This is a genomic window from Burkholderia pulmonis (assembly GCF_984667975.1).
The window spans coordinates 964,081-1,187,574 of the sequence record NZ_OZ480186.1 but is presented as its reverse complement, the minus strand read 5'-3'; the positions used below and the strand labels follow the sequence as shown (position 1 = coordinate 1,187,574).

Annotated in this window: 219 protein-coding genes, 8 tRNA genes, 1 other RNA gene and 1 riboswitch (2 of these 229 cut by a window edge); of the genes, 101 read left to right on the top strand and 127 right to left on the bottom strand. The window is 66.8% G+C overall.

Going from position 1 to position 223,494, the window contains the following annotated elements:
* From nagZ to AC5LXK_RS05510, 22 genes are all read right to left on the bottom strand, one after another.
* On the bottom strand, positions 1 to 831 hold the 5' portion of the coding sequence (nagZ, locus tag AC5LXK_RS05615) for a beta-N-acetylhexosaminidase (RefSeq protein WP_493390679.1). It extends 198 nt beyond the left edge of the window; 831 of the gene's 1,029 nt are visible here — the first part of the coding sequence; it begins with the start codon at positions 829 to 831; its stop codon lies beyond the left edge, outside the window.
* 16 nt (positions 832 to 847) lie between these two features.
* Positions 848 to 1,282 carry a holo-ACP synthase gene (acpS, locus tag AC5LXK_RS05610; protein ID WP_493390678.1) on the bottom strand — a complete coding sequence of 145 codons (435 nt, stop codon included), beginning with the start codon at positions 1,280 to 1,282 and terminating at the stop codon, positions 848 to 850.
* A 33-nt stretch (positions 1,283 to 1,315) separates the two neighbouring features.
* A complete protein-coding gene (pdxJ, locus tag AC5LXK_RS05605) occupies positions 1,316 to 2,092 on the bottom strand; it encodes a pyridoxine 5'-phosphate synthase (RefSeq protein ID WP_031400031.1) in 777 nt (258 codons plus the stop codon).
* On the bottom strand, positions 2,089 to 2,925 hold the full coding sequence (gene recO / locus AC5LXK_RS05600) for a DNA repair protein RecO (RefSeq protein WP_493390677.1): 837 nt from the start codon (positions 2,923 to 2,925) through the stop codon (positions 2,089 to 2,091). The genes pdxJ and recO overlap by 4 nt, the downstream gene beginning before the upstream one ends.
* On the bottom strand, positions 2,912 to 3,811 hold the full coding sequence (gene era / locus AC5LXK_RS05595; RefSeq protein ID WP_493390676.1) for a GTPase Era: 900 nt from the start codon (positions 3,809 to 3,811) through the stop codon (positions 2,912 to 2,914). The genes recO and era overlap by 14 nt, the downstream gene beginning before the upstream one ends.
* Before the next feature lie 60 nt (positions 3,812 to 3,871).
* Complete coding sequence (rnc, locus tag AC5LXK_RS05590; protein ID WP_493390675.1) at positions 3,872 to 5,098, bottom strand: ribonuclease III; 1,227 nt, start codon at positions 5,096 to 5,098, stop codon at positions 3,872 to 3,874.
* Positions 5,099 to 5,251: 153 nt separating this feature from the next.
* Entirely contained in the window at positions 5,252 to 6,145 is an 894-nt protein-coding gene (gene lepB / locus AC5LXK_RS05585; RefSeq protein ID WP_493390674.1) for a signal peptidase I, read from the bottom strand.
* A 16-nt stretch (positions 6,146 to 6,161) separates the two neighbouring features.
* Positions 6,162 to 7,955: a translation elongation factor 4 gene (gene lepA, locus AC5LXK_RS05580; protein ID WP_493390673.1), complete on the bottom strand. Its 1,794-nt coding sequence runs from the start codon at positions 7,953 to 7,955 to the stop codon at positions 6,162 to 6,164.
* A 197-nt stretch (positions 7,956 to 8,152) separates the two neighbouring features.
* Entirely contained in the window at positions 8,153 to 8,389 is a 237-nt protein-coding gene (locus AC5LXK_RS05575) for a glutaredoxin family protein (protein WP_493390672.1), read from the bottom strand.
* A 7-nt stretch (positions 8,390 to 8,396) separates the two neighbouring features.
* Positions 8,397 to 9,896: a DegQ family serine endoprotease gene (locus tag AC5LXK_RS05570; protein WP_493390671.1), complete on the bottom strand. Its 1,500-nt coding sequence runs from the start codon at positions 9,894 to 9,896 to the stop codon at positions 8,397 to 8,399.
* A gap of 16 nt (positions 9,897 to 9,912) precedes the next feature.
* A complete protein-coding gene (locus tag AC5LXK_RS05565) occupies positions 9,913 to 10,965 on the bottom strand; it encodes a MucB/RseB C-terminal domain-containing protein (protein ID WP_493390670.1) in 1,053 nt (350 codons plus the stop codon).
* A gap of 5 nt (positions 10,966 to 10,970) precedes the next feature.
* A complete protein-coding gene (locus tag AC5LXK_RS05560; RefSeq protein ID WP_493390669.1) occupies positions 10,971 to 11,585 on the bottom strand; it encodes a sigma-E factor negative regulatory protein in 615 nt (204 codons plus the stop codon).
* An 88-nt stretch (positions 11,586 to 11,673) separates the two neighbouring features.
* A complete protein-coding gene (gene rpoE, locus AC5LXK_RS05555; protein WP_493390668.1) occupies positions 11,674 to 12,273 on the bottom strand; it encodes an RNA polymerase sigma factor RpoE in 600 nt (199 codons plus the stop codon).
* Between the two features lie 91 nt (positions 12,274 to 12,364).
* Positions 12,365 to 12,829, bottom strand: coding sequence for a hypothetical protein (locus AC5LXK_RS05550; protein ID WP_493390667.1), 465 nt, complete (start codon positions 12,827 to 12,829; stop codon positions 12,365 to 12,367).
* An 11-nt stretch (positions 12,830 to 12,840) separates the two neighbouring features.
* The gene (gene fabF, locus AC5LXK_RS05545; RefSeq protein ID WP_493390666.1) at positions 12,841 to 14,073 is read right to left on the bottom strand and encodes a beta-ketoacyl-ACP synthase II; all 1,233 of its coding nucleotides are present in this window, start codon (positions 14,071 to 14,073) and stop codon (positions 12,841 to 12,843) included.
* 164 nt (positions 14,074 to 14,237) lie between these two features.
* The gene (gene acpP / locus AC5LXK_RS05540) at positions 14,238 to 14,477 is read right to left on the bottom strand and encodes an acyl carrier protein (RefSeq protein ID WP_004197638.1); all 240 of its coding nucleotides are present in this window, start codon (positions 14,475 to 14,477) and stop codon (positions 14,238 to 14,240) included.
* A 144-nt stretch (positions 14,478 to 14,621) separates the two neighbouring features.
* On the bottom strand, positions 14,622 to 15,371 hold the full coding sequence (gene fabG, locus AC5LXK_RS05535) for a 3-oxoacyl-ACP reductase FabG (RefSeq protein ID WP_006476504.1): 750 nt from the start codon (positions 15,369 to 15,371) through the stop codon (positions 14,622 to 14,624).
* A gap of 36 nt (positions 15,372 to 15,407) precedes the next feature.
* Complete coding sequence (gene fabD, locus AC5LXK_RS05530; protein ID WP_493390665.1) at positions 15,408 to 16,340, bottom strand: ACP S-malonyltransferase; 933 nt, start codon at positions 16,338 to 16,340, stop codon at positions 15,408 to 15,410.
* A gap of 84 nt (positions 16,341 to 16,424) precedes the next feature.
* Positions 16,425 to 17,414 (bottom strand): beta-ketoacyl-ACP synthase III, encoded by a 990-nt coding sequence (locus AC5LXK_RS05525; protein WP_493390664.1) that lies wholly within the window; start codon positions 17,412 to 17,414, stop codon positions 16,425 to 16,427.
* Positions 17,415 to 18,512, bottom strand: a complete 1,098-nt coding sequence (plsX, locus tag AC5LXK_RS05520) for a phosphate acyltransferase PlsX (protein WP_493390663.1) — start codon at positions 18,510 to 18,512, stop codon at positions 17,415 to 17,417. It abuts the gene before it with no gap.
* A gap of 129 nt (positions 18,513 to 18,641) precedes the next feature.
* Positions 18,642 to 18,821, bottom strand: a complete 180-nt coding sequence (gene rpmF, locus AC5LXK_RS05515; protein WP_006051932.1) for a 50S ribosomal protein L32 — start codon at positions 18,819 to 18,821, stop codon at positions 18,642 to 18,644.
* 98 nt (positions 18,822 to 18,919) lie between these two features.
* Positions 18,920 to 19,555, bottom strand: coding sequence for a YceD family protein (locus AC5LXK_RS05510; RefSeq protein WP_493390662.1), 636 nt, complete (start codon positions 19,553 to 19,555; stop codon positions 18,920 to 18,922).
* A 227-nt stretch (positions 19,556 to 19,782) separates the two neighbouring features.
* Here AC5LXK_RS05510 and AC5LXK_RS05505 point away from each other — a divergent pair, with 227 nt between their 5' ends.
* Both AC5LXK_RS05505 and AC5LXK_RS05500 read left to right on the top strand, forming a co-directional pair.
* Positions 19,783 to 20,415, top strand: coding sequence for a Maf-like protein (locus AC5LXK_RS05505; protein WP_493390661.1), 633 nt, complete (start codon positions 19,783 to 19,785; stop codon positions 20,413 to 20,415).
* Positions 20,412 to 21,134: an SAM-dependent methyltransferase gene (locus AC5LXK_RS05500; protein WP_493390660.1), complete on the top strand. Its 723-nt coding sequence runs from the start codon at positions 20,412 to 20,414 to the stop codon at positions 21,132 to 21,134. The genes AC5LXK_RS05505 and AC5LXK_RS05500 overlap by 4 nt, the downstream gene beginning before the upstream one ends.
* 40 nt (positions 21,135 to 21,174) lie before the next feature.
* Here the strand turns inward: AC5LXK_RS05500 and AC5LXK_RS05495 are convergent, their stop codons facing one another.
* Genes AC5LXK_RS05495 through AC5LXK_RS05480 form a run of 4 tightly spaced genes read right to left on the bottom strand, consistent with a single transcriptional unit; the run spans position 21,175 to position 24,247 of the window.
* Positions 21,175 to 22,167: a S49 family peptidase gene (locus tag AC5LXK_RS05495; RefSeq protein WP_493390659.1), complete on the bottom strand. Its 993-nt coding sequence runs from the start codon at positions 22,165 to 22,167 to the stop codon at positions 21,175 to 21,177.
* A gap of 12 nt (positions 22,168 to 22,179) precedes the next feature.
* Complete coding sequence (locus AC5LXK_RS05490; RefSeq protein WP_176046834.1) at positions 22,180 to 22,581, bottom strand: Rieske (2Fe-2S) protein; 402 nt, start codon at positions 22,579 to 22,581, stop codon at positions 22,180 to 22,182.
* Positions 22,578 to 23,237 carry an HAD-IA family hydrolase gene (locus AC5LXK_RS05485; RefSeq protein WP_493390658.1) on the bottom strand — a complete coding sequence of 220 codons (660 nt, stop codon included), beginning with the start codon at positions 23,235 to 23,237 and terminating at the stop codon, positions 22,578 to 22,580. Before AC5LXK_RS05485 ends, AC5LXK_RS05490 begins: the two co-directional genes overlap by 4 nt.
* A gap of 5 nt (positions 23,238 to 23,242) precedes the next feature.
* On the bottom strand, positions 23,243 to 24,247 hold the full coding sequence (locus AC5LXK_RS05480; RefSeq protein WP_493390657.1) for an RluA family pseudouridine synthase: 1,005 nt from the start codon (positions 24,245 to 24,247) through the stop codon (positions 23,243 to 23,245).
* A 722-nt stretch (positions 24,248 to 24,969) separates the two neighbouring features.
* Between AC5LXK_RS05480 and AC5LXK_RS05475 the strand changes: the two genes are divergently transcribed.
* From AC5LXK_RS05475 to AC5LXK_RS05450, 6 genes are all read left to right on the top strand, one after another.
* Positions 24,970 to 28,146, top strand: coding sequence for an Rne/Rng family ribonuclease (locus tag AC5LXK_RS05475; protein WP_493390656.1), 3,177 nt, complete (start codon positions 24,970 to 24,972; stop codon positions 28,144 to 28,146).
* Positions 28,147 to 28,275: 129 nt separating this feature from the next.
* Positions 28,276 to 29,388, top strand: coding sequence for a GTP 3',8-cyclase MoaA (moaA, locus tag AC5LXK_RS05470; protein ID WP_493390655.1), 1,113 nt, complete (start codon positions 28,276 to 28,278; stop codon positions 29,386 to 29,388).
* A gap of 28 nt (positions 29,389 to 29,416) precedes the next feature.
* Positions 29,417 to 30,034, top strand: coding sequence for a molybdenum cofactor guanylyltransferase MobA (mobA, locus tag AC5LXK_RS05465; protein ID WP_493390654.1), 618 nt, complete (start codon positions 29,417 to 29,419; stop codon positions 30,032 to 30,034).
* 105 nt (positions 30,035 to 30,139) lie between these two features.
* The gene (gene moeA / locus AC5LXK_RS05460) at positions 30,140 to 31,432 is read left to right on the top strand and encodes a molybdopterin molybdotransferase MoeA (protein WP_493390653.1); all 1,293 of its coding nucleotides are present in this window, start codon (positions 30,140 to 30,142) and stop codon (positions 31,430 to 31,432) included.
* 39 nt (positions 31,433 to 31,471) lie between these two features.
* Positions 31,472 to 31,747: a hypothetical protein gene (locus tag AC5LXK_RS05455; RefSeq protein WP_006476519.1), complete on the top strand. Its 276-nt coding sequence runs from the start codon at positions 31,472 to 31,474 to the stop codon at positions 31,745 to 31,747.
* Entirely contained in the window at positions 31,744 to 32,229 is a 486-nt protein-coding gene (locus tag AC5LXK_RS05450) for a GNAT family N-acetyltransferase (RefSeq protein ID WP_493390652.1), read from the top strand. The genes AC5LXK_RS05455 and AC5LXK_RS05450 overlap by 4 nt, the downstream gene beginning before the upstream one ends.
* A gap of 90 nt (positions 32,230 to 32,319) precedes the next feature.
* Here AC5LXK_RS05450 and AC5LXK_RS05445 read toward each other — a convergent pair whose 3' ends face one another.
* The 5 genes from AC5LXK_RS05445 to pncB form a co-directional block, all read right to left on the bottom strand.
* Entirely contained in the window at positions 32,320 to 33,798 is a 1,479-nt protein-coding gene (locus tag AC5LXK_RS05445) for a DNA recombination protein RmuC (RefSeq protein WP_493390651.1), read from the bottom strand.
* Complete coding sequence (locus tag AC5LXK_RS05440) at positions 33,795 to 34,784, bottom strand: 2-hydroxyacid dehydrogenase (protein WP_493390650.1); 990 nt, start codon at positions 34,782 to 34,784, stop codon at positions 33,795 to 33,797. Before AC5LXK_RS05440 ends, AC5LXK_RS05445 begins: the two co-directional genes overlap by 4 nt.
* A gap of 81 nt (positions 34,785 to 34,865) precedes the next feature.
* On the bottom strand, positions 34,866 to 36,296 hold the full coding sequence (locus AC5LXK_RS05435) for a sodium:proton antiporter (protein ID WP_493390649.1): 1,431 nt from the start codon (positions 36,294 to 36,296) through the stop codon (positions 34,866 to 34,868).
* Positions 36,297 to 36,339: 43 nt separating this feature from the next.
* Positions 36,340 to 37,002, bottom strand: a complete 663-nt coding sequence (locus AC5LXK_RS05430; protein WP_493390648.1) for a LutC/YkgG family protein — start codon at positions 37,000 to 37,002, stop codon at positions 36,340 to 36,342.
* Positions 37,003 to 37,090: 88 nt separating this feature from the next.
* Complete coding sequence (pncB, locus tag AC5LXK_RS05425) at positions 37,091 to 38,290, bottom strand: nicotinate phosphoribosyltransferase (protein ID WP_493390647.1); 1,200 nt, start codon at positions 38,288 to 38,290, stop codon at positions 37,091 to 37,093.
* A gap of 288 nt (positions 38,291 to 38,578) precedes the next feature.
* Here pncB and fdxA point away from each other — a divergent pair, with 288 nt between their 5' ends.
* The 8 genes from fdxA (at position 38,579) to AC5LXK_RS05385 (ending at position 42,979) form a co-directional block, all read left to right on the top strand.
* Complete coding sequence (fdxA, locus tag AC5LXK_RS05420; protein ID WP_034183076.1) at positions 38,579 to 38,902, top strand: ferredoxin FdxA; 324 nt, start codon at positions 38,579 to 38,581, stop codon at positions 38,900 to 38,902.
* 102 nt (positions 38,903 to 39,004) lie between these two features.
* A tRNA-Asn gene (locus tag AC5LXK_RS05415) sits at positions 39,005 to 39,080 on the top strand.
* Between the two features lie 71 nt (positions 39,081 to 39,151).
* A tRNA-Asn gene (locus tag AC5LXK_RS05410) sits at positions 39,152 to 39,227 on the top strand.
* A gap of 128 nt (positions 39,228 to 39,355) precedes the next feature.
* The gene (locus AC5LXK_RS05405) at positions 39,356 to 39,841 is read left to right on the top strand and encodes a CreA family protein (RefSeq protein ID WP_493390646.1); all 486 of its coding nucleotides are present in this window, start codon (positions 39,356 to 39,358) and stop codon (positions 39,839 to 39,841) included.
* Between the two features lie 62 nt (positions 39,842 to 39,903).
* Positions 39,904 to 40,809 carry an AraC family transcriptional regulator gene (locus AC5LXK_RS05400; protein ID WP_493390645.1) on the top strand — a complete coding sequence of 302 codons (906 nt, stop codon included), beginning with the start codon at positions 39,904 to 39,906 and terminating at the stop codon, positions 40,807 to 40,809.
* Positions 40,810 to 40,932: 123 nt separating this feature from the next.
* Positions 40,933 to 41,700, top strand: coding sequence for an AzlC family ABC transporter permease (locus tag AC5LXK_RS05395; protein WP_493390644.1), 768 nt, complete (start codon positions 40,933 to 40,935; stop codon positions 41,698 to 41,700).
* Complete coding sequence (locus AC5LXK_RS05390) at positions 41,697 to 42,035, top strand: AzlD domain-containing protein (RefSeq protein WP_493390643.1); 339 nt, start codon at positions 41,697 to 41,699, stop codon at positions 42,033 to 42,035. Before AC5LXK_RS05395 ends, AC5LXK_RS05390 begins: the two co-directional genes overlap by 4 nt.
* Before the next feature lie 161 nt (positions 42,036 to 42,196).
* A complete protein-coding gene (locus AC5LXK_RS05385; RefSeq protein ID WP_059235420.1) occupies positions 42,197 to 42,979 on the top strand; it encodes a DUF4088 family protein in 783 nt (260 codons plus the stop codon).
* A gap of 95 nt (positions 42,980 to 43,074) precedes the next feature.
* On the opposite strand, the gene AC5LXK_RS05380 is transcribed toward AC5LXK_RS05385, so the two are convergent.
* A complete protein-coding gene (locus tag AC5LXK_RS05380) occupies positions 43,075 to 43,476 on the bottom strand; it encodes a hypothetical protein (RefSeq protein ID WP_493390642.1) in 402 nt (133 codons plus the stop codon).
* 267 nt (positions 43,477 to 43,743) lie between these two features.
* On the opposite strand from AC5LXK_RS05380, the gene AC5LXK_RS05375 reads away from it, so the two are divergent.
* The 3 genes from AC5LXK_RS05375 (at position 43,744) to fumC (ending at position 47,028) form a co-directional block, all read left to right on the top strand.
* Positions 43,744 to 43,962, top strand: coding sequence for an RNA-binding S4 domain-containing protein (locus tag AC5LXK_RS05375; protein ID WP_006486208.1), 219 nt, complete (start codon positions 43,744 to 43,746; stop codon positions 43,960 to 43,962).
* Between the two features lie 137 nt (positions 43,963 to 44,099).
* Positions 44,100 to 45,488 (top strand): multidrug efflux MATE transporter NorM, encoded by a 1,389-nt coding sequence (gene norM, locus AC5LXK_RS05370; RefSeq protein WP_493390641.1) that lies wholly within the window; start codon positions 44,100 to 44,102, stop codon positions 45,486 to 45,488.
* A 145-nt stretch (positions 45,489 to 45,633) separates the two neighbouring features.
* Positions 45,634 to 47,028, top strand: coding sequence for a class II fumarate hydratase (fumC, locus tag AC5LXK_RS05365; protein WP_493390640.1), 1,395 nt, complete (start codon positions 45,634 to 45,636; stop codon positions 47,026 to 47,028).
* A gap of 45 nt (positions 47,029 to 47,073) precedes the next feature.
* On the opposite strand, the gene AC5LXK_RS05360 is transcribed toward fumC, so the two are convergent.
* Together AC5LXK_RS05360 and AC5LXK_RS05355 are read right to left on the bottom strand one after the other, a co-directional pair.
* Positions 47,074 to 47,583 (bottom strand): acyl-CoA thioesterase, encoded by a 510-nt coding sequence (locus AC5LXK_RS05360; protein ID WP_493390639.1) that lies wholly within the window; start codon positions 47,581 to 47,583, stop codon positions 47,074 to 47,076.
* A gap of 130 nt (positions 47,584 to 47,713) precedes the next feature.
* Positions 47,714 to 47,854, bottom strand: coding sequence for a hypothetical protein (locus AC5LXK_RS05355; RefSeq protein WP_493390638.1), 141 nt, complete (start codon positions 47,852 to 47,854; stop codon positions 47,714 to 47,716).
* Between the two features lie 189 nt (positions 47,855 to 48,043).
* On the opposite strand from AC5LXK_RS05355, the gene AC5LXK_RS05350 reads away from it, so the two are divergent.
* Positions 48,044 to 48,751 (top strand): ArsR/SmtB family transcription factor, encoded by a 708-nt coding sequence (locus AC5LXK_RS05350; RefSeq protein WP_493390637.1) that lies wholly within the window; start codon positions 48,044 to 48,046, stop codon positions 48,749 to 48,751.
* Positions 48,752 to 48,913: 162 nt separating this feature from the next.
* A complete protein-coding gene (locus AC5LXK_RS05345; protein ID WP_493390636.1) occupies positions 48,914 to 51,463 on the top strand; it encodes a DUF6600 domain-containing protein in 2,550 nt (849 codons plus the stop codon).
* 100 nt (positions 51,464 to 51,563) lie between these two features.
* Here AC5LXK_RS05345 and AC5LXK_RS05340 read toward each other — a convergent pair whose 3' ends face one another.
* Positions 51,564 to 52,535 (bottom strand): thymidylate synthase, encoded by a 972-nt coding sequence (locus AC5LXK_RS05340; RefSeq protein WP_493390635.1) that lies wholly within the window; start codon positions 52,533 to 52,535, stop codon positions 51,564 to 51,566.
* A 41-nt stretch (positions 52,536 to 52,576) separates the two neighbouring features.
* Positions 52,577 to 53,974: a sigma-54 dependent transcriptional regulator gene (locus AC5LXK_RS05335; RefSeq protein ID WP_493390634.1), complete on the bottom strand. Its 1,398-nt coding sequence runs from the start codon at positions 53,972 to 53,974 to the stop codon at positions 52,577 to 52,579.
* Between the two features lie 503 nt (positions 53,975 to 54,477).
* On the opposite strand from AC5LXK_RS05335, the gene AC5LXK_RS05330 reads away from it, so the two are divergent.
* Positions 54,478 to 54,801: a hypothetical protein gene (locus AC5LXK_RS05330; protein ID WP_493390633.1), complete on the top strand. Its 324-nt coding sequence runs from the start codon at positions 54,478 to 54,480 to the stop codon at positions 54,799 to 54,801.
* A gap of 279 nt (positions 54,802 to 55,080) precedes the next feature.
* Positions 55,081 to 55,581, top strand: coding sequence for a dihydrofolate reductase (locus AC5LXK_RS05325; protein ID WP_493390632.1), 501 nt, complete (start codon positions 55,081 to 55,083; stop codon positions 55,579 to 55,581).
* 83 nt (positions 55,582 to 55,664) lie between these two features.
* On the opposite strand, the gene pmbA is transcribed toward AC5LXK_RS05325, so the two are convergent.
* A complete protein-coding gene (pmbA, locus tag AC5LXK_RS05320; RefSeq protein ID WP_493390631.1) occupies positions 55,665 to 57,035 on the bottom strand; it encodes a metalloprotease PmbA in 1,371 nt (456 codons plus the stop codon).
* Between the two features lie 127 nt (positions 57,036 to 57,162).
* Here pmbA and yjgA point away from each other — a divergent pair, with 127 nt between their 5' ends.
* Positions 57,163 to 57,765, top strand: a complete 603-nt coding sequence (gene yjgA, locus AC5LXK_RS05315) for a ribosome biogenesis factor YjgA (RefSeq protein ID WP_493390630.1) — start codon at positions 57,163 to 57,165, stop codon at positions 57,763 to 57,765.
* Positions 57,749 to 58,357 carry a molybdopterin adenylyltransferase gene (gene mog / locus AC5LXK_RS05310; RefSeq protein WP_080681382.1) on the top strand — a complete coding sequence of 203 codons (609 nt, stop codon included), beginning with the start codon at positions 57,749 to 57,751 and terminating at the stop codon, positions 58,355 to 58,357. The genes yjgA and mog overlap by 17 nt, the downstream gene beginning before the upstream one ends.
* Before the next feature lie 34 nt (positions 58,358 to 58,391).
* Here the strand turns inward: mog and orn are convergent, their stop codons facing one another.
* Complete coding sequence (gene orn / locus AC5LXK_RS05305) at positions 58,392 to 59,012, bottom strand: oligoribonuclease (protein ID WP_493390629.1); 621 nt, start codon at positions 59,010 to 59,012, stop codon at positions 58,392 to 58,394.
* 117 nt (positions 59,013 to 59,129) lie between these two features.
* On the opposite strand from orn, the gene AC5LXK_RS05300 reads away from it, so the two are divergent.
* The 3 genes from AC5LXK_RS05300 to AC5LXK_RS05290 all read left to right on the top strand — a co-directional run bounded on the left by AC5LXK_RS05300 (position 59,130) and on the right by AC5LXK_RS05290 (position 61,710).
* The gene (locus AC5LXK_RS05300) at positions 59,130 to 60,389 is read left to right on the top strand and encodes a M48 family metallopeptidase (protein WP_493390628.1); all 1,260 of its coding nucleotides are present in this window, start codon (positions 59,130 to 59,132) and stop codon (positions 60,387 to 60,389) included.
* A complete protein-coding gene (gene rsgA, locus AC5LXK_RS05295) occupies positions 60,386 to 61,327 on the top strand; it encodes a ribosome small subunit-dependent GTPase A (protein WP_493390627.1) in 942 nt (313 codons plus the stop codon). Before AC5LXK_RS05300 ends, rsgA begins: the two co-directional genes overlap by 4 nt.
* 65 nt (positions 61,328 to 61,392) lie before the next feature.
* Positions 61,393 to 61,710 (top strand): putative signal transducing protein, encoded by a 318-nt coding sequence (locus AC5LXK_RS05290; protein WP_021159739.1) that lies wholly within the window; start codon positions 61,393 to 61,395, stop codon positions 61,708 to 61,710.
* Between the two features lie 63 nt (positions 61,711 to 61,773).
* On the opposite strand, the gene AC5LXK_RS05285 is transcribed toward AC5LXK_RS05290, so the two are convergent.
* The 6 genes from AC5LXK_RS05285 to rpsP form a co-directional block, all read right to left on the bottom strand.
* A complete protein-coding gene (locus AC5LXK_RS05285) occupies positions 61,774 to 62,712 on the bottom strand; it encodes a CobD/CbiB family protein (protein WP_493390626.1) in 939 nt (312 codons plus the stop codon).
* Between the two features lie 120 nt (positions 62,713 to 62,832).
* Positions 62,833 to 63,519: a CoA pyrophosphatase gene (locus AC5LXK_RS05280; protein WP_493390625.1), complete on the bottom strand. Its 687-nt coding sequence runs from the start codon at positions 63,517 to 63,519 to the stop codon at positions 62,833 to 62,835.
* An 87-nt stretch (positions 63,520 to 63,606) separates the two neighbouring features.
* Positions 63,607 to 63,999, bottom strand: coding sequence for a 50S ribosomal protein L19 (rplS, locus tag AC5LXK_RS05275; RefSeq protein WP_166957536.1), 393 nt, complete (start codon positions 63,997 to 63,999; stop codon positions 63,607 to 63,609).
* 133 nt (positions 64,000 to 64,132) lie between these two features.
* Positions 64,133 to 64,927: a tRNA (guanosine(37)-N1)-methyltransferase TrmD gene (trmD, locus tag AC5LXK_RS05270; RefSeq protein ID WP_493390624.1), complete on the bottom strand. Its 795-nt coding sequence runs from the start codon at positions 64,925 to 64,927 to the stop codon at positions 64,133 to 64,135.
* Between the two features lies 1 nt (position 64,928).
* Complete coding sequence (rimM, locus tag AC5LXK_RS05265; RefSeq protein WP_493390623.1) at positions 64,929 to 65,606, bottom strand: ribosome maturation factor RimM; 678 nt, start codon at positions 65,604 to 65,606, stop codon at positions 64,929 to 64,931.
* A 42-nt stretch (positions 65,607 to 65,648) separates the two neighbouring features.
* A complete protein-coding gene (gene rpsP, locus AC5LXK_RS05260) occupies positions 65,649 to 65,903 on the bottom strand; it encodes a 30S ribosomal protein S16 (protein WP_006476550.1) in 255 nt (84 codons plus the stop codon).
* Positions 65,904 to 66,055: 152 nt separating this feature from the next.
* Here rpsP and AC5LXK_RS05255 point away from each other — a divergent pair, with 152 nt between their 5' ends.
* Positions 66,056 to 67,195: a PQQ-dependent sugar dehydrogenase gene (locus AC5LXK_RS05255; protein WP_493390622.1), complete on the top strand. Its 1,140-nt coding sequence runs from the start codon at positions 66,056 to 66,058 to the stop codon at positions 67,193 to 67,195.
* A 109-nt stretch (positions 67,196 to 67,304) separates the two neighbouring features.
* Positions 67,305 to 67,772 (top strand): NINE protein, encoded by a 468-nt coding sequence (locus AC5LXK_RS05250; RefSeq protein ID WP_493390621.1) that lies wholly within the window; start codon positions 67,305 to 67,307, stop codon positions 67,770 to 67,772.
* A 64-nt stretch (positions 67,773 to 67,836) separates the two neighbouring features.
* Here AC5LXK_RS05250 and AC5LXK_RS05245 read toward each other — a convergent pair whose 3' ends face one another.
* Both AC5LXK_RS05245 and AC5LXK_RS05240 read right to left on the bottom strand, forming a co-directional pair.
* The gene (locus AC5LXK_RS05245; RefSeq protein WP_493390620.1) at positions 67,837 to 69,015 is read right to left on the bottom strand and encodes a PA0069 family radical SAM protein; all 1,179 of its coding nucleotides are present in this window, start codon (positions 69,013 to 69,015) and stop codon (positions 67,837 to 67,839) included.
* Positions 69,016 to 69,105: 90 nt separating this feature from the next.
* Positions 69,106 to 69,594, bottom strand: a complete 489-nt coding sequence (locus tag AC5LXK_RS05240) for an Lrp/AsnC ligand binding domain-containing protein (protein WP_012492860.1) — start codon at positions 69,592 to 69,594, stop codon at positions 69,106 to 69,108.
* Positions 69,595 to 69,739: 145 nt separating this feature from the next.
* On the opposite strand from AC5LXK_RS05240, the gene AC5LXK_RS05235 reads away from it, so the two are divergent.
* Positions 69,740 to 71,026, top strand: coding sequence for a D-amino acid dehydrogenase (locus AC5LXK_RS05235; protein WP_493390619.1), 1,287 nt, complete (start codon positions 69,740 to 69,742; stop codon positions 71,024 to 71,026).
* A gap of 390 nt (positions 71,027 to 71,416) precedes the next feature.
* Here the strand turns inward: AC5LXK_RS05235 and AC5LXK_RS05230 are convergent, their stop codons facing one another.
* From AC5LXK_RS05230 to AC5LXK_RS05210, 5 genes are all read right to left on the bottom strand, one after another.
* The gene (locus AC5LXK_RS05230) at positions 71,417 to 72,352 is read right to left on the bottom strand and encodes an electron transfer flavoprotein subunit alpha/FixB family protein (protein ID WP_493390618.1); all 936 of its coding nucleotides are present in this window, start codon (positions 72,350 to 72,352) and stop codon (positions 71,417 to 71,419) included.
* A 16-nt stretch (positions 72,353 to 72,368) separates the two neighbouring features.
* A complete protein-coding gene (locus tag AC5LXK_RS05225) occupies positions 72,369 to 73,118 on the bottom strand; it encodes an electron transfer flavoprotein subunit beta/FixA family protein (RefSeq protein WP_493390617.1) in 750 nt (249 codons plus the stop codon).
* A gap of 227 nt (positions 73,119 to 73,345) precedes the next feature.
* Positions 73,346 to 74,140, bottom strand: coding sequence for a MetQ/NlpA family ABC transporter substrate-binding protein (locus AC5LXK_RS05220; protein WP_122944797.1), 795 nt, complete (start codon positions 74,138 to 74,140; stop codon positions 73,346 to 73,348).
* A 29-nt stretch (positions 74,141 to 74,169) separates the two neighbouring features.
* Positions 74,170 to 74,823 carry a methionine ABC transporter permease gene (locus tag AC5LXK_RS05215; protein ID WP_011351347.1) on the bottom strand — a complete coding sequence of 218 codons (654 nt, stop codon included), beginning with the start codon at positions 74,821 to 74,823 and terminating at the stop codon, positions 74,170 to 74,172.
* Positions 74,813 to 75,847, bottom strand: coding sequence for a methionine ABC transporter ATP-binding protein (locus AC5LXK_RS05210; RefSeq protein WP_493390616.1), 1,035 nt, complete (start codon positions 75,845 to 75,847; stop codon positions 74,813 to 74,815). The genes AC5LXK_RS05215 and AC5LXK_RS05210 overlap by 11 nt, the downstream gene beginning before the upstream one ends.
* 218 nt (positions 75,848 to 76,065) lie before the next feature.
* Between AC5LXK_RS05210 and AC5LXK_RS05205 the strand changes: the two genes are divergently transcribed.
* Positions 76,066 to 76,986 (top strand): alpha/beta hydrolase, encoded by a 921-nt coding sequence (locus AC5LXK_RS05205; RefSeq protein ID WP_493390615.1) that lies wholly within the window; start codon positions 76,066 to 76,068, stop codon positions 76,984 to 76,986.
* 30 nt (positions 76,987 to 77,016) lie between these two features.
* Here AC5LXK_RS05205 and AC5LXK_RS05200 read toward each other — a convergent pair whose 3' ends face one another.
* Positions 77,017 to 77,940 (bottom strand): histone deacetylase family protein, encoded by a 924-nt coding sequence (locus tag AC5LXK_RS05200; protein WP_493390614.1) that lies wholly within the window; start codon positions 77,938 to 77,940, stop codon positions 77,017 to 77,019.
* A 43-nt stretch (positions 77,941 to 77,983) separates the two neighbouring features.
* Here AC5LXK_RS05200 and mltB point away from each other — a divergent pair, with 43 nt between their 5' ends.
* Entirely contained in the window at positions 77,984 to 79,327 is a 1,344-nt protein-coding gene (gene mltB, locus AC5LXK_RS05195) for a lytic murein transglycosylase B (RefSeq protein WP_493390613.1), read from the top strand.
* Between the two features lie 78 nt (positions 79,328 to 79,405).
* Here the strand turns inward: mltB and cysM are convergent, their stop codons facing one another.
* The 16 genes from cysM to gyrA form a co-directional block, all read right to left on the bottom strand.
* On the bottom strand, positions 79,406 to 80,308 hold the full coding sequence (gene cysM / locus AC5LXK_RS05190; RefSeq protein ID WP_493390612.1) for a cysteine synthase CysM: 903 nt from the start codon (positions 80,306 to 80,308) through the stop codon (positions 79,406 to 79,408).
* 213 nt (positions 80,309 to 80,521) lie between these two features.
* Entirely contained in the window at positions 80,522 to 80,866 is a 345-nt protein-coding gene (locus AC5LXK_RS05185; RefSeq protein WP_493390611.1) for a ComEA family DNA-binding protein, read from the bottom strand.
* Positions 80,867 to 80,940: 74 nt separating this feature from the next.
* Positions 80,941 to 81,933, bottom strand: a complete 993-nt coding sequence (gene rfaD, locus AC5LXK_RS05180; RefSeq protein WP_493390610.1) for an ADP-glyceromanno-heptose 6-epimerase — start codon at positions 81,931 to 81,933, stop codon at positions 80,941 to 80,943.
* Positions 81,934 to 81,996: 63 nt separating this feature from the next.
* Positions 81,997 to 82,947 (bottom strand): D-glycero-beta-D-manno-heptose-7-phosphate kinase, encoded by a 951-nt coding sequence (gene rfaE1 / locus AC5LXK_RS05175; protein WP_493390609.1) that lies wholly within the window; start codon positions 82,945 to 82,947, stop codon positions 81,997 to 81,999.
* A gap of 7 nt (positions 82,948 to 82,954) precedes the next feature.
* The gene (locus AC5LXK_RS05170) at positions 82,955 to 84,355 is read right to left on the bottom strand and encodes a UDP-glucose dehydrogenase family protein (protein WP_493390608.1); all 1,401 of its coding nucleotides are present in this window, start codon (positions 84,353 to 84,355) and stop codon (positions 82,955 to 82,957) included.
* A 90-nt stretch (positions 84,356 to 84,445) separates the two neighbouring features.
* Positions 84,446 to 85,618, bottom strand: a complete 1,173-nt coding sequence (gene lapB, locus AC5LXK_RS05165) for a lipopolysaccharide assembly protein LapB (protein WP_493390607.1) — start codon at positions 85,616 to 85,618, stop codon at positions 84,446 to 84,448.
* 53 nt (positions 85,619 to 85,671) lie between these two features.
* Complete coding sequence (locus AC5LXK_RS05160) at positions 85,672 to 85,965, bottom strand: lipopolysaccharide assembly protein LapA domain-containing protein (protein ID WP_012328123.1); 294 nt, start codon at positions 85,963 to 85,965, stop codon at positions 85,672 to 85,674.
* 210 nt (positions 85,966 to 86,175) lie between these two features.
* Positions 86,176 to 86,499: an integration host factor subunit beta gene (locus AC5LXK_RS05155; RefSeq protein ID WP_011544886.1), complete on the bottom strand. Its 324-nt coding sequence runs from the start codon at positions 86,497 to 86,499 to the stop codon at positions 86,176 to 86,178.
* A gap of 22 nt (positions 86,500 to 86,521) precedes the next feature.
* A complete protein-coding gene (gene rpsA, locus AC5LXK_RS05150; protein WP_011351335.1) occupies positions 86,522 to 88,234 on the bottom strand; it encodes a 30S ribosomal protein S1 in 1,713 nt (570 codons plus the stop codon).
* A 142-nt stretch (positions 88,235 to 88,376) separates the two neighbouring features.
* The gene (gene cmk / locus AC5LXK_RS05145; protein WP_493390606.1) at positions 88,377 to 89,063 is read right to left on the bottom strand and encodes a (d)CMP kinase; all 687 of its coding nucleotides are present in this window, start codon (positions 89,061 to 89,063) and stop codon (positions 88,377 to 88,379) included.
* Positions 89,064 to 89,076: 13 nt separating this feature from the next.
* Positions 89,077 to 90,381: a 3-phosphoshikimate 1-carboxyvinyltransferase gene (gene aroA / locus AC5LXK_RS05140; protein WP_493390605.1), complete on the bottom strand. Its 1,305-nt coding sequence runs from the start codon at positions 90,379 to 90,381 to the stop codon at positions 89,077 to 89,079.
* Between the two features lie 13 nt (positions 90,382 to 90,394).
* A complete protein-coding gene (locus AC5LXK_RS05135) occupies positions 90,395 to 91,321 on the bottom strand; it encodes a prephenate dehydrogenase (protein WP_493390604.1) in 927 nt (308 codons plus the stop codon).
* A 186-nt stretch (positions 91,322 to 91,507) separates the two neighbouring features.
* On the bottom strand, positions 91,508 to 92,590 hold the full coding sequence (gene pheA / locus AC5LXK_RS05130; RefSeq protein WP_493390603.1) for a prephenate dehydratase: 1,083 nt from the start codon (positions 92,588 to 92,590) through the stop codon (positions 91,508 to 91,510).
* Between the two features lie 33 nt (positions 92,591 to 92,623).
* A complete protein-coding gene (gene serC / locus AC5LXK_RS05125; protein ID WP_493390602.1) occupies positions 92,624 to 93,706 on the bottom strand; it encodes a 3-phosphoserine/phosphohydroxythreonine transaminase in 1,083 nt (360 codons plus the stop codon).
* Positions 93,707 to 93,861: 155 nt separating this feature from the next.
* Positions 93,862 to 94,461, bottom strand: a complete 600-nt coding sequence (locus AC5LXK_RS05120) for a DUF2059 domain-containing protein (RefSeq protein ID WP_059236858.1) — start codon at positions 94,459 to 94,461, stop codon at positions 93,862 to 93,864.
* A gap of 83 nt (positions 94,462 to 94,544) precedes the next feature.
* A complete protein-coding gene (gene gyrA, locus AC5LXK_RS05115) occupies positions 94,545 to 97,148 on the bottom strand; it encodes a DNA gyrase subunit A (RefSeq protein ID WP_493383714.1) in 2,604 nt (867 codons plus the stop codon).
* Between the two features lie 528 nt (positions 97,149 to 97,676).
* On the opposite strand from gyrA, the gene ompA reads away from it, so the two are divergent.
* The 5 genes from ompA (at position 97,677) to AC5LXK_RS05090 (ending at position 101,733) form a co-directional block, all read left to right on the top strand.
* Positions 97,677 to 98,345: an outer membrane protein OmpA gene (gene ompA, locus AC5LXK_RS05110; protein ID WP_493390601.1), complete on the top strand. Its 669-nt coding sequence runs from the start codon at positions 97,677 to 97,679 to the stop codon at positions 98,343 to 98,345.
* A 154-nt stretch (positions 98,346 to 98,499) separates the two neighbouring features.
* A complete protein-coding gene (ubiG, locus tag AC5LXK_RS05105) occupies positions 98,500 to 99,198 on the top strand; it encodes a bifunctional 2-polyprenyl-6-hydroxyphenol methylase/3-demethylubiquinol 3-O-methyltransferase UbiG (protein WP_493390600.1) in 699 nt (232 codons plus the stop codon).
* Between the two features lie 13 nt (positions 99,199 to 99,211).
* On the top strand, positions 99,212 to 99,925 hold the full coding sequence (gene gph / locus AC5LXK_RS05100; protein ID WP_493390599.1) for a phosphoglycolate phosphatase: 714 nt from the start codon (positions 99,212 to 99,214) through the stop codon (positions 99,923 to 99,925).
* A 17-nt stretch (positions 99,926 to 99,942) separates the two neighbouring features.
* Positions 99,943 to 100,312: a transfer-messenger RNA gene (ssrA, locus tag AC5LXK_RS05095) on the top strand.
* Positions 100,313 to 100,488: 176 nt separating this feature from the next.
* Entirely contained in the window at positions 100,489 to 101,733 is a 1,245-nt protein-coding gene (locus AC5LXK_RS05090; protein WP_493390598.1) for a tyrosine-type recombinase/integrase, read from the top strand.
* 112 nt (positions 101,734 to 101,845) lie between these two features.
* Here AC5LXK_RS05090 and AC5LXK_RS05085 read toward each other — a convergent pair whose 3' ends face one another.
* From AC5LXK_RS05085 to AC5LXK_RS05005, 17 genes are all read right to left on the bottom strand, one after another.
* A complete protein-coding gene (locus AC5LXK_RS05085) occupies positions 101,846 to 102,739 on the bottom strand; it encodes a hypothetical protein (RefSeq protein WP_493390597.1) in 894 nt (297 codons plus the stop codon).
* Between the two features lie 132 nt (positions 102,740 to 102,871).
* Complete coding sequence (locus tag AC5LXK_RS05080; RefSeq protein WP_493390596.1) at positions 102,872 to 103,000, bottom strand: hypothetical protein; 129 nt, start codon at positions 102,998 to 103,000, stop codon at positions 102,872 to 102,874.
* A 15-nt stretch (positions 103,001 to 103,015) separates the two neighbouring features.
* Positions 103,016 to 103,486 carry a helix-turn-helix transcriptional regulator gene (locus tag AC5LXK_RS05075; RefSeq protein WP_493390595.1) on the bottom strand — a complete coding sequence of 157 codons (471 nt, stop codon included), beginning with the start codon at positions 103,484 to 103,486 and terminating at the stop codon, positions 103,016 to 103,018.
* The gene (locus AC5LXK_RS05070; protein ID WP_493390594.1) at positions 103,452 to 103,706 is read right to left on the bottom strand and encodes a hypothetical protein; all 255 of its coding nucleotides are present in this window, start codon (positions 103,704 to 103,706) and stop codon (positions 103,452 to 103,454) included. The genes AC5LXK_RS05075 and AC5LXK_RS05070 overlap by 35 nt, the downstream gene beginning before the upstream one ends.
* A gap of 315 nt (positions 103,707 to 104,021) precedes the next feature.
* Positions 104,022 to 106,283 carry a lytic transglycosylase domain-containing protein gene (locus AC5LXK_RS05065; RefSeq protein WP_493390593.1) on the bottom strand — a complete coding sequence of 754 codons (2,262 nt, stop codon included), beginning with the start codon at positions 106,281 to 106,283 and terminating at the stop codon, positions 104,022 to 104,024.
* 1 nt (position 106,284) lies between these two features.
* The gene (locus tag AC5LXK_RS05060; RefSeq protein WP_493390592.1) at positions 106,285 to 107,250 is read right to left on the bottom strand and encodes a hypothetical protein; all 966 of its coding nucleotides are present in this window, start codon (positions 107,248 to 107,250) and stop codon (positions 106,285 to 106,287) included.
* Complete coding sequence (locus AC5LXK_RS05055; protein WP_493390591.1) at positions 107,250 to 107,801, bottom strand: hypothetical protein; 552 nt, start codon at positions 107,799 to 107,801, stop codon at positions 107,250 to 107,252. The genes AC5LXK_RS05060 and AC5LXK_RS05055 overlap by 1 nt, the downstream gene beginning before the upstream one ends.
* On the bottom strand, positions 107,776 to 108,078 hold the full coding sequence (locus AC5LXK_RS05050; RefSeq protein ID WP_493390590.1) for a hypothetical protein: 303 nt from the start codon (positions 108,076 to 108,078) through the stop codon (positions 107,776 to 107,778). The genes AC5LXK_RS05055 and AC5LXK_RS05050 overlap by 26 nt, the downstream gene beginning before the upstream one ends.
* The gene (locus AC5LXK_RS05045; RefSeq protein WP_493390589.1) at positions 108,078 to 108,749 is read right to left on the bottom strand and encodes a hypothetical protein; all 672 of its coding nucleotides are present in this window, start codon (positions 108,747 to 108,749) and stop codon (positions 108,078 to 108,080) included. The genes AC5LXK_RS05050 and AC5LXK_RS05045 overlap by 1 nt, the downstream gene beginning before the upstream one ends.
* Positions 108,750 to 108,752: 3 nt before the next feature.
* Positions 108,753 to 109,007 (bottom strand): hypothetical protein, encoded by a 255-nt coding sequence (locus tag AC5LXK_RS05040; RefSeq protein ID WP_493390588.1) that lies wholly within the window; start codon positions 109,005 to 109,007, stop codon positions 108,753 to 108,755.
* Between the two features lie 199 nt (positions 109,008 to 109,206).
* The gene (locus AC5LXK_RS05035; protein WP_493390587.1) at positions 109,207 to 109,752 is read right to left on the bottom strand and encodes a terminase small subunit; all 546 of its coding nucleotides are present in this window, start codon (positions 109,750 to 109,752) and stop codon (positions 109,207 to 109,209) included.
* Between the two features lie 229 nt (positions 109,753 to 109,981).
* Positions 109,982 to 112,228 carry a VapE domain-containing protein gene (locus AC5LXK_RS05030; protein WP_493390586.1) on the bottom strand — a complete coding sequence of 749 codons (2,247 nt, stop codon included), beginning with the start codon at positions 112,226 to 112,228 and terminating at the stop codon, positions 109,982 to 109,984.
* Positions 112,229 to 112,264: 36 nt separating this feature from the next.
* Complete coding sequence (locus AC5LXK_RS05025; RefSeq protein ID WP_493390585.1) at positions 112,265 to 112,876, bottom strand: hypothetical protein; 612 nt, start codon at positions 112,874 to 112,876, stop codon at positions 112,265 to 112,267.
* Positions 112,873 to 113,142, bottom strand: coding sequence for a helix-turn-helix transcriptional regulator (locus tag AC5LXK_RS05020; RefSeq protein ID WP_493390584.1), 270 nt, complete (start codon positions 113,140 to 113,142; stop codon positions 112,873 to 112,875). Before AC5LXK_RS05020 ends, AC5LXK_RS05025 begins: the two co-directional genes overlap by 4 nt.
* 472 nt (positions 113,143 to 113,614) lie before the next feature.
* Positions 113,615 to 113,968 carry a DUF4148 domain-containing protein gene (locus AC5LXK_RS05015; RefSeq protein WP_027783857.1) on the bottom strand — a complete coding sequence of 118 codons (354 nt, stop codon included), beginning with the start codon at positions 113,966 to 113,968 and terminating at the stop codon, positions 113,615 to 113,617.
* Between the two features lie 328 nt (positions 113,969 to 114,296).
* A complete protein-coding gene (locus AC5LXK_RS05010) occupies positions 114,297 to 114,566 on the bottom strand; it encodes a hypothetical protein (protein ID WP_493390583.1) in 270 nt (89 codons plus the stop codon).
* Positions 114,567 to 114,667: 101 nt separating this feature from the next.
* The gene (locus AC5LXK_RS05005) at positions 114,668 to 115,774 is read right to left on the bottom strand and encodes a substrate-binding domain-containing protein (protein WP_493390582.1); all 1,107 of its coding nucleotides are present in this window, start codon (positions 115,772 to 115,774) and stop codon (positions 114,668 to 114,670) included.
* Positions 115,775 to 115,905: 131 nt separating this feature from the next.
* Here AC5LXK_RS05005 and AC5LXK_RS05000 point away from each other — a divergent pair, with 131 nt between their 5' ends.
* The 4 genes from AC5LXK_RS05000 to AC5LXK_RS04985 are packed head-to-tail and all read left to right on the top strand — an operon-like array spanning position 115,906 to position 121,208.
* Positions 115,906 to 116,406, top strand: a complete 501-nt coding sequence (locus AC5LXK_RS05000) for an NAD(P)H-dependent oxidoreductase subunit E (protein WP_493390581.1) — start codon at positions 115,906 to 115,908, stop codon at positions 116,404 to 116,406.
* Positions 116,403 to 117,980, top strand: coding sequence for a formate dehydrogenase beta subunit (locus AC5LXK_RS04995; RefSeq protein ID WP_493390580.1), 1,578 nt, complete (start codon positions 116,403 to 116,405; stop codon positions 117,978 to 117,980). The genes AC5LXK_RS05000 and AC5LXK_RS04995 overlap by 4 nt, the downstream gene beginning before the upstream one ends.
* A 17-nt stretch (positions 117,981 to 117,997) precedes the next feature.
* On the top strand, positions 117,998 to 120,949 hold the full coding sequence (gene fdhF, locus AC5LXK_RS04990) for a formate dehydrogenase subunit alpha (RefSeq protein WP_493390579.1): 2,952 nt from the start codon (positions 117,998 to 118,000) through the stop codon (positions 120,947 to 120,949).
* 7 nt (positions 120,950 to 120,956) lie between these two features.
* Positions 120,957 to 121,208 carry a formate dehydrogenase subunit delta gene (locus AC5LXK_RS04985; RefSeq protein ID WP_493390578.1) on the top strand — a complete coding sequence of 84 codons (252 nt, stop codon included), beginning with the start codon at positions 120,957 to 120,959 and terminating at the stop codon, positions 121,206 to 121,208.
* An 8-nt stretch (positions 121,209 to 121,216) separates the two neighbouring features.
* On the opposite strand, the gene AC5LXK_RS04980 is transcribed toward AC5LXK_RS04985, so the two are convergent.
* On the bottom strand, positions 121,217 to 122,863 hold the full coding sequence (locus tag AC5LXK_RS04980) for an FAD-dependent monooxygenase (RefSeq protein WP_493390577.1): 1,647 nt from the start codon (positions 122,861 to 122,863) through the stop codon (positions 121,217 to 121,219).
* 129 nt (positions 122,864 to 122,992) lie between these two features.
* Here AC5LXK_RS04980 and AC5LXK_RS04975 point away from each other — a divergent pair, with 129 nt between their 5' ends.
* Complete coding sequence (locus AC5LXK_RS04975) at positions 122,993 to 124,831, top strand: tetratricopeptide repeat protein (protein WP_493390576.1); 1,839 nt, start codon at positions 122,993 to 122,995, stop codon at positions 124,829 to 124,831.
* 81 nt (positions 124,832 to 124,912) lie between these two features.
* Here AC5LXK_RS04975 and AC5LXK_RS04970 read toward each other — a convergent pair whose 3' ends face one another.
* Entirely contained in the window at positions 124,913 to 126,208 is a 1,296-nt protein-coding gene (locus AC5LXK_RS04970; RefSeq protein WP_493390575.1) for an MFS transporter, read from the bottom strand.
* Positions 126,209 to 126,573: 365 nt separating this feature from the next.
* Between AC5LXK_RS04970 and AC5LXK_RS04965 the strand changes: the two genes are divergently transcribed.
* Positions 126,574 to 127,512 carry a hypothetical protein gene (locus AC5LXK_RS04965; RefSeq protein WP_493390574.1) on the top strand — a complete coding sequence of 313 codons (939 nt, stop codon included), beginning with the start codon at positions 126,574 to 126,576 and terminating at the stop codon, positions 127,510 to 127,512.
* Positions 127,513 to 127,588: 76 nt separating this feature from the next.
* On the opposite strand, the gene AC5LXK_RS04960 is transcribed toward AC5LXK_RS04965, so the two are convergent.
* Both AC5LXK_RS04960 and AC5LXK_RS04955 read right to left on the bottom strand, forming a co-directional pair.
* Positions 127,589 to 128,278: a DUF2968 domain-containing protein gene (locus tag AC5LXK_RS04960; protein ID WP_493390573.1), complete on the bottom strand. Its 690-nt coding sequence runs from the start codon at positions 128,276 to 128,278 to the stop codon at positions 127,589 to 127,591.
* Positions 128,279 to 128,393: 115 nt separating this feature from the next.
* Positions 128,394 to 129,584, bottom strand: coding sequence for a gamma-glutamyl-gamma-aminobutyrate hydrolase family protein (locus AC5LXK_RS04955; protein WP_493390572.1), 1,191 nt, complete (start codon positions 129,582 to 129,584; stop codon positions 128,394 to 128,396).
* A 280-nt stretch (positions 129,585 to 129,864) separates the two neighbouring features.
* On the opposite strand from AC5LXK_RS04955, the gene AC5LXK_RS04950 reads away from it, so the two are divergent.
* The 8 genes from AC5LXK_RS04950 (at position 129,865) to AC5LXK_RS04915 (ending at position 137,871) form a co-directional block, all read left to right on the top strand.
* Complete coding sequence (locus AC5LXK_RS04950; RefSeq protein ID WP_493390571.1) at positions 129,865 to 130,545, top strand: GntR family transcriptional regulator; 681 nt, start codon at positions 129,865 to 129,867, stop codon at positions 130,543 to 130,545.
* Positions 130,546 to 130,552: 7 nt separating this feature from the next.
* Positions 130,553 to 131,929, top strand: coding sequence for an amidase (locus tag AC5LXK_RS04945; RefSeq protein ID WP_493390570.1), 1,377 nt, complete (start codon positions 130,553 to 130,555; stop codon positions 131,927 to 131,929).
* Positions 131,930 to 132,067: 138 nt separating this feature from the next.
* The gene (locus AC5LXK_RS04940) at positions 132,068 to 132,580 is read left to right on the top strand and encodes a disulfide bond formation protein B (protein WP_493390569.1); all 513 of its coding nucleotides are present in this window, start codon (positions 132,068 to 132,070) and stop codon (positions 132,578 to 132,580) included.
* A gap of 626 nt (positions 132,581 to 133,206) precedes the next feature.
* Complete coding sequence (gene xdhC / locus AC5LXK_RS04935; protein ID WP_493390568.1) at positions 133,207 to 134,211, top strand: xanthine dehydrogenase accessory protein XdhC; 1,005 nt, start codon at positions 133,207 to 133,209, stop codon at positions 134,209 to 134,211.
* 18 nt (positions 134,212 to 134,229) lie between these two features.
* Positions 134,230 to 135,255, top strand: coding sequence for an adenosine deaminase (locus AC5LXK_RS04930; RefSeq protein WP_493390567.1), 1,026 nt, complete (start codon positions 134,230 to 134,232; stop codon positions 135,253 to 135,255).
* 27 nt (positions 135,256 to 135,282) lie between these two features.
* On the top strand, positions 135,283 to 135,630 hold the full coding sequence (locus AC5LXK_RS04925; protein ID WP_493390566.1) for a hypothetical protein: 348 nt from the start codon (positions 135,283 to 135,285) through the stop codon (positions 135,628 to 135,630).
* On the top strand, positions 135,627 to 136,946 hold the full coding sequence (gene guaD / locus AC5LXK_RS04920; protein ID WP_493390565.1) for a guanine deaminase: 1,320 nt from the start codon (positions 135,627 to 135,629) through the stop codon (positions 136,944 to 136,946). The genes AC5LXK_RS04925 and guaD overlap by 4 nt, the downstream gene beginning before the upstream one ends.
* A 136-nt stretch (positions 136,947 to 137,082) precedes the next feature.
* A riboswitch (yybP-ykoY riboswitch) is annotated at positions 137,083 to 137,204 on the top strand.
* 94 nt (positions 137,205 to 137,298) lie between these two features.
* Positions 137,299 to 137,871 carry a TMEM165/GDT1 family protein gene (locus AC5LXK_RS04915; protein ID WP_047900090.1) on the top strand — a complete coding sequence of 191 codons (573 nt, stop codon included), beginning with the start codon at positions 137,299 to 137,301 and terminating at the stop codon, positions 137,869 to 137,871.
* Positions 137,872 to 137,923: 52 nt separating this feature from the next.
* Here AC5LXK_RS04915 and AC5LXK_RS04910 read toward each other — a convergent pair whose 3' ends face one another.
* Complete coding sequence (locus AC5LXK_RS04910; RefSeq protein ID WP_493390564.1) at positions 137,924 to 138,622, bottom strand: DUF4136 domain-containing protein; 699 nt, start codon at positions 138,620 to 138,622, stop codon at positions 137,924 to 137,926.
* Positions 138,623 to 138,809: 187 nt separating this feature from the next.
* Here AC5LXK_RS04910 and pepN point away from each other — a divergent pair, with 187 nt between their 5' ends.
* The 7 genes from pepN to AC5LXK_RS04875 all read left to right on the top strand — a co-directional run bounded on the left by pepN (position 138,810) and on the right by AC5LXK_RS04875 (position 146,689).
* On the top strand, positions 138,810 to 141,503 hold the full coding sequence (gene pepN, locus AC5LXK_RS04905; protein WP_493390563.1) for an aminopeptidase N: 2,694 nt from the start codon (positions 138,810 to 138,812) through the stop codon (positions 141,501 to 141,503).
* Between the two features lie 279 nt (positions 141,504 to 141,782).
* Entirely contained in the window at positions 141,783 to 142,796 is a 1,014-nt protein-coding gene (locus AC5LXK_RS04900) for a class 1 fructose-bisphosphatase (protein WP_048249666.1), read from the top strand.
* Between the two features lie 205 nt (positions 142,797 to 143,001).
* Positions 143,002 to 143,077 (top strand) — tRNA-Thr (locus AC5LXK_RS04895).
* 168 nt (positions 143,078 to 143,245) lie between these two features.
* Positions 143,246 to 144,055, top strand: a complete 810-nt coding sequence (locus AC5LXK_RS04890) for a helix-turn-helix transcriptional regulator (protein WP_493390562.1) — start codon at positions 143,246 to 143,248, stop codon at positions 144,053 to 144,055.
* A gap of 166 nt (positions 144,056 to 144,221) precedes the next feature.
* Positions 144,222 to 145,961: an FAD-dependent oxidoreductase gene (locus tag AC5LXK_RS04885; RefSeq protein ID WP_493390561.1), complete on the top strand. Its 1,740-nt coding sequence runs from the start codon at positions 144,222 to 144,224 to the stop codon at positions 145,959 to 145,961.
* Entirely contained in the window at positions 145,958 to 146,170 is a 213-nt protein-coding gene (locus AC5LXK_RS04880; RefSeq protein WP_493390560.1) for a hypothetical protein, read from the top strand. The genes AC5LXK_RS04885 and AC5LXK_RS04880 overlap by 4 nt, the downstream gene beginning before the upstream one ends.
* A gap of 264 nt (positions 146,171 to 146,434) precedes the next feature.
* Complete coding sequence (locus AC5LXK_RS04875; protein ID WP_027788093.1) at positions 146,435 to 146,689, top strand: GlsB/YeaQ/YmgE family stress response membrane protein; 255 nt, start codon at positions 146,435 to 146,437, stop codon at positions 146,687 to 146,689.
* A gap of 79 nt (positions 146,690 to 146,768) precedes the next feature.
* On the opposite strand, the gene AC5LXK_RS04870 is transcribed toward AC5LXK_RS04875, so the two are convergent.
* The 4 genes from AC5LXK_RS04870 to AC5LXK_RS04855 form a co-directional block, all read right to left on the bottom strand.
* Entirely contained in the window at positions 146,769 to 147,248 is a 480-nt protein-coding gene (locus AC5LXK_RS04870) for a TlpA family protein disulfide reductase (RefSeq protein WP_493390559.1), read from the bottom strand.
* Positions 147,245 to 148,513 carry a sialidase family protein gene (locus AC5LXK_RS04865; protein WP_493390558.1) on the bottom strand — a complete coding sequence of 423 codons (1,269 nt, stop codon included), beginning with the start codon at positions 148,511 to 148,513 and terminating at the stop codon, positions 147,245 to 147,247. The genes AC5LXK_RS04870 and AC5LXK_RS04865 overlap by 4 nt, the downstream gene beginning before the upstream one ends.
* Positions 148,501 to 150,852, bottom strand: a complete 2,352-nt coding sequence (locus AC5LXK_RS04860) for a TonB-dependent receptor (RefSeq protein ID WP_493390557.1) — start codon at positions 150,850 to 150,852, stop codon at positions 148,501 to 148,503. Before AC5LXK_RS04860 ends, AC5LXK_RS04865 begins: the two co-directional genes overlap by 13 nt.
* A gap of 125 nt (positions 150,853 to 150,977) precedes the next feature.
* Positions 150,978 to 151,367 (bottom strand): DUF2946 domain-containing protein, encoded by a 390-nt coding sequence (locus tag AC5LXK_RS04855; protein WP_493390556.1) that lies wholly within the window; start codon positions 151,365 to 151,367, stop codon positions 150,978 to 150,980.
* A 240-nt stretch (positions 151,368 to 151,607) separates the two neighbouring features.
* Here AC5LXK_RS04855 and AC5LXK_RS04850 point away from each other — a divergent pair, with 240 nt between their 5' ends.
* Positions 151,608 to 151,712 (top strand): chorismate mutase, encoded by a 105-nt coding sequence (locus tag AC5LXK_RS04850; RefSeq protein ID WP_162484450.1) that lies wholly within the window; start codon positions 151,608 to 151,610, stop codon positions 151,710 to 151,712.
* A gap of 223 nt (positions 151,713 to 151,935) precedes the next feature.
* Entirely contained in the window at positions 151,936 to 152,529 is a 594-nt protein-coding gene (locus tag AC5LXK_RS04845; RefSeq protein WP_493390555.1) for a chorismate mutase, read from the top strand.
* 29 nt (positions 152,530 to 152,558) lie between these two features.
* On the opposite strand, the gene AC5LXK_RS04840 is transcribed toward AC5LXK_RS04845, so the two are convergent.
* From AC5LXK_RS04840 to AC5LXK_RS04830, 3 genes are all read right to left on the bottom strand, one after another.
* Entirely contained in the window at positions 152,559 to 153,686 is a 1,128-nt protein-coding gene (locus AC5LXK_RS04840; protein ID WP_493390554.1) for an exonuclease domain-containing protein, read from the bottom strand.
* Positions 153,687 to 153,827: 141 nt separating this feature from the next.
* Positions 153,828 to 154,031: a cold-shock protein gene (locus tag AC5LXK_RS04835; protein ID WP_011351289.1), complete on the bottom strand. Its 204-nt coding sequence runs from the start codon at positions 154,029 to 154,031 to the stop codon at positions 153,828 to 153,830.
* Positions 154,013 to 154,426: a hypothetical protein gene (locus AC5LXK_RS04830; RefSeq protein ID WP_493390553.1), complete on the bottom strand. Its 414-nt coding sequence runs from the start codon at positions 154,424 to 154,426 to the stop codon at positions 154,013 to 154,015. Before AC5LXK_RS04830 ends, AC5LXK_RS04835 begins: the two co-directional genes overlap by 19 nt.
* On the opposite strand from AC5LXK_RS04830, the gene AC5LXK_RS04825 reads away from it, so the two are divergent.
* Together AC5LXK_RS04825 and AC5LXK_RS04820 are read left to right on the top strand one after the other, a co-directional pair.
* Entirely contained in the window at positions 154,425 to 154,691 is a 267-nt protein-coding gene (locus AC5LXK_RS04825; RefSeq protein ID WP_493390552.1) for a hypothetical protein, read from the top strand. The two genes, AC5LXK_RS04830 and AC5LXK_RS04825, sit on opposite strands and share 2 nt — an antisense overlap.
* Positions 154,692 to 155,193: 502 nt before the next feature.
* Complete coding sequence (locus AC5LXK_RS04820; RefSeq protein ID WP_493391186.1) at positions 155,194 to 156,345, top strand: porin; 1,152 nt, start codon at positions 155,194 to 155,196, stop codon at positions 156,343 to 156,345.
* 87 nt (positions 156,346 to 156,432) lie between these two features.
* On the opposite strand, the gene greB is transcribed toward AC5LXK_RS04820, so the two are convergent.
* Positions 156,433 to 156,996: a transcription elongation factor GreB gene (gene greB, locus AC5LXK_RS04815; protein ID WP_493390551.1), complete on the bottom strand. Its 564-nt coding sequence runs from the start codon at positions 156,994 to 156,996 to the stop codon at positions 156,433 to 156,435.
* Positions 156,997 to 157,125: 129 nt separating this feature from the next.
* Between greB and AC5LXK_RS04810 the strand changes: the two genes are divergently transcribed.
* From AC5LXK_RS04810 to AC5LXK_RS04800, 3 genes are all read left to right on the top strand, one after another.
* Positions 157,126 to 157,202 (top strand) — tRNA-Arg (locus AC5LXK_RS04810).
* A 67-nt stretch (positions 157,203 to 157,269) separates the two neighbouring features.
* A tRNA-Arg gene (locus tag AC5LXK_RS04805) sits at positions 157,270 to 157,346 on the top strand.
* Between the two features lie 61 nt (positions 157,347 to 157,407).
* A tRNA-Arg gene (locus AC5LXK_RS04800) sits at positions 157,408 to 157,484 on the top strand.
* A gap of 165 nt (positions 157,485 to 157,649) precedes the next feature.
* Here the strand turns inward: AC5LXK_RS04800 and AC5LXK_RS04795 are convergent.
* From AC5LXK_RS04795 to AC5LXK_RS04780, 4 genes are all read right to left on the bottom strand, one after another.
* On the bottom strand, positions 157,650 to 160,016 hold the full coding sequence (locus tag AC5LXK_RS04795; protein WP_493390550.1) for a RelA/SpoT family protein: 2,367 nt from the start codon (positions 160,014 to 160,016) through the stop codon (positions 157,650 to 157,652).
* Between the two features lie 63 nt (positions 160,017 to 160,079).
* Positions 160,080 to 160,283 (bottom strand): DNA-directed RNA polymerase subunit omega, encoded by a 204-nt coding sequence (gene rpoZ, locus AC5LXK_RS04790; protein ID WP_006025620.1) that lies wholly within the window; start codon positions 160,281 to 160,283, stop codon positions 160,080 to 160,082.
* Positions 160,284 to 160,341: 58 nt separating this feature from the next.
* Positions 160,342 to 161,025, bottom strand: coding sequence for a guanylate kinase (gene gmk, locus AC5LXK_RS04785; RefSeq protein ID WP_493390549.1), 684 nt, complete (start codon positions 161,023 to 161,025; stop codon positions 160,342 to 160,344).
* A gap of 6 nt (positions 161,026 to 161,031) precedes the next feature.
* A complete protein-coding gene (locus tag AC5LXK_RS04780; RefSeq protein ID WP_493390548.1) occupies positions 161,032 to 161,955 on the bottom strand; it encodes a YicC/YloC family endoribonuclease in 924 nt (307 codons plus the stop codon).
* Between the two features lie 173 nt (positions 161,956 to 162,128).
* On the opposite strand from AC5LXK_RS04780, the gene rph reads away from it, so the two are divergent.
* From rph to AC5LXK_RS04735, 9 genes are all read left to right on the top strand, one after another.
* Positions 162,129 to 162,869, top strand: a complete 741-nt coding sequence (gene rph, locus AC5LXK_RS04775) for a ribonuclease PH (RefSeq protein WP_493390547.1) — start codon at positions 162,129 to 162,131, stop codon at positions 162,867 to 162,869.
* Complete coding sequence (rdgB, locus tag AC5LXK_RS04770) at positions 162,862 to 163,488, top strand: RdgB/HAM1 family non-canonical purine NTP pyrophosphatase (RefSeq protein WP_493390546.1); 627 nt, start codon at positions 162,862 to 162,864, stop codon at positions 163,486 to 163,488. Before rph ends, rdgB begins: the two co-directional genes overlap by 8 nt.
* 34 nt (positions 163,489 to 163,522) lie before the next feature.
* A complete protein-coding gene (gene hemW, locus AC5LXK_RS04765) occupies positions 163,523 to 164,737 on the top strand; it encodes a radical SAM family heme chaperone HemW (RefSeq protein WP_493390545.1) in 1,215 nt (404 codons plus the stop codon).
* A 43-nt stretch (positions 164,738 to 164,780) separates the two neighbouring features.
* Positions 164,781 to 164,868, top strand: a tRNA-Ser gene (locus tag AC5LXK_RS04760).
* Between the two features lie 141 nt (positions 164,869 to 165,009).
* Entirely contained in the window at positions 165,010 to 165,405 is a 396-nt protein-coding gene (locus AC5LXK_RS04755; protein ID WP_493390544.1) for a hypothetical protein, read from the top strand.
* Positions 165,406 to 165,572: 167 nt separating this feature from the next.
* Complete coding sequence (locus AC5LXK_RS04750; RefSeq protein ID WP_493390543.1) at positions 165,573 to 165,866, top strand: hypothetical protein; 294 nt, start codon at positions 165,573 to 165,575, stop codon at positions 165,864 to 165,866.
* Between the two features lie 298 nt (positions 165,867 to 166,164).
* The gene (locus AC5LXK_RS04745; RefSeq protein ID WP_493390542.1) at positions 166,165 to 166,656 is read left to right on the top strand and encodes an energy transducer TonB family protein; all 492 of its coding nucleotides are present in this window, start codon (positions 166,165 to 166,167) and stop codon (positions 166,654 to 166,656) included.
* 302 nt (positions 166,657 to 166,958) lie between these two features.
* Positions 166,959 to 168,269 carry an MFS transporter gene (locus tag AC5LXK_RS04740; protein ID WP_493390541.1) on the top strand — a complete coding sequence of 437 codons (1,311 nt, stop codon included), beginning with the start codon at positions 166,959 to 166,961 and terminating at the stop codon, positions 168,267 to 168,269.
* A gap of 104 nt (positions 168,270 to 168,373) precedes the next feature.
* A complete protein-coding gene (locus tag AC5LXK_RS04735; RefSeq protein WP_493390540.1) occupies positions 168,374 to 168,553 on the top strand; it encodes a hypothetical protein in 180 nt (59 codons plus the stop codon).
* Between the two features lie 19 nt (positions 168,554 to 168,572).
* Here the strand turns inward: AC5LXK_RS04735 and waaC are convergent, their stop codons facing one another.
* The gene (waaC, locus tag AC5LXK_RS04730) at positions 168,573 to 169,571 is read right to left on the bottom strand and encodes a lipopolysaccharide heptosyltransferase I (protein WP_493390539.1); all 999 of its coding nucleotides are present in this window, start codon (positions 169,569 to 169,571) and stop codon (positions 168,573 to 168,575) included.
* A 187-nt stretch (positions 169,572 to 169,758) separates the two neighbouring features.
* Here waaC and AC5LXK_RS04725 point away from each other — a divergent pair, with 187 nt between their 5' ends.
* A complete protein-coding gene (locus AC5LXK_RS04725; RefSeq protein ID WP_493390538.1) occupies positions 169,759 to 171,318 on the top strand; it encodes a chloride channel protein in 1,560 nt (519 codons plus the stop codon).
* 116 nt (positions 171,319 to 171,434) lie between these two features.
* Here AC5LXK_RS04725 and AC5LXK_RS04720 read toward each other — a convergent pair whose 3' ends face one another.
* The 5 genes from AC5LXK_RS04720 to AC5LXK_RS04700 form a co-directional block, all read right to left on the bottom strand.
* Complete coding sequence (locus AC5LXK_RS04720) at positions 171,435 to 171,836, bottom strand: YXWGXW repeat-containing protein (protein ID WP_493390537.1); 402 nt, start codon at positions 171,834 to 171,836, stop codon at positions 171,435 to 171,437.
* A gap of 160 nt (positions 171,837 to 171,996) precedes the next feature.
* On the bottom strand, positions 171,997 to 172,251 hold the full coding sequence (gene minE, locus AC5LXK_RS04715; RefSeq protein ID WP_006476634.1) for a cell division topological specificity factor MinE: 255 nt from the start codon (positions 172,249 to 172,251) through the stop codon (positions 171,997 to 171,999).
* A 12-nt stretch (positions 172,252 to 172,263) separates the two neighbouring features.
* Entirely contained in the window at positions 172,264 to 173,079 is an 816-nt protein-coding gene (gene minD, locus AC5LXK_RS04710) for a septum site-determining protein MinD (protein WP_059235599.1), read from the bottom strand.
* Between the two features lie 59 nt (positions 173,080 to 173,138).
* A complete protein-coding gene (minC, locus tag AC5LXK_RS04705; protein WP_493390536.1) occupies positions 173,139 to 173,924 on the bottom strand; it encodes a septum site-determining protein MinC in 786 nt (261 codons plus the stop codon).
* 169 nt (positions 173,925 to 174,093) lie between these two features.
* A complete protein-coding gene (locus AC5LXK_RS04700) occupies positions 174,094 to 174,717 on the bottom strand; it encodes a GNAT family N-acetyltransferase (RefSeq protein ID WP_493391185.1) in 624 nt (207 codons plus the stop codon).
* A gap of 566 nt (positions 174,718 to 175,283) precedes the next feature.
* On the opposite strand from AC5LXK_RS04700, the gene AC5LXK_RS04695 reads away from it, so the two are divergent.
* On the top strand, positions 175,284 to 176,444 hold the full coding sequence (locus AC5LXK_RS04695) for an alkane 1-monooxygenase (protein WP_493390535.1): 1,161 nt from the start codon (positions 175,284 to 175,286) through the stop codon (positions 176,442 to 176,444).
* Positions 176,445 to 176,490: 46 nt separating this feature from the next.
* Here AC5LXK_RS04695 and AC5LXK_RS04690 read toward each other — a convergent pair whose 3' ends face one another.
* The 3 genes from AC5LXK_RS04690 to serS form a co-directional block, all read right to left on the bottom strand.
* Positions 176,491 to 177,444 carry a phosphatase PAP2 family protein gene (locus tag AC5LXK_RS04690; protein ID WP_493390534.1) on the bottom strand — a complete coding sequence of 318 codons (954 nt, stop codon included), beginning with the start codon at positions 177,442 to 177,444 and terminating at the stop codon, positions 176,491 to 176,493.
* Between the two features lie 199 nt (positions 177,445 to 177,643).
* Positions 177,644 to 177,734: transfer RNA gene (locus AC5LXK_RS04685), tRNA-Ser, on the bottom strand.
* Between the two features lie 118 nt (positions 177,735 to 177,852).
* Positions 177,853 to 179,154, bottom strand: coding sequence for a serine--tRNA ligase (gene serS, locus AC5LXK_RS04680; RefSeq protein WP_493390533.1), 1,302 nt, complete (start codon positions 179,152 to 179,154; stop codon positions 177,853 to 177,855).
* 239 nt (positions 179,155 to 179,393) lie between these two features.
* On the opposite strand from serS, the gene AC5LXK_RS04675 reads away from it, so the two are divergent.
* Positions 179,394 to 179,663, top strand: coding sequence for a DUF2164 domain-containing protein (locus tag AC5LXK_RS04675; RefSeq protein WP_048243121.1), 270 nt, complete (start codon positions 179,394 to 179,396; stop codon positions 179,661 to 179,663).
* A gap of 43 nt (positions 179,664 to 179,706) precedes the next feature.
* On the opposite strand, the gene AC5LXK_RS04670 is transcribed toward AC5LXK_RS04675, so the two are convergent.
* The 3 genes from AC5LXK_RS04670 to AC5LXK_RS04660 form a co-directional block, all read right to left on the bottom strand.
* Entirely contained in the window at positions 179,707 to 181,017 is a 1,311-nt protein-coding gene (locus AC5LXK_RS04670) for a replication-associated recombination protein A (protein WP_493390532.1), read from the bottom strand.
* A gap of 187 nt (positions 181,018 to 181,204) precedes the next feature.
* Entirely contained in the window at positions 181,205 to 181,894 is a 690-nt protein-coding gene (gene lolA, locus AC5LXK_RS04665; RefSeq protein WP_493390531.1) for an outer membrane lipoprotein chaperone LolA, read from the bottom strand.
* A 46-nt stretch (positions 181,895 to 181,940) separates the two neighbouring features.
* Positions 181,941 to 184,250: a DNA translocase FtsK gene (locus AC5LXK_RS04660; protein ID WP_493390530.1), complete on the bottom strand. Its 2,310-nt coding sequence runs from the start codon at positions 184,248 to 184,250 to the stop codon at positions 181,941 to 181,943.
* A 443-nt stretch (positions 184,251 to 184,693) separates the two neighbouring features.
* On the opposite strand from AC5LXK_RS04660, the gene trxB reads away from it, so the two are divergent.
* The 3 genes from trxB to AC5LXK_RS04645 all read left to right on the top strand — a co-directional run bounded on the left by trxB (position 184,694) and on the right by AC5LXK_RS04645 (position 187,180).
* Positions 184,694 to 185,656 (top strand): thioredoxin-disulfide reductase, encoded by a 963-nt coding sequence (gene trxB / locus AC5LXK_RS04655; protein WP_493390529.1) that lies wholly within the window; start codon positions 184,694 to 184,696, stop codon positions 185,654 to 185,656.
* Between the two features lie 134 nt (positions 185,657 to 185,790).
* Entirely contained in the window at positions 185,791 to 186,570 is a 780-nt protein-coding gene (locus tag AC5LXK_RS04650) for a Smr/MutS family protein (protein WP_493390528.1), read from the top strand.
* Positions 186,557 to 187,180: a trimeric intracellular cation channel family protein gene (locus AC5LXK_RS04645; RefSeq protein ID WP_128843816.1), complete on the top strand. Its 624-nt coding sequence runs from the start codon at positions 186,557 to 186,559 to the stop codon at positions 187,178 to 187,180. The genes AC5LXK_RS04650 and AC5LXK_RS04645 overlap by 14 nt, the downstream gene beginning before the upstream one ends.
* Before the next feature lie 93 nt (positions 187,181 to 187,273).
* Here the strand turns inward: AC5LXK_RS04645 and AC5LXK_RS04640 are convergent, their stop codons facing one another.
* From AC5LXK_RS04640 to AC5LXK_RS04625, 4 genes are all read right to left on the bottom strand, one after another.
* Positions 187,274 to 188,392, bottom strand: coding sequence for an ABC transporter ATP-binding protein (locus AC5LXK_RS04640; protein ID WP_493390527.1), 1,119 nt, complete (start codon positions 188,390 to 188,392; stop codon positions 187,274 to 187,276).
* A gap of 112 nt (positions 188,393 to 188,504) precedes the next feature.
* Positions 188,505 to 189,362, bottom strand: a complete 858-nt coding sequence (locus tag AC5LXK_RS04635) for a carbohydrate ABC transporter permease (RefSeq protein ID WP_493390526.1) — start codon at positions 189,360 to 189,362, stop codon at positions 188,505 to 188,507.
* A complete protein-coding gene (locus AC5LXK_RS04630; RefSeq protein ID WP_493390525.1) occupies positions 189,352 to 190,290 on the bottom strand; it encodes a carbohydrate ABC transporter permease in 939 nt (312 codons plus the stop codon). Before AC5LXK_RS04630 ends, AC5LXK_RS04635 begins: the two co-directional genes overlap by 11 nt.
* Before the next feature lie 138 nt (positions 190,291 to 190,428).
* Positions 190,429 to 191,676 (bottom strand): ABC transporter substrate-binding protein, encoded by a 1,248-nt coding sequence (locus AC5LXK_RS04625; protein ID WP_493390524.1) that lies wholly within the window; start codon positions 191,674 to 191,676, stop codon positions 190,429 to 190,431.
* 431 nt (positions 191,677 to 192,107) lie between these two features.
* On the opposite strand from AC5LXK_RS04625, the gene zwf reads away from it, so the two are divergent.
* From zwf to AC5LXK_RS04610, 3 genes are all read left to right on the top strand, one after another.
* On the top strand, positions 192,108 to 193,577 hold the full coding sequence (gene zwf, locus AC5LXK_RS04620; RefSeq protein ID WP_493390523.1) for a glucose-6-phosphate dehydrogenase: 1,470 nt from the start codon (positions 192,108 to 192,110) through the stop codon (positions 193,575 to 193,577).
* Positions 193,578 to 193,664: 87 nt separating this feature from the next.
* The gene (gene pgl / locus AC5LXK_RS04615; RefSeq protein WP_493390522.1) at positions 193,665 to 194,345 is read left to right on the top strand and encodes a 6-phosphogluconolactonase; all 681 of its coding nucleotides are present in this window, start codon (positions 193,665 to 193,667) and stop codon (positions 194,343 to 194,345) included.
* The gene (locus AC5LXK_RS04610; protein WP_493390521.1) at positions 194,323 to 196,251 is read left to right on the top strand and encodes a bifunctional transcriptional regulator/glucokinase; all 1,929 of its coding nucleotides are present in this window, start codon (positions 194,323 to 194,325) and stop codon (positions 196,249 to 196,251) included. Before pgl ends, AC5LXK_RS04610 begins: the two co-directional genes overlap by 23 nt.
* Positions 196,252 to 196,348: 97 nt before the next feature.
* Here the strand turns inward: AC5LXK_RS04610 and AC5LXK_RS04605 are convergent, their stop codons facing one another.
* Positions 196,349 to 197,566: a Bcr/CflA family multidrug efflux MFS transporter gene (locus AC5LXK_RS04605; RefSeq protein WP_493390520.1), complete on the bottom strand. Its 1,218-nt coding sequence runs from the start codon at positions 197,564 to 197,566 to the stop codon at positions 196,349 to 196,351.
* 248 nt (positions 197,567 to 197,814) lie between these two features.
* Here AC5LXK_RS04605 and AC5LXK_RS04600 point away from each other — a divergent pair, with 248 nt between their 5' ends.
* The 4 genes from AC5LXK_RS04600 to AC5LXK_RS04585 all read left to right on the top strand — a co-directional run bounded on the left by AC5LXK_RS04600 (position 197,815) and on the right by AC5LXK_RS04585 (position 202,098).
* Positions 197,815 to 198,267 (top strand): hypothetical protein, encoded by a 453-nt coding sequence (locus AC5LXK_RS04600; RefSeq protein ID WP_493390519.1) that lies wholly within the window; start codon positions 197,815 to 197,817, stop codon positions 198,265 to 198,267.
* A gap of 172 nt (positions 198,268 to 198,439) precedes the next feature.
* Entirely contained in the window at positions 198,440 to 199,723 is a 1,284-nt protein-coding gene (hemL, locus tag AC5LXK_RS04595; RefSeq protein WP_059590261.1) for a glutamate-1-semialdehyde 2,1-aminomutase, read from the top strand.
* 15 nt (positions 199,724 to 199,738) lie between these two features.
* A complete protein-coding gene (gene ribD / locus AC5LXK_RS04590; RefSeq protein ID WP_493390518.1) occupies positions 199,739 to 200,860 on the top strand; it encodes a bifunctional diaminohydroxyphosphoribosylaminopyrimidine deaminase/5-amino-6-(5-phosphoribosylamino)uracil reductase RibD in 1,122 nt (373 codons plus the stop codon).
* A gap of 212 nt (positions 200,861 to 201,072) precedes the next feature.
* Positions 201,073 to 202,098, top strand: a complete 1,026-nt coding sequence (locus AC5LXK_RS04585; RefSeq protein ID WP_493390517.1) for a dienelactone hydrolase family protein — start codon at positions 201,073 to 201,075, stop codon at positions 202,096 to 202,098.
* A gap of 83 nt (positions 202,099 to 202,181) precedes the next feature.
* Here AC5LXK_RS04585 and AC5LXK_RS04580 read toward each other — a convergent pair whose 3' ends face one another.
* On the bottom strand, positions 202,182 to 203,540 hold the full coding sequence (locus AC5LXK_RS04580; protein ID WP_493390516.1) for a sulfotransferase family protein: 1,359 nt from the start codon (positions 203,538 to 203,540) through the stop codon (positions 202,182 to 202,184).
* Between the two features lie 542 nt (positions 203,541 to 204,082).
* On the opposite strand from AC5LXK_RS04580, the gene AC5LXK_RS04575 reads away from it, so the two are divergent.
* From AC5LXK_RS04575 to AC5LXK_RS04535, 9 genes are all read left to right on the top strand, one after another.
* The gene (locus tag AC5LXK_RS04575; RefSeq protein ID WP_493390515.1) at positions 204,083 to 205,051 is read left to right on the top strand and encodes a phosphotransferase; all 969 of its coding nucleotides are present in this window, start codon (positions 204,083 to 204,085) and stop codon (positions 205,049 to 205,051) included.
* Between the two features lie 16 nt (positions 205,052 to 205,067).
* Positions 205,068 to 206,165 carry a 3-phosphoserine/phosphohydroxythreonine transaminase gene (gene serC, locus AC5LXK_RS04570; RefSeq protein ID WP_493390514.1) on the top strand — a complete coding sequence of 366 codons (1,098 nt, stop codon included), beginning with the start codon at positions 205,068 to 205,070 and terminating at the stop codon, positions 206,163 to 206,165.
* A 25-nt stretch (positions 206,166 to 206,190) separates the two neighbouring features.
* A complete protein-coding gene (locus AC5LXK_RS04565) occupies positions 206,191 to 207,576 on the top strand; it encodes an ATP-grasp domain-containing protein (RefSeq protein WP_493390513.1) in 1,386 nt (461 codons plus the stop codon).
* Complete coding sequence (locus tag AC5LXK_RS04560) at positions 207,573 to 209,909, top strand: tetratricopeptide repeat protein (protein WP_493390512.1); 2,337 nt, start codon at positions 207,573 to 207,575, stop codon at positions 209,907 to 209,909. The genes AC5LXK_RS04565 and AC5LXK_RS04560 overlap by 4 nt, the downstream gene beginning before the upstream one ends.
* 153 nt (positions 209,910 to 210,062) lie before the next feature.
* Positions 210,063 to 210,581, top strand: a complete 519-nt coding sequence (locus AC5LXK_RS04555; protein WP_493390511.1) for a DUF1993 domain-containing protein — start codon at positions 210,063 to 210,065, stop codon at positions 210,579 to 210,581.
* Between the two features lie 157 nt (positions 210,582 to 210,738).
* On the top strand, positions 210,739 to 211,881 hold the full coding sequence (gene ribBA / locus AC5LXK_RS04550) for a bifunctional 3,4-dihydroxy-2-butanone-4-phosphate synthase/GTP cyclohydrolase II (RefSeq protein WP_493390510.1): 1,143 nt from the start codon (positions 210,739 to 210,741) through the stop codon (positions 211,879 to 211,881).
* A gap of 53 nt (positions 211,882 to 211,934) precedes the next feature.
* Entirely contained in the window at positions 211,935 to 212,453 is a 519-nt protein-coding gene (gene ribH / locus AC5LXK_RS04545; RefSeq protein WP_493390509.1) for a 6,7-dimethyl-8-ribityllumazine synthase, read from the top strand.
* Positions 212,450 to 212,887: a transcription antitermination factor NusB gene (nusB, locus tag AC5LXK_RS04540; RefSeq protein WP_493390508.1), complete on the top strand. Its 438-nt coding sequence runs from the start codon at positions 212,450 to 212,452 to the stop codon at positions 212,885 to 212,887. The genes ribH and nusB overlap by 4 nt, the downstream gene beginning before the upstream one ends.
* Positions 212,888 to 212,950: 63 nt before the next feature.
* Positions 212,951 to 214,147 carry a pyridoxal phosphate-dependent aminotransferase gene (locus AC5LXK_RS04535; RefSeq protein WP_493390507.1) on the top strand — a complete coding sequence of 399 codons (1,197 nt, stop codon included), beginning with the start codon at positions 212,951 to 212,953 and terminating at the stop codon, positions 214,145 to 214,147.
* Positions 214,148 to 214,258: 111 nt separating this feature from the next.
* On the opposite strand, the gene AC5LXK_RS04530 is transcribed toward AC5LXK_RS04535, so the two are convergent.
* Entirely contained in the window at positions 214,259 to 215,386 is a 1,128-nt protein-coding gene (locus AC5LXK_RS04530; RefSeq protein ID WP_493390506.1) for a transglycosylase SLT domain-containing protein, read from the bottom strand.
* Positions 215,387 to 215,983: 597 nt separating this feature from the next.
* Here AC5LXK_RS04530 and AC5LXK_RS04525 point away from each other — a divergent pair.
* Both AC5LXK_RS04525 and AC5LXK_RS04520 read left to right on the top strand, forming a co-directional pair.
* Positions 215,984 to 217,540, top strand: coding sequence for a UbiD family decarboxylase (locus tag AC5LXK_RS04525; protein WP_493390505.1), 1,557 nt, complete (start codon positions 215,984 to 215,986; stop codon positions 217,538 to 217,540).
* Between the two features lie 58 nt (positions 217,541 to 217,598).
* Complete coding sequence (locus tag AC5LXK_RS04520) at positions 217,599 to 218,264, top strand: LysE family translocator (protein ID WP_493390504.1); 666 nt, start codon at positions 217,599 to 217,601, stop codon at positions 218,262 to 218,264.
* A 117-nt stretch (positions 218,265 to 218,381) separates the two neighbouring features.
* On the opposite strand, the gene AC5LXK_RS04515 is transcribed toward AC5LXK_RS04520, so the two are convergent.
* Positions 218,382 to 218,684: a hypothetical protein gene (locus tag AC5LXK_RS04515; RefSeq protein ID WP_041492762.1), complete on the bottom strand. Its 303-nt coding sequence runs from the start codon at positions 218,682 to 218,684 to the stop codon at positions 218,382 to 218,384.
* A 503-nt stretch (positions 218,685 to 219,187) separates the two neighbouring features.
* Between AC5LXK_RS04515 and AC5LXK_RS04510 the strand changes: the two genes are divergently transcribed.
* Both AC5LXK_RS04510 and AC5LXK_RS04505 read left to right on the top strand, forming a co-directional pair.
* Positions 219,188 to 220,117: a Rossmann-like and DUF2520 domain-containing protein gene (locus AC5LXK_RS04510; RefSeq protein WP_493390503.1), complete on the top strand. Its 930-nt coding sequence runs from the start codon at positions 219,188 to 219,190 to the stop codon at positions 220,115 to 220,117.
* A gap of 75 nt (positions 220,118 to 220,192) precedes the next feature.
* On the top strand, positions 220,193 to 220,756 hold the full coding sequence (locus AC5LXK_RS04505; protein ID WP_493390502.1) for a YggT family protein: 564 nt from the start codon (positions 220,193 to 220,195) through the stop codon (positions 220,754 to 220,756).
* 12 nt (positions 220,757 to 220,768) lie between these two features.
* On the opposite strand, the gene AC5LXK_RS04500 is transcribed toward AC5LXK_RS04505, so the two are convergent.
* The 5 genes from AC5LXK_RS04500 to AC5LXK_RS04480 all read right to left on the bottom strand — a co-directional run.
* On the bottom strand, positions 220,769 to 221,119 hold the full coding sequence (locus AC5LXK_RS04500; protein ID WP_493390501.1) for a DUF190 domain-containing protein: 351 nt from the start codon (positions 221,117 to 221,119) through the stop codon (positions 220,769 to 220,771).
* 23 nt (positions 221,120 to 221,142) lie between these two features.
* Complete coding sequence (gene crcB / locus AC5LXK_RS04495) at positions 221,143 to 221,529, bottom strand: fluoride efflux transporter CrcB (RefSeq protein ID WP_493390500.1); 387 nt, start codon at positions 221,527 to 221,529, stop codon at positions 221,143 to 221,145.
* Between the two features lie 170 nt (positions 221,530 to 221,699).
* Positions 221,700 to 222,575 (bottom strand): SIR2 family NAD-dependent protein deacylase, encoded by an 876-nt coding sequence (locus AC5LXK_RS04490; RefSeq protein ID WP_493390499.1) that lies wholly within the window; start codon positions 222,573 to 222,575, stop codon positions 221,700 to 221,702.
* A gap of 145 nt (positions 222,576 to 222,720) precedes the next feature.
* Positions 222,721 to 223,101 (bottom strand): DUF4406 domain-containing protein, encoded by a 381-nt coding sequence (locus tag AC5LXK_RS04485; protein WP_493390498.1) that lies wholly within the window; start codon positions 223,099 to 223,101, stop codon positions 222,721 to 222,723.
* On the bottom strand, positions 223,098 to 223,494 hold the 3' portion of the coding sequence (locus AC5LXK_RS04480) for an NUDIX domain-containing protein (RefSeq protein ID WP_493390497.1). 203 nt of this gene lie beyond the right edge of the window; the window shows 397 of its 600 coding nt (coding positions 204–600); the start codon falls outside the window, past its right edge; its stop codon occupies positions 223,098 to 223,100. Before AC5LXK_RS04480 ends, AC5LXK_RS04485 begins: the two co-directional genes overlap by 4 nt.

Genomic DNA, 223,494 nt, shown 5'->3' with positions numbered 1-223,494 from the left:
CCCGGCAGCGAGCGCGGCGTCGGCCGCCTGCGTCAGCGTGCCGCCTTCGCGGGCCGCTTCCATCGACAGGTCGTCGCTGAAGATCGCGCCCGTGAAGCCGAGCTTTCCGCGCAGAATGTCCTGCAGCCACACGCGCGAGAAACCGGCCGGCCGCTTGTCGACCTGCGTGTAGATCACGTGCGCGGGAATCACCGCGGACAGCGACAAGCCGAGCCAGTCGTACGGCGCGACGTCCTGCTTGAGGATCGCATCGAGCGTGCGGTCGTCGGTCGGCAGCGCGACGTGCGAGTCGGCCTCCGCGAAGCCGTGCCCGGGGAAATGCTTGCCGCAGTTCGCCATCCCGGCGAGCGACAGCCCGTGGTTCAGGCTCTTCGCGAGCAGCGTGACGACGCGCGGGTCGCGATGGAACGCACGATCGCCGATCACTTTCGAGTGCCCGTAGTCGAGGTCGAGCACGGGCGTGAAGCTCATGTCGATTCCGCACGCACGCAGTTCGGCGGCGAGGATGTAGCCGACGGCGGTCGCGACCTTCGTCGCGAGCAGCACGTCGCGATCCCACAGTTCGCCCAGGCGGCGCATCGCGGGCAGCACCGTGAAGCCGTCGGTCCGGAACCGCTGCACGCGCCCGCCTTCGTGATCGACGGCGATCAGGATGTCTTCGCGCACCGCGCGGATCGAGTCGGTCAGCGCTGTCAGCTGCGCACGATTCTGGAAGTGCCGCGCGAACAGGATCACGCCGCCGGTATTCGGATGTGCCAGGCGCCGCGCATCGTCGCGCGACAGGGCCGTGCCGACGACGTCGAGCATGACCGGGCCGGGAGTCGTTTTCATCGAATCGGAAATTCCGTCAGGAGGAGGTTCGGGGAACAGGGGCAGGTGCGGGTGTTGCGTCGGTTTCGGCGACCACGAACGACACCGCGTAGTCGCGTTCGTCGCTGACCGTCACGCGCGCCGTGATGCCGCGCGCGGCCAACCAGTCGGCCAGCTCGCCCGACGCGACCACATACGGCTCGCCGCTCGGGTGGTTCAGCGTCTGCAGTGCGCGCCACGTCATCGGCCAGTGCATGCCGAGCCCGATCGCCTTCGAGAACGCTTCCTTCGCGGAGAAGCGCGTCGCGAGAAACGCGATGCCGCGCGCCTCGGAGCGGGCGCGGCGCGCATGAAACACGCGCAGCTCGTCGGGGCCCAGCACCTTCTCCGCAAACCGGCCGCCCGTGCGTTCGAGCACGGCCGCGACGCGGCTTACCTGGGCGATGTCGGTACCGATGCCGTAGATCGCCATGTCAGTACGCGCGCACGCGGCCGTATTTCATCTTCAGCGCGCGCCGCCGTGCAACGCGGCGACTCGGGCGGCGACCATGATCGCCTTCATCTCGCGCACCGCGTTGTCCCAGCCCGCGAAGATCGCATGCGCGACGATCGCGTGGCCGATGTTCAGCTCCACGATGCCGTCGATCGCGGCGATCTGCTGCACGTTCGTGTAATGCAGCCCGTGCCCCGCATTGACCTTCAGGCCAAGCTGCGCGCCGGCCTGCACGCCCGCGACGATGCGCTCGTATTCGCGCTGCTGTTCGGCTTCGTCGTGCGCTTCGGCGTAGCGGCCCGTATGCAGCTCGATCACCGGCGCGCCCGCTTCGTGCGCGGCGCGGATCTGCGTTTCGTCCGGGTCGATGAACAGCGACACGCGCACGCCGACGTCGGCCAGCTGCTTGCATGCCGCGCGAACGGCCTCGAAATGACCGGCGACATCGAGGCCGCCTTCGGTCGTCAGCTCCTCGCGCTTCTCCGGTACGAGACACGCATCGTGCGGACGCACTTCGCATGCGATGTCGAGCATCTCGGCCGTCACCGCGCATTCGAGGTTCATCCGCGTCTTCAGCAGCGGGCGCAGCTTGCGCACGTCGGCGTCGACGATGTGGCGGCGATCTTCGCGCAGGTGCAGCGTGATCGCGTCCGCACCGGCCTCTTCGGCGGCGAGCGCCGCGCGGATCGGATCGGGATAGGTCGTGCCGCGCGCATTGCGCAGCGTCGCGACGTGGTCGATGTTCACGCCGAGGTCGATGGCGGTGGGCGTTGTCAGGAAGAAGCTCATAGGTTTTGCAGGTCGATCAGGATCTGACGCGTGGCGAGCGGCGTACCGCCGAGATAGGTGTTCAGCAGGAAGCGCATCAGCGTCTTGCTTTGCGCAACCGTCTGGGCTCGATGGTAATCGTCCTGCTCCATGTCGAGCAACGTCTGTCCGGTGATGACCGGCCAGTGCGACGGCACCTCGTCGTCCGCATTGCGCACGCCACGCTCGGGATCGAACACGTAGCGGCGGTCGGGCTCGACTGCGCGACGCGCGACCGTGCGGTTCAGCGCCATCGCATAACCGGTCTCGCGCAGCAGCACGCGCTCGAACGAGCGCAGTACCTGCACCGCGGGCTCGCCGTGCGCGAGGCGCGTGAGCGTCAGTACATAGTGATTGAACAGCGGCGGCTGGGGATCTTCACGCGCGCAGAATTTGACGAGCAGCTCGTTCGCGTAGAAGCCGCACAGCAGGCCGTCGCCGCCGAGCGGCAGCATGCCGCCGACCCACTCGGCGCCCGTCAGCGTGCGCACTTCGGATTTGCCGGACCAGGACAACAGCAACGGCTGGAAGGTCTGCAGCACCCCGCGCAGTGCGGAATGCGGGCGCTTCGCGCCTTTCGCGACGAGCGCGAGCCGGCCGTGATCGCGCGTCAGCACGTCGACGATCAGGCTCGTTTCGCGATACGGATAGCTGTGCAGCACGAACGCCGGCTGCTCGGCGACGCGAAAATCGGACGTGCGAGACGTCGCGCGCCGCGCCTTGCGCGGCGGTTCGGGCGGGGCAGGCAGCGGCGCGTCGTTCGCGCCGGCCGTCACCGCGTCTTCAGTCGACGTCAGCGCGTCATTCGTACCCATAGGCACGCAGCCCCGCCTCGTTGTCGGCCCAGCCGCTTCTCACCTTCACGAAGGTCTCGAGGTACACGGGGCCGTCGAACAGCTTTTCCATGTCCATCCGCGCCTCGGTGCTGATCTGCTTGAGCTTCTCGCCCTTCTTGCCGATCACCATCGCCTTGTGCGAATCGCGTTCGACGAGGATCGTCGCGAAGATGCGCTTCAGCCGCCCTTCCTCCTCGAACTTGTCGATCACGACGGTGCTCGTGTACGGCAGTTCGTCGCCGGTCCAGCGGAACACCTTTTCGCGCAGGATTTCAGCCGCGAGGAAGCGCGAGCTGCGGTCGGTCAGCTCGTCCTCGCCGTAGATCGGCGCGCCTTCCGGCAGGTACGGCTTGATCGTCTCGAGCAGGCGCTTGATGTCTTCGGGCCGCTGCGCCGACAGCGGCACGAGCTCGGCGAATTCGCGCAGCGCGTTCATTTTCTGCATGAACGGATACAGCGTGGCCTTGTCGGTCACGCGGTCGATCTTGTTCGTGATCAGCAGCGTCGGCATGCCGGGCGGAATCAGGTCGAGGACCTTCTGGTCGTCGGGCCCGAAACGGCCGGCCTCGATCACGAACAGGATCACGTCGACCGACGTCAGCGTCGACGTGACCGCGCGGTTCAGCGAACGGTTCAGTGCGGTGCTGTGACGGGTCTGGAACCCCGGCGTGTCGACGAACACGAATTGGGCGTCGTCGATCGTGTTGATCCCGGTGATGCGATGGCGGGTCGTCTGCGCCTTGCGCGACGTGATGCTGATCTTCTGGCCGACGAGTGCGTTCATCAACGTCGACTTGCCGACGTTCGGGCGGCCCACGATCGCGATCATGCCGCAACGGAAACCGGTAGGAGCGGGAGTGTTCATATCGTTTGGGAGACAGGTTCGGAAACGGCCGCGCGACGCGCGGCACGATCGCTGGGCAATTCAGTGGTCGGCATCGGCCACGCGCGCTTGCGCGGCGGCGAGGCTCGCACCGCCCGGCGGCGTCTCGGCGTCCGGTGCCGCGGCATCGCGGGTACGTGCGGCCGGGCGCGCAGCGGGGTCGGACCCGGTGGTGGGCTTGTCGGCGGACGAAGATGCCGGATCGGCCGCCTGGCCGGCCGGCTTGTCGGCTGCTGCACGCGGCGCGGCCTCGGCAGGCTTTTCCGCAGCCTTGTCGGACCGCTCGGCCGGCTTGTCGGCGACCTTGTCGGTCGCCGGCTTCGCCGCCCGTTCGCCCTTGTCGGCAGCCGCCTCGACATGCGCCGCGCGAATCGCGGCCATCGGCGCGGCGGCCGGCTCGGCGCCGGTCACTGCAGTGGCCGCAGGCGCGGCACCGGCCGCCGCCCTGGCCTCGCGCGCCGCCGCCCGCTCCTTCCGCTCGGGCGAGCGCAGGTCGAGCGCTTCCTGCACGCCCTTCACGCCCGGCACGATTTCGGGTTCGACATGTTTCGACCCGCGCGCGTTTTTCGAGCGCTTCGGCTTCGTGGCCAGCATCGGCGCGGCCGCGATCACTTCGTCGAGCGCCTTCTTCGCAGCGGACTGCTCGGCCGCGCGGCGGCTCGCGCCGGAGCCGGAGACCTTCACGTCCAGCTTCGGCACCGTGCACTCGACCTCGAACTGCTGATTGTGCGCCGCACCATGCGTCGCGACGACCGTATAGGTCGGCAGCGCGATCTTGTGCCCCTGCAGATATTCCTGCAGCAGCGTCTTCGCGTCCTTGCCGAGCGTGCGCGGATCGATGTGGTCGAGAATCGGGATATAGAGGCGCTTGATGACCCCTTGGGCGGCTTCGAAGCCGCCATCGAGGAACACGGCCCCGATGATGGCTTCGAACGCGTCCGCGAGGATCGACGGGCGGCGGAACCCGCCGCTGCGCAATTCGCCCTCGCCCAGCCGAAGCCCGTCCGAGATATTCAGGGCCTGAGCAATTTCGTACAGCGACTGCTGCTTGACGAGGTTGGCGCGTACGCGCGACAGATCGCCTTCGTCCAGCTTGCTGAAACGCTGGAACAAAAGGGCGGCCACCGCGCAATTCAGAACGGAGTCGCCGAGAAACTCGAGCCGTTCGTTGTGCGTGGCACTGTGACTGCGATGGGTCAAAGCCTGGCGCAACAATTCCGCATTGCGAAATTCGTAGCGCAGCCGGCTTTCCAACTGGGATAGGGGCATGTGCAGGAGTATAACGCGGGCGCCGGTCGAGCCGAAACGGCTCGACCGGACACGAAAAGGCGTGACGAGGCGGTGTTACCGCCGGTTCTTAAAGTAGTTCGGCAATACGCGACGCGGCCCGTGCGTCGCGTATTGCGTGTGAGTCGACTGCGATCAGTGGAAGGAACCGATGCGCTTCAGGTCGCTGAAGTTCATCCAGATGAAGAACGCGCGGCCGACGATGTTCTGGTCCGGCACGAAACCCCAGTAGCGGCTGTCCGCACTGTTGTCGCGGTTGTCGCCCATCATGAAGTAGTGGCCGGGCGGCACCTTGCAGATCACGCCGCGGCTGTTGTACGTGCAGTTGTCGCGATACGGATAATCGTATGCGCCCATCACGAACGGCGGCACGGCCGGGTTGTTGAGGATCGCGTTCTTCTTGTTGCCGATCGTTTCCTCGAACTGCTTCGCGTAGTTCTGGCGCTCGTCGTCGAAGAAATCGGGCAGCGGCGTTTCGGGCACCGGCTGGCCGTTGATCGTCAGCTGCTTGTCCTGGTACGCGACCGTATCGCCCGGCAAGCCGATCACGCGCTTGATGTAGTCGACCGACTCGTCCTTCGGATAACGGAACACGACGACGTCGCCGCGCGACAGCGGGCTGCCCTGCGTGATCTTCGTGTTCGTGATCGGCAGGCGCAGCCCGTACTCGAACTTGTTGACGAGGATGAAATCGCCGACGAGCAGCGTCGGCACCATCGAACCCGACGGAATCTTGAACGGCTCGACGACGAACGAACGCACGGCGAACACCGCAAGAATCACCGGGAAGAAGCTCGCGGTGTACTCGAGCCACCACGGCTGGCGCAGTTTCTCGTCACGCAGCTTCGAACGCGTCTGCACCGCATTTTCATCCGCGAAACGCTTGTCGATGCGCGACTGCTGGCGATCGAACTCCTCGATCGCCGAGTCGGCCGCCTTGCGTCGCCGCGGCAGGAACACCAGTTTGTCCAGCACCCACGCTACGCCCGTCACGACGACGAGCACAAAAAGAATCAGCGCAAAATTCATAAAAGGATCAGTCCTGTTATTTGTCTTCGACGCGCAAGATCGCAAGGAACGCTTCCTGCGGGATCTCGACCGAACCCACCTGCTTCATCCGTTTCTTGCCTTCTTTCTGCTTCTCGAGCAGTTTCTTCTTCCGCGTGATGTCGCCGCCGTAGCACTTCGCGAGCACGTTCTTGCGGAGCGCCTTGATGTTTTCGCGCGCGACGATGTGCGCGCCGATCGCGGCCTGGATCGCCACGTCGTACATCTGGCGCGGAATGATCTCGCGCATCTTCGCGGCGACTTCGCGGCCGCGGTATTGCGACTGCGAACGGTGCACGATGACCGACAGCGCATCGACCTTGTCGCCGTTGATCAGCATGTCGACCTTCACGACGTCCGACGAACGGTATTCCTTGAACTCGTAGTCCATCGACGCATAGCCGCGCGACACCGACTTCAGGCGATCGAAGAAGTCGAGCACGATCTCGGCCATCGGGATCTCGTACGTGAGCTGCACCTGGCGGCCGTGATACTGCATGTTGATCTGCGAGCCGCGCTTCTGCTCGCACAGCGTGATCACCGAGCCCACGTAATCCTGCGGCATGTACAGGTTCACGGTGACGATCGGCTCGCGGACTTCGCCGATGCGGCCGGGCTCCGGCATCTTCGCCGGGTTCTCGACCTTGATCGTCGTGCCGTCGCTCTGCACGACCTCGTAGACGACCGTCGGTGCGGTCGTGATGAGATCCATGTCGAACTCGCGCTCGAGCCGCTCTTGCACGATTTCCATGTGCAGCAGCCCGAGGAAGCCGCAGCGGAAACCGAAGCCGAGTGCCTGCGACACTTCCGGCTCGTACTGCAACGACGCGTCGTTCAGCTTCAGCTTCTCGAGCGATTCGCGCAGCGCGTCGTACTGGTTCGCCTCGACCGGATACAGCCCTGCAAACACCTGCGGCTTCACTTCCTTGAAGCCCGGCAGCGGTTCGGTAGCAGCCTTGGCCACGTGCGTGACGGTGTCGCCGACCTTCGCGGCCGTCAGCTCCTTGATGCCGGCGATGATGAAGCCCACCTGCCCGGCCGACAGCGAGTCGAGATTGCGCGACTTCGGCGTAAACACGCCGACGTGCTCGACCGGATACTGCGCGCCGGTCGCCATCATCTTGATCTTGTCCTTCGGGCGCAGCGTGCCGTTGACGATACGCACGAGCATCACGACGCCGACGTAGTTGTCGAACCACGAATCGATGATGAGCGCCTGCAACGGCGCAGCCGGATCGCCCTTCGGCGGCGGCACCTTCGCGATCAGCGACTCGAGCACGTCCTCGACGCCGAGACCCGTCTTCGCGCTGCAGCGCGTCGCGTCGGTCGCGTCGATGCCGATCACGTCCTCGATCTCCTCGATCGCGTTCTCGGGGTTCGCGGCCGGCAGGTCGATCTTGTTCAGCACGGGCACGACCTCGACGCCGAGCTCGATCGCCGTGTAGCAGTTCGCGACCGTCTGCGCCTCGACGCCCTGGCTTGCATCGACGACCAGCAGCGCGCCTTCGCACGCGGACAGCGAACGGCTGACTTCGTACGAGAAGTCGACGTGCCCCGGCGTGTCGATCAGGTTCAGGTTGTAGACCTTGCCGTCGCGCGCGCGATAGGACAATGCGGCCGTCTGCGCCTTGATCGTGATGCCGCGCTCGCGCTCGATATCCATCGAGTCGAGCACCTGCGCTTCCATTTCACGGTCGGCGAGGCCGCCGCATACCTGGATGATGCGATCCGCGAGTGTCGACTTGCCGTGGTCGATGTGCGCGATGATCGAGAAATTGCGAATATGATCCATTCAGTGCCGATCAAGCGAAAAAGGCGCGCTCGACGACTGCGGAGCACGCCTTGTAAGTCGGTGAAAAAACGGCCTATTTTAGCCGAAAAGGCTTGCGACGGGCGGGATTTCGGACGCCGTGCCGCGCAGCGCCCCGCCGCAGGCGCCTGCCGGGTCGAGCCCCGTGCAAAGCAACGCCGGCCGGCGGCTGGCCGCGTTCAGCGCCGGACGGCCAGCGCGCTGCGCACCCGCGTGTCGTCGAACCGGTGGCGGCACACCTCCGCCCCGTCCAGCAACAGCACGGGCACGTCCTCGTCATAACGGGCAACCAGCGCCGCGTCGGTATCGATGTCGACGTATTCGACCGCGACACCGAATTCGGCCGCCACCGGCGCCAGTGCGTCGCGCATGTCGTCGCACAGGTGGCACCAGCCGCGGCCGTAGAGCGTAAACATCGGCGCGTTACTTCTGGCGCGGCCGCACGGGCACGAACTGCGTGTTGTCGCCACGCCGCACGAGCACCGCGACCGCCTTCTGCGGATCAAGCTGCGCCGTCACCTCGGCGAACTGCTTCGCGTTCGTGATGTCCGTGTCGCCGACACGCAGCACGATATCGCCGCGCTGCAGGCCCGCACGGGCGGCCGGGCCGTCGACCCCGTCGATCTGCACGCCGTTCTTCAGCTTCAGCGTCTTCATCTGATCCGCCGTCAGGTCGCTGACCGTCAGGCCGAGCGAATTGGCCTGGCGCGGCTTCTGCGGCGCGTTCTTGCGCTGCTCGGTCTTCGCCGTCGACTCGGCCGGCGTCTCCGCGATCGTGATCGGCAGATCACGTGCCTGACCCTTGCGCCACACGCTGACCGTCGCCTTCGTGCCGGGCTTCGTGTCGCCGACCATGCGCGGCAGGTCCGACGCCGCATCGACCGAACGACCGTTGAACTTCAGGATAATGTCGCCCGGCTGGATGCCCGCCTTGTCGGCCGGGCCGCCCGGCTCGACGCTGCTGACGAGCGCGCCTTCGGCCTTCGGCAGCCCGATCGAGTCGGCCACATCCTTCGTCACCTCGCCGATCGCCACCGCGATCCGGCCGCGCGTGACCTTGCCCGTCGCCTTCAGCTGATCGGCCACGCGCATCGCCTCGTCGATCGGAATCGCGAACGAGATGCCCATGAAACCGCCGGTGCGGCTGTAGATCTGCGAGTTGATGCCGATCACCTCGCCCTGCATGTTGATCAGCGGGCCGCCCGAGTTGCCGGGGTTCACGGCGACGTCGGTCTGGATGAACGGCAGGTAATCACCGGTGTTGCGGCTCTTCGAGCTGACGATGCCGGCCGTCACCGTGTTGTCCAGGCCGAACGGCGAACCGATCGCGACGACCCACTCGCCGACGCGCACCTTGTTCGAATCGCCGATCGCAACGACCGGCAGGTTCGACGCCTGGATCTTCACGACCGCGACGTCCGTGCGGTCGTCGACGCCGATCAGCTTCGCCTTGAATTCACGCTTGTCGGTCAGCGTCACGTAGATGGTGTCCGCGTCGTCGACGACGTGCGCATTGGTCATCACGTAACCGTCGGCCGACACGATGAAGCCCGAGCCGACGCCGCGATTCTGCTCGGTGTCGGGGGGATTGTCCGGCGCCGGCGCGTTCTTCGGGTTGCTGCCGTTGCCGCCGCCGTTGCCGGGCGCCTGCGGCAGCGGAATGCCGAAGAAGCGCCGGAAGAATTCCGACATGTCGCCGTTGTCGAAACCCGGCGGGAGCATCCCGCGCGGGCCGCTGCTCGTCGGCACGTTGGCAGTGGTCCGGATGTTCACGACGGCCGGCCCGACCTTTTCGACCAGATCGGCGAAGTCGGGCAGGCTGGCAGCGGGAGCCGTCACGGCGAACGCGGTATGCGGCACGAGCGGCAGGCAGGCAGACAGCGCCGCCGCCGCGAACCATTTGCGCAGCGTGAGTTTCATCATGTCGGAAGCCGTAGCGTTACTTGGAAGCCTTGTATTCTATGGCAGACGCGAACTGCTGCAACGTAGCCGGCGGCACTTCGCCGAGCACGGTGATCCAGTAGTCGCCGCGGCGCTTCACGAGAACGTGCGTCGCACCGGTGCTGCCCGCGCCTTCCTTGCGCGTGTTCTTTTCGGCCGGCTCGATGAACACCGAGATCGTCGCAAGCCCGTCGGTGAAGACGGCCTGGTCAACCGGGATCGGCGGATCGCCCGCGTCGCGCGCGGCCATCGGCCGGCGCACTTCACGAATTTTCTGGAAACCGGCCACGCTCGGTGCGAGCTGCCAGCCCTGTGCTTCCATATCGACCGTCGCGACCGGCGGGCGCACCACCGTCCAGCCGCTCAGGTTGCGCATGCCGGCCGCGATCGCGGCTTTGTCGCCGCTCGTGCCGCCCGTCTGCACTTGCGAGAACGCGATCTGCTCGAGCACGTGATCGTTCGCGTCGAGCGTCTGCGAACGCAGCAGCAGCCCAGTGCGCGCATCGGCCCACAGCTTGTACGTGAAGCGGTACGCATCCTTCGGCACGAGTTCGACGACCTGCGCATCGATCCCGGCCACGCGGTCCTTGCCGAGCGACTTCGCGTCGTAGACGGACATCACGTGGTCGCCGCTGGCACCGAGCAACGCAGGGAACGAGTCGCGCGTCTGACGGCGCTCGACCACGCACAGCTTGCGCTCGGGTACGAATGTATACAACTCGTCGTTATGCCGCAGCAGCTTGCGCGGCTTGCCGTCGAGCGTCTCGATCCGTTCGAACTCGCCATCGCGGGACGCGACGTGCGCGATGCGCGACGACTGGACGTACCCGCCGCGCTGGTAGACGAACGTGCCTTCGTAGCTTTGCTGCTGCGCCGCCTGCTGGACGCGGTCGAGCCAGTCCGCCGCACCCTTGCGAGTCGCGACGGGATCGTCCGGTTGCTGGGCGCTGGCAGGAAGGGATTGAACGGACAACAGGGCGGCTGCGCAAAGCAGGAGGGCCGGCAGCCGCTTCCATCCGGAGATGGCGTGATTCAACTGCAATGTCCGCATCGGGTTTATTGGCCTGGCGTGGTGGTCACGGCTGCACGGATCAGCGGCATCGAACCGGTGACGACGGGCTGCTGCGCGAATTGCTGGTGCGCTTCAAGATATTGGTCGAGGCTCGCGTCGCGAATGATGTTGACGTCCTGCAGGCCCGGCTGGGCCGATGCCTGCGCAACCGTCACGCGCTGCAGGCTGCCTTGCTGCGCGCCGGCCGATGCGACCTGGACGGCGCCCGGGGCGCCGGCCGTCTGCATTTGCGGGACGACGATCCACGTCAGCGTGGCCGCCGCGGCCGCGACCGCGAACGCGGGCACGACGCGCCGGCGCAGCGACAGCAGCTTGCGCGCGACCGGCGCGGCTGCCGGCGCAAGCAGGTGCGGCTCGCTTTCGAGCGCAGCCGACATGCGCGCGGTGAACGCGACGCTCACCGCGGGCGACAGCGCGAGCTCGTCCGAGCGCAGCGCATCGCCGATCAGGTGGTAATGGGCCCACGCAGCGCGATCCGCGCGGTCGAGCTCAGCCAGAAACTGCCCGTGATCCGGGCCATCGAACATTTCACCGTCGACCAGCGCGGAAAGGCGCTCGCCGCGCGAGGACGCTTGCGATTGCGTATTGACCGACCCCATGATGCTCCCCATCTTGCACACCCCGTCGTGACTTCACGACTCTATCCGTAACTAGACCCCGACCCGCGTCGCTCCGCCCCCGGGGCGCTTACCAGCGCTTGCCTTCGGGCGTATCGAGCAGCGGCCGCAACTTGGTAGCGATTGCTTCGCGCGCGCGGAAGATCCGCGATCGGACCGTCCCGATCGGACAGCCCATCATTTCCGCGATCTCTTCGTAGCTCAGGCCCTCGATCTCGCGCAGCGTGATTGCCTGGCGCAGTTCTTCGGGCAGCAGAGCCATTGCAGCGTTGACCGTCTCGGCAATCTGCTTGCTCATCAACATCGACTCAGGCGTGTTGATATCCCTTAGTTGGTCTGCGTCGGAGAAAGTTTCCGCTTCCTCTGCATCGGCCTCGGTCGAGGTCGGCGCCCGGCGGCCTTGCGTCGCAAGGTAGTTCTTCGCCGTGTTGACGGCAATCCGGTACAACCACGTATAGAACGCCGATTCGCCGCGAAATTGCGGCAGCGCACGATACGCCTTGATGAACGCGTCCTGGGCCACATCCTCGACCTCGGCGGGATCCCGCACGAGGCGCGAGATCAGCCGAATGATCTTGCGGTGGTATTTGGAGACCAGGAGTTCGAACGCCGCCTTGTCGCCCTTCTGTACGCGCTCGACCAGAGCCTGATCGATTTCTTTTTCACTCACCTGACAAATCCGTTAACTAGGGATGCAACGCGGAACGTTATTGTAGCGTTCCGGCGCCGGACGCTGGTTACGGTCGGTAACCGCGCCGCCGTCATGCCCGCCCCGCCGCACCCGCCGTCCTCGCCAGCACGGATAGCGCGCTGAACGACGCGGCATCGAGTGCGTCGGCCGGAATCAGCAGCGGCCGGGCCCGCCGGGCACCCTGCCCGACCGACAGCACCAGCAGCAGGCTGCTCCAGTGCGCATGGCCCGTCACGCGGCCACGGGCCAGCAACCGCCCGGTGCGGCCAAACGCCGCAATCTCCCCGAATGCATCGATCCGCAACTCGGCCGGCAACCGGCGGGCACAGGCCCGGGCGGCGCAAACGGCCAGCAGCGCGGCCGTCGCAGCCGACACGCATGCGCCGGCTGCAGCGCCCGCGCGCGGCGCCCAGAACAGGTACGCCGACGCGGCTGCCGACGCGACGAACACTGCCAGCACGAGATACGACACGGCCGAGGCCCGCAACGCAAAGCGTTGCGGACGCCCGGCCGGAGCATCGAATGGACTCGTCAAGCGATTCTGCGTCAGACGCGCTTGAACACCAGCGTGCCGTTGGTACCGCCGAAGCCGAAGTTGTTCTTCACGGCGATGTCGATCTTCATGTCACGCGCGGTGTTCGCGCAGTAATCGAGATCGCACTCGGGGTCCTGGTTGAAGATGTTGATGGTCGGCGGCGACACGTTGTTGTGCAGCGCCAGCACCGTGAACACCGACTCGAGGCCGCCCGCGCCACCCAGCAGGTGACCCGTCATCGACTTCGTCGAGTTCACGACGACCTTGTACGCATGCTCGCCGAAGGCCGCCTTCACCGCGTCGGACTCGTTCTTGTCGCCCAGCGGCGTCGACGTGCCATGTGCGTTCAGGTACTGGACCTCGTCGGCGTTCACGCCGGCGTCGCGCAGTGCCGCGACCATGCAGCGGCGCGGGCCGTCCATGTTCGGCGCGGTCATGTGGTACGCGTCGCCCGTCATGCCGAAGCCCGAGACTTCCGCGTAGATCTTCGCGCCACGCGCCTTCGCCGCTTCGTACTCTTCGAGCACCATCACGCCTGCGCCCTCGCCCAGCACGAAGCCGTCGCGGTCCTTGTCCCACGGACGGGATGCGCTGGCCGGATCGTCGTTGCGGGTCGACAGCGCACGCGCTGCCGCGAAACCGCCGATACCGAGCGGCGACACCGTCGATTCCGCACCGCCCGCGACCATCACGTCCGCGTCGCCGGCCTGGATCAGGCGAGCCGCGAGACCGATGCTGTGCAGGCCGGTCGTGCAGGCCGTCACGGCCGCAAGGTTCGGGCCCTTCAGGCCGAACATGATGCTCAGGTGGCCCGAGATCATGTTGATGATCGAACCCGGCACGAAGAACGGCGAAATCCGGCGCGGGCCGCGATCAACGTATGTCTGGTGCGTATCCTCGATCATCGGCAGGCCGCCGATGCCCGAACCGACCATCACGCCGATGCGTTCCGCATTCGCTTCGTTCACTTCCAGCCCGCTGTCCCTGATAGCCTGGACACCGGCGGCGATGCCGTAGTGGATGAACGTATCCATGCTCCGGGCTTCCTTCGCCGGGATGTATTCCTCGGCGCTGAAACCCTTCACTTCGCCCGCGAAATGAACGGCGAGGTTCGACGAATCGAACTTCGTGACGGTGGCAATACCGGACTTGCCGGCGACGAGATTGGCCCAGCCGTCGGCAACATTATTGCCAACAGGCGAAATCAGCCCCAGGCCTGTAACAACAACACGACGGCGGCTCACGGTAACCTCTTTTCCATTATTGGATGACAAAAACAAAAGCCACAGTGGCCACAGGAACCAGCCCTGCGAGCCCTGTGGCTGTTAGTCCGTCCGGCTCGAAGCCGGCAGGATGACGCGTCAATCGCGAAGATCGCGGCGACGTGGCGGACAAGCGCGAAAGGCGCTTACGCCTTGACGTTTGCGCGAGCGTAGTCGATCGCTTGCTGAACGGTCGTGATCTTCTCTGCTTCTTCGTCCGGGATTTCCATGCCGAACTCGTCTTCCAGAGCCATCACCAGTTCGACCGTGTCGAGCGAGTCGGCACCGAGGTCGTTCACGAACGAAGCTTCGTTCTTGATCTCGGCTTCCGCGACGCCCAGTTGTTCAGCGACGATCTTCTTGACACGTTGTTCGATGTTGTCCATTACCCCTCCGAGGGAAAGTTCAGATTTACAAGTGCGCGCATTTTATCAGGTTTGCTGACGCCAAAACGCGCGTTGGCTTGACGGTCTATCAAGCGCCTATCCGCTTGAAAAACGGGATACGGCGCGGATGGTAAACGAAAATCGTTACGACATGTACATGCCGCCGTTCACGTGCAGCGTCGTGCCGGTGATATAACCGGCCTGCGGCGATGCGAGGAACGCGACGGCATGGGCGATGTCTTCCGGGCTGCCGAGGCGGCCGAGCGGAATCTGGGTCTTGAGCGCGGCCTGCTGCTCTTCCGGCAGCGTCTTCGTCATGTCGGTGTCGATGAAGCCCGGCGCCACGCAGTTCACGGTGATGCCACGGCTGCCGATCTCGCGCGCGAGCGCACGCGTCATGCCCGCGACGCCGGCCTTCGCGGCCGCGTAGTTGACCTGCCCCGGGTTGCCGGCCGAACCGACCACCGACGTGATGTTGATGATACGGCCGCCGCGCGCCTTCATCATCGGGCGCAGCACGGCGCGCGACAGGCGGAACACCGACTTCAGGTTGGTGTCGATCACCGCATCCCAGTCCTCGTCCTTCATCCGCATCGCGAGCTGGTCCTGCGTGATGCCCGCGTTGTTGACGAGCACGTTCAGCGCACCGAATTCCTTCACGGTCGCATCGATCAGTGCCTCGGCGGCTGCCGCGTCGTTGACGTTCAGCACCGCACCGCGGCCCGTGACGCCCGCTTCCGCGAACGCCGCGGTGATCGCGGCGGCGCCCGATTCGCTCGTCGCCGTGCCGATCACCGTCGCGCCCAGGCGCGCGAGTTCGAGCGCGATCGAACGGCCGATGCCGCGCGACGCGCCGGTCACGATCGCAACCTGTTTATCGAGAGTCTTGTCCATGAATCGAATATCCGTTTCTTGGGAAAAGGCGCCGCGTCAGGCGGTCACCAGCTTGAGCGCTTCGTCGAGGGAAGCCGGATCGAATACCGATGCGCCCGTCAGGTTGCTGTCGATGCGCTTCGTCAGGCCGGCGAGCACCTTGCCCGGGCCGCATTCGATCACGTGCGTGACGCCCGTGCCGGCGATGTGCTGCACGCACTCGACCCAGCGCACCGGGCCCGCGGCCTGGCGCACCAGCGCGTCCTTGATCGCGGCCGGATCGCTGATCACGGCCACGTCGATGTTGTTGACGACCGGAATCTGCGGCGCCTTCACGTCGACGTTCACGAGATAGTCGCGCAGTTGATCCGACGCCGGCTTGAGCAGCGACGAATGGAACGGCGCCGACACCGGCAGCGGCAGCGCACGCTTCGCGCCCTTCGCCTTCGCGATCTCGCATGCCTTTTCGACCGCGGCCTTGCTGCCTGCGATCACGACCTGCGCAGGCGCATTGAAGTTCACCGCTTCGACGACGCCCGCTTCCGCGGCTTCGGCGCACACCGCACGCACCGTATCGTCGTCGAGGCCCAGGATCGCGGCCATGCCGCCCTGGCCGACCGGCACGGCCGTCTGCATCGCCTGCGCACGGAAGCGCACGAGCGGCACGGCGTCCTTGAACGCGAGCGCGCCCGCGGCGACGAGCGCCGTGTATTCACCGAGGCTGTGGCCTGCGACGATCGACGGCGCCGGGCCGCCTGCCTGCTGCCACGCGCGGTAGCACGCGTAGGCGGCGGTCAGCATCACGGGCTGCGTGTTGGTGGTCAGGTTCAGCTCTTCGGCCGGGCCTTCGGCGATCAGCTTGCCGAGATCCTCATTGAGTGCATCGGACGCTTCCTGGAGCGTCTCGCGCACGACGGCCAGATCGGCGAATGCGTTGAGCATGCCGATCGCCTGCGAGCCCTGCCCCGGAAAAACGAATGCAAATTTCATATCGTCCCCAATTGAATCGATTCGGACGGCGCGCGCGAACGGCGCGCCGATGGGATCCGCGCGCAGCTTGTCGCGCGCCGCGGATCAGAAGCGGAAGACCGACGCGCCCCAGGTGAAGCCGCCGCCGACGCCTTCGATCAGCACGTGCTGGCCACGCTGGATGCGGCCGTCGCGCACCGCGACGTCGAACGCCAGCGGGATCGACGCAGCCGACGTGTTGCCGTGCTGGTCGACCGTCACGACCATGCGCTCCTGCGGCAGGCCGAGCTTGCGGCAGGTGCTGGTCATGATGCGGATGTTCGCCTGGTGCGGGATCAGCCAGTCGATTTGCTCAGGCGCGAGATTCGCCTTCGCGAGCGCTTCGATCGCAACCTTTTCGAGCACGTTGACCGCGAGCTTGAACACGGCCTGCCCGTCCATGTGCAGGAACGCGCTGCCTTCGATCACGCCGCGATTGACGTTGCCCGGCGTGCAGAGGATGTGCGAATAGCTGCCGTCCGCATGCAGGGCGCTGCCGAGCACGCCCGGCTCTTCCGATGCGGACAGGATCACCGCGCCCGCGCCGTCGCCGAACAGCACGCAGGTCGTGCGGTCCTTGAAGTCGAGAATGCGCGAGAACGTCTCCGCGCCGACCACGAGCGCCGTGCGGTGCTGGCCGCTGCGGATGAAGCTGTCGGCCGTCGCCATCGCGTAGGCGAAACCCGAACACACGGCCTGCACGTCGAATGCCGCGCCGCCGTTCTTGATGCCGAGCTTATTCTGCAGCAGGCACGCGGTGCTCGGGAATACGAAATCGGGGGTCGAAGTGGCGACGATGATCAGGTCGATCGACTGCGGATCGACTCCGGCCGCCTCGATCGCACGACGCGACGCCTCGAGCGCGAGATCGCTGGTCGTGACGTCCGGTGCGGCGAAATGGCGCGCATGGATGCCCGTGCGCGCAACGATCCACTCATCGCTCGTCTCGATGCCTTCCTTCGCAAGACGATCGGTCAGCTGCTGGTTCGTGACGCGGTCGGGCGGCAGGTAGCTGCCCGTGCCGAGCACGCGGGAATAGAGAGTCGATTGGGCCATTTATGCTTTAGAGGATTGCGCAGCGGAAGGTTCGGCGTGATGGCCTGCGGCCGGGCTTGCTTGGCCCGCGCCGTGTTCGCCGTCGCCGAGCGACACTGAATTATCCGCCATCGCGCGCGCGAGGCGCTCCAGCACGCCGTTTTTGACGGCATCATACCCGCGTTTGATCGCCCACTCAAACGCGTAGGCGTCGGCCGAACCGTGGCTCTTGATCACGAGGCTCTTCAGCCCCAGCAAGGCTGCGCCGTTGTACTGGCGGTGGTCGACGCGCTTCTTGAAACGCATCAGCACCGGCAGCGCGAGCAGCGCCATCAGCTTCGACATCAGCGACCGGCCGAACTCCTCGCGGATGATGTCCGACAGCATCTGCGCGAGCCCTTCGGACGTCTTCAGCGCGACGTTGCCGACGAAGCCGTCGCACACGATCACGTCGACGGTGCCCTTGTAGATGTCGTTGCCTTCCACGTTGCCGCGGAAATTGAGCGTGCTGGCGCGCAGCAGTTCGCCTGCGCGCTTGATCGTCTCGTTGCCCTTGATGACCTCTTCGCCGATGTTCAGCAGGCCGATCGTCGGGCGCTCCTTGCCTTCGAGCGCGGCCACGAGCGCGTGGCCCATCTCCGCGAACTGCAGCAGGTGCTGCGGCTCGCAGTCGACGTTCGCGCCGAGGTCCAGCATCATCGTGTAGCCGGTCGGGTTCGGCAGTGCGAACGCGATCGCGGGCCGCTCGATGCCGGGCAGCGTCTTGAGTACGTAACGGGAAACGGCCATCAGCGCGCCGGTATTGCCGGCGGAAATGCAGGCCTGCGCCGCGCCATCCTTGACGTGGTTGAGCGCGACGCGCATCGAAGAATCCTTCTTCTTGCGCAGCGCCACTTCGACAGGATCGTCCATCGCCACGACTTCGGTGGCGGGAACGATGGTCAGCGCGGGATCGTCGAGGGCTTTCAGCTTCTTCAGCTGAGCGCGGATCGCGCTTTCGATGCCGACGAGCATCAGGTGCGCATCGGGATACGCGCGGACGAACTTGACTGCCGCGGGAACGGTCACGGACGGGCCGTGGTCGCCTCCCATGCAATCGATTGTGAGCTTTACGGTCATGGAATGCGACGAATTTCAGGCACAAAAAAGCGGCAGTTGAATGCCGCCTTTTTGTCGAGCCAGGAAAGTGTCAAGCGAACCAGTTGTCACGCGAACGGCCAGCGTAGCGCGCAACGCGTGACTTGACGCTTAGTCGTTCTTCGTCTTGACGACTTTCTTGCCGCGATAGTAGCCGTTCGGGCTGACGTGGTGACGCAGATGCACTTCACCCGTGCTCGGCTCGACTGCCAGCGGCGCGGCCGTCAGGAAATCGTGCGAACGATGCATGCCGCGCTTCGACGGCGACTTCTTGTTTTGCTGGACTGCCATGACTAACTCCTAAATAATTTTCCGGATTCTAACACAGCCCGATCCGGCGCTTAACTACCCTGGCCCAAAGCCCTTACGCCTTCCCGCGCCACAACTGCTTAGTGTTTCTTGGTGCCGTCACCGTCCTTCTTCAACGCTTCCAGCGCTGCGAACGGATTCGGCCGTTTGCCTTCGTCCCCGGCTTCGTCGGACTCTTCGTCCGCCTCTTCCACGGGACCGCTCGCGCCCGACACGAGGCTTTCGTGAACTGCCGGGCAAACCTCGTGCTTGGGCACGAGCGGCAACGAAAGCAGCAATTCCTCTTCGATCAAGTCGACGAGATCGAACTGGCGTGAGCCCACGATCACATCGGCTTCATCGTCGTCGAGCGGAAATTCTTCAGCTTCTTCTTCGGTCGCGACGACCCGGTACGTCATGTCGACATCGAACGCCTGGTCGTACGGCGTCATGCAGCGCTGGCACGTGAGCCATGCATGGCCGTGTACCGCGAGACGCAGGTACGGTTGCTGCCCATCGGCGCCGTCGTCCTGCAACTCTTTCTGCGTGAACCCTTCCGCCTGCCACGTGAAGGCCGTGTCGCGATCCGGCGCGTCCGTCGGCACTTCGTTTAACATGCGCGGCAGTTGCGAGAGGTGCATCGCCCCCGCTGCCTGCCGCCCGCTACGGGCGAACTCGAACAGGTCGACAGCGTGCGGATCGAGCGCCGTCGCAGGTTTGCCAGAAGAAGTGTTCATGTGCGCTCCTGCCTACAGGCTGACTTGCGGATCCGGCTTGGTACCGCTCGCGTACGACTCATCCGCGGATGACGTACTTTACTTCCGAAGACCCGACAGGCGCCACAACGGAAGCCTGCCGACGAAAAGCGGGAAAGCATACCTGTTTTACCTTTTTCGGTCAATCACTTAAGCTTGCGTCCGCGCAACACTGCGCCACCCCCGACGACTCACCGATCCAACCGACCATGCCGGATACCGTTTGCCGCCCGCCGCGGCTGATTCTCGCCTCCAGTTCCCGCTACCGCCGCGCGCTCCTCGAGCGCCTCGGCGTGCCGTTCGACGTCGTATCGCCCGACCTCGACGAAACCCCGCTCGCCGGCGAAACGCCGGCCGCGACCGCGCTGCGCCTCGCCGGCGCGAAAGCGCGCGCCGTGGCCGCGACGATCGACGCGCCCGACGGCGTGCTCGTGATCGGGTCAGACCAGGTCGCGACCTTCGACGGCCTGCAGATCGGCAAGCCCGGCACGCACGAGCGTGCGCTCGCACAACTCATGTCGATGCAGGGCCGCGAAGTCGAATTCCACAGCGCGCTCTGCCTGTACGACAGCAGGACCGGCGAAGCGCAGGTCGAGGACATCGTCACGCACGTGCGTTTTCGCGCACTGCCCGAGGCCGAACTCGACGCGTACCTGCGCGCGGAAACGCCGTACGACGTCGCCGGCAGCGCGAAATCCGAAGGGCTCGGCATCGCACTGCTCGACGCGATCGACTCCGACGACCCGACCGCGCTCGTCGGCCTGCCGCTGATCGCGCTCACGCGGATGCTGCGCGCCGTCGATTACCCGCTTTTTGCAACCACCCGTGGAGACCGCGCATGACCGCCGGCACGCTTTACCTTGTCCCGAACACGCTTGGCGAAGGCGACGAATCGATGCTCGCCGCGGTGCTGCCCGCGGCCGTTCAGGCCCGTGCCGGCACGCTCGGCTATTACATCGGCGAAAACGCGAAGACGACGCGCGCGTTTCTGAAAAAGATCGGCACGACGCGACCGATCCAGGAAATCGAGATCAGCGAGCTGAACGTCAATACGCCGGCCGGCGCCATCGACCGCCTGCTCGCTCCCGTGCTGGCCGGCGCGGACGCCGGCCTCGTGTCGGAGGCCGGCTGCCCGGCCGTCGCCGACCCCGGCGCGCAGCTGGTGCGCCGCGCGCACGAGCGCGGCGTGAAGGTCGTCCCACTCGTCGGGCCGAGTTCGATCCTGCTCGCATTGATGGCATCCGGCCTGAACGGCCAGAGCTTCGCATTCAACGGCTATCTGCCGGTCGACGCGGCCGCGCGCGCGAAACGCCTGCGCGAACTTGAGCAACTGTCACGCAAGGCTCGCCAGACGCAAATCTTCATCGAAACGCCGTACCGGAATCACGCGATGCTCGACACGCTGGTCGCGACCTGCGCGCCGTCGACGCAGATCTGCGTCGCGGCCGACCTGACGCTCGCAACCGAGACGATCGCGAGCCGTACCGTCACGGACTGGAAAAAGGCGCCTGCGCCGAATCTGAACAAGCGCCCGGCGATCTTCCTGCTGCTCGCGAACTGACGCCGCGACGGCCGGGCCATGGCGGCCCGCCACCAACCGGTCAGCGCAGGCTGACCGATGCGGCGCCGGCCGTCAGCGCCTTCATCGCGGCGCCGCCGACGGCCGCGCCGAACTTGCGCGCGACACGGTTCGTCAGGCTTTCCTTCACCGTGTAGTCGACGAGATCGGGCGCCTTCAGCACGTCGCGCGCGACCGTGTCGGTCGTGCCGTAGCCGTCGGCAAGCCCGAGCTCGACGCTCTTCTCGCCGGTCCAGAACAGGCCCGAGAACATGTCGGGCGTCTCGTGCAGCCGCTTGCCGCGACCATCCTTCACGGCCTTGATGAACTGCGCGTGCACCTGGTCGAGCAGCGCCTGCGCATGCGCGTCCATCTTCGGCGTTTCGGGCGAGAACGGATCGTAGAAGCCCTTGTTTTCGCCCGACGTATGCAGGCGCCGCTCGACGCCGAGCTTGCCCATCAGGCCGGTAAAGCCGAATCCGTCCATCAGCACGCCGATCGACCCGACGATGCTCGCCTTGTCGACGAAGATCTTGTCGGCCGCGGACGCGATGTAATAGCCGCCCGATGCGCACATGTCGGTCACGACGACGTACAGCGGCTTGTCCGGATACTTCGCGCGCAGCCGCCGGATCTCGTCGTAGACCATGCCGGCCTGCACGGGGCTGCCGCCCGGGCTGTTGATCCGCAGCACGACGCCGACGGTGCCGTCGTCGTCGAATGCCGCGTCGAGCGCCGTGTTGATGTCGTCGGCATTCGCGTTGACGCCGGCCGCGATCTCGCCGTCGATCGTCACGAGCGCCGTATGCCGCCCGCTCGACGAGAACTTCGAATCGCTCGAGAAATCGATCAGCGCGAACGCGAACAGCACGAACACGCCGAGGAACGCAAAGCGGAAGAAGATCTTCCAGCGCCGTGCCGCGCGCTGTTCCTTGACGGCCGCGAGCGCGATCCGCTCAAGCGCCGCGCGCTCCCAGTTCGGTTCACGGTTGTCGGGACGGGAGGAGGATTCCGGGGAATTCGGTTGGTCGGCCATGCAGTGGTGTCGTCAGTCGGTCGTGGCGGGAGTGGCAGGATGCAGGTCGGCATCGGGCACCCAGAATACCGCACGGCCGTCGGGCGTGTCGCGTTCGTCGACCTCGACCGGCCGCAGGCGGCCGCCGCGGCACGGGCCGCCGACGCACTTGCCGGTATCCGGCGCGTAGATCGCGCCGTGCGTCGCGCACATCAGGTAGAGGCCCGACGACTCGAAGAACTGCCCTTCGGCCCAGTCGAGCTCCATCGGCACATGCGCGCAGCGGTTCAGGTAGCCGTAGGCGCGGCCGTCGTAGCGCACGAAGAACACGACGGCCTGCTCGCCGCGCAGCGTCGCGTCGACCCGCACGCCGGCGCCGCCGTCGGTCAGTGCGTCCGATGCGCACACGCGCACGGCGTCGGGCGCCGTGCTCATGCGTGCTCCCGCAGCCACGCAGCCAGCGCCGCGACGTCCGGCGCGACAAAACGCGGCGTCAGTGCAGCCAGCGCATCGGCCGGGTGTGCGCCGTACGCGACGCCGACACCGGCCGCACCGGCGCTCGCCGCCATCTGCAGGTCGTGCGTCGTGTCGCCGATCATCACCGTGCGCGACAGATCCTGCCCCAATTCTCGCGACAACTCGTGCAGCATCGCCGGGTGCGGTTTCGAGAACGTCTCGTCCGCACAGCGCGTCGCGTCGAACAGGCTCGTCAGCTTCGACTGGTCGAGCACGCGGTTCAGCCCGACCCGACCCTTGCCGGTCGCAACCGCAAGCAGGTAGCCCGTGTCGCGCAGCTCGACGAGCAATTCGCGCACGCCGGCGAACAGCACGATGCGCTGGTCGTCGAGCAGATAGTGATAGCGGTAGCGCTCGGCCAGCCGCGAGTAGTCGGACGGGTCGAGGGTCGGAGCCGTAATCTGCAGCGCATCGCGCAGGCCGAGGCCGATCACGTAGCGCGACGCCTCGTCGGACGGCGTGGGCAGGCCGAGATCGCGGCATGCGGCCTGGATGCTGTGCGCGATGTGCGCAGTCGAATCCATCAGCGTGCCGTCCCAGTCGAAGACGATCAGGTCAAATTGCTGTCGAGCCATGCGGTTCAGGCGGTATCGCGCAATGCGCTGAGTTGATCGAGGAAACGCCGGCATTCGTCCGGCAGCGGCGCATCGAACTGCAGCGCCTCGCCGGTCAACGGATGGGCGAGCCGCAGCCGGTGCGCATGCAGGAACATCCGTTTCAGCGACGGCTGCGCGTTCGCGCGCGCCAGCGCCTTGTTCAGTGCGAAATCGCCGTACTTGGCGTCGCCGGCGATCGGCAGGCCGAGATGCGCGAGGTGCACACGGATCTGATGGGTCCGACCCGTTTTGAGTTCCGCTTCGACGAGCACGTAGTCGGACCAGCAGTCGACGAGGTTGAACACCGTATGCGACGGCAGCCCGTCGTCCTGCACGCGGACGCGGCGCTCCCCTTCCGGGGTCGAATACTTGAACAGCGGCGCCTTCACCGCGCGACGACGGCCCCAGTCGGGCTGCCATTCGCCGTGCGCGCACGCGAAGTAGCGCTTGTCCATCCGGTTCTCGCGGATCTGCTCGTGCAGACCCACGAGCGCCGTGCGTTTCTTCGCGAGCATCAGGATCCCGGACGTCTCGCGGTCGAGCCGGTGCACGAGTTCGAGGAATTTCGCGCGCGGGCGCGCCTGGCGCATCTGCTCGATCACGCCGAACGCGACGCCGCTGCCGCCGTGGACCGCGACCCCGGCCGGCTTGTTGATGACGAGCATTGCGTCGTCCTCGTACAGCACGTCGAAATTCGCGGGCGGTACGACCGGCGTGTCGGCGCGCGCGAGGTCGGCCGCCGCCACGCGCACGGGCGGCACGCGGACGATGTCGCCATGGGCGAGGCGGTACTGCGCGTCGACCCGGCCCTTGTTGACACGCACCTCGCCGCTGCGGAGGATCCGGTAAATATGGCTTTTGGGCACGCCTTTACAGACGCGCAACAGGAAATTGTCGATCCGCTGACCGGCCGAGTTTTCATCGATCTCGATCATCGATACCTGGCCGCTTGCGACCGAATTCTGGGATATTTTGCCTAACTCATTCATACTGAATATAATTTTGCCCAGCCTGACGTTGAGGGTGGCCTGACCGGCCGGCCCCGGCTGAATCGGGCAAGGCGCAAGCGCAAACCGTCATTTTACTTGCGCCGGGGGTCCGCTGCTCGCCCCTAATCAAAGAGAAGCAGCAAGTTGCACGCACGGCGCCGCCCGTCGGCAAGGATCGCGCCCACAGGCGGATTCGGTCGGCAAGGCGCCGCGGTAACGGAAAGTTGGTTGAAAAGAATTTGATCGGTAGCCCGACGGCGCGAAGTGCGTCCGCAGGCTGCCGGTTGCGAAAATTACGGCGTTGCGCCCGATTTGGCCCCGCGAAGCGTGCGGGGCTTGGCGACGTCAAACCAGGGAAGTACACCCCAAGCGGGAAAGTCGGGCTGGATTCGATACTCCCCGCTGCGGCCCAAGCCGCAGCATCTGCCGCCCGTCGGCGTGCGCGACCCATTGCGCGCGCCCGTGGCAATGCCCGGACTCAGGCTTAGCGCGCTTTTGCAGCGTGCGGTGTGTGAACGCCGTGCTTTGAAACCGTATTCGCAGGTGCCCTATGGCCGCCGGCCCCATGTTTCGGGCCCAAGCGCCTCTTCAGGCAATTCTCCCCGCCATCGTTCCCGCTCCAGCGTGCTTGTGACAACACAACAAGGTGCGGCCTGCCGTCGTTCCCGACCTCGCGACTGACAACCGCGAGGCGCCGGCAGCGGAGCCGCCTGGAGTCGTTCATGAAACGCATGCTGTTCAATGCGACGCAGCAGGAGGAGCTGCGCGTCGCCATCGTCGATGGGCAAAAGCTCATCGATATCGACATCGAGACAGCCGGGCGCGAACAGCGCAAAGGCAATATCTACAAAGGTGTCATCACCCGCATCGAGCCGTCGCTCGAAGCGTGCTTCGTCAATTACGGCGAAGACCGCCACGGCTTCCTGCCGTTCAAGGAAGTCGCCCGCCAGTACTTCAAGGAAGGCATCGACATGCGCTCCGCGCGCATCCAGGATGCCCTGCGCGAAGGCCAGGAGCTGATCGTCCAGGTCGAGAAGGAAGAGCGTGGCAACAAGGGCGCCGCCCTCACCACCTTCATCTCGCTCGCCGGCCGTTACCTCGTGCTGATGCCGAACAATCCGCGCGGCGGCGGCGTGTCGCGCCGGATCGAAGGCGACGAGCGCCAGGAACTGCGCGAAACGATGGCGCAGTTGCAGATTCCGGACGGCATGAGCATGATCGCCCGTACCGCGGGCATCGGCCGCAGCGCCGAGGAACTGCAGTGGGACCTGAACTACCTGCTGCAGCTGTGGCGCGCGATCGAAGCGGCGTCGCAAAGCGGCAACTCCGGCCAGCCGATGCTGATCTACCTGGAATCGAGCCTCGTGATCCGCGCGATCCGGGACTATTTCCAGCCCGATATCGGCGAAATCCTGATCGACACGAACGAGATCCATGATCAGGCCCGCGCCTTCATGGACATCGTGATGCCGGACAACGTCGCGAAGGTGAAGCGCTACCACGACGACGTGCCGCTGTTCTCGCGCTTCCAGATCGAGCACCAGATCGAGACCGCGTACTCGCGCACGGTCCCGCTGCCGTCGGGCGGCGCGATCGTGATCGACCACACCGAAGCGCTCGTCGCGATCGACGTGAACTCGGCGCGCGCGACCAAGGGCGCGGACATCGAGGAGACGGCCACCCGCACGAACCTCGAAGCGGCCGACGAAGTCGCCCGCCAGCTGCGCCTGCGCGACCTCGGCGGCCTGATCGTGATCGATTTCATCGACATGGAATCGGCGAAGAGCCAGCGCGAAGTCGAGCAACGCCTGAAGGACGCGCTCAAGCACGACCGTGCGCGCGTGCAGATGGGCAAGATCTCCCGCTTCGGCCTGATGGAACTGTCGCGCCAGCGCCTGCGCCCGGCCCTGTCGGAAGGCAGCCACGTGACCTGCCCGCGCTGTAACGGCACCGGCCACATCCGCGATACCGAATCGTCCGCGCTGCAGGTCCTGCGGATCATTCAGGAAGAAGCGATGAAGGAAAACACCGCGGCGATCCATTGCCAGGTGCCGGTCGAGGTGACCGCCTTCCTGCTCAACGAAAAGCGTCAGGAAATCAACAAGATCGAGTCGCGCTTCAAGGTCGGCATCGTGCTGATCCCGAACAAGCACCTCGATACGCCGCACTACAAGCTCGAGCGCCTGCGTCACGACGACGCGCGCCTCGACGATCCGCGTGCATCCTGGAAGATGGCCGAGGAAGCCGCCCGCGAACTCGAGTCGGAAACCGGCTACAGCAAGCGCGCGGCAGAAGTGAAGCCGAAGCAGGAAGCCGCGGTCAAGGGCATCACGCCCGAGCGTCCGGCGCCGAGCCCGGCACCGCAGCGCCCGGTCGAGCCCGTTCCGGCGCCGGCCCCCGTCGTCGCGACGAGTGGCGGCTTCATCGGCTGGCTGAAGGGCCTGTTCGGCGTATCGCCGGCTCCGGCGCCCGCACCGGTTGCCGCGCCGGCACCGGCGAAGGATCAGGCAGCCCGTCCGGCCCGCGAGAAGACCGAGCAGCGCGGCGGCGACCGCAATCGCAACCGTCGCGGCGGCGCCCAGCAGGCACAAGGCGGCCGCGACCAGGCAGCAGCAGGCCGTGGCCAGCCGCAACGCCAGGAACGCGAAGGCAAGGAAGTGCGCGAACCGCGTGAAGGCCGCGAACCGCGCGAGGGTCGTGAACTGCGTGAAGGCCGTGAGCCGCGTGAAGGTCGCGAAAACCGCGAAGGTCGTGAGGGCCGCGAAGGTCGCGAGGGCCGTGGCCCGCGCGAAGGCCGCGAACCGCGCGAAGGTCGTGAGCCGCGTGAACCGCGCGAGAACCGCGAGCCGCGCGAGCGTGCCGAGCAGCCGGAAGGCGTCGAGGCAGGCAGCCGCGGCGAGCGCCAGGAACGCGGCGAACGTCGCGAGCGCGGCGAGCGCCGCAAGCCGACCCAGCATGCGGCCACGCTGGAAACCGTGACCCGTGGCGAAGCCCACCCGGAACAGGAAGACGACAAGGCCGTCGCCGAAGCGCTGCCCGGCGCCGAGCTGGCAGCCGATGCGGAAGCCGGCGCGCGTGACGGCGAGGAACGTCGTCGCCGCCGCCGCGGCCGTCGCGGCGGTCGTCGCGAGCGCGACGAAGACGGCGCAGTCGTCGACCAGGGCGAGCAAGGTGCGGAAGGCGAAGCTGAAGCGCAAGCCGAAACGCCGGTAGCACCGGTCGTAGCCGAGCCGGCCCACACGGCCGCCCCGGCAGTCGTCGCAGCCGTGGCAAGCGCCGCCGTCGTGGAAGCAGTCGTCGAGCAGCATGCTGCACCGGCCGCTGTCGAAGCGCAGCCGGCCCCGGCACCCGTCGAAGCCGCTCCGGTCGAGCCGGCCGTCGCCGTCCAGGCAGCAGAACCGGCACCGGTTGCACCGGTTGTCGCGGAAGCCGGCCCGGCTCCGGTCGAGGTTTCGCCGACCGACGCGTTCGAAGTGCCGGCCGCGCCGGCAGCAGCCCCGGTCGCTGTCGAGGCGCCGCAGGCCGCACCGTTCGAGCAGGCCGCACCGGCCGTTGCTGTCGAGGCAGCTCCGGTGGCTGTCGCGCCGGCACCGGTGGAAGCTGCATCGGTCGAAGCTGCGCCGGTGGAAGCTGCATCGGTCGAAGCTGCACCGGTCGAAGCCGTCGCAGCACCCGCCCCGGTTCCCGCACAACCGGCAGCCGCGCCCGCTTCGGCGAGCCTGGATGTCGTGCTGGAGCAGGCCGGTCTCGTCTGGGTGAACACGGACGCCGGCAAGTTCGCTGCTGCGCAGGAAGCCGCTTCGCAGCTCCCGCGCGCGGCCCGCGTGCCGCGTGAACGCAAGGTGCTGCCGCCGGCCGATACGGCCCCGATGCAGCAGGTCGAAACGACGCACCAGTAATTCGCATCGCCTGACCAGGAAAAGCCCGCCTCCGGCGGGCTTTTTCATGTCCGCGCTGCGGGTTTCCGCCCACCGGACCAGCCGGCCGCTTGCGGCTAAAATAGAGGTCTGGTCCGCACTTCTTTCAACATGTCCCGACGCATCATTCCTCTCGCCGACGTCAGCGGGATGCCGGACGTCTCCGGCGTCGCGCATGCCCCTGACGGCACGCTGGCCGACACGTTTGCCAGGCCGCTGCGCGACCTGCGCATTTCGGTGACGGATCGCTGCAACTTCCGCTGCGTGTACTGCATGCCGCGTGCGGTCTTCGACAAGGACTACCCGTTCCTGCCGCACAGCGCGCTGCTCACGCACGAGGAAATCGAACGCGTGGCGCGACTTTTTGTCGCACATGGCGTCGAGAAGATCCGCATTACGGGTGGCGAGCCGCTGCTGCGCAAGAATCTCGAATTCCTGATCGAGCGCCTCGCACGCCTGACGACACACGCCGGCCGCCCGCTCGACCTGACGCTGACGACCAACGGCTCGCTGCTCGCGCGCAAGGCGCGCGCGCTGAAAGATGCCGGGCTCACGCGCGTGACGGTCAGCCTCGACGCGCTCGACGACACGCTGTTCAAGCGCATGAACGATGCCGAATTCGCGAGTGCCGACGTGCTCGACGGCATCTTCGCCGCGCAGGCCGTGGGCCTCGCACCGGTCAAGGTCAACATGGTCGTGAAGCGCGGCACCAACGACAGCGAGATCCTGCCGATGGCCGAGCGTTTCCGCGGCACCGGCGTGATCCTGCGCTTCATCGAATACATGGACGTCGGCACGTCGAACGGCTGGAACATGACCGAGGTGCTGCCGTCGGCCGACGTCGTCGCGCGCATCGCCGAACATTTCCCGCTCGTGCCGCTCGAGCCGCACACGGCGGCCGAAACCGCGCAGCGCTGGGGCTACGCGGACGGCAGCGGCGAGATCGGCGTGATCTCGAGCGTCACGCAAGCGTTCTGCGGCGACTGCACGCGTGCGCGGCTGTCGACCGAAGGCAAACTGTACCTGTGCCTGTTCGCGTCGACGGGCCACGACCTGCGCGCGCTCGTGCGCGGCGGCGCAAGCGACGCCGACATCGCGACCGCGATCGCCCGCATCTGGCAGGCCCGCACCGATCGCTATTCGCAGCTGCGCGGCAGCGCGTCGGCCGACGCGCTGCCTGACGGCACCGGCAAGCGCGTCGAAATGTCGTATATCGGCGGCTGACACACGCCGCCCTTTCCGCCTTCGTACGATGCCCGCTTCCGCTTCTCCCTCGATCGCCGGCCTGCTCCTCGCAGGCGGGCGCGGCACGCGCATGGACGGCGTCGACAAGGGCCTGCAACTGCTCGACGGCACACCGCTCGCGCTGCATGTGCTGCGCCGGCTGTCGCCCCAGGTCGGCGAGACGCTGATCAGCGCGAATCGCCACGCCGATCGCTATGCCGAACTGGGTGCGCCGTTCGACGCGCGCATCGTCGCCGACGAAACGCCCGACTTCCCCGGCCCGCTCGCGGGCCTGCTTGCCGGCATGCGGGCAGCGCGCGCACCGCTCGTCGCCAGTTCGCCGTGCGACACCCCCTATCTGCCCGCCGACCTCGTCGCGCGGCTGCACGCAGCACTCGACGCGCAGCAGGCCGACATCGCGATGGCGGTGACCGTCGACACGCAACAGGTGCGCTCGCCGCAACCGACGTTCGCGCTGCTGCGCACGTCGCTGGCGGACGACCTGGCCGCCCGACTCGCGGCCGGCGACCGCAAGGTGCGTGCGTGGTACGCACGCCACAAGACGGTCGAAGTCGAGTTTCGCGACGAGCGTGCGTTTTACAATGCCAACTCCTGGCAGGAACTCGACGCGCTGGCCCGCCGCTGACGGCGCCCGTGCCGTTCCCGCCCGCCGCACGCGAAACCCGCGCCCAGGCACCCTCCTCGCGCCACCGGCCACGAACCCGATACGCCTTGCGGCGCAGTCCGACTGATGATCACGCAATCCTCGCCCGCCTCCCGAACCGCACCCGATTCCGATGCTCCGCTGTCGCTCGCCGACGCGCAGGCGCTCGCGTGCCGCTTCGCGGTGCCCGTGGATGCGTGCGACACGGTGACGCTGCGTGATGCGCTCGACCGCGTGCTCGCGGCCGACGTGAACGCGCCGTTCGACATTCCCGCGTACGACAATTCGGCAATGGACGGCTATGCGTTCGACGCAGCCGCGCTCGCATCGCCCCGGGGTGACGTGGCGATGACCGTCTCCGGCACCGCTTTCGCCGGCCATCCGTTCGACGGCGCCGTGGCGGCCGGTTCATGCGTGCGCATCATGACGGGCGCGCCGATGCCGGCCAGATGCGACACGGTGATTCCCCAGGAACGCGTGCGCGTCGACGGCGACACGATCCGCTTCGCCGCGTCCGACGTCGTACGCGGCGCGAACTGCCGCAAGGCCGGCGAGGATCTCGCGCGCGGCGCCTGTGCACTCGCCGCAGGCCGCATCCTGCGCCCGTCCGATCTCGGCCTGCTCGCGTCGTTCGGCATTACCGCCGTGTCGGTACGCCGCCGCGTACGCGTCGCCGTGTTCTCGACCGGCGACGAGCTGCGCGAACCCGGCGAACCGCTCGGCCGCGGCGCGCTGTACGACAGCAATCGCGGAATGCTGATCGCGATGCTCGAACGGCTTCACGTGGACGCGGTCGACCTCGGTATCGTCCGCGACGACCCGGCAGCGCTCGAAGCCGCGTTGCGCGACGCCGTCGCCGCGCAGGCCGACGCGGTGATCACGTCGGGCGGCGTGTCGGTCGGCGAAGCCGACTTCACACGCGACGTGATGGCAAAACTCGGCAATGTGACGTTCGCGAGCCTCGCGCTGCGGCCCGGCCGGCCGCTCGCGTGCGGCACGCTCGCACGCTCGGCCGGCGGTGCCGGTCACGCGCTGTTCTTCGGGCTGCCCGGCAATCCGGTCGCGTCCGCCGTCACGTTCTACGCGATCGTTCGCCCTGCGCTGCTGACACTGGCCGGCGCGCAGACGCCGCCGCCGGCGATGTACACGGCCCTCAGCACGCAAGCGCTGAAGACGCGCCCCGGCCGCACCGAATATCTGCGCGGCATCGCGACGCGCGCTGCCGACGGTCGCTGGCACGTCGCGCCGGCCGGATCGCAAAGCTCCGCGTCGCTGAGCGGCCTCGCAGCCGCCAACTGTTTCATCGTCCTGGGCCACGATACCGCGGCAGTCGACGCGGGCGCCCCGGTCGACATCCTGCCGCTCGACGGCCTGATCTGAATTCCACTATTGGTATATCTCTACGGGGGCAATCCGCACATGAAAAAACAAATCTCGTCGATCGCCGCGGGGCAGACCGCAAAGGCGCTGATCCTCGTCTACCTGACGTTCAGCGTGCCGATCGTGCTGCTCGGCATTCTCGTCGCGTACATCCGCTACGGGATGGTCGAACTGAGCACGATCCTGAGCGCGCTGCTGCTGAACGCGATTCTCGGTTTCGTGCTGCTGTGGATCGCATGTCACGCGTACAACTGGGTCGCGTCGCGCTTCGGCGGCATCGAGATCGTGCTGTCCGATCCGCCGGAGGAAGCGTGAGCGGCACGCCGCTGATCCGTGCAGCCGAAGCGCGCGACGTCGGCGCGATCCTCGCGCTGATGCGCGAGCTCGCCGAGTTCGAGAAGCTCACGGATCTGTTCGTCGCGACCGAAGCCGATCTCGCCGACGCGCTGTTCGGCGAGCATCCCGCCGCCGAAGCGCGGGTAGCCGAGCAGGACGGCGAGATCGTCGCGTATGCGCTGTTCTTCCACAATTACTCGACGTTCCTCGGCCGTCGCGGCCTCTATCTCGAGGATCTGTACGTGCAGCCGTCGCAGCGCGGCACGGGCCTCGGCACCGCGATGCTGCGTCATCTCGCGGCACTCGCCGTCGAGCGCCGTTGCGGCCGCTTCGAATGGTCGGTCCTCGACTGGAACCAGCCGGCGATCGATTTCTACGAGAAGATGGGCGCCACCGTGCTGCCCGAGTGGCGCATCGTCCGCGTGACGGGCGACGCGCTGGGTACGCTCGCCGGACCATGAGCGCGGGCCGGCTGCACCGGTGATCGCTTCAAAAGAAAACGGGCGCCTCGGCGCCCGTTTTTTCGTTCCGGCGGCGGCAGGCGACACGCATCACGCGTCGTCGGCATCGGCGCCGTCAGCGCCTTCCGCACCGAGCAACCCCGCCGCGGTGTCGCCCGGCAGCGCCTCGACCTGCTTCAGCTTGCGGTTCATCACGCGCGTGCGCTGCTCGGCCGCCTCGATCGAGCGCGTGACCGTTTCGAGTTGCGACTTCGTGCGCGCGAGCACGTCGCCGAACTTGCCGAACTCCGTCTTGACCGCGCCGAGCACCTGCCAGACCTCGCTCGAGCGCTGCTCGATCGCGAGTGTGCGGAAGCCCATCTGCAGACTGTTCAGCAGCGCGGTGAGCGTCGTCGGCCCGGCAACCGTCACGCGATAGTCGCGCTGCAGCAGGTCGGTCAGCCCCGGGCGGCGCAGGATCTCCGCATAGAGCCCCTCGGTCGGCAGGAACAGCAGTGCGAAATCGGTCGTGTGCGGCGGCGCGACGTACTTCTCGGCGATCGTGCGCGCCTCCAGCCGGACACGCGACTCGAGCGCGCGGGCCGCCTCCTCGACCGCCACCGCATCGGCGCGCTCCTGCGCGTCGATCAGACGCTCGTAGTCTTCGCGCGGGAATTTCGCGTCGATCGGCAGCCATACCGGCGGCGCGTCGCGCGTGCCGGCCTCGCGCCCCGGCAGCCGGATCGCGAACTCGACGCGCTCGGTGCTCTTCGGCACCGTCGCGACGTTCTTCGCGTACTGGTCGGGCGTCAGCATCTGTTCAAGCAGCGCTTCGAGCTGCACTTCGCCCCAGGTTCCGCGCGTCTTCACGTTGGTCAGCACCTTCTTCAGGTCGCCGACGCCGGCCGCGAGCGTCTGCATTTCGCCGAGCCCGCGATGCACCTGCTCGAGCCGGTCCGACACGAGCTTGAACGATTCGCCGAGCCGGTGCTCGAGCGTCGCGTGCAGCTTCTCGTCGACGGTACGACGCATTTCCTCGAGCTTCGCCGCGTTGTTGGTCTCGATTTCCTTCAGACGCTGCTCGAGCGTCGCCCGCACCTCGCCGATCCGCCGATCGTTCGCCTCGGTCAGTTGCGTGAGCTGCCGGTTCAACGTGTCACCGAACAACCGGAGTGCGCCCGTCTGTTCCTCGCGCGCCTGCTGCGCCTGGCGCTGCACGCTCTCGCGCATCGCGTCGAACTGCTGCGCATTGCCGGCGACGAGCTTGCCGAGCTGCTGCGCGAACCCCTCGATCTGGTTGTTCTGCACGGTCGCCACGCTCGTCAGCTGCGCGGCGAGCGTCTGCTGAAGCTGCGCGAAGCTGCCGGCCAGCTCGGTGCGCGAGCCGCGCGCGTTCTCGACGATCTCGCCGCGCAATTCGCGCTCGAGCCGTTCGACCGCGCGTGCCTGCGCATGCGCGGCGTCCTCGATCTGGTCGCCGAGCACCGCGACATCGTCGTGGCGGCCGCCGCCGCGCGCGAGCGCGACGATCGCCACCGCAAGTGCGACGACCAGCACGACGACCGCCGCAAGCAACAACGTCATCGTCATGCGCGCGACTTCCCGATCACGTCAGGGTTGATGGGATTCGGCGGTTGCCCCGCGCGCGGCCCCTCGCCCAGCGCGGCGATCAGGTTGTCGGCGGCGAGATTCGCCATCGCGCGGCGCGTCTTTTCGGTCGCGCTCGCGATATGCGGCGTCAGCACGACGTTCGGCACCTCGAGCAGCGCCGGATGCACGGTCGGCTCGCCCTCGTACACGTCGAGCCCGGCCGCGGCGATCGTGCCGTCGCGCAGCGCAACGGCCAGCGCCGCATCGTCGACGATCCCGCCGCGCGCGATGTTGGTCAGCGTCGCCGTGGATTTCATCTTCGCGAGCTCGGCCGCGCCGATCGTGTGATGGTTTTCCTTCGTGTACGGCAGCACGAGCACGACGTGATCGGCGCGCGCGAGCAGCGCATCCTTCGACACGTATTCGGCATTCAGCTCGGCCTCGATCTCGGGCGCGACCCGCGAGCGGTTGTGATAGATCACCTGCATCCCGAAGCCGCGCGCGCGGCGTGCGAGCGCCTGGCCGATGCGGCCCATCCCGATGACCCCGAGCGTCGAGCCGTGGATGTCGGTGCCGAGAAAGCCGTCGTACGCCCACTTCTGCCAGTGGCCGGCGCGCAGCCAGTGCTCGGATTCGGCGATCCGGCGCGCGGCGGCCATCATCAACGCCCAGCCGAAATCGGCGGTCGATTCGTTCAGTACGTCGGGCGTATTCGTGCCGAGCACGTTCGCCGCGTTGAACGCAGCCATGTCGAAGTTGTTGTAGCCGACCGCCATGTTCGCCACGACGCGCAGGCGCGGCGCCGCCGCGAGCGTCGCCGCACCGACCGGGTCGCCGGCCGTCAGCGCCCCGTCCTTGTCGGCCAGGCGCGCGGCGAGCACATCGGGTGCGAGCGCGTCGCCGTTGTTCCAGTCGACTTCGAAATACTGCTTGAGGCGTTCGATCACGTCCGGAAAGATCGGACGCGCGACCAGGATCTTCTGCATCGCCATCTCCGCATGCCGCGGACGGGTCGCAGCGCGCCATGCGCTGCCGGGGCCGCCCGCTCGAGGTTGAAAATCGTCAGCTTACGCCGTGAAGAACAGCCACGACGTCAGCAGGAAAACCGGTATCAGCACGACCAGCGCCCAGCCGAGGTACGCAAAGAAGCTCGGCATCTTCACGCCGCGCGATTCGGCGATCGCCTTCACCATGAAGTTCGGCGCGTTGCCGATATAGCTGTTCGCGCCCATGAACACCGCGCCCGCGGAAATCGCGGCGAGCGTCGATGCGCCCGTCGTCATCAGCGTCTGTGCGTCGCCGCCCGCGAGGTTGAAGAACACCAGATAGGTCGGCGCATTGTCGAGGAACGACGACAGGATGCCCGTCGCCCAGAAGTACATCGCGTCGACCGGCTTGCCGTCCGGCCCCGTGACGAGATGGACGATCTGCGCGAACGAACCGTCCGCGCCCGCACGCAGGATCACGATCACCGGCGCGATCGTCACGAAGATGCCCGCGAACAGCTTCGCGACTTCCTCGATCGGCGCCCAGTTGAACGCGTTGCCTTCGCGCGCCGAACGCGGTGTCAGCGCGAGCGACGCGAGCGTCACGCCCGCGAGCGCGACGTCGCGCACGAGATTCTGCAGCGCGACGTGCGTACCCCACACGTCGAACGTGATGCCGGGCTTCCAGATGCCGCTCATCAGCACGAGTGCGACCACGGCCGCGAGCAGCACGAAGTTGATCTTGCCGTCGATCGACAGGGCCGTGCCGTCGGGCGTCGGATCGAGCACGGCCGGCCGCTCCTCGCCGCCCTTCCGGTAGAAGTACGTGTCGAGCGCGAAGAACAGCGTCAGCAGCACGACGCAGATGAACAGCATCGGCAGCGCGAGATGCGTGGTGGTCCAGAAGAAGCTCACGCCGTTCAGGAAGCCGAGGAACAGCGGCGGATCGCCGAGCGGAGACAACGAGCCGCCCGCGTTCGCGACGAGGAAGATGAAGAAGATCACGACGTGCACGACGTGCTTGCGGTTGTCGTTCGCGCGCAGGAGCGGCCGGATCAGCAGCATCGCGGCGCCCGTCGTGCCCATCACGCTCGCGAGCAGCGTGCCGAGCGCGAGGATCCCGGTGTTCAGCTTCGGCGTGCCGTGCAGGTTGCCGTTCACGCAGATGCCGCCCGCGACCGTATAGAGCGCGGTAAGCAGCACGATGAACGGAATGTATTCCTCGAGCAGCGCATGCACGAGCGTGCCGAACGCGGTGCCGGCACCGAACGCGACCGCGAACGGCACGAGGAACGCGATCGCCCAGCCGGCGGCGATCTTGCCGAAGTGGTGATGCCAGAACACGGGGGCGACGAGCGGGAACAGCGCGATCGACAGCAGGATCCCGGCGAACGGGACACCCCAGAGCGCGGACAGCGTGGCACCGTCGAGCGTGGCGGCCGATGCGAGCGCCGGAACCGCGCCAAGCGCGATTCCCGACGCCATGCCCGCCCAGGCGGCATGTCGTTTCATGCAGAACTTCCTTGTTCGAATGGTGGTGGATGCAGCGGGCGCGTCATGCGCCCCGTACGACGATCGCATGCACGCGGTACGGGCCGTGCGCGCCCAGGACGATGGTCTGCTCGATGTCGCCGGTACGCGACGGGCCCGACACGAAATTGACCGCGCGCGGCAATTCGCCGCGCTCCGCGCGAATCAGCGCGAATGCGTCTTCGTGACCGGCGACGATCCGCGATGCCGGCACGATCGCGATGTGAGTTTCCGGCAGCAGCCCGGCCGATGCATACGTATCGGGGCCGGACAGCAGCACCAGCGACCCCGTCTCGGCGGTCGCGCAAAAACAGCCGGTCAACCCGACGAGATCGCCGTCGCGCGGCTTGCGGCACTCGACCGACAGGCCGGCGCCGGCCCAGTCGAGATCGGCCAGCGTGCGCCAGGCAACGGCCTGCGTCGGCAGGCCGTGAGCGGAAAGATAACGGGCGGCGGCAGCGGGCGCGTCGGCCAGCGTCGCGACTTCGTCGACCGTGGTCGACAGGCGCGCCGCTTCATCGACGAAGGCGGCGACGAGATCGGCCGGCGCCGGCGGGCGCGGGCCCTGCGGATGACGGGCGAGATAGTCGGCGACACCGTCGCGCTCCGCTGCGTCGGGCTCGGCCGCGCGCCCCTGCGCCGCGCGGATGCGCGCGAGGATCTGGCGACGGGCAGCAGAAGTGTCCATGAACGGTCCTCGTGACGTTGGCGTGCAATACCATCGGATTATACCGGCCGCCCCTGCCGCCACGCACCTTCGGCCGAACGGCCGGCGCTCACTTCGACGCGTCTTCCTCGACCGGCTGCGCGATGCCGAACACCTGGCGCAGGTACGCGAGATACGCCTTGTCGTCGCACATGCTCTTGCCCGGCGAATCCGACAGCTTCGCGACCGGCTGGCCGTTGCAGCGGACCATCTTGATCACGATCTGCAGCGGTACGTAGCCGAGATCGTTGGTGAGGTTCGTGCCGACGCCGAACGCAAGCTTGCAGCGCCCGCGGAACCGTTCGTACAACTGCATGACCTTCGGGATGTCGAGCGCGTCCGAGAACACCAGCACCTTGGTGCGCGGGTCGCACCGGTTCGCCTCGTAATGGTGCAGCATCCGCTCGCCCCAGTCGAACGGATCGCCCGAATCGTGGCGCGCGCCGTCGAACAGCTTGCAGAAGTACATGTCGAAGTCGTTCAGGAACGCGTCCATCCCGTAGACGTCCGACAGCGCGATCCCGAGGTCGCCCCGATATTCCTTCGCCCACATCTCGAAGCCGTAGATCTGCGAATCGCGCAGCCGTGGGCCGAGCGCCTGGCACGCCTGCAGGTATTCGTGCGCCATCGTGCCGAGCGGCGTGATGTCGTGCTTCATCGCGTACAGCACGTTGCTCGTGCCGGCGAACTGCGGGCCGAGCCCGTCGCGCAGCGTGAGCGCGACCTCCTCGTGCCAGACCTTCGAGAAGCGCCGGCGCGTGCCGTAGTCGGCGATCTTGCAATCGGCGAATTCGGGTTTCGCGCCAAGCAGCTTGATCTTCTCGCGCAGCCGCTCGCGGCCTTCGCGATAGTCGGGTTCGCGCTGCGTATTGCGGAAATAGACTTCGTTGACGATCGCGAGCACCGGGATCTCGAACAGGATCGTATGCAGCCACGGCCCCTCGATCTCGATGTCGATCTCGCCGTTGCCCTTCGGCGACGGCGTGATCGAGATGTACTTCTCGTTCAGGTGGAACAGCGCGAGGAAGTCGACGAAATCGCTCTTGATGAAGCGCATGCGCCGCAGGTAGTCGAGCTCGACGTCGGAAAAGCGCAGCGAGCAAAGGCCGCGTACCTCGTCGCGGATCTCGTCGATGTACGGCACGAGATCGACGCCCGGTGTGCGGCACCGGAAACGGTATTCGACGCTTGCAGCGGGAAAATGATGCAGGACGACCTGCATCATCGTGAACTTGTAGAGATCCGTGTCCAGCAGCGAAGTGATGATCATGATTACGGCACCGCCAATATCGTGACAGGGCCCCGGCGCACCGCGCGCCGCCCGGTCTGTCGGCCATGTTACCCGAATGCGGGCCCGACCATCGTGAAACCGCCCGCCGCCTTGTCCCGTCGCGCCGGCGCCCCGTGTGCGGGCATCATCTTTGCACACCCCATAAACTAATCACGAAACGATATAAGCCGGATAGCCGACCACGCCATGCGGGTTTTGCGCTTCAGTTACAATGCCGCTTTTGGCGCAAACGCCACCCCATATATACCGCCAAGCAGGAGCGTTTTAATGACTCACGTTGTGACCGAAGGCTGCATCAAGTGCAAATACACGGACTGCGTGGATGTGTGCCCGGTGGATTGCTTCCGTGAAGGTCCCAACTTTCTCGCCATCGATCCGGACGAGTGCATCGACTGCGCCGTGTGCGTCGCCGAGTGCCCGACCAACGCGATCTATGCCGAAGAAGACGTTCCGGGCGACCAGCAGCAGTTCACCGAGCTGAACGCCGAGCTGGCAAAGGGCTGGCCGTCGATCACGAAGACCAAGCCGGCACCGGCCGACGCGGACGAGTGGAAGGACGTGCAGGACAAACTGCACCTGCTCGAACGCTGATCGCGCAGCGGCCGTCAAAAACTTTTGTGCGCCACCGCCCAAAAGTATTGACAGGTTAGCGAACACTCCATACAATCTCGTTTCTCTGCTGTTGTTGTTTGTTCCCCGATAGCTCAGTCGGTAGAGCGCCGGACTGTTAATCCGTAGGTCCCTGGTTCGAGCCCAGGTCGGGGAGCCAAAAACACAAAAGCCCGTTGAAAGTGGACGGGTTTTTTGTTGGAAACAACACACGCAGATATACCGATTTATTCCCCGATAGCTCAGTCGGTAGAGCGCCGGACTGTTAATCCGTAGGTCCCTGGTTCGAGCCCAGGTCGGGGAGCCAGACAAGCGAAAGGCCCGTCATTCGACGGGCCTTTTGTTTTTCCTGCCGCCCTCCCGCTGTTCCGCCTTTCATTGCCCGGTCACGCGCGTGCTAGAGTCTCTGTCCCGCATTCGCATCCGGTTCCGTCGATGAAGCATCGCCTCCTCCGCTCCGCCCCCTTCGCCCTCCTGCTCTCCGCCTTCGTCGCGGCACCGCTCGCGCACGCGGAGGAAGTCGGCAGCGTCAACACCCATTTCCGCGTCACGGGCTCCGACCGCGTGGTCGTCGAAGCGTATGACGATCCGGTCGTGAACGGCGTGACCTGCTACGTGTCGCGTGCGCGCACGGGCGGAATCAAGGGCACGCTGGGCGTCGCCGAGGATCCGAGCGAAGCGTCGATCGCGTGCCGACAGGTCGGCCCGATCAGCTTCAAGGAACCGCTCAAGCAGCAGACCGACGTGTTCAGCGAACGCATGTCGTTCATCTTCAAGACGCTGCACGTCGTGCGCGTGGTCGACAAGAAGCGCAACACGATCGTCTACCTGACCTACAGCGACCGCATCGTCAGCGGCAGCCCGAAGAACGCCGTCACCGCGGTGCCGATGCCCGCCGGCACGACGATTCCGGTCAAGTAAAGCCTGCGCCCGCCGGGCGCGCGAGCGATACACTATCGGTTCGACCTCCCCCGCGCCCGATCATGTCCGCCACCCGTCTTCCGGATTCCGCACGCTACTGGCGCACGCCGCTGCTGCCGGATGCGGATCTCGTCACGGCGACCTATCGCGACCACACGTTCGCGCCGCACTGGCACGACGCGTACACGATCCCCGTGATTCTCGAAGGCGCGGAACGCTTCACCTATCGCGGCAACGGCTATGTCGCCGACACGGGCAGCGTGCCCGTGATCAACCCCGGCGAAGTGCATACGGGGTCGCGCGCAGCCGACGAAGGCTGGTGCTATCGCGTCAGCTACCTGCCGGTCGATTTCATCCGCGAACTCACGAGCGCAATCGCAGGCCGTCCGCAGGACGCACCGTGGTTTGCCCCCGACGTGATTCACGACGCCGATCTCGCCGCCCGGCTCACCCTGGCGCACCGGATGATGGAAGCCGGCAGCGAACGCGCGCTGTGCGCACAGGCACATGCGCACGGTCGGCCGGCCGACGACCCGGCAAGCAACGCACCGCGCATCTACGATCCGCTTGCCGCCGAAACGGCGATGCTCGACGCGCTGTCGACGCTGATCGTGCGCCATGCCGACGCACTGCCGCGACCGGCGCCGTACGTGGCCGACGAACCGCGCGTCGACGCGATGCGCGAACGGCTCGCCGCCGATCTGATGTCGCCGGTGACGCTCGACGACGTCGCGCAGGCGGCCGGCCTGTCGCCGTTCCATGCGGCGCGCCTGTTCACGCGCACGACCGGCATGCCGCCGCATGCATGGCGCAACCAGCTGCGGCTGCAGCGTGCGCTGGCGCCGCTGCGCGCGGGCGTCCCCGTCGCCGACGTCGCGGCGGCCAGCGGCTTCGTCGACCAGAGCCACTTCACGCGGCATTTCAAACGGATGTTCGGCGTGCCGCCCGGGCGCTGGCAAGCAAGCTGACACGCGGCGCTCGCGGCCGGCGGCCGAGATGCGGCCGGCAGTTGCCAGTACGCGAGCCGCCCCCGTCCGGCGGGCGCAAGAACATACAAGCCGTCCCGCCACCGGCCCGCTATCCTCCAACGCATGGAGGACCGCTCTTTGAACCCGACACCCGCATCGCCCCCGCGCCGCCCGCTCAACGAATGGCTCGACGGCGCGCGCGACACGATTCCGATGATGATCGGCGCAGCCCCGTTCGGCGTGATTTTCGGCACGCTCGTCGGCGGCGGCCCGCTCGCCCCATGGCATGGCGCACTGATGTCGCTCGCCGTGTTCGCAGGCTCCGCGCAGTTCATCGCGCTCGGCCTGATCGCCGGTAGCGCGAGCTTCGTCGTCGTGCTCGCGACGACCCTGATCGTGAACCTGCGCCATCTGCTGTACAGCGCAACCCTCGCGCCCTATGTCGCGCACCTGCCGCTGCGCTGGCGCGCGACGCTCGGCGCGCTGATGACCGACGAAGTGTTCGCGGTCGCCTATGCGCACTACCGGCACTTCCCGCCCGGCGCGATCGGCCCCCACTACTTTTTCGGCTCCGGGCTCGCGATGTACCTGAACTGGCAGGTCTGGACGCTCGCGGGCATCGGCTTCGGCGCGGCGTTCCCGGGCCTGCAGTCGCTCGGCCTCGATTTCGCGATGGCGGCCACCTTCATCGCGATCGTCGTTCCGCAGCTCGGCACGCTGCGCTATTTCGCGGCCGCCGCGACGGCCGGCACGCTCGCTTACTTCTGGCAGGGCTGGCCGTACAAGCTCGGGCTGCTCGGCGCGGTCGCCGCCGGCGTTGCGATCGGCGTCGCGCTCACGCTGCTGCACGAACGTACGCGCGCCGGCTCGCGCACGGAGGCCGCATCGTGAGCTACGCGCTGCTGATCCTCGGGATGGCCGTCATCACGTACGCGATCCGCTCGACGCTGTTCCTGTTCGGCGAGCGGCTGACCTTCCCGCCGCTCGTGCGGACCGCACTCGGCTTCGTGCCGGTCACCGTGCTGACCGCGATCATCGTGCCGATGGCCGTCTCGCCGCACGGCGGCACGGCCGAGCTGACCTGGCGCAATCCGCAACTGGTCGGCGCACTCGCCGCAGTGCTCGTGTCGGCCGCGACCCGCCGCCCGCTCGTGACGATCGCGGCCGGGCTCGTGGTGTTCTTCTTCTGGCAAGGGGTCGTACTCCCGCACTGGCTGGCCGCCTGAGCGGACACTCCACCGCGCGCGCTCAAGTTTCGGCCCGGCGCGCCGATATAGGGAATGAAGACCCGCCACCGGCCTCGGCGCGCACCGGTCAGTCGACGCTGCGCCCGCCCCGGTGCGCCGTGCCGGCCGCCGGCTTGCGCGGGCCGCCATCGAGACGATTCATGGGCCAGATCACCCTTTCCCTCAAGGACGACACGCTCGAGTCCCTGCGCAAGGACTACGACGCGTTCGTCCGCGTGTCGCTGAAACTCGACCCGCAGTTCGCGACGCCGTCGTTCGAGGATTTCCTGCGCGCGAAACTGCTCGACAACATGGTGCCGCTGACCGAACACGCGGTGCAGCGGATGCTGCAGGGCGGCCAGTATGCGTGGGCCAAGCGCACGCTCGACAAGGAATTTCCGGATGTCGTCGCGATCCTGATGCGGCAGGCCGGCGAATTCGGCTTCGGCTTTGCGTCGCGCTCCGAATGGACCCCCGACGAGCTCGCGAAGGCGTGCCGCGACTGGGCGAAGGCGATCGTCGCCGAAGCGCAGGGCGACCCGTCGCTGATCGACCCGCTCGCGTCGCAGATCAAGGGCGCGGCGCAAGACATCCAGACGCTCGAGGAACTGATGCAGACGCCTGCGTGGCGGCTCGCGGAATCCTTGCGGCAGCGCATCTACGAGGCCAAGCTCGCGTGCGAGATGAGCGTCGGCAGCACCGCGCGCGACAAGCTCGGCGAACTGCGCGGGCTGCTGCGGCTCGGGCTCGCGCACGGCTCGTTCCAGAAGCAGGAAGCGCAGCAGATCATGGAATACCTGCGGCTGCTGAAGCCGGAGATCTTCGTCGAAGAGCCGTACGACGTCTTCGCACGGCTCGCCGCCTGGCTGCGCAGCGTATTCACGCCGGCCGCCGTCAGGCCGGCCCAGGGGCAGGGACAAGGGCAAGGACAACGCCGGCCGTAACCGCGCACCCGTTCCGCTGACAGCACGACGCCATGAAAAAGGCCCGGTTCACGCAAAGCGAACCGGGCCTTTTGACAGTCGCCGTCGCGTAGCGCTTACTGCGTCGCGCCCTGGGCCGATGCACCGCCCTCCGTGCCGACCGATGCGCCGCCTTCGGTCGCTTCGCCGGCCTTCGTCTTGGCCGAGCCCGCATGGCCCTTGGCCGACTTCGCGGCATGCTTCGTGTGCTTCTTGGCCGAATGGGCAGTCGACTTCGCCGACTCCTTCGCACCATCGGCTGCCGCGCCGACCGCATCGGTTGCGCCGCCGGCCGCATTGCCCGACGCGTTCGCGCCGGCGCCGCCCTGCACGCCTGCGCCGACACCTGCCGCCGGCGCTTGCGCCTGCACGCCGGCACCGGCTGCACCCTGCGCCGCCGTACCCGTCTGGGCAAATGCGGCCGAAGTGGCGAACGCCGTCAGCGCGGCACCGATCAGCATCGTACGAATCCTGGACATGGCAATTCTCCTCGAGAGTTGTGAGCCCGGGCCGCAGCGATGCGGCCCGTGGCATCCCTGCCGCAACACGCAGCAGGTATGACAGAAGACCCGCGGCCTGCACGGCCGGTTCGTCGATTTCTCAGACTGTTACCCACCGTTTCATTTGCTGACGAATCGCTCACAGTCCTTAACAACTGCATGCGGGGCCGGCCCGCGCTCGCATGCCGACGCGCGGTGCCGTATGATGCGGGCGTTTCCTCCCGCGCCTCGCGCACCTTCTTCGTCATGCCCAATCTGGATTTCACGCTGACCGGCGAATACGTCGAGCTGCACAACCTTCTCAAGATCACCGGCCTCGCGGACAGCGGCGGTACCGCGAAGCTGATCGTCGCGTCCGGCGCGGTGAAAGTCGACGGTGCGGTCGAGCTGCGCAAGACCTGCAAGATCCGCGCGGGCCAGGTCGTGCTGCTCGGCGACACGCGCATCGCAGTACGCGAGGCTTAGCACCCGCATCGTTCCCCCTGCGCACGACATGGCCATCGGCGCACGCGTTCGACACGGTACGAATAAAGCCGTAAGCTAACCGTCTCTCAAAATAAATACATAGAGCGCGGGCCCGCACTCGCGCGAGCGCCCATTCCATGTCGCATTCCGGTCTCACGCGGACGGCCGCCGCACCGCCGTCGCTATCCAGTCACGCCGCCGATACCGCGCGCCTCGCCGCGCCGCTCGCGATCGCGCAACTTTCCCAGATGGCGATGAGCGTCACCGATACGGTGCTGCTCGGTTCGCTCGGCCCCGACTCGCTCGCAGCGGGCGGGCTCGGCGCGAACTTCTTCTTCGTCATCGTGACCATCCTGCAAGGCGTGCTGTCGTCGGTCAGCGTGAGCGTCGCGCATGCGCGCGGCGCGCAGGCCGAGGATCGCGTGCCTCACATCTACTGGACGGGCTTCGCGCTGTCGGTATTGCTCGCGATTCCCGCGATCGTCGCGCTGTCGCTGTCCGAACCGATCCTGCTGATGTTCCACGAGCCGCCGCTGCTCGCGCATCACGTCGGCGAATATACGGGCATCCTGCGCTACGCGGCGCTCGGCAGCCTGATCGGCGTCGGGCTGATGCGCGCATTCCTGCCTGCGATCGGCGCCGCCAAGCGGCTACTGTGGGTGTCGGTCGGCGGCGTCGGCGTCAACGGCGTGCTGAACTACGGGCTCATCCACGGCGCATTCGGGCTGCCGCGCCTCGGCTTTCTCGGCTCCGCGGTCGCGACAACGATCACGATCTGGCTCACCGCGCTTGCACTGATCTGGCTGCTGCACGGCCGGCAGCGCTTCCGCCATTTCGTGACCGCGTCGCGTCCGAAGCTGCCCGTGATGGGCGAGCTGATCGGCATCGGCTGGCCCGTCGCGATCACGTACGGGGTCGAATCGACGCTGTTCCTCGCCACCGGCCTCACGGTCGGCGTGCTGGGCGCGACGTCGCTTGCCGCACACCAGATCGCGCTGAACGTCGCGTCGGTGTCGTTCATGGTGCCGCTGGCGATCGGCCAGGCCGCCAACGTGCGCGTCGGCTACTGGGTCGGCGCGGGCTCCCCCGTCGCCGCGCGGCACGCAGGCTTCGTCGCACTCGCGCTCGGCGTCGCATTCATGTCGCTGTCGGGCCTCGTGATGATCGTCGCGCCGCATACGATCGTCGGCCTGTACCTGCATCTCGACGACCCGGCCAACGCGGCCACCGTATCGCTCGCCGCGTCGCTACTCGGCATCGCCGCGGTGTTCCAGATCGTCGACGGCATGCAGACCGTCGCGTCGGGCGCGCTGCGCGGCCTGAAGGACACGCGCATCCCGATGCTCGCGGCGACCTTCGGCTACTGGGGGATCGGCTTTCCGACCGGCTACTGGTTCGCGTTCCACGCGGGCCTCGGCGCGCGCGGCCTGTGGTGGGGGCTCGCCGCCGGCCTCGCGAGCGTCGCCGTGCTGATGGCATGGCGCTTTCACCGCAAGACCGCGTCGCTCATTGCGGCGGCGCACTAGTCGCGACACGACGCGAAATCGCGGCCGGCGCTATGCTTGTCGGTTGAACACCTCGAGACGCCGCGCGAGCGGCGCGACGGCCTCACGATACGTCTGATGCCGCGCGACGACGCGCGGCCTTTCCCCTTTCCAGGAGGAGTGCATCATGAACGAAGCAGTTCGGATGGAACGCGACACGTTCGGCGAGATCGCCGTCCCGGCCGACCGGCTCTGGGGCGCACAGACCGAGCGCTCGCTGCAGAATTTCCGGATTTCGACCGAGAAGCAGTCGCCCGAGCTGATCCATGCGCTGGCGATCGTCAAGCGCGCCGCGGCTGCCGTGAACCAGTCGCTCGGCGTGCTCGCCGACGACAAGGCGCGCGCGATCATCGACGCCGCCGACGAGATCATCGCCGGCAAGCATCCGCGCGAATTCCCGCTCGCCGTGTGGCAGACGGGCTCCGGCACGCAGACCAACATGAACCTCAACGAGGTGATCGCGAACCGCGCGAGCGAATTGATGGGCGGCGAGCGCGGCGAAGCGCGCAAGGTGCATCCGAACGACGACGTGAACCGCGGCCAGTCGTCGAACGACGTGTTCCCGACCGCGATGCACGTCGCGGCCGCGTATGCGATCGTCAACCACCTGCTGCCGGCACTGCGCACGCTGCGTGCGACGCTCGACGCGAAGTCGAAGGCATTCGCCGACATCGTGAAGATCGGCCGCACGCACCTGCAGGACGCGACGCCGCTCACGCTCGGCCAGGAGTTTTCCGGCTACGTCGCGCAGCTCGACCAGAGCATCCGTCACGTCGAATCGGCGCTGCCGCACCTGTACGAGCTCGCGCTCGGCGGTACCGCGGTCGGCACCGGGCTGAATGCGCATCCGGAGTTCGCGGTGCGTGTCGCCGACGAGATCGGCCGGCTCGCGAAACTGCCGTTCGTGACGGCGCCGAGCAAGTTCGAGGTGATGGCGGCAGCCGATGCGCTGGTGTTCGCGCACGGTGCGCTGAAGACGGTCGCGGCCGGCCTGATGAAGATCGCGAACGACGTGCGCTGGCTCGCGAGCGGGCCGCGCTGCGGGCTCGGCGAGCTGTCGATTCCGGAAAACGAACCGGGCAGCTCGATCATGCCGGGCAAGGTGAACCCGACGCAGTCGGAAGCCGTGACGATGCTGTGCTGCCAGGTGTTCGGTAACGACGTCGCCGTCAACGTCGGTGGCGCAAGCGGCAATTTCGAGCTGAACGTGTTCCGGCCGATGATCGCGCACAACGTGCTGCAGTCGGTGCGGCTGCTCGCCGACGGCGCGCAGAGCTTCAACGATCACTGCGCGGCAGGCATCGAGCCGAACCGCTCGCGGATCGACCTGCTGCTGAACGAATCGCTGATGCTGGTGACGGCGCTCAATCCGCACATCGGCTACGACAAGTCCGCGCAGATCGCGAAGAAGGCGCACAAGGAAGGCACGACGCTGAAGGCGGCCGCGCTCGCGCTCGGCTACCTGACCGAGGCCGAATTCGATGCGTGGGTACGCCCCGAGCAGATGATCGGGGCACAGTAACGGCAGGACGACGGGCGCGGCGCACGTGCGCGGCGCCCGCTGCGGTCATGCGCCCTTTGCGACCTCTTCCGGCTTCATCTCGACGATCTTGTCGAGCGCGGCCCGCACGTCGGCCGCATATTTCGCGAGCACCTTCTGCTCGCCGGTCTCGGGCACGAACGGCGGCACCGGCACCGGATTGCCGTTCTCGTCGACCGCGACGAACACGACCAGGCAATCGGTCGTCTGGCGCAGCACGCCGCCCTTCGGATCGCCGGCGTGCACGGACACATGGATGTGCATGCTGGTGCGGCCCGTCGCCACGACACGCGCCTTCAGCTCGACCAGATTGCCGACCAGGATCGGACGCTGGAAACGGATGTTGCCGACGCTGACCGTCACGCAATAGCGGCTCGACCAGACGGCCGCGCACGCATACGCGACCTCGTCGATCCACTTCATCAGCGCGCCGCCATGCACCTTGCCGCCGAAGTTCACGGACGAAGGCTCGGCGAGGAAGCGGAATACGGTTTCGGTGCGGTCGAGGGCGGCCGGCACGGGGGACGGTTGGGACATCGTTGTGGCTCCAGGCGGCAGGGGCGCTGTAATCGGGCCATTATACGTTGCACTGCGGCAACACGTCGCGGCAAGCCCCGCGTGGCGCGGCTGTGGCCGCCTACCCGGCCCGCTCACGGAGCAGCGCCGGTCAGCGGCGCACCGTGATGCCCTGGTCGATCGTCCCGTACATCTCGATACTGCCGCTCCGCTCGCCCATCGCGCCCGCGCCACCCTGCGCACAGGCCGCACAGACGAGCGCGGCTGCCAACACACACAAAATCGTCTTCATCGTTGCATCGTGTCACGTGCGGCGGCCCGCTGCCGCCGCGTCCGGCCATTCTACGCGCGCCCCGCGACGGGCCGCAGTCCTGCCTGCCGCCGGGACGCGACGGCTGCATCCGACATTTCATCCAGATACGAAACATCGAATGCGCGCACCGTCTACACTGCAATTCATCCCGCCTGACGAGACACGACGATGACCGATCAAGACGACCACCACTTTCCGGGCCTGAGCCGCATCGGCGCACTGATCGCCGATCCCGGGCGCGCCGCGATGCTGTGGGTGCTGATGGACGGCAGCGCACGACCGGCGGGCGAGCTGACGATGATCGCCGGGCTGTCGCCGTCAGCGGCAAGCGCACACCTCGCACGGCTGACCGAAGGCGGCCTGCTCGCGCTCGACATCCGCGGCCGGCACCGCTACTACCGCATCGCGTCGGCCGACATCGCGGCCTCGCTCGAAGCGCTCGCGAACGTCGCCCGCGCGGCCGCGCCGCATCGCCCGGTTCCGCCGCCGTCGCGCACGGTCCCGGCCGAGCTGCGCTATGCCCGCACCTGCTACGACCACATGGCCGGCGAACTCGCGGTGCGCATCTTCGACGGCCTCACCGCGCGTGGCTGGCTGCTCGCCGACGGCGACGCGATCGAGACCACCGAGCTCGGCGCCGAGGCACTCGCACAATGGGGCATCGACGTCGCACAGCAGCGCACGCGCCGACGCCGCTTCGCGTGCGGCTGCCTCGACTGGAGCGAGCGGCGCTCGCATCTCGGCGGCGCGCTCGGCGCGGCGCTGCTCGAGAGCTTCTGCGCGCACGGCTGGATCGAACGGGCCGCACGACCGCGCGTGCTGCGCGTCACGGTGCCCGGACAACAGGTTTTCGACGGGTGGCTTACGTCCGCTTGACGCCCGCATTGCGGCTGTACGACAACGGCGCACGCTGGACAGGTTTTGTTACATCGCGAGCCATTCGACTTACAAAACACCGAGCATTGAAACAGGCCGAGCAGATATTGTGAACTCAACGGCACGAATCGACGCGCCGCGACAACGACGATCACGCTCACCATGGCCACCCTGTTCACGCTCAAGCGAACCGCCCGCTGCACGCTGCTCGCGTTCGCCGCGCTTGCGGCACTGCCGCCTGCATTCGCGCAATCGGCCGACGCGCCACCGTATGCAGCCGCGGCACGGCAACCGGGCGGCGATCCGCCCGGGCGCGTCGCCCGGCTCAATTACCTGTCGGGTGCCGTGACGGCCGAACCGGCCGGCGCCGATACGTGGTCGTATGCGGCCGTGAACCGGCCGCTGACGACCGGCGACCAGCTCTGGAACGATGCCGGCGCGCGCTCGGAACTGCACATCGGCTCGACCGCGGTGCGGCTCGGCGAATCGACGAGCCTGTCGGTGCTCAACCTCGACGACACGACGACACAGCTGAAAGTAGGTCTCGGGACCGTCTCGACGCACGTGCGCGATCTGCCGGCCGGTGGAACGTACGAAATCGACACGCCCAACCTCGCGCTCGGCATCACGGGCCCCGGCGACTATCGCGTCGATGTCGCACCGAACGGCGCGAGCACGACGGTGACGGTACGCAGCGGCAGCGCGACCGTGTACGGCAGCAACGGACAATACCCGCTGTCGCCCGGACAGCAGGTCGTGTTCACCGGCACCGACCTGCAGGTCGCGCAGCAATCGGCCGCGCCGGGCCCCGACGCGCTCGACCAGTGGGCCGCCAGCCGCGACGCGGCCGAACAGCGCTCGGTGTCGGCCCGCTACGTGTCCCGCGACGTTCCCGGCTATCAGGATCTCGACGCGAACGGCACGTGGCGCGAAACCCCGAATTACGGTGCGGTATGGGTGCCGAACGACACGCCGGCCGACTGGGCGCCGTATCACGACGGCCACTGGATCTGGCAGGCACCGTGGGGCTGGACCTGGGTCGACGACCAGCCATGGGGCTTCGCGCCGTATCACTACGGCCGCTGGGCGTACGTGGACGACAGCTGGGCGTGGGTGCCGGGCCCGATGGTCGTCAGCCAGCCGCCCGTCTATGCGCCGGCGCTCGTCGCGTTCGTGGGCGGCGGTGGCGGCCCCGACTGGAGCGTCGCGCTCACGGTCGGCGGCGTCGCCGCGGCCGGCTGCGCCTGGTTCGCGCTCGGCCCCGGCGAACCATGGCACCCGGGCTGGGGCGGCTGGAGCCCGCACTACTACGACCGTGTGAACCGCAACATCGTGGTGAACAACGTCAACGTGAACAAGACCGTGAACGTGACGAACATCACCAATATCACCAACATCAACAAGACGTACGTGAACTTCCGTGCGCCGCACGCGATCACGGCCGTGCCGGCCTCCGCGTTCGTGCACGGCCAGCCGGTTGCGCATTTCTCTCAGCACGTCGATCCGCGGCAATGGCGCAATGCGCACGTGACGCCGGGCACGCCGGGCATCGCGCCGGTGCGCCAGAGCTTTACCGGCGGGCTGCGCAACGCCAGTTATCGTCCGCCGGCAGCGATCGCGCAGCATCCGTACATCGCGACGCGCAATCCTGCCGTGCCGGCCGCCTATCGCGACCAGGCCGCCGCCCATCTCGCGCAGCACGGCGGGCGCGTGCCGGGTGCCGGCGCGCCCGTCGCGAGGACCAGCGTGCCTGCCGACTACACGGCTCGTCCGGTACGCGTGCCAGGGAATCCGGGCGGCGGCGCCTGGGCGATGCACAACGTGCAGCTCGTGAATCCGCACGGCCCCGTCGTGCAGCCGGCACGCGCGCCACACGAAGGCCAGCCGCCCGCCGTGCAGGCTGGACGGCCGGGCGGTGTGCCGGTACCGGGTGTGCCGAATCTCGCGCGGCCGGAGAACGGCGGACATCCCGATGCGCCACACTTCGTCAACGGCGGCACGCGGCAGGCACCCGGCGGCAACGCCATGCCGCACCAGGCATTCGGGCCAGGCAACGGCGTCCCGCATCCGCCGGTAGCGAACAACGTTCCGTCCGGCATCGGCAATGCGCACGCAGCCGAGGCGCCGTCGCCCGCGTGGATGCAGCCGCACACGCCGATGGAACGTCAGCGCCCCGCGCCACCCACCGCGCTCCACCCGGCGGGACAGAATGCGCTGCCGCCGGTGCGCAGTGCAGCGGTCCCGCATCCGGAAGGCATGCCGTCGCCGCAGGGTACGCAGCCCGGCAGCCGGAACGAAGCGCCGCGCGCGCTGCCGCAACCGAGGTTCGACAATACGGCGCAGATTCCGCAGCCGCGTCCGCGCCCCGATTTCCCGACGCCGGCCCAGCATGCGCAGCCGCAACCGCATCCCGACTTCGCACAACCGGCGCCGCATCGCGAAATCGCCCCGCCGCGCGTGAACGAGTACCGTCCGCCGGCCCCCGCCGTGCATGACATGCCGCGCCCGCAGCAGATGCCGCGGATGGAACCACGGCCGCAACCCGCGCCGCATATGGAGCCGCGACCGCAGCCCGCACCGCGCATGGAACCACGTCCGTCGATGCCCGCCCCTCACGTGGAACCGCGGCCGCAACCGGCGCCGCACGTCGAGGCGCCGCGCCCGAGCAACCCGCCGCCGCAAGGCGGTCACGAAGAGCGGCATCGCCAGTAAGTGCCGCAAACGTGAAACAAAAAGGCCCGACCGGTGGCAGTCGGTCGGGCCTTTTTACAGGGATGCGGATCGATGATACCGAGCGGCCCGGGCCGCTCGATCAGACGGCCATCGGCGCGGTCAGCGGCTCATGGTGGCGGTAGCCGACGAGCGAGAAATCGGACGGCTCGATCTGCTCGAGCCATTCGGGCGCATACACACCCGTCTTCGCGTAATCGGGCACGCGCTCGGCAATCTCGAGCCGCGGGCTTTCGTACGGCTCGCGCGTGAGCTGCCGCTGCAGCATGTCGAGCTGGTTCTCGTAGATGTGCGCATCGCCGATGAAATACGTGAACCAGCGCGGCGTGTAGCCCGTCAGCCGGCCGACGAGCGACAGCAGCGCGGCCCCTTCCGTCAGGTTGAACGGTGTGCCGAGACCGACGTCGTTGCTGCGGATGTACAGGCACAGCGAGATTTCGCGCGTCGTCGCGTTCGGCAGGAACTGGTACAGCAGATGGCACGCGGGCAGCGCGATCTGGTCGAGCACGGCCGGATTCCACGCGTGAAACAGGATGCGACGGTCGGACGGGTTCTCCATGATCGTGTCCAGGCACTGGCGCAACTGGTCGATCGCCTTGTACAGCAGCACCTTCGGTACGCCGTCTTCGTCGAAGCGCGTGACGATCCGGAAGCCGCGGCGCGTCGCATCGGCGATCTGCGCGTCGGCGCCGGCGTCGAGCACCTTGTAGCCCGGCCACTGGCGCCATTGCACACCGTACACGTCGCCGAGATCGTCGACGCCCTGGCGATACGGGTTCGCGAGCCACTGGGCGTTCTCGTTCGCGTTCGCGTCCCACACCTTGCAGCCGAGCGCGCGGAACTCGGCCGCGCTGCGCGACGCGCGCAGGAAGCCGACCAGCTCGCCGATCGCGGACTTGAACGCGAGCTTCTTGGTCGTCACGGCCGGAAAGCCTTGCTGCAGGTCGAAGCGCAGCATCGCGCCCGGCATGCTGATGGTGCGGATCCCCGTACGGTTCTCCTGCCAGGAGCCGGTATCGAGAATGGTACGGACGAGATCGAGATACTGTTTCATGCGGGTTCCTTCGGCCGCGAGGGCGGCCGTACCCGCCAATTTTAGCAAGCGTGGTGCGGAAGCTCCGGCAACGGCGCCGAAAACCCTGCCAGCGTGTCGCCGCGATCGCGCATGCCGTGCGCGCACATCAGCCGGTAGAGCGTGACGCGCGACACGCCGAGTTCGCGTGCGGCATCCGCGAAACGGCCGCGATGGCGCAGCAGCGCCTGCTCGATCGCCTGCCGTTCGGCCGCCTCGCGGGCCTCCAGCAACGACACGGGTGCGAGCGTCGCGTAGTCGTTCAGCTCGAGATCGGCCGCGGTGATCATCCGGCCCTCCGACATCACGATCGCGCGGCGCACGCGGTTGATCAGTTCGCGCACGTTGCCCGGCCACGAATAGCCGTACAGCGACGCGACCGCGTCAGGGGAGAAGCCGCGCAGGCGGCGATGCGCATCGCCCTTGAAACGCTCGAGCATGTGGCGCGCAAGCACCTCGATGTCCTTGCCGCGCGCGCGCAGCGGCGGCTCCTCGATCTTCAGCACGCACAGGCGATGGAACAGGTCCTCGCGGAACCGCCCTTCGCGCAGTGCCGCCTCCATGTCCACGTGCGTCGCGCAGATCACGCGCACGTCGACGGGCACCGACACGTGCGCGCCGAGCCGTTCGATCTTGCCTTCCTGCAGGAAACGCAACAGGCTCGCCTGGCTTTCAAGCGGCAGATCGCCGATTTCGTCGAGAAACAGCGTGCCGCCGTTGGCGGCCTCGACACGGCCGATCTTGCGCTGGTTCGCACCGGTGAACGCGCCGCGTTCATAGCCGAACAGTTCGGCCTGCAGCAGCGTCGACGGAATCGCACCGCAATTGATCGCGATGAACGGCGCCTGCGCGCGCGACGAACGCTCGTGAATCGCGACTGCCGTCAGCTCCTTGCCGGTGCCCGACTCGCCGGAGATGAACACCGGTGCGTCGGTCGCCGCGACGCGACGGATCGTCCTGAAGAGTCCGAGCATCGCATCGCAGGTGCCGACCATCTCGCCTTCGCTGCGTCCGGCGCCGACGGGCGGTGCAACGGGATCGGTCAGCGCGACCATGCCGTGCGCATGACCGACCGTCTCGACGATCCGCGACGTTTCGTACGGCATCGTCACGTAGTCGAAGCAATAGTCGCGAATGAGATGGCGCAGCGTCGCGTCCTGCAACTGGCCGCGCCGTGTCGCCGCGATCCAGCCGATGTGCTGGATGCTCAGGCAGGCTTCGAGTTCGCGCAGATCCGACGGTTTGAAGCCCGGTGAAAAATCGAGCAGGCCGGCCGTTGCGATGCCGTGCTGCACGACGCGCCGCACATCGCGCACGGTCTCCGCGAGATCGACACGCCAGCCGCATTCGTCGAAATGGCCGCGCAACGCGTCGTTCGGTTCGCGCGAATAGTAGATCACGTGCCGCTGATCGGCTCCCATATGCTCACCCCGTTCATCAACCGTCTAACGATTGCCGCGCACGTTTGGTCACGTGCAAAAGGATCGAATCGGGTCAGCCAGAGGTGGCTCGATTCGCCATGCCGATGCGCGGCAACGACAAAGCCTCGCATGATGGCGCTTATCTCGCGTCCAGTTATTGTCTGATCAAGACAGCTTGGTTATAGGCACCGAGTACGACAAACCCGTTTCAGCGCCGACGGCGATGCGGCCCAATCGCTCGAGAGGTCGATGCAGGTCAATCATCTGCACATAGCACTTGCGCAGCGAGGGGCGCCTTCATCAACTCACGGGCCGATTTTCATCCTTGAAGCGTATCGAATGAATCCGCAGTATTCCCGAGCCCCCTCGTTTCACGTCTGAAACATTTTCAGTCGTTTTCAGCCACAATTCGCAACGCTTGAGCGCGAATCGCAATGGCGACAACGATCGCGGCACGATGGCATGCATTTCGCTGAATACGTAAATGATCGGAGACAGCGACCATGCGAAAACATCTTTTACTTTCTTTCGTGCCGCTGGCGTTTGCGCTGACAGCCGCCAGCCCGCCAGCACCGGCACACGTGGACGAAAACGCGCAGCCGGATCGTGCCATGCTGCTCGCCGATATCGCACCGAGCATGCAGCACGCCAACGGGTTCGGTATCGTGACCGTCTCGGCACCGCAACCGCTGCCGGTCGGCAAGGCTTCCGTGACGCTGTGGGACGAGATCCCGCCGCCCCAGTTGCCCACGCCGCTTCCGGTACCGCAACCGGGCGACATGCAGCACGTGATGGAAGGCAATGCCCAGGGCAATACACGTCAGTGAGGCCACACCGGCCAAATCAATAAGGATTGCATATTGAATCGACGATCCGGTCAGGCCGGATGCCGCCGACCGAAACCGGCATCGTCGATCTCGTACGCGAAACGTTTTTGTGCTCCGTCCCCCGGCGGGCACTCTTTTTATTCCGTTCGCCGCCGCGACGCACGCATCATGCGTCGCGGCGCGCAGCGCAACAGCGGATGCGCTTGCGCGTGGAATCCGGTACGCACCGCCGTTCCGGTAGAATCGGCGCCATCCCTTTTCCCCTCTTTCCCGACTCTCATGACGAAGTTGACCCTGATCGTCGCGCGTGCCCGCAACGGCATCATCGGCCGCGACAACCAGTTGCCCTGGAAACTTCCCGAGGATCTCGCGTTCTTCAAGCGCACGACGATGGGCGCGCCGATCGTGATGGGCCGCAAGACCCACGAATCGATCGGCCGGCCGCTGCCGGGCCGCCGCAATATCGTCGTCACGCGCGACGCCGCGCGCCGCTTCGACGGCTGCGACGCGGTCACGTCGCTCGCCGACGCACTGGCGCTCGCCGCGCGCGACGGGGTGCCCGAGGCATTCCTGATCGGCGGCGCGCAGCTCTACGCGGAAGGTCTCACGCTCGCCGACAAGCTGGTCGTCACCGAGATCGATGCCGACTTCGACGGCGACGCGTCGTTCCCCGCGCCCGACGCCGCGCACTGGCAGGAGGTCTCGCGCGACGCACACCAGGCTGCCGCGCCGAACACGTTCGGCTATGCGTTCGTCGTCTACGAACGCAAGCGCGGCTGACGCGTCATCCACGATGAAAAAAGCCCGACCGGCTCACACCGGTCGGGCTTTTGCGTTTTCTGGCGGCCTGCGCCGCGCGCCGCTTACTGCCCTGCGATCGTCATCTGCTCGATCAGCACCGAGCCCACTTCCTTCGTACCACGCACGATCGAATCCGCACCGATCGCGACGATATGGCGGAACATCTCCTGCAACGTGCTGGCGACGGTGATTTCCTCGACCGGATACTGGATCACGCCGTTCTCGACCCAGAAACCCGCCGCGCCGCGCGAATAGTCGCCCGTCACATAGTTCACGCCCTGCCCCATCAACTCGGTCAGCAGCAGGCCCGTGCCGAGCTTCTTCAGCATCGCGTCGAAGTCGTCGCCCGACTGCGTATTCGAGCTGCGCAACGCGAGGTTGTGCGAGCCGCCCGCGTTGCCGGTGGTCTGCGTACCGAGCTTGCGTGCCGAATAGGTCGACAGGAAGTAGCCTTCGACGACACCGTCCTTCACGACGCTGCGCGCACGCGTACGCACGCCTTCCTCGTCGAACGGCGCGCTGCCCATCGCGCGCGGCACGTGCGGATCCTCGACGACCTGGATGTGCGGCGCGAACACCGGCTTGCCGAGGCTGTCGACGAGGAACGACGTCTTGCGGTACAGCGCACCGCCGCTCACCGCCTGCACGAATGCGCCGAGCAGGCCGGCCGCGAGCGGTGCCTCGAACAGCACGGGAACCTTGCGGGTGTCGAGACAGCGCGCGCCCATTCGCGCGAGCGCACGTTCGGCCGCATAACGGCCCACCGCCTCGGGCGCGGCGAGGTCGATCGCGCTGCGCTTCGACGAATACCAGTCGTCGCGCTGCATGTGACGGCCGCTGCCCGCGATCGGCGCGCATGCGATGTAGTGACGCGAGTACGGGTAGCCGGAGAGGAAGCCGCGCGACGTCGCCAGCACGAACTGCGAATGCTGCGCGGATACGCTTGCGCCTTCCGAATTGCGGATCTGCGGGCTGACCGCGAAGGCCGCGTCTTCCGCGCGGCGGGCCAGCTCGACGGCCTCGTCGGCCGTCAGCGCCCACGGGTGGTACAGATCGAGGTCGCGCGGGTCGGTTTCCAGCAGCTCGGCCTCGGCGAGGCCGGCCGCTTCGTCCTCGGCCGTGAAGCGCGCGATGTTGTAGGCGGCCGCGACGGTATCCTTGATCGCGGCCGGCGAGAAGTCCGACGTGCTCGCGTTGCCGCGCTTCTTGCCGATGAAGACGGTCACGCCGACCATCTTGTCGCGGTTGTGCTCGATCGTTTCGACTTCGCCGCGGCGCACCGACACCGACAGGCCGTCGCCTTCGGAGATTTCGGTCGCGGCGTCCGACGCGCCGAGTGCCTTCGCATGGCGAAGGATGTCCGACGCGATTTCCTTGAGCTGGTCCTGCGTGTGCGGGAAATAGCGCGCTTGTACGTCGAGATTGGCTGCCATCGTCTTGGTATCCGGTGGCGGGCGGGCGCCCGCATGGTCAAAATGTTGCGTATCCCGCGATCATAGCAAGGTCCGGGGCCGGACACAGACAAGCTTGGGGGGTTCGCGCCGCGATACAATGCGGCCCATGACACGCAAAACCCGAATCCAGCCGATCGAGCATGCCGTCGAAGAAGACGACAATGGCTACGATCGCCCCAGCAAATCCCAGTTGAAGCGCGAGATGCACGAGTTGCAGGTGCTCGGCCAGGCGCTCGTCGATCTGCCGAAAGACGCGCTGAAGCGCATGCCGATGCCCGAAAGTCTCTCGGACGCCGTCCGTGAAGCGCGCCGGATCACCGATCACGAAGGCAAGCGCCGCCAGCTCCAGTACGTCGGCCGCGTGATGCGCTCGCTGACCGACGACGAAACGGCGGCGCTGCGCACCGCACTCGACGCGCAACGCGGCGTGAACAAGGCCGCGACGGCCCGCCTGCACTGGATCGAGCGCACCCGCGACCAGTTGCTCGCCAACGACGATGCGCTGACCGAGTTCCTGCGCCAGCACCCGGAAGCGGATATCCAGGAAGGCCGCACGCTGATCCGCAACGCACGCAAGGAAGCGCAGCAAGGCAAGCCGCCGCGCTATTTCCGCGAGCTGTTCCAGTGGATCAAGACCGCGAGCGGCACGCCCGATGCGGGCGAAGATGCGTCGGACGACACCGAAGACGACCATGACGACGAAGCGTAACCACCCGGACGAGCTCGTCGTCGGCCTCGTGTCGATCAGCGACCGCGCAAGCACGGGCGTCTACGAGGACAAGGGCATTCCGGCACTGCAGGAATGGCTCGCCGGCGCGCTCGTTTCGCCGTGGCGCGCCGAAACGCGGCTGATCCAGGACGATGCGCCGACGATTTCGGCCACGCTCGCCGAGCTCGTCGACGTCGCGGGGTGCGACCTCGTGCTGACGACGGGCGGCACGGGCCCCGCGCGCCGTGACGTGACGCCCGAGGCCACGCTGGCCGTGGCGACGAAGGAAATGCCGGGATTCGGCGAACAGATGCGGCAGATCAGCCTGAATTTCGTGCCGACCGCGATCCTGTCGCGTCAGGTCGCGGTGATCCGCGAGACGGCCGACCATGCGGCGCTGATCATCAACCTGCCCGGCCAGCCGAAGTCGATCCGGGAAACGCTCGAAGGGCTGCGCGATGCCGACGGCAAGTCGACCGTGCCCGGCATCTTCGCTGCAGTGCCCTACTGCATCGACCTGATCGGCGGCCCGTACATCGAGACCGACGCCGCGGTGGTCGCGGCGTTCCGGCCGAAAAGCGCGCGGCGCTGAGCGTTTGCCGGGCGCCGGGCGCGTGCCGGCCCGCTCAGGCAGCCGGTGCGGACTCGCCTGCCGGCGCCGACGCTGCCGGAATCAGGAAATGCTCGCGGTAATACTTCAGCTCGTCGATCGACTCGTGGATGTCCGCGAGCGCCGTGTGCATCGCACGCTTCTGGAAACCCTTGTAGATCGCGGGCTGCCAGCGGCGGCACAGCTCCTTGAGCGTACTGACGTCGAGGTTGCGGTAGTGGAAGAACCGCTCGAATTCCGGCATCCAGCGCGCCATGAAGCGGCGGTCCTGGCAGATCGAGTTGCCGCACATCGGCGACTTGCCCGGCGACACGTACTGCGCGAGGAACGCCTGCAGTTGCGCGGCGGCTTCCGCCTCGGTCACGGTCGATGCACGCACGCGGTCGATCAGGCCCGAGCGGCCATGCGTCGACTTGTTCCAGTCGTCCATCTTCGCGAGCGTTTCGTCGCTCTGGTGGATCGCGAACACGGGGCCTTCGACGGCCACGTCGAGCGTGGAATTGGTCACGACGACCGCGATCTCAATGATGCGGTCGTTATCCGGGTCGAGGCCCGTCATCTCCATGTCGAGCCAGACGAGGTTCAACTCGTTGCGCACGAGCGCGGGCTGGCTGGTGGGAGCGGCGGTATCGGTCATGAGTCATCCTGGAAAATGGCGGACGGCGCACGGCGCCGCCCGGGCGGCCGGCATCGCATCAGCGGGGCCGGTCCGCAAGAACATATAATTCTCGCATAGAACCCTTTGGCGCCTTCGATGTCACCCTTTTCGTTCACCCTGCTGTTCGCGCTCGCCGTACTCGCGATGGTCGTCACCAAGCTGTGGCTCGCGTCGCGGCAGATCCGCTTCGTCGCCGCGCACCGCAACGGCGTGCCCGCGCAGTTCAGCGCCACCATCCCGCTGACCGCCCACCAGCGCGCGGCCGACTACACGGTCGAGCGCACCCGTCTGACGATGCTTGAAATCGTCGTCAGCGCAGCCGTGCTGGTCGGCCTCACGCTGCTCGGCGGCGTCGGCGCGCTCGACACGCTGCTGACCGGCTGGGTCGGCCGCGGCTACGGGCAGCAGGTCGCGCTCGTCGCCGCGGTGCTCGTGATCACGAGCGTGATCGACATCCCGTTCGAGTATTACCGCCAGTTCGGGATCGAGCAGCGGTTCGGCTTCAACCGGATGACGAAACGGCTGTTCTTCACCGACATGCTGAAGAACTCGCTGCTCGGCGCCGCGCTCGGCCTGCCGCTGCTGTTCGTCGTGCTGTGGCTGATGAACCAGGCCGGCAGTCTGTGGTGGCTGTGGACCTGGATCGTCTGGGTCGCGTTCCAGATGCTCGTGCTGCTGATCTACCCGACCTTCATCGCACCGATCTTCAACAAGTTCGAGCCGCTGAAGGACGACGCGCTGCGCTCGCGCATCGAGTCGCTGATGAAGCGCTGCGGCTTCGCGGCAAAGGGGCTGTTCGTGATGGACGGCAGCCGCCGCTCCGCGCACGGCAATGCGTATTTCACGGGCTTCGGCGCCTCGAAACGGATCGTGTTCTTCGACACGCTGCTCGCGCGCCTGTCCGGCCAGGAAATCGAGGCCGTGCTCGCGCACGAACTCGGTCACTTCAAGCGCCGCCACGTGATGAAGCGGATGCTGGTGTCGTTCGTGCTGAGCCTCGTGCTGCTCGCGCTGCTCGGCTGGCTCGCGCAACGCACGTGGTTCTATACGGGGCTCGGCGTCATACCGTCGCTCGACACCAGCAATGCAGGCGCCGCGCTCGTGCTGTTCTTCCTCGCGATTCCGGTGTTCCTGTTCTTCGCGACGCCGTTCGGCAGCCTCACGTCGCGCAAGCACGAATTCGAGGCCGACGCGTTCGCGGCCAGCCAGACCGACGCTCAGGATCTCGTCAGCGCGCTCGTGAAGCTCTACGAGGACAACGCGTCGACGCTCACGCCCGACCCCGTCTACACGGCCTTCTACTATTCGCATCCGCCTGCGTCGCAGCGGATCGACCGCCTGCTGCAACACGCATGAGCCGCCCGACTTCCCGCAAGCCGGCCCCGCGCGCGTCGAGCGCGCAACGGGTCGAAGGCCGCGTGATCGCGGCGCACGGGCGTCACTACATCGTCGCCCCCGACGATGGCGGCCCGATGCTGCAGTGCTTCCCGCGCGGCAAGAAGAGCGACATCGCGGTCGGCGACCGCGTCGTGTACGAACTCGCGTCTGCCGACCAGGGCGTGATCGTCGAGATCGGCGAACGGCGCAACCTGCTGTACCGCTCCGACCAGTTCAAGTCGAAGCTGTTCGCGGCCAACCTCGACCAGTTGCTGATCGTGCTCGCGACCGAGCCCTATTTCAGCGAAGACCTGCTCGGCCGCGCGCTGATCGCCGCCGAAGCAAACGAGCTGAAGCCGCTCGTCGTGCTGAACAAGATCGACGTCGAAGCCGCGCTGCCGGTCGCGCGCGAGCGCCTCGCGCCCTACCGCGCGCTGGGCTATGACGTGCTCGAGCTGTCGGTGAAGGGTTCGCCCGACGACGCGCGCGCGCAACTGATGCCGCACCTCGCCGGGCATTCGACGATCCTGCTCGGCCAGTCCGGGATGGGCAAGTCGACGCTCGTGAACCTGCTCGTGCCCGACGCCGAAGCCGCCACGCGCGAGATTTCGGCCGCGCTCAACAGCGGCCGTCACACGACGACGTTCACGCGCCTCTACCCGCTGGAAGGCGGCGGTGCACTGATCGATTCGCCGGGCTTCCAGGAATTCGGCCTCTACCACCTGACGGAAGGCCGTCTCGAGCGCGCATTTCCGGAGTTCCGTCCGCTGCTCGCGGACTGCCGTTTCTATAATTGTCATCATCTGCACGAGCCCGGCTGCGCGATTCTCGAAGCCGTCGCCGACGGCCGCATCGCGCCGACGCGGCATGCGCTGTACGCGCAGCTCGTGCACGAGGCGAGCCAGATCGTCCGCTGAGCGCACGACATGCGCGCGGCGCCGGCCGGCATGCTGCGGGCCGGCCTTCACCGACAGGAGCCGCGATGCGTTTCAAGGCACCCGATCTCGCGACCGCGCAGCATTGGGCCAACGTGCTTCAGGTGGCCGGCATCGGTTGCGAGCTGCATAACTGCTACGCGACCGGCGCGCTCGGCGGGTTGCCCGCCGATGCGTGCACGCCCGAGCTGTGGCTCGACGACGAACGCGACGATGCGCTCGCCCGCCGCCTTCTCGACGCCGCGTCGCATGGCCCGTCGGCCGGCGCGGCGCCATGGCGCTGCCGGCAGTGCGGCGAAGCGCTCGAAGCGCAATTCACCGCGTGCTGGCAATGCGGCGCCGTGCGCGACCCGCGCGACGACTGACCCCACAGCAAAAAGGCCGGCATCCAGCCGGCCTTTTCTTTCATCGGGTACTGCTCTGCCCCGTCACGACACCCACACGGCGAGCGTCAGCATCAGCAGCAGGATCATCCACAGGATCACCGCGCGCCATACGAGGCCGACCGCCGACTGCAGCGTGCGCGGCGTGCAATCGTCACCGACCGTCAACGGACCGCTATCGCCGACCGCCAGCGCATCGAGGCTCGACGGTTCCGCGAGCGGCCCCGCGAGACGTGCGCCGAGCGCGCCGCTGCCGGCTGCCAGCAGGACGCCGTCGTTCGGGTCGGGCCACTGGCGCGTGTGATTGCGCCACGCGTAGATCGCATCCTCGAAATTGCCGACGATCGCGAAGCCGAGCGCCGTCAGACGCGCGGGAATCCAGTCGATCACGAAGAACGCACGCTGTGCGAACGTCGAGAACGCGGCCGTGCGGTCGTCGCCCGGCGTCGACCAGGTGCGCGCGAGGTATTCGGAAATCCGGTACAGCACGGCGCCGGCCGGACCGATCGGCAGCACGTACCAGAAGAACACGCCGAACACGTGACGATGCGAAGCGATCACCGCGTGAATCAGCGTATGGCGGACGATTTCACCGACCGGCATGTCGACCGTGTCGATGCCCGTCCACTCGTGGAGGATTTCGCGCGCACGCGGCACGTCGTCGTTGTTGAGCGCGAGGTGGATATCGGTGAAGTAATGGCTGAACTGGCGGAAGCCGAGCGTGAAATACACGACGACGACGTTCCACAGGAACGCCAGCACGAAGCTCACCTTGTACAGCAGGAAATAGATCAGCGCGACGATCAGCACCCAAGGCAGCACGACTGCGAGCCATGCGAGGATGCCGTGCTTCTGCTTGCCGGCGTCGAGGCCATGCGCGACGGTTTCCGCATGAAACTGGAACAGCGCGAACACCGGATTGTTCGGCGACAACGCGCGGACCTGTTCGATGATGAGAGCGAGGAGAACCGAAAAGAAAGTCATGCGTGGCGCCGTCTTCGGAGTTATGTCATTTTTCGCATAACGATAGCACAGCGTAAGCCGCACATGGCTGCCGGCGCGGTCGCCCGGCAGCCGGCCGCGCACGCCGGCCGGTGTACCCGCCTAGCCGGCGGCCAAGAAGCGATACAGATTGCGAAACATGCCGGCAGTTGCGCCCCAGATGAAGTAATGCCCGCCCGGCTCGCCATTCGGATAGGGCATGGCAAAAAAACGACGCTCGCCGCCTTCCCAGCGGAACACGCGGACCTGGTGGTTCGCGGGATTCATCAAAAACGCGAGCGGCACTTCGAATATCTCGGCGACTTCGAACGTGTCGGCCTGCACGGTGAACGGAGGATGCACGAGGCCGACCACCGGTGCCACGCAGAAACCCGTGCCGGTCAGGTAGTCGGGCAGCGCTCCGAGGATCTCGACGCGCTCTGCGGCCAGCCCGATCTCCTCCTTCGCCTCGCGCAGTGCGGTGGCGGTCGCATCGCGATCGAACGGTTCACGACGGCCGCCAGGGAAGCTGATCTGTCCGGCGTGGTCGTTCAGGTGATCGGCACGCTGGGTCAGCAGCACGGTGAGGCCCGACTCGCGAACGACGAGCGGTATGAGGACGGCCGCGCTACGCGGATCGACGCCTTCCTGCAGCCGCGCTTCGCCGGGTTCGACGCTCCATTCGAGCGTGCGCGCGAAGCGTTCGCGCAAGCCGGACGGTGTCATCAGCCGGGGATCGATGACAGGCAGGCCGGCGCCGGTGCCTTCGACCGGCAGGACTTCGGGATCGATGATGGGGCGGCGATTCAATGGGGCTCTCGGGTTCGTGTCGTATCGAGCATATTGTCGCGCCAGAATGAAAAAAGCACCCGGGTGGGTGCTTTTTCCTTACAGCTCTTACTCTTGGGAAGCTGCTGCGGCGCGATCCTTCGACACCAGCTTTTCCTTGATACGAGCCGACTTGCCCGAACGCTCGCGCAGGTAGTACAGCTTCGCACGACGCACATCACCGCGACGCTTCACGACGATGCTTGCCAGCAGCGGCGAGTACGTCTGGAACGTACGCTCGACGCCTTCGCCCGACGAGATCTTGCGGACGATGAAGTTCGAGTTCAGACCACGGCTGCGAATCGCGATCACGACGCCTTCGTAAGCCTGAACGCGCTTGCGGGTACCTTCAACCACGTTCACGTTCACGATCACCGTGTCGCCCGGGGCGAAATCGGGGATCGTCTTGCCGGCGAGCGCGCGCTCGATTTCTTCCTGCTCAAGTTTTTCGATCAGATTCATTACTGACTCCTTATGCCATCGTGTCGGCGTTGGCACCCGCCTGCTTCCAGGCCTGGCCCCGATAGAGGATGGATTCACATCAGGCGCCGCGCACGCATGCACGACACCGCCAATTCCCGCTCGCGCAGCCGCCTCAGGAGGCGTCTTTCGCTTCGCGTGCGAGGTTCGCAAGCCAGGCCTCATCGGCCCGGCTCAACAACTTCTCGCGGCGCGCCCGGACGATCAGGTCCGGCCGCTTCCGCAACGTATTCCTCAATGCTTCCTGCCGCCGCCACCGCTCGATCTCGGCATGATGCCCGCCGAGCAGCACGTCCGGCACGCGCACGCCATCGTATTCCTCGGGGCGCGTGTAGTGCGGACAATCGAGCAGACCATCGGCGAAACTGTCCTGCACGGCCGACAGCGAATCGTTCAGCACGCCGGGCAACAAACGCACGACTGCATCCATCATCGCCATCGCGGGCAACTCGCCACCCGACAGCACGAAATCGCCGAGGCTGATTTCCTCGTCGACGCACCGGTCGAGCAGACGCTGGTCGATCGCTTCATAGCGGCCGCACAGCACGACGACCCCGGGCTCCTGCGCCATCCGCACCGCACGATCGTGCGTGAGCGGTGCGCCCTGCGGCGACATCATCACGACACGCGTGCTCGCGATACCCTGCTCCGCCTGTGCCGCTTTCGCGGCATCGATGGCGGCTTCGAGCGGCTTCGCCAGCATCACCATGCCCGGACCGCCGCCGTACGGACGATCGTCGACCGTGCGGTAGTTGTCCGTCGTGAAATCACGCGGGTTCCAGGTGCGCAACCCGAAGCGCCCTTGCTTGACGGCCCGGCTGGTGATTCCCCAGTCGGTCAGTGCACGGAACATCTCGGGAAAGAGCGTGACGACGTCGAACTGCACCGCGCTCTCGGTAACCTGGTTCATTTCAGTAATCGGCTTCCCAGTCGACGACGATACGACGCGCCGCCTGATCCACCGTTTTGACGTATACGCCGACGAACGGAATCAACCGCTCGTCAGTGGTCGGCTGACCGTCTTTGCCGGTCGCCGGATACTCGACACGCATGATCGAATGCACGCCGTTGTCGATCATCCCGCTCACCTTCCCGAGCGCCACCGATTGCTCGTTGACGACCTCGAGACCGATCAGGTCGACCCAATAGAATTCGTCCGCGGCCAGTGCCGGGAAATCTTCCCGGCGTACGAACACGCGAAAGCCGCGCATGGCGAGCGCGGCATCGCGGTCGCTGACGCCCGCGGGTTGCGCAACGACAGTGTCGCTGTGCGTCTTCGACTGCATGATGCGGACGGAAAGCCGCTCCGCACCGCGTTCCAGCCACCAGCGACGCGCGTTGAGCAACGCGTCGCCGCCGCGACCGCCGTCGGCATGCGTCGCCACCTTGACCCAGCCCTTCAGGCCGTAGGCGTCGACTACCGCCCCGACCTCGACTGCATCGTCGGGCCAGGCCTGCGTCGCTTCGAGACCGCCTTGTTCGACAGTCTCACCGGCGCTCGCGACAGCGTCGCGCTCGACCGGCTTGCGGACGAATGCGCCGAATGACGCACGCTCGCGCCTTGCATTACCGGAATCGTGACCCGCCATCAATGCACCTCACAGCCGGCACGACCGGCACACCGTGCCATGTTAGGCAGCCGGTTGCGCCTTTTGCGCTTCCTTCACGAGACGCTGGACGGTCGGCGACAGTTGCGCGCCAACACCTTGCCAGTACGTCAGGCGATCCTGAGCGATACGCAGCGATTCGCCCTTCGTGGCGACCGGGTTGTAGAAGCCGACGCGCTCGATAAAGCGGCCGTCACGACGGTTGCGCGAATCGGTAGCGACGATGTTGTAGAACGGGCGCTTCTTCGAGCCGCCACGAGCCAGACGGATGATAACCATATGATGTCCTTCGGAAAACCGGGTTCGAAACTACTGAAACACGCGATTATAGCCGGAAACCAGAGGTACAACAAACACTTACGCGCAAAAAATCCGCGGACCGCGCGCCGGGCGGGCATACAATCTTTGTGTCCAGGACGTTTTCCACCGTCATGCCGCCCCTTCGCGCCGCCTCGACGCGCCGCGTGCGGCACCGCTTCGCGGCGCTGCTTGCCGGCCTTGCATGCCTTGTATCCGCACCGGCGTTTGCCGCGCCTCTGCCGGTGGGCGAACTCGTCGTGCCGCCCGGCTTCCGCGTGGAGGTGCTGACCGACGCGGTACCGGCCGCGCGCGAAATGGCGTGGTCGCCGCGCGGCATCCTGTATGTCGGCACGCGGGAAGGCCGCGTCCATGCGTTCGTGATGCATGAGGGCCGGATCAGCGCGCACCATGTGATCGCGTCCGGTCTCGACATGCCCGTCGGCGTCGCCTACCGCGACGGCGCGCTCTATATATCAGCCGTATCGCGCATCCTGCGCCTCGATCATATCGACGACCGGCTCGCCACACCACCCGCCCCTGCCGTCGTGACCGACGCACTGCCCACCGAACACCATCACGGCTGGAAATTCATCGCGTTCGGCCCCGACGGCAAGCTTTACGTGCCGACCGGCGCACCGTGCAACGTCTGCCTCGCCGATCGCAGCCGCTACGCGATCATCGCGCGGATGAAGGCCGACGGCACCGGAAGCGAGGTGGTCGCCCGCGGTGTGCGCAACACGGTGGGTTTCGCATGGCACCCCGATACGGGTGAACTGTGGTTCACCGATAACGGGCGCGACATGATGGGTGACGACGTGCCCGACGACAAACTGAACCGCGCACCGCGTGCCGGCCTCGACTTCGGCTTTCCTTACTGTCATGGCGGCGACACGCCCGACCCCGAATTCGGCAGCGCCGACGTGTGCCGCCGCTATGTGCCGCCCGTCCTGAAACTCGGCGCGCACGTTGCAGCGCTCGGCATGCGCTTCTACACCGGGCCGATGTTTCCGGCGTCGTATCGCAATAACGTGTTCATTGCCGAACACGGCTCGTGGAACCGCAGCACGAAGGTCGGCTACCGCGTGATGCGCGTGGTCGTATCGGCGGACGGCAGTCACGCGCGCCAGACGCCGTTCGTCACCGGCTGGCTGCGGCCCGACGGTACGGTGTGGGGCCGCCCGGCCGACGTGCTGCCGCTGCCGGACGGCTCGCTGCTCGTCAGCGACGATTACGCCGGCGCGATCTACCGCGTGACCTATGCGGCACCTTGACGCAGGCAAGGGGTGACCGGGCCCGACCGGGCATCGTAGAATGCGTGCCGGGCCGCGCGCCCGTGCCGGCCCGCCGGCAGCCCATGCCAACGACAATACGCCGCCATCCATGTCCAGCAGCACCGCACCGTCCCGCCGCTTCCGCTCCAAGACGCTCACCGCCGCCCTCGCGTTCCTGTTCGGCTCGCTTGGTGCGCATCGCTTCTATCTGTACGGCTTCCGTGACGTGTACGGCTGGGCGCACCTGCTCGCGACGATCGTCGGCATCCCGGGTTTCCTCCTGCTCGCGGCAACCCAGCGCAGCGCCGGCCTCGGCTGGTGGCTCGCAGTACCCGGCGCAATTTCGCTGCTGGCGGCGTTCCTCGCCGCACTCGTCTACGGGCTGCGCCCCGACGAAAAATGGGACGCGCAATTCAACGCGGATACCGGCAAGCACAGCAAGTCGGGCTGGACGGTGATCTTCGTCGTGATCTTCTCGCTGCTGATCGGCGCGTTCCTGTTGATGACCGCGCTCGCGCTGTCGTTCCAGACGTACTTCGAATCGCAGGTCGAAGCGGCGAAGCAGATTTCGCAGTAAGCGCAACAAACACGGCACCGGCGCTCGTTGCCCGGTGCCGACACGCGACGGCCTTGCCCGCGCGTCAGAACAGATTCAGCTGCATGTCGTCGCGCGGCTTCGCGCCGGCCGCACGCCCGGCGACTCGCGGCACCGGCGCCGCAGCAACGGGCGCACCACGAAACTGCGACAGATCGAGAATGCCGTTCGTGCGCTCGTTCAGCCCCAGCCGCTTGACCATCTGGCGAAAGCGCTGCCGCAACAGGTCGGCCCAGATCCCCTCGCCCTTCATCCGTTTCGCGAAATCCGAGTCGTAATCCTTGCCGCCGCGCATGTCGCGCACGCGGTTCATCACACGCTCCGCACGATCGGGAAAATGGGCGGCGAGCCAGTTCTTGAACAGTGGCGCGACCTCCCACGGCAACCGCAGGATGATGTAGCTCGCATGCGTCGCGCCGGCTTCCGCGCAAGCCTCGAGCACGCGCTCCATGTCCGGCTCGGTCACGAACGGGATGACCGGCGCAATGCTCACGCCGACCGGCACGCCCGCGTCGCGCAACGCGCGGATCGTGCGCAGCCGCCGCGCCGGCGTTGCCGCGCGCGGCTCCAGCGTGCGCGCGAGATCGGCATCGAGTGTCGTGATCGTGACCGCCGCCATGACCTGCCCGCGTTCGGCCATCGGCGCGAGCAGGTCGAGATCGCGCTCGATCAGCGACGATTTCGTGATCGCCGCGAACGGCAACCCGCGATCGTGCATCACCTGGATCACGCTGCGCGTGATGCGCAGGTCGCGCTCGACCGGCTGGTAAGCATCGGTATTGACGCCGAGCGCGATCGGCTCCGGTACATAGCGCTTGCGCGAAATCTCGCGCTCGAGCAGCTCGGCCGCGTTGACCTTCGCGTAGATGCGGCTTTCGAAATCGAGCCCCGGCGACAGGCCGAGATAGCTGTGCGTCGGCCGCGCGAAGCAGTAGATGCAACCGTGCTCGCAGCCGCGATACGGATTGAGCGATACGCTGAACGGAATATCGGGCGACTGGTTGTGCGTCAGGATGCTCTTCGCGCGCTCCTCGAATACCTGCGTGCGCAGCGGCGCGGCGAAATCGGCATCGTCGGACTCGTGCGTCCAGCCGTCGTCAACGGCCTCGCGCTGCGCGATTTCATACCGCCCCTGCAGGTTGTCGACCGCACCGCGCCCCTTGCGGGGCACGGGCGGCGCTACCGGAAATTCGTTGTCGGACCGATCGTCCATGTGCCCACCCATTCGCCTGCACCCAATACTGTACATTTATACAGTATTGGGTGCAGCATGCCAAGGGCAGGATAAGGGGCCCGACGACGGGCCGCCGGCACGTCACTCGCCGACGGCAATCGTCAGCGTTTCCTTGATTTCTTCCATCACGACATAGCTCTTCGACTGCACGGCGCCGGGCAGCTGCAGCAGGATGTCGCCGAGCAGCTTCCGGTAGTCGGCCATTTCGCCGATCCGCGCCTTGATCAGGTAGTCGAAATCGCCGGACACGAGATGGCATTCGAGCACCTCGTCGATCTTCATCACTTCCCGGCGGAACTGCTCGAACATGTTGCCGCCCTTGTGACCGAGCGTGATCTCGACGAACACCAGCAACGCGGCACCCAGCTGGCCCGGGTCGACCCGTGCGTGATAGCCGGTGATCACACCGTCGCGCTCCATGCGCCGCACGCGCTCGATGCACGGCGTGACGGTCAGTCCGACCTGTTCCGCGAGGTCTTTCATCGCCATCCGGCCGTCGTCCTGGAGCAGTTTCAGGATGCGCCGGTCGAGCTTGTCGAGCGAGCGTACTGGCTGACGTTGCGTTCTCATTTGTTTATGCTGAAAACCTGAAAAATACGATAACAAAACCTGGACATTCGACAATACCATAGCGCAAAAAACTAGATCAGCTAGAGGTTACACGGAGCCGCACATGCGCCCGGCCTCGACCTGGTCCCTTCCATCTGGAGCAGCTATGCGAGTCGTCATTCTGGGCAGTGGTGTAGTGGGCGTGGCAAGCGCGTATTACCTTGCGCGCGCAGGCCATGAAGTCACGGTGATCGACCGGGAAGCCGGCCCGGCGCTCGAGACGAGCTTCGCGAACGCAGGCCAGATCTCGCCTGGCTATGCCGCACCGTGGGCTGCGCCCGGCGTGCCGCTGAAGGCCGTCAAGTGGATGTTCGAAAAGCACGCGCCGCTCGCGATCCGCCTCGACGGCACGCGCTTCCAGCTCCAGTGGATGTACCAGATGCTGCGCAACTGCACGGCCGAGCGCTATGCAGTCAACAAGGGCCGCATGGTCCGTCTCGCCGAATACAGCCGCGACTGCCTGCAGGCGCTGCGTGCCGACACCGGCATCCAGTACGAAGGCCGCACGGGCGGCACGCTGCAGCTGTTCCGCACGCAACAGCAGCTCGACGGTGCGGCGAAGGACATCGCCGTGCTGCAGGAGGCGAACGTGCCGTTCGAACTGCTGTCGCCGGCCGAACTGAAGCAGGCCGAACCGGCGCTCGCCGCCGTCTCGCACAAGCTGACGGGCGGCCTGCGCCTGCCGGGCGACGAAACCGGCGATTGCCAGCTGTTCACGACGCGCCTCGCCGCGCTCGCCGAGTCGCTCGGCGTCAAGTTCCGCTACAACACGCCGATCGATGCACTCGCGATCGCGGGCGGCAAGATCGCCGGCGTGCAGTGCGGCAGCGAGACGGTACGCGCGGACGCGTACGTCGTCGCGCTCGGCTCGTACTCGACCAGCTTCATCTCGAACCTGATGAAGATCCCGGTCTACCCGCTGAAGGGCTATTCGATCACCGCGCCGATCGTCAACGAAGCCGCTGCGCCGGTGTCGACCGTGCTCGACGAGACCTACAAGATCGCGATCACTCGTTTCGACCAGCGCATCCGCGTCGGCGGCATGGCGGAAATCGTCGGCTTCGACAAGAAGCTGCGCGCCGCGCGCCGCGAAACGCTCGAAATGTGCGTGAACGACCTGTTCCCGGGCGGTGGCGACACGTCGAAGGCCACGTTCTGGACGGGCTTGCGCCCGATGACGCCGGACGGCACGCCGATCGTCGGCCGCACGCCGGTGTCGAACCTGTTCCTGAACACCGGCCACGGCACGCTCGGCTGGACGATGTCGTGCGGTTCGGGCCAGCTGCTCGCGGACCTGATCTCGGGCAAGATGCCCGCGATCCAGGCCGACGACCTGTCGGTGCACCGCTACCTGAAGGACGTGCCCGGCCAGACGCGCCCGGCCTACGCATAAGCCGAGACTGCCCGCTGCAACGCGGGCCAGTCGGCGGCAAAAAGAAAGGCGCCCCTCAGGGCGCCTTTTTTTGTTTCGTCGATCGATCGCGTGACGCGCGATCGGAACGGGGCTTCCGCCAATGCGAGCACGCTCTCGTTGCCCTTGGCGCCGACGATCGACGCTTCGCGCGCGCCAGCATATCGCCGTGGAATTTTGCGGACTCGTCGAGCACGGCCTGTGCCGTGTCGCAACCCGCATCCTCGCAGCCCGGCAGCTGCGCAACGGCGCCGATGCCCGCGCGTCCCCTCAGGCCCGCCTCCCCCTGCTCTCTTCCGTCGACGGCATAAAAAAAGGGGCGCTCGTCGCGCCCCTCTTCTCGTGTGCCTGACGCCGAAGCGTCAAGCCGCGTCAGCCGAGCTCGCTCACGAGCTCCGGCACGAGCGCGAACAGATCGCCGACGAGGCCGTAGTCGGCCACGCTGAAGATCGGCGCTTCCGGATCCTTGTTGATCGCGACGATCACCTTCGAATCCTTCATGCCGGCCAGATGCTGGATCGCACCCGAGATGCCGACCGCGATGTACAGCTGCGGTGCGACGATCTTGCCGGTCTGGCCGACCTGATAGTCGTTCGGCACGTAGCCGGCATCGACTGCCGCGCGCGATGCGCCGAGTGCGGCCGACAGCTTGTCGGCCAGCGGCTCCAGCACCTTCGTGTAGTTCTCGCCGCTGCCCAGACCGCGGCCGCCCGACACGATGATCTTCGCGCTCGTGAGTTCCGGACGGTCCAGCTTCGTGACTTCACGGCTCACGAATTGCGACTTGCCGGCGTCTGCCGCGGCTTCGATCTTGTCGACCGACGCGCTGCCGCCTTCCGCTGCGACCGGATCGAAACCCGTCGCACGCACCGTGATGACCTTGATCGGGTCGCTCGACTGCACCGTCGCGATCGCGTTGCCCGCATAGATCGGGCGCTCGAACGTGTCGGCCGAATCGACCGCCGTGATGTCCGAGATCTGCGCGACGTCCAGCTTCGCGGCGATACGCGGTGCGATGTTCTTGCCGTAGGCGGTGGCCGGCGCGAGGATGTGCGAGTAGTCCTTCGCGATGTTCAGCGCGGTCGCTTCGACGTTTTCCGCGAGGCCCGCTTCGAGTTGCGGCGCATCGGCCAGCAATACCTTCGACACGCCTGCGATCTTCGCCGCGGCGTCTGCCGCCGCTTGCGCGTTGTGGCCCGCGACCAGCACGTGGATGTCGCCGCCGATCTTCGCAGCCGCTGCCACCGTGTTCAGCGTCGCGGCCTTGATCGACGCGTTGTCGTGTTCTGCAATCACCAGAATCGTCATTTCTTTCGGCTCCCTCTTACAGCACCTTGGCTTCGGTCTTCAGCTTCTCGACCAGCGTCTTCACGTCCGGCACCTTCACGCCGGCCGCGCGCTTCGGCGGCTCGACCACCTTCAGCGTCTTCAGACGCGGCGCAACGTTCACGCCCAGGTCTTCCGGCTTCACGGTTTCCAGCGGCTTCTTCTTCGCCTTCATGATGTTCGGCAGCGTCACGTAGCGCGGCTCGTTCAGGCGCAGGTCGGTCGTGATCACCGCCGGCAGCGCCAGCGACAGCGTTTCCGCGCCGCCGTCGACTTCACGGGCAACCGTTGCACGGCCATCGGCCACCGTGACCTTCGACGCGAACGTCGCTTGCGGCAGGCCTGCCAGCGCGGCCAGCATCTGGCCCGTCTGGTTCGAATCGTCGTCGATCGCCTGCTTGCCGAGGATCACCAGCTGCGGCTGCTCCTTGTCGACCAGCGCCTTCAGGATCTTCGCGACTGCGAGCGGCTCGACGCTGTCGTTCGACTCGACGAGGATCGCGCGATCCGCGCCGATCGCCAGCGCCGTACGCAGCGTTTCCTGCGCTTGCGTGACACCCACCGACACCGCGATCACTTCGGTCGCGACGCCCGCTTCCTTCAGGCGCACCGCTTCTTCAACGGCGATTTCGTCGAACGGGTTCATCGACATCTTCACGTTCGCGATGTCGACGCCCGTGTTGTCCGACTTCACGCGGACCTTCACGTTGTAATCGACCACTCTTTTCACTGGCACCAGGATTTTCATGCACACGCTCCAAAGTTACGAATACGACCAGAGGCCATTTTATAGCGAGGCCTCATGACTGCGCGGCCAGGCGGACCCAACCATCATGGTTGTCGAGGATACCGCTTCTTGGCGACGCGCCAATGATAGCGAACGGTCGTTCTATTTTAAAAGAGAAAAAACCCGGACGCAAAGCCCGGGTTTTCGATCACCAACTCTAATCCCGCCGGGCGCCCATGCTCCGCGCGTTACCAGGCGGCAATGACCGCGCCGCCGAACTTCCCTTCGATGAACTGCTTCACGTCGGCCGAATGATAGGCCGCGACCAGTTTTGCGACCCACGGCTTGTTCCGGTCCGCCTCGCGAATCGCGAGGATGTTCGCGTACGGACCGTTCGGGCCCTCGATCGCGATCGCGTCCTGTTTCGGTTTCAACCCCGCTTCCATGGCGTAGTTGGTATTGATCGCGGCCGCGTCGACGTCGCCGAGCGAGCGCGGAATCTGCGCCGCGTCGAGTTCGACGATCTTCAGCTTGCGCGGATTGTCGACGATATCGAGCGGCGTCGCCTTCAACCCGGCATCCGCGCGCAGCTTCAGCAGCCCCTGCTTCTGCAGCAACAACAGTGCCCGGCCGCCGTTGGTCGGATCGTTCGGGACCGCGATGCGCGCACCCGGCTTCAGTTCGGCCAGCGACTTCACGCGCTTCGAATAGATGCCCATCGGGAACGTGACGGTATCCGCGATCTTGATCAGCTTGTAGCCGCGGTCCTTCACCTGCGCCTGCAGATACGGATCGTGCTGGTAGCTGTTCGCGTCGAGATCGCCCGACGCGAGCGCCGCGTTCGGCTGCACGTAATCGGAGAATTCGACGATGCGGATATCCAGGCCGCTCTTCGCCGCGACCTTCTTCACAGCTTCCATGATCTGCGCGTGCGGCCCGCCCGTCACGCCTACCTTGATGGTTTCGGCCTGCGCGTGCGCGCCCGCGAACAGCGCGGCCGCGCCGAGTGCCGCCGCGAACTTCAGCATGAAGCGTCGTTGCATCGTGTCTCCCCTATCGGATCAATCTGGTCTTATTTATGGCTCAGGCGGCGGACCAGCCAGTCGCCGAACGATTGCACGATCTGCACGAACACGATCAGGATCGCGACGACCGTCCACATCACTTCCGGCAGATAGCGCTGGTAACCGTAACGGATCCCGAGATCGCCGAGGCCGCCGCCGCCGATCGCGCCGGCCATCGCCGAATAGCCGACCAGCGACACGAACGTGATCGTCAGGCCCGCGACGACGCCCGGCAGCGATTCGGGCAACAGCACCTTGAAGACGATCTGCGACGTGGTCGCGCCCATCGATTGCGCGGCTTCGATCAGCCCGCGGTCGACTTCGCGCAGCGCCGTCTCGACGAGACGCGCGATGAACGGCGCGGCCGCGAGCGTCAGCGGCACGACCGCTGCGGCCGTACCGATCGACGAACCGGTGACGAGACGCGTGAACGGAATCACCGCGACCAGCAGGATGATGAACGGCGTCGAACGGACGGCATTCACGATGCCGCCCAGCACGCGATTCACCGCGAGGTTCTGCAACACGCCCTGGCGGTCGGTCAGGTAGAGCAGCACGCCGAGCGGCAGGCCGACGAGCGCGCCAACCACCCCGGAGATGCCGACCATGATCAGCGTCTCCCAGAACGACTGCACGAACATATCGAACATCTCACTCAACATACGAAAGCTCCTCTACCACCACCCCCTGCTCGCGCAGGAACGCGAGCGCCTGCCCGACCTTGCCCGGCTCGCCGCCGGCGAGCACCGCGAGCGAACCGAATGCCTGCCCCTGGATCTCGTCGATCTGGCCATGCAGGATGTTGAAATCGAGTTCGTACCGGCGGATCGTCTCCGACAGGATCGGCTGGTCGACCCCCGAACCCGTGAACGCGAGCCGCAGCAGATGCCCGCTGCCCGTCTTCAGCCGCTCGGCCACGCGCGCCTTCAGCGCAGGCGGCAGTTCCTGCGCGATCACGTCGCCGATCAGCGCCCGCGTCACTTCGTGATGCGGCTGCAGGAACACGTCGATCACGCGGCCTTCCTCGACCACGCGCCCGGCATCGAGCACCGCGACGCGATCGCAGACCTGCTTGATCACTTCCATCTGGTGCGTGATCAGCACGATCGTCAGGCCGAGCTCGCGGTTGATGCGCTTCAGCAGGTCGAGGATCGAACGCGTGGTTTCGGGGTCGAGCGCGGACGTCGCCTCGTCGGACAACAGCACCTTCGGCTGGCTCGCCAGCGCGCGGGCGATGCCGACGCGCTGCTTCTGCCCGCCGCTGATCTGCGACGGGTAGCGATCCTTCTGCGCCGACAGCCCGACCAGGTCGAGCAGCGGCAGCACGGCAGCCTCGATGTCGGCACGGCTTGCACCGGCCAGCTCCAGCGGCAGCGCGACGTTGCCGAACACCGTGCGCGACGACAGCAGGTTGAAGTGCTGGAAGATCATGCCGATCTCGCGACGCGCCTCGCGCAACGCGCCGGCCGGCAGCAGCGTGAGGTCGCGCCCGCCGACGACGACATTGCCTTCGGTCGGCCGCGTGAGCAGGTTGATGGTACGCACGAGCGTGCTCTTGCCGGCGCCGCTTCGGCCGATGATGCCGAACACCTCGCCCTGCGGGATCGTCAGGTTGACGTTGTGCAGCGCCTCGACCCAGCCGCCCGGGCCGGGGAAACGCTGCGAAAGATTGCGTAATTCGATCATGTAAACAAAACGGCGGCCACGGCTGGCGGGTTGGCCCGCCAGTCGGCCGCCGATGCATCTGGAATAACCGTCGATTTTACCGCAAACCCCTCATTCCCCTTAACAATCGATTTCGATCTTTTCATAACTACACGAAATTAGAGGAGTGCCGCTGGCCCGCCGCGGGAAGGCCGCGACTATGATCCGGAACACCGACCAACGAACAGGGGACACGCCAGATGAGCGCCATGACCACGCCGGCCGCCGCACCCGCCACCGCAGGACCGGCGCCCTCCGCGCCGCCTGCGCCGCAAATGGGCCGGCTGCGTACCGCGGACGGGCTCGAACTGGCGTCGTACCGCTGGCCGGCCGGCGACGGCACCGCGCCGCCGCGCGCGACGATCGCGCTCGTGCACGGCCTCGCCGAACACGCCGGCCGCTATGCGGCGCTCGCCGGCCGGCTCAATGCAGCCGGCATCGATGTGCTGGCGATCGATCTGCGCGGGCACGGCCAGTCGCCCGGCAAGCGCGTGTGGGTCGAGCGTTTCGACGGCTACCTGAACGATGCGGATGCGCTGATCGCGGAAGCCGCGCGCGGCAATACGCCGCTGTTCCTGATGGGGCACAGCATGGGCGGCGCGATCGCCGCGCTCTACGCGATCGAACGCGCGCCGGCTCGCGGGCATGCGCTGACGGGTCTCGTCCTGTCGAGCCCCGCGCTCGCCCCCGGGCGCGACGTGCCGCGCTGGATGCTCGCGGTCAGCCGCATCATCAGCCGCGTATGGCCGACCTTCCCCGCGATCAGGATCGATGCGGCGCTGCTGTCGCGCGATCCGGCCATCGTCGAAGCCAATCGCGCCGACCCGCTCGTGCATCACGGCGCAGTGCCCGCGCGCACCGGTGCGGAGATTCTCGATGCGATGGCACGCATCGAAAGTGGCCGCGGCGGGCTGCGCGTGCCGGTGCTCGTCTACCACGGCACCGAGGACAAGCTGACCGAACCCGACGGCAGCCGTGCGTTCGGCGCGCGCGTCGGCTCGCCCGATCGTACGCTGACGCTGTACGAAGGCGGTTTCCACGAAACGATGAACGATCTCGAGCGCGACCGCGTGATCGACGCGCTGATCGCGTGGATTCACGCGCGCGTGCCGGCGCGCTGAGCACACCCGGCCCGGCCGGTCGATCCGATATCAGATGCCGGCCAGCACGCGCAGGTGCGCGACGACGCTGCGCCCGAGCGCGGACAGGTTGTAGCCGCCTTCGAGGCAGCTCACGATGCGGCCCTGCGCATGCCGGCGCGCCACGTCGACGATCTGCGCGGTCAGCCATTCGAAGTCGGCCTCGACGAGGCCGAGGTTGCCGATGTCGTCCTCGCGATGCGCATCGAAACCGGCCGACACGAACAGCATCTGCGGCTTGAACGCGTCGAGGCGAGGCAGCCAGAACATGTCGACGGCTTCGCGGATCGCCATCCCGTTGCTGCGTGCGGGCATCGCCAGGTTGACCATGTTCGGCGCCTGGTGATCGACACCCGAGAACGGATACAGCGGATGCTGGAAGAAGCTGCACATCAGCACGCGCTCGTCGTTCGCGAACGCCGCTTCGGTGCCGTTGCCGTGGTGTACGTCGAAATCGATGATCGCGACGCGCTCGAGACCGTGCACGTCGAGCGCATGCCGCGCGGCGATCGCAACGTTGTTGAAGAAGCAGAAGCCCATCGCGCGCGCGGGCTCCGCATGGTGGCCGGGCGGGCGCACGCCGCAGAACGCATTCGCATAGCGGCCCTCGATCACCGCGTCGGTCGCCGCGATCGCGGCGCCGGCCGCGCGCAGTGCCGCGCGCCACGTGTCGCGATTCATCAGCGTATCGGGATCGATCTCGACATAGCCGTCGACCGGCGTCATGCCGCGGATGTAGTCGATGTGCGCCTGCGTATGCACCCGGCCCAGCGCGACCTCGCTCGCGAACGGCGCGGTTTCGTGCACGATCAGGTCGTCGATGCGGCTTGCAATCAGTTGATCCTGGATCGCCGACAGGCGGGCCGGGCACTCCGGATGCCATTCCCCCATCTCGTGCAGCATGCAGTCGGGGTGCGTATAGAAAGCGGTTGCCATAAGCTGTCATCCGCGGCGCAAGGTGCGCCGCAGGTCTCCATCAATGATGTCCATCGTCTGCCGCGAATTCGCCGCTAACTTACCACAACGGGGGTCGGCTTCGCCCCGGCACGCCGGATGCGTCGGGTATACTGCGCCGAACACAATCGCCCTGTTCGCCCGCTTCGACATGAATTCCAGCAAGCCTGCCGCCCTTCTCTCCGCGCTGTTCCGCGTTCGCGCTCCGCTCGCCGCCGCTGCCATCGTGGCGGCCCTAGGCACCGCGCCTGCCGTCGCACAGACGAAGCCCGCGAAGCCCGCCGGCACGCTCGTCGCACAGGCCCAGCCGCAGCAGCCGACGCCGCAAGGCCAGACCTTCGAAGAGGAAATCGTTCCGCAGCGTTACGCGAACAACGCGAAGGTCGACGCATTCATCGACGAGATGGTGAGCCGCAACGGCTTCGACTCGACGAGCCTGCATGCGCTGTTCTCGCGCATCAGCTACTCGGCGACGGCCGTCAAACTCGTGAGGCCCGCGCCGTCGCCGACGATCAAGAACTGGCACGTCTACCGCTCGCGCTTCATCGAGCCGATCCGCATCAACGCGGGCGTGAAGTTCTGGAAGGCGAACCAGGCGACGCTGCAGCGTGCATCCGAGCAGTTCGGCGTGCCGCCCGAGGTGATCGTCGGCATCATCGGCGTCGAGACGATCTATGGCCGTTACATGGGCAACTTCCGCGTGCTCGACGCGCTGACGACGCTCACGTTCGACTACCCGGACACGCCGAATCGCGACAGCCGCCAGGCCACGTTCCGCAAGAACCTCGAAGATTTCCTGGTCTGGACCCGCGACAACCAGCTCGACCCGACCACCGTGCTCGGCTCGTATACGGGCGCGATCGGGATCCCGCAGTTCCTGCCGAGCAGCATCCGCGAATATGCGGTCGACTTCGACGGTACGGGCCACGTCGATCTGCGCAACAGCCCTGTCGATGCGATCGGCAGCGTCGCGAACTACCTGAAGCAGCACGGCTGGGAAACCGACCGCCCGGTGGTGTGGCAGATCACGCCCGATACGGGCAGCCTGGGCATCGCACAGGCCGCCGCCGACGGACAGCCCGAACCGCACTGGGCGCTGTCGCAACTGCTGCGCGCGGGCATGACGCTGAACGAACCGATGGTCAACATCACGACCGAAGCCGGCACGCCGGTGACCGTGGTCGATCTGCCGTCGCCGGGGCGCGCGACCGAATACATGCTCGGCCTGAAAAATTTCTACGTGCTGACGCGCTACAACCGCAGCTTCTTCTACGCGCTGACCGTGTACCAGCTCGGCGAAGCCGTGAAGGCGCAGATGGAAGCGACCGGCGCGCTGCAGCCCGCTGCTACCCAGGCACAGTCGCAGTAAGCACCGGTCGCCCCAAAGAAAAAGCGCCGCACATGCGGCGCTTTTTTTGTCGCTGGCGTTCGACACGCCAACCCGCGCTCAGGCGGGAAACACGCCCGTGGACAGGTAACGGTCGCCACGATCACAGACGATGAACACGATCGTTGCATTCTCGACCTGGCGCGCGATGCGCATCGCCACTTCGCATGCGCCGCCCGACGAAATGCCCGCGAAGATGCCTTCGACCGCCGCCAGCCGCCGTGCCATCGTTTCCGCCGCGGCCTGGCTCACGTTCTCGACGCGGTCGATGCGGCTGCGATCGAAGATGGTCGGCATGTACGCTTCCGGCCACTTGCGGATGCCCGGAATGCGCGAACCGTCTTCCGGTTGCGCACCGACGATCTCGATCGCCGGATTCTGCTCCTTCAGGTAGCGCGAGTTGCCCATGATCGTGCCCGTCGTGCCCATGGCCGACACGAAGTGCGTGATGCGCCCTTCGGTGTCGCGCCAGATCTCCGGCCCCGTCGCTTCGTAGTGCGCAACGGGATTGTCGGGGTTGCCGAACTGGTCGAGGATCACGCCCTTGCCTTCGCGCTGCATCTGCTCCGCGAGGTCGCGCGCCAGTTCCATCCCGCCCTTCAGCGGTGTCAGGATGATTTCGGCGCCGTAAGCCGCCATGCTCTGGCGGCGCTCGACCGACAGGTCCTCCGGCATGATCAGCACCATCTTGTAGCCGCGGATCGCCGCAGCCATCGCGAGCGCGATGCCCGTGTTGCCGCTCGTCGCCTCGATCAGCGTATCGCCCGGCTTGATGCGCCCGCGCGCCTCGGCCTTGCTGATCATCGACAGCGCCGGACGATCCTTCACGGAACCAGCCGGATTGTTGCCTTCGAGCTTCGCGAGCACCACGTTGTTGCGCGCGCGGATCTCGTCGTCCGGCAAGCGGACCAGTTGCACGAGCGGCGTATTGCCGATCGTGTCTTCGATAGTTTTGTAAGCCATGGATATACCGTGAGTACGAGGCCGATCAATCAATCGATTGTAAACCAGCACCGGCGCTCGCGCCGGCAACCCCATTGCGACGATGGAATACGCATGCCGCGCGATTCGCGAGTGCCGCGCACGCCGCCCCACGCAAAAAGCCCGCGGCATGCCGCGGGAAGCCGTCGTAACGACGGCGGCTGAAGGAGCCCTGTGTGAGTTGCGCGCGATGCGTTATTTCTGCGCGGTGCGGGCCGGTGCGGCGGCAGGCTTCGCTGCCGCCGGCTTGCCCGCGGCCTGCTGAGTCGTGCCCGTGCCGGCCGCCCCGATCGTCAGCCCTTCCTGCTGAAGCCGCTCGACGGTGTGCCCGCCCATCCCCTTCACGCGCGATGCGAGATCGTCCGCATTCCTGAACGGACCGCGTGCGCCGCGTTCGTCGAGAATCGCCTTCGCCCGTGCCGGGCCGATGCCCTTGATGCCGACGAGTGCGTCCTCGTTCGCTGTGTTGACGTCGACGGCAGCCCAGGCCGACGCGACTGCGCCGAGCATGACCGCTGCGGCAAACCATTTCCTGATCATGTGCTGGATCTCCGAAGCAAAACGGCCGGCGGCTGCCGACCGTGAGACCCAGTCTAGCGATGCAACGCGTTCGTTTAAACCTGGCCGGATAGCCAACGAACGTAGCGGTCGACGCCTTCCTGCACGGTCAGGAACGGCGCGTCGTAACCGGCCGCGCGCAGTTTCGTCTGGTCGGCCTGCGTGAAGCACTGGTACTTGCCGCGCAGCGCATCGGGGAACGTCACGTATTCGATCAATCCCTGCTCGACCTGCTGCGCGAGCGTCAGGGGCGGCTGGTTGTCGAGCGCACGCAACGTGTTCACGACCGTCGACGCGATATCGTTGAACGGCTGCGCACGCCCCGTGCCGAGATTGAAGATGCCCGACTTCTCCGGATGATCGAAGAAGAACAGGTTCACCTTCGTCACGTCCTCGACCGACACGAAATCGCGCGTCTGCTCGCCTGGCGCATAACCGTTGTACTCGCCGAACAGCTTCACCTTGCCTTCCGCGCGGAACTGGTTGAAGTTGTGGAACGCGACCGACGCCATGCGTCCCTTGTGCGTCTCGCGCGGGCCGTACACGTTGAAATAGCGAAAGCCCGCGATCTGGCTCTTCGCGCCCGGCAGCACGCGACGGATCACCTGGTCGAACAGGAACTTCGAATAGCCGTACACGTTCAGCGGTGCCTCGACGTCGCGCTCCTCGACGAAACGCGTCGAACCGCCGTAGATCGCGGCCGACGACGCGTACAGGAACTGCGTGCCCTGCGCGAGACAGGTATCGAGCACCGCGCGGCTGTAGCGGAAGTTGTTGTCCATCATGTAGCGGCCGTCGGTTTCCATCGTGTCCGAACAGGCGCCTTCGTGGAACACCGCGCGCACCTTGCCGAAATCGCCGCGCGCGAAGCGTTCGACGAATTCCGTCTTGTCGAGATAGTCGTCGATCTCGCAGTCGACGAGATTCCGGAACTTGTCCGCACGCGTCAGGTTGTCGACCGCGATGATGCGCGTCTCGCCGCGCTCGTTGAGCGCCTTGACGATGTTCGCGCCGATAAAACCGGCTGCGCCGGTGACGATGAGGGTCATGATCGTCCTGCCTGAAAAGTGCGAGCCATTCGTGCGGCGCGCTCGTCGCGCCGCCGGATGCGCTCAGTGAAACAGTTCGTCGTAATCCACCGTGGCCGTGCCGAGCTTGCCGACCACGATGCCTGCCGCGCGATTCGCGAGCACGACCGCGTCGACGAGCGGCACACCGGCGCCGAGCATCGTCGCGACCGTCGCGATCACGGTATCGCCCGCGCCCGACACGTCGAACACCTCGCGTGCAAGCGCCGGGGCGTGCAGTTCACCCGTGGCGGAAAAGAGCGTCATGCCCTCTTCCGAACGCGTGAGCAGCAGCGCGTCGATGCCGAGTTCCGCACGCAGATTCGCGACACGCGCCCGCAGATCGTCTTCCGATTTCCATTGCCCGACCACTTCGCGCAGTTCCGCGCGATTCGGTGTGATCAGCGACGCGCCGCGATAGCGCGCCCAGTCGTCGCCCTTCGGATCGACGAGAACAGCCTTGCCGGCCGCACGCGCCTTCTCGATCATCGTCGTGACGTGCGTCAGGCCGCCCTTCGCGTAATCCGACATCAGCACGACGTCGTGCTGCGGCAGCAGCGCGTCGAAGCGCGCGAGCCCCGCGAGCAGCACCTCGTGCGTCGGCATCGCTTCGAAGTCGACGCGCAGCAGTTGCTGCTGGCGCGCGAGCACGCGCAGCTTGATCGTGGTCGGCAGCGCCGGATCGCGTTCGAGATGCGGCGTCACACCGCTGCTGCCGAGCAGCTCGACGATTCGCTCGCCGGGTTCGTCGCAACCGACGACGCACAACAGCCCGGCCTGGCCGCCGAGCGTCACGGCGTTGCGCGCGACGTTGGCCGCGCCGCCGAGCCGCTCTTCCTGACGCTGCACGTGCACGACCGGCACCGGCGCTTCAGGCGAAATGCGATCGACGTTGCCGAACCAGTAGCGGTCGAGCATCACGTCGCCGACGACGAGCACGCGCGCGCGCGCGAGCTGCGCACGCGATACCGGAGCGACTTCGCGAGGAGTATTCATCGTGTGCTCAGCCACGGGTGGACGACTGGGGATCGACATGCGGCCGGCCGATCGCGTAGTAGTCGATGCCCAGCTCGGCCATCGCGTCCGGCTCGTACAGATTACGCCCGTCGAAGATCACCGGCGCCTTCAGTTCGGCCTTCAGGCGCGTGAAATCAGGGCTCCGGAATTCCTTCCACTCGGTCACGATCACGAGCGCGTCCGCACCCGTGACGGCGATGTCTTGCGTCTCGACGAGATGCAGTCGCGCGAGCGCCGCCGCGTCGTCGCCGAAATCCAGCGCGAACACGCGCCGCGCTTCTTCGACTGCGACCGGATCGTAGGCGCGCACGGTCGCCCCACGCTCGAGCAGCGCGGCAATCAGGCGGCGGCTCGGCGCCTCGCGCATGTCGTCGGTATTCGGCTTGAACGCTAGGCCCCAGACCGCGAATTCACGGCCGGTCAGATCCGCGCCGAAACGCTGCTCGATCTTGCCGATCAGCACGTCCTTCTGCGCATGGTTGGCTGCCTCGACGGCCTCCAGGATGCGCAGCGGCTGGCCGTTCTCGCCGGCGGTCCGGATCAGCGCCTGCACATCCTTCGGGAAGCACGAGCCGCCGTAGCCGACGCCGGCATACAGGAAGTGGTAGCCGATGCGCGGATCGGAGCCGATCCCGCGGCGCACGGCCTCGATGTCGGCACCGACCTTGTCGGCGAGATTCGACATCTCGTTCATGAACGAGATGCGCGTCGCGAGCATCGCGTTGGCCGCGTACTTCGCGAATTCCGCCGAACGCACGTCCATGTAGATCGTGCGCTCGTGGTTGCGGTTGAACGGCGCGTAGAGCTTCTTCATCTTCTCGCGCGCGATCGTGCCGGTTTCGTCGCCATCGACGCCGATGATGATCCGGTCCGGACGCATGAAGTCCTCGACCGCGGCGCCTTCCTTCAGGAATTCCGGATTCGACACGACCGAGAAGCGATGCGCGACGCTGCCCGCGAGCCCGCGTGCGGCAAGCGCTTCGTCGACCACGGCATGCACGCGCTGCGCGGTGCCGACCGGCACCGTCGACTTGTCGACGATGACCTTGAAGCCCGTCATGTAGCGGCCGATGTTGCGCGCGGCCTCGAGCACGTATTGCAGATCGGCCGAGCCGTCCTCGTCGGGCGGCGTGCCGACTGCGATGAACTGGATCTCGCCGTGCGCGACGCTCGCCTCGATGTCGATCGAGAAGCGCAGGCGCCCCGCCGCGCGGTTGCGCGCGATGATGTCCAGCAGCCCCGGTTCATGAATCGGCATCCCGCCGTTGTTCAGGATGTCGATCTTGCGCTGATCGACGTCGAGACAGAAGACGTCGTGACCGATCTCCGCGAGGCAGGCGCCCGTGACGAGGCCGACATAGCCGGTGCCGATGATGGTGATTTTCATAGATGTTCCGGTACTTCCCGGTAATTGACTAACTTGGCCGCCGGGACAAGCCCGACGGCAACCGCAGCGCGTTGGCTCCGCGTACCGGGATCAGCCCGGCATCGCAGGTTCGACGCGGCGCGGCGCATAGGTTTCCCAGCCGCTGCATCCAGGGCACTGCCAGTAGAAGAGCCGTGCCCGGAAACCGCAATTCTGGCACGTATACCGTGGCAGATTTTTCGTGCGCTGCTTGATCAGCGCACGCATCATTTCAAGTTCCTTACGACGCGGTTCGTCGGCCGCCGCGATCTGCGCATCGAGCAGGTGCAGCATCCCCGACAGGTTCGGCGATTTCTCCATCTGCGCGCGCGCGAGCGTGTGCGCCTCGTCCTGGCCGCGCAACCCGGCGATATGCTGGTACGCGATGTCGAGCAGATCGTTCGACGGATAGCGGTCGACATACCCCATCAGCAATTCGGCGCCTTCCACGTTCTTGCCGAGCGCGACGTACGCCTTCATCAGCTTGTCGGCGACGAGCGGCAGATACGCCGGGTTCTGCGCCTCGACGCGCTTCCAGTGCTCGATCGCGGCTGCGTGGTCGCCGGCCGCCTCGGCTGCGTCGCCGGACAGGATCGTCGCGCGCACGTTCTGCGGGTTCACGGTCAGCGCGAGCCGCAGCTGCTCGGCCGCGGCTGCCGCATTCTTGCGCTGCAGCGCGTCCTGCGCGAGTTCGCAGTGAAATTGCGCAATCTCGGTACCGAGCGGTTTGTCGCTCATCGACTCGATGCGCTTCGCGGTATCGATCGACTTGTTCCAGTCCTTCTCGATCTCGTAGATCGTCAGCAGCGCCCGCTGCGCACCAAGCGCGTAGTCGCCGTCGGCAAGCTTGTGGAATGCCTCTTCGGCGCGGTCGAGCAGGCCGGCCTTCAGGAAATCCTGGCCGAGCTCGTACAGCGCGTGGTCGCGCTCGTTGACCGGCAGGTCGGTGCGGCTCAGCAGGTTCTGGTGCACGCGGATCGCCCGGTCGGTCTCGCCGCGGCGGCGGAACAGGTTGCCGAGCGCGAAGTGCAGCTCGACCGTCTCGGGATCGAGCTTGGCGACCTCGATGAACGCGTCGATCGCCTTGTCGGGTTGTTCGTTCAACAGAAAATTCAGGCCGCGAAAATACGAGCGCGGCAGGTTGGCACTCTCCGACAGGAGATTCTTCAGGTCATAGCGTGACGCCGCCCAACCGAGCGCGAACGCGACCGGAATCGCGAGCAACCACCAGAAATCCAGATCCATGCGAAATATCGAAGCAGAGACGAAAACCGCGCGATGATCGCGCGGCGTCCGTGTTAAATGACGGGCGGCATCGGCGGTTGGTCGATGACGGCAGGCGTTTCGCGTGCCGCACGCAGATCACGCTTCAAACGCCCGTTCTCGAGGCGCAGACGGAAGATCGAAGGCAGCGCGGACAACAGGCCGGCCAGCAGCCCCACGGCGAAGAATGCCAGCCCGATCAGGATCAGCGGCGCTTGCCATGCATAGCCGGCAACGAAATTCAGCGTCGCGGTTTGTGTATTGGCCAGCGCAAGCACCAGCAGCAGGACGAACACCAATACCCGGATCAGCCAGACGATAAACTTCATGAAGCCCTCTCTTTGTTGAGGTTTGCCGCGGCGCGCGACTCCCCTTCGTCGCACCGAATCGACCCGTATTGTAAAGGAAGCGTTTCCGCGGCTGCGCACATCCTGCGCGCGCCCGTTGCACGGCCGCCGCCGGAAATGAAAAAAGCGCCCGCAAGGGGCGCTTTTCTTTTCAGCCTTCGCCGGACAGGTTCCGGGCAAACCGAACGACGTTCAACGATCGTCGTCCGGATCGTCAGCCTTCAGCGGTTCACCGGCGCGGCCGTCGACACGTTCGCGCAACTCCTTGCCAGGCTTGAAGTGCGGCACGAACTTCTCGGGCACCTGCACTTTCTCCCCCGATTTCGGGTTGCGTCCGACGCGCGCCGGGCGACGGTTGAGGCCAAAGCTGCCGAAACCCCGAATTTCAATGCGATGCCCTTTCGCCAGGGCGTCGGACATCGCATCGAGCATCGTTTTCACCGCGAAATCCGCATCCTTGAGGACAAGTTGCGGAAATCGCGATGCCAGCTGCGCGACCAACTCGGATTTGGTCATACTTCAGCAGACCTCGTGAGGCTTACTGGTTCTGGCCGTCGAGCTTCGCCTTCAGCAGCGCGCCGAGGTTGGTCGTACCGGTCGCAGCAGCGCTGGAGTCCGACTGCAGGCCGCGGATCGCTTCCTGTTGTTCAGCCGAATCCTTCGCCTTGATCGACAGGTTGATGCCGCGCGACTTGCGATCGATGTTGATCACCATCGCGTTGACCTTGTCGCCTTCCTTCAGCACGTTGCGTGCATCTTCGACGCGATCCTGCGAGATTTCCGACGCACGCAGGTAGCCTTCGATGTCGCCCGTCAGCGTAACGACCGCACCCTTCGCATCGACCGTCTTCACGACGCCGTCAACGATCGAGCCCTTGTCGTTCATTGCAACGTAGTTGCTGAACGGGTCGCCTTCGAGCTGCTTGATGCCGAGCGAAATGCGTTCCTTCTCGACGTCGATACCGAGCACGATGGCTTCGACTTCGTCGCCCTTCTTGTACTTGCGAACAGCTTCTTCGCCAGTTTCGCTCCACGACAGGTCCGACAGGTGGACCAGGCCGTCGATGCCGCCCGGCAGACCGATGAACACGCCGAAGTCGGTGATCGACTTGATTGCGCCCGTGATCTTGTCGCCCTTCTTGAAGTTGCGGCTGAAGTCATCCCACGGATTCGGCTTGCACTGCTTCATGCCGAGGCTGATACGACGACGGTCTTCGTCGATCTCGAGAACCATGACTTCGACTTCGTCGCCCAGCTGGACAACCTTCGACGGCGCAACGTTCTTGTTGGTCCAGTCCATTTCCGACACGTGGACGAGGCCTTCGATGCCCGATTCCACTTCGACGAATGCGCCGTAGTCGGTGATGTTCGTGACCTTGCCGAACAGGCGCGTGCCCGACGGGTAACGGCGCGAGATGCCTTCCCACGGATCGTCGCCCAGTTGCTTGATGCCCAGCGAGACACGGTTCTTCTCTTGGTCGAACTTGAGGATCTTCGCGGTGACTTCCTGGCCAACCGACAGGACTTCGCTCGGGTGACGCACACGACGCCATGCGATGTCGGTGATGTGCAGCAGGCCGTCGATGCCGCCGAGGTCGACGAACGCGCCGTAGTCGGTGATGTTCTTGACCACGCCGTTGACGATCGCGCCTTCCTTCAGCGTCTCGAGCAGCTTCGCGCGCTCTTCGCCCTGGGTTGCTTCGATCACTGCACGACGCGACAGCACGACGTTGTTACGCTTGCGATCGAGCTTGATCACGCGGAACTCGAGCGTCTTGCCTTCGTACGGGGTCGTGTCCTTGACCGGACGCGTGTCGACCAGCGAACCCGGCAGGAACGCGCGGATGCCGTTGACCATCACGGTCATGCCGCCCTTCACCTTGCCGGTGATCGTGCCGGTGACGAGTTCGTTGTTGTCGAGAGCCTTTTCCAGCGACAGCCACGATGCAAGGCGCTTCGCCTTGTCGCGCGACAGGATCGTGTCGCCGTAGCCGTTTTCGAGTGCGTCGATCGCGACGGACACGAAATCGCCCGACTGCACCTCAACCTCGCCCTGATCGTTCAGGAATTCCTCGATCGGAATGTAAGCCTCGGACTTCAGGCCTGCATTGACGACCACGAAGTTGTGGTCGACGCGCACGACTTCGGCGGAAATCACTTCGCCGGCGCGCATGTCTTGGCGGGTCAGCGACTCTTCGAACAGAGCCGCGAAAGATTCAGTATTCGGGGTAGAGGTTTGCAGGTCGGACATAAAAATCTGATTGTGCATGGCTCGCTGTGCCACGCCGGCCGGAATGGCAGGCTGAAAGGGCCAGATCGAGGACCACACGGGGTTAAGGGTTCGAAACACGCTCCGCGCTTGCGACGCGGAGCACCTACCGCTACCCGCCTTCTCAGGCGGGCTGGCCGAGTGCCCGGTACCACTGCAGCACCTGGTCGACGGCTTCATCGACCGAAAGTGCCGACGTATCGAGCAGCCTGGCATCTGCTGCGGGCTTCAGCGGCGCGGCTGCGCGATTGCTGTCGCGCGCGTCACGTTCACGAAGATCCCGGAGCAAGTCATCTATATTAGCAGAAAAACCTTTTTGCATCAATTGCTTATGCCGTCTGGTCGCGCGCGCCTCCGCGCTGGCCGTCAGGAACACCTTCAGCACGGCGTCCGGGAAGATCACGGTGCCCATGTCGCGGCCGTCGGCGACGAGGCCCGGGGTCTTGCGGAATGCGCGCTGGCGCGCGACGAGCGCGGTGCGCACGGGCCCGTGCACGGCAATGGCCGACGCGCGATTGCCGACCGCCTCGGCACGGATGTCGTTCGACACGTCGACGCCGTCGAGCTGCGCGCAGCCCTCACGGAACGTAATGTGCAGGTCGTCGATCAGCTTCACCAGCGCGTCGATGTCCTCCCCCGCGATGCCGTAGCGCACGCTCGCGAGCGCGGCGAGCCGGTACAGCGCGCCGCTGTCGAGCAGGTGAAAGCCGAGGTGCGCGGCGACGAGCGCCGCGACGGTGCCCTTGCCGGAAGCGGTCGGGCCGTCGATCGTGATGACGGGAGTCGGGTGAAAGGGTCGGGTCGATTTCATCGGAACAGTCGGGTCAGGCTTTGGCGAGCGCGGCGAAGCGGTCGAAATAGTCGGGGAACGTCTTGCCGACGCACTTCGGATCGTTGATCCGCACGGGCACGCCGCCCAGGCTGACGAGCGAGAAGCACATCGCCATCCGGTGATCGTCGTACGTATCGATCGCCGCGTTCGGCGTGAGCTTTTCCGGCGGCGTGACGACGAGATAGTCGGGACCTTCCTCGACGATCGCGCCGACCTTGCGCAGCTCGGTCGCCATCGCGGCGATGCGATCGGTCTCCTTCACGCGCCAGCTCGCGATGTTGCGCAGCGTGCTCGTGCCGTTCGCGAACAGCGCGGCAACCGCGATGGTCATCGCCGCATCGGGGATCAGGTTGAAATCCATGTCGATCGGTTCGAGCTTGCCGTGGTCATGGCCTATGCCGCGCACGTCGATCCAGTCGTCGCCCATCGTCACGTTCGCCCCCATCTGCATCAGCGCGTTCGCGAAGCCCACGTCGCCCTGGATGCTCGCCCGCCCCACGCCTTCGACGCGCAGCGGGCCGCCGCCGAGCGCGCCGGCCGCGAGAAAGTACGACGCGGACGACGCGTCGCCTTCGACCATGATCCGCCCCGGCGAGCGGTAGCGGACGCCGGCCGGCACGACGAAGCGTTGCCAGCCGTCGCGTTCGACGATCACGCCGAAGCGCTCCATCAGGCGAATCGTGATGTCGATGTACGGCTTCGAGATCAGCTCGCCGTCGATCTCGACGACGGTCTGGCCGTCCTTCGCCTTCACGAGCGGCAGCGTCATCAGGAGCGCCGTGAGGAACTGGCTCGACACGTCGCCGCGCACGCGGATCGGCGCGTCGACCGAGATCGCCGCAGCCTTGATCCGCAGCGGCGGGAAGCCTTCGTTCAGTTCGTAATCGATCTGCGCGCCGATCTGCCGCAGGCCGTCGACGAGATCGCCGATCGGCCGCTCATGCATGCGCGGCACACCGTGCACGCGGTAGTCGCCGCCGTTCACCGCGAGTGCGGCGGTCAGCGGTCGCACGGCCGTGCCCGCGTTGCCGAGGAACAGGTCGGCCGTCTTTGCGGTAAACGCACCGCGCGTGCCGGTGACGACACAGGTGTCGCCGTCGCGCGCCAGCTTCACGCCGAGCTTGTCGAGTGCGTCGAGCATCACGCGCGTGTCGTCGGAGTCGAGCAGGTTGGTGATCGTCGTTTCGCCTTCGGCCAGCGCCGCGAGCAGCAACACGCGGTTCGAAATGCTCTTCGAGCCGGGCAGGCGCACGGTGCCCGATGCGCTGGAGTACGGGCCGAGATCGAGATAGTCCATGGGAATCGTCCTGTTATTTCTTGACCGGTTCGGCGGCGGGCGCACCGCCGCGCTCCTGCCATGCCTTGCGTGCAGCGCGCGAGCGCGTGAACACGGCTTCGAGCGCCTCGCCGTCGCCGGCATCGATCGCCGCACGCAACCGCGTCAGCACGCGCGTGTAGCCGTCGAGCTCGTCGAGCAGCGCCGCGCGGTTCGCGACGCACACGTCGCGCCACATTTCCGGATTCGACGCCGCGATGCGCGTGAAATCGCGGAAGCCGCCCGCCGCGTACGAGAATTTCAGTTCCGCGTCGGCCTCGCCGAGAATCTGCTCGACGAGCGCGAACGACAGCACGTGCGGCAGATGGCTGATCGACGCAAACACGCGATCGTGCTGTTCGGTGCTCATCGTGCGCACGTCGGCGCCGGTCGCGCGCCACATCGCGTCGATTCGCGCAACGGATTCCGTCGCGTTCTCCGGTAGCGGGCACAGCACGACGTTGCGGCCGACGTACAGGTCCGGCAATGCGGCCTCGACGCCGCTCGACTCGCGGCCGGCGATCGGATGCCCCGGCACGAATTGCACGATCCGCGCACCGAGCGCATCGCGCGCAGCCGCGACGACGTCGGACTTGGTACTGCCCGCGTCGGTGACGATCGTCGCATCGTCGAGCCACGGCGCGATGCGTGCGAGCAACGGGCCTGTCTGCGCGACGGGCGCGGCCAGCAGGACGAGATCGGCGCCGGCCAGTGCGTCGCGCAATTGCGCATCGTCGTCGAGCGCCGCGGCGCGATCGATCACGCCGAGCGACAGCGCGCGCTCGACCGAGGCGCGAGAACGACCCACGCCGACGATCTCGCCCGCGCCTCCCGGCGCACGCTCGCGCAACGCGCGTGCCAGCGACCCGCCGATCAGGCCGACGCCGAAGATGACCAGTTTGTTGAATGCAAAGCCTGACACGACAAGAGCCAAGTTACGCGTGCGAAACGACACCCCGCACGCGGAATTCCAGATTCCGGGCAACGGGCCCGCACCCGGCGCAACCTGCACCGGATGCCGCCCGAACCCGCCTTCGGCAGCGCCGACCGGCCTGCCCTGCCCGCCTGGCCGCCACGCCTGCACGAGCAGGCGCCGGGCCACCGCGCATCAGCGTGCGCGCGGATACGAACCGAGTATCTTGAGGAATGCGGCCTTCTGGCCGAGTTCCGCGAGCGCGGCCGTAACCGACGCATCGTCCCGGTGCCCTTCGATGTCGATGTAGAAGTAATACTCCCACGTGCCGACGCGCGCCGGACGCGACTCGAAGCGCGTCATCGACACGCCGTGCCGCGCAAGCGGCTCGAGCAGCTTGAACACGGCGCCCGGCTCGTTCTTCACCGACACGATCAGCGACGTCTGGTCGTGACCGCTCTGGCCCGCCGGCTGCTTGCCGACGATCACGAAGCGCGTGCGGTTGTGCGGATCGTCCTGGATCAGCGAGAACGCGATCTGCAATCCATAGTGCGCGGCCGCGCGGTCGCCCGCGATCGCCGCGACGGTCGGATCGGCCGCCGCGAGACGCGCGGCCTCCGCGTTGCTCGCCACGGCCTGCCGCTCGAGCTGCGGCGCATTCGCCGCCAGCCACTGCTGGCATTGCGCAAGCGCCTGCGCATGCGCGCAGACACGCTTCACGCCGTCGAGCGTGCCGCCCTGCGTGAGCAGGTTGTGATGGATGGGCAGCGCGAGTTCGCCGCTGATCAGCAGTTGCGTCTGCAGCAGCAGGTCGAGCGTGCGCGACACGGCACCCTCGGTCGAATTCTCGACCGGCGCGATGCCGAATGCGGACGCACCGGCCTCGACCGAGCGGAACACCTCGTCGATCGACGGACACGGCAGCCCTTCGATCGACTGGCCGAAATACTCGAGCATCGCCTGCTCGCTGTACGTACCGACCGGCCCGAGGAACGCAACGTGGATCGTCTGCTCGAGCGCGCGGCTCGCCGCCATGATCTCGCGCCAGATGGCGCCGATGTGCTCGCTCGCGAGCGGCCCGGCGCTCATGTCCTGCAGCCGCGCGATGACCTGCAGCTCGCGCTCCGGCCGGAACACCGGCGCGTTGAAATGCTTCTTGACCTCGCCCACCTCCAGCGCCACCTCGGCGCGCTGGTTCAGGAGCGCGATCAGCTGCGCATCGATCGCGTCGATGCGATCACGCAGCGGTTTCAAGCGGGAATTCAGTTCGTCGTCCATGCGTTTTGCCGTACTGTTTGGGCAGCGCCGCCGTCAGGCACCGCGCTGCTCGAAGTCCTTCATGTACTCGACGAGCGCTTTCACGCCCTCGAGCGGCACCGCGTTGTAGATCGACGCCCGCATGCCGCCGACGGACTTGTGGCCCTTCAGCTGCAGCAGCCCGCGCGCCTTTGCGCCGGCAAGGAAGTCTTCGTTGCGCGTTTCGTCGGCCAGGAAAAACGGTACGTTCATTCGCGAACGTACTGCCGGCTCGACCTTGTTCAGATAGAAGCTGCTCGCATCGATCGTGTCGTAGAGCAGCTTCGCCTTTTCGATATTGCGGGCCTCGATCGCTTCAAGGCCGCCCTGCCGCTTCAGCCACTGGAACACGAGGCCCGCGATGTAGATCGCGTAGGTGGGCGGCGTGTTGTACAGCGAGTTGTTCTCGGCAACAGTCTTCCATTCGAATGCCGACGGGCAGATCGGCAGCGCGCGATCGAGCAGATCCTCGCGCACGATCACGACCGTCACGCCGGCCATCCCGATGTTCTTCTGCGCGCCGCCGAACATCACGCCGTATTTCGCGACGTCCATCGGGCGCGACAGGATGTGCGACGAGACGTCCGCGACCAGCGGCACGTCGCCGAGATCGGGGATCTCGAACGTCTCGACGCCGTCGATCGTCTCGTTGGTGCACAGATGCACGTAGGCCGGATCGTCCGACAGCTGCCATTCGGCGCGCGCGGGCGCACGCGTGAAGCCGCCTTCCGTCTTGCCGGTTGCAGCAAGATGCGGCGTGCAGTACTTCTTCGCCTCGTTGAACGACTTCTGCGACCACGACCCCGTCACGACGAAGTCGGCCGTCTTGCGCGGGCCGAGCAGGTTCATCGGCACGATCGCGTTTTCCGCGATGCCGCCGCCCTGCAGGAACAGGATGCGGTGGCTGGCCGGCACGCCGAGCAGGTCGCGCAGGTCGGTCAGCGCGCCCTCGTGGATCGACGTGAACTCCTTGCCGCGATGGCTCATCTCCATCACGCTCATGCCGCTGCCGTGCCAGTCGAGCATCTCGTCGGCGGCCTGCCGCAGCACTTCCTCGGGCATCGCCGCAGGACCGGCGGAGAAATTAAAGACGCGCATCGTGAAAACCTCGGAGGGACGCGACCGGCTTGCCGCCGGCAGAACGCGCCAGAAAAGAAATGGCCGCTTGCGCTCGCGCGCAAACGGCCATTATCGCACTGTCGCCAGGCTCCCGCCAAACCCGGCCGAACGGCCGGGGGCGTGCCCGGACGGCTTTACTTGCCCGGCTTGACTGCTGCAACTTCCTTGTCAGCCTGCGTGCGCGTCGCCTGGATCGCTTGCGGCATGTACTTCTGCATCAGGCCGTTGACCACGTCGCGACCGACCTGATCCTGAACCTGGATGAACTTGCGGCCCGTCGGGCTCTTGTAGAACGTCGTCAGATCCTTGATCTCCGACGTGCTGTAGTACTTCGCGTATGCGTCGTACTGAGCCGACATCGCATCGTTCTGGAACTGCTGCGTGCCGAACACCTTGCCCGCGCCGTCAACCAGCTTCGGCACCGAGTTCTTCTGCAGCGTCGGAACGGCAGCCTGCTTCTGCTTGTCGTTCAGCGTCTTGTTTTCCGACAGCGCGTCCGACAGGATCGCCGGCACGAGTTGCTTGGCCTGCATTTCGGCGCTGTTGCCGATTGCCGACACGAGCTTCGGCGCGTCGATCGCGTCGAGCAGATCCTTGATCGCAGCCTTCTTGTCGGCGTCGATCGGCGCAGCTGCCGCCGGAGCAGCCGGTGCGGAATTCGACAGCGCCTGCGCCATCGCGAACGTCGGCACCAGTGCAGCCAGCAGAACCAGTTGCTTGAATTGCTTTTGCATCATCACTCCCTTTTGGAAATATGAATGGTTGCTCGCCGGCCGCGGCGCTTTTCGCCCGCGGCGGCTAGAGTCTCATCCGTTCTTCAGGCTTCGCCGTCCGACGCCTCGTCGGCCTCGCCATCGCCCTCTTCAGCCTCCGCGATCTGCTGCAGGCCGGAGAGCTTGGTACCCTCATCGAGACTGATGAGTGTAACACCTTGCGTAGCGCGCCCCATCTCGCGAATCTCGGATACGCGGGTGCGAATCAACACGCCGGCCGTCGTGATCAGCATGATCTGATCCTCGGCGTCGACGAGCGTTGCGGCCACCACCTTGCCGTTACGCTCGGACGTCTGGATCGCGATCATACCCTTCGTGCCGCGGCCGTGACGCGTGTACTCGGTGATCGGCGTGCGCTTGCCGTAGCCGTTCTCGGTGGCGGTGAGCACGGTCTGCTCTTCGCTGCCGGCGACCAGCAGCGCGATGACCTGCTGCCCGTCCTCGAGCTGCATGCCGCGCACGCCGCGCGCCTCGCGACCCATCGGACGCACGTCGTTCTCGTCGAAGCGCACGGCCTTGCCGGAATCCGAGAACAGCATCACGTCGTGCGCGCCGTCGGTGATCGACGCACCGATCAGGTAGTCGCCGTCGTCGAGGCCGACCGCGATGATGCCCTTCTTCATCGGACGGCTGAATGCCTCGAGCGGCGTCTTCTTCACGGTGCCGAGCGACGTCGCCATGAAGATGAACTTGTCGGCCGAGAATTCCTTGACCGGCAGCACAACGTTGATCTTCTCGCCTTCCTGCAGCGGGAACATGTTGACGATCGGGCGGCCGCGCGAATTGCGCGAGCCCTGCGGCACTTCATAGACCTTGACCCAGTACACGCGGCCGCGGTTCGAGAAGCACAGGATGTAGTCGTGCGTGTTCGCGATGAACAGCGTCTCGATCCAGTCGTCTTCCTTCATCTGCGTCGCCTGCTTGCCGCGGCCGCCGCGCTTCTGCGCGCGGTACTCGGACAGCGGCTGCGACTTCACGTAGCCCGCGTGCGACATCGTGACGACCATGTCCTGCGGCGTGATCAGATCCTCGGTGTTCAGCTCGGTCGCGTTCAGCTCGATCTTCGAACGACGCGCATCGCCGAACTCGGCCTTCACCGAGGTCAGCTCTTCGCCGATCATCGTCGTGATCCGCTCGGGGCGCGCGAGGATGTCCAGCAGGTCGGCGATCTGCGCCATCACTTCGCGGTACTCGCCGATGATCTTGTCCTGCTCGAGGCCGGTCAGGCGCTGCAGACGCATCTGCAGGATTTCCTGGGCCTGCGTGTCGGACAGACGGTACAGCCCGTCGGTCTGCATGCCGAACGCCGGGTTCAGGCCTTCCGGACGATACGCGGAGCGACCGCCCGCCGATGCGTTCTCGGCCTCGGCACGCGTCAGCATCTCGCGCACGAGCGACGAATCCCACGGCTGCGCCATCAGCTCCTGCTTCGCGATCGGCGGCGTCGGCGCAGCCTTGATGATCGCGATGAACTCGTCGATGTTCGCGAGTGCGACCGCGAGACCTTCGAGCACGTGGCCGCGTTCGCGGGCCTTGCGCAGTTCGTAGATCGTGCGGCGCGTCAGCACTTCGCGTCGGTGCGACAGGAAGCACTGCAGGATTTCCTTCAGGTTCAGCAGCTTCGGCTGGCCGTCGACGAGCGCGACCATGTTCATGCCGAACGTGTCCTGCAGCTGCGTCGCCTTGTACAGGTTGTTCAGCACCACTTCCGGCACTTCGCCGCGCTTGAGCTCGATCACGACACGCATGCCGCTCTTGTCGGACTCGTCGCGGATGTCGGAAATGCCTTCGAGCTTCTTCTCGTTGACGAGCTCGGCGATCCGCTCGAGCAGCGAGCGCTTGTTCACCTGGTACGGCAGCTCGTCGACGATGATCGCCATCCGCTGGCCGCGGTCGATCTCCTCGAAGTGCGTGGCCGCGCGCATCACGACGCGCCCGCGCCCGGTGCGGTAGCCGTCGCGCACGCCGGCGACGCCGTAGATGATGCCGGCCGTCGGGAAGTCCGGTGCCGGGATGATCTCGATCAGCTCGTCGATCGTCGCTTCCGGGTTGCCCAGCAGATGCTGGCACGCGTCGACGACTTCGTTCAGGTTGTGCGGCGGGATGTTGGTCGCCATGCCGACCGCGATGCCCGACGAACCGTTGATCAGCAGGTTCGGGATGCGCGACGGCAGGACCGACGGCTGCGTTTCGTTGCCGTCGTAGTTCGGCTCGAAATCGACCGTTTCCTTGTCGATGTCGGCGAGCAGTTCGTGACCGATCTTCGCCATGCGAATTTCGGTGTAACGCATCGCCGCGGCATTGTCGCCGTCGATCGAGCCGAAGTTGCCCTGCCCGTCGATCAGCATGTAGCGCAGCGAGAAGTCCTGCGCCATCCGCACGATCGTGTCGTAGACCGCGGTATCGCCGTGAGGGTGGTATTTACCGATCACGTCGCCGACGATACGCGCCGACTTCTTGTACGCGCGGTTCCAGTCGTTGTTCAGTTCGTGCATCGCGAACAACACGCGCCGGTGCACGGGTTTCAGGCCATCGCGGACATCCGGGAGGGCACGTCCGACGATCACGCTCATCGCGTAATCGAGATACGAACGGCGCATTTCCTCCTCTAGGGAGGTGGGCAGGGTCTCTTTGGCGAATTGATCCATGTATCCGTATCGTTTCGGAGCGAAGACGGCGAACGCCTTTCGCGTGGGCGCTGCATGCGCAACGCAACGCGAGATTCTAACATGCGCCCATCAGCCGCCAATTCGCCTCCCCCTCTATATATAAATAGCAAAAATCGCGACCACGGCGAATCGACCGAAATCACGCGCGACGCGATGTCGCAGCCAATTGAATCGCGCCTGTTTCACGCGCACGAGTAAACAACTGCGCGCAGTCGCGCAATTTCGCCGCCACGCTCTTGACAATCTCTAAAAGTTACGGCAGGTCGGTGTTGCGCATGCACCACAAAGTTGGAGCGATCTTAGGGTGGGGAGGATTTTTTTTCGTAGGAAGGGAACGATATGGCAAAATGCCAACGCACTGAAAGTTAGACGCTGCTCGAAGTCTACACAGGAGCGGCCCCGCGTTTTTTGTGCCGCACCAATGTTATACTTCGAGCAATGTATGACTTGTCACCGTCAACAGGCTCGCAGTAAACCTGCGGTAATCTCAATTTCGAGAGGAGAAATATGAATAAACTTTCAAAGCTCGCGTTCATTGCAGCTACCGCAGTTATGGCTGCATCCGCTTCGGCACAGTCGGTGCCGGCGTCGCGTCAAGCCGTCAATGACAACTGGGTGAACGGCACGGGCGAATGGGTGTGGATGAACGGCACGAACGAGCTCTGCTGGCGCGATGCGTTCTGGACGCCGGCCACCGCCAACGCGAAGTGCGATGGCGCACTGGTCGCCCAGGCACCGCAGCCGCCGGTCGCTCCGGTCGCTCCGGCCATCACGAGCCAGAAGATCACGTATCAAGCTGACGCACTGTTCGACTTCGACAAGGCAACGCTCAAGCCGCTGGGCAAGCAGAAGCTGGACGAGCTGGCTGCGAAGATCGAAGGCATGAACACGGAAGTGGTCGTCGCAACGGGCTACACGGACCGCATCGGTTCGGACAAGTACAACGACCGTCTGTCGCTGCGCCGTGCGCAAGCCGTGAAGTCGTACCTGGTCAGCAAGGGTGTGCCGGCCAACAAGGTCTACACGGAAGGCAAGGGCAAGCGCAACCCGGTTACGACTGGCTGCAACCAGAAGAACCGCAAGCAACTCATCGCCTGCCTCGCACCGGATCGCCGCGTGGAAGTCGAAGTGGTTGGTACGCAAGAAGTCCAGAAGACGACCGTTCCGGCAAACTAAGCCGCGGTTTTCGACTGCTTCAAAGCCCCGCTCCGGCGGGGCTTTTTCTTTGACGCCCGTCCCGGCGCTCGCCGCTTCACCGCTCGTCCGCTTCTTATATACTCGGGGCTGACGAATCGCAGCACTGCCCTCCTCCCGTAGCCCGCTTGCCGACATGACCAACGCCGATCCGCACGAACTCCAGAAATTCAGCGACCTCGCCCATCGGTGGTGGGATCCGAACGCCGAATTCAAGCCGCTGCACGACCTGAATCCGGTCCGGCTCGGCTGGATCGATGCGCATGCGCACCTGGCCGGCAAGCGTGCGCTCGACATTGGCTGCGGCGGCGGCATCCTGTCGGAATCGATGGCCGGACTCGGCGCCGAGGTGAAAGGCATCGACCTGTCGACCGAGGCGCTCGGCGTTGCCGACCTGCACAGCCTCGAAAGCGGTATTTCGGTCGACTACGAGGCGATCGCCGCCGAAGCGATCGCCGCGCGCGAACCGGGCACCTACGACGTCGTCACGTGCATGGAGATGCTGGAGCACGTGCCGTCGCCCGGCGACGTCGTCGCTGCGTGCGCGACGCTCGTGAAACCGGGCGGCTGGGTGTTCTTCTCGACGCTGAACCGCAACCTGAAGTCCTACCTGTTCGCCGTGATCGGCGCGGAGTACATCGCGCAGATGCTGCCGAAGGGCACGCACGATTACGCACGCTTCATCCGCCCGTCGGAACTCGCCGGCTTCGTGCGCGCGACCGATCTGCACATCGTGGAGATCAAGGGCATTTCATATCACCCGATCGGCAAGCGCTTCGCGCTGTCGAACGACACCAACATCAACTACCTCGTCGCGTGCCGCCGCGGCGCGTGACCCTCCGACCGGCATGACGACTCCCCTTTCGATCGCACGGGCCGCAGACGAACCGCGCCTGCTGCACTGCGATGCCGTACTGTTCGACCTGGACGGCACGCTCGCCGACACGGCGCCCGATCTCGCGGCAGCCGTCAACAAGATGCAGCGCGAGCGCGGCCTGCCCGAAACGTCGCTCGACGTGTTGCGACCGCTGGCTTCGGCCGGTGCGCGCGGCCTGCTCGGCGGCGCGTTCGGCATCGATCCGCATACGCCCGGCTACGACGCGATGCGCGACGAATTCCTGACCAACTACGCGACGGATCTCTGCGTGCATACGACGCTGTTCCCCGGCATCGGCGACATGCTCGACGAACTCGATGCGCGCGGCGTGCGCTGGGGCATCGTCACGAACAAGGCGATGCGGCTCACCGCGCCGCTCGTCGATCGGCTCGGCCTCGCGCCGCGCGCCGCCTGCGTGGTCGGGGGCGACACGACGCCGCACCCGAAGCCGCACCCGGCCCCGCTGCTGCATGCCGCCGATCAGTTGACGATCGCGCCCGCGCGCATCGTCTACGTCGGCGACGACCTGCGCGACATTCAGGCCGGCAGCGCTGCCGGCATGGCCACGATCGCGGCCGCGTACGGCTATTGCGGCGACGGCGTCGCGCCGGCCGACTGGCAGGCGCAGCATCTCGTCGACACGACGCAGGAACTGCGCGAACTGCTGCGCGATGTTGGGCTATAATGTTAGATCTTATCCGCGGGGGCGACCTGGTTTCGACAGGGGTTGTGAAGCGGCTAGGGCATGTCGAGGACCCGTCACCTCGTTAATCAATGGGAAAATCGTAACTGCAAACGACGATACGTTCGCACTGGCAGCCTAACGGCCGCCGTCCTCTGCCTAGTTCACTGACGGGCTAGTGTCGCAAGACCGGTAGCAATACCGCCAGAGGTCATTTACGTCAGTTAAGCCCTGTCGGCGTCGCGACGCCAGGGTCGAAAACCTAGCGAATCGCCGTAGTGCAGCGTGTTCGTCCGCGTCGCTGCGGTTAAATCAAAAGACTGGACTAAACATGTAGAACTAGTCGTAGAGCGCTTCTGGACGCGGGTTCGATTCCCGCCGCCTCCACCAAACACTCGCCAAACGTTCACCACGTTTGACCAGAAAACCCCGCCGGGCTTGGCTCCGCGGGGTTTTTTATTGCAAACTACCACCAAGAACCCCCATCTACAGCCACCCGTTGCCGGGGGTTCTATCGGGGGTTCTTCGTCGAACTCCCCGTTGAGAACCCCCAACCCGGAGTGCCGATGCCCCTGACCGACGTAGCCGTCCGCAATGCCAAACCGACCGACAAGCAACAGAAGCTGTTCGACGGCGGCGGCCTGTTCCTGCTGATCAAGCCGACTGGCGGCAAACGGTGGGTGCTCAAATATCGGTTCAGCGGGAAGGAAAAGAGCCTGGCGCTCGGCACCTACCCCGCCGTCGCACTGGCCGAGGCCCGAAAGCGCCGCGACGAGGCCCGTGACAAACTGGCAGCCGGGATCGACCCGGGCGCCGCAAAGAAGGCCGAGAAGCGCACGCAGCGTCTCAGCGCCGAGAACTCTTTCGAAGCCGTGGCGCGCGAGTGGCATGCCAAATACGCGGCGAGCTGGTCGGAAAGCCACGGAGCGCGGATCCTGCGCCGGCTGGAGGTGGACGCCTTCCCGTGGATCGGCGGCGCTGCCATCGCCAGCCTCGAGCCGCCCGACGTACTGGACGCGCTCAGGCGCGTCGAGAAGCGCGGCGCACTCGAGACGGCGCACCGGCTGCAAGCCAACATCAGCCAGGTGTGCCGCTACGCCGTGGCGACCGGCCGCGCGAAGCGGGACGTAACCGCCGACCTCCGCGGCGCCCTGCCGCCGGTGCAGACTGAGCACATGGCCGCGATCACTGACCCGAAGCAGGTCGCCGAGCTCCTGCGCGCGATCGACGGGTATCACGGCACCTTCCCCGTGCAATGCGCTCTCCGCCTCGGCCCGCTGCTGTTCCAGCGCCCGGGCGAGCTGCGTGCAGCCGAATGGACCGAGTTCAACCTCGATGGTGCGACGTGGGAGATCCCGAGCGAACGCATGAAGCGGACGAAGCAGGGGAAGGCGTCCGGCGCGGCGCACGTCGTTCCCCTGCCCGACCAAGCGATATTGATCCTACGCGAGCTGCACGCGCTGACCGGCAACGACCGGTTCCTGTTCCCGAGCGTGCGCACGAAGGACCGGCCCATGTCCGACAACACGATAAACGGTGCGTTGCGCCGGCTCGGTTACGACGGCGACACGATGACCGGGCACGGCTTCCGCGCGATGGCCCGGACAATCCTCGACGAGGTGCTCGGCGTGCCGCCCGCGGTCGTCGAAGCGCAGCTCGCGCACGCAGTGAAGGATCCGCTCGGGCGCGCCTACAACCGCACGGCTCACCTGCCGCAGCGGCGCGAAATGATGCAGCAGTGGGCCGACTACCTCGACCAGCTGAAAGCCGGCGCAGTCGTCGTCCCGCTCGCAGCCGCCGCGACATATTGACGCATACCCCACGAAGCGCGAATCGATGCTGTGCAACACCCTCGCGGGTTGCGCGGCATCGATTCGCGATTCCGACGAGATCAACTGCAGTTTCATCGTAGTAGTGAGCTTGTCACGTCGCAGTATTCTGCGACCCAACCATTGCAAATGTAAAATTTCGCATCCCACTATCCGCCCTAATTCCTGACGAAACGACCTCAGCCATCACTTCGGTTTGACGCAAAATCCCGGCGTGAAAAATATCCTCATATTCGACATATCCATATAGGTAGAACTTCACCTTTCTTTTCGCCAACCGATCCAAAATCTCATCCGACATCGGGAATGAGCCACTCCTAACCGTAGTGTTCGGAAAAACAGAACTACTCACAAAATTACCCTTCGTGTCCGCCAGCCTATTCATTTCAGGAATAGGACTCTCAGGCTCAGAAACAATTCCTCTTATAATTAACTTCACCTTTACAGCCGGCGTTCTCCCCTGATTTGACCACTGCATGTGAAATGAATACCCATTTACTTTTTCACCACCGCCGTCCATATAGCTATCTTCGAATCTCTCGCATGGAATCGCATTTATGGAAAGCCATGCACGCTCGGAGCTTATGTAGGCGTTGGCACTGTCTCTAGCCACCTCGGCCGCCGCCTTTGCAGCCTCTGCAGACATCCTCGCCACCTCCCCCGCATCCTTTGCCTCCTTCCAAAGCTTGTTCGTAGACCACCACAGTAAGGCCGTGAAAATAGCAAGAACAAAGGTAAATAATTCAACAGGATCGTCAAGCGCTTTAGCAAGCCATTTATCAAAAATAGGCGCATCACCCTTCCCCGCGTCTTTTCCGAGCAACGGCGTATCTGTACTAGGCATCGCCCCCGAATCTTTCGCACTTTGGATTGATGTTGAATTTAATGAAGTGCTCGATTCGTGATCGGTGGTTTTGATTGAACCGGAATCGGCACTAGCCACAGATAAAACACACATAAAAAACACTGATGCTGCAACCTTAATCATCGCCCCACCCCGCGCGCTTTAAAATTCTTGACACTCAATTATCCCCACGAAAGCATCAATCGGTTGTTTTAATCTCTGCAAGGAACGCGTCGACGCTTTCGGCAGTGGTGAAGCTCGAGCACGTCTCGATCTTCACGAGTCCCAGCTTACCAGACGATAAACGGTGGTCTTCGAGATGCCGACCTTCCGCATGACCTCGCGAATCTTGTAGAGCGTCACGGCCGCCAGCGCGGCCGATATCGTTTGACCGTGCGTATGCATGATGAGCGCTCCCGATCAGCTCTCGATCAGCGCGATCAGGCTTTTCCCTGTCACACCACTGGCCCGCGCACCGATCTTCACGAGTTCGAGCCGGCCGTCGCGCGCCAAGTTGTAGACGGTCGCTTTGCAGACGCCGAGCATCTTCGATACCTGAGCGATGCGGTACAGCCTGTCAGGACGAAGCGTAGGCGCCGACGGCGCAACGACATCCGACGGGCACTGACGACGCGTTACTGGCGGCGTTGGAGCCCGCTCGCGCAGCTGCGCGGCAACGCGGCTCGCAATTCGATCCGCGAGCAGGTCGAGCAGATTCTCGCTCAGCACCACATCGCGGCCAGTCAGCGTGACAGCGCCGGCCTTGGTGGATTTCGGTACGTACGGCACATGCACCCCCTTCGATGTCGATCGCCACAGATAGCGCCCCGCTTCATTCGACGGGGCGCGCCGGTTTTCAGTCCAGGCCGATAGCCTTGGTAATCGCTGCATCGAGCTCGCCGGTCGCTGCTTCGGCCCGCTGCCAAAACCATGAAGCGCTAGGTATCGTGTCGAGGTCGACGTGCTGAGCGAACGCGCCACGAAGCGCAAAGATGCACGTACGGAGTTCGCCCTGCAGCGCGTAGATAGCCGCAAGGTCATGCGACGACACCATCACTTGATCAGGAATACTACCGATAGGGAAAGCAAGAGATTGAACGTTGGCGTTCATGGTGGCTCCGTATGCGATCGCACCGCCCCGCTGTCAAACGGGGTGGGCAGCAACGAGCGAAGTTGACAGACCGGGGCATACGGAACCCGGCAGGCCGAAGCCTCTCCACTCGCGCCACCCATAGAAGATGCGCGTTCTCAAACGAAGAAAAACCGCCATCGCGGCGGTTGTCTGCCGCATGCATTCGGGCTGTCAAACCCGGTCAACGTTGTGTGCGTCGACGGGCTCAGTATAGAGCAGCCAAGAATTAAAATGCAACAAAATCAGTACGTTAGGCAACTCTGTACGAGATGTACGGAGCTACCTGACAGCACATTAAAGCGTCGAGATAAAGCAACGTGCGGCGACTTCGAACAGGCCGGCATCCTGCGTGTTCATGGCGTGCTCTTCGTCGATCTGCTGCAACAACTCGGCAACGGTGCCCGTGCGCTCGCCCGCTGGCGTGTCGATCGTCACCTGCATGTCCGACCGCAAAGCGGCGGCATCGCGCAAGTTCGCGTCGATCGCGCGCGCGCTCGGTGTGCTGGCTGCTGGCGCGGCGGTTGCGCGGGGCGCACCGTTGGTCGACAGCTCCACTCCTCCTGCCGACTCAGCGATCACGTTGCGAGGTTGCACTACCGGCGCGCCGTCGGCTTCGCGTTGCGCGCGGGCGATGCTCGAAACGAAGTCGGCGATCTGCGTGCGGCTGGTGGCCGGCGCATCGATACCTGCGCGCGCCGCGCGCATTTGCTCTATCTGCGAGTCGAGCGTCGGCAGTTGCTCGTTCGCGCGCTGCGCCTCTGCATTCTGACGGATAACACCCTGCAGCCGCGCGACCTGCGCCTCGTGATCGGCCTGTGCCGCATCAATGCGGCGCTGCGCCTCGACCGCGGCTGCCTTGTACTTCGTGCCCTGGTCCTGTAGTTGGCGCGTCAATTCCTTGACCGCATCGGGCGACGTGTCCGGTGCGTTCGCACGCAGTTGGTCGAGTTCGGCGCGCACCTGTGCGACAGCGCCCGGCTCGGCCAGATTCGAGGCCGTCGACGCCAGATCGCCGCGGTACGACTCAGCGTCAGCGATCAGTCCTTCCAGTGCGTTTGCGCGCGTAACGTCGTCCGCCGTAAAGTAGCGCGAGACGTCCGGGTAGCCACCGTCGTCCATCTGGCGCGCGGCCAGTTCGAAAGCATCCTGATGCGCAGTCATCGCCGCGACATCGTCGGGTCGCCCGAACACGTACGCGTCATCGACAATGCGCTGCCCCCGCGACATCAGCGCCGCGTCGACTTCCTGCGGGGACGGATTGAAGCGAAGATCGTCGCCGACGCGGTTCGCGAGATAGTCGTTCACGCGATCAAGGTATGCCGCCGTCTCGTTCGCTGGCGGACGCTCGCCGCGCAGCACTGCCGCCGCCTGCTTCGGGCCACCGTTGTAGTCGGCGATCATCGCCTGCAGGTTACCCCCGTACTGGCGCTGCGTGTCGGCCAGATACTTCGCCATGCCGTCGAGCGCCTGCACCGGATCCGTCGCGTCGGTCACGCCGTACTTGCGCAGGTTCTCGGGCATCATCTGCGACACACCCGCCGCGCCCTTCGGCGACACCTGCCCCGAGTTTGAGCGCTCACCGGCGTGAATCAGCGCGAGCATGAGGCCCGGCGGCACGCCCTCGCGCTGCGCGACCGTCGTGATGTACGAGGATAGGATCGGAGAATCGTACGGCAACTGCTTGCGCACAGCGACGTCTAGCGTGGGCAACGGCGTTGCGGGGTCTGCGGCGCGCGCCGCGCGAGCGGTCATTGCCATGCCGCCTGCGTGTAGACCGCCGAAAGTACCTGCCATCAGCGTCGCCGGAACCCAGTTCAACGGGTCGAGAGGATCGCCCATTTGGTCGCTGAGGTGGCCGTATCCGGCGTTCCTCAGGATCGCCTTTTCTGCCGTTGCCTGGCTGATCGCCATGCCCGGACCACCGATCGCCACGAGCCCGAGCGTACGCGCAATCGTGGATCCGCCGGCAGGTAACACCGCACCCACGGCGCCGAGCGCACCCTCGACGCCTCCCACCGCGGTCCGCGTGTCGACGTCAACACCTTCGCGCTTCAGTTCCTCGGCCCGGCCGAGGCCGAGCGATGCGCCACCGGCTACCGCGCCGACAGCCGGCCCGCCGAGTGCCGCCGCCGGCACGACCTGCACAAGGCCGCTCACGGCGCCTTGCACGATCTGGTCGGTGGTCGTCGTGTTGTTCGGGTCAGGCCGCAGCATGTCGGATAGGTCGTAAAGGCGCTGCCCGGCCGCGGACGTGAATAGAGTGCCCGCGCGCTGCTTCTGCAGGATATCGCTGAGCCGCCGATCAGATTCCTCCTGTGCCTGCGGGTTGAGCAGTAATTCGCCCGGGTCGGTGAACATATGGCTTGCGGCAGCCGTCAGGTCTGCAGCGGCGCCAGCGAATCGCGCGGCGCCTTGGACAGCGCCCAAGCTGACCGCTAGTCCGACAGAGCCGAGCCCGGTCGACTGCTCCGGCTTCGGCTCCGGCGGCAACTGAATATCGCCCTGCCCGGAGAGGTAGGCGTTCGTTGTGTCTTGGTAGAGGGGATCGATTGGCATATCAGCGTTTCGGAACAGGCTTCGTCAGGTGGATGAGCAGCGGCGCGCCAGACGTGTCGGTCACGGGCCGTGCACCCGTCAGCACCGTGTAGGTGCCGCCGATGCCAACGCGCTGCAGGCGGTAGCTCGCGAATTTCGCCATGAACTGATCGACGGGGATTTGCATGCCGTTCGCGACCACGCTGTCGACTGGCCGCCCGCCGGGCTGATTCTCGATGTTGGCGATCGACGCCACTTTGACGCCGCCGTCGAAATCATCGTCTGACCAGCCCCACGGCTTCGCGGCCATGTAGCGATCGCCACGTGGGTCAACGCCGCCGGTCTTCGACAGCCCGCCGGTCGCCACATTGACTCCGGTCAGGATGTCCGTCGCGTTCGGCACATCGCGGCCGCTCTTCCGCGCGCTCGCCACCGCGGCGAAATACGCCGTCTCACGCGCGTCGTCGAGCTGCTGCGGCGGCAACGATTCGCCGATTTGCTTCGCAATCGTTGCCTGCAGACCGGTCGCAGCAGCCGCGTCTACCTTCACCGTTTTGTTGGATAGTGCTGCCGCGCCGTCAAGAATGTACTGACCGACCGGCGTGCCACTCTGCATCATCAACTGGCCACCGGTAGGGTCGGCCGCGCCGGCTTTCATCGCGAGCGCCATCGCGGGGCTCTTGTCCTTCCATTGCTCAGCGAGATCGTTGATTCGCGCAGCGTTCCCCATCGAGCGCCCGATCATCGCCAACGCTTGCGCCTTCGTGTCGATCGGCAGCGCGTCGACAGCGATCAGCGTCTTCTGTGCTTCGTCTGGAGTCAGCAGCGACACACGGCGTCCGGCCGCCTGCTCCACTGCGCCGGCAGCCTGAGCACGCGACGCGAGTGACGCAGTGAGGGCCGGCACACTAACGAGCGGCGTGCGAGCGCCGGATGGCTGCAGCGCGGGCGTAACCTGAGATTGATATACCGGGATCTTGATCGGCATCACGCACCCGGCATGGTGAACAGGATGGGATTACCGGCGGCTGTGGTGCCGTACGACTTCAGTGAAGTCGTGAGCCCGAGCGAATTGCTTTTTGCATAATCCCCGAAGCCTCCGAGCACAGACGCGGCCGCCGAGATACCGCCGGCGAGCAATCCATTGCGTGCGCTCGCGCGCGCCGTGCGTGCGGCGTACCGATCTTGCCGCGCCTGGTCCTCAAGCGTTCCGCCCTGCAGGATGCTTTGGTACCGTGTCTGCAGCGCATCGAGCTCGGCATTCCGCACGCTCTGCACCTGGGTGTCGAGCGCGGAACCTGCGTTCGGATTGAAGCCGGATTCGGCCACGGCCGCACGCTGCTCGCCAAGCTGCTGCCCGGCCTGCGCGCGCTGCGCCGTCTCGCGATTGACACCCTGGGCGTAGACCTGTGCCGCCTGCTGATCGGACAACGCGGCATTGCGGTCGAGCGCGGCGGCCTGCTGGTTCGCCTGCGATGACTTCGCGGCGGCCGACGTCAGCGCGCCGGCTGCGCTAATGCCGGTCGCGATCAAACTCATCGTACTGCCAGCGCCGAGCGCCGAACCGGCCATTGCGGCCAATGGAAGCATTGCCATTATTTCGTCCTCGCAAAAAGCAACATGTCTCTGCGGCCTGTTGCGGCGCGCTCTGCCCGTCGTTGAGGCGCAGATTGTCGACGTGGCTCCATGCCTTCGGCTGCTCGACCGGCGCGCGCGGCGGCTCGGCCGCGCCTGGGAACTTCGTGTTCGAGTAGAACGCCGCGGCCCGTTCCTCGGGTGTCTTCTCGACGGGTGCGGATTGCTGTTCGCCGTCCATCACGCCTCCTCGCCGCCTGCATGGATTGCGGAATGGCTCGTCAGCTCCGCGCCGGCCGCACTTCCGTACGGCGACCGCGACACGCTCGGCGCCGGACGATTGACGACGCTTTCGAGCACGCGCATGGTCCTCGCATGGTATCGCCGCGCCTCGTCGGCCAACGGCTGTTGTACGCGCTCCTCGTCAAACACATGCCGGATATGGCGTCGAAGCAAATCGGTAGCGATACAGCTGTTCGAAACGTTGAAGTAGTCGCTGTTGTGCGTGCCGACGTTGAGGAGCACCTTCCGCACCGATACGCTGCGCAACTCTTCCTCGACCTGCATGAACTCGCTGCGAGCGACGAGCAACGCAGTCAGCGCAACGTCGAGCGCAGCGGCGGTCTTCACAAACTGGCGTTCGAGTTTGGCCGCCTCGCGGACACCATCCCGTGCCGCTTCCGCGCGTGCGGCGAGGGCCGCCGCACTATTTGCTGCGTATGCCGCCTTCCGTACCTGGATAAGCGTCGTCTCACGCGAGCGGTGCGTTTCCACGATGGTCCGCAATTGCGCCGTTTCTTCGTCTTCGGCGCCGTTGTTCTCGAGCATGCGCTCCTCGAGCTCGCGCTGCGCCGTGGCCGCCTGCTGACGGGCTTCCACGAGCCGCGACTCGATCAGTTCGATGTCTGCCATTGATCAGTCTCCCTCGATGAGTTCGACATTCCACGCAAGCACGCGTGCCGCCTCTGCCTGCTCGGCCGTCGCACGGCCCCACGCGTGATCCGCGTTCGGGCGGATCCGCCACTCGCCACCCTTCAGCAGCCCGTGGCGTTCGATGAACTCGGCCAGGGCATCCGCGACGACGCGCGCCATCGACGCGCCGCGCAGCAGCGCACAGGTCTGGAGCGCCATCCGCGTGCGCGGGGCCATGTAAATGTGGGTTGCTGCCATGTCCTTCCCCAAAGTGGTCACGCTGCCAGCATCCCATCGACGCCGCGCAGAATCGTGCGTTTATGGCCATAAACGCATGGCCATAACAAGGAAGTGGGTAGCTCAACGGGTAGCTACGCGCCGTGTTCGCATACTGCTCGGCTCGCAACGCCCACCGGACAAGGCGTTACGCCTTCAATTGAAATCGCCGATGGGGATCTCAATCGCCTTTCACGCGTGGTTTGCGACCCGTCTGGTCGACCACGCGCACGCGCGGCCGCTTCGAGATCTCGAGCTTGTCGTTCAGCATGCCGAGATGGCGCATCGCCAGCGTGAGCGCCGTCGTCTTGTCGAAGACCCTGGCCTTCTTCGTGAGCGTCGGCGTGGCCGTCAGTTCGCCGTCGCCGTCGGCGCTGTACGTCATCTGCTCGACCACGTCGACACCGGCCAGGCCCGCCGCGGCCTCATCGTCGAGCTGGTCCGGGCGCTTCAGCGTGCCGTCGGCGTTGTACAGACGCCGGATGTCGAAGAACGCGATGCGCGCGAGCTCGCGCAGCACGCGATCCTGCGTGATGTGCGTGCGTTCGCGGCGGTTGCTCATTGCTGCGCTGACCGCTTCTTGCACACTAACTTTTGCTAACAGGCGCGCACCCTGCTCGTTCGCTGTCCGTTCGCTGTAGCCGGCGCGGCGGGCGGCCGCACTCGCATTCAAATCGCACAGATATTCGTCGACGAATCGCTGCTGCTTTGCAGTCAGTTTCTTCATGGCTCTACCTCTTAAAATTCGTACTACGAACTTGTAATTTCCTGCATCTTTCGGCCTCGTCGGGGTGTAGCTACCTGTAGCTACCGTAACCCCTGTTTCCTATAAACCCCTGTAACCCCCTTATTTATCGCGCACACGTATATAGAAAAAGGTAGCTACGGTAGCTACAAACCTTACTGCATAAGGCTTTAAGCGTAACCACCCAATACAGGCAAGGTGGCTACGGTAGTTACGCGGGCCTTACCCAAACTCTGACCGGGCGTCCTGCAACCCGCTTTTGTTGCTTCGAATACCCCATTTCTCGCAAAATTTTTCCAATTCGCATTTCGTCACTGCGTGTCAGGCGACCATGGGCCATTCCAAGGGGACCGCTTGCGATCTCATGAACTTGCAAAAATTCACGCTCACGCGGTGGCAGACCGAGTTCGCACTCGCCATCACTTTCAAGCCATTCGTGAACGATCGGCGTCCACGGGTCGGACAGCTTGTGCTGCGCGTGCACGTCGCGCGCCAGCGTCTCGGCTTCCTGCCAGTCGACATTCCCGGCGCGTTCGTAGGCCGCGCGGGCCTCGGCCCACAGCTGCAGGCAATCAGCCGCGATCCGATCGACGTCGCACCGGCCAACGCGCACCGGCAGCCAACGGCGCTCCCCCGTCTCGTCGGCAAGGAACTCGTCCTGGTTGGTCGTGCCGACGAACAGGAACCGCCGCGCGAACGTCACGCTGAACTCCTTGTACTTCGGCACGAAGTTCTCGTGCGTGCGGCTGATGAACGCCTTGATCGATTCGGCGTCGCGCGTGTGCAGGCCGCGCAGCTCGCCGAGCTCGACCACCAGGCGGCCGCGCATCATGCGGGACGCGTTGTCGTCGCGCTCGTCGAGTTTCAGCTCGCAGTAGAATTCCTGCGACGGCACGAGCGCCTTCACGGCCCGCGTCTTGCCGGCACCCTGCTCACCGATCAGCACCGGCACCATCGGCGCTTCGCACCCGGGCGACAGCACCCGGCCGGCGAGCGCCGTCCAGAGATACCGCGACACCGCGCGCGTGTACGCCGTATCCTCGACGGCCATGTAGTCGCGCAGGAACGTTTCGATGCGCGGCACGCCATCGTGCACCTGCATGGCCAACCACTCGACGGCCGAATCGATACGGTTGTCGTCGGCCACGAGGCCCACACCGTCGCGCAGCGCTTCCTTGCTGAGCTTGAGGAAACCCCGGCGCTCAAGCTGAATCTGCAGGCGCGTGTAGTCCGGATCGGTGAACGCGCGCAGGCCGCGCGGGTCTGCCACGTCGGCGAGCATGATCTCGGCGCGGAAGTCGTCGTATCGGATGTGCCAGCCGCACTCGAGCGGCGCGCGAACGGCCGTCACGATATTCTCAGCGAGCGCGAGAATCTCGCCCTTCCCGTTACGGCGATAGCCCGGACGCGGCGGTTCCTGTTCGTCGGCCGGTACCACGTCGAAGTCGTCCTCGCTCGGCTCGCGCGCCGGATCCTGCCAGCCGTGGGCCGCGGCCATGGCCTTGATCGTGCCGATCGTGATCGGCGTGCCCTGATTCTTGCCAGCGTAGCCCCAATCGCGCTCGGTCTTCGCCGGGTCGTACTTGCTCGATCGAGCCGAGAACTCATGCATGAGCGCCAGCCCCTCGTCCGAACCGAGCGACGCGTGATGAACGCCGAACAGCACATTGCGCCAGCCATCGTAATCAAGCTCGCGCTCACCGCTGTTCGGGATTGCATCGAGCGCAGACTTCAGCGCACCAAGCTCGGCAGGCGCGGCGGTCGGCGGCGGCGGCACGACAATCTCTCGCTCGGCGGCCGGCACCGGCGCACTCGTCGGCCAGTCCATTTCGGTGATGTACGACCTCGGCATGTCATCGAGCTCGAACGAGTCGAGCGGCATCGATTTACCGGCCAGCGGCAGCACGAACATGTTCCCATACCCATCGTGCGGAACACTGCTCTGCTTCGGGAAGGACTCGACCTGCCCGGCGGCCACACCCTTCGTCCCGTCCTGCAGGCCGCACGTACCGAGCACGCGCCGCAGCGTCTGGCGCACACTGTACGCATCCTGCGGTTCGTCCCACAGGAAATAGATGTGGATGCCCGCCCCGCCTGACGAGCGGAACGGAATGCCCTGCAGGCCGACGGCCGACGCGGCGGTAAGGATGCGCACGGCGGTGTCCTGCATTTCGTGCCACGGCGTTTCGCCCTTGTGCGAGTCGAGATCGAGCAGCCCCACCAGCGTCACGTCGCTGCCCGGCTGCATAGGGAACACGCCGTAGGCCGACCCACCATTCACGTGATGCGCGAGTCGATCGGCAGTCAGCGGTTGGCCGATGTGCTGCGGCGGTTTTCCCGGGCGCTTGACGCAACAGGTCGACGTGCGCACGCGCGAAACGATCGGCGCGAGCGCGGCGACGAGATCCGAATGTGTACAGCTTGGCTTGACAGTATTTTCTGTAGGTGTACTATTCATTATGTTTACCGAGCTTTGAAATTTTTGGGCCCGCATTTACTGCGGGCTTTTTCTTTTCACGAACTGCATGTCGGCGAGCCGCGGCGCTACGTTCTTCAGCATCCGCCGCCCCTCGGCCGGCGTCAGCCGCTTCGATCGTCGGAAGTGCGCGCGCAAGACTTCGAACGTCGCGGCATTGGCCCTGATCTCCGTCATTGCGAGAGCGAGCGCGCGTGCGAAATGGCTGCCCGATGCAACCCCCGTGAAGGCGTCGAGTGCGCCACAACGAGCCGCCGCATTCTTAATTTCGAAATAGCTCGAGGTGGGGTGGTACAGGCCGGCGAGCTGCTCCGCGGCTACGCCCCCCAAGTCCATCACTGCTTCGGCAAAATAGATGTCGGCCGTGTCGTCGAGATTGTGAGACTTCCCGGTCCGGGAGTGCGCGTAGTTCGTTGAACCAATCCACGACGAATCCTGCGATCGGATGTAGGCACCGAGAAAGCGCCAGCCGAACGCCGTTGCGATGATCGTGTGTCCAGCTTCGTGCGCGGCGGTCTGCTCACGTGAGCAGGGATCGTCACCGTGAACTGCACGAAGTTTGAGCAGTTGCTTGGCGGCGGCTCGCTTTGCGGCGGGGCTAAGGCAACGTGCGTTATCGATGGAATTCACGCGCCCTCCGTTGCGCCCGGAGCACGATAGCCGTCGGGATCGGCCAGCCAGCGATGCAGTTCGCGGTTCGGCCACGCGGCGGAACGCGACGACCCGAGCTGCGCGCGTTTCGGAAAACGGCCGGCTAGCTCACGCAGGCGAATGGATTCCCGGCACAGGGGAACAAGGTGCTTCAGGTCAGCCCAACGCGTGTAGCCATCGAGCGGCAGCGCTTGTGGACTGTTGTGCCCGCCGCTATGCGGGGAATGGTGAAAGGTGGTGGTCATTGGCCGTCCCTGGCGGTAGATTGGACAAGGCCTTATTTCACTTTCCACCCCGTGCACGATTGTGCGCGAATCAATCCCTTTCCACCGCCCTGCGGCTGGCAATCGGGGGTTCTTTTGGGGGTTCTTTCGTTTTAATTTTCCGTCAAACCCTTATCGTACAAGCGTGTCACGTCCAAATTCGAGTGACGCCGCCCCACCAAATTCCGCGTTCGACGCACGAACCCCGCATGACGCAAGTCTGCGGGGTTTTTTGTTGCCTGCGAAACGCACACGCCCCGCTCCTTCCGAAAAAACGCCCAGCCACGGATGGGCCGGGCGGAATGCCGCCGGTGTCCGGCGACAGGAGGTGACGGATGGTCTGCCGCGCCCGCGCATTCATCGGTCGCGCAAGGCAGCGGCCAGCCCGGTTGCCCGGGCTTCGGGCGCGACGCATCGCCGCACCCGTGCTCGTACCGATCGGGCGAAGCGCGGCTTAGCTGCCGCGATACAGCGACTTCATTTCTTCCGCGCTGGCCGGGCGCACGCCCATTGCGCGCGAACCCGATGCCGAAGCGCCCTGCGCCTGCGCACCGTAGCCGCTGGCGTCTGCACCTTGAGCCTGTGCCAGTGCGCTGCGCTGCTGTTCTGCGATACGCGCCGTTGCCGCCTGGATCGCTTCCGGGTAATGCGGATCTTCGCCGCGGGCGGAGTTGTAACCGGCCTGCTGGAGCTGAACCAGTTCGGCACGGACCTGCGCACGGGTGATCGTCGAACCCGACTGGGCGAACGACACGACCGGGGCAACGAGAGCGGCAGCAACGACAACAGCTTGAACGAGCGACTTCATGATGACCTACCTCCAGATTTGTCTGATTTCGCGGTGAACACCTTGTTCAGCGCCGACAAACCGAAGTTTATGTAGGCGAATGCTTAAGAATAAGGCAGGTTTCCGGAAGACATCCTTCCTGAATTACGGGTTAACCCTAGATTCCCTGCCAGCCCCGCCTTGCCTGAAGGCGGCCGAAAAGCACGAGCCCCGCGAAGCGTTGCCACTTCGCGGGGCTCGAACAGAGTCAGGTTCGGGGACGGAACGCAGACAGCCATCGGTCAGACGATCGGGCCGTTGCGCGGAAGCGCGGCGCCCGACCCCGTGCGCAAACGCGCCAGTCAGCGTCTTACTGGGTATCCATCGGGCACTTCAGGTTGCAGCCGTTCGGATCGCCCAGGTCGCCCTTGCGGCGCAACGCCGACTTCTTGCCGCTCTGGTACTTCTGCGACGGCGCCGACGCCGCAAACGGCATCTGCGGGTGTTCGTTCAGGCGGAACTGTTCGCTCAGGATGCCGCCGGGCACACCCGGGGAATTCTGCGCGAACGCAAACGGCGAAGCAGCGACCAGCAGCCCCGCGGTCAACGCTGCCGCGGCGAGGGGAACAGAAAATTTCATGGCGGGATGACGCCTGAACGGCGTGCTTGTTGGAACGTTGATCAAGCGGCAAGCGTAGCGCAAATCCCCCGCTGCTGCAGCGCGGCTCGATCGCGTCCCCGTTACCGGGAATTGCCGTCCGGCACATTCGCGCCGTCGCCGCCTGCCAGCCCCGTTGCAATGCTCGTCAGCGTGCCGCACGCGGCCGGATCGTAGCCGTCGAGATGTGCGACGCGCTCGACGAAGCGCGTGTCGCGCAGCAACGCCAGCACACCGGCCAGCGGCCGCGCATCGAGCCGCGCGCGCTCGCATGCGAAGTAATAGTCCTCGTCGACGACCGGGATGAAGTCGAGCCCGAAATGATGGGCGGCCGGCTCGACGCCAAAACCCAGATCGGCCATCCCGCTCGCGACGAACGCCGCGATCGCCGAATGCGTGAGCTCGGCCGATGCATAGCCGTCGATGCGCTCCGGATCGATGCCGATCGCGCGCAGCGCAAGGTCCAGCAGCATGCGCGTGCCCGAACCCGGCTGGCGGTTGACGAAGCGGATGTCGTTGCGCGCGAGGTCCGCGAGCCCGCGAACCTGCTTCGGGTTGCCGCGCGGCACGAACAGCCCCTGCTGGCGGCGCGTGAGGTGGATCAGCACATGGCGCGTGTCGTCGAGCCACGGCTTGTAGATCTGCGCGCACTGCGCGCGAAATTCGCCGCGCGGCAAGTGGAAGCCGGCGAGGTCGCATTCCCCGCGAGCGAGCGCCTGCACGGCCTCGACGCTCTCGCGATACTTGATGTCGACGGCCGACTGCGCATCGACGAGCGCGGAGACGAGCGTCGCGACCGCGTAACCGTGCGACGCATGAATGCGCACGGCGCCGTCACGCTGCGCGAGCCGCCGGTTCAGATCGCTGGCCACCTCGGCCGCCAGCGTGCGCAGGTTTCCGTCGAGACGGCTGCGCGCCAGACGCTGCGCGTCGACGACGGCCTGCCCGAGCGCCGACAACGTCGAACCCTTGCCGCGCGCGGTTTCGATCAACTCCCCGCCGATGCACGACTCCAGTGCGCGCAACATGCCCCACGCGTGCCGGTACGACAGCCCCTTGGCCTGTGCAGCCTGCGCAATGCTGCCCGTATCGGCCACGAGTTCCAGCAGCGGCGCGACGTCGGACAGGCTGGCCGACCGGCCTTCGGTGTCGCGTACGGTCAGATACGCGTCGCATTCGATTCGAATCAATTATGCACTCCGATTTCCTATTGCGACCGCGAAATCTTCCGCTTATCGTTGGTCAAAATCAATCAGAACGAAGCCACGATGCGCACTATATGAATTTCGAGCGCATATGAGACTTTGGAGGAGCATAACCGATGTCCCCGAATTCCCCTGCGCCCGACGCGCTCGTCGAGCGCCATGCGCGCGCCGGCCGGTCGCTCGTCGCGATCCTGCACGCGATCCAGGACGACGCGGGCTACGTGCCGTCGGGCTGCGTCGCGCCGCTCGCCAAAGCGCTGAACCTGTCGCGCGCGGAAGTGCACGGCGTACTGACCTACTACCACCACTTCCGCACCGCGCCACCCGCGCGCGTGACGATCCAGATGTGTCGCGCCGAAGCGTGCCGCAGCATGGGCTGCGAAACGCTGGCCGCACACGCGGAAGCCCGCACCGGCTGCCGGTTCGACGCGGCGCACGGCGATGCCGCGGCATCGCCCGCGCCGGATGCGGTCGCGCTCGAATCGGTCTACTGCCTCGGCCTGTGCGCGCAATCGCCGTCGATGACGGTCAACGGCGTGCTTCACGCAAAGGTCACGCCGGAGAAATTCGACGCGCTGCTGGCCGACGCGGTCGCCCACACGACGGAGGCCGCATGACGACCCGCATCTACGTTCCGCGCGATTCGTCCGCGCTGGCACTCGGCGCCGACGCGCTCGCCGCTGCAATCGTGGCGGAAGCCGAACGGCGCGGCGTCGCAATCGAACTGGTCCGCAACGGCTCACGCGGGCTGCTGTGGCTCGAACCGCTCGTCGAGATCGGCACGGCTGCGGGCCGCATCGGTTATGCGAACCTGTCTGCCGCCGACGTGCCGGCCCTGTTCGACGCCGGCTGGCTCGAAGGCGGTACGCATCCGAGCGGCGTCGGCCTCGTCGACGCGCTGCCGTATCTCGCGCGCCAGCAGCGGCTCACGTTCGCGCGCATCGGCCTGACCGACCCGCTGTCGATCGACGACTACCTGCAACACGAAGGCCTCGCCGGCCTGAAGCATGCCCTTGCGCTCGACGGCGATGCCGCGTGCGAGACGCTGCTCGAATCGGGGCTGCGCGGCCGCGGCGGCGCGGCATTCCCGGCCGGCATCAAATGGCGCACCGTACGGCACGCGCACGCCGCGCAGAAATACATCGTCTGCAACGCGGACGAAGGCGATTCGGGCACCTTCTCCGATCGTCTGATCATGGAGTGCGATCCGTACTGCCTGATCGAAGGGATGATCATCGCGGGCATCGCGACGGGCGCGACGATCGGCTACATCTACGTGCGCAGCGAATATCCGCACGCGATCGCCACGCTCGAAGCGGCGATCGTCCGCGCACGCGAAGCCGGCTGGCTCGGCGAGCACGTACTCGGCTCCGCGCACGCGTTCGAGCTGCACGTCGCGAAAGGTGCCGGCTCGTACGTGTGCGGCGAGGAAACGGCGCTGCTCGAATCGCTCGAGGGCAAGCGCGGCGTCGTGCGCGCGAAGCCGCCGCTGCCCGCGCTCGCGGGCCTGTTCGGCCAGCCGACCGTCATCAACAACGTGATCACGCTCGCAACGGCGCCCGTGATCTTCGCGCGCGGCGCCGCGTTCTATCGCGACTACGGGATGGGTCGCTCGCGCGGCACGCTGCCGTTCCAGCTCGCGGGCAACATCCGTCACGGCGGCCTCGTCGAGCTCGCGTTCGGCGTCACGCTGCGCGAGCTGCTGTTCGACTTCGGCGGCGGCACGGCAAGCGGCCGGCCCGCACGCGCCGCGCAGGTCGGCGGCCCGCTCGGCACCTATCTGCCCGACCACCAGTGGGACGTGCCGCTCGACTACGAGGCGTACACGGCGATCGGCGCGGTCGTCGGGCACGGCGGCATCGTGCTGCACGACGACACGTCGAACCTCGCCGAGCTGGCCGAATACGCGATGAAGTTCTGCGCGATCGAATCGTGCGGCAAGTGCACGCCGTGCCGGATCGGTTCGACGCGCGGCGTCGAGACGATCGCGCGCATTCGCCACGGCGATACGTCCGAGCGTCAGGTCACGCTGCTGCGCGACCTGTGCGACACGATGGTCGCCGGCTCGCTGTGCGCGATGGGCGGGATGACGCCGTACCCGGTGCTGTCCGCGCTCGACCATTTCCCCGAAGATTTCGGGCTCGCCGCCGGCAAGAATGCCGCGTCGGGTCCGGTCACGGCTGCGGCCTGACCCAGAAGGAGCCCTGCATGTCACTCGACACGAACAACGTCCGCCAAGGCGGCTGCGGCTCGGGCCAATGCGCGTGCAAGAGCGCCGCGCAGGCACGCGAGCGCGACCCGTTCGACGATACCGACTACGGCACGCCGCAACGGCACGCCGATACCGACGTCACGCTCGAAATCGACGGCCAGCCGGTCACGGTGCCGGCCGGCACGTCGGTGATGCGCGCGGCGATCGAAGCCGGCGTCAACGTCCCGAAGCTCTGCGCGACCGATTCGCTCGAACCGTTCGGATCGTGCCGGCTGTGCCTCGTCGAGATCGAGGGCCGGCGCGGTTATCCGGCATCGTGCACGACACCCGCCGAAGCCGGCATGAAAGTCCGCACGCAGTCGGACCGGCTGCAGTCGCTGCGCCGCAACGTGATGGAGCTGTACATCTCCGACCATCCGCTCGACTGCCTCACCTGCCCGGCCAACGGCGACTGCGAGCTGCAGGACATGGCGGGCGTCGTCGGGTTGCGCGAGGTGCGCTACGGCTTCGACGGCGCGAATCACCTGAAAGACAGCAAGGACGAATCGAATCCGTACTTCACGTACGACCCGTCGAAGTGCATCGTCTGCAATCGCTGCGTACGCGCGTGCGAGGAAACGCAGGGGACGTTCGCGCTGACGATCGCCGCGCGCGGCTTCGAATCGCGCGTCGCCGCAGGCGAAAGCGAATCGTTCATGGCGTCGGAATGCGTGTCGTGCGGCGCATGCGTCGCCGCGTGCCCGACGGCCACGCTGCAGGAAAAATCCGTCGTGCAGCTCGGGCAGGCCGAACACTCGGTCGTCACGACCTGCGCATACTGCGGCGTCGGCTGCTCGTTCAAGGCCGAGATGAAGGGTACGCAGGTGGTGCGCATGACGCCGCACAAGAACGGCCTCGCGAACGAAGGCCACGCGTGCGTGAAGGGGCGCTTCGCGTGGGGCTACGCGACACACAAGGACCGCATCACGAAGCCGATGATCCGCGAGAAGATCACCGACCCGTGGCGCGAAGTGAGCTGGGACGAAGCACTCACCTACGCGGCGACGCAATTCCGCAAGCTGCAGCAGCAGTACGGCCGCGATTCCATCGGCGGCATCACGTCGTCGCGCTGCACGAACGAGGAAACCTACCTCGTGCAGAAGCTCGTGCGCGCCGCGTTCGGCAACAACAACGTCGATACCTGCGCACGCGTGTGCCATTCGCCGACCGGCTATGGCCTCAAGACGACGCTCGGCGAATCGGCCGGCACGCAGACGTTCGCGTCGGTCGGCCAGGCCGACGTGATCGTCGTGATGGGCGCGAACCCGACCGACGGCCATCCGGTGTTCGGCTCGCGGCTGAAGCGGCGCGTACGTGAAGGCGCGAAGCTGATCGTGATCGACCCGCGCCGCATCGACGTGGTCGACGGCCCGCACGTGAAGGCCACGCACCACCTGCAGTTGCGCCCCGGCACCAACGTCGCGATCGTCAACGCGCTGGCGCACGTGATCGTCACCGAAGGGCTCGTCGCCGACGCATTCGTCGCCGAGCGCTGCGAGACGCGCGCATTCGAGCAATGGCGCGACTTCGTCGCGCACGCCGACAACTCGCCCGAAGCGACCGCGGACGTGACTGGCGTGCCGGCCGAACGGGTACGCGAAGCCGCTCGCCTCTATGCGACAGGAGGCAATGCCGCGATCTATTACGGACTGGGCGTGACCGAACACGCGCAGGGCTCGACGACGGTGATGGGTATCGCAAACCTCGCGATGGCGACCGGCAACATCGGCCGCGAAGGCGTCGGCGTCAATCCGCTGCGCGGCCAGAACAACGTGCAGGGCTCGTGCGACATGGGCTCGTTCCCGCATGAGCTGCCCGGCTACCGGCACATCGGCGACGCGGTCGTGCGCACGCAGTTCGAGCAGGCGTGGTCGGCCACGCTGCAGCCGGAACCCGGGCTACGCATCCCGAACATGTTCGACGCGGCGCTCGACGGCAGCTTCAAGGGGCTCTACTGCCAGGGCGAGGACATCGTCCAGTCGGACCCGAACACGCAGCACGTGTCGGCCGCATTGTCGGCAATGGAATGCATCGTCGTGCAGGACATCTTCCTGAACGAGACCGCGAAATATGCGCATGTGCTGCTGCCGGGTTCGACCTTCCTCGAAAAGGACGGCACGTTCACGAACGCGGAGCGCCGCATCTCGCGCGTGCGCAAGGTGATGCCGCCGCTCGCGGGCTACGCCGACTGGGAAGTGACGCTGCTGCTGTCGCAGGCGCTCGGCTACGACATGCACTACACGCATCCGTCGGAGATCATGGACGAGATCGCGCGGCTCACGCCGACCTTCTCGGGCGTGTCGTACGAGAAGCTCGACGCGCTCGGCAGCATCCAGTGGCCGTGCAACGAGCATGCACCGGAAGGCACGCCGACCATGCACATCGACACGTTCGTGCGCGGCCAGGGCCGGTTCGTGATCACGAAGTTCATTCCGACGCCGGAAAAGGTCACGCAGCGCTATCCGCTGATCCTGACGACGGGCCGCATCCTGTCGCAATACAACGTCGGCGCACAGACGCGCCGGACCGAAAACGTGCAGTGGCACGAAGAGGATCGCCTCGAGATCCATCCGCACGACGCACAGGATCGCGGGATCCGGACCGACGACTGGGTCGGCATCGAATCGCGTGCCGGGCATACGGTGCTGCGCGCGCTCGTGACGGAACGCATGCAGCCGGGCGTCGTGTACACCACGTTCCACTTCCCCGAATCGGGCGCGAACGTGATCACGACCGACAGCTCCGACTGGGCGACGAACTGCCCCGAATACAAGGTGACGGCCGTGCAGGTGATGCCGGTTGCGCAACCGTCCGACTGGCAGCGTGCGTACGCGCGCTTCAGCGCGGAGCAGGTCGACCTGCTCGAGCGCCGCGCAGCGGCGTCCGACACCGTGACGGCAGGCAAGTGAGGCAGCGATGAACCACGAACACCTGATCGACATGGCCAACCAGATCGGCGCATTCTTCGAATCGATGCCCGACCGGGACGAAGCGCTGACCGGCATCGCCGAACATATCCGGCGCTTCTGGGAACCGCGGATGCGTCGCGCGTTTCTCGCGGCGCTCGACGATCCGTCCGGCGACGGCGCGCAGCGCGCGCTGCCGATCGTGCGCGACGCGATCGCCGCGCATCGCGCCGCGCTCGTTCCCGCCGCCGCACCCGCCTGAGCGCGCGGCTACGCGGAGACCGACATGCCCGCGAACCAGCTTTCGCAGTGGCGCAGCAGCGCGTTCGCGTCGGTTGCCGTGCGCCCGCGCGCGGCAACATAGCCGTCGGGCCGCAACAGATAGAACGACGGCCGCGAGCGGCCGTATTCCTGTGCCAGCCCTGCCGCACCGTCGCCTTCGGCATCGGCGACGCGCCACACGCGCACCGCTTCCGGCATGATCCGTTCGAGCCCCTGCGCGAGCGCCTGCGCATCGGCCTGCATCGGCGGCGCCTCGCCGGCGTCGGCGCTCACCGGCTCTTCCAGCAGCAACAGCGTGAAGCAAGCCGGATCGTGAAGATCGTATAGCCGCGCCGACCCGGGCGCCCGGCCGAGCGGCCCGTCGAGCACGTGCACGAGTGCGTCGGGCGCCCGCTCGCCTGCGCGCGGCCCGCCGTCAAGCACGCGCTCGAGCGTGAGCGGACTCTTCCGGTACTGCACGCCGAGTTCGCTGACCGTGCGCCGCACCGCGTCGCGCATCGGCCCGAATGACGCCAGCAGCGGCACGACGTGATCGCGCAGCAGCTTCATCGCACCGCGCTCGGCTTCCACGATCTGCGTGACGAAACCGGTCTGCCGCAACACGTCGCGCTCGATCGGGTGGCGCTCCGCGTGATACGTGTCGAGCAGCCGCTCGGGCGTGCCTGCGCCCAGCACGCGCGCGAGCTTCCAGCCAAGATTGAACGCCTCCTGGATGCCGGTGTTCATGCCCTGCGCGCCGGCGGGACTGTGGACGTGCGCGGCGTCGCCCGCGAAGAACACGCGGCCATGACGCAACCGGTCGACCATCCGGCTGTGCAGGTGGAAATAGGACGACCACGCGAGATCGCTCGGCGAGATCGACACGCCGGCACGCGCGCGCACGATCGCGTCGCACTCGGCGAGCGTCGGCGTCGGCGCATCGGGCGATGCATCGCTGCGGGGCGGCCGGTCGGCCACGAGCCGGTAACGGCCGTCACCCATCGGAAACAGGCCCGCCATGCCTTCGGGCGACGTGAACAGGTGGATCTCTTCGTCCGGCCAGTCGGGTATCGCGGCGAAATCGGCCAGCAGGAACGTCTGTTCGAACGCATGCCCGGCAAAGCCCAGGCCGAGCAGGTGCCGGACCGTGCTGTGCGCGCCGTCGGCGGCGATCAGGTATGACGGCGCGAACGACTCGTCGCGGCCGTCGGCGCAGCGGATCGTCACGTCGAGCGACGTGCCGCTCGCGTCGCACGCCGTCAGCGTCGCCCCGCGCTCGACCGTCACGCCAAGCCGCGCCAGGTGCTCGGCCATCAGGCGCTCGGTGACGCTCTGGTCGAGAAACAGCAGATACGGGTAGCGTGTTTGCAACGGATCGAAATCGAGCCGCGCGATCACGCGGCCGTCGGCATGCAGCGCGGCCGCATGCGCGCGATGGCCGAGCGCGAGAAACGGTTCGACCGCGCGATGCTGCTCCAGCAATTCGAGCGTGCGCGCCTGGATGCCGATCGCGCGCGAATACGGCGCGGGCACGGCGAGCCGATCGATGATGCGCACCGGCACGCGGGCCCGCGCGAGGCTCATCGCCGCGGCAAGGCCGGTCGGCCCCGCGCCGACGATCAGCACGGGCGGGATATCGGGCAGTGTGTCAGCCATGAGAACCTCGATGACACGCGATCATGCAAGTCTACGCCGCTCCGCGTGACGGGGCCATATGCCGACCGGCCGACGCGCGACACCATCGCGCGGTGTGGGAAAATAGCGCTTTCCGTCAGTTTTCGCGTCATGGATTCCGCATTCGACCGGGCGTACGCCGCACACCGGGCAGGCCGCCTCGCCGAGGCCGAGCACGGCTATCGCAACGCGCTCGCCTCCAACCCCGCCGACGCCGACGCGCTCCACCTGTTCGGCGTGCTGCGGCACCAGCAGGGCCAGCACGCCGAAGCGGCCGACCTCGTCGGCCGCGCCGTCGCGCTGCGTCCGGGCGATGCCGCGCTGCAGCTCAATCTCGGCAACGCGCTGAAGGCGCTCGGCCGGCTCGACGAAGCGATCGACCGTTTTCGCAACGCGCTGACGCTCGCGCCCGAATTTCCGCTCGCGCACTACAACCTCGGCAATGCATATGCGGCGCTGCAGCGTCACGACGATGCGATCGATGCATTCGGCCGCGCACTGCGGCTCACGCCCGACGACGCATCGATCCACAACAATCTCGGCAATGCGCTGAACGCGCTCGGCCGTCACGACGACGCGCTCGCCGCGTTCGGCCGCGCGCTCGAACTGCGGCCCGGGCACGCGGGCGCGCACAACAACCTCGCAATGGCATTGAACGCGATGGGGCGCGCCGATGACGCAATCGCGCACTTCCAGGCCGCGATCGCCGCGCAGCCGCGCTTCGTCGCCGCGCACTTCAATCTCGGCAACACGTTCGAAGCGGTCGGCCGGCATCCCGAGGCGGCGGCCGCGTTCGAAGCCGCGCTCACGCTGCACCCGCCGTTTCCGCTTGCGCTGTTCGGGCTCGCGAACGCACTCTGCGCGCAAGGCCGCCATCGCGACGCACTGCCCTATTATGAGCGCGCGGTCGGCCTCGATCCGTCGTTCGGCCTCGCCTGGCTGAATCTCGGCAACGCGCATCATGCGCTCTGCGCACACGAGATGGCGCTGCGCGCGTTCGAGCAGGCACTGCGCGTCGCCCCCGATCTCACGCTCGCGCGGCTGCACCGCGCGGTCACGCTGCTGACGCTCGGCGACTTCACGCGCGGCCTGCCCGCGTACGAAGCGCGCCACGCAACGCCGGGGGCGACGTCGCTCGGCACGCTGCCGCGCTGGCAAGGCGAGCCGATTGCGTCGCGCACGCTGCTGATCCGCGCGGAACAGGGGTTCGGCGACACGCTGCAGTTCGTCCGCTTCGTGCCGCTGGCCCGCGCACGTTGCGCACGTGTCGTGCTCGAAGTCCAGCCGGAACTCGTCGCGCTGCTGGCGCCGGCCGCGTCGCGCTGGCGCGTGACGCTCGTCGCGCAAGGTGCCGCAAAGCCGCCCGCAGCGGACGTCGCCTGCACGCTGATGAGCCTGCCGTTCCTGCTCGGGCTTCAGCCGGACGACATCGTCGGCGGCTCGCGCTACCTCGACGCACCCGACGGCGCTCGCCGGCGCTTTCGCGGCTCGCTCGGCGGGCAGTCGAAGCGCAAGTTCGGCCTTGCGTGGTCGGGGCGCCGGCAGGCGCAGGAAAACCGCTCGATGCCGTTCGATGCGCTCGCGCCGCTGCTCGCGCTGCCGGACATCGACTGGATCGTGCTGCAGCCCGCCCTCGACGACGACGAGCGTGCATGCGTCGACGCACATCCGCGCGTGCATCGCCTAGACGGCCGGCTGAACGACTTTGCCGACACGGCTGCGCTGATCGAGCGGCTCGACGGCGTCGTCACGATCGATACGGCTGTCGCTCACCTCGCGGGCGCGCTCGGCAAGCCGTTGTGGGTCATGCTGCCGTTCGCGCCCGACTGGCGCTGGTTCACCGGCGACGACTGCCCGTGGTATCCGCGGGCCCGGATCGCCCGCCAGCCGTCGCCCGGCGAATGGCTCGACGTGGCGGCCGCGGTTGCCGGCAAGCTGCATTCGGCCTGAGCGCAGATAAAAAAAGGGAGCGCGCTGCGCTCCCTTTTCAATGTGATGCGCGGTCCACGCCGCGCACGAGGCAGGCGCCGGTCAGGCCGCCTTGTACTGGTTGCGCGCCTCGGACGTGCGATACAGCACGAGCGTCGCGATCAGCCCGCAGATCGCGGCCACGCTCAGCCACAGCCCCGGCGCCGCCTTGTTGCCCGTCTGGTGGATCAGCAGCGTCGAGATCGCCGGCGTGAAGCCGCCGATCGTCGTCGCGAGACTGTACGCGAGCGAGAAGCCGGCCGTGCGCACGTCGGCCGGCATCACTTCGGTCAGCGCAACGACCATCGCGCCGTTGTACGACGCATACAGGAACGACAGCCACAGCTCGACCGCGAGCAGCCGCAGGAACGACGGATCGCCGACGAGCCACAGCACGGCCGGGTAAGCCGTCAGCAGCGTCAGCACGGTGAACGTGATCAGTACCGGGCGGCGGCCGATGCGGTCGGACAGCGCGCCGGACAGCGGCAGCCACACGAGGTTCGAGATCCCGACGCAGACGGTCACGACGAGCGCGTCGAGCGACGACAGGTGCAGCACTTCCTTGCCGAAGGTCGGCGTATAGGCCGTGATCATGTAGAACGACACCGTCGTCATGATCACCATCCCCATGCCGGCAACCACGATGCCCCAGTTGTCGAGCATCGAGCGCATGATCTCGCCCATCGTCGGACGATGACGCTTCGCGAGGAACTCGTCGGTCTCCTTCAGCGAACGGCGGATCAGGAACAGGAACGGCACGATCAGGCAGCCGATCAGGAATGGAATGCGCCAGCCCCACGCAGTCATTTCCTCGGCCGGCAACGCGCGGTTCAGCAGCACACCGACGAACGCGGCGAACACGACGGCCACCTGCTGGCTGCCCGACTGCCACGACGTATAGAACCCCTTGTGCCCCTTCGTCGCGATCTCCGACAGATAGACCGACACGCCGCCGAGTTCGACGCCGGCCGAGAAGCCCTGCAGCAGCCGGCCGAGCAGCACGAGCGCCGGCGCGAGCACGCCGATCGTCGCATAGCCGGGTACCGCGGCCACCGTGAGCGTGCCGAGCGCCATCAGCCCCAGCGTCAGGATCAGCCCCTTGCGACGGCCGTGATGGTCGATGTACGCGCCGAGCACGATCGCACCGACCGGCCGCATCAGGAAGCCCGCGCCGAACACCGACAGCGACAGCATCAGCGACGCGAATGCATTGCCGCTCGGAAAGTAGGTTTTCGCGATGGCCGACGCGTAATACCCGTAGACCATGAAATCGTACATTTCCAGGAAGTTGCCGCTGACGACCCGGAAGACGGTGCGGACTTTCGATTCCTGCGCGATGGCGTGTGACGCTGTGGACATGTTTTTCTCGCTCAGCTCGAATGGCGCGAATCTGCGCCGCATGGACCCGACGATGCGCGGCGCGTCAGGTCGGACCGGCGCACGCGGGCATCGCTGCCCGCCGGCGGCGCATCGCGCAACGACACGCGCACCGGCATGATTCGCGAATGATGCCACGCCAAGCCGACATTTGCCTTGTGTCGCCGCCATCGCCGCTGTCGTAGCCGTCGCGGCATTCGCCTCGTACGAGTCGCCCCGAAACGGGCGCAAAAATCGGATTGATCTGATCGACCGGCCTGCGCCGGCTGACCACAATGTCACGATTTGCGACGACATTTCCGCGCCGCGCCGGCACGGTTGCCCGTGTCGCACGGCGCACCGCCCTCATGACTCCATCGCCCCTTGTTCCCGTCGAAGGCGCACTCGCCCGCCCTCGCGCCACGCCGCTCGACCACATTCCGCCGTTCGGCCGCGAATGGCGATTTCGCGGCGCGCCCGGTGCACGGCCCAGCAAGAACTGCCTCGCGACGCTGACAACGTCGTGCATCGATGTCGACCAGCCGCACCGCGCGTGCCGCTGGCAGCCGCTGTCCACGGCGGCATCGGCGTCCGCTCCAGCCGCGTCGCCCGCCACGCCGGCTACCGCGACCAGCGGGCGCTTTCGTCATACCACCGGCAAGCGTCACGAGCGGCGTGCCATGTATGCAACCTGCTGGAGCATCGGCGCGCTCGGCATCATCGGCTGGCTGATCGCCGCGCATGAGCCATCCTGGCGTATCACCCCCGCGTTCACGATTCAAACGACGGGGCCCGTGCCGGATCACGCATCGTCGTTCAGCGGCACCGTGCAGGTCGCCACCGTTCAGTTGCGTGCACCGGAGCATGCAACGGCACCGCTCATTGCGTCGGCACCTGTCGTGAATACGGCCGAATCGCCACCGGCCCCGCACCGCGTCACGGCTCGCCCGGCAGCGCTGCATCCGGACGCCATTCCCGACTCGCCGCGCACCGTCGCTGCATCACCGCATCGCCCAAACAACCGGCACATCGCTGCGGCCACGGTCCGAACGCCCGCCGTCGCGCGACAGGCGACACCTCCGTCGATCCAGCGCAACGCAACCCGCTCCGTCACGCGCGATCGGCTCGTCACGCAACCGTCCGCAACCGGCACGCTCGACGATCCGCTTGCGCTGATCGCGATGGCGGACGCGCTGCGCACCGCCGGGCCTGCCCGCGCGTCGCATGCCACGGCCCCTGGTTTCGACTGGACGTCGCAACTGTCCCACCGCCGCTTGGCCGACACGCCGGACGCGTTCGCGCGCTGACGGCCGCCCAATAAAAAACCCGGCGAAGATCGCTTCGCCGGGTTTCGTCCGCCTTTTCCGTCCGTCTGACGAATCGTTACTTGTGCGCGGGCAGCCCCGTTTCGGTCTGCTTCTCGAGTTGCCGCACCTGTTCCTGCAGATCGCGCAACTGCATCTGCGCAGCACGCTTCTCGACCTGCAGCGCCTGCGTCTGCTCCTGCGCCGACTTCTGCCGCTGCGCGACTTCGGCCTGCTGGCTGCGCGCGACGCTCAGGTCGGCCTGCAACTGCTGCGCACGATTCGCCTGCAGCGCGATCACGCGTTCGAGAAATGCCTTCTGCGCCTGCAGCTCGGTACGTCGGATCTCGATATCGGCGAGTTGCACGGTCTGCTGGACGAAGTTCGCGTACACCATCTCCGCGCGATTCTTCTCCTGCGAGCGGATCACGCGCCACAGATTCTTGTCCTGGAACAGCGCGACGTAGTACGTCATCTCGCGCGGATCGAACAGCAGGCTCGCGCCATAGCTGCCGTTGTACGTCGTGCGCATCTCGACGATCCGGCCGTCGTGCAGCATCCGCGTCAGCTCGGCGACGTTGCCTTGTGCGGCGGCATCCGTCGCGGCAGCCGCGGGCGCCGCGTCGCCGCTCAGGCTCGTGACCGCCGGACGCGTACCGGCGACGGGAGCGGTCGCATCGGCGGACCAGGCCGTGCCCGCTTGCGCGCAGGCAGCCAGCGCAACGATCCACGTGGCGCATCGTGCAGGAAAGAAATTTCGGAAAGCCAACGTCAGACTCCGGCGAACGAATCGGGACTCGCGATTATCGTTCAAAACAAAACGGCCGCATCTCGAATTTATCGGGATGCGGCCGGCCTTCGTGCGACGCGGGAAATACGGCTTGCTACAGGCGCGTTTCGCGCGCGGCGCGCAGGAACGCATCGAGCAGCGGCGTGCAGTCGAGCAATTCGGAGCCGCCCGCACGATGGAACTCCGGGTGCCATTGCACGCCGACGACGAACGGCGAGCGGCGATGGCGAATGCCCTCGATGATCCCGTCGCCGGCCGAGACGGCCTCGATGTTCAGATCGCGGCCGAGATCGCGGATCGCCTGGTGGTGAATCGAGTTGACGATCGCTTCGCTGCGCCCCGGGAACATGCTCGCGAGCGTCGACGAATCGGGGAAGCGGATCGCGTGACGATGCTGATCGTAATGCTCGCTCACGTGCGCGTTCGCAGTCGGCACATCGGTGGCGATGTCCTGGTACAGCGAGCCACCGAACGCGACGTTGATCAGCTGGCAGCCGCGGCACACGCCGAGGACGGGTTTGCCGGACTCGACGAATTCATGCAGCAGCTCGAGCTCGTACATGTCGCGCACGCGATCGCCCGGCCATTCGGGGCGCGCATCCGACGCCGCGTAGGTTTGCGGCGACACGTCGGCGCCGCCCTGCAGCAGCAGGCCATCGAGATGCTTCGCGTAGTCGCGCAGGCGGATGTTGCTCGGATGGATCATGCCCTGGTGGCCGACGGTCGGAATCATGAACACGAGCACGTCGCGCGACATCACCCAGTGGGCGATCGATTCCTCGAGATACTGCAGCGTCTTGCCGCGCAACCCCTTCGCACCGGGCTCCGGATGGAAGATCCGCGCCGACACGCCGATGCGCAGCGTGCGTTGCGTGATGCGCTGGCCTGCACGGTCGAACAGCCGGCGCGCACGGGCCGCGACGATCCGGCCGAATACCGACCACGGCGTGTCGCTCTGCTTCAGGTAGGCCGGCGGCGCATTCTGCGCACTCGCGGGCGGCGGCCGCGGTGAATCGAAATCGGGTTGCGCGCCGAAACCGGGCGGCGGCGCGCCAGGCTTCGGCGGCGCGGCAGCGGCAGCGCGATCGACGGCGGCGCCTGCCGCACCGGGCGCACCCGGTTCGGATGCAGCCGTGACCGGCGATGCGCCGTCCGCGGCGACGTTCTGCGCGGCGGCCTGTGCGGCCGGCGCATCGGGCGCTTTCGCCGGATCGGGACGGGGAGAATCGGAAGAAACGGAAAAGGTGCCGGGCAGACCGGCCGGGGAAGGCGTGTTTTCGCTCATGACGATGGTCTGGTACGTCGCTCACGCGTATGAATAGACGAGGATTCATTATGCTTCAGTGCACGATCGCACGGCAAACCTGCAACATCCTGTCGATATTGTTGCAAGTCGGTGGCAAGTCGTGCCGGGGAGCGTCCCCGTTCCCGTACGGGCGGCGCAGGCATCATGCTGCCCGCACTGGACACCAGTGATATATCACAATAATATCCAGGCATCGTCCACGCTTCCCGATCACCCGCGCCATGATCGCGCCCCGTCCGGCCGCCGCGCCGCCACCCGCATGAGTACCCTGACCGACGTCACCCGCGACCGGCCCGCCGCACCGGCGGCCAGCCTCGCCGACCGCGCGTACGCGCTGATCCAACACGAAATCATCACGATGCACCTGAAGCCGGGCGCCGCGCTCAACGAAGCCGACCTCGTCGCGCGCACGGGGATCGGTCGAACGCCGGTGCACCAGGCCGTACACCGGCTCGTGCTCGAAGGGCTGCTGTCCGTGATGCCGCGCAAGGGCTTGATGGTGCAGCCGCTGTCGCTCGACGACATCGTTGCGGTGATCGACGTGCGGCGCATCAACGAAGCGCACTGCGCCGAACTCGCCGCCCGCCATGCAACGCCGGACGATCTCGCGCGCATGGCCGCGCTGCTCGACGACGGGCAGGCCTGCGTCGACACGCACGACGTCGAGGGGATGATGACGCTCGACCGCGCGTTTCACCAGGCGATCGCCGCGGCCGCGCGCAATGCGGTACTCGCCGAGATCCTGCGCGCGCTGCACGAGCGCTCGCTGCGCTTCTGGTTCGTCACGCTGTCCGAACCGCACCATCTCGCCGACGTCCAGCACGAGCACCGCGCGCTGTTCGACCGGCTGTCCGCGCGCGACGCCGCCGGCGCGCGTGCGGCCGTCGAAAGTCACATCGATTCGTTCCGCTCCACGCTTCTTCAACATCTTCGTCCCTGAGCCGCCCATGACCACCTTCACGCCCTTCCCCCCGCTCGCCCAGCTCGCCGCCGACCTCGCCGCCGGCCGGACCACGAGCCGCGCGCTCGTCGACACCGCGCTCGACCGGATCACCGATCCGTCGGGCCAGGGTGCCACCGTCTTCACCGAAGTCGATGCCGACAACGCCCGAGCGGCCGCCGATGCGCATGACCGGCTGCGCGCCGCGGGTACCGTGCTGTCGCCGCTCGCGGGCATTCCCGTGTCGGTCAAGGACCTGTTCGACGTCGCGGGCCAGGTGACGCGTGCGGGGTCGCGCGTGCTCGACGGTGCACCGGCCGCGCGCACCGACGCGGTCGCCGTCGCGCGGCTCAAGCGCGCGGGCGCGGTGCTGGTCGGCCGCACCAACATGAGCGAGTTCGCGTTCTCGGGGCTCGGGCTGAATCCGCACTTCGGTCATCCGCGCTCGCCGTATCACCGCGACGTGCCGGGCGATGCGCGGATTTCCGGCGGCTCGTCGTCGGGTGCGGCGGCATCCGTCGCCGACGGGATGGCCGCCGTCGCGCTCGGCACCGACACGGGCGGGTCGATCCGCATTCCGGCCGCACTGTGCGGGCTGACAGGCTTCAAGCCGACCGCAAGCCGGATCCCGAAGCAGGGCGGCGTGCCGCTGTCGACGACGCTCGACTCGTTCGGCCCGATCGGCCTGACGGTCGCGTGCTGCGCGCTCGTCGACCGGATGCTCGCGGGCCTGGAACCGCACGTGCCGGCTGCCCGGCCGCTCGAAGGCGTGCGGCTCGGCGTGCTGACGAACTACGTGACGGACGGCGTCGATGCCGACGTCGCGGCCGCGCTCGACACCGCGCTCAAGCATCTCGAAGCCGCCGGTGCGATCGTCACCGAGGTACGCTTCCCTGCGCTCGACCGGCTGGCCGAGATCAACCGCTTCGGCTTCTCGCCGATCGAGGCGTACGCATGGCATCGCCCGCTGCTCGCCAAGCATCGCGACCAGTACGACCCGCGCGTGCTCACGCGGATCCTGAAGGGCGAACCCGCGAGCGCGGCCGACTATCTCGACCTGCTCGCCGCGCGCGCCGCGATGCTCGACGAAGCCGCGCACACGGTCTGGTCGCGCTTCGACGCACTCGTCGCGCCGACGGTGCCGGTCGTGCCGCCGCGCATCGCCGACCTCGAAACGGACGACGACGCGTTCACGCGCACCAATGCGCTGATCCTGCGCAATCCGAGCGCGTTCAACTTCCTCGACGCGTGCGGGCTGTCGCTGCCCTGCCATCCGCGCGACGCGGCGCCGGTCGGCCTGATGCTGACGGCGGCGCCGCATCACGACGACGCGCTGCTCGCGATCGGCCAGGCGGTCGAAGCCGTGCTGAACACGATCCGCTGACCGCGCCAGCCGGTCGACGGCGGGCAATGTGCGCGGTGCGGCAGGTTGCCGCATGCGCGCTGTCAGTTTCGTGCCAGACCGTTCGCGCTAAAATCGCGCGATTGTTTTCCGGACCGACCGACGAGGAACCCCGCCGACATGAACGACTACACGCTTGCACTACGCCGCGAACGCCGCCTGCTGATGCTGCTCGGATGGGTGTGCATCGCCCTGCTGGCCGGTGCGCTGTACCTGCAGTATGTGAAGAACGAAGATCCGTGCCCGCTGTGCATCATCCAGCGCTACTTCTTCTGCGCGATCGGGATCTTCGCGTTCCTGGCCGCCGGGATCCGCAACTGGCGCGGCGTCTGGGTGCTCGAACTGCTGATCGCGATCGCCGCGGCCGGCGGCGTGGGCACGGCCGCCCGGCACCTGTCGATCCAGATGAATCCGGGCTTCAGCTGCGGTTTCGACACGCTGCAGCCGATCGTCGACAGCCTGCCGCCCGCGCAGTGGTTCCCCGGCATGTTCAAGGTCGCCGGGCTGTGCGAGACCGTCTACCCGCCGATCTTCGGCATCCTGCTGCCCGGCTGGGCGCTGATCGGCTTCGCGGTCATCCTGATCGCGGTCGTTGCGAGCCTCTGGCGCCATCGCCGCAAGCTCGCGGGCTGACCGGCCTGCCGCTTGCCGGCCCCGCGGCATGCGATGCGCGCCCCGCTCGACCGGGTCGCGCGCCGCCGGCGCCAACCGGCGCCCACCGACGCTTCCGCCGGCCGTCTCCGGCCGGCCGCGCGTAAACACCTACCCCGCCGCCGCCCGGATCCCCGGGTCGGCGCGCGTCGCGCGACTGCCGCGCCCTCGCCCCGTCACGCGTGCGTTTCGGCCCGATGCGCCTGCATCGGCGCCCCGATCCCGCGCGGCGGGCCTATGATCGACATGATCGCCTCCTGATAGCCCGGATCACCGCCCGGCGATGTTCGTGCCGCGTGGCGGTGCTATCTTCGGGACTGGATGGCGATCTACGTGCGCGAGGCCAGGCGGTCTCACCACCCCTGCGTAACGCGCGCCCGATCCGCAATGTCGACTGGATTCATCATGACAACGCAAACCATCCGCATCCGTCACCCTCATGGCGTCCGCGTGTCCGGCGGCGCCGTTCGCGCGCGTCGTCAGCGCGCTGCCGTCGCACCGCATCGGCCGTGCGGCCGGCCTGCCCTGCTCCCGTCCGTCCCCGTTGCCGCCACGCCCGCCAGCCCGCGCCGCGTGTCGTGCCGCGTCGTTCCGAACGGGGTGTGCTGATGGAGGCCTGGCTCGGCGATCTGCAGCAACTGCTCGCGCACGGCGAAGCGGCCGTGCTCGTGACGGTCGCGCATACCGACGGCTCCGCGCCGCGCGAAGCCGGCACCAAGATGCTCGTCACGCGCGACACGGCCCGCCATACGATCGGCGGCGGTCATCTGGAATGGAAGGCGATCGAGATCGCGCGGCATCTGCTGAAGGATGGCGCGCACGTGTCGCACGCACGCCGGCTCGAACGGCTCGCGCTCGGCCCGAGTCTCGGCCAGTGCTGCGGCGGCGCGGTGGTGCTCGCATTCGAGCGGCTCGACGTCGGCGATCTCGGCTGGATCATGTCGCTCGCGAAGCGCGTCGCGGCCGGCGCCGCAACCGTGCGTAGCGTATCATTCGGCCCCTCGCCGGGCGCGCCGCTGTTGAGCGAGCCCGAATCGGACGCCGCGCGTGCCGACTGCCTGCTGTGGGAAACAGGCGGCGTGTCGCTGATGACCGAAACGATCGCGCCGTATGCGTTTCCCGTCATGCTGTTCGGCGCCGGGCACATCGGCACCGCGCTCGTGAAGGTACTGGCGACGCTGCCGTGCCACGTGCGCTGGATCGACGGGCCCGATGCGGTGTTCCCGCCAGCCGACGCGCTCGCCGGCATCGGCAACCTCGCGATCGACGCGGCCGCTGCCCCGGCCGATGCGGTCGACGCAGCGCCGCCGCAATCCTACTTCGTCGTGATGACGCACGACCACGCACTCGATTTCGTGCTGGCCGAGCGCATCCTGCGACGCGGCGACTATGCGTACTTCGGGATGACCGGCTCGCACGCGAAACGCGTGCAGTTCGATCATCGCCTCGCGGCGATCGGCATCGACCCGGCCCAGGTCGAGCGGATGCGCTGCCCGATCGGTGTCGAAGGCATCATCGACAAGGCGCCCGAAGTGATCGCGATCTCGGTGGCCGCGCAATTGCTGCAGGCCGTCGAGGCGAATGCGTCCGCGCAGGCTTCCCCTACCTACTGACCGACCAAGAACGACGCCATGACCCCGACATTCAAGGACAAGATTGCCCGCGCGCCGAAAGCGGAGCTGCACATCCATATCGAAGGCTCGCTCGAGCCCGAACTGATTTTCGCGCTCGCGCAGCGCAACGGCGTGAAGCTCGCGTACGACTCGATCGATGCGCTGCGCGCCGCGTACGCATTCACCGACCTGCAGTCGTTCCTCGACATCTACTACGCCGGCGCGAGCGTGCTGCTCACCGAGCAGGATTTCTACGACATGACGGCCGCGTACTGCGAGCGTGCGCTCGCCGACAACGTCGTCCACACCGAACTGTTCTTCGATCCGCAGACGCACACCGAGCGCGGCGTGCCAATCGACACGGTCGTCGCGGGCATCGAGCGCGCACTCGCCGATGCCGAACGGCGCGGGCTGTCGAGCAAGCTGATCCTGTGCTTCCTGCGCCACCTGTCCGAAGAAGACGCGCTCGCGACGTTCGAATCCGCATTGCCGCTGTTCGAACGCTATCGCCATCGCCTGATCGGCGTGGGCCTCGATTCGTCCGAGCTCGGCCATCCGCCGACCAAGTTCGCCCGCGTGTTCGAGAAGGCGCGCGCGCTCGGGTTGAAGCTCGTCGCGCACGCGGGCGAGGAAGGCCCGCCCGCGTACATCTACGAAGCGCTCGACGTGCTGAAGGTCGACCGGATCGACCACGGCGTGCGCAGCATCGAAGACGCGGCACTCGTCGAACGCCTCGCGAAAACGCGCACGGCGCTCACCGTCTGCCCGCTGTCGAACCTGAAGCTGTGCGTGTTCGACGACATGGCGAAGCACACGCTGAAGGCGCTGCTCGACCGCGGCGTCGCAGTGACGATCAACTCCGACGATCCGGCCTACTTCGGCGGCTACGTCAACGAAAACTACTTCGCGACGGCTGAAGGACTGCAACTCACGGATGCCGAAGTCCATGCGGTGCTCCGCAACGGCTTCGAGGCGTCGTTCATCGAACCGACCCAGCGCGACGCACTGTACGCGCGCCTCGACGCGTACTGGCAGGCCGCGTGACGGCCCGCATCGAGGAACGCTAGACAGATGAAACACGGCAACGGCATCCGCTTCGCGATCACCGGTCCGGCCTTGCGCCAGGCCGGTCGCGCACGTGCACGGGATGCGGCGGCACGGGCCGTCGCCGCCCGCTCGCGTCCGCCGTCGCGGTTTGCCGTTCCGTTCGCGCTCCCGCCGGCCGCGAACCCGACGGCCGCGAGGTCCGTCGGCAACCACTGGCTGGCGGCTTCGGCCGCCACGTTCGCCCGCGCAATCGCCTCCGGTCATGCCGCACGCAGCGTGCCGCAACCGCTCGCGAAGCACCGTCCCGCCCCCGTGCGGCGGCGATCGCTTTCTTCTGTCCGCCTTACCTTGATGCAGGACCATTCGTCATGACGCAAACCGCTTTCCGTTCCCAGCTGCTGACCTTCAACGGCGACCCGGCGCAATCGAGCCAGGCCGCGAACTACGAGACCGACGGCCTCCTGATCGTCGACGACGGCAAGGTCGTCGCGGCCGGCCCGTATGCGCAACTCGCCGCAACGCTTGCGCGCGACGCGGTCGTCCACGACCTGCGCGACAAGCTGATCGTGCCCGGCTTCATCGATACGCACATCCACTATCCGCAGACGGACATGATCGCGTCGCCGGCGCCTGGCCTGCTGCCGTGGCTCGACAAGTACACGTTCCCGACCGAGCGCCAGTTCGGCGACCCCGAGCACGCGCGCGAAGTCGCCGACTTCTTCGTCGACGAACTGCTCGCGTGCGGCACGACGAGCGCGCTCGTCTACTGCACCGTGCACAAGCAGTCGGCCGACGCGCTGTTCTCGGCGAGCGCCGCGCGCGACCTGCGGATGATCGCGGGCAAGGTGCTGATGGACCGCAACTGCCCCGAATTCCTGCGCGACACCGCGCAATCGGGGTATGACGACAGCGCCGAGCTGATCGACCGCTGGCATGGCAAGGGCCGCCAGATGTACGCGCTCACGCCGCGCTTCGCGCCGACGTCGACCGAGGCGCAACTCGAGGCGTGCAGCGAACTCGCGCGCCGCCATCCGGACGTGTTCGTGCAGAGCCACGTCGCGGAAAACGTCGACGAAGTGAAGTGGGTGGCCGAGCTGTTTCCGGGCCATCGCAGCTACCTCGACATCTACGACCGCTACGGGCTGCTGCGCCCGCGTGCGGTGTACGGCCACTGCATCCACCTCGACGACGAGGATCGCCGCCGGATGGCCGAGACGCGCACGGTCGTCGCGCACTGCCCGACGTCGAACTTCTTCCTCGGCAGCGGGCTGTTCGATTTCGACAAGGCCGGCGAACACGACGTGCCCGTCACGCTCGCGACCGACGTCGGCGGCGGCACGTCGTTCTCGATGCTGCAGACGATGAACGAAGCGCACAAGGTCGCACGGCTGTCGGGTCACCACCTGACCGCCACGCGGATGTTCTGGCTCGCGACGGCCGGCGCCGCGCAGGCGCTCGACCTCGCCGACACGGTCGGCACGCTCAAGCCGCGCACCGAAGCCGATTTCGTCGTGCTCGATCCGCAGGCCACGCCGCTGCTCGCGCGCCGCACGAAGCGCGCGGATTCGCTCGAGGAACTGCTGTTCGCGTTCGCGCTGCTCGGCGACGACCGCGCGGTGTATCGCACCTATGCAGCCGGCAAGCTCGTCCACGAGCGCGGCGCCGCACGCCGCCCGGCTGCCGCGTAACCGCCTGTCGGAACGCTGGCCCGGCATGCGCGGCGCGTCCGCCGCCGTGCCGGCCGGGCGGTCTGGCACACCACGCGCCGGCGGGCCCCGGCGCCCGCCCGGCCGCTTTCCCGCACGCAACGCGCCGTGCTAGAATTCGCCGCTCATTGGGGAGTAGCCGCTCCGCTCGATGTCCCGCGCCCACGGCGCGCATCGTGACGGAGGCGTCCGTCAACAGACTTGGCCGTTTGGCCATGGCGGACGCAGCCAAGTTGGCCTGGCGAGACCGATGGTTCACAGCGCGCCGCATCAGGGCCCGGCGCGTCGTGGATCGTCGCTCGCACGCACAACACCGGCCCGTGGAACCCCATCCGTGTCCCAAGCCTTCCTGATCTCCACCGGCGCCGTCGCCCTCGCTGAAATCGGCGACAAGACCCAACTGCTTTCCCTCGTCCTGGCCGCGCGCTATCGCAAGCCGGTGCCGATCATTCTCGGCGTGCTCGTCGCGACGCTCGTGAACCACGGTTTCGCAGGCGCGCTCGGCGAATGGCTCGGCGCGCTCGTCACGCCGTCGATCATGCGCTGGGCGCTCGCGTTCTCGTTCATCGCGATGGGGTTGTGGATCCTCGTGCCCGACAAGCTCGACGCCGACGAAGCCAACGCCAACCGTTCGCGGCTCGGCGTGTTCGGCGCGACGCTCGTCGCGTTCTTCCTCGCGGAAATGGGTGACAAGACGCAGATTGCGACCGTCGCGCTGGCCGCGCGCTTCCAGGATTACATCGGCGTCGTGGCCGGCACGACGTTCGGGATGATGCTCGCGAACGTCCCCGCGATCCTGCTCGGCGACCGCTTCGCGCACCGCCTGCCGACCAAGCTCGTACACGGGATCGCAGCCGTGCTGTTCGTCGTGCTCGGCGCGCTCGCGCTGCTGGGTATCGGGGTCTGACGGAAGGGAATGACCGGCGCGGCCGGGCGGCCGCGCCAGGATGGATGCCGCGTTACTTCGCGACGGCCGTGCCCGAAGCCGGTGCCGCCGGCACCGCACGTTCGTTGGCGGCCGGCGCCGCCGGCCCGCCGCGCTTGTCGACCGGCAGCCGGACCGAGCGGACCGCCCCGTTCGACAACGGGAAATCGGCGAGCGCGCTGCGCACGAGGAACGGCATCGCGTACAGCAGCGTGCCGTTGTCGCCGGTCGTGCGCGCGGACACGTTGTACACCTCCTTGCCCGTCGCGCGTTCCGTGATCCGGATGCCGAGCGTGTAGTCGAACACCTGGTACGTCTGCGCGACGTAACCGGCCGGCATCGGCCCCCAGGGCCCCCACGGGCCCCATGGGCCGCCCCGCCAGTACGGCCCCGGCGCGAACCACGGGTCGTAGTAGACCGGCTGCGGCACCGTCACGAGATCGCTGCCGACCGCATAGGTCAGCCCGACGAGATAGCGTGCCTGCGACTGCGGCACCTGCCGGAACGCATACGCGGACAGCTCGTTCGCGACGATCGGCTCGTAGGTCGACTGCTCGATGCTGTTTTTCTGCGCATCCGTGCGCGTGAATGCATAGGTGCGTGTCGCGTCGCTGCCGCTCCAGTCGGAGAAGGCCGTAACCTGGGTCGTCACATAGCTGGTGCAGCCCGTCAGCAGCGCCACGCACAGCGCCGCCGCCCAGCCCGCACCGCGAAAAATCCATTCGCGTTTCATGTTGATCCTCGTCGATCCGTCACCCGTTCGTCGCACCGCGCGAACCGTAACGGGATGCCGATAATACGCGGACTGTCGCAAGTGGTAAAAAGTTCGCCCGGCACGCGGCCGCAAGCCTTTGTACAATGGCCCGGTTCGCCTGGCCCGCGTGACGGGCCCGTCCCCCACTCCACCGATCTCGACGACCATGTCCGACAACGCCTCCTCCACCGTGATCCGCCGCGCCGACTACACGCCGCCGGCGTTCCTCATCGATTCCGTCGCACTCGAATTCGATCTCGCGCCGGCCCGCACGATCGTCAGGAATACGATGCGCGTGCGCCGCAATCCGGACGCCGCGCCCGCGCCGCACCTGGAGCTGATGGGCGAAGCGCTCGAATTCCTCGCCGCACGGCTGGACGGCGCGCCGCACGGCGCGGTGCGTGCGCACGAACACGGGCTGACGGTCGAGAACGTGCCCGAAGCCTTCGAGCTGACGCTCGAAAGCGCGTGCGCCCCCGACCAGAATACGACGCTGTCGGGCCTCTATGTGTCGAGCGGCAACTTCTTCACGCAGTGCGAAGCCGAAGGCTTCCGCCGCATCACCTACTTCCTCGACCGCCCCGACGTGATGGCGTCGTACACGGTCACGCTGCGCGCCGACAAGGCCGCGTACCCGGTGCTGCTGTCGAACGGCAACCTCGTCGATTCGGGCGACCTGCCCGACGGCCGCCACTTCGCGAAATGGGAAGACCCGTTCCGCAAGCCGAGCTACCTGTTCGCGCTCGTCGCGGGCAAGCTCGTCGCGATCGAGGAAACGATCACGAGCGGCTCCGGCAAGGAAAAGCTGCTGCAGGTATGGGTCGAGCCGGCCGATCTCGACAAGACGCGCCACGCGATGGATTCGCTGATCCATTCGATCCGCTGGGACGAAAAGCGCTTCGGCCTCGAACTCGATCTCGACCGCTTCATGATCGTCGCGGTCGGCGACTTCAACATGGGCGCGATGGAAAACAAGGGGCTCAACATCTTCAACACGAAGTACGTGCTGGCGAACCCCGAGACCGCAACCGACACCGACTTCGCGAACATCGAATCGGTGGTCGGCCACGAGTACTTCCACAACTGGACCGGCAACCGCGTGACCTGCCGCGACTGGTTCCAGCTGAGCCTGAAGGAAGGCCTGACGGTATTCCGCGACCAGGAATTCTCGGCCGACATGGCCGCGGGTGACGAGGTCGAATCGGCGGCTCGCGCGGTCAAGCGCATCGAGGACGTGCGCGTGCTGCGCCAGCTGCAGTTCGCCGAGGACGCCGGCCCGATGGCGCACCCGGTGCGCCCGGAAAGCTACGTCGAGATCAACAACTTCTACACGATGACCGTCTACGAGAAAGGCTCGGAAGTCGTGCGGATGTACCAGACGCTGTTCGGCCGCGACGGCTTCCGCAAGGGGATGGATCTCTACTTCAAGCGCCACGACGGCCACGCGGTAACCTGCGACGACTTCCGTCACGCGATGGCCGACGCAAACGGGCGCGACCTCGCGCAGTTCGAGCGCTGGTACAGCCAGGCCGGCACGCCGCGCGTATCGGTGCGCACCGCGTACGACGCAGCCGCGCGCCGCTATACGGTCACGCTTGCGCAGGGCTACGGCGACGCATCGCCGGCCGCACGCGAAACGCAGCAGGGCGCGCTACTGATTCCGTTCGCGATCGGCCTGATCGGCCGCGACGGCCGCGACCTGCCGCTGCGCCTCGACGGCGAAGCCGCCGCATCGGGCACGACGCGCGTGCTCGACTTCACCGATACCGAGCAGACCTTCACGTTCGTCGACGTGCCGGAAACGCCGCTGCCGTCGCTGCTGCGCAACTTCTCGTCGCCGGTGATCGTCGAGTACGACTACAGCGACGACGATCTCGCGTTCCTGCTCGCGCACGACAGCGACCCGTTCAATCGCTGGGAGGCCGGCCAGCGCCTCGCGACGCGCGCGCTGCTGACGCTCGCGTCGCGCGCCGCCGCGAACGGGCCGCTCGTGCTCGGCGAGAACTTCGTCGCCGCCTTCCGCCGCGTGCTGACCGACGCGACGCTGTCGCCGGCGTTCCGCGAACTCGCACTGACGCTGCCGTCGGAAACCTATCTCGCCGACCAGATGGCCGAGGCCGATCCGGCTGCCGTGCATCGCGCGCGCCAGTTCGTGCGCCGCCAGCTCGCGACCGCGCTGCGCGGCGACTGGCTCGCCGCGTACGAACAACACCAGACGCCCGGCGCCTACGAGCCGACGCCGGAAGCCTCGGGCCGCCGCGCGCTGAAGAACCTCGCGCTCGCGTATCTCGCCGAACTCGAGGATCCGGCCGATGCCGTGCGCCTCGCGACCGCGCAGTACGACGCGGCAAACAACATGACCGATCGCGCGGCGGCGCTCGGCGCGCTGCTGTCGGCGGCTGCCGCCGGCGCGAACGGGCCGGCCGAGCATGCGCTCGACGATTTCTACCGCCGCTTCGAGAAGGAAGCGCTCGTGATCGACAAGTGGTTCGCGATGCAGGCGGTGCAACGCGGCACGACCGCGCAGCCGACGCTCGCGAAGGTGCGCAAGCTGCTCGCGCACCCCGCGTTCAACCTGAAGAATCCGAACCGTGCGCGCTCGCTGATCTTCAGCTTCTGCGCGGCCAACCCCGCGCAATTCCACGCGGTGGACGGCTCGGGTTACGCGTTCTGGGCCGAACAGGTGCTCGCGCTCGACGCGATCAACCCGCAGGTCGCGGCACGCCTCGCGCGCTCGCTCGAACTGTGGCGCCGCTTCACGCCGGCACTGCGCGACCGGATGCGCGAAGCGCTCGAACAGGTCGCAGCCGGCGCGAAGTCGCGTGACGTGCGCGAGATCGTCGAGAAGGCGCTCGCGTAACGCCATCGCCCGCGCCGCTCCGGTGCGGCAGAGCCGGTGCCGCCCTGCGCGGCGCCGGCTTTTTTATTGCACGCGCGCGGCTGGAATCGAGCGGAAACACGGGGTCTGACCGCGCAGTTTGCCGCCGCCGTGACGCACGCGCCGCCCGCTTCCGCCGCCGGAAGCCCGGCCGGGCCGGCCGTCCGGCGATGTAACCGGACGAAAAAAGCAGGCGGCACGGGGGGCGCGACAGGTAAAATTGCGGCCATTCAAGGATTCTTTGGCCTTTCGGAGTCTGTCATGTCCATTGCCCGCCGCACCACGCTGTCGAAGTTCCTGATCGAACAGCAACGTGAGACCAACAACCTCCCCGCCGACCTGCGCCTGCTGATCGAAGTCGTCGCCCGCGCATGCAAGGCGATCAGCTACAACGTGTCGAAGGGCGCGCTCGGCGAAGCGCTCGGCACCGCCGGCAGCGAGAACGTCCAGGGCGAAGTGCAGAAGAAGCTCGACATCCTGTCGAACGAGATCCTGCTCGACGCGAACGAATGGGGCGGCAACCTCGCCGCGATGGCATCGGAAGAAATGGAAACGTTCTTCCCGATCCCGGCGAACTACCCGCGCGGCGAATACCTGCTCGTGTTCGATCCGCTCGACGGTTCGTCGAACATCGACGTGAACGTGTCGATCGGCACGATCTTCTCGGTGCTGCGCTGCCCGGACGGCAAGCAGGCGACCGAAGAATCGTTCCTGCAGCCGGGCACGCAGCAGGTCGCGGCCGGCTACGCGGTCTACGGCCCGCAGACGGTGTTCGTGCTGACGACCGGCAACGGCGTGAACTGCTTCACGCTCGACCGCGAAGTCGGCTCGTGGGTGCTCACGCAAAGCAACATGCAGATCCCGGCCGACACGCGCGAATACGCGATCAATGCATCGAACGCGCGCCACTGGTACGACCCGGTCAAGCGCTACGTCGACGAACTGAACGCCGGCAAGGACGGCCCGCGCGGCGACAACTTCAACATGCGCTGGATCGCGTCGATGGTGGCCGACGTGCACCGGATCCTGAACCGCGGCGGCGTCTTCATGTACCCGGCCGACAAGCGCACGCCCGATCGTCCGGGCAAATTGCGCCTGATGTACGAAGCGAACCCGATGTCGTTCATCGTCGAACAGGCAGGCGGCGCCGCGACGACCGGCACGCAGCGCATCATGGAAGTGCAACCGACGGGCCTGCACCAGCGCGTGCCCGTGTTCCTTGGCTCGAAGAACGAAGTCGAGCGCGTCACCGGCTATCACGACGACGCAAAATAATTGCACTGCAGCACTGGACGGAGGTGCGATGCGCAAGTACAATCGCGCCTCTTGATGTGGCCCTGACCGGTCGCATCACAGTGAAGTGAAAGCGGGAAGTCCGCCGGATCGAAGGTTTCGCGAAGCAGCGGCAGCAAGCTGAAAAAAGTTCGCAAAACCTATTGCCAAGATCTCGGATTTCACCATATAATTTCATTTCTCTGCTGCCGGTGTAGCTCAGTTGGTAGAGCAGCGCATTCGTAATGCGAAGGTCGTAGGTTCGACTCCTATCTCCGGCACCAAGACATAAAGGTCTGACAAGCATCGCTTGTCAGACCTTTTCTCTTTTCCGGCGCCGAAATCGTGCGCGCCCTTCCCCGCCTCACCTCCGCTTGCGGGCATCTCCCGACTCACGCGCCACGCGCCGCCGATTACAATCGCCGGACCACCCCCGCCCTTTCCTTCGCATCATGCGCACCTGGCGTCTCGAGCGACCGATTCTCAACGCGCAGCTGGACGTGTCCCGCGCGACGCGTCTCGTCGCCGCGATCGGCGGCAACGAGCCGAACGCATTCGCAACCGAAGTGCTGACGCTGTTCGACGACGCGCTGTCGATCACGCAGTGCACGATCTTCGCGTACGAATTCGGCAACCGACCGCGCACGATGTCGGTCGCCGATCGTCGCGGCGGCCGCTACCTGCGCGACGTCGCCGACACCTACGCGCGGCACTTCTACGCACTCGACGGCAATCAGCAGATCGTATCGACCGCCCGTCGCGGCACGCACCGGCACGACCTGTTGCTGCACCAGCAGGCCGGCGACGAAATCGATCACGAAGCGTATCGCGCGGCATGCTATCGCGGCCCCGACGTATCCGACCGGCTGGCGCTGCTGATGCAGCCCGACGATGCAACGTGGCTGTCGATCAACCTGTACCGTGCGCATCGCAACGGCGCGTTCCAGCCGCGCGAAATCGCGGCGATCGAAACGCTCGCGCCGCTGATCGCGCAGGCCGCGAAGCATCACTACGCGCTCGCCGGTGCGGCGCAGGTCGGCATCCCGCAGCGGATGCTCGCACGGTTGCGCCATGCGTGCCCCGCACTGTCCAAGCGCGAACTCGACGTGCTGCGCGGCGTACTCGACGGCCAGACCGCACACGAGATCGGCGAGACGATCGGCGTGAAGCCGTCGAGCGTCGTCACCTATCAGAAGCGCGCGTACCGGCGCCTCGGCATCTCGAGCCAGCGCGAGCTGTTTGCGCTGTGCATGCAGCCCTGACACGTTCCGGCTCACGCCGGGCGTCGCGCGGCCACGCGTAGCGCCTCCCGTCGTACCCGAAATGGGGACAACGGCAGCACGACCGGCTTCCATACTGCATCGACCTGTTGCATGCATCGCGTCATCGATGCGTGCGCATCGAACCGGATCAGCCTGGAAGCCAACGATGAGCATCGAGTTCAAACCCTACCCGTTCGTCGCCACGCGCCATCCCGCGCATCTGCCGGATCGCGAGGGCGGCATCGACGTGCGCCGGCATCGCGTCGCGATCGTCGGCGGCGGCCCCGTGGGACTCGCCGTCGCGCTCGGTCTCGCGAACCACGGTATCCGCAGCGTATTGATCGAAGCCGACGATTCGGTCTGCCACGGCAGCCGCGCCATCTGCATCTCGCGCCGCAGCCTCGAGATCATCGAACGGCTCGGCGCGCTCGACGATTTCCTGCGCGTGGGGCTGCCGTGGACGGGCGGGCGCAGCTTCTACCGTCACGACGAAGTCCTGCATTTCACGATGCCGCAGGACGACAACCAGAAGCTGCCGCCGATGGTGAATCTCGCGCAATATCACATCGAGCAGTTCCTGCTCGATGCCGCGCTGCGCCGCCCTGAACTCATCGAGATCCGCTGGCAGACGAAGGTCACGGGCGTGACCCGGCAGCCGGAGGGCGTGCGCCTGGATGCCGGCACCCCGCTCGGCAGCTACGCGCTCGACGCCGACTGGGTCGTCGCATGCGACGGCGGGCGCAGCACGATGCGCGACGCGCTCGGCCTGTCGCTCCGGGGCACGAGTTACGAGGGCCGCTACGTGATCGTCGACATCGCGCTCGACAGCGATCGTCCGACCGAACGCCTCGCCTACTTCGATCCGTCGTCGAACCCGGGCTCGACCGTGCTCGTTCACAAGCAGCCCGACAACGTGTGGCGAATCGACTACCAGTTGCGCGACGACGAGGATGCCGAAGCGGCCGTGAAGCCGGAGAACGTGATCCCGCGCGTGCAGAACCTGCTCGACATGATGGGCGAGCGCGGCGACTGGTCGCCGATCTGGATCACGATCTACAAGGCGAACGCGCTGACGCTCGAACGCTACCGGCACGATCGCGTGCTGTTCTGCGGCGACGCCGCGCATCTCGTGCCGATCTTCGGCGTGCGCGGCGCGAATTCGGGCATCGACGATGCCGACAATATCGCGTGGAAACTCGCGTACGTGATCCGCGGCATCGCATCGGACGCGCTGCTCGACAGCTATTCGGACGAGCGCGTGTTCGCGACGCACGAGAACCTGCGCTACGGCACGAAGAGCACCGAGTTCATGGCGCCGCCGTCGTTTGCATTCGAGCTGATGCGCAAGGCCGTGCTGACGCTCGCCGCCCGACATCCGGCGCTGCGTTCGCTGATCAACCCGCGCCAGACATCGGCGATCGCGTATGTCGCGTCGCCGCTCAATGCGTCCGACCGCGACGTGTTCGCAGCCGGGCCCGCGCCCGGCACGGTACTCGCAGAATGCCCGCTGACGGTATACGCGGCGAACGGCAATGGCACGCGTCCTGGCCACCTGACCGATCTCGTCGCGCCGCGCTTCACTGCGCTCTGTTTCACGAGCGATGGCGTGCCCGATCCGTCGCTCGCCGATCTCGCGCACCGCCTGCAGGATGCGCGCGTGCCGCTCGCGCTCGTCACGCTCGCACGACATCCGGCGCCGCGGCATCCGGCCTGCGGCGGCCAGGACGACGATGGCCGGCTGTTCGACATGTATGGCGCACGCAACGGCACCGTCTATCTCGTGCGTCCGGACGGGCACGTGCTCGGCCGCTGGCACGAAGCGTGTGCCGGCGACGTGGCCGCCGCGCTCGACCGCGCACTTCATCCGGGCACCCCAACCGAAACCGATCTTCAGGAGACCGCATGATGACGGACACCGAACGCGACACGCTCTACACCGACCTGTGCCGCACGATGACCCGGATCGGCGAAGCCGATGCGTCGCTCTTTCTCGCCCGTTTCGCACTGCTGTCGATCGAGGCGATCGGCGATGCCGCGACCGTCGCGCGGCTGATCGTCGACGCAGGCGACGGACTGCCCGATGCAAACCTGCCGGCAACGGCGCACAGACGGTAACGTGCGCGATCGCCGAGCGGCAGCAACCGCCTTTTCTTACATATTTATTTCATTCCGCATCGACTCCGCACGAATCGGGCCGTAGGCAGACGAATTCCCTGGAAAATCCGCTTAAGGGTGCATAACATTACTTAACGATTCTGACCCGTCTATCGCGTTACATTGCGTGGGCGGCGCGGCAGGTCGCATGCCGCTTTCAACCAGCTTGCGGTGCGCGACGGCCGGTGTCCGGTCATTTCGACTCAACCCAAGGAGAGGACCACCATGACTCATGGCTTGATTATGTGGCTCATCATCGGCGCGATTGCCGGCTGGCTTGCCGGGCTGCTCGTGAAGGGCGGCGGCTTCGGGCTCATCGTCGACATCATCGTCGGGATCGTCGGCGCGGTGATCGGCGGCTGGCTCGCCGGACTGCTCGGCATCAGCATCGGCAGCGGCTTCATCGGCTCGGTGATCGTCGCGGTCGTCGGCGCAGTGATCCTGCTGTTCGTGATCCGGCTATTCAAGCGAGCGGCCTGACGCTTCTCTCCACGCGCCTTCGGGCGCGTTGTCGCATCAGGCCGGCGCGCGGCCGGTTCGCCGCGCGCCGCCGCCTCGTTCAGCGCTTCGCGCGCTGCAGCCAGCCGTCGAGCACGTCGGCCGTCAGCAACCCGCTGCGTGCTTCGCGCACGCCATCGCGCCCGATCCACACGGTGCGCGGCATTTCCCCTCTCCATCCTGCATCGAGTGCCGCGCGCAGACGCTCGGGCATCGGTTCGGCATTCGCATACTGCGCGACCTGCGGCGGCAGGTTCATCTGCGCAAGCGCCTGCGCGATCGCCGCGCCGTTGTCGTACGCATCCATCGCGACCATCGCGAGCTGCACGCCCGGATGACGACGCTGCCACGCGACCAGATGCGCGGCGTTCTCGCGACAGTATCCGCAATCGAGCGACCAGATCTCGACCGCCAGCGGCCGCTCGTGCGCGGTCGCATACAGGCGCGCAACGTCGGCCGCGCGCAGCGGCTGCGGTTCGCCGCCGGCCCACGCGGGCAGGCTCGCGAGCACGATGCCGAGCCATACGATCAGCCGCTTCATTGCGCCCCCTCCACCGCGATCAGCCGGTAACCGTCGTTGCGCGTGCGCCACGACAGATAGATACGGCCCGCATCGTCGAGCAGCTGCGGGTTGTCGCTCGCGCCCGACGTCGACGCGATCAAGCGTGGCGCCGACCAGTGCTCGCCGCGATCGTCCGACCGGCGCAGCTTGATCTGCATCGTGTCGCCGTCGAACGCCTTCCACGCGAGCCACACGACGTCGCCGCGTGCGACGAGCGCCGCATGCGATGCCTGCTCGCCGGGCACGGCGGGATTCGCGCCGAATGCCCACGGCATGCCGCGCGGCCGGCCATCGGCACCGATGCGCGAATAGAACACGTCGGCCCGGCCGTCGACAACGCCAAACCACGCAAGATGCCGTGTGCCGTCCGGCGTGATCGCAAGCGCCGGCCCGTGCTCCGGGCACGCCTCGACATGCCAGTTCGAGAACGTCGCACGCACCGGCACGACCGGCTCCGATGCCGCGACAGGCAGCACCGCGAGCGCGTGGTCGCGGATCTGCCCCGGGAACACGTTGCGCCACACGGCCTCGATGCGCCCGGCCGGATCGATCGCCATCGCGATCCGGCAGCACTCGCACGTGTGATCGGTCACCTTGCGCTCGGGATCGAACGATGCGCCGCCGTCGCGCGATACCGCGTAGTAGACGGCCGCACCTTCGTACGCCTGCCCCGCCGCTTTCGCCGCGACGAGATCGCGCTTGTCGATCCACGCGACCGCGATGTTGCCGGCCGGATCGACGGCCATCATGTCGAAGCGGTGCGTGATCGCCTGCCGGTCGCGATGCACGGTAACGGGCACGCTCCACGTCGCGCCGTCGTCGAGCGAACGCGAGAAGCGCACCATGCCGGTGTACGGCGCTTCGAGCGGCATCGACCACGACACGTACACCGCACGCCCATCCGGGCTCGTCGCGACCTTCGGGCGATTCTCGGCGCTCGTGTAGATCGGCTCGGGCATCGCGTTGACGGTGACAGGCGCGGACAGCGTGCGCCCCGCATCGCCGGAATGCGCGACGACGACATGCGCGCCTTCGACCCACGCGACCCACAGCCGGTGATGCGCGTCGAACGCGGCGCCGGTCGCGAGCGGCTGCTTCTGTTGCGCGGGCGCGGCCTGCATGCCCATGTGTGCGGCGTGCGGATCGGCGGCTTTCGACGCGTCGCGCACATCGTGCGCGCCGGCCAGCGACAGCGTCGCCATCCACAGCGCGCAGCCTGCCGCGAACGACTTCACAGCGACCATTTCAGTTCTCCAAAGAAAGTGCGGCCCGGATACGGGTGGAACACGTAGTAGCGGCGGTCCGTCAGGTTGTCGATGCCGACCGATGCGGTCCAGTGACGGTCGAAGCGGTAGCGCGCCTTCAGGTCGACGACCGTGAACGAGCTCGTGCCGCCGTAGACGTCCGGATTCACGTCGCTGTTGTCGAGCGTGTTGAACTGGCGCCCCGAGTAACGCACGCCGACGCTCGCGAGCCAGTGCTCGTCGAAGCGGTACGACGCGAGCAGATTCGCGCGCACGCGCGGAATGCGCGGAAAGCGCGAGCCGACGTAGGCCGGGTTCGCGGCATCGGCGAGGATCTGCGCGTTGCTCGCCGACACGTTCGCGTCGAGACTGAGCCCGCGCAGCCCGACGTTCTCGCCGCTGAACGCAAGCTCGACGCCGCGTACGCGCACGCGGTCGACGTTCGACACGTTGGTGACGGTCGTCGCGCCCGACACCGTCGTCTGGCTGTAGATCGAATCGCGCAGGTCGCTCTGGAACACGCTGGCGCGCACGACCCCGACTCCCACGTCGCGTTCGGCCGTGAAATCCCAGTCGATCGCCTTTTCCGGCCGCAGGTTCGGATTGTTGTTGACGATCGCGTTGTTCGAGATCGTGCCCTGGAACAGCTCGCCGACCGTCGGGAAACGCGTGCCGGTCGCAAACGACAGCCGGAAGCGCCAGACTTCCGTCGCGTCCCATTGCAGCGCGACTTTCGGCGACAGCGCATTCGCGCTCCGGTCCGCATAACCCAGCGTGCCGCCCGCGTTGCCGAGCGCGCCGCCGTACGCATCCCAGCGCTCGTAGCGCAGCCCGAGCGTCGCGAGCCAGCCCGGCGCGAAGCGCCACGCGTCCTGCCCGAACAGCGCCTGCGTGCGCGTGTCGCCACGATAGACGCTCGAGAGCGACGTGGTCGGCCCGGCCAGCCAGTCGGCCGTGTTGTACGTGACGTTGCGCAGGAAGTAGTTGTCGTAGTGATAGCCGAACGTGAACGTATGGCCCTTCACTTCCGGCGCCTCGGCCTTCAGGTCGAGCGTGCGCCAGCCGGTGCCGTCGCCCTGGAACAGCGTGCCCGCGCCGCCCTGCGCCGTCGACGCCGCGCGCAGCACGTCGCGCGACACGTCGTAGGCGGACACGACGCCCGACAGCCGCCAGCCCGAATCGAGCCGGCCGTTCAGCCCGAGCGCGTACAGCCAGTTCTCCTGGTCGCCGCGCTGCGGCGCGAACGCATTCGGCGCGACGGTCATGTTCTGGCCGCCGATCGACACGTTGCCGCCGTAGACCGGATTGCCGGCCGCATCGCGCAGGAACGTCTCGCCGTGCTGCCGGTAGTGGTTCTCCCAATGCCCGAGCGTGAGCGTCGCATCGATCCGGTCGGTGAACGCGTAACCCATCCGGACCGTTTCGTTGATCTGCTCGGTCCGCTCGATCGTCTGCGCGCCGACGATCGTGCGCGGCTTGCCGTTGGGCCCGATGTCGGTCGCGGCGCCCGTCACGGGCACGGCGGCGCCCAGCTTCGGGTTGTAGGTCGAATTGGGGCTCGCATACTGCATCGGCTGGCCGTCGTTCTCGAGCCGGTCGAGCGACAGCGCGAACCAGAACCGGCCGACGCGGTTCGCGATCCGCGCGGTCTGGTGATTGCCGCCGAAGCTGTCCGCGAACCCGTACCCGTCGTGGTAGCGCTGCGTGAAGAATTGCGTCGACAGCGACGCCTCGAGCTTGTCCGGGCGGCGCGTGGTGAGCAGCACGGTCGAGCCGATCGAGTTGCCCGGGTACAGCGCGGAAAAGGGGCCATAGAGCACGTCGACGCGCGCGATGTCGTCGGCCGGAATCAGCGACCAGCGCGGCGGGTACGCATAGCTCGAACCGAGCAGGTTCGACAGCAGCACGCCGTCGGCATAGACGAGCCCGCGCGCGCTCTGCAGTTCGTTGAAGTCCCGGCCCGCGAATACGCTATTGCGATCGCCGATATAGCGCTTGCGGACCATCAGGTTCGGCGCGTACTTCAGCGCGTCCTCGGTCGTGACGTTGGTATGCGAATCGATCTGCTCGCGCGTGATCGACGTGACGACGGCCGGTGTATCCGGATCGACGGGCTGCCGCTGCGCGGTCACGCTGACCGCGGTCAGCGTATCGCCGGCCGGCGCAGCCGAGGCCGAGGAAGCCGGTACGGCGGAAGCGGGACGACCGACGCCGCTGCGGACGGTCTCGGCGCTGGCCTCGTCCGTCGAGGCTGCGTGCGCGGCCGGCCACGCGAAAGCGGCCGCGCATGCGAGCGCGAGCCGGCCGCGCGACGGCCGCGCGGCAAAGGTAGACGACATGGGTGAATTCCTGAAAACGTGATCGGACGCCGCCGGCCACGGGTGTGCGCCGCGCACGAACGGCGCGGCGCGCGGACCCGGCCGCGGGCGGCACGCGCGCCACCGGGGCGCGCGAACGACATCAGTCAGACCGGGACGTTTTCAGGCGGGGCGCGCGGCTGCGCGAGACGGATGCCCTTGCGGGGCAGATCGGGAACGACCGGTGCGGCCACCCGATAGGCGAACGCCCGCACGAAGCCCGGCATCGCGGGCAGGCTCGTGCCGAGCGCGACGTTCGCCGCAAAGCCCGGGCAGTACACGCAGTGCGGCACGCCGGCATGATCGAACGACGACGAACCGGCAGCGTCGCCCGGTGGCGCGAGCACGACCTGGCGGGCGCCCGCTGCACTGCACAACTCGAGCGTGAGCGCGCCGGAGCCGCTCGACGCGAGACGCGCGTAGCCGATGACGGGCGACAGTACGTTCAGTACCAGCGCCAGCCATACGAGGCCGATCCATCGCGTCGTTCGTCTCATCGCGGTCCAGGAAAAAGTGCGCGCAAGTATAGCAAGCGGCCCGACGGTTGCCGATTGCGCGGGATGCAATAGCCGGCATCGCACTTTGCATCACAGCGCATGTGCCGTTAATACAACAGAGACAAAATCTAACGATTCGCCGCTGGCATAAATCCAAGCGCGAGGTTGATAATCATTGAACCTGCTGGAGAAACGATCATGGACGAAAGACCAACTCGCATGCCACCGCCGGAGCAAGTGATGAGCCCGGATCCGGAACCCGTCGGCGTGGAATTCCTCGCCGAATTGCCTGAACACGTTCGGGCGTTCTTCGACGAGCAGCACAAGCTGTACTCGCCGAAGTGAACGACAGTCCGGTTCTGTAACCGCCACGTGTCGATCATCGCTATCGTGCGGTTCATCCATGCGCACCACGCGCAATCCGCCTCGCACCCGGGCCGCAACAGCCTGACGGTGCCGGATCAGCTCGCCTGCTGATTCTCCTGTCGCGACGCTACGCCGCGCGACTGTCTTCGTCTATCCTTCTGGTTTTCCACGCCCGGCCCGCCCGGCACTTCCGATCGTCCCGATGAAACAAGCCATTCGTGCCAGCCTCGCTGTCGCCGCGCTCGGCGTCGCCCTCGTTTCGTCTCCGCGCATCGCCCGCGCAGATGGCGACGACACCGCTCTCACCAACATCGTTGCGCTCGCGTCGCAGCGCCTCGCGCTCGCCGAACCGGTCGCAAGATGGAAATGGGCGAATCACAAGGCCATCGAGGACCAGCCGCGCGAAGCGGCACTGCTCACGGCGGTCGAAAAGCGCGCAGGCCAGGCCGGCGTCGATCCCGCGTTCGCACGCACGTTCTTCGAGGATCAGATCGCAGCAAGCAAGGACGTGCAGAACGCACTGTTCGCGACCTGGCGCGCGACGCGGCCGCCAGAAGGCACGCCGCCCGATCTCGCGACCAGCACGCGGCCGGCACTCGACCGGCTGACGCAGAAAATGCTCGCGGGTCTCGCACAGGTCGCCCCGCTTCGCGATGCGCCCGACTGCCAGGCGCGGCTCGCGCGCGGCATCGCGAACTGGAAGGCGCTCACGCGCTACGACTCCACGCAGACGCAGGCACTCGATACCGCGCTGTCGCACGTCTGCTCGGGCGGCGGGGCCAGCGCGGTCGGCTGACGCAACAGGCGTGGACTGCGCCGCGGTGCTCAGGCCGCCGGCGTGAGCGCCGCGAGCGGAATGACTTGCAGGCCGCGCGCGAGATGCGTCTGCAGCAGACGATGGGTGAAGGGTTCGAACGCACCGCCCGCGCCGTCGGCCACGAGCCGTACGGCCGCATCGAGCGATTCCGCCGAGCCGAGGTAGCGCCAGCCGTCGATCACATGAAATAGGCGCCGCTCGCCATCGGCCTCGAACGCGACGGCGCCTTCGAACGGCCAGGGGGCACTGCCTGCGCGGGCATTGTCGGCCGCGGGGCGCCGGTTGTACGACGGGCGAAGCTGGGCAATCCATTGCGCTTCGGCGAGCATCGCGCCCAGTTCGTTGCCGGTCTCGCGCCATTCGACGCGCCGCACCTGCTGTGCCAGCCGCATTTCCTTAGACGAGCGCCGTTCGCCGGTCAGCAGCGCACGCAACCGCTGCCGCACGCGCACGCTACGGCCGACATACAGCGCCGCATCGCCCTCTCCGAACAGCGCGTACGCGCCGCACCCTGCCGGCGCCGTGTCGAGCCAGGCCTCGGTCAACTCGCCGCCCAGGCGGAAGTGGCGCGTCGTGCGCGCGATCTGGTCGCGCAGCCGCTCGAGCGGCACGATGTCGTGCAACTGGCGCCAGAACTGCCAGAGCAGGTCGGCATCCGCCAGCGCCCGGTGGCGCGCAGCCGGAACGAGCCCATGCCGTTCGATCAATGCATCGAGCCCATGCCGCGACTCGCGCGGGAACAGCGCGCGCGACAGCCGCACCGTACACAGCACGTCGGGATTGAATGCGAAGCCGGCACGCTCGAATTCGCCGCGCAGGAAACCGCGGTCGAAACTCGCGTTGTGCGCGACGAACAGCTTGCCGTCGAGCCGCTCGAACAGCGCCGGCGCGAGCGACGCGAACGTCGGCGCGTCACGCACCATCGCGTCCGAGATGCCTGTCAGTTGCTGGATGAATGGCGGAATCGCCTGCCCCGGATTGACGAGGCTCGTCCACGTCGACACGCCGAGCGGCCCGATTTCGACTACGCCGATTTCGGTGATCCGGTGTTCGGCAGGCGAGCCGCCGGTGGTTTCAAGGTCGACAAAAACGAGCGGCTGTTCGCTGGCGGGATCGGACGGACGGGAATCGGACATGAAAAGACTGGGAAACGATGCTTCCGTGAGTATGCACCGGCATGCATGCCCGCGGCCAGCCCGGACCCGAATGATCCGCCCCCGGAAAACGAAAAGCCCCCGCATTGCGGGGGCCGGACGTGATCGGCAATGCGTGGCGCGTCAGACGGCCTGGATATTCGCTGCCTGCTTGCCTTTCGGCCCGACTTTGACGTCGAACGAAACACGCTGGTTTTCCTTCAGCGTCTTGAAGCCGTCCATCTTGATTTCGGAAAAGTGCGCAAACAAATCTTCACCGCCATTGTCCGACGTAATAAAGCCAAAACCTTTAGCATCGTTAAACCATTTCACGATACCGGTATCCATGTCTTCGTTCCCCACTCGATTAGATCAAAAAAGCTATTTTTATAGCCGTTTCCCGAAATCCCGAAACATTGCGCCAGCACCCGCACCAGCACGCCGCCCGAGGACGGAGTGCTGACTTTATAAATTGGACAATCCGGGTGCGTCAAGGAAATTTTTGACGATCGTTTTATCAAAAAGACGCTAATACCACTGGAATCGGTACACCATCGCCATTGATTAATTGATTCACCTAAAAAACCTGTCAATGTTACCGGGATTCGATTGTCAATAATTACAGGTATGAAATTCCTACCGGGGACAAATCGAACCGGTAAATTCCTCGGGTTTTTTCCGGGTTGCGGAAATCCGGGGACATTGCGATGCTGACTCAACACGGAAAGGAAGGAGAGGGTCATGTGGCTGGACGGAATCAAGCGCTTCGCGAGCCGCCTCGGACGCGTACGCCGCAAGTCCCGCGCCTTGGCCGAGTCCGCTCGCGAAGCGCCGTGCGGCACCGAATTCGATACAACCTGGCATGGCGATCATTGGCAGAACCTGCTCGCATCGCCGCTGGATGCCCGTCACTACGTGATGGAAGACTGGACCTACACGCCGCCGCCGATCGAAGCAGAGGAGGCCGCGCCTGCGACCAAGCGCAAGCGGCGCTCGTACATGCAATAACGCACGGAAAGGCGGCGCAAAAAAAAAGCGCGACTGGGAAGTCGCGCCGACAAAGGTTTGGAGATCTTTTCCGTCAACGAAAAAGTCTGCTTCGGAAAGCAGAGATCGCAGTATAGCGAGAGAACAACCTTTCATTATCCATGCTCCACACAAACCTCTATTGCCGATGTGTCAATAATCGCGCTACGACCATCGCTGCCTGCAGCTGACCACCTGTCGCAATCGCGCAACGCCCGTTCCGTAGTCCTGATCGTCCTTTTTCTTTGCTGCACCGCCGCAAAGCCTTGACGGGCAATCGTTTGCGCGATTTTTTCGATCTTTGCGGATTCCAAAATACATTATTGCTTAAAGCGTGATCCTCCCCCGCTCTACGCACTCCGTACACTGCAGATGGCTTTCTGATAAGCGCACCGCCGTTCTGCCGGGCCGGCTGCCGCGTCACGCAAAACATTGCCAGTCCGCAGCAGGTTCGATCGACATCATCCTGTTTGGAGACAGATCCATGAAAAAAACCCTGATCGTCACCGCGTTGTCGGGTGTATTCGTTACCGCAGCACATGCTCAAAGCAGCGTTACGCTATACGGCCTGATCGACGCCGGCATCACCTATACCAACAACCAGGGTGGCCATAGCTCATGGTCGGAACGCAGCGGCCAGATCAACGGCAGCCGCTGGGGCCTGCGCGGCACGGAAGATCTCGGCGGCGGCCTGAAAGCGATCTTCGTGTTGGAAAACGGCTTCAATATCGCTAACGGCACGCTCGGCCAGAATGGCCGCGAATTCGGCCGCCAGGCGTTCGTCGGCCTGTCGCAAGACCAGTTCGGCGCCGTCACTCTCGGTCGCCAATACGACAGCGTCGTCGACTACATCGGGCCGCTATCGCTGACCGGCACCCAATTCGGCGGCACCCAGTTTGCCCACCCGTTCGATAACGACAACCTGAACAATTCGTTCCGGATCAATAACGCCGTCAAGTATACGAGCATCAATTACGGCGGCCTGAAGTTCGGCGCGTTGTACGGCTTCTCGAACAGCAACCAGTTCTCGAACAATCGCGCATACAGCGCGGGCGTGTCGTACACCTACGCCGGCTTCAATATCGGCGCCGGCTACCTGCAGTTGAACAACGACATCTCGGGCCTGACGGCGGCTGCGGTCACCAACAGCGGCGGCGCGGTGGCAGGCGACAACACGTTCGTCGGCAAGCGTCAGCGCGTGTTCGGCGGCGGCCTGAACTACACGTTCGGCCCGGCAACGGCCGGCTTCGTGTTCACGCAATCGCGCGTGAACCAGGCGCTCGGCATCTCCGCGGGTGCCTCCGGCGTGTCGAGCGGCCTGGGTCTCGACGGCACATTTGCCCGCTTCAACAACTACGAAGTGAACGCGCGCTACGCGCTCACGCCGGCCCTGTCGCTGGCCGGGTCGTACACGTACACCGCCGGCTTCCTGGACGGCCGTCACCCGGGCTGGAATCAGTTCAACCTGCAGACCGACTACGCACTGTCCAAGCGGACCGACGTATACGTGCAAGGCGTGTATCAGCGAGTCAGCACGGACGGCCTGGGCATCGGCGCCTATGTCAATGGCCTCGGTGGCGCGTCGTCGACCAACAAGCAGATCGCGGTCACGGCCGGCCTGCGCCATCGCTTCTGAGCAACCGGCACCTTCACCGTACGCCGGACGAAAAAAGCGCCCCACCGGGGCGCTTTTTCTTTACCGCACCACGCGGCTGGCCGCCGCTCAGGCGCCGCTCCGCGCCGGATACCGGACGTCGAGTATGTCGATCGGCTGCGGGCCGGCCGGCGTCATCAGCGTGACGGTATCGCCGATCCTTGCCTTGATCAGCGCCCGCGCAACCGGCGAAATCCAGCTGACGCAACCGTGGTCGAGATCGACCTCGTCGATGCCGACGATCGTCACCGTGTGATCCTCGCCGTCCGGCGTCTCGTAATCGACCGTCGCGCCGAAGAACACCTGGTCGACATTCTCCTGCCGGCTCGCGTCGACGACTTCGGCGAGGTCGAGCCGCTTCGTCAGGAAGCGGATGCGGCGATCGATCTCGCGCAGCCGCCGCTTGCCGTAGATGTAGTCGCCATTCTCCGACCGGTCGCCGTTCGATGCGGCCCATGACACCAGCCGTACGACCTCGGGACGCTCGACGCCGATCAGGTTCAGCAACTCGTCGCGCAGCCGCTTGTGGCCGGCCGGCGTGATGTAGTTCTTCGAGCCCGCCGGAATCGGGGGTTGAGCCTGGTCGAGATCGTCGTCGTCACCGTCCGACTCTTTGACAAACGCCTTGTTCATGATGCAGATTCAACATGGATGACTGATGTCCCAAGGGTACACGAAGGGCGCCCCGCCAAGGTTATGGCACCTCATTCGCGAATAAGGCTTCCCTTTTTATACAACCCTGCTATACTTCCGCTTCTGCGTGCGGCTGTAGCTCAGTTGGATAGAGTACTTGGCTACGAACCAAGGGGTCGTGGGTTCGAATCCTGCCAGCCGCGCCACTTTTTCGAGGGCCTTCCGAATCGAAGGCCCTTTCAGTTCAAAGCAGTAGAAGTCTTGTTTTTGCGTGCGGCTGTAGCTCAGTTGGATAGAGTACTTGGCTACGAACCAAGGGGTCGTGGGTTCGAATCCTGCCAGCCGCGCCACTTTTTGGGGGGCCTTCCCATCGCAGAAGGTTCCGACAGTTGAAGCAGTACCGTTTTGCGTGCGGCTGTAGCTCAGTTGGATAGAGTACTTGGCTACGAACCAAGGGGTCGTGGGTTCGAATCCTGCCAGCCGCGCCACCTTAAAAGGGCTTTCCTCCGGGAAAGCCCTTTTTCTTTTCTGCTCCCCCTTCCATCGCACGGCTCGCTGCGGAAAAGCACCGGCGACGTCGCGCACTCGTTGGACGACACCAATGAAAACGGCGGCCACTGGCCGCCGTCGATCGATCGCCCGCTGGTGCGGCGTCAATAATCCTGCCGCTCGCGCTCGATACGCATGCCACCATCGTGACGCGCATGCGCGCCGTCGTCGGTCGAGCGCTCGCGCATGATCCGCATCACGTCCGGATTGGTTCTCACACGCCGCATCACGTTCGCGAGATGCACGCGGTCGCTCACCTGGATCACGAAGCGCAGCACCGTCGATTCATGCGTCAGATCCTCGTCCATCGCGATATGCACGATGTTCGCGTCGGCCGACGTGATGTCCGCCGCGACACGCGCGAAGATGCCCTTCGTGTTCTTCACGAGCGCCTTCACCGTGACATCGAACAGGCGACCCGGCTGCGGCGCCCATTCGACGTCGATCCAGCGGCCCGGATCGCGGCGATGGATACGCTGCGCGACGCGGCAATCGGTCGTATGAATCGCCATGCCCAGACCGATGCCGATGTAACCCATGATCGCATCGCCCGGAATCGGCCGGCAGCATGCCGACAACTGCACCGACATCCCTTCGGTACCGGTAATCACGACCGGCGGCGCATGATGCGCGGGATGCCGCTCGGACTTCGGCAGATCGTCGTCCGCGTCGCGGCCGCTCATCAGCACCTCGATGCGCTTGGCCATCACCGCGGCCACGCGGCGGCCGAGGCCGATGTCCGCGAAGATTTCCTGACGGCTCTTGTTGCCCGTCCACTGCACGAGCTTCTCCCACACCTCCGGCTCGACATCGGCCAGCGCGAGACCGTAGCCCTTCAGGCTCTGGTCGACGAGCCGCTCGCCCAGCTGCACCGACTCGTTCAGGCGCATCGTCTTCAGGTAGTGGCGGATCGCCGAGCGCGCCTTGCCGGTACGCACGAAGCCGAGCCACGCGGGGTTCGGCTTCGAGTACGGCGCGGTGATCACCTCGACGATGTCGCCGCTCTTCAGCTCGGTGCGCAGCGGCAGCAGCTCGTTGTTGATCTTCACGGCCACGCACTGGTTGCCGAGATCGCTGTGGATCGAATACGCGAAATCGAGCGCCGTCGCGCCGCGCGGCAGCGCCATGATCTTCGACTTCGGCGTGAACACGTAGACCGCGTCCGGGAACAGGTCGATCTTCACGTGCTCGAGGAATTCGCTCGAATCGCCGGCTTCGCTCTGGATGTCGAGCAGCGACTTCAGCCACTGGTGCGCGCGCTTCTGCACGTCGCTGAGATCGGCACTGCCGTTCTTGTACAGCCAGTGCGCGGCGACCCCGGCCTCGGCAATCTCGTGCATCTTGCGCGTGCGCACCTGGAACTCGATCGGCGCGCCGAACGGGCCGACGAGCGTCGTGTGCAGCGACTGATAGCCGTTGATCTTCGGGATCGCGATGTAGTCCTTGAACTTGCCGGGCACGGGCTTGTACAGCGCATGCAGCGCGCCGATGCACGTGTAGCAGTCGAGCGGGCTGTCAACGACGACACGGAAACCGTACACGTCGAGCACCTGCGAGAACGACAGTTGCTTGTCGCGCATCTTGCGGTAGACGCTGTAGATGGTCTTCTCGCGGCCGGTGATCTCGGCGTCGATCTTCGCGTCGGCCATCGCGCGCTGCGCGGCCTCGAGGATCTTGCTGATCACTTCGCGGCGGTTGCCGCGCGCGGCCTTCACGGCCTTCTCGAGCGTCGCGTAGCGATGCGGATTGAAGTTCGCGAAGCTCATGTCCTGCAGCTCGCGATACGTGTTGTTCAACCCGAGCCGGTGCGCGATCGGCGCGTAGATGTCGAGCGTTTCACGTGCGACGCGGCGGCGCTTTTCCATCGGCACCGCGCCGAGCGTGCGCATGTTGTGCAGACGATCCGCGAGCTTGACGAGAATGACGCGCACGTCGCGCGCCATCGCGAGCAGCATCTTGCGGAAGTTTTCCGCCTGCGCTTCCTCGCGGCTGCGGAATTCCATCTTGTCGAGCTTCGACAGGCCGTCGACCAGTTCGGCGACCTTCGGGCCGAACCGCTCGGCCAGCTCGTTCTTGGTCACACCCTGGTCTTCCATCACGTCGTGCAGCAGCGCGGCCATCACGGCCTGCGCGTCGAGCTTCCAGCCGGCGCAGATTTCCGCGACGGCGACGGGATGGGTGATGTAGGGCTCGCCGCTCTGGCGATATTGACCGAGATGGGCTTCGTCGCTGAAGTGGAACGCCGCCTTGATCTCTTTGATTTCGTCCGGGCCGAGATACTCGGCAAGCACGCTGGTCAGTTTCGCGATCGAAACGACACCGTGCTTGCGCGGCTGCTCCGGAGTGGCGGTCGGCCCGAACAGATGCCGGAAGGATTGTTCGAGGACCGCGTCGATGTACTGGCGCGCAGGCGACTGGGCCGTGGCTTCGGTGGTCGAATCCGCGGAGGCGGACGATGGGGTGGTGCTCATATTCGCCTCCAGGTCGAGTCGTTGCGCGCGTGGATTACATGGCTGGAACGGGCCGGATGCGCGTTACACCGGCACCTTTTTCAGCATCTCGACACCGACCTGGCCGGCGGCGATTTCGCGCAGCGCGACGACGGTCGGCTTGTCGCGGCTTTCGATCTTCGGCGTATGGCCTTGCGCGAGCTGCCGCGCGCGGTAGGTGGCGGCGAGCGCCAGTTCGAAGCGGTTCGGGATTTGCTTCAGGCAGTCTTCGACGGTAATGCGAGCCATGTTGGTAATTCCTTCTGAATATAGTGCTTATTCTACCTTATGTCCCTCGTCCCTCGCGTCATTCCGCGTGGGGCAGATGGATGCCGAGCTCGATGAACAGCTCCGTGTGTCGCGCGTACTGCGAAGCAAAGCGCAGACGCGTGGCCGCGACGATGCATTCGAGCTCCGCGAGCGCACGCTCGAAATTCTCGTTGATCACCACGTATTCCGCTTCCGACGCGTGCGCGATCTCGCTGCCGGCGGCGAGCAGGCGGCGCGTGATCACGTTGGGCTCGTCCTGGCCGCGCTTCTTCAGACGCTCTTCGAGTGCGTCGAGCGACGGCGGCAGGATGAAGATGCCGACCGCGTTGCGGAACTGCTTCTTCACCTGCAGCGCGCCCTGCCAGTCGATTTCGAGCAGCACGTCGTGGCCGTTCTTCATCTGCTCTTCGATCCAGACGCGCGACGTGCCGTAGTAGTTGCCGTGCACTTCCGCGCTTTCGAGGAATTCGTGCGCCGCGTGACGCGTGCGGAAATCCTCGACGGTCGTGAAGTGATAGTGCTCGCCGTCCTGTTCGCCCGGGCGCGGCTTGCGCGTCGTGTACGAGATCGACAGGCAGATGTCGCTGTCCTTCGACAGCAGCGCATTCACGAGCGTCGACTTGCCGGCGCCCGACGGCGCGATGACCATGAACAGGTTGCCGGGATAGACGCCGCCGTGCAGCGAATGCGACGCGTGGGCGTCGCGAGTAGATTCCGTCATGTTGCCTTACTCCAGGTTTTGCACTTGCTCGCGCATCTGCTCGATCAACAGCTTGAGCGCCATCGACGCGTCGGCCAGTTCCTTCGCCGCCGCCTTCGAGCCGAGCGTGTTCGCTTCGCGATTCAGTTCCTGCATCATGAAGTCGAGACGCTTGCCGACGCGGCCGCCCTTCTCGATCACGTGACGCGTTTCGTTCAGGTGCGCGGTGAGTCGCGACAGCTCTTCCGCGATGTCGATCCGGATCCCGTACATCGTCACTTCCTGACGAATGCGCTCCGCGGCTTCCTCGCGCGTGACGACCGTCGAGCCGCCTTCGGGTGCGGCGATGCCGAGCGCTTCCTGCAGCCGCTCGACGATCTTCTGCTGGTGCTTCGCGATCAGCTCCGGCACGAGCGGCGTGATGCGCGCGACGATCGCTTCCATCTCGGCGACGTTCGACAACAGCATCGTCGCGAGTTGCGCGCCTTCGCGCGAACGCACGACGACGAGCTCGCCGATCGCTTCCTTGCCGCAGGCGAGCACCGCGTCGCGGATCGCTTCCGCCGACACGCCGCTCTCGGCGAGCACGCCGGGCCAGCGCAGGATCTCGCCCGCGCGCAGGCGGCCGACGCCCGGGAACGAGTCGAGCACCGCGCGCTCGAGATCGGCAAGCTGGCCGAGCGCCGACTGGTTCAGCGCGCCCGCGCCGATGCTCTGTTCGCCGCGCTGCAGGTTGATGCGCACGTCGACCTTGCCGCGCGACAGCTTGTTCATCAGCATTTCGCGCAGCGCCGGCTCGCACGCACGCACGTCGTCCGGCATCCGGAAATTGAGGTCGAGGAAGCGCGAGTTCACGGTGCGCAGTTCGACCGACACGCTGGTGCCGCCGTTGCCGGTGGCCGTTGCGAGTTCGCGCGTCGCGTTCGCGTAGCCCGTCATGCTGTAGATCATGGTTCGTCTCGCCGTCTGGGTGCCCTCGCGGGCAGGGATATGTCGGGACGCCCGGCGCATCGGAAAGCGCGGGGCGGGAAGCGCGCATTATCCCATTTTTGCGGACCACCCCGCCGGGCAAGCCTGCCGTTCGGCGCTAAAATCGGGGTTTCCTCTCCTTCCGCGATATCCCCATGACGTTCTCCGTTTCCCGCCCGAGCGGCCGCCGCGCCGACGAACTGCGCAAGGTCGCCCTCACGCGCCACTACACGAAACACGCCGAAGGCTCGGTGCTGGTCGAATTCGGCGACACCAAGGTGCTCTGCACCGCGAGCGTCTCCGAACGCGTGCCCGACTTCCTGCGCGACCGCGGCCAAGGCTGGCTGACGGCCGAATACGGGATGCTGCCGCGCGCGACGCACACGCGCAGCGACCGCGAGGCCGCGCGCGGCAAGCAGACCGGCCGCACGCAGGAAATTCAGCGCCTGATCGGCCGCGCGCTGCGCGCGGTGTTCGACCTGGAGGCGCTCGGCCCGCGCACGATCCACATCGACTGCGACGTGATCCAGGCCGACGGCGGCACGCGCACGGCGAGCATCACCGGCGCCTTCGTCGCCGCGCACGACGCCGTGTCGAAGCTGATCGCGGCCGGCAAGCTCACGCGCTCGCCGATCACCGACCACGTCGCCGCGATCTCGGTCGGCGTGTACGAAGGCGCACCGGTACTCGACCTCGATTACGCGGAAGATTCGCAGTGCGACACCGACATGAACGTCGTGATGACGGGCGCCGGCGGCTTCGTCGAAGTCCAGGGCACCGCCGAAGGCGTGCCGTTCTCGCGCGCCGAGATGGACGCGCTGCTCGACCTCGCGCAGGGCGGGATCGCCACGCTGGTGCAGTTGCAGAAAGACGTGCTGGGCGCCGACCATGCCTGACGATCGCACCCTCGCGCCGCTGTCGCGCATCGTTCTCGCGTCGAACAACCCCGGCAAGCTGCGCGAATTCACCGCGCTGTTCTCGACGGTCGGCATCGAGATCGTCCCGCAGGGCGACCTCGCGGTGCCCGAGGCGGAAGAGCCGTTCGGCACGTTCATCGAGAACGCGCTGACGAAGGCGCGTCACGCGTCGCGGCTCACCGGGCTGCCGGCGATCGCCGACGATTCGGGCCTGTGCGTGCGCGTGCTGCGCGGCGCGCCGGGCGTCTATTCGGCGCGCTACGCGCAGCGTGCGGGCCGCGACAAGGGCGACGCGGCGAACAACGCGTATCTCGTCGAGCAGCTGCGCGACGTAGACGACCGGCGCGCATACTATTGCTGCGTGCTCGCGCTCGTGCGCCACGCCGACGATCCCGAGCCGCTGTTCGCCGAAGGACGCTGGTCGGGCGAAATCGTCGACACGCCGCGTGGCGAGCACGGATTCGGCTACGACCCGTATTTCTACCTGCCGTCGCTCGGCGCGACGGCCGCCGAGCTCGATCCGGCCGTGAAGAACACGCACAGTCATCGCGCGCTGGCGCTGAAGGCGCTGCTGGCGCGGCTCGCGGAGGAAGCATGAGCATGCCCGATACCCGTTCGCCAGCGGAGGCGGCATGAGCCAGGCCGCGGAAACCGGCGCGCGCGTCGTCGCGACCTTCACGTCGCCCGGCCAGGTACGCCTCACGTCGCTGCCGCCGCTCGCGCTGTACGTGCATTTCCCGTGGTGCGTGCGCAAGTGCCCGTACTGCGATTTCAACTCGCACGAATGGAAGGGCGAACGGTTTCCGGAAACCGAGTATCTCGACGCGCTGCGCGCCGATCTCGAGCAGGCGCTGCCGCTCGTCTGGGGACGGCAGGTGCATACGGTATTCATCGGTGGCGGCACGCCGAGCCTGCTGTCGGCGGCCGGCCTCGACCGGATGCTGTCCGACGTGCGGGCGCTGCTGCCGCTCGATGCCGACGCCGAGATCACGCTCGAGGCGAATCCGGGCACGTTCGAAGCCGCGAAATTCGCGCAATTCCGCGCGAGCGGCGTGAACCGCCTGTCGGTCGGCATCCAGAGCTTCAACGAAGCACACCTGAAGGCGCTCGGCCGGATTCACGACACCGCGCAGGCGCGCGCGGCCGTCGAGATCGCCGCGACGAACTTCGACAACTTCAACCTCGACCTGATGTTCGCGCTGCCGAACCAGACGCTCGACGAATGCCGCACCGACATCGAGACCGCGCTGTCGTTCGCGCCCCCGCATCTGTCGCTGTATCACCTGACGCTCGAGCCGAATACGCTGTTCGCGAAGTTCCCGCCGGTCGTTCCCGACGACGACGCGTCCGCCGACATGCAGGAATGGATTCATGCGCGCACGGCCGAAGCCGGCTACGGGCGCTACGAGGTGTCCGCGTACGCGAAGCCGAATCATCAGTGCAAGCACAACCTGAACTACTGGCGCTTCGGCGACTATCTCGGGATCGGTGCGGGCGCACACACGAAGCTGTCGTTCCCGAACCGGATCCTGCGGCAAGCGCGCTACAAGCATCCGGCGACCTTCATCGAGCAGGCTCAAGCCGGCAACGCCGTGCAGGAAGAGCGTGAAGTCGGCGCGCGCGACCTGCCGTTCGAATTCATGCTGAACACGCTGCGGCTCGTCGAGGGCTTCCCCGTGCACAGCTTCGCCGAACGCACGGGCCTGCCGATGAGCACGATCGAGCCGGCGCTGAAGGAAGCGGAGCGACGCGGGCTCATCACGCGCGATTTCACGCAGATCGCGCCGACGCCGCTCGGCCAGCGTTTCCTCAACGATCTGCAGGAATTGTTCCTGCGCGACGACTGAGGCATGAACGAGGCGGCATTTCGGTTACAATGCCGCCTCGTCTGGAAGCGTGGCCGAGCGGTTTAAGGCACCGGTCTTGAAAACCGGCGACGGGAAACTGTCCGTGAGTTCGAATCTCACCGCTTCCGCCAGGAAATTCGCCCAACCCCGTCCATTCGCAGAATGACGGGGTTTTTGTTTGCTCGTTCGCCCCCTCCCCGCACGTTCCGACGCACCGCGCCGGATCCCGTTACAATCCCGCGCTCCGATTCGCGAAACGGGAAATCCACGTCATGAAGCCCCTCATCGTCTCGTCGCTCGTCGCCGTGCTGGCCGCCGTCAGCACGCATGCAGCGGCCGATACCGCCTCCGGCAGCGACGCGCAGGCGTCGTGCGCGATCGCGTACGTGACCGGCGTCGGCGGTTCGCCGCGCGGCCTGAGCGAATACCTCGCGAGCCCGTCGCCGTACAACTACCTGAAGGACAACGAGCTCCAGTGCAAGGTGGCGGACGACGGACGCACGTCGAACTGCACCGGCGTCACCTACCTGCGCAACGAACAGGTCAGCGTGTACGACGATTCGGATCCGGCCACGCTGACTGTCGTGGCGCGCGTCGAACTCGATCACGGCCAGAAGTACCCGGTGATCGTCGTCGTGCAGCGCAAGGACGCTCGCTGCAAGCAATGACGTCACCGCGCGTGCCGGCCCGCCGGGACGCAGCGCGCCCATCCCGCACCGGACGCCTCCCGGTGCGCCCGGCCATCGCCTAGAATTCGATCAACACGGCGACACGAACGCCGCCGGATACTCGATGCCGCACGCGCCACCCCTGCGCGCGGCACACGGAGATCGCCATGACCGAACTGTCGAGCGCGACGGAACACGTCGATTACGAAGGCTTCGAGATCCATGTCGTACCGGCCGCCGTGCCCGGCAGCGACACGCGCCATACCTACACCGGCTACGTGTGCCATCCGGGCGTGAATCCCGCGCTGCCCGGCCATGCGGTGCCGTTCCACGCGGACGGCGAGGAAAGCTTCGCGAGCGTCGACGAGGCGGTGCGCGAAGCCGTGCACATCGGCAAGAGCATCATCGACGGCACCCACCCCGACCTGTCGGTCCTGTCGCTCGTCACGCACGGCTTCTGATCCGGACTCACTGCCCTCGCCCGCGATCGCGCGACGCGGATGGCCGCCGTGCCGCACCGGCAGACCGATACGCACGGCCGGACGATCGATCGCCGCGTACCGCGCCTTTCAACCGTGCAACACGCCCGCAGGCAGCGCACGCCGTCACATGTCACGTCACATCGCATGCACGATGCGGCGCCCGGCCGCCATCATCAGCGATCGCAGCGCCCGGCCCTGCGCGCTATGCGTTTCTCCCCATGTCGTCTCGCGTCGGTGCGCCTATCATTTTTTTATAGTCCCTCCTGGCCATCACCTCATGCGCCCCCTTCTCCGTCCGCGCGTCGACCGGCTGCGTGTTGTTGCGCTGGCCGTCGTCGCCCTGCTTGCCGCGTGCACGATCACGCCGCCCTCGTCGCTACGCTCGGTCCTGACGATTCCGTCGATCACACGCAGCGGGAGCCTCGACCAGTATCGCGTCGAGGTCGCGCATCGTGTCGCCGAGCGCAATCCGTCCGGCATGCTGCATGGCACACCGCAGGCGATGCTCCGTTCGCTCGTGGTCGTGGCCTTCACCGTCGACGGCAGCGGCCGCCTCGTCAACGCGTCCGTCTATCGCAGCAACGGCGACAGCGAAGCGGAAGCGCTCGCGCTCGCGTCGCTGCGCCGCTCGGCGCCACTGCCGGCGCCGCCGTCGCGCCTGCTCGACGGCAACGGCCGGCTCGAACTGATGGAAGGCTGGCTCTTCAACGACGACGGCCACTTCCAGTTGCAAAGCACCGCGTCCGCGCAGGCGCAATCGATCGACTGACGCGCGGCCGTCGCGCGATTGCCGGCGTGCGGCAGCGCTGGCTATAATTTTCCGCAACCGCGCGGCCATCACGCCGTGCGCGCGTTCGCGCGCCCCACCCGGCATGCGAGCCGACCACGCCGGCACCGGGCGGCGGCGACATACCCGTCTCCATCGTCGACCGGCGGGTGACGTCCGCGCCACGGTACGCGCCCACGCCGCCACTGCGTCACCCGCACCATCCGCTCGGCTGCTCCCGGCAGGCATTCGCCTGCCCGACCGCACGCCCAGCCGACCGCCCCAACGACAAAAAGGAGACACCCATGTCCGCATCCCCCCCGACCGTTGCACACGCAACCGGTTCGGCCGGTGCCGTCAGCCACCGGCGCATCGTGTTCGCGAGCTTCATCGGCACCGCGATCGAGTTCTACGATTTCTACGTGTACGCGACGGCCGCCGCACTCGTCATCGGCCCCGTGTTCTTCCCGCACGGCTCCGCGACCGCGCAGGCGCTTTCCGCGTTCGTCACGTTCGGCATCGCGTTCATCGCGCGCCCGATCGGCTCGTTCCTGTTCGGGCACTTCGGCGACCGCATCGGCCGCAAGTCGACGCTCGTTGCGTCACTGCTCGTGATGGGCGTGTCCACCACCGCGATCGGCTTCGTACCGGGCTACGACGCGATCGGCGCGCTCGCACCGGTGCTGCTGTGCGTGCTGCGGTTCGGCCAGGGGATCGGCCTCGGCGGCGAATGGGGCGGCGCGGCGCTGCTCGCGACCGAGCACGCGCCGCAGGGCAAGCGCGGCTGGTTCGGGATGTTCCCGCAGCTCGGGCCGTCGGTCGGCTTCCTGATGTCGAACGGCCTGTTCTTCGCGCTCGCGCTGTCGCTGTCCGACGAGCAGTTCCGCAGCTGGGGCTGGCGCATCCCGTTCCTCGTCAGCGCGGTGCTCGTGGCGCTCGGCCTGTACGTGCGGCTCAAGATCACCGAAACGCCCGCGTTCCAGGCCGCGCTCGACCGCAACGAGCGCGTGCGCGTGCCGGTCGCGACGCTCGTCACGCAGCACTGGCGGCCGACGCTGCTCGGTGCGCTCGCGATGGTCGTCTGCTACACGCTGTTCTACATCTCGACGGTGTTTTCGCTGTCGTACGGCGTGTCGGCGCTGCATATTCCGCGCCAGATCTTCCTCGGCCTGCTGTGTCTCGCCGTCGTGTTCATGGGGCTCGCGACACCGCTTTCCGCGTGGGCGTCGGATCGCTTCGGCCGCAAGCCGGTACTGATCGTGGGCGCGATCGCCGCACTGCTGTCGGGGTTTGCGATGGAACCGCTGCTCGGCAGCGGCTCCCTGCCGCTCGTCGCGCTGTTCCTGACGATCGAGCTGTTCCTGATGGGCGTGACGTTCGCCCCGATGGGTGCCTTGCTGCCGGAGCTGTTCCCGACCAACGTCCGTTATACGGGCGCAGGCGTCGCGTACAACCTCGGCGGGATCCTCGGCGCGTCGATTGCGCCGTACATCGCGCAGCTGCTGGCGGCGCACGGCGGGCTGTCGTGGGTCGGCGGCTACGTGTCGGTCGCGGCGGCGATCAGCCTGATCGGCGTGCTGCTGATGCGCGAAACGCGCGACGCATCGCTCGTCTGAGCCTCCGGGGCGACCCGGGTTGTGCGGCGACCGGCGCTGCCTATACTCGATCCTGGGTGCGCCGCTGCGCACCCGGGGATCCCGCCCCGAAAGGAGCCGCCGCCATGAACATCCGTCTCGACAATGCCGATCTCATCCTGATCCTCGCGCTCGCGCTGGCCGGCGCACTGTTGCTCGCGCTGCGGTTCCGGCCGAAGACATGGCGCGGCCTCGTGTTCGAGGCGCTGCTGGCGAATCTGGCGGCGATCGCGGCCGTCGTCGCGGTCGAGGTGCTGCTCGCCTGAGACCGGCCTCGCCGTTGCGTCAGGCGGACAGCCGCGCGCGCAGCGCGCCGTAGGCGGGGCCGACCGCATCGATCGCATCCAGCGCCTCCCCGACGGTCGGCATCGCGCCCGGCTCGCCGATCGACAGTGCGTTCGGTACGCCGCCGATCCCGCAATGATGGCGCGACGTGGCGACGAAAATCATCACGGTCGGCCGCTGCAGTGCGTGCGCCATGTGCACGAATCCCGTATCGACCCCCACCACGAGTGCCGCCCGGCCGAGCGCCGCACCGAGCTCTCGCACTGTCATCGCCGGTAACACGATCGCGCCCGGCGCGCGGGCCGCGATGTCCTGCGCATCGTCGTGCTCGGCCGGCGATCCCCACGGCAGCAGCACGCGAACGCCGCGCGCCATCATCTGCGTGGCCAGCGCGGCCCAGTGGTCGGCCGGCCATTTCTTGTCGGGGTTGGAGGTCGCATGGAACAGCAGCATGAACGGCGCGCCGTCGGTCACCGCGGGCGGCAGGCTCGTATCCTGCGGCGCGACGATGCCGTGCGAGGCAGCGCCTTCGGGCACGTAGCCGAGCGCTTCGCCGGCACTCACGCGCATCCCGTGCCAGGCATCGCAGTCCGGCCTCGGACCGAAGCGGTGCGAATACGCGAAGCGTGCGCCTGCCTCGCCGAGATCCTGCGTCTGGTAGCCGTAGCGGCGCGCGGCGCGCGCCAGCGACGAAATGATCGCGCTCTTGTACACGCCATGCAGGTCGATGACCGCGTCGTAGCGGTGCGCACGCAACGCCCCGATCGACGCCGAGATCGCCTTCAGGTCGCCGGCATTGCGGAGCTTCTTGAAGCGGCGCAGCGGCGCGCACAGGACGGCGCTCACGCCCGGATGCCAGTGCACGACCTCCGCGCACGATTCATCCACGGCCCAATCGACCGCCACGCCGGGGAAGGCGCGGTGCAGGTCCGCGACGACGGGCAACGTCTGGACGACGTCGCCCAGCGACGTCACTTTCACGATGAGAATGCGTTTCACGATTTGCGGGGATTCCTGACTGGGTGATTCGTGACTGGCCATTTCGGCATGCTAACGACGGTTGCCACGCACAAACATTACGCCAACATTACATTTGCAACAAATTGCATCTCTTTTGTGAATTTTTGTCGAGGCGTCGGCATCCGGTTCTTTTTATAATTCATTTTTTGCCTTCCGGCCTGTGCCCATGCCGCGCCCTGCTCTTCCGGCCCTGTTTCCCGCCCTCACCCGCCGCTCGCTGCGAATCTGGCGCCAGTACGGTATTTTCTGGCTCGGCGCGATCGTCGTCGGCCTCGCGGCCGTACTCTACGCGCGGCTGATCGACTGGGGCTACGAGACCTTCCGCACGATGCGCGATCACGCCGTCTGGCTGCCGCTGCTGTTGACGCCGGCCATCGCCGCCGCGTCGGCGTGGCTCACGCGCCGGTTCTTCCGCGGCGCAGAAGGCAGCGGCATCCCGCAGGTGATCGCGACGCTGCATGCGCGCCCGAGCGCGTTCGGCGCCCGGCTGCTGACGCTGCGGATCCTGTTCGGCAAGGTGCTGATCTCGTTCCTCGGCATCCTGGGCGGCTTCACGATCGGCCGCGAAGGACCGACCGTGCAGGTCGGCGCGGCGCTGATGTTCAACCTGCGGCGCTTCTACCCGCGCTCCAACGCGCAGATCGAACGCCAGCTCGTGCTGGCCGGCGCGGCGGCCGGGCTGTCGGCCGCGTTCAACACCCCGCTGGCCGGGATCGTGTTCGCGATCGAGGAGCTGACCCGCAGCTTCTCCGCGCGCGCGAGCGGCGTCCTGATCACCGCGATCATCCTCGCCGGTGTCGTCGCGCTCGGCCTGAACGGCAACTACACGTATTTCGGCACGATCGATGCCGGCCCCCACTTCCCGAAGCTCCTGGCGGTCGCCGTGCTCGTCACCGCGATCGTGACGGGCATCGCGGGTGGCCTGTTCTGCTGGCTGCTGCTCAATACGGGGCGCTGGCTGCCCGCACGGCTGCTGGGCCTGTATCGCGAACGGCCCGTCACGTTCGCCGCGCTGTGCGGCTTCGCGATCGCCGTCGTCGGCCTCGTGTCGGGCGGCACGACCTTTGGCAGCGGCTATGCCGAGGCGCGCGGCCTGCTCGACGGCAGCCAGCACCTGTCGGTGTTCTACCCGTTCCTGAAGATGGTCTCGATGGTCGCGTCGTACCTGCCGGGCATTCCGGGCGGGATCTTCGCGCCATCGCTGTCGATCGGCGCCGGATTCGGCAACCTGCTGCACGCCGTGTTCAGCAACATGAGCCTGCCGATGCTGATCGCGCTCGCGATGGTCGGCTATCTGGCCGCCGTCACGCAGTCGCCGATCACGTCGTTCGTGATCGTGATGGAAATGATCAATGGTCATGCGCTCGTGATTTCGCTGATGGCTACCGCGCTGGTGTCGAGCCGCGTGTCGCGCTTCTTCGCGCCGCCGCTCTACGAAACCCTCTCGCAGCGCTATCTCGCGCCGCCCGTCGCGGCCACCGAGCCTGCCGCGGCAACCGCGGCGGCTGCGACCGCTGCAACCGGCGTGACCGAAGCGGCCGAACCTCAGGATGCAACCGCGGTGCCCGCCGATCCGCTCGATACGCTGCGCGACGAAGGCCACGCCGAGCCGGCGGCTGCGCCCCCGGCCGAAGGCGCGGTGGATGCGGCGGACCCGCACGATGCCGGGCCGGCTGCGTCCGGCACGAACGACCCGGCGCAGCACGGCCCGCGCGACGCTCAGTAGATGACGACGGGTGCCGGCCGATAGTAGACGGGCCGCGCCGGCACGACGACGCACCCGGCCAGCGTGATCGCGACGAGCGCGATGGCGATGACGGTTCTTTTCATCACACGCCTCCATCAGGCCCAGTGGCCACGCGTCCAGAACCAGTTCGGACCGCGCTGGTCCCAGTGCCCCGGCACCCATTGCATGCCGACGCGCTCGGCTTCCCAGTGCCCGCCGATCCACACGTAGCGGCCATGGTCCCAGCGCCAGTGTCCGCGCTCCCACACGTAGCCCACGCGCGCAGTCGGCACGACCTCGTAGCGCACGGGCGGCGGCGCATTCGGCGAGACGACGACGATTTCCTCGGTGCGCACGGCAACCGGCTCGGCGATGACCACGCGCCCCGGCGGCGCGATCACGGGCGCGCCGACGAGAATTTCGTCCGCGTGCGCGGCAAGCGGTGCGACGACGGCTGACAGGCCCGCGGCAAACAGCGCGAGCGAAACGATACGACGTTGAGCAGTAGAGACAGCCATCACAACCTCCTGGTTGAACAAGTAACGCGAGCGTATTCGTTCAATGCGGGAGGACCGGAAATGGCCGACAGACGCCGTGTTACGGCGTGCCCGAAAGTGCAACAGGGCGTAAGACGCGCACGGCGGCGGGCGCCGCCGTGCGGAGGGACACCGGCAAGCGTCAGGCTTGCGGGATCTCGATCTTCACTTCGAGGACTTCGAGGTCGTCCTGGCGCTCGAGGCTCACGCGGATGTCATCGTCCGAAATATGGACGTACTTCGAGATGACCGCGACGAGCTCCTTCTGCAGCGCCGGCAGGTAGTCGGCCGGCGGCCGGCCGCCGACCCGCTCGTGCGCGATGATGAGCTGCAGGCGCTCCTTCGCGACCGATGCGGACTTCTTCTTCTCACCGAGGAGAAACGAAAGGATGGACATGGGCGGCCTCCGTTACTTGCTGCCGAAGAGGCGCTGCAGCAGGCCCGGCTTCTGGTAATCGGTGAAGCGCAGCGGCTTGTCTTCGCCGAGGAAACGCGAGACGACGTCCTTGTACGCTTCCGCGACGTCGGTGCCGTCGATATGCACGGCCGGCAGGCCCTGGTTCGATGCGTGCAGCACGGCTTCCGACTCCGGCACCACGCCGATCAGCTTGATGCGCAGGATCTCGCTGATGTCCTCGAGCGACAGCATCTCGCCTTCGCTCACGCGCTTCGGGCTGTAACGCGTGATCAACAGGTGTTCCTTGATCGGATCCTTGCCTTCGGTCGCGCGCTTCGTCTTCGACGACAGGATGCCGAGAATGCGGTCCGAGTCGCGCACCGACGACACTTCCGGGTTCGTGACGATCAGCGCTTCATCCGCGAAGTACATCGCGTGCAGCGCGCCGGCTTCGATACCTGCCGGCGAATCGCAGACGATGAATTCGAAGTCCATCGCGACGAGATCGTTCAGCACCTTCTCGACGCCGTCGCGCGTCAGCGCATCCTTGTCGCGCGTCTGCGACGCCGGCAGGATGAACAGGTTCTCGCACTTCTTGTCCTTGATCAGCGCCTGGTTCAGGTTCGCTTCGCCCTGGATCACGTTCACGAGGTCATACACGACGCGACGCTCGCAGCCCATGATGAGGTCGAGGTTGCGCAGGCCGACGTCGAAGTCGATCACGGCCGTCTTGTGGCCGCGCAGCGCGAGGCCGGACGCGAAGCTCGCGCTCGTCGTCGTCTTGCCCACGCCGCCCTTGCCCGAGGTCACCACGATGATTTTTGCCATTTACCCAATACCCTGTGTTCGTCAATGAGAGCCGATCGATCCGGAGCGCACCGCGTGAATTACGTCAGGCGCAGCGGTTCGATCATCAGTTTTTCCTCTTCGAGCCGGATCTGCACCGATTTGCCCAGTACTTCGGCGGGTAGCGGGTTCTCGGTTGTTCGATAGATACCCGCGATCGAAATCAGTTCCGGTTCGAGACACGTGCAGAAAATGCGCGCGTCGTGATTGCCGTGCACGCCCGCGAGTGCGCGGCCGCGCAACGGCGCGTAGATGTGGATATTGCCTTCCGCGATGATTTCCGCGCCGTGACTGACCGGCGCGAGCACCACGAGGTCTCCTTTCGCGTAAATCTGCTGCCCCGAACGCAACGGCCGGTCGATCACCAGCGTCTGGCCACCGGCCTGCAAGAGCGTCGGCGCGGGCTCCGACGACTGTTCGGGCGCCGCTGCGGCTGCCGGAGCGGCGGCGGTCTCGACGGCTGGCACGGCCGCCGGTTCCGCTTCGTCGGCGTGTTTCGCGGCCGGCGCGCGGCGGTCGCGCGCCTCGAGCAACGGCAGGCCGGCTTCCCCCGCCCAGCCCTGCGTTGCCAGTGCGACGACGCCCACCGGACGCATCCGCACGTCGTTCAGTATCTGGCGGATGTCCGCGAGCGCGACGCGTTCGCCGTCAGCCAGGCGGCGGACGTCGATCGCGACGACATCGTCGGCGAAAAACTCGGGAGTCGCTTCGAAGCGCTTGACCAGTTCGGCACGCAACGCATCGAGATCGGTCGTCTTCACGGTGAACAGCAACGTATCGACCGATCCGCTGCGCAGCTCGAAGAATGGCGATTTTTTAAGCGACATGGACACTCTGCAAAAATTTTTTGCGTATTTTACAGGCGTCCACGCGCGCAGCCATTATTTTTGGGACTCGGGGTTGCGGCGGCCCGGCAGGACGCGCAACCGGCAGGCGGGCAGGCCCGCGGGCGACCCGGCGTTCATCGCGCCGCACGGCCCGCGTTCCGAGGTCGCGTCAGTGCTTCACCTGCGACACGAACAGCGATTTCATTGCACCGGGCATCCGCGCGATCGGCGCATGCTCGCCGGTGTTGCCGAAACCCGCGCGCTCGTAGAAGCGGATCGCGTTGCGGTTCGCATCGGCGATCCACGCGTAGACGTCGCTGGCGCCGCGCTCGGCAAGCCATGCAGTGGCCGTCTCCAGCAGCAGCACGCCGCCGCGCAGATGACGCACCGCGTGCGCGACCCACAGTTCACTGACGAACGCGCGCCGATCGGGCGTGTTGTCGAAATACGCGCCGATCATGCCGGCCGGATGGCCTTCGGTGTACAGCAGGAAAGTCGTCGACTCGTCGGACACGGCGCGCTGCGCGGCAATCGCCGACGCTGCGTCCGTTTCGACGTTCAGCAATTCGGCCTCCGGCGCTTCACCGGGCGCGTAGGGCTCACGCAGCGATGCGGCGCGGAGTTCGCGATACACGCCGCCCTGATCGGCAGCGATACGACGAACGGTCAAGGTCGAACTCATGCAGGCACAGCCCCCTTCGGACAGCAAGCTATTAGCTTCAACCGAAAGCGGGGCATGAGTCAAATCGTTATTTTCAAATGGCGGCGCGGATCGAAAGGCAGCAGATGTCATCAACGGCGACGTGAGCCGGTCGGTGTGCAGGTGCAGCATCGGCGCATCGATGCGGGTTGCCGGACGGCCGTCGCGCCCCCTTCTCCGGACGCTTCGCCCCTTTCGCCTTGCAATGCGCGGCAGTCGGGCGTCGAATCGCGTTGCCTTGCCTCACCGCGGCCGTAATGATCCGTAATATAAACAAACAAAAAATGCGTTTCGCCAATCTTCGCTCCACTCGCCTTATTGCGATGCAACATTTGTTGCGAACTCGCCCGCCCACCGCCCGCCCGCCGCTCGCGCGCAGCACGTCTCGCCATTCATCCGACAAACACGCGAAGCCCGCGGGCCGATCCGGCCTCGAATGCATGTTTCAATCAGCGCGTGCCGGCCCTTCCCGGGACGCGTCGCACGGCCCCCTCCGTTTGGAGCGCCGCGCCTAGCGGCAGCGTTTGGCAAGCGTGCGCCCGGGTCGTATAACAGGCAGAACCGGGCAACGACCCGGTGCCACCGCGCACGTCGCGGACCCACGAGGATTCGAACAACCGCATGCGGCCGCCCGCGGGCCGGTCGACTGGAGGGAGACAATGGCAATGACCGACGGATCGGCTTCAGGCTGGTCGGATGGCAAGCGTTACCTGTGGCTGCTCGGCGCGTTGACGATCACGCTGCCGATCCTCGCCGCTCAGCTTGCGCTGTCGACGGGCCTTCACGTGTTCTGGTGGTTCGGCCCGCTGTTCGCGTTCGGCGTGATCCCGATCCTCGACACGCTGATCGGCGACGACCGCGACAATCCGCCCGAGGCCGTCGTGCCGCACCTCGAACGCGAGCGCTATTACCGGTTCATCGTCTATCTCGCGACCTTCGTCGAATACGTCGCGTTCTTCGCGTGCGTGTGGATCGTCGGCACGCACGCGCTTGCGTGGTACGACTATGTCGGCTTCGCGCTGTCGCTCGGCGCGGCGACGGGCATCTCGATCAACACCGCGCACGAGCTCGGGCACAAGACCGACCGCTTCGAACGCTGGCTCGCGAAGATCACGCTCGCACCGGTCGCATACGGCCACTTCTACGTCGAGCACAACCGCGGCCACCACGTGCGCGTCGCGACGGCCGAGGATCCGGCGAGCGCGCGCTACGGCGAGTCGTTCTGGGCGTTCCTGCCGCGCACGGTGACCGGCAGCATCCGTTCGGCCTGGCGGCTCGAAAAGGCCCGCCTCGAGCGGCTCGGGCATTCGCCGTGGACCTGGCGCAACGAAGTGCTGCACGCGTGGGCGATGACCGTCGTCGTCTGGGGCATCGCGATTGCGATGGCCGGCAAGGTCGTGATCCCGTTCCTGGTGATCCAGGCCGTCTACGGCGCGTCGCTGCTCGAAGTCGTGAACTACGTCGAGCATTACGGGCTCGGCCGCCGCAAGCTGCCGAGCGGCCGCTACGAACGCTGCACGCCGCAGCATTCGTGGAACAGCAATCACGTCGTCACCAACCTGTTCCTGTACCAGTTGCAGCGGCATGCCGATCATCACGCGAATCCGACGCGCTCGTACCAGGCGCTGCGCCACTTCGACGATTCGCCGCAATTGCCGGCCGGCTACGCGACGATGATCCTGTTCGCTTACGTGCCGCCGCTCTGGTATCGCGTGATGAATCCGCGGGTCGTCGCGCACTATCGCGGCGACATGGCGCACTCGAACATCAAGCCGTCGATCCGCGCCAGGGTGCTTGCGCAGTATCCGGCCGCGGCGTGATGGCCGGATGAGGGGCCGGTCGCAGCCGGCGCGCAGCACGGGCCTGTCAGGTCGGATGCGTCGCGCGTGGCCCGGCGGTCGCAGTAGTACGCGGGGCCGCCGTCCAGCGGCGCACGGCGACGATCGACAACACGCCGACCACGATCCCGGCGATCACGTCGGCCAGGTAGTGGCCACCCTGGGTCGGCGCCGACGCGATCATCGCGGCATTCAGCACAACCGCCGGGGCGAACACGTAACGAACGTGCCGCACCGCATACGCAAACAGCAACGCCAGCATCACGTGGAACGACGGCAACGACACGAGGCCTTGCGGTTCGGACAGGCTGAATCGCCGAAGCTGTCCGCTGCGCAGCAGGTCGTAGTGGGACACCGTCGACGCCGTGCCCGGATCGGCGATGCCGAAATGGACGAATGCGCTTTGTGCGGGAAACGGCGTCGATATCAGGACAACGACCAGCAGCGCGAAGACGAACAGCGTGATGAATTCGGCGAGGTCGTCGTGCCGCCGCGTCGCTGCAAGGATGCACGGGACGGCGATCAACTGCACGACGCTGCTGCGATACACGCACTCGAGCACGCGGTGCACGCCCGCATGCGCACTCACCCAGCGATACAGGTCAGGCCAGTGAAAGCCGAGCAATGCGTCGAAGCGGACGAGACCGGCCTCGATCGACGGCGGCGCGAGTGCGATACCCAGGTAGTCGAGCACGACGGTGGCCTCGCTGAATGCAGCGATCGCCACGATGCACAGCATCGCCAGTGCCGATTCGCGCAGCCGCCATGCGTGTGCGCGCTCGCGATAGCGCCGCGTGTGCGACAACGCAATCAGCAGCGCCGCAACGACGATGGCGGCGCCGGCTGCCGGCACGGCAACGGACGCGGCATGGCCAAGCGTCAGCGCAATGCCTGCCCGGCGTGCGCCACGGACGTCCACGACCGCGATAACGGCAGTCAGCAGCGCAATAGCCGTCAGGACTTTCGACAGTCGGTTCGTCATGGGCCGTGGTATTCGTCATGCAGCGAGGCTGCATCGAAGCGGCGGCACGATCGTGCACGCCGCTGATCGCCATCGTATCAGCACGATACGACGCGCCGGTATCCGGACTGTCGCCACGACATCGGCAGTGACGCACATCGCGCCGCGGCCCCAAAACGAAAAACCCCGTGATCCTTCCGGATCACGGGGCTTCGTATTTTGGCGGAGAGGGTGGGATTCGAACCCACGGTACGGGGAAACCGTACGCCTGATTTCGAGTCAGGTACATTCGACCACTCTGCCACCTCTCCTTCCTTACTGCATTTCGCGGTTGGTCGTTTCCGCGAAAGAAAAGATTATAAGACGATCTCTTCTTGGCTGACAAGCCCTTTGCACAAAATTTTTTTGCGAGGGCTTGGGACGCCCGCGTTACGAAGCCTGTGCCGGCGCGTCGATGCGCTCCATGCCGCCCATGTACGGACGCAGCACTTCCGGCACCGTGACCGAGCCGTCCGCGTTCTGGTAGTTCTCCAGCACCGCGACGAGCGTGCGGCCGACCGCAAGACCCGAACCGTTCAGCGTATGCACGAGTTCGGGCTTGCCCTGCGCGTTGCGGAAACGCGCCTGCATCCGGCGCGCCTGGAACGCCTCGGTGTTCGAGCAGCTCGAGATCTCGCGATAGGTGTTCTGCGCAGGCAGCCACACCTCGAGGTCGAACGTCTTCGCGGCCGAGAAGCCCATGTCGCCCGTGCACAGCGTGATCACGCGGTACGGCAGGCCGAGCTTCTGCAGGATCGCTTCCGCGTGGCCGACCATTTCGTCGAGCGCCGCATACGACGCTTCCGGCGCGACAACCTGCACCATCTCGACCTTGTCGAACTGGTGCTGGCGGATCATCCCGCGCGTGTCGCGGCCGTACGAACCGGCTTCCGAGCGAAAGCACGGGGAATGCGCGGTCAGCTTGATCGGCAGCGCGGACGCGTCGACGATCGACTCGCGCACGGTGTTCGTCAGCGAAATCTCGGACGTGGAGATCAGGTACTGCGTGACCGTGTTTTCCGCGCCGCCCTTCTCGACACGGAACATGTCGTCCGCGAACTTCGGCAACTGGCCCGTACCGTAGAGGATTTCCGGGTTCACGATGTACGGCGTATACGTCTCGGTATAGCCGTGCTGCTGCGTGTGCGTGTCGATCATGAACTGCGCGAGTGCGCGGTGCAGGCGCGCGATCGGGCCGCGCAGCATCGTGAAGCGCGCGCCGGCAAGCTTCGCGCCCGTCTCGAAATCGAGGCCGAGCGGCGTGCCGACGTCGACGTGATCCTTCACCTCGAAGTCGAACTGGCGCGGCGTGCCCCAGCGGCGCGCCTCGACGTTGCCGGCTTCGTCCTTGCCGACCGGCACGCTTTCGTGCGCGACGTTCGGCATGCCCAGCATCAGGTCGGACAGGCGCGCCTGGACGTCGCCGAGCTTGGCTTCCGACGCCTTCATGTCGTCGCCGATCCCGCCGACCTCGGCCATCACGGCCGACGTGTCCTCGCCCTTCCCCTTCATCGCGCCGATCTGCTTCGACAGGCTGTTGCGGCGGGCCTGGAGCTCTTCGGTATGGGTCTGGATCGCGCGGCGTTCCGCTTCGAGTGCGGAGAACGCGGCGACGTCGAGGGTGTAGCCGCGATCGGCGAGGCGCTTGGCGACGCCGTCGAGGTCTTTGCGCAGCAACTGGATGTCGAGCATGGGAGGACTTGGAAAATCGTTGTGTAAGACGGGAATTCTAACGCACCGCGCGGCTGCCACGGCACCGGCGGGCGGACAATGCCGCAAACGGGCGGCGGCCATGGCAGTATGCCCCTGCCGGGCCGCGACATCGACCGCCGGCGAATCGCACCGTTATGGATCGCACCATGCCTGCGCCGGCTGGCGGCAACGGATCAGGCGAAGCGCCCGCCCTGCACCACCGTCACACGAGGAACCCGATGGCCATCGAACTGGACAAGGACGTGCGCGACCGCGCAATCGCGTCGCTGCAACGCTATTTCACGGAAAACATGGACGAGCCGATCGGCAACATCCAGGCCGGCGCGCTGCTGCATTTCTTCGTCGAGGAAATCGCGCCGGCGATCTACAACCTCGCGATCGCCGATGCACAGGAACGCCTGCATGCGCGAGTCGCCGAACTCGACATCGAATGCCACGAAGAGCCGTTCGAATACTGGAAGAAGCAGCAACCGGGCCGCAAGCGCTGACGCATCCGTGGCGGCGCAGGCCGAACCGGCCCGTGCGGCGCCGTCAGTCCTTCTTGCCGGCCTCGCGGTCGAGTTCGCGCAGCCATGCGAGCTTGTCGGCGATCTTCGATTCGAGCCCGCGCGGCACCGGCTGGTACCAGCGCGGCTCGCGCATGCCGTCCGGCAGGTAGGTCTCGCCGGCCGCATACGCATTCGGCTCGTCGTGCGCGTAGCGGTAAGCGTGGCCGTAGCCGAGTTCCTTCATCAGCTTGGTCGGCGCGTTGCGCAGATGCACGGGCACCTCGCGCGACTTGTCCTGCTTCACGAACGCCATTGCCTGGTTGAACGCGTTGTAGCCGGCATTGCTCTTCGCCGCGCACGCGAGATAGATCACCGCCTGCCCGAGCGCGAGTTCGCCTTCCGGCGAGCCGAGCCGTTCGTAGGTGGCGGCCGCGTCGTTCGCCATCTGCAGCGCACGCGGGTCGGCAAGGCCGATGTCTTCCCACGCCATCCGCACGATGCGCCGCGCGAGATACTTCGGATCCGCGCCGCCGTCGATCATCCGGCAGAACCAGTACAGCGCGCCGTCCGGGCTCGACCCGCGCACCGACTTGTGCAGCGCCGAGATCTGGTCGTAGAAGTTGTCGCCGCCCTTGTCGAAGCGCCGCGCGTTCAGCGTCATCGCGCTGCTGACGAAATCGGCATCGATCGTCGCGACACCGGCCGACGACGCCGCCGTCTGCGCCTGTTCGAGCAGGTTCAGGAAGCGCCGCGCGTCGCCGTCCGCATAACCGACCAGCGTATCGATCGCCTTGTCGTCGAACGCGAGGCCGTCGAGCGCGATGTCCTGCGCGCGCTTCAGCAACTGGCGCATCTCGTCGTCGTCCAGCGACTTCAGCACGTACACCTGCGCGCGCGACAGCAACGCCGAGTTGACCTCGAAGCTCGGGTTCTCGGTGGTCGCGCCGATGAAGGTCACGAGGCCCGACTCGACGAACGGCAGCAACGCATCCTGCTGCCCCTTGTTGAAGCGGTGGATCTCGTCGACGAACAGGATCGTGTGGCGGCCGGTGCGGTTCAGCGTGTCCTTCGCCTGCTCCATCGATTCGCGGATGTCCTTCACGCCGCCGAGCACCGCGGACAACGCGATGAACTCGCAGTCGAACGCGAGCGCGGTGAGCCGGGCGAGCGTCGTCTTGCCGACGCCGGGCGGCCCCCACAGGATCATCGAATGCGGCTTGCCCGATTCGAATGCGAGCCGCAGCGGCTTGCCTTCGCCCAGCAAATGCGTCTGGCCGATCACCTCGGCGAGCGTCTTCGGCCGCAGCGCCTCGGCGAGCGGGCGGCGCGGCTCGACTTGAAACAGGTCGGACATGAACCCTCGCTCCACATCAAACAAGGGCGGCCGAACCGGCCGCCGGACCCGACATTATGACAGCCGCGCGAACCCGCCGCCGGGCCCGGTGCCCGCGCCCATTGCCCGCGCCCGGTGCCCGCGCCCGAAAACAACACGGGCCTGCCGTCGCCGGCAGGCCCGCTGAGGAAGCACGGCGCGGAGCCGGTCAGCCGGTGATCACGTCGGCGCCCTTCGGCACCACGAACTTGAACGTATCGCCCTTCAGCGGCGGATTCGTCTGGATGTTCGTAAAGGTCAGCAGCGTGACGTTGCCGAACACGTCGTGCAGCTCCATCGCGGCGAGCGTGCCGTTCCGGAAGCCGATACCGATGCGCTGGAACTGCGTGTCCTGCGCCTTCGGCAGCATCTCGAGCCACTCGATGCCGCCCTTCTCGCCGGCATCGCGCAGCGTGTAGTTCTTGTCGAGATCGTTGCTGCCGAACAGGATCGCGGCCGGGCTCGCGCCCAGCGCGCCGTTCAGCTTGCGCTCGGTGACCTGGTTCAGGTCGCGGTCGTACACGTACAGCTTGTCGCCGTCGGCCTGCAGCACCTGCTGGTACGGCTTCTGGTACGTCCAGATGAACTTGCCCGGACGCGCGAACACGAACGTGCCGCTCGAATTGTCGGTGGGCTTCGGCATCGCCTGCACGGCGCTCGCGCCCTTGGACGGCGCCTTGACGACCTGTTGCGTGAAGTCGCCCTTCGCCGCACGCACTTGCGACACGAAAGCCTTCAGCTGCTCGGTGCCGCCCGCAAACGCGTGCGTCGCCGCGAGCATCAGCGATGCGCCGGCGAGCGCCGCGCCGAGCCAGCGGCGCGTCGAACGAAAGGAAGGGACGAACGAAAGTTGCTGCATGATGCGGTTTTCTCCCTGGGTGGCCGGCGCTGCGAGCGCCGCGGACTCATTCCGCGTCGCGCGCCGGCACAAGAATTTCGCGGTTGCCGCTCGACGACATCGCCGACACGAGCCCCGACTGTTCCATCTGCTCGAGCAGCCGCGCCGCGCGGTTGTAGCCGATCCGCAGATGACGCTGCACGAGCGAAATCGACGCGCGGCGGTTCTTGATGACGATCTCGACCGCCTGGTCGTACAGCGGATCAGACTCGCCGCCGCCTTCACCGGTTCCCGCGCCCGCCGAGCCCTCGTCGCCGTCGGCCGTGCCGCCTTCGAGCAGGCCCTCGACGTAGTTCGGCTCGCCCTGCTCCTTGAGCTTCTCGACGACGCGATGCACTTCGTCGTCGGCGACGAACGCGCCGTGCACGCGCACCGGCAGCCCGGTGCCGGGCGCCAGGTACAGCATGTCGCCCATCCCGAGCAGCGATTCGGCACCCATCTGGTCGAGGATCGTGCGCGAGTCGATCTTCGACGACACCTGGAACGCGATCCGCGTCGGCACGTTCGCCTTGATCAGGCCGGTAATCACGTCGACGGACGGACGCTGCGTCGCGAGGATCAGGTGGATGCCGGCCGCGCGCGCCTTCTGCGCGATCCGCGCGATCAGTTCCTCGACCTTCTTGCCGACGACCATCATCAGGTCGGCCAGCTCGTCGATCACGACGACGATGTTCGGCAGGCGGCCGAGCGGTTCCGGATCCTCCGGCGTCAGGCTGAACGGGTTCGGAATCTTCTCCTCGCGCTTCGCCGCATCGTCGATCTTGTTGTTGTAGCCCGCGAGGTTGCGCACGCCGAGCTTGCTCATCAGCTTGTAGCGGCGCTCCATCTCCGCGACCGTCCAGTTCAGCGCGTGGCCGGCCTGGCGCATGTCGGTGACGACCGGGCACAGCAGGTGCGGAATGCCTTCGTAGACGCTCATTTCGAGCATCTTCGGATCGATCAGGATCAGGCGCACCTGCTCGGCGGTCGCCTTGTACAGCAGCGACAGGATCATCGCGTTGATCCCGACCGACTTGCCCGAGCCGGTCGTACCGGCCACCAGCAAGTGCGGCATCTTCGCGAGATCCGCGCACACGGGCTTGCCGCCGATGTCCTTGCCGAGGCTCAGCGTCAGCGCCGACGACGCGGCCGCGTACACCTCGGACCCGATGATCTCGGACAGGTGCACGGTCTGGCGGCGCTGGTTCGGCAGTTCGAGCGCCATGAAGTTCTTGCCGGGGATCGTCTCGACCACGCGGATCGACACGAGCGACAGCGAGCGCGCGAGATCCTTCGCGAGGTTGACGATCTGGCTGCCCTTCACGCCGGTGGCCGGCTCGATCTCGTAACGCGTGACGACCGGGCCCGGATACGCGGCGACGACGCTCGCCTCGACGCCGAAGTCCTTCAGCTTCTTCTCGATCAGGCGCGACGTGAATTCGAGCGTGTCGGCGGAAATCGCTTCCTGCGACTTCGGCGCTGGATCGAGCAGCGATACCGGCGGCAGCGTCGAATCGCCCGGCAGGTCAGTGAAGAGCGGCACCTGGCGCTCGCGCTCGACGCGCTCGGACTTCGCCGGCGTGACGACCGGCGGCACGATCGTCACCGGTTCGTGATCCTCGATGCGCACGCGCTCCTCTTCGACCTTGCCTTCGCGGCGCACGGCCGCGGCCTCGCCGAGCTTGCGGTCGCGCTCGGCCTCGCGGCGCAGCTTCGCGACGTTGACGGCGGACAGGATCGCGCCGCCGACGCGCTCGGCGACCGACAGCCACGAGAAGCGGAAATACAGCGACAGGCCGATCGCGAGCGCGATCAGCAGCAGCAGCGTGCCGCCCGTGAAGCCGAACGCGTGCGACATCGCCCCCGCGACGGCCTCGCCGACGACGCCGCCCGGCGCGCGCGGCAGTTGCACCTTGAGCGACCACATGCGCAGCGCCTCGATGCCGTCGCACGCGAGCACGACCAGCACGAACGCGAAGATTTCGGTGAGCCAGCCGATCGGCCGCTCCGGTTCGTCGGGAATCGCCTCGTGGCGCGTGATCCTGCGGTAATTGGCGGCGATGCGCCGCCCGAGCGGCACGATCAGCCAGTAGGCCGACAGGCCGAACAGCAGCAGGATGATGTCGGCCGTCCACGCGCCGACGCGGCCGGCCCAGTTCGAGATGTGATCGACCTGGGCGGCGTGCGTCCAGCTCGGATCGCGCCGGCTGTAACTCAGCAGGGCCATCACCAGAAAGGCGCAGAGCGCGACCTGGAGAATCCAGCGGATCTCCGTGAGGAGCTTCGACATCCGGTGCGGCAACGCCTGTGCCTGGGCGGAATAAGGAGCTTTTGCCATGAATCCGTATAAAGAGGACGGGCCATGCGCCCGCCTGTCGTTCGATCCCGCTTATTGTAAACGCTGCACCGGGCCGCCAAGTGTAAATGACGGTTACATAACGGGGACGGGGTTGGGCCGGCGCGCCGGATGCACGCCCCGGCCGCCCTTTCGCCCCGGTCCGACCGGCCGTCGGGCGCCGCCGGCCTGCCGCCGCGGCCCGGCGCCATGCCCCGCCGCACACGTGCGGCAACGCGTCGCCGCGCGCGCTGCCCGCCCCGCGTGCGCGGCCGTTGCACCGCGCGACACTATCGCCGCGATTGAAACTCTCGTTCGGCAGCGCAGCAACGGGGCCTTTATAATGCGCGTCTGATACCCATCTATGACGGCATCCCGGTCACCCCCGGATCGTACGGCGAGCCCTACCCCGCCCGCCGCGGCCGCCGCCTTTTACGGATTCGCACATGTCCACGCCCAAACACGCCAAAGTCCTGATTCTCGGTTCCGGCCCCGCCGGCTACACGGCTGCCGTCTACGCGGCACGCGCCAACCTGTCCCCGGTGCTGATCACCGGCATCGCGCAGGGCGGCCAGCTGATGACCACGACCGACGTCGAAAACTGGCCGGCCGACGCAAAAGGCGTGCAGGGTCCGGAGCTGATGGCGCGCTTCCTCGAGCACGCCGAGCGCTTCAACACCGAAATCGTCTTCGACCACATCCACACCGCGAAGCTGCACGAGCAGCCGATCCGCCTGATCGGCGACTCGGGCGAATACACGTGCGATTCGCTGATCATCGCGACCGGCGCGTCCGCGCAGTATCTCGGCCTGCCGTCCGAAGAACTGTTCATGGGCAAGGGCGTGTCGGCCTGCGCGACCTGCGACGGCTTCTTCTATCGCGGCCAGGAAGTCGCGGTGATCGGCGGCGGCAACACGGCCGTCGAGGAAGCGCTCTACCTGACGGGCATCGCGAAGAAGGTCACGGTGATCCACCGCCGCGACAAGTTCCGCGCGGAGCCGATCCTGATCGACCGCCTGCTCGAGAAGCAAAAGGAAGGCGTCGTCGACATCAAGTGGGATCACGTGCTCGACGAAGTGACGGGCGAGGATTCGGGCGTCACGGGCCTGCGCATCAAGAACGTGAAGACCGGCTCGACGGAAGACCTCGCGGTACAGGGCGTGTTCGTCGCGATCGGCCACAAGCCGAACACCGACCTGTTCCAGGGCCAGCTCGAGATGAAGGACGGTTACATCCTGACGAAGAGCGGCCTGCACGGCAATGCGACGTCGACGAGCGTCGCGGGCGTGTTCGCCGCGGGCGACGTGCAGGACAACGTGTACCGCCAGGCGATCACGAGCGCCGGCACGGGCTGCATGGCCGCGCTCGACGCGCAGCGCTACCTCGAAAGCCTGCACGACAAGAAGTAAGCCGCGAGCCTTGCCGCGCCGGGCGCTACAATGGCGTCCGCTGCCGCGAAGCAGGCTCGACCGGAAAGCCGCTGCCGCCGCGCAGCGGTTTTTTTTGCCCGCGCGCCCGAACGCGCCTGCCCGGTTACCGAATCATGGCGAAGAACCAGCCCCATCCGAGCGATCCCGCAAAGCGGAAGATCGCAGCCCGTCCCGTGACCCCGGCGCCCGAGGCGCCGCCGCCCGCGCCCGATCCGGCCGCGTTGCGCGGCCAGGGCCTCGCGGGCCTCGGCGCGTTGCGCAAGTCGCTGCAAGGCGAAGCCGACCGCCGCGAGCGCACGCGCGTCGAAACGGCGAAGGCCGAACGCAAGGCCGAAGCCGACGCGAACCTGTTCCGCAACGAAATCGGCACGATCCGGCCGCTGAACGCGCCGCCGCGCGCGTCGGCCGGCCGCATGCAGCCCGATCCGGTGCCGAAGCAGACCCAGCGCGACGAGGAAGCCGTGCTGAATGCGACGCTGTCCGACGAATTCGATCCCGAGACGCTGCTCGACAGCGACGACTCGCTGTATTACCACCGCCCCGGCATCAGCCGCGACGTCGTGCGCAAGCTGCGCAGCGGCGCGTGGATCGTGCAGGCGCAGATCGACCTGCACGGGATGCGGCGCGACGAAGCGCGCGATGCGCTCGCCGAATTCATCCGCGAAGCCGGCAAGAAAGGGCTGCGCTGCCTGCGCGTGATCCACGGCAAGGGGCTCGGCTCGATCGGCAAGGAACCCGTGCTGAAAGGCAAGGTGCGCGCGTGGCTCGTGCAGAAGGAAGAAGTGATCGCCTTCTGCGAGGCGCGCGGCCACGACGGCGGTGCGGGCGCGGTGCTCGTGCTGCTGCAACCGCACGCGGCGCCGGCCGACCGGGGGCCGCGTGCCGCATCCTAGGCTGACGCTCGCGATCGCCATTCTGGAGGCGATCGCCACGCTGGCCTTCGCGATTTCGGGTTTCATCGAGGCGCGCAAGAACCGCCTCGACTCGGTCGGCACGTTCGTCGTCGCGCTCGCGACCGCGTTCGGCGGCGGCACGCTGCGCGACATCCTGCTCGAGCGCCGGCCGTTCTACTGGGTCGTGCACGACGACTACGTGATCGCGATCTTCGTGCTCGCGCTGTTCGCGCCGTTCGTGCTGCGGATGCTGTCGCGACTGTCGGCCGAACGGCTGCTGCTGATCGCCGACGCGATCGGGCTCGGCATCTTCAGCATCTCGGGCACGGCGATCGCGCTCGACGCCGAGATGCCGCGCTTCATCGCGGTGATGATGGGCGTGATCACCGGCGTGGTCGGCGGGATCGTCCGCGACGTGCTGTGCAACGACATCCCGCTGATCCTGCGCGATTCGCGGCCGTACGCGACCTGCGCGTTCGTCGGCTGCTGGTTCTACCTGCTGCTCGTGTGGCTGCAGTTCGATTCGGTGTACAGCGTGCTGCTCGCGACCGGCTTCATCTTGGTCGCGCGGCTCGCGACGTTCAAGTTCGACGTGCGGCTGCCGCACTGACCGGCGCATCGACAAGCACGTCGCGCGCCTTGCCCAAACAAAAGGGGCCGTTCGACACGGCCCCTTTCTCTTTTGCCCGGCGCAACCGCGGCGTTACGCGATCCGCTCTTCCGACGCCGGATCGAACAGCACGGCCTTCGACACGTCGAACAGCAGCGACTGCGTCTGCCCCGGCTGCGGGTTCGCGGCCGGATGCACGCGGCTCACGATCCGCTTGCCGTTCACCTGCGCGAACACGTGCGTGTCCGGCCCGGTCGGCTCGGTCACGTCGACGCGCACGTCGATCGGCTGCAGGTTCGACGCCTCGCCGTTGTGCGCATTGCGCGCGTCGGTGATGCGCTCCGGACGCAGGCCGAGGATCACCTCGCGGCCGACATGGCCGTTCATCCGCGATGTGTCGAACGGCAGGTTCAGCACGCCGCGCGTCGCGCCGGTGTCGATCTCGAGCCCGACGCCGCTGCCCTGCCCGACCAGCTTGCCGTTGATGAAGTTCATCGGCGGCGCGCCGATGAAGCCCGCGACGAACAGGTTCGACGGCGAATCGTAGATTTCCTGCGGCGCGCCGAACTGCTGGACGACACCGTCCTTCATCACCGCGATCCGGTCGCCGAGCGTCATCGCCTCGATCTGGTCGTGCGTCACGTAGACGATCGTCGTGCCGAGACGCTGGTGCAGCAGCTTGATTTCCGAGCGCATTTCGATGCGCAGCTTCGCATCGAGGTTCGACAGCGGCTCGTCGAACAGGAACAGCGACGGATCGCGCGCGAGTGCGCGGCCCATCGCGACGCGCTGGCGCTGGCCGCCCGACAGCTGGCCCGGCTTGCGGTCGAGCAGATGCTCGATCTGCAGCATCGACGACACGCGTTCGACAATCTGCTTCTGCTCGTTCTTCGGCACCTTGCGGATGTTCAGGCCGAACGAGATGTTCTCGCGCACCGTCATCGACGGATACAGCGCGTACGACTGGAACACCATCGCGATGTCGCGATCCTTCGGCGACAGGTCGTTGACGACCTTGCCGTCGATGCAGATCTCGCCGCTCGTGACCGTCTCGAGCCCGGCGATCATGTTGAGCAGCGTCGACTTCCCGCAGCCCGACCCGCCGACCAGGATCAGGAACTGTCCGTCCTCGATCTCGATGTCGACACCCTTCAGGACCGGCACCCCGTTCGGGTAGGTCTTGTACACGTCACGGATGGAAAGGCTTGCCATGCTGTGAATCCTCTGTCTCGTCTCGCGCGGCGCCCTCGGGCGCCGCGTCGGGTTCGTTTCGATGCGCCGCGCGTCGTGCGCGGCCGGTTCGTCGTATCGGATAAAGCCGCGCTTACCCCTTCACCGCGCCCGCCGTCAGCCCGCGCACGAAGTAGCGGCCGGCGACGACGTAGACGAGCAGCGTCGGCAACGCGGCGATGATCGCACCCGCCATGTCGACGTTGTACTCCTTCACGCCCGTCGACGTGTTGACGAGGTTGTTCAGCGCCACCGTGATCGGCATCGAGTCGACGCCGGAGAACACGATCCCGAACAGGAAGTCGTTCCAGATCTGCGTGAACTGCCAGATCAGGCACACCATGAAGATCGGCAGCGATACCGGCAGCAGGATCTTCGTGAAGATCGTGAAGAAGCCCGCGCCGTCGATGCGCGCGGCCTTCACGAGTTCGGCCGGCACGCTCACGTAGAAGTTGCGGAAGAACATCGTCGTGAACGCGATCCCGTACACGACGTGCACGAACACGAGGCCCGGGATCGTGTTGGCGAGGCCGAGCATCCCCTGCAGGCGCGCCATCGGCAGCAGGATCACCTGGAACGGGATGAAGCAGCCGACCAGCATCATCGTGAACAGCGCGTCCGCACCGCGAAAGCGCCAGTGCGTGAGCACGTAGCCGTTGAACGCGCCGATCAGCGACGAGATCAGCACGGCCGGGATCACCATCTCCAGCGAGTTCAGGAAGAACGGCTTCATCCCGTCGCAGCGCACGCCGGTACAGGCGCCGCTCCACGCCTTCACCCACGGGTCGAAGGTCCACGTGGTGGGCGGCGTCAGCAGGTTGCCGGTGCGCAACTGGTCGAGATCCTTGAACGACGTCGACAGCATCACGTAGATCGGGAACAGGAAATACAGCGCGAACAGGATCAGTGCCGCATAGATCACTGCCCGGCTGATCGTCATCTTAGGCTGCATTGCGGGTGCTCCTCGATTCCATATACATCAGCGGCACCAGCACCGCGACCACGGTCGCGAGCATCATCACCGAGGACGCCGCGCCGAGCCCGAGCTGGCCGCGGTTGAACGAAAACGTGTACATGAACATGGCCGGCAGCGACGACGACGTACCCGGCCCGCCCGCCGTCAGCGCGACGACGAGGTCGAAGGTCTTGATCGTGATGTGACAGAGGATCAGCAGCACCGAGAAGAACACCGGGCGCATGCTCGGGATCACGATCTTGCGGTAGATGGTCGGCAGCGTCGCGCCGTCGACCTGCGCGGCCTTGAAGATCTCCGCGTCGACGCCGCGCAGCCCCGCGAGGAACAGCGCCATCACGAAGCCGGTCGACTGCCACACGGCCGCGATCACCACGCAGAAGATCGCCTTGTCCGGATCGTCGAGCCAGTTGAACGAGAAGCTCGCCCAGCCCCAGTCGTGCATCACCTTCTCGAGGCCGAGGCCCGGGTTCAGGATCCACTGCCACGCGGTGCCGGTGACGATGAACGACAGCGCCATCGGGTACAGGAAGATCGCGCGCAGCGCGCCTTCGTTGCGGATCCGCTGGTCGAGCAGGATCGCGAGGAACAGCCCGAGCGCGACGCAGATCACGATGAACGGAATCCCGAACCAGCCGAGGTTCGCGGCGGAGGTCCACCACACGTCGTTCTGGAACAGGTCCGAGTAACGGCCGAAGCCGTCGAATTCGTAGTTCGGCAACAGCCGCGAATTGGTCAGCGACAGATAACCGGTAATCAGGATGAAGCCGTAGATGAACACCACGGCGATCGCGACGCTCGGCGCAAGCACGAGCTTCGGAATCCAGCGATCGGCGAAGGCCGACATCGGCGACGTACGCCGTGCGGCGGCAGCGCCGGATCCGTTTCCGCTAAGAGGGGCAGCCACTTGATTCGACTCCTGGAACGAGGGCGACGCAGGCCGGGCCGGCGCCAGGTACGGCACGGGCCCGCGGGCGAGCCCGTTTGCTGCACATGCAAAAACGCCCGGCCGATGAAGCGTTTCCGGCCGGGCGCCTGTCGCGCGTTACTTGACCTTCGCGGCCTTCGCGAGCGCGGCAACCGCGCTCTTCGAATCCTGCTGCGAGTTCATGAACTTCGTCACGACGTCCGTGATCGCACCGGCGGTCGCATCGTTCTGCGCCATCCCGTGCGCGAGCGACGGGACGAAGCCGCCCGACTTGATCGCGGTCTGCTCGTCGGCATACGACTTCTTCGCGCAGTCGTCGAACTTGTCCATCTTCACGCCGAGGCGCACGGGCACCGAGCCTTTCAGCAGGCTGAACTGCTCCTGGAAGTCCGGCGTCATGATCGTCTTCGCGAGTGCGAGCTGGCCCGGCGTCGCCGCCTTGTCGCCCTTCTGCTGGAAGAACACGAACGAATCGACGTTGAACGTGTACGAATTCGCCGTACCCGGCACCGGTGCGCAGATGTAGTCCTTGCCCGACTTCTTGCCGGCGTTCTCGAACTCGCCCTTCGCCCAGTCGCCCATGAACTGCATGCCGGCCTTGCCGTTGATGACCATCGCGGTCGCGAGGTTCCAGTCACGGCCGTTGCGGCCCGTGTCGAAGTAGCCCTGGATCTTGCGCACCGTGTCGAACACCGACAGCATCTGCGGCGACGTCAGCGTCGCCTGGTCGAGGTCGACCAGCGCCTTCCTGTAGAACGCCGGGCCCTGCGACAGCACGACGTCTTCCCACAGCGTCAGGTCCTGCCACGGCTGGCCGCCCATCGCGATCGGCTGGATGCCCGCGGCCTTCAGCTTGTCGGCCACCGCGAAGAATTCGGGCCAGGTCGTCGGCACCTTCGCGCCGATCTTGTCGAGCGCGGCCTTGTTGATGTACAGCCAGTTCACGCGGTGCACCGAGAACGGCGCGGCGACGGTATGGCCCTTGTACTTGATGATCTTGTCGATTTCCGGCGGCAGGTTCTGCTTCCAGTCGCCGGCAGCCGAATCGACGTTGACGAGCACGCCCTGGTCGGCCCAGTCCTGGATCAGCGGGCCCTTGATCTGCGCGGCCGACGGAGCGTCGCCGCTGATCACCTTGGTCTTCAGTGCGGTCATCGCCGCGGCGCCGGCGCCGCCCGCGACCGCGAAGTCCTTCCACACGTAGCCCTGCTTCTGCATGTCGTCCTTCAGCACGCCGACGGCCTTCGACTCGCCGCCCGAGGTCCACCAGTGCAGCACGGTTACGTTCTCGGCTGCCTGCGCCGCCACGGCACCAGCCATCAGGCCTGCGGCGCAGAGCGCGCCCATGATCGAGCGAACTTTCATTACTTATCTCCTCCAGACTGAATCAACTCGTGAGGTTCCCTGACCGGGAACCGGCTTCTTGATAACGACGGGGAAATCGAGCCGCGGGACGCATGCAGCGCACGGGGCCGATGACCGGCCGGGCTCTTACAGAAAGCGTGAATCGAGATTCAACGGCGTGTCTCCTCTTTGTGTTTCTGGCTCGCCGCGATGATGCGACGCGAGCCCGGGGCCGACGGCGCGCTGACGATGCGCTCCGTCAATGTCCGATAACATTCGGCACAAGGCGTTCCCGAAGGCGAAGCTCGCGCAGCTCATCGACCGCACATCTTTTTTTCTTCACCCAGGTGCTACCCCTTGCGGCGGATTGTAGTTAAACTACAATTCAGTGTCAAAAATATTTTTATCGCACTACGGATCGCTTCCCAGCACCCCCAACACGGCGGAGACACATGCATACCGATTCCAGCTTTACCTTCGTACTTTTCGGCGGCACCGGCGATCTGTCGATGCGCAAGATCCTGCCCGCGCTGTTCGAAGCGCACCGCGCGAACATGCTCGCGGCGAGCGGCCGGATCGTGGCCGTGGCGCGACACGAATCGGATCGGGCGTCCTACCTCGAATGGGTCGATACACACGTGAAGCCGCATGCGGCGAAGGCCGCCGGCAACGCGTTCGACGAAGCTGCGTGGAAGTCCTTCCTCGATCGCATCGAGTACGTGCACCTCGATCTCGGCCGCGCGGAAGACTACGTCGTGCTGCGCGACGCGGTGGCATCGCTGCCCGGCATCCGCGTGTTCTATCTCGCGACGGGCCCGTCGCTGTTCGTGCCGATCTGCAAGGCGCTCGCGTCGGTCGGCCTGAACGAAGGCTCGCGCATCGTGCTCGAGAAGCCGCTCGGCTACGACCTGAAATCGTCGAATGCGATCAACGACGCGGTCGGCGAGATCTTCGCGGAAGGCCAGATCTACCGGATCGACCACTACCTCGGCAAGGAGCCGGTACAGAACCTGCTCGCGCTGCGCTTCGGCAATGCGCTGTTCGAACCGCTGTGGCGCCGCGAATGGGTCGAGAGCATCCAGATCACGATCGCCGAGGAGCTCGGCGTCGAGGCCCGCGGCGATTTCTACGACAATACGGGCGCGCTGCGCGACATGGTGCAGAACCACCTGCTGCAGCTGCTGTCGATCGTCGCGATGGAGCCGCCGCACTCGATGGATTCCGACTCGGTGCGCGACGAGAAGCTGCGCGTGCTGCGCGCGCTGAAGCCGGTCGATCCGCGCGACATCGGCAAGGTGGCCGTCCGCGGCCAGTATCATGCGGGCGTGATCAAGGGCGCGCAGGTGCCGGCCTACGCGACCGAGCCGGGCGTGAAGCCCGACAGCCAGACCGAAACCTTCGTCGCGCTGAAGGTCGAGATCGAGAACTGGCGCTGGGCCGGCGTACCGTTCTTCCTGCGCACCGGCAAGCGTCTTGCCGATCGCGTCGCGGAGATCGTCGTCAACTTCCGCCCGGTACCGCACTCGGCGCTCGGGCCGACCGCGTTGCGCCCGGGTTCGAACCGTCTCGTGATCCGGCTGCAGCCGAACGAGACGATCCGCCTGTACTGCCTCGCGAAGCAGCCCGGCGAAGGGATGAACCTCGCAAGCGTGCACCTCGACCTCGCATTCGACCAGTTCTTCAAGGAAGGGCAGATGGAGGCGTACCAGCGCCTGCTGCTCGACGTGATCAACGGCCGGCTCGCCCTGTTCGTACGGCGCGACGAGCAGGAAGCCGCGTGGCGCTGGGTCGAGCCGATCCTGAACGAATGGGCGCGCACGCTGAAGCCGCCGAAGCCGTACGCGGCGGGCACGTGGGGGCCGGCCGCGGCGAGCGCGATGCTCGCGCAGCACGACACCTGCTGGCTCGAGGAAGAAAACTGATGCAAACCGTTGCCGCGCACGTCATCGTCCGCGGCAACGTGCCCACGATTCGTACGATTTGAACAGACAAAGCAGTCCGGAGGAGATGTGATCGAGATCCACGCTTTCGACACCCAGGAAGCGCAAAGCGAAGCGCTCGCGCGCGCCGTCGGCGAGGCGCTGCGCGCCGCGCTCGCCGGCCCCGCGCGCCCGACGCTCGCGGTGTCCGGCGGCACCAGCCCGCGCCCGTTCCTGCACACGCTGTCGCACGCGGCGCTCGACTGGGCCGGCGTCGACGTGACGCTGGTCGACGACCGCTGGGTACCGGAGGACGACGCGGCCAGCAACGCGCAACTCGTGCGCGACACGCTGCTTCAGCATGCGGCGGCCCCTGCCCGCTTCCTGCCGCTCGTCGACACGCGCAGCACGCTCGATGCGCACGTCGCCGCACTGAACGCGAACGCCGACTACCGCGTGCCGACCGTCGCCGTGCTCGGCATGGGCGAAGACGGCCACACCGCGTCGATCTTCGCCGACGCGCCCGAATGGGACCACGCGATCGCGACGCACGAGCGTTTCGTCGCCGTGCATCCGGGCGCCGCGCCGCATGCGCGCGTGAGTTATTCGCTCGATGCGCTGAAGCGCGTCGACCGGCTGTTCCTGCTGATCGCGGGCCCCGCCAAGCGCGAGGTGCTCGACGCTGCGGCCGCGACGCTGCAGAAGAACGCGATTTCCCAACTGGCCAACGACAAGGGGACCCAGCTCGATGTCTACTGGTGCGCAAAGTAAGGCGGTCGTCGCGGGTCAGCATGCCGACGGTCCGCGCCTGCTCGCGGACGTCGGCGGCACCAACGCGCGCTTCGCGCTGGAAACCGGCCCCGGCGAAATCACGCAGATTCGCGTGTATCCCGGCGCCGACTATCCGACGCTCACCGACGCGATCCGCAAGTACCTGAAGGACGTGAAGATCAGCCGCGTGAACCACGCGGCGATCGCGATCGCCAATCCGGTCGACGGCGACCAGGTCACGATGACCAACCACGACTGGAGCTTCTCGATCGAGGCGACGCGCCGTGCGCTCGGCTTCGACACGCTGCTCGTCGTCAACGATTTCACAGCGCTCGCGATGGCGCTGCCGGGCCTGACCGACGCGCAGCGCGTACAGGTCGGCGGCGGCACGCGCCGCCAGAACAGCGTGATCGGGCTGCTCGGGCCCGGCACCGGGCTCGGCGTGTCGGGGCTGATTCCGGCCGACGACCGCTGGATCGCGCTCGGCAGCGAGGGCGGCCACGCGTCGTTCGCGCCGCAGGACGAGCGCGAGGATCTGGTGCTGCAGTACGCGCGCAAGAAGTTTCCGCACGTGTCGTTCGAACGCGTGTGCGCGGGCCCCGGCATGGAGATCATCTATCGCGCGCTCGCCGCGCGCGACAAGAAACGCGTCGCGGCGACCGTCGACACGGTCGAGATCGTCGAGCGCGCCCATGCGGGCGATGCGCTTGCGCTCGAGACGGTCGAGTGCTTCTGCGGGATTCTCGGCGCGTTCGCGGGCAGCGTCGCGCTGACGCTCGGCGCGCTCGGCGGCGTGTATATCGGCGGCGGCGTCGCGCTGAAGCTCGGCGAACTGTTCACGCGCTCGTCGTTCCGGGCGCGCTTCGAGGCGAAGGGCCGCTTCACGCACTATCTCGAGAACATCCCGACCTACCTGATCACCGCCGAATACCCGGCGTTCCTCGGCGTATCGGCGATCCTCGCCGAGCAGTTGTCGAACCGCTCGGGCGGTGCGTCGTCGGCCGTGTTCGAGCGGATCCGCCAGATGCGCGACGCGCTGACGCCGGCCGAACGCCGCGTGGCCGATCTCGCGCTGAACCATCCGCGCTCGATCATCAACGACCCGATCGTCGACATCGCACGCAAGGCCGACGTGAGCCAGCCGACCGTGATCCGCTTCTGCCGCTCGCTCGGCTGCCAGGGGCTGTCGGACTTCAAGCTGAAGCTCGCCACCGGTCTCACCGGCACGATCCCGATGAGCCACAGCCAGGTGCATCTCGGCGACACGGCCACCGACTTCGGCGCGAAGGTGCTCGACAACACGGTGTCCGCGATCCTGCAGTTGCGCGAACACCTGAATTTCGAGCACGTCGAGAACGCGATCGAGATCCTGAACGGCGCGCGGCGCATCGAGTTCTACGGGCTCGGTAACTCGAACATCGTCGCGCAGGACGCGCACTACAAGTTCTTCCGCTTCGGCATTCCGACGATCGCGTACGGCGACCTGTACATGCAGGCCGCATCGGCCGCGCTGCTCGGCAAGGGCGACGTGATCGTCGCGGTGTCGAAGTCGGGGCGCGCGCCCGAGCTGCTGCGCGTGCTGGACGTCGCGATGCAGGCCGGCGCGAAGGTGATCGCGATCACGTCGAGCAACACGCCGCTCGCGAAGCGCGCGACCGTCGCGCTCGAAACCGACCACATCGAGATGCGCGAGTCGCAGTTGTCGATGATCTCGCGGATCCTGCATCTGCTGATGATCGACATCCTCGCGGTCGGCGTCGCGATCCGCCGCGCATCGACGAACGGCGAGGTGCCCGAGGCCGTCGCGCAGGCGAAGGCGCGCGCAAGCGACGACGAAACGGCCGACGTGCTCGACTGGCTGAGCCACGGCGCATCGCCGGCGGCGAAGGACGTCGCGCGGGATTGACGCGCGGCGCGGCGGCAGCCGCTTCCTGCGTCCCAATGAAAAACGCCACCGGCGCATCGCGCGCGGTGGCGTTTTCTTTTGGCAGGATGCCGCCGCCTCAGGCGCCCGCTTTCACCGGCCGGCCGTGCCAGCGCAGCACGAGGTAGCGCCCGGCGAAACACAGCACGCCCGATATGCCGATCGTCACGCCCATCGCGAACGGCGTGCCGTCCGCGAGTGCGCCGATCGCGACGCTCGCGAGCGCGCCGAGCGCGAGCTGCATCGCGCCGAACACGGCCGCCGACGCGCCCGCGTTGTGCGGATAGCGGAGCATGAGGTCGGTCGTGCAGTTCGCGGACAGGATCCCGACCACGCCGACGACGAAGAACAGGCACACGACGATCGACCACAGCCCGCCCCACCCCGTCAGCGCGACGAGCGCGACCGCGAGCGACGCGATGGCGCTCACGAGCGACGCAGCCGCGATGATGCGCAGCGAGCCGATGCGGCCGACGAGGCGCGTGTTCGCGAAGTTGCCGATCATGATCCCGACGACATTCAGGCCGAACAGCAGCCCGTAGTGTTGCGGCGACACGTGGAAATATTCGATGTACACGAACGGCGTCGCGGTGATGTACGAGAACATGGCCGCGAACGCCATCCCGCCGCACAGCATGTGCCCCCATGCAACGGGGTCGGACAGGATGCGCCCGTACGACGCGAACGACGCGAGCACGGCCGTGCTCTTGCGGCGCTCCTTCGGCCAGGTTTCGGGCACGCGCAGGTAGGCGGTCGCCGCGCAGATCGCGCCGAACACCGCCAGCACGACGAATACGCCGCGCCAGCCGGAGAAGCGCAGGATCTGCCCGCCGATCAGCGGGGCGAGCAACGGCCCGACCGCGGTGACGATCGCGACCATCGACAGCACCTTCGCCGCGTCGGTCGGCTCGTGCGCATCACGCGCGATCGCACGCGACAGCACCGATGCCGCGCCTGCGCCGAGCGCCTGCAGGAAGCGTACGAGGATCAACATGTCGATCGAGGTCGACACGAAACAGCCGATGCTCGCGAGCGTGAACAGCGCGATGCCGCCGAGCAGCACGGGGCGGCGGCCCCACGTGTCGGACAGCGGGCCGTACAGCAGCATGCCGACCGAGAAGCCGGCCATGAAGCTCGTCAGCGTGCGCTGCGCGGCGCCGGGGCTGACGGAGAAGCCGTCGGCGATCGACGGCAGGCTCGGCAGGTACATGTCGGTGGCGATCGGCCCGCAGGCCGCGAGCGCACCGAGCAACAGGATCAGCCGGGCATCGGGCCGGCGCCGGACGACGTGAGACATGGGTATCCGGAATGGAGCCCGCGCGCATCGGGGCGCGCGTGGCGGTGAAGACGGGAAGCCGCGCCGCAAGCGGTGCGTTCAGGCCCATGATTGTACGCGCAACTTTTTTGCGTGCCTTGGGCCGCGTGCGGCGGCGGCCCGCGAAACCCCGGTGCAACGGGTGCGCCATGCGGAATTGCGGGCCGATTCGATTAAGCTTGCTGCTTCCCGCCTTTCTCGTCTGATCAATTCGACATACGACCGAACCGATGACCGCCTTCCTGCTGATCTGGAGCCCCAAGAAATGGCCGTGGCCCGAGCTGCCCGACGTCGCCGCGCGCGTGAAGGCCGGCGAGGCCGTGCATGACGTGTGGGGCTGCGGCTTCGCCCGCAGCATCCTGCCGGGCGACCGCGTGTTCCTGCATCGCGTCGCGAAGGAGCCCAAGGGCGTGTTCGGCTCCGGCTACGTGACGCGCGCGCCGTACGAGGTGTCCGATCCGTCGACGAAACGCGGCTACCGGCTGTGCATCGACTTCGTGTACGACTGGCTGGTCGACGCGCACCAGGACGTCGTGATCGCGCGCGACGCGCTGCGCGTCCATCCGTACTCGGTACAGACCTGGGACGCGCAGAGCTCCGGCACGTCGATCAAGCCGATGGTCGAAGGTCCGCTCGAAAAGCGCTGGGCCGAGCTGACCGGCAAGCGCAAACCGCCCCGATAACCGGGTCGAATCAGGCCCGCTTTTCCGCCCGGGCCGCTCCCCGCGCGCCGAAAGGCCGCAGACCCGCCGGCGGGCCCGCCGCGCGCGTCTCCGGTACAATCGGACGATCGTTCCGCCCAGGCGCCGCGGCCCGTGCACAGGCTCCCGCGCCCTTCTCTCGCAGGTTTCGCTCATGTCCAACAATCAGATCCTCTTCGAACGCGCCCAGAAGACCATTCCCGGCGGCGTCAACTCGCCGGTGCGCGCATTCCGTTCGGTCGGCGGCACGCCGCGCTTCGTCGCGCGCGCACAAGGCCCGTACTTCTGGGATGCCGACGGCAAGCAGTACATCGACTACATCGGCTCGTGGGGCCCGATGATCGTCGGCCACGTCCATCCGGAAGTGCTGTCGGCCGTGCAGAACGTGCTCGCCGACGGCTTCTCGTTCGGCGCGCCGACCGAAGCCGAGATCGAGATCGCCGAGGAAATCTGCAAGCTCGTGCCGTCGATCGAGCAGGTGCGGATGGTGTCGAGCGGCACCGAAGCCACGATGAGCGCGCTGCGTCTCGCGCGCGGCTTCACGGGCCGCAGCCGCATCGTCAAGTTCGAGGGCTGCTACCACGGCCACGCGGACAGCCTGCTGGTCAAGGCCGGCTCGGGCCTGCTGACGTTCGGCAACCCGACGTCGGCCGGCGTGCCCGCCGATATCGCGAAGCACACGACCGTCCTCGAATACAACAACGTCGCCGCGCTCGAGGAAGCCTTCGGCGCGTTCGGCGACGAGATCGCCGCGGTGATCGTCGAGCCCGTCGCGGGCAACATGAACCTCGTGCGCGGTACGCCCGAATTCCTGAACGCGCTGCGCGCGCTGTGCACGAAGCACGGCGCCGTGCTGATCTTCGACGAAGTGATGTGCGGGTTCCGCGTCGCGCTCGGCGGCGCGCAGGCGTACTACGGGATCACGGCCGACCTCACCTGCCTCGGCAAGGTGATCGGCGGCGGGATGCCGGCCGCTGCATTCGGCGGCCGCCGCGACATCATGGCCCACCTCGCGCCGCTCGGCGGCGTGTACCAGGCCGGCACGCTGTCGGGCAACCCGATCGCGGTCGCCGCGGGCCTGAAGACGCTGCAACTGATCCAGGCGCCGGGCTTCTACGACGCGCTCACCGCGCAGACGAAGCGGCTCGCCGACGGCCTCGCGGCGGAAGCGCGCGCGGCCGGCGTGCCGTTCGCGGCCGACTCGATCGGCGCGATGTTCGGCCTGTACTTCGCCGAACGCGTGCCGACCAGCTTCGCGGAAGTCACGAAGAGCGACATCGAGCGCTTCAACCGCTTCTTCCACCTGATGCTCGACGAAGGCGTGTATTTCGCGCCGTCCGCGTACGAAGCCGGCTTCGTGTCGAGCACGCACGACGATGCGGTGATCGATGCAACGCTCGCGGCCGCCCGCCGCGCGTTCGCGGCACTCGCCGCCTGACCCGGGGCCGCGCGCATGTTCTCGGATACCGATTTCGCCCACATGCAGCGCGCGCTCGCGCTCGCCGCGCGAGGCATGTACACGACAGCGCCGAATCCGCGCGTCGGCTGCGTGATCGTCAAGGACGGCGACGTGATCGGCGAAGGCTTCACGCAGCCGGCCGGCCAGGATCACGCGGAAGTGCAGGCGCTGAAGGATGCACGTGCGCGCGGCTATGACGTCGCGGGCTCGACCGTCTACGTGACGCTCGAGCCGTGCAGCCATTTCGGCCGCACGCCGCCGTGCGCGAACGCGCTGATCGACGCGCGCGTCGCGAAGGTCGTCGCCGCGATGGAAGACCCGAACCCGCAGGTATCGGGGCGCGGCCTCGGGATGCTGCGCGACGCGGGCATCGACGTGCGCTGCGGGCTGCTCGCACATGAAGCCGGCGAACTGAACGTCGGTTTCATGTCGCGGATGACGCGCGGCCGCCCGTGGGTGCGGATGAAGACGGCCGCGTCGCTCGACGGCCGTACCGCGCTGCCGTCCGGCGAAAGCCAGTGGATCACCGGCGAGGCCGCACGCCTCGACGGGCATGCGTGGCGCGCGCGCGCCTGCGCGATCCTCACCGGCATCGGCACGGTGCGCGAGGACAATCCGCTGCTGACGGTGCGCGACATCGACACGCCGCGCCAGCCGCAACGCATCCTGGTGGACAGCCGTCTCGACCTGCCGCTCGACGCACGGCTGCTCGAAGGCGCGCCGCTGCTGATCTTCTGCGGCCGGCTCGACGCGGCCGGCGAAATACGCGCGAACGTGCTGAAGTCACGCGGCGCGGAGATCGTGCCGCTCGCGAATGCGCACGGCAAGGTCGACCTGCCCGCGATGCTGGCGGCGCTCGGCGCGCGCGGCGTCAACGAGTTGCACGTCGAAGCCGGCCACAAGCTGAACGGCTCGCTGCTGCGCGAACGGTGCGTCGACGAATTGCTGGTTTACCTGGCGCCGAGCCTGCTGGGCGCCGATGCGGCCGGCATGTTCGATCTCGCCGCGCCGGCGAGCCTCGATGACCGCACGCGACTGTCGTTCCACGGCATCGAGCGAGTCGGCGACGACCTGCGGATCCTCGCGCGTTTCGTGCCGACCGACGCCGCTCGCTGAACGGCATCGTCCCGGCGTTTGCCGGGAGCGTCTCGGCCGTCGGCCGCATCGAGCCGGCCAGGCCGGTCTCGAAGTCGACAGGGCTGCGCGGTATGCGAAGCGGACGCCCGCTTCGTCGAAAGATGACCACAAGCCGTTGAAATAGCGCTATTTTCACGACTCGACTGCCTACCGTCGTCCCGCCAACCCTTCCTGCGGCCAACGCGCCAGGCATGAATACAAGAACGGTTCGTCGCGCCGCTCTACGCCTCTTGCCCGCTATTGTCGCGGGCGTGATGGCGGCGTGCGGCTCGCCTGCTGCGATTGACTCCTCGATCACGACGTCCCTCGATGCCGATCGCAGCGGCCTCGTCACGTTCGCATCGATCACGCCCAGGAGTACCGGTGACTATCTCTCACACCCTGCCGCAAGCGAAAAGGCCGTCATCACCGGCGAGCTGAGCATGCCCGCCGACGGGCCGCGCGTCGTGCCCGCGGTGATCATCCTGCACGGCAGCAGCGGCGTGAATCGGGGTGAACGGGTCTGGGCCCGGCGCATGAATGCACTCGGTTATGCGAGCTTCGTCGTGGACAGCTTTACCGGACGCGGGATCAAGAACACCGAAAAGGATCAGACGCAGCTTGCGATGACCGCCGATATCGCCGATGCGTACGCCGCCCTGCGCCTGCTGGCGACCGATCCCCGGATCGACAGGAACCGGATCGCGGTCATGGGCTTCTCGCGCGGCGGCGTCGCCGCGCTGTATTCGGTGCTGGAGCCGTTCCGCGCGGCCGCCATGGAAGGCAACCTGCGCTTCGCCGCGCATGTCGCTTTCTATCCATCCTGCGGCATCTCCTACGCGTCGGCGCATCTCGACGGCTCTCCCGTCCTGATGCTGGTAGGCGGCAACGACGACTATACGCCGGCGGCCCCCTGCATCACCTATGCCGACACGCTCCGGTCGGAAGGCGCGCAGGTCACCCTGACAGAATATCCGGATGCCTGGCATGGTTTCGACAGGCCGACACGGGTGCACCCGGTACCGCTTGCGACGAGCGCGCGCGACTGTCACGGCTCGTATGATCTCGATAGCCGGACGTTCACGATGAATCGGAATGGCCGGACGCTCTCGGGCGCTTCAGCCGTGGCGGAGTCGAAGCGCTGCCTGACCACGGGCGTCACGCTGGGCGGTGATCCTGAAGCGCAGGCAAAATCCCCTGCCGAGGTCGCGGCGTTTCTCAAAGCCGCTTTCCAATAGACGCGAGGTCGCTCAGGCTACCGCCGACGTGGCGCCATCGCTGATACGCCGCACGCACGTGCACCGCTGCGCGGCGCGCCCGATCAGCCGCCGGCGCCAGTGGCCAGCGCCGGCCCCAGCGCATCGAGCAGCGGCCGCAACGTCGCCGCGTCGGGGCGCCAGGGGCGCAGCGCGTCGCGGTAGAGCGGCCGGCGCACCTGGGCCGCGCTCGCCGTCGTGACGTGACGCCGGGTCTCGTGAAACGCCGTGCAGCGTTCGCTCCAGTCCAGCCCGCAATGCGCGAGCATGCGCCGCACCTGCGCATCGAAATCCTCGACCAGATGCTCGTACCGCACCTCCAGCAGCCCCCCCGGCGGCAGCGCCGCACGCCAGTGCGCCATCAACGCGTCGTAGGCCCGATAGAAACGGCCGAGTTCACCGAGGTCGTAGCTGAACGGAACGTCGTGAAAACACCGCGCGAAAATCGACAGGCAGGTGTCGACCGGGTCGCGCCGCACGTGAATGAGGCGCGCGTTCGGCAGCGCAAGATGAATGAAGCCGGCGTTGATGAAGTTGAACAGATACTTGTCGACGACCCGCGCATACGGGCCGCCCTGCACGTTGCGCGCGACGCGCTGCAAGTACGCCGCGCCCAGCGCGCGCAGCGACGCCGGCGTGGCGGCGTCGAGCGTATCGAGCGCCAGCGCGCCTTCGCCCGACGTCACCGCCTGCACGAGGCATTGCGCGAACGCGTCGCTTTCGCCCACACCGAACACGCGCGGATGGCTCGCGAGAATCTGCTCGACCAGAGTCGTACCCGAACGCGGCATCCCGAACACGAATACGGGCGACGCCGACGGATCGCCCTGGCCGCCTTTCTCACGCAACAGGTCCGCACCGAACGCGCCGGTCACCTGCTCGAGCAGGCCGAGCATCGACGCTTCGTCGTAGCGGATCAGCGACCGGTAGAGCGCGTTCGCGCGCGACAGGAACGTGAAGCCGCGCACCGGCTCACCGATTCCGGTAAGTGACTGGCCGTACGCGAAATACAGGTCGGCCCGCCGGTCGACCGACGCGCTGTCGGACTGCGCGACCTGCTGCTCGAGCAGCACGAAACAGGGATCGTCGGCCGCGAGCGTCGTGAACTGGACCAGATTGCGGTAGTACGACGCGCTGCGCGGCATCAGCTCGATCGCGGTGCGCCATGCGGCCAGCGCACCGCCGAGCTCGCCGAGCACGTTCAGGCAGTTCCCGAGATTGTTGTACGAGCCGTCGGCGTGCGGGTCGAGCTCCGTCGCACGGCGATAGCAGTCCACGGCCGCCGCGAACGCGTGGCCCTCCTCCCACACCATGCCGAGCCGATGCCATGCCTGCGCATTGTCCGGTGCCTCTGCAAGCGCCGCCTGCGCGCTCGCGAGCGTGGCGACGTACGCGGCGTCGCGAGAATCGGCGGACGTGCTCATGCGCAGCTGCGCCGGCGCAGCGCGCATGCGCGCGGGTCGTCATGCGTGCAAGCGCTCCAGACTGTTGTGGCACTCATGTGGGTCCCCTTTTCGATCCGGTACGCGGCCCTGTCGTCATTCGACGCGACGACGGCGGGCCGTCAAAGGGCCGCAGTATCGGGAAATTCGCCACACGCTGCGTAACGAACCGATACAGGCGCATTACCGCCGTAACACGCGCGGACGGCACGCATGACCCGTGCCCGCGTTGTGCGAGGCCGGTGGCGCACGCGCACGCGGAGCCCGGCTCGCCAGACCCGGCGGGCCGGACGACGCTGGGCGCCCCATCCTGCATCGGGCGTCACGCACCGTCGCGCAGCACAGCCGGATGGCTGAGCCGGCCCCCATCGTGTCATCGCCGGTAATACGTGTAATCCAGGCAGAAAGGTGATTCAAAGCCACGCGACCTATAGTCCGACGCCACACGCTGTTACGAGGCAGCGACACGCGCCGATGCGATGACGGGCGGGTGCGACACTTGAAATGCACGGGGAAATCGGGGCATGGCCATCCAGACACACACGACGGCGCACGACGCCGCGATGCCACGCATGCGCGCGGACGGCACCGACACGGCCGCGGCGCTCATAGGGCGCGCACTGCAGGTCGAACCGGTCGCCCTCGTGCCGCAACTGCTGACACAAAGCGGCAACTCGATCTATCGCGTCGAACTCGCGGACGGTCGAACGGTGGTGCTGCGTGTCAGCCCGCAAGCCGCCGCGTTCGCGCACACCGAGCCCAACCTCGCCGCACTGCGCGCGCTCGGCCTGCCGGTCCAGCAGGTGCTGGCCACCGGCCCGGCCGCGCCGGACCGATCGTTCGTCATCCTGAACTGGCTCGACGGGTTCGACCTGAAGTTCGCGCTGCCTGCCATGCGCGCGGATCAGATGGCCGCCGTCGCCGGGCGCGTGACCGACTGCCAGCGCCGCGTCGCCAGCCTGCCCGCGAGCCGCGGCTTCGGCTGGGCCCCAATCGGCCGGGATGCCGCACACGCACGCTGGTCCGACCTGTTCGGCGCGCCGGCCGGCGCACTCGTCGACGTTGAAGCCACGCCGCTGAATCACCTGCGTGCACGGTTGCGCGCGCTGCGGGCGACACTCGAGCCCTACTTCGCGGCCCGCACGCCGGTGTGCTTCCTCGACGACCTCACGACCCGCAACGTGATTGTCGACAAGGGCGCGCTGAGCGGCTTCATCGATCTCGATTTCGTCTGCTACGGCGATCCGCTGCTGCAGGTCGGCACGACACTCGCGTACCTGGCCGCCGATGTCGGCGACGCGGGCCACGCGTACGGGGACGCACTCGTCGACTGCTGGTCGCCGTCCGGCGATGCGCGCCGCGCGATGTACTTCTACGCGGGCCTGTGGGCGACGGGTTTCCTCGCAGCGGCCGAAACCGCCGGCGATGCATGGCGGATCGGCGTGCTCGAGCCGGCGGCGCAAGCGCTGCTGGATGCCGCGCAAGCCTGCTGACGACGGGACGCCATCGATGACATCCAATGCCCTGAACTTCTCGGGCGGCCCGGGCGCGTTGCCCGACGCCGTGCTGCGCCAGGCACACGAGGCGATCGTCGCGCTGCCGGAAACCGGCGTGTCGGTGCTCGGCATGAGCCATCGCTCCGACTGGTTCCATGCGCTGCTCGACGAGGCCGAACGCAACCTGCGTGCGTTGCTCGGCGGATCCGAGCGCCACGCACTGATCTTCCTGCAGGGCGGCAGCAGCCTGCTGTTCGCGACGATCCCGATGAATTTCGCGACGCACCGCCATGCGCCGCCCGAATACGTGAATTCCGGCTACTGGAGCAGCCGCGCCAGCGCCGAGGCGGCGCGTGTCGGCGCCGCGCGTGTGGCCTGGAGCGGGGGGAACACCGGCTTTCGCCGGCTGCCCGCGCTCGAACAGCTCGCGCTCGCGCCCGATGCCGCGTACCTGCACTACGTGTCGAACGAAACCGTCGAAGGGCTGCAGTTCGACCCGCCGGCGAGCGCGCCGCACGGCGTGCCGCTCGTCGTCGACATGTCGTCCGATTTCCTGTCGCGGCCCCTCGACGCGAGCCGCTTCGCGATGATCTACGCACATGCGCAGAAGAACCTCGGGCCGGCCGGCGTCACGGTGGCGCTGATCGACCGCGCGCTGCTCGAGCGGATCCCGGACAACCTGCCCGGCATCCTCGATTTCCGCACCCACGTCACGCACGGCTCGAACTACAACACGCCGCCGGTATTCGCGATCTACGTGCTGACGCTGGTCACGCGCTGGCTGCGCGACGAGATCGGCGGGCTCGCCGCCATGCAGCGCATCAACGACCGCAAGGCACAGCGGTTGTACGGCACGCTCGACGCAATGGGCGACGCCGTCAGCGTGCACGCGGAGCGGCCGTGGCGCTCGCGGATGAACGCCGCATTCACGTTCGGCGATGCACGGCTCGACCACGCGTTTGCCGCCGCCGCCGCGCAGCGCGGCATCATCGGGCTCGACGGTCATCGCTCGCTCGGCGGGCTGCGCGCGTCGCTCTACAACGCCGTCACGCCCGCCGCCGTGGATACGTTGTGCGACGCGCTGACCGAATTCGGCATCGCGCACGCGTGAGCCGCGCCGCCGCCCGGAACCCGCGATGACCCGGCCCCTGCCCGACGCGCCGATTCCGCTGGCGCGTGCGCTCGACGCGGCGCCGCTCGACGTCGCGCTGCACACGCGGATGCGCGACGCGCTGCGGTTGGCCGGCGACGACGACGGCTTCGCCGCGCACCAGCTCGCGGTCGCCGCGTTCGATGCGCTCGACGGCACACCGCCCGCCACCCGGGCACTCGCGCTGTACAACCTCGCGACCGTCTACGCGATGAAGGGCCGCCACGACGACGCGATGCGCTGGTACCGGCACACGCTCGCCGTGAACCCGGCACTCGCGAGCGCGCACCAGAACCTCGCCGCGCTCTATGCCACCGCCGGACGTCACGCCGAGGCACAGGCGCATCGCGAGCACGCGTACCGGCTGCAGCGCGTGTTCGTCGAACCGGCTGTCGAATGCGACGCGCTGCGGCTGCTGATCGTCGGCGTCGGCGGCGGCACGGGCAACGTCCCGCTCGATGCGCTGCTGCCGTTCCGCACGACGACCCGGATCAAGTACGCGCTCGACTATGCGGACGACGCAGAGGATGCGCAGCTGCCACCGCACGATCTCGCCTTCAACGCGATCGGCGATCCGGACATCGCCACGCCGCTCGCCGCCCGCCTCGCCCGTTTCGCGAGCCGCAGCACGGTGCCCGTGCTGAACCCGCCCGACGCGATCGCGCACACGCATCGCGACCGCATCGCCGCGCGCCTCGCGGCGCTGCCGGACGTGCTGGTGCCGCCGTGCGTGCGCATCGCGGACGCCCGCATGCCGACCGGCGCGCTGCTGCGCCGCCTCGCGCGGGCCGGCGTCGCGTTTCCGCTGCTGCTGCGGCCGGCCGGTGCGCACGGCGGTGATGGCGTGACGCGGCATGCGACACCCGACACGCTCGCCGCGGCGCTGGCGCGCATCGACGGTCCCGCCTACGCAACCGCCTATCGCGACACCTGCAGCGCCGACGGCCATTTCCGCAAGTACCGCGCGATCTTCATCGATCGCGTGCCTTATCCGTACCACCTCGCGATCTCGTCGCACTGGCTCGTCCACTATTTCTCGGCCGACATGACGTCGATGCCGTGGAAGCTCGACGAGGAACACCGCTTCCTCGACGATCCGCGCGCGGCGCTCGGCGATACGGCGCTGCGCGCGCTCGCCGCGATCGGCCGGCATCTGGATCTCGACTACGGCGGCGTCGACTTCGCGCTGACCGGCGATGGCCGGGTGGTCGTCTTCGAAGCGAACGCGACGATGCTCGTCCACCGCGAGGCCGCCGACGGGCCGCTCGCGCACAAGAATCCGCACATCGAACGGATCGCGCACGCGTTCGCGCGCATGCTCGACGCGCGCCGCGACACGGCCCCCTCCCGCCCGACACCCGCCCAGCCATGACGCTCGCCCACGCCAGGACGCTGCACCTCGCCGGCGACCTGCCCGGCGCCCGCACGCTCTACGAAGCCCTGCTCGCCGACGATCCCGGCAACGACGAACTCCGGATGCGGCTCGGCATCCTCGAACTCCAATGCGGCAACGCCGCCTGCGCACTCGCCCAGCTCGACCGCGCGGTAGCGCTCGCGCCGCGCGATGCCCGTCACCACGTGGCGCGCGGCCACGTGCTGCACGCGCTCAGCCGGCATGCCGGCGCGGCGGACGCGCTGCGCACCGCGCTCGCGCTCGAGCCCGGCAACGCCGACACGCACGCCGCACTCGGCGACGCGCTGCAGGCGCTCGGCGATCACGCGAACGCGATCGACGCGTACGACCATGCACTTGCGCTCGCCCCGTCGAACGCCGACGTCGCGAACCACCTCGGCAACAGCCATCGGCATCTCGGCGCGGCCGACGCGGCCGAACATGCGTATCGCGCCGCGCTCTCCGCCCAGCCGGCCCACGCGCTCGCACTGACCAACCTCGGCACGCTGCTCGACGCGCACGGCCGGCACGACGACGCGCTCGCGCTGCTGCACGACGCCGTGCGCGCCGCACCGGACGCGCCTGCCGGCCTGATCAATCTCGGCGCGGCGCTATGCGGCCGGTGCGCCTACGCCGCGGCGGCCACGCATCTCGCGCACGCGACGTCGCTCGCGCCGCACGACGCCGATGCGGCCTACAACCTCGGCAACGCGCTGCTGGGGCTCGGCCGCCACGCGCAGGCCGCCGACCAGTACCGGCGCGCCGTCGCGCTGCGGCCCGCTCACGCGGACGCGCTGAACAATCTCGGCACCGTGTGCGAGCACCTCGGCGACACCGCGGCGGCCGCCCGCGCGTTCGACGCCGCGCTGCACGCGCGGCCCGGCTTCGTCGCGGCGCACAACAACGCCGCGAACCTGCTGCGGCGGCTCGGCCGGCACGACGACGCGATCGCGCACCTGCGCGCCGCGCTGGCCAGCGCGCCCGACCACTCGGCGACGCACAACCACCTCGGCAACGTGCTGAAGGACGATGGCGCGCTCGACGCCGCGATCGACAGCTACCGGCGCGCGCTCGCGTGCGATCCGGGCAACGCGGTCGCGCACAGCAACCTCGTCTACGCGCTGAATTTCCAGTCGGAGCACCCGGAAGCGGTGCTCGCGGAAGCGCTGGACTGGTCCGCGCGGCACGAGACGCCCGGCGGCGCGACCGCGGCGGCCCCGGCGCGCGAGCGTGCGCCGGATGCGCGACTGCGGATCGGCTACGTCGGCGCGGATTTCCGCGAGCACTGTCAGGCGTTGTTCCTCGTGCCGCTGCTGTCGCATCACGACCGCCGCGCATTCGAGATCACCTGCTACGCGAGCGTCGCGCGGCCGGACGCGCTCACCGCGCGGCTCGCCGGCTACGCGGATCGCTGGCGCGACGTCCACGGGCTCGACGACGCCGCGCTCGCGCAGCACATCCGCGACGACGGCATCGACATCCTCGTCGACCTGACGATGCACATGGCGGAAGGCCGGCCGGGCCTGTTCGCGCACCGGCCCGCGCCGGTCCAGGCGACCTGGCTCGCATATCCGGGCACGAGCGGCCTGGCGTCGATCGACTTCCGGCTGACCGACCCGCACCTCGATCCCCCCGGGCACGACGGCTTCTACCGCGAACGCTCGATCCGGCTCGCGGATACCTTCTGGTGCTACGACCCGCTGACCGACACGCCGGCGGTCGGGCCGTTGCCCGCGCTCGACACCGGCCACGTGACGTTCGGCTGCCTGAACAATCCGTGCAAGCTGACCGACCGCACGCTGCGGCTGTGGGCCGGCCTGTTCGCACGCCAGCCTCGCGCACGGCTGGTCGTGATGGCACCGCAGGGCGCCGGGCGGATCCGGCTGGTCGAGCGGCTGCGCGCGCACGGCATCGCGCCGGAGCGGGTCGACTGCGTGCCGTACCGGCCGCGCGCCGACTATCTCGCCACCTATCTCGGCATCGACATCGCGCTCGACACGTTCCCTTACAACGGCCACACGACGACGCTCGATGCGCTGTGGATGGGCGTGCCCGTCGTGTCGCGCGTCGGACGCACCGCGGTGGGCCGGGGCGGGCTCTCCCAGCTCGCGAACCTCGGCCTGCAGGCGCTTGCCGCCGACGACGACGCCGCGTTCGTCGACATCGCCGTCGCGCTCGCGCGCGACCTGCCCGCGCTGGCCGCGCTGCGCGGCGAACTGCGCGCACGCGTTGCGCGCTCGCCGCTGATGGACGGCGAGCGCTTCGCACGCGAGATCGAGGCGGCGTACCGGCGCATGGGGTACGACACCTGATCACCTCCCCGCGCCCGGCCGGGCACGGAGGAAGCGGCGGCGCCGGTCACGCACCGGACGAAGCGCCCGCGCTATGATGCTGAAGCGGCGATTTCTCCGCGCCCTTGTCGCACGCGCCGTCGTGCGCACCGTCCCCCTTCGAGGAAGCAACCCATGTCCATTTCGATGTATCAAGCCTCGGTGCCGGTCCTGATCCGTGGCCTGACCAATCTTCAGCACATCCTCGGCAAGGCACAGGCGCACGCGGCCGAGAAGCAGATCGACCCGTCGGTGTTCGTCGGCGCACGCCTCTACCCGGACATGCTGCCGCTCGTCCGCCAGGTCTACATCGCGACCGACACGGCCAAGGGCTGCGCGGCGCGGCTCGCCGGCGCCGAGATCCCGAGCTTCCCGGACGTCGAGCAGACCTTCGACGAACTGCACGCGCGCATCCAGAAGACGATCGACTACCTGAAGGGCTTCGATGCCGCGCAGATCGACGGCAGCGACGCGCGCCAGATCGTGCTGAAGATGCGCGTCGGCCCGATCGAGTTCACCGGCGAGTCGTACCTGCTGAATTTCGTGCTGCCCAACTTCTTCTTCCACGTGACGACCGCGTACGACATCCTGCGCCACAGCGGCGTCGAACTCGGCAAGCTCGACTACCTCGGCGGGCGCGACCAGCACGCGTGACGCACGGCCGGGCAATGCCCGGCCGACACCCGTCCGGCCCCGTGCACGGGCCGGTTGCGGCGCTTTCCGGAGCGCTCGCCGGGCGTGCGCGGCCCACGCCAGCCGAAACGCCGTCCGGCTGGCGTAAAATACGCACTTTCCTCTTTCTCGCCCCCTTATGACGCTCGCCTCCACGCTCGACATCATCGCCGAGCTGAAAGCCGGCCGGATGGTGATCCTGGTCGACGAAGAAGACCGCGAAAACGAGGGCGACCTCGTGATCGCCGCCGAATTCGTCACGCCGGAAGCGATCAACTTCATGGCCAGGTACGGCCGCGGCCTGGTTTGTCTGACGTTGACGCAGGAACGCTGCAAGCAGCTGCACCTGCCGCTGATGACCTACCGGAACGGCACGCAGTACGGCACCGCGTTCACGGTCAGCATCGAAGCGGCCGAAGGCGTGACGACCGGCATCTCGGCCGCCGACCGTGCGCACACGATCGCCACGGCGGTCGCGCACGACGTGCGCCCCGAGCACATCGTGCAGCCGGGCCACGTGTTCCCGATCATGGCGCAACCGGGCGGCGTGCTCGTGCGTGCGGGTCACACCGAAGCCGGTTGCGACTTCACCGCGCTCGCGGGCCTCACGCCGGCTGCGGTGATCTGCGAGATCATCAAGGACGACGGCACGATGGCGCGCCTGCCCGACCTGATCGAGTTCGCGAAGGAACACAACCTGAAGATCGGCACGATCGCCGACCTGATCCAGTACCGCAGCCGCACCGAATCGATCATCGAGCGGATCGCCGAGCGCACGATGCAGACCGCGCACGGCACGTTCCGCGCAGTGCTGTACCGCGACCAGCCGAGCGGCTCGCCGCACATCGCGCTGGTGCGCGGTGCGCCGTCACCCGACGTCGATACGCCGGTACGCGTGCACGAGCCGCTGTCGGTGCTCGACCTGCTCGAAACGGGCATCTCGACGCACTCGTGGACGCTCGACGCCGCGATGCACGAGATCGCGGAACGCGACCTCGGCGTGCTCGTGCTGCTCAACTGCGGCGACACGAAGGAACACCTGATCGACGTCTTCAAGGCGTTCGACGAGGAAGAAAAGGCTGCTGCGCTCAAGCGCCGGCCGGTCGATTTCAAGACGTTCGGCATCGGCGCGCAGATCCTGCGCGATGTCGGCGTCGGCAAGATGCAGGTGCTGTCGAATCCGCGCAAGCTGGGCAGCATGTCCGGCTACGGCCTCGAAGTCACGGGCTTCATTCCGATGCCCGGCGGCGAAGCCAAGTCCTGCCCGGCGTCCAACGCGTAACCCGCCACGGCGCTTTCGCCCTATAACCATTCATCCACACCACGGACCAGATCATGGAAATCGGACAATACCAACCGAATCTCGAAGGCGATGGCCTGCGTATCGGCATCGTGCAATCGCGCTTCAACGAGCCCGTGTGCAACGGCCTCGCCGACGCGTGCGTCGAAGAACTGGAGCGCCTCGGCGTCACCGGTGAAGACGTGCTGCTCGTGTCGGTGCCCGGCGCGCTGGAAATCCCGCTCGCGCTGCAGAAGCTCGCCGAAAGCGGCCAGTTCGACGCACTGATCGCGCTCGGCGCGGTGATCCGCGGCGAGACCTACCATTTCGAACTCGTGTCGAACGAGAGCGGCGCGGGCATCACCCGCATCGGCCTCGACTTCAACCTGCCGATCGCGAACGCGGTCCTGACGACCGAAACCGACGAGCAGGCCGTCGCGCGCATGACCGAGAAGGGTCGTGACGCCGCACGCGTCGCCGTCGAGATGGCCAACCTGACGATGGCCCTCGACCAGCTCGGCGACGACGACGAAGAAGAAGAGGAAGACGAAGACGACGAAGAGGAGCGCGCATGAAGAAGAGCGCCCGCCGACAATCGCGCGAGCTGGCGACGCAGGGCCTGTATCAATGGCTGCTGTCGAACGCGCCCTCCGGCGAGATCGACGCGCAACTGCGCGGCGCGCTCGGTTACGACAAGGCTGACAAGGAGTTGCTCGAAGCGATCCTGCACGGCGTGATCCGCGAGCACGCAACGCTCGTCGAAGCGCTGTCGCCGTCGCTGGACCGTCCGATCGAGCAACTGTCGCCGGTCGAACGCGCGGTGCTGCTGATCGCGACGTTCGAGCTCACGCACCACGTCGAAACGCCGTACCGCGTGATCATCAACGAAGCAGTCGAACTCGCGAAGACGTTCGGCGGCTCCGACGGCTACAAGTACGTGAACGGCGTGCTCGACAAGCTCGCCGCGAAGCTGCGCCCCGCCGAAACGCAGGCGCGCCGCAACGGCTGACACCGTTTGTTTGTCCACGGGCGCGCAAGCGCCCGTTTTTCATTCTTTCTCCCCCGCCCGCCGATGAATACCACCGCCGATTCGCTCGTCACGCTCGCCGCACGCGTCGACGCGATCCAGCCCTTCTACGTGATGGAACTGATGAAGGAGGCACAGCGGCTCGAGTCCTCCGGGCGCGATGTTATCCACATGGGCATCGGCGAGCCGGATTTCACCGCGCCGGAGCCGGTTGTCGAAGCCGCCGCGGCCGCGCTGCGCCGTGGCGTCACGCAGTACACGAGCGCGCTCGGCATTGCGCCGCTGCGCGAGGCGATCGCCGCGCACTACGCGCGCGCATACGGTCTCACGATCGCCCCGGAGCGGATCGTCGTGACGGCCGGCGCGTCGGCTGCGCTGCTGCTCGCGTGTCTCGCGCTCGTCGGCCGTGACGACGAAGTGCTGATGCCCGACCCGTCCTACCCGTGCAACCGGCACTTCGTCGCGGCGGCCGAAGGCCGCGCGGTGCTCGTGCCGAGCGGCCCCGACGCGCGCTTCCAGCTCACCGAGGAGGACGTCCGCACGCGCTGGAGCGACCGCACGCGCGGCGTGCTGCTCGCATCGCCGTCGAACCCGACCGGCACGTCGCTCGAACCCGACGAACTGAAGCGGATCGTCGAAGCCGTGCGCGCCCGCGGCGGCTTCACGATCGTCGACGAGATTTACCAGGGGCTCAGCTACGACGCCGCGCCCGTGTCGGCGCTGTCGTTCGGCGACGACGTCATCACCGTGAACAGCTTCTCGAAGTATTTCAGCATGACGGGCTGGCGGCTCGGCTGGCTCGTCGTGCCGCCCGCGCTGGTCGGCACGTTCGAGAAGCTCTCGCAGAACCTGTTCATCTGCCCGTCCGCACTCGCGCAGCATGCGGCGCTCGCCTGCTTCGAGCCCGCGACGCTCGACATCTACGAAGCGCGTCGGCTCGAATTCAAGCGCCGCCGCGATTTCATCGCACCGGCACTCGAACGGCTCGGCTTCACCGTGCCCGTGATGCCGGACGGCGCGTTCTATGTCTATGCGCATTGCGGCGGCGTCGCCCACCCGGCGGCCGGCGACAGCGCCGCGCTCACGCAGGCGATGCTGTACGACGCCGGCGTCGTGCTGGTGCCCGGCATGGATTTCGGCGTGCATGCGCCGCGCGACTACATCCGCCTGTCGTATGCGACGGCCTACTCGCGGCTCGAAGAGGCCGTCGATCGACTCGCGAAGCTGTTCGGGCAGCACTGACGCCGCGGCCGGCGCACCGGCCGGTTCACACGCACGTCGCAAAAAAGAAAAGGCACCCGGATCGGGTGCCTTTTTCATTTCCTGCCGGCCGGAGCCGCGGAACGCGTGAAGTTACGCGCCGAGCTCCGAATGATCGCCGTGCGACTGCTTCGCGGTATCGACGCTCGCGTCGTCCTGCGGTGCGGCTTCCTTCGGCGCTGCCGCCTTGATCGACGTCGTGCTGTCGAGCGTCGCATGCACGCGCTTCGCGCCGCCTGCCGCCGCCGTCACGGCAGCCGTGACGATCGGCTTGGCCGGCTGCGCCGGTGCCTGCGGTGCGTTGACCGGCACGCTGCGACCGTGCGACACGTCGCGCAGGCGGCCGCGCTCGGCCATCACCTTCGCGCCGTATGCGGTGTCGTCGGGGTTCGTCGACCCGTTGTACATGCGCAGGCCGTTCGCGAGCGAGCCGCCGCGCGCGATGCAGTCCTTCAGCACCAGTGCGCCGACCTGCAGGTTCGCGAGCGGCTGCAGCGCGGTGTCGGTGCCGCCGAAATACTCGAACTTGTCGGAATGGACCTTCGACATGACCTGCATCAGGCCCTTCGCGCCGACGCCGCTTTCGGCATACGGGTTGAAGCCCGACTCGATCGCCATCACGGACAGCAGCAGCAGCGGATCGAGGCCGACGTCGCGGCCGGTCTGGAACGCCGCCTTGACGAGCTGGCCGAGCGGCTCCTGCGCGACGCGATAACGACGCGACAGGTAGGTCGCGACAAGCGCCTGCTCGCGGTTCGACGCAAGCGCACGATCGTCGCGCGCATCGGCCGGCACCCGCTGGGTCGGAATCAGTTTGGCCAGGGCGACCGGCGACGGGCCGTTGCGGGCCGGATCGGACGCATCGCCCTGCGAGCCCGGTGCCGCAGCTTCCGGTGCGACGTCGAGGCCGACCGCGAGCGCGTCCGTTTCGGGCGTATCGTCCTGCTGCGGCTGCGCGCCGGCAGGCGCGAAGTTCGGCAGCGGATGGCCGGACAGCAGACGGGCCGGACCGGCCTGCACGGCCGCGGATACGACCGGCATCAGCTTCGCGGCAAGCGTGCCGCGGACGGTTGGCAGCAGCCACAGTGCAAGCGCAACCGCGACAGCGAAACAGCCGACAACGCTGAATAGATGGTGACTGACACGCGTCCCGCGACGCAGCATGTTGCGCACGATTTGCGCATGCTGCTCAGTGGGACGCCACGATAACCAAGCGTTCATTCAGATCATCTCCCATGAACATGACTCGTGCGGCTCGCTCAGCTCGATGGCGAGACAGAAAACGCGCCGCGGAATCACGACGCCGCACGCCTTGGTTGGGACGCGCAAGCATCGGGGGAAACGGTATAAGTACCGTTCGAGGCCACGGTGTAAGAGGGCCGGCGCCTTCGCACACTGGGCGAGGCGGGCATACGCGGTGGCACCCACGCAAAAAACCAGCGTCTGGTAGCGCTGGCGAGGACTACGACTAAGGCCGTCGGATACGCCGTGCAGGATTCGGCGGACGGTGACGCGCTGCGTCAAAGATCGGTGATTGGCGGCTCGAAGCCTTTTACCCTGCAGCCAATGTGAGCGGATTCTAGCAGGGTTTTATAGATCGTCAACACTATAAAACCTCAAAATCATAACAAAAAGTAATTTAAAACCGATCTTCAGAACGCAAGCCCCGTGCCGTAGGGGGTTTGCGCGCGGTCGACTTTTTTCTCCGCCGGGCGGCCGCGCGGCGGCGCGGGTAAAATCGTCGGTCGATTCGGGGCCGCAGCCGGCCGCTGCGCCCGCCCATCGCTGCCCGTCATGCGGGTGGCCCGGACTTTCTTCATGAAATACAAAGACTTACGCGATTTCATTCAGCGCCTCGAGGCGCTCGGCGAACTGCGGCGCGTCACGCAACCCGTGTCGCCCGTGCTCGAAATGACCGAGCTGTGCGACCGTGTGCTGCGCGCCGGCGGCCCTGCGCTGCTGTTCAACGCGCCACCCGGCAATGCATTCCCGGTACTCGGCAACCTGTTCGGCACGCCGCGCCGCGTCGCGCTCGGGATGGGCGTCGATGCCGGCGACGACGCCGCGCTCGGTTCGCTGCGCGATCTCGGGCGCCTGCTGTCCGCACTGAAGGAACCCGATCCGCCGAAGAGCCTGAAGGACGCCGGCAAGCTGCTGTCGCTCGCGAAGGCCGTGTGGGACATGGCGCCGAAGTCGGTGTCGTCGCCGCCCTGCCAGGAAATCGTCTGGGAAGGCGCCGACGTCGACCTGGACAAGCTGCCGATCCAGACCTGCTGGCCCGGCGATGCGGGGCCGCTCGTCACGTGGGGCCTGACGGTCACGCGCGGGCCGAACAAGTCGCGCCAGAACCTCGGCATCTACCGCCAGCAGCTGATCGGCCGCAACAAGCTGATCATGCGCTGGCTCGCGCATCGCGGCGGCGCGCTCGACTTCCGCGAGTTCGCGCTGCAGAACCCCGGCAAGCCGTATCCGGTCGCGGTCGTGCTCGGCGCCGACCCGGCCACGACGCTCGGCGCGGTGACGCCCGTGCCCGATTCGCTGTCCGAGTACCAGTTCGCCGGCCTGCTGCGCGGCAGCCGCACGGAGCTCGCGAAGTGCCTGACGCCCGGCGTCGACACGCTGCAGGTGCCCGCGCGCGCGGAGATCGTGCTCGAAGGCTTCATTTATCCGCAGGAAGGCACGCCGGCCCCCGCTCCGGCCGGCGCGCCGCCGCGGCCGGCCGGCAATGCGTCGGCCTCGTACGAGCATGCGCTCGAAGGGCCGTACGGCGACCATACCGGCTACTACAACGAGCAGGAGTGGTTCCCGGTGTTCACCGTCGAGCGCATCACGATGCGCCGCGACGCGATCTACCACTCGACCTACACGGGCAAGCCGCCCGACGAGCCCGCCGTGCTCGGCGTCGCGCTCAACGAGGTATTCGTGCCGCTGCTGCAGAAGCAGTTCACCGAGATCACCGACTTCTACCTGCCGCCCGAAGGCTGCAGCTACCGGATGGCCATCGTCCAGATGAAGAAGAGCTACGCGGGCCACGCGAAGCGCGTGATGTTCGGCGTGTGGAGCTTCCTGCGGCAGTTCATGTATACGAAGTTCATCGTGGTCGTCGACGAGGACGTGAACATCCGCGACTGGAAGGAAGTGATCTGGGCGATCACGACGCGCGTCGACCCCGTGCGCGACACGGTGATGGTCGACAGCACGCCGATCGACTATCTCGACTTCGCGTCGCCGGTGGCCGGGCTCGGCTCGAAGATGGGGCTCGACGCGACCAACAAGTGGCCGGGCGAGACGAACCGCGAATGGGGCCGCCCGATCGAGATGGATGCGGCCGTGAAGGCGCGCGTCGACCGGCTCTGGCAGGAGATCGGCCTCTGAGGTCACGCGGCCGGCGCCTGCCGGCCCGTGCAGCGCAATCGCCACAAGAACGACGAAGATGAGCTTTCCGCCCGCCTCCATGCTGTCCGACGGATTCTTCCTGTCGCTGTCGCTGTGTCTCGATATCGGCCTCGTGAACGTCGCGATGCTGTCGCTGACGCTGTCGCACGGCTTCCGGCCGGGTTTCTGGCTCGGCGTCGGCTCGTGCGTCGGCGATCTCGTCTATGCGGCGCTCGCGCTCGCGGGAATGGCCGTGCTGCTGCAGTTCGAACCCGTGCGCTGGATCGTGTGGATCGGCGGCGGCGCGGTGCTCCTGTTCCTCACGTGGAAGATGGCGCGCGAAGCGCTGGCGCCGGCCGGTGCGGCCGACGACGATGCGGACGACGTGCCGCAGCGGGCGAGCGCGCGGCGCAGCTTCCTGCGCGGCATGCTGCTCGCGATGTCGTCGCCGAGCGCGATCCTGTGGTTCGCGGCGGTCGGCGGCGCGCTGATCGCGAAAGCCGGCGCGACGACGCCCGCCACCGCGTCGGTGTTCCTGTCGGGGTTCTTCCTCGGCGGCCTCGCATGGACGCTCTTCATGTGCACGCTCGCGAGCCAGGGCCGCAAGCGGGCCGGTGCCGGGCTGATGCGCGCCTGTCACATCGCGTCGGCGCTGCTGTTCGCGTATTTCTCGTACAGCGTGATCGTCGGCGGCTACCGCGACCTGATCGTGCACGCGGTGTAAGCAAAGCCGGCCCGCACGGGCCGCGCATCAAGCGGCAGCCCCAAAGAAAAACGGCGCAGCGCCCCTCGCGGGACGTTGCGCCGTTTTGCCGCGCGCGGTCAGGCCGCGCGGGACGAATCAGCGACGCCAGTAGCCGTGATGGCCCCAGCCGCCGCCATAGTAGCCATGGCGCCAGTACGGACGGCCGTAGTAGCCGCCGACGACCACGGCGGGCGGCGGTGCGTAGTAGGCCGGTGCCGGCGCGTAGTACACGGGCGGCGGAGGCGGCGCGTAGTACACCGGCGGCGGCGGTGCATAGACGGGATACGCGGGTGCGACCGGGATACCGATGCCGACCCCGATCGACACGTGAGCCTGTGCGGCGCTTGCGGCACCCAGGCCCAGCGCGGCGGCGGCGATGAACGGAATGAGCTTTTTCACTTCGATTCTCCTGCTGGAGCGGGGTTTTAGGCGCTCCTGTCGGCAACGGCGGGCATGCACGTCGCATGGATGCAATGTAGCGAAAACCCGCCCCTCGCGTATCGTGCATTTGTTGCAAATTGCAATTGCACGCGGCTGGAGCTGCCCTGCGGCGCGGCGTCCAGAGCCGGCGGCACCCCTTGCGGGCCGCGCGATTCCGTCCGACGACTCGGGTCGCGACACCATGGCCGGTCAGTCTTACCGGATCCGGTACCCGCGGCGGGCACGCATACGTAATGAACGATTACAAATTTGAGACAAGATGCCGACATTTCAAGAGGGATGCGGCACACCATATTTCGGGGTCCGATTCCACGATCGTGATCCGGCCATGACGGCAGGCGCCGGAGCGCACCGCACACCGGTAATTCATACGCACTTGCGCATCGCAATGCCCCTTCCGCGACGCCGCAGTCATTCCTGCGATACTGGCGGTTGCTTCGTTTTCGCTTACATCCACCGCCATGCTTCTTCCCGACACCCCCCGCCTCGGCTTCATCGGCGCCGGCCGTCTCGCGCGCTGTGTCGCGCAGCGCTTCGCGCAGGCCGGTTTCCCCGTCGTCGCGATCGCGAGCCGCACGCCCGCGTCGGCCGCCAGCCTCGCCGCGCGCATCGACGGCTGCCAGGCGGTCGACACGCCGCAGCAGGTCGTCGATGCGGCCGACCTGATCTTCCTGACGGTGCCCGACGATCATCTCGCCCCGACCGCCGCGGCGCTCCGTTTCGATGCGTCGCGCGCCGCCGGCCAGGCGGTCGTTCATTGCAGCGGCGCATCGGCGGTCGCGCTGCTCGATCCGGCGAAGCAGCAAGGCGCGGCCACCGGCGGCTTTCATCCGCTGTATCTGTTCGGCGGCACCGACGCCGACCTCGCGCGCATCGACGGGTGTTCGGTCACGATCGAAGCGGACGGTGCACTGCACGCGACGCTGCTGCGACTTGCCGCCGCACTCGGCTGCCATCCGCTGTCGATTCCGGCGGGCGGCCGGATGCTTTATCACGCGGCCGCACACTACGCGGCGAGCTTCGCACTGTGCGGGCTGTCGGAAGCGGTCGAGCTGTGGCGCGGCCTCGGTTTCGACGAGGAAGCCGCGCTGCGCGCACTGCTGCCGATGCTCGCCGGTACGATCGAGACCGCGCGCGACAAGGGGCTCGCGAACGCGCTCTCCGGCCCCGTGTCGCGCGGCGATACGGGCATCGTCGAACGCCAGCTCGCGTTGCTCGAAGCCCGCGGCGGCGATCACGCGGCGCTGTACGCGCTGCTGACGCGCCGCGCGGTCGCGCTCGCGGCGAAGCGCGCCACGCCGCCGGCGTCGCTGCCGGCGCTGGCCGAAGCCGTCGAAACGTCGCTCGCGCGCACGGCCGCGCACCCCTCCCCGTCGCGCGACGAGGCGTGATAATGTGTCGGCCGATGCGCCGCCAACCGGCGTTGGCGGCCGCGCGCTACTGACTGTATAAAAAGGATGCCAACGATGTTCGGCGAGATCGCCCGTTTTCTGCTCAATACCGTCTTCACGCTGTTCGGCGCCGCGCTGATCCTGCGCATCTGGATGCAGGCCGTCCGCGTGCCGCCGTACAACCCCGTCACGCAGGCCGTGCTGCAGGCGACCAACTGGCTCGTGCTGCCGCTGCGCCGCGTGATCGCGGGCGTGCGCGGCATCGACTGGGCCAGCGTCGTCGCCGCGCTGCTCACCGCGCTCGTCTACGTCGTGCTGATGGTCGTGATGGCCGGCTTCGATCCGGCCTCGGTGATCGCGACGCTCGTCGTGGTCGCGCTGCTCACCGTCGTGAAGTGGGCGCTCAACCTCGTCATCTGGATGACGATCCTGATGGCGCTGCTGTCGTGGCTCAACCCGCGCTCGGCAGCGATGCCGATCCTCTACCAGCTCACCGCGCCGTTCCTGAACCCGCTGCGCCGCGTGATCCCGAACCTCGGCGGCATCGACCTGTCGCCGATCCTGCTGTTCGTGATCGTCCAGGTGCTGCTGATGATCGTCACGCGCGCCGCCGTGTCGCTGACGATGTTCGGCATCTGATTCGACACCGCCCTATGCCGCCGGCCCCTGCGCCGGCGGTGCGCCGAGCGTGTCGATCACGCCGAACCGCGCCGGCATCATCGCGTAGCACACCCGCACTTTCTCGTGCGACAGCCGCTCGAGCAGCCGCTGCGCCTCGTCCTCGGTGACGATGAATTCGACCTCGATCGCGAGCGAACCCTGCAGTTCGAAGAAGCGGTCCTCGTGCAGCACGCGATGCTGGCCGAAACCGGCCATCGCGCGAAACGCGGACCCGCCCGCGACGCCCATCCGGTTCGCCTCGTCCAGCAGCCATTCCCACAGCGGCTTCCAGTGCAACCGGTGCTGCTCGTGCACATAGAAGCGCAAGAAGATCCTGTCCATCGCACCCTCCGATGGCGGCCTGCTCAGGCCGCCGCGAGCCACGCACGCGCGGTCCACATGCCGAGCGCCGTGAGCGCGAACGATCCAGTCAAGTGTAGGGCAGCCACCGCAAACGCCCATCCGAATTCGCCCTCGAGCGCGTGCGTCATCACTTCGACCGAATAGGTCGAGAACGTCGTGAGGCCGCCGAGGAAGCCCGTGATCACGAACAGCCGCCACTCGGGCGGCAGCCCGACGCGGGTCGTGAACACGACGGCGGCCACGCCGATCACGTAGCCGCCGATCAGGTTCGACGCGAGCGTGCCGAGCGGCACCGCGGGAAAGAATTCGTTGAGGGCGAGACTCAGGAACCAGCGCAGCAACGCGCCGAGCCCGGCGCCGACGAAGATCGCGACGATCGAATAGAACAAGGGCACTCCCGGTCGGTAACGCGGCGGGACTCAGCCGCCGGCCCCCGGTTGCCCGGGGCGAGGTCCGCTCGTGGACGCACGCGTTGCGTCAACGGGCGGCACAGGCTGAACTGTATGCGGATTCGCCGCGCCCCTGCAACGACGACACCGGCATGGCGCCGCCGGCCGGTTCACGAGCGGTGCCACGCGGCGTCGAGCACGCTCAGCGTCGCGAGCGCACCGCCCTTCAGCCCGATCACGTCCGCACGGCGCGCATGCGCTTCGCGTGCGTTGATGCGGATCACGTCGTCGCCGAGCCGCTCGCTCAGCAGGCGCACGGTCGGAATCGCGGTGCCCGCGCCGATCTCGACCACGGCGACGCGCCCGGCCCGCGCGATCCAGTCTTCCAGCGCGCGCTCCTGCGCGTCGTAGCGTGCCCCGAGCCAGCCGGTGTCGCCGAACATCAGGATGTTCGGCCGCGCGAGGCCGCCGCAATGCGGACAGCGTGGCAGGTCTCCGACCAGCCGGCACGTCGCTTCGTCGACATCCGGCACGAACGGCGCCGCGTCCCACGTATCGTCCGTGCACGGCCGCAGGCACTGCATCGCATGAATCGAGCCGTGGATCTCGACGATGCGCGCCGGATCGAAGCCGGCTTTCTGGAACTGGCCGTCGACGTTGCTCGTCAGTACGAAGCCACCGTTCGGCATCGCGTCGATCCAGCGGCGCAGGATCGCGAAGCCCGCGTGCGGCACCGTCGCGCGATAAAGCGCGAGACGGTGCCCGTAAAAGCCCCAGGCGAGCGGTGCCCGCGCACGAAACGCGTGCGGCGACGCGATCTCGTGGAATTCGAAATGCTCATGGCGCAGCGCCGGATACGCGCGCCAGAAGCCGTCCGTGCCGCGGAAATCCGGCAACCCGGAATCGACCCCGATGCCCGCACCGGCCGTCACGAGCAATGCGTCGGCACGCGCGAGCGCATCGACGGCGGACGCGACGAGATCGGCGGGAAGCGGCGTGGAGGAGACAGTGGAGTCGGTGGAATCAGTGGAATGGGAGAACGGCATGATGGGGCGGCGGTAGCGTCGAACGGTGCGCGGTGGCGTCGCGATCATACGCCGGTTCGGACGCCGCGCCGCGTCGGCCAAGCAAACGCGTGACGCAGCAAATGCCAGCCTGCGGACGATGCAAACGCCGGCGATACCGCACGGCTCAGCGATCCGATTCGTCCTGCACGACCGGAATCTCGTCGATCGAGAAATAGACCGGCTTGCCGAGCTGCGTTGCAAGGCCGACGTCCATGTCCGCCCCGCGCGACGCGCCGTCGATACGCAGCACCGCATCGCAGCGTCGCAGCAACCGGTGCGCGGCCGGATACAGGAACGCTTCGCCGATCGCGTCGCCGACCTGCGTCGACCCGGCCGCGGCCGCGAGCGGCAGCGACACCCACTCGCCGATCATCGGCACATGGCCGCGGCGATACACGGCGAGCGCCGCCGCCTCCAGCCGCCGCAGGTTCTCGGCGATGCGCGCGGGGTCGCCGTCCGTGCCGCTGCGATAGGGGCCGGCGACCAGCACGAGCCGCGGCGTCATGCGGCGCGCGCGCCCGCGGTTTCCCGCAGCGCGACGTACTGCAGCAGCATGATCGTCTTCGCATCGACGATCTCGCCGCGTTCGACCGCGTCAAGCGCCGCCTGCAGCGGCATCTCGACGACCTCGAGATCCTCGCCCTCTTCCGCGACGCCGCCGCCGTCGCCGGTACGCAGCGACGCATCGTATTCGCCGACGAAGAAATGCAGTTTCTCCGTCACCGATCCCGGGCTCATGAACGCCTCGAACACCTTGCGCACGCCACGCACGCGATAGCCGGTCTCCTCCTCGGCCTCCGCGCGGATGCGCACCTCCGGCGTTTCATCGTCGAGCAGGCCGGCGGCCGCTTCGAGCAGCATCCCGTCGTGCCCGCTCACGAACGCGGGCATCCGGAAC

Coding starts and splice junctions, on each gene's coding strand:
- acpS (WP_493390678.1), bottom strand. CDS start 1,282: ATGGCGATCTACGGCATCGGTACCGACATCGCCCAGGTAAGCCGCGTC.
- pdxJ (WP_031400031.1), bottom strand. CDS start 2,092: ATGAGCTTCTTCCTGACAACGCCCACCGCCATCGACCTCGGCGTGAAC.
- recO (WP_493390677.1), bottom strand. CDS start 2,925: ATGGGTACGAATGACGCGCTGACGTCGACTGAAGACGCGGTGACGGCC.
- era (WP_493390676.1), bottom strand. CDS start 3,811: ATGAACACTCCCGCTCCTACCGGTTTCCGTTGCGGCATGATCGCGATC.
- rnc (WP_493390675.1), bottom strand. CDS start 5,098: ATGCCCCTATCCCAGTTGGAAAGCCGGCTGCGCTACGAATTTCGCAAT.
- lepB (WP_493390674.1), bottom strand. CDS start 6,145: ATGAATTTTGCGCTGATTCTTTTTGTGCTCGTCGTCGTGACGGGCGTA.
- lepA (WP_493390673.1), bottom strand. CDS start 7,955: ATGGATCATATTCGCAATTTCTCGATCATCGCGCACATCGACCACGGC.
- AC5LXK_RS05575 (WP_493390672.1), bottom strand. CDS start 8,389: ATGTTTACGCTCTACGGCCGCGGCTGGTGCCACCTGTGCGACGACATG.
- AC5LXK_RS05570 (WP_493390671.1), bottom strand. CDS start 9,896: ATGATGAAACTCACGCTGCGCAAATGGTTCGCGGCGGCGGCGCTGTCT.
- AC5LXK_RS05565 (WP_493390670.1), bottom strand. CDS start 10,965: ATGCGGACATTGCAGTTGAATCACGCCATCTCCGGATGGAAGCGGCTG.
- AC5LXK_RS05560 (WP_493390669.1), bottom strand. CDS start 11,585: ATGGGGTCGGTCAATACGCAATCGCAAGCGTCCTCGCGCGGCGAGCGC.
- acpP (WP_004197638.1), bottom strand. CDS start 14,477: ATGGACAACATCGAACAACGTGTCAAGAAGATCGTCGCTGAACAACTG.
- fabG (WP_006476504.1), bottom strand. CDS start 15,371: ATGGACAAGACTCTCGATAAACAGGTTGCGATCGTGACCGGCGCGTCG.
- fabD (WP_493390665.1), bottom strand. CDS start 16,340: ATGAAATTTGCATTCGTTTTTCCGGGGCAGGGCTCGCAGGCGATCGGC.
- AC5LXK_RS05525 (WP_493390664.1), bottom strand. CDS start 17,414: ATGGCCCAATCGACTCTCTATTCCCGCGTGCTCGGCACGGGCAGCTAC.
- plsX (WP_493390663.1), bottom strand. CDS start 18,512: ATGACCGTAAAGCTCACAATCGATTGCATGGGAGGCGACCACGGCCCG.
- rpmF (WP_006051932.1), bottom strand. CDS start 18,821: ATGGCAGTCCAGCAAAACAAGAAGTCGCCGTCGAAGCGCGGCATGCAT.
- AC5LXK_RS05510 (WP_493390662.1), bottom strand. CDS start 19,555: ATGAACACTTCTTCTGGCAAACCTGCGACGGCGCTCGATCCGCACGCT.
- AC5LXK_RS05505 (WP_493390661.1), top strand. CDS start 19,783: ATGCCGGATACCGTTTGCCGCCCGCCGCGGCTGATTCTCGCCTCCAGT.
- AC5LXK_RS05500 (WP_493390660.1), top strand. CDS start 20,412: ATGACCGCCGGCACGCTTTACCTTGTCCCGAACACGCTTGGCGAAGGC.
- AC5LXK_RS05495 (WP_493390659.1), bottom strand. CDS start 22,167: ATGGCCGACCAACCGAATTCCCCGGAATCCTCCTCCCGTCCCGACAAC.
- AC5LXK_RS05490 (WP_176046834.1), bottom strand. CDS start 22,581: ATGAGCACGGCGCCCGACGCCGTGCGCGTGTGCGCATCGGACGCACTG.
- AC5LXK_RS05485 (WP_493390658.1), bottom strand. CDS start 23,237: ATGGCTCGACAGCAATTTGACCTGATCGTCTTCGACTGGGACGGCACG.
- AC5LXK_RS05480 (WP_493390657.1), bottom strand. CDS start 24,247: ATGAATGAGTTAGGCAAAATATCCCAGAATTCGGTCGCAAGCGGCCAG.
- AC5LXK_RS05475 (WP_493390656.1), top strand. CDS start 24,970: ATGAAACGCATGCTGTTCAATGCGACGCAGCAGGAGGAGCTGCGCGTC.
- moaA (WP_493390655.1), top strand. CDS start 28,276: ATGTCCCGACGCATCATTCCTCTCGCCGACGTCAGCGGGATGCCGGAC.
- mobA (WP_493390654.1), top strand. CDS start 29,417: ATGCCCGCTTCCGCTTCTCCCTCGATCGCCGGCCTGCTCCTCGCAGGC.
- moeA (WP_493390653.1), top strand. CDS start 30,140: ATGATCACGCAATCCTCGCCCGCCTCCCGAACCGCACCCGATTCCGAT.
- AC5LXK_RS05455 (WP_006476519.1), top strand. CDS start 31,472: ATGAAAAAACAAATCTCGTCGATCGCCGCGGGGCAGACCGCAAAGGCG.
- AC5LXK_RS05445 (WP_493390651.1), bottom strand. CDS start 33,798: ATGACGATGACGTTGTTGCTTGCGGCGGTCGTCGTGCTGGTCGTCGCA.
- AC5LXK_RS05440 (WP_493390650.1), bottom strand. CDS start 34,784: ATGCAGAAGATCCTGGTCGCGCGTCCGATCTTTCCGGACGTGATCGAA.
- AC5LXK_RS05435 (WP_493390649.1), bottom strand. CDS start 36,296: ATGAAACGACATGCCGCCTGGGCGGGCATGGCGTCGGGAATCGCGCTT.
- AC5LXK_RS05430 (WP_493390648.1), bottom strand. CDS start 37,002: ATGGACACTTCTGCTGCCCGTCGCCAGATCCTCGCGCGCATCCGCGCG.
- pncB (WP_493390647.1), bottom strand. CDS start 38,290: ATGATCATCACTTCGCTGCTGGACACGGATCTCTACAAGTTCACGATG.
- fdxA (WP_034183076.1), top strand. CDS start 38,579: ATGACTCACGTTGTGACCGAAGGCTGCATCAAGTGCAAATACACGGAC.
- AC5LXK_RS05405 (WP_493390646.1), top strand. CDS start 39,356: ATGAAGCATCGCCTCCTCCGCTCCGCCCCCTTCGCCCTCCTGCTCTCC.
- AC5LXK_RS05400 (WP_493390645.1), top strand. CDS start 39,904: ATGTCCGCCACCCGTCTTCCGGATTCCGCACGCTACTGGCGCACGCCG.
- AC5LXK_RS05395 (WP_493390644.1), top strand. CDS start 40,933: ATGGAGGACCGCTCTTTGAACCCGACACCCGCATCGCCCCCGCGCCGC.
- AC5LXK_RS05385 (WP_059235420.1), top strand. CDS start 42,197: ATGGGCCAGATCACCCTTTCCCTCAAGGACGACACGCTCGAGTCCCTG.
- AC5LXK_RS05380 (WP_493390642.1), bottom strand. CDS start 43,476: ATGTCCAGGATTCGTACGATGCTGATCGGTGCCGCGCTGACGGCGTTC.
- AC5LXK_RS05375 (WP_006486208.1), top strand. CDS start 43,744: ATGCCCAATCTGGATTTCACGCTGACCGGCGAATACGTCGAGCTGCAC.
- norM (WP_493390641.1), top strand. CDS start 44,100: ATGTCGCATTCCGGTCTCACGCGGACGGCCGCCGCACCGCCGTCGCTA.
- fumC (WP_493390640.1), top strand. CDS start 45,634: ATGAACGAAGCAGTTCGGATGGAACGCGACACGTTCGGCGAGATCGCC.
- AC5LXK_RS05360 (WP_493390639.1), bottom strand. CDS start 47,583: ATGTCCCAACCGTCCCCCGTGCCGGCCGCCCTCGACCGCACCGAAACC.
- AC5LXK_RS05355 (WP_493390638.1), bottom strand. CDS start 47,854: ATGAAGACGATTTTGTGTGTGTTGGCAGCCGCGCTCGTCTGTGCGGCC.
- AC5LXK_RS05350 (WP_493390637.1), top strand. CDS start 48,044: ATGACCGATCAAGACGACCACCACTTTCCGGGCCTGAGCCGCATCGGC.
- AC5LXK_RS05345 (WP_493390636.1), top strand. CDS start 48,914: ATGGCCACCCTGTTCACGCTCAAGCGAACCGCCCGCTGCACGCTGCTC.
- AC5LXK_RS05340 (WP_493390635.1), bottom strand. CDS start 52,535: ATGAAACAGTATCTCGATCTCGTCCGTACCATTCTCGATACCGGCTCC.
- AC5LXK_RS05335 (WP_493390634.1), bottom strand. CDS start 53,974: ATGGGAGCCGATCAGCGGCACGTGATCTACTATTCGCGCGAACCGAAC.
- AC5LXK_RS05330 (WP_493390633.1), top strand. CDS start 54,478: ATGCGAAAACATCTTTTACTTTCTTTCGTGCCGCTGGCGTTTGCGCTG.
- AC5LXK_RS05325 (WP_493390632.1), top strand. CDS start 55,081: ATGACGAAGTTGACCCTGATCGTCGCGCGTGCCCGCAACGGCATCATC.
- pmbA (WP_493390631.1), bottom strand. CDS start 57,035: ATGGCAGCCAATCTCGACGTACAAGCGCGCTATTTCCCGCACACGCAG.
- yjgA (WP_493390630.1), top strand. CDS start 57,163: ATGACACGCAAAACCCGAATCCAGCCGATCGAGCATGCCGTCGAAGAA.
- mog (WP_080681382.1), top strand. CDS start 57,749: ATGACGACGAAGCGTAACCACCCGGACGAGCTCGTCGTCGGCCTCGTG.
- orn (WP_493390629.1), bottom strand. CDS start 59,012: ATGACCGATACCGCCGCTCCCACCAGCCAGCCCGCGCTCGTGCGCAAC.
- AC5LXK_RS05300 (WP_493390628.1), top strand. CDS start 59,130: ATGTCACCCTTTTCGTTCACCCTGCTGTTCGCGCTCGCCGTACTCGCG.
- rsgA (WP_493390627.1), top strand. CDS start 60,386: ATGAGCCGCCCGACTTCCCGCAAGCCGGCCCCGCGCGCGTCGAGCGCG.
- AC5LXK_RS05290 (WP_021159739.1), top strand. CDS start 61,393: ATGCGTTTCAAGGCACCCGATCTCGCGACCGCGCAGCATTGGGCCAAC.
- AC5LXK_RS05285 (WP_493390626.1), bottom strand. CDS start 62,712: ATGACTTTCTTTTCGGTTCTCCTCGCTCTCATCATCGAACAGGTCCGC.
- rplS (WP_166957536.1), bottom strand. CDS start 63,999: ATGAATCTGATCGAAAAACTTGAGCAGGAAGAAATCGAGCGCGCGCTC.
- trmD (WP_493390624.1), bottom strand. CDS start 64,927: ATGAACCAGGTTACCGAGAGCGCGGTGCAGTTCGACGTCGTCACGCTC.
- rimM (WP_493390623.1), bottom strand. CDS start 65,606: ATGGCGGGTCACGATTCCGGTAATGCAAGGCGCGAGCGTGCGTCATTC.
- rpsP (WP_006476550.1), bottom strand. CDS start 65,903: ATGGTTATCATCCGTCTGGCTCGTGGCGGCTCGAAGAAGCGCCCGTTC.
- AC5LXK_RS05255 (WP_493390622.1), top strand. CDS start 66,056: ATGCCGCCCCTTCGCGCCGCCTCGACGCGCCGCGTGCGGCACCGCTTC.
- AC5LXK_RS05250 (WP_493390621.1), top strand. CDS start 67,305: ATGTCCAGCAGCACCGCACCGTCCCGCCGCTTCCGCTCCAAGACGCTC.
- AC5LXK_RS05245 (WP_493390620.1), bottom strand. CDS start 69,015: ATGGGTGGGCACATGGACGATCGGTCCGACAACGAATTTCCGGTAGCG.
- AC5LXK_RS05240 (WP_012492860.1), bottom strand. CDS start 69,594: ATGAGAACGCAACGTCAGCCAGTACGCTCGCTCGACAAGCTCGACCGG.
- AC5LXK_RS05235 (WP_493390619.1), top strand. CDS start 69,740: ATGCGAGTCGTCATTCTGGGCAGTGGTGTAGTGGGCGTGGCAAGCGCG.
- AC5LXK_RS05230 (WP_493390618.1), bottom strand. CDS start 72,352: ATGACGATTCTGGTGATTGCAGAACACGACAACGCGTCGATCAAGGCC.
- AC5LXK_RS05225 (WP_493390617.1), bottom strand. CDS start 73,118: ATGAAAATCCTGGTGCCAGTGAAAAGAGTGGTCGATTACAACGTGAAG.
- AC5LXK_RS05220 (WP_122944797.1), bottom strand. CDS start 74,140: ATGCAACGACGCTTCATGCTGAAGTTCGCGGCGGCACTCGGCGCGGCC.
- AC5LXK_RS05215 (WP_011351347.1), bottom strand. CDS start 74,823: ATGTTGAGTGAGATGTTCGATATGTTCGTGCAGTCGTTCTGGGAGACG.
- AC5LXK_RS05210 (WP_493390616.1), bottom strand. CDS start 75,847: ATGATCGAATTACGCAATCTTTCGCAGCGTTTCCCCGGCCCGGGCGGC.
- AC5LXK_RS05205 (WP_493390615.1), top strand. CDS start 76,066: ATGAGCGCCATGACCACGCCGGCCGCCGCACCCGCCACCGCAGGACCG.
- AC5LXK_RS05200 (WP_493390614.1), bottom strand. CDS start 77,940: ATGGCAACCGCTTTCTATACGCACCCCGACTGCATGCTGCACGAGATG.
- mltB (WP_493390613.1), top strand. CDS start 77,984: ATGATGTCCATCGTCTGCCGCGAATTCGCCGCTAACTTACCACAACGG.
- cysM (WP_493390612.1), bottom strand. CDS start 80,308: ATGGCTTACAAAACTATCGAAGACACGATCGGCAATACGCCGCTCGTG.
- AC5LXK_RS05185 (WP_493390611.1), bottom strand. CDS start 80,866: ATGATCAGGAAATGGTTTGCCGCAGCGGTCATGCTCGGCGCAGTCGCG.
- rfaD (WP_493390610.1), bottom strand. CDS start 81,933: ATGACCCTCATCGTCACCGGCGCAGCCGGTTTTATCGGCGCGAACATC.
- rfaE1 (WP_493390609.1), bottom strand. CDS start 82,947: ATGAATACTCCTCGCGAAGTCGCTCCGGTATCGCGTGCGCAGCTCGCG.
- AC5LXK_RS05170 (WP_493390608.1), bottom strand. CDS start 84,355: ATGAAAATCACCATCATCGGCACCGGCTATGTCGGCCTCGTCACGGGC.
- lapB (WP_493390607.1), bottom strand. CDS start 85,618: ATGGATCTGGATTTCTGGTGGTTGCTCGCGATTCCGGTCGCGTTCGCG.
- AC5LXK_RS05160 (WP_012328123.1), bottom strand. CDS start 85,965: ATGAAGTTTATCGTCTGGCTGATCCGGGTATTGGTGTTCGTCCTGCTG.
- AC5LXK_RS05155 (WP_011544886.1), bottom strand. CDS start 86,499: ATGACCAAATCCGAGTTGGTCGCGCAGCTGGCATCGCGATTTCCGCAA.
- rpsA (WP_011351335.1), bottom strand. CDS start 88,234: ATGTCCGACCTGCAAACCTCTACCCCGAATACTGAATCTTTCGCGGCT.
- cmk (WP_493390606.1), bottom strand. CDS start 89,063: ATGAAATCGACCCGACCCTTTCACCCGACTCCCGTCATCACGATCGAC.
- aroA (WP_493390605.1), bottom strand. CDS start 90,381: ATGGACTATCTCGATCTCGGCCCGTACTCCAGCGCATCGGGCACCGTG.
- pheA (WP_493390603.1), bottom strand. CDS start 92,590: ATGGACGACGAACTGAATTCCCGCTTGAAACCGCTGCGTGATCGCATC.
- serC (WP_493390602.1), bottom strand. CDS start 93,706: ATGCGCGTCTTTAATTTCTCCGCCGGTCCTGCGGCGATGCCCGAGGAA.
- AC5LXK_RS05120 (WP_059236858.1), bottom strand. CDS start 94,461: ATGCAAAAGCAATTCAAGCAACTGGTTCTGCTGGCTGCACTGGTGCCG.
- gyrA (WP_493383714.1), bottom strand. CDS start 97,148: ATGGATCAATTCGCCAAAGAGACCCTGCCCACCTCCCTAGAGGAGGAA.
- ompA (WP_493390601.1), top strand. CDS start 97,677: ATGAATAAACTTTCAAAGCTCGCGTTCATTGCAGCTACCGCAGTTATG.
- ubiG (WP_493390600.1), top strand. CDS start 98,500: ATGACCAACGCCGATCCGCACGAACTCCAGAAATTCAGCGACCTCGCC.
- gph (WP_493390599.1), top strand. CDS start 99,212: ATGACGACTCCCCTTTCGATCGCACGGGCCGCAGACGAACCGCGCCTG.
- AC5LXK_RS05090 (WP_493390598.1), top strand. CDS start 100,489: ATGCCCCTGACCGACGTAGCCGTCCGCAATGCCAAACCGACCGACAAG.
- AC5LXK_RS05085 (WP_493390597.1), bottom strand. CDS start 102,739: ATGATTAAGGTTGCAGCATCAGTGTTTTTTATGTGTGTTTTATCTGTG.
- AC5LXK_RS05080 (WP_493390596.1), bottom strand. CDS start 103,000: ATGCATACGCACGGTCAAACGATATCGGCCGCGCTGGCGGCCGTGACG.
- AC5LXK_RS05075 (WP_493390595.1), bottom strand. CDS start 103,486: ATGCAGCGATTACCAAGGCTATCGGCCTGGACTGAAAACCGGCGCGCC.
- AC5LXK_RS05070 (WP_493390594.1), bottom strand. CDS start 103,706: ATGAACGCCAACGTTCAATCTCTTGCTTTCCCTATCGGTAGTATTCCT.
- AC5LXK_RS05065 (WP_493390593.1), bottom strand. CDS start 106,283: ATGCCAATCGATCCCCTCTACCAAGACACAACGAACGCCTACCTCTCC.
- AC5LXK_RS05060 (WP_493390592.1), bottom strand. CDS start 107,250: ATGCCGATCAAGATCCCGGTATATCAATCTCAGGTTACGCCCGCGCTG.
- AC5LXK_RS05055 (WP_493390591.1), bottom strand. CDS start 107,801: ATGAGTTTGATCGCGACCGGCATTAGCGCAGCCGGCGCGCTGACGTCG.
- AC5LXK_RS05050 (WP_493390590.1), bottom strand. CDS start 108,078: ATGGACGGCGAACAGCAATCCGCACCCGTCGAGAAGACACCCGAGGAA.
- AC5LXK_RS05045 (WP_493390589.1), bottom strand. CDS start 108,749: ATGGCAGACATCGAACTGATCGAGTCGCGGCTCGTGGAAGCCCGTCAG.
- AC5LXK_RS05040 (WP_493390588.1), bottom strand. CDS start 109,007: ATGGCAGCAACCCACATTTACATGGCCCCGCGCACGCGGATGGCGCTC.
- AC5LXK_RS05035 (WP_493390587.1), bottom strand. CDS start 109,752: ATGAAGAAACTGACTGCAAAGCAGCAGCGATTCGTCGACGAATATCTG.
- AC5LXK_RS05030 (WP_493390586.1), bottom strand. CDS start 112,228: ATGAATAGTACACCTACAGAAAATACTGTCAAGCCAAGCTGTACACAT.
- AC5LXK_RS05020 (WP_493390584.1), bottom strand. CDS start 113,142: ATGACCACCACCTTTCACCATTCCCCGCATAGCGGCGGGCACAACAGT.
- AC5LXK_RS05015 (WP_027783857.1), bottom strand. CDS start 113,968: ATGAAGTCGCTCGTTCAAGCTGTTGTCGTTGCTGCCGCTCTCGTTGCC.
- AC5LXK_RS05010 (WP_493390583.1), bottom strand. CDS start 114,566: ATGAAATTTTCTGTTCCCCTCGCCGCGGCAGCGTTGACCGCGGGGCTG.
- AC5LXK_RS05000 (WP_493390581.1), top strand. CDS start 115,906: ATGTCCCCGAATTCCCCTGCGCCCGACGCGCTCGTCGAGCGCCATGCG.
- AC5LXK_RS04995 (WP_493390580.1), top strand. CDS start 116,403: ATGACGACCCGCATCTACGTTCCGCGCGATTCGTCCGCGCTGGCACTC.
- fdhF (WP_493390579.1), top strand. CDS start 117,998: ATGTCACTCGACACGAACAACGTCCGCCAAGGCGGCTGCGGCTCGGGC.
- AC5LXK_RS04985 (WP_493390578.1), top strand. CDS start 120,957: ATGAACCACGAACACCTGATCGACATGGCCAACCAGATCGGCGCATTC.
- AC5LXK_RS04980 (WP_493390577.1), bottom strand. CDS start 122,863: ATGGCTGACACACTGCCCGATATCCCGCCCGTGCTGATCGTCGGCGCG.
- AC5LXK_RS04975 (WP_493390576.1), top strand. CDS start 122,993: ATGGATTCCGCATTCGACCGGGCGTACGCCGCACACCGGGCAGGCCGC.
- AC5LXK_RS04970 (WP_493390575.1), bottom strand. CDS start 126,208: ATGTCCACAGCGTCACACGCCATCGCGCAGGAATCGAAAGTCCGCACC.
- AC5LXK_RS04965 (WP_493390574.1), top strand. CDS start 126,574: ATGACTCCATCGCCCCTTGTTCCCGTCGAAGGCGCACTCGCCCGCCCT.
- AC5LXK_RS04955 (WP_493390572.1), bottom strand. CDS start 129,584: ATGAGCGAAAACACGCCTTCCCCGGCCGGTCTGCCCGGCACCTTTTCC.
- AC5LXK_RS04950 (WP_493390571.1), top strand. CDS start 129,865: ATGAGTACCCTGACCGACGTCACCCGCGACCGGCCCGCCGCACCGGCG.
- AC5LXK_RS04945 (WP_493390570.1), top strand. CDS start 130,553: ATGACCACCTTCACGCCCTTCCCCCCGCTCGCCCAGCTCGCCGCCGAC.
- AC5LXK_RS04940 (WP_493390569.1), top strand. CDS start 132,068: ATGAACGACTACACGCTTGCACTACGCCGCGAACGCCGCCTGCTGATG.
- xdhC (WP_493390568.1), top strand. CDS start 133,207: ATGGAGGCCTGGCTCGGCGATCTGCAGCAACTGCTCGCGCACGGCGAA.
- AC5LXK_RS04930 (WP_493390567.1), top strand. CDS start 134,230: ATGACCCCGACATTCAAGGACAAGATTGCCCGCGCGCCGAAAGCGGAG.
- AC5LXK_RS04925 (WP_493390566.1), top strand. CDS start 135,283: ATGAAACACGGCAACGGCATCCGCTTCGCGATCACCGGTCCGGCCTTG.
- guaD (WP_493390565.1), top strand. CDS start 135,627: ATGACGCAAACCGCTTTCCGTTCCCAGCTGCTGACCTTCAACGGCGAC.
- AC5LXK_RS04910 (WP_493390564.1), bottom strand. CDS start 138,622: ATGAAACGCGAATGGATTTTTCGCGGTGCGGGCTGGGCGGCGGCGCTG.
- pepN (WP_493390563.1), top strand. CDS start 138,810: ATGTCCGACAACGCCTCCTCCACCGTGATCCGCCGCGCCGACTACACG.
- AC5LXK_RS04900 (WP_048249666.1), top strand. CDS start 141,783: ATGTCCATTGCCCGCCGCACCACGCTGTCGAAGTTCCTGATCGAACAG.
- AC5LXK_RS04890 (WP_493390562.1), top strand. CDS start 143,246: ATGCGCACCTGGCGTCTCGAGCGACCGATTCTCAACGCGCAGCTGGAC.
- AC5LXK_RS04885 (WP_493390561.1), top strand. CDS start 144,222: ATGAGCATCGAGTTCAAACCCTACCCGTTCGTCGCCACGCGCCATCCC.
- AC5LXK_RS04880 (WP_493390560.1), top strand. CDS start 145,958: ATGATGACGGACACCGAACGCGACACGCTCTACACCGACCTGTGCCGC.
- AC5LXK_RS04875 (WP_027788093.1), top strand. CDS start 146,435: ATGACTCATGGCTTGATTATGTGGCTCATCATCGGCGCGATTGCCGGC.
- AC5LXK_RS04870 (WP_493390559.1), bottom strand. CDS start 147,248: ATGAAGCGGCTGATCGTATGGCTCGGCATCGTGCTCGCGAGCCTGCCC.
- AC5LXK_RS04865 (WP_493390558.1), bottom strand. CDS start 148,513: ATGGTCGCTGTGAAGTCGTTCGCGGCAGGCTGCGCGCTGTGGATGGCG.
- AC5LXK_RS04860 (WP_493390557.1), bottom strand. CDS start 150,852: ATGTCGTCTACCTTTGCCGCGCGGCCGTCGCGCGGCCGGCTCGCGCTC.
- AC5LXK_RS04855 (WP_493390556.1), bottom strand. CDS start 151,367: ATGAGACGAACGACGCGATGGATCGGCCTCGTATGGCTGGCGCTGGTA.
- AC5LXK_RS04850 (WP_162484450.1), top strand. CDS start 151,608: ATGAGCCCGGATCCGGAACCCGTCGGCGTGGAATTCCTCGCCGAATTG.
- AC5LXK_RS04845 (WP_493390555.1), top strand. CDS start 151,936: ATGAAACAAGCCATTCGTGCCAGCCTCGCTGTCGCCGCGCTCGGCGTC.
- AC5LXK_RS04840 (WP_493390554.1), bottom strand. CDS start 153,686: ATGTCCGATTCCCGTCCGTCCGATCCCGCCAGCGAACAGCCGCTCGTT.
- AC5LXK_RS04835 (WP_011351289.1), bottom strand. CDS start 154,031: ATGGATACCGGTATCGTGAAATGGTTTAACGATGCTAAAGGTTTTGGC.
- AC5LXK_RS04825 (WP_493390552.1), top strand. CDS start 154,425: ATGTGGCTGGACGGAATCAAGCGCTTCGCGAGCCGCCTCGGACGCGTA.
- AC5LXK_RS04830 (WP_493390553.1), bottom strand. CDS start 154,426: ATGACCCTCTCCTTCCTTTCCGTGTTGAGTCAGCATCGCAATGTCCCC.
- AC5LXK_RS04820 (WP_493391186.1), top strand. CDS start 155,194: ATGAAAAAAACCCTGATCGTCACCGCGTTGTCGGGTGTATTCGTTACC.
- greB (WP_493390551.1), bottom strand. CDS start 156,996: ATGAACAAGGCGTTTGTCAAAGAGTCGGACGGTGACGACGACGATCTC.
- AC5LXK_RS04795 (WP_493390550.1), bottom strand. CDS start 160,016: ATGAGCACCACCCCATCGTCCGCCTCCGCGGATTCGACCACCGAAGCC.
- rpoZ (WP_006025620.1), bottom strand. CDS start 160,283: ATGGCTCGCATTACCGTCGAAGACTGCCTGAAGCAAATCCCGAACCGC.
- gmk (WP_493390549.1), bottom strand. CDS start 161,025: ATGACGGAATCTACTCGCGACGCCCACGCGTCGCATTCGCTGCACGGC.
- AC5LXK_RS04780 (WP_493390548.1), bottom strand. CDS start 161,955: ATGATCTACAGCATGACGGGCTACGCGAACGCGACGCGCGAACTCGCA.
- rph (WP_493390547.1), top strand. CDS start 162,129: ATGACGTTCTCCGTTTCCCGCCCGAGCGGCCGCCGCGCCGACGAACTG.
- rdgB (WP_493390546.1), top strand. CDS start 162,862: ATGCCTGACGATCGCACCCTCGCGCCGCTGTCGCGCATCGTTCTCGCG.
- hemW (WP_493390545.1), top strand. CDS start 163,523: ATGAGCCAGGCCGCGGAAACCGGCGCGCGCGTCGTCGCGACCTTCACG.
- AC5LXK_RS04755 (WP_493390544.1), top strand. CDS start 165,010: ATGAAGCCCCTCATCGTCTCGTCGCTCGTCGCCGTGCTGGCCGCCGTC.
- AC5LXK_RS04750 (WP_493390543.1), top strand. CDS start 165,573: ATGACCGAACTGTCGAGCGCGACGGAACACGTCGATTACGAAGGCTTC.
- AC5LXK_RS04745 (WP_493390542.1), top strand. CDS start 166,165: ATGCGCCCCCTTCTCCGTCCGCGCGTCGACCGGCTGCGTGTTGTTGCG.
- AC5LXK_RS04740 (WP_493390541.1), top strand. CDS start 166,959: ATGTCCGCATCCCCCCCGACCGTTGCACACGCAACCGGTTCGGCCGGT.
- AC5LXK_RS04735 (WP_493390540.1), top strand. CDS start 168,374: ATGAACATCCGTCTCGACAATGCCGATCTCATCCTGATCCTCGCGCTC.
- AC5LXK_RS04725 (WP_493390538.1), top strand. CDS start 169,759: ATGCCGCGCCCTGCTCTTCCGGCCCTGTTTCCCGCCCTCACCCGCCGC.
- AC5LXK_RS04720 (WP_493390537.1), bottom strand. CDS start 171,836: ATGGCTGTCTCTACTGCTCAACGTCGTATCGTTTCGCTCGCGCTGTTT.
- minE (WP_006476634.1), bottom strand. CDS start 172,251: ATGTCCATCCTTTCGTTTCTCCTCGGTGAGAAGAAGAAGTCCGCATCG.
- minD (WP_059235599.1), bottom strand. CDS start 173,079: ATGGCAAAAATCATCGTGGTGACCTCGGGCAAGGGCGGCGTGGGCAAG.
- minC (WP_493390536.1), bottom strand. CDS start 173,924: ATGTCGCTTAAAAAATCGCCATTCTTCGAGCTGCGCAGCGGATCGGTC.
- AC5LXK_RS04700 (WP_493391185.1), bottom strand. CDS start 174,717: ATGACATCTGCTGCCTTTCGATCCGCGCCGCCATTTGAAAATAACGAT.
- AC5LXK_RS04695 (WP_493390535.1), top strand. CDS start 175,284: ATGGCAATGACCGACGGATCGGCTTCAGGCTGGTCGGATGGCAAGCGT.
- AC5LXK_RS04690 (WP_493390534.1), bottom strand. CDS start 177,444: ATGACGAACCGACTGTCGAAAGTCCTGACGGCTATTGCGCTGCTGACT.
- serS (WP_493390533.1), bottom strand. CDS start 179,154: ATGCTCGACATCCAGTTGCTGCGCAAAGACCTCGACGGCGTCGCCAAG.
- AC5LXK_RS04675 (WP_048243121.1), top strand. CDS start 179,394: ATGGCCATCGAACTGGACAAGGACGTGCGCGACCGCGCAATCGCGTCG.
- AC5LXK_RS04670 (WP_493390532.1), bottom strand. CDS start 181,017: ATGTCCGACCTGTTTCAAGTCGAGCCGCGCCGCCCGCTCGCCGAGGCG.
- lolA (WP_493390531.1), bottom strand. CDS start 181,894: ATGCAGCAACTTTCGTTCGTCCCTTCCTTTCGTTCGACGCGCCGCTGG.
- AC5LXK_RS04660 (WP_493390530.1), bottom strand. CDS start 184,250: ATGGCAAAAGCTCCTTATTCCGCCCAGGCACAGGCGTTGCCGCACCGG.
- trxB (WP_493390529.1), top strand. CDS start 184,694: ATGTCCACGCCCAAACACGCCAAAGTCCTGATTCTCGGTTCCGGCCCC.
- AC5LXK_RS04650 (WP_493390528.1), top strand. CDS start 185,791: ATGGCGAAGAACCAGCCCCATCCGAGCGATCCCGCAAAGCGGAAGATC.
- AC5LXK_RS04640 (WP_493390527.1), bottom strand. CDS start 188,392: ATGGCAAGCCTTTCCATCCGTGACGTGTACAAGACCTACCCGAACGGG.
- AC5LXK_RS04635 (WP_493390526.1), bottom strand. CDS start 189,362: ATGCAGCCTAAGATGACGATCAGCCGGGCAGTGATCTATGCGGCACTG.
- AC5LXK_RS04625 (WP_493390524.1), bottom strand. CDS start 191,676: ATGAAAGTTCGCTCGATCATGGGCGCGCTCTGCGCCGCAGGCCTGATG.
- zwf (WP_493390523.1), top strand. CDS start 192,108: ATGCATACCGATTCCAGCTTTACCTTCGTACTTTTCGGCGGCACCGGC.
- AC5LXK_RS04610 (WP_493390521.1), top strand. CDS start 194,323: ATGTCTACTGGTGCGCAAAGTAAGGCGGTCGTCGCGGGTCAGCATGCC.
- AC5LXK_RS04605 (WP_493390520.1), bottom strand. CDS start 197,566: ATGTCTCACGTCGTCCGGCGCCGGCCCGATGCCCGGCTGATCCTGTTG.
- AC5LXK_RS04600 (WP_493390519.1), top strand. CDS start 197,815: ATGACCGCCTTCCTGCTGATCTGGAGCCCCAAGAAATGGCCGTGGCCC.
- hemL (WP_059590261.1), top strand. CDS start 198,440: ATGTCCAACAATCAGATCCTCTTCGAACGCGCCCAGAAGACCATTCCC.
- ribD (WP_493390518.1), top strand. CDS start 199,739: ATGTTCTCGGATACCGATTTCGCCCACATGCAGCGCGCGCTCGCGCTC.
- AC5LXK_RS04585 (WP_493390517.1), top strand. CDS start 201,073: ATGAATACAAGAACGGTTCGTCGCGCCGCTCTACGCCTCTTGCCCGCT.
- AC5LXK_RS04580 (WP_493390516.1), bottom strand. CDS start 203,540: ATGAGCACGTCCGCCGATTCTCGCGACGCCGCGTACGTCGCCACGCTC.
- AC5LXK_RS04575 (WP_493390515.1), top strand. CDS start 204,083: ATGGCCATCCAGACACACACGACGGCGCACGACGCCGCGATGCCACGC.
- serC (WP_493390514.1), top strand. CDS start 205,068: ATGACATCCAATGCCCTGAACTTCTCGGGCGGCCCGGGCGCGTTGCCC.
- AC5LXK_RS04565 (WP_493390513.1), top strand. CDS start 206,191: ATGACCCGGCCCCTGCCCGACGCGCCGATTCCGCTGGCGCGTGCGCTC.
- AC5LXK_RS04560 (WP_493390512.1), top strand. CDS start 207,573: ATGACGCTCGCCCACGCCAGGACGCTGCACCTCGCCGGCGACCTGCCC.
- AC5LXK_RS04555 (WP_493390511.1), top strand. CDS start 210,063: ATGTCCATTTCGATGTATCAAGCCTCGGTGCCGGTCCTGATCCGTGGC.
- ribBA (WP_493390510.1), top strand. CDS start 210,739: ATGACGCTCGCCTCCACGCTCGACATCATCGCCGAGCTGAAAGCCGGC.
- ribH (WP_493390509.1), top strand. CDS start 211,935: ATGGAAATCGGACAATACCAACCGAATCTCGAAGGCGATGGCCTGCGT.
- nusB (WP_493390508.1), top strand. CDS start 212,450: ATGAAGAAGAGCGCCCGCCGACAATCGCGCGAGCTGGCGACGCAGGGC.
- AC5LXK_RS04535 (WP_493390507.1), top strand. CDS start 212,951: ATGAATACCACCGCCGATTCGCTCGTCACGCTCGCCGCACGCGTCGAC.
- AC5LXK_RS04530 (WP_493390506.1), bottom strand. CDS start 215,386: ATGAACGCTTGGTTATCGTGGCGTCCCACTGAGCAGCATGCGCAAATC.
- AC5LXK_RS04525 (WP_493390505.1), top strand. CDS start 215,984: ATGAAATACAAAGACTTACGCGATTTCATTCAGCGCCTCGAGGCGCTC.
- AC5LXK_RS04520 (WP_493390504.1), top strand. CDS start 217,599: ATGAGCTTTCCGCCCGCCTCCATGCTGTCCGACGGATTCTTCCTGTCG.
- AC5LXK_RS04510 (WP_493390503.1), top strand. CDS start 219,188: ATGCTTCTTCCCGACACCCCCCGCCTCGGCTTCATCGGCGCCGGCCGT.
- AC5LXK_RS04505 (WP_493390502.1), top strand. CDS start 220,193: ATGTTCGGCGAGATCGCCCGTTTTCTGCTCAATACCGTCTTCACGCTG.
- AC5LXK_RS04500 (WP_493390501.1), bottom strand. CDS start 221,119: ATGGACAGGATCTTCTTGCGCTTCTATGTGCACGAGCAGCACCGGTTG.
- AC5LXK_RS04490 (WP_493390499.1), bottom strand. CDS start 222,575: ATGCCGTTCTCCCATTCCACTGATTCCACCGACTCCACTGTCTCCTCC.
- AC5LXK_RS04485 (WP_493390498.1), bottom strand. CDS start 223,101: ATGACGCCGCGGCTCGTGCTGGTCGCCGGCCCCTATCGCAGCGGCACG.